The 228373-nt window shown below is 59.7% G+C and carries 220 protein-coding genes, 5 tRNA genes and 1 other RNA gene (1 of these 226 running past the window's edge); 129 read left to right on the top strand and 97 right to left on the bottom strand.

The features are described 5' to 3' along the window. The 9 genes from HKK53_RS11685 to HKK53_RS11650 form a co-directional block, all read left to right on the top strand. A protein-coding gene (locus tag HKK53_RS11685; RefSeq protein ID WP_169370948.1) for a cobyric acid synthase crosses the window boundary here: on the top strand, positions 1–119 show its 3' portion. 1333 nt of this gene lie to the left of the window's left edge; 119 of the gene's 1452 nt are visible here — the last part of the coding sequence; the start codon falls outside the window, past its left edge; the stop codon is at positions 117–119. A gap of 46 nt (positions 120–165) precedes the next feature. Next, complete coding sequence (gene cobU / locus HKK53_RS11680) at positions 166–687, top strand: bifunctional adenosylcobinamide kinase/adenosylcobinamide-phosphate guanylyltransferase (protein WP_169370947.1); 522 nt, start codon at positions 166–168, stop codon at positions 685–687. Then, positions 684–1739: a nicotinate-nucleotide--dimethylbenzimidazole phosphoribosyltransferase gene (cobT, locus tag HKK53_RS11675; RefSeq protein ID WP_169370946.1), complete on the top strand. Its 1056-nt coding sequence runs from the start codon at positions 684–686 to the stop codon at positions 1737–1739. The genes cobU and cobT overlap by 4 nt, the downstream gene beginning before the upstream one ends. Continuing rightward, the gene (gene cobC / locus HKK53_RS11670) at positions 1736–2311 is read left to right on the top strand and encodes an alpha-ribazole phosphatase family protein (protein ID WP_169370945.1); all 576 of its coding nucleotides are present in this window, start codon (positions 1736–1738) and stop codon (positions 2309–2311) included. The genes cobT and cobC overlap by 4 nt, the downstream gene beginning before the upstream one ends. Before the next feature lie 2 nt (positions 2312–2313). Further along, a complete protein-coding gene (locus HKK53_RS11665; RefSeq protein ID WP_169370944.1) occupies positions 2314–3051 on the top strand; it encodes an adenosylcobinamide-GDP ribazoletransferase in 738 nt (245 codons plus the stop codon). Between the two features lie 138 nt (positions 3052–3189). Beyond that, a complete protein-coding gene (locus tag HKK53_RS11660) occupies positions 3190–3594 on the top strand; it encodes a MarR family winged helix-turn-helix transcriptional regulator (RefSeq protein ID WP_169370943.1) in 405 nt (134 codons plus the stop codon). Positions 3595–3646: 52 nt separating this feature from the next. Further along, positions 3647–4855 carry an MFS transporter gene (locus tag HKK53_RS11655; RefSeq protein WP_169370942.1) on the top strand — a complete coding sequence of 403 codons (1209 nt, stop codon included), beginning with the start codon at positions 3647–3649 and terminating at the stop codon, positions 4853–4855. Continuing rightward, a complete protein-coding gene (locus HKK53_RS32785) occupies positions 4852–4974 on the top strand; it encodes a hypothetical protein (protein WP_272900299.1) in 123 nt (40 codons plus the stop codon). Before HKK53_RS11655 ends, HKK53_RS32785 begins: the two co-directional genes overlap by 4 nt. 56 nt (positions 4975–5030) lie before the next feature. Further along, positions 5031–5582 (top strand): glutathione peroxidase, encoded by a 552-nt coding sequence (locus tag HKK53_RS11650; RefSeq protein WP_169370941.1) that lies wholly within the window; start codon positions 5031–5033, stop codon positions 5580–5582. 89 nt (positions 5583–5671) lie between these two features. Here HKK53_RS11650 and HKK53_RS11645 read toward each other — a convergent pair whose 3' ends face one another. The 3 genes from HKK53_RS11645 to HKK53_RS11635 all read right to left on the bottom strand — a co-directional run bounded on the left by HKK53_RS11645 (position 5672) and on the right by HKK53_RS11635 (position 8073). Continuing rightward, the gene (locus HKK53_RS11645; RefSeq protein ID WP_169370940.1) at positions 5672–6943 is read right to left on the bottom strand and encodes an OmpP1/FadL family transporter; all 1272 of its coding nucleotides are present in this window, start codon (positions 6941–6943) and stop codon (positions 5672–5674) included. A 146-nt stretch (positions 6944–7089) separates the two neighbouring features. Then, on the bottom strand, positions 7090–7572 hold the full coding sequence (locus HKK53_RS11640; protein WP_169370939.1) for a hypothetical protein: 483 nt from the start codon (positions 7570–7572) through the stop codon (positions 7090–7092). Positions 7573–7848: 276 nt separating this feature from the next. After that, positions 7849–8073, bottom strand: a complete 225-nt coding sequence (locus HKK53_RS11635; RefSeq protein ID WP_003214941.1) for a hypothetical protein — start codon at positions 8071–8073, stop codon at positions 7849–7851. Between the two features lie 982 nt (positions 8074–9055). Between HKK53_RS11635 and HKK53_RS11630 the strand changes: the two genes are divergently transcribed. Both HKK53_RS11630 and rmuC read left to right on the top strand, forming a co-directional pair. Continuing rightward, positions 9056–9379 (top strand): sel1 repeat family protein, encoded by a 324-nt coding sequence (locus HKK53_RS11630; protein WP_169370938.1) that lies wholly within the window; start codon positions 9056–9058, stop codon positions 9377–9379. A gap of 175 nt (positions 9380–9554) precedes the next feature. Next, positions 9555–10919: a DNA recombination protein RmuC gene (rmuC, locus tag HKK53_RS11625; protein ID WP_169374230.1), complete on the top strand. Its 1365-nt coding sequence runs from the start codon at positions 9555–9557 to the stop codon at positions 10917–10919. 119 nt (positions 10920–11038) lie between these two features. On the opposite strand, the gene HKK53_RS11620 is transcribed toward rmuC, so the two are convergent. Both HKK53_RS11620 and HKK53_RS11615 read right to left on the bottom strand, forming a co-directional pair. Beyond that, the gene (locus HKK53_RS11620) at positions 11039–14509 is read right to left on the bottom strand and encodes a hybrid sensor histidine kinase/response regulator (protein ID WP_169370937.1); all 3471 of its coding nucleotides are present in this window, start codon (positions 14507–14509) and stop codon (positions 11039–11041) included. Positions 14510–14692: 183 nt separating this feature from the next. Then, positions 14693–15232 carry a TetR/AcrR family transcriptional regulator gene (locus HKK53_RS11615; protein WP_169370936.1) on the bottom strand — a complete coding sequence of 180 codons (540 nt, stop codon included), beginning with the start codon at positions 15230–15232 and terminating at the stop codon, positions 14693–14695. Positions 15233–15323: 91 nt separating this feature from the next. Here HKK53_RS11615 and HKK53_RS11610 point away from each other — a divergent pair, with 91 nt between their 5' ends. The 4 genes from HKK53_RS11610 to HKK53_RS11595 all read left to right on the top strand — a co-directional run bounded on the left by HKK53_RS11610 (position 15324) and on the right by HKK53_RS11595 (position 20099). Further along, positions 15324–16517, top strand: a complete 1194-nt coding sequence (locus tag HKK53_RS11610; RefSeq protein ID WP_169370935.1) for an MFS transporter — start codon at positions 15324–15326, stop codon at positions 16515–16517. 41 nt (positions 16518–16558) lie between these two features. Further along, positions 16559–16870 (top strand): cupin, encoded by a 312-nt coding sequence (locus HKK53_RS11605; RefSeq protein ID WP_169370934.1) that lies wholly within the window; start codon positions 16559–16561, stop codon positions 16868–16870. A gap of 104 nt (positions 16871–16974) precedes the next feature. After that, positions 16975–18126, top strand: coding sequence for a TDT family transporter (locus tag HKK53_RS11600; protein WP_169370933.1), 1152 nt, complete (start codon positions 16975–16977; stop codon positions 18124–18126). A gap of 98 nt (positions 18127–18224) precedes the next feature. Then, positions 18225–20099, top strand: a complete 1875-nt coding sequence (locus HKK53_RS11595; protein ID WP_169370932.1) for an MFS transporter — start codon at positions 18225–18227, stop codon at positions 20097–20099. 57 nt (positions 20100–20156) lie between these two features. Here HKK53_RS11595 and sugE read toward each other — a convergent pair whose 3' ends face one another. From sugE to rdgC, 3 genes are all read right to left on the bottom strand, one after another. Next, on the bottom strand, positions 20157–20471 hold the full coding sequence (sugE, locus tag HKK53_RS11590; RefSeq protein WP_123599434.1) for a quaternary ammonium compound efflux SMR transporter SugE: 315 nt from the start codon (positions 20469–20471) through the stop codon (positions 20157–20159). A gap of 119 nt (positions 20472–20590) precedes the next feature. Beyond that, the gene (locus HKK53_RS11585) at positions 20591–21556 is read right to left on the bottom strand and encodes a bile acid:sodium symporter family protein (protein ID WP_169370931.1); all 966 of its coding nucleotides are present in this window, start codon (positions 21554–21556) and stop codon (positions 20591–20593) included. Positions 21557–21727: 171 nt separating this feature from the next. Beyond that, positions 21728–22648, bottom strand: a complete 921-nt coding sequence (gene rdgC, locus HKK53_RS11580) for a recombination-associated protein RdgC (RefSeq protein ID WP_169370930.1) — start codon at positions 22646–22648, stop codon at positions 21728–21730. A 159-nt stretch (positions 22649–22807) separates the two neighbouring features. Between rdgC and HKK53_RS11575 the strand changes: the two genes are divergently transcribed. From HKK53_RS11575 to HKK53_RS11555, 5 genes are all read left to right on the top strand, one after another. After that, a tRNA-Val gene (locus tag HKK53_RS11575) sits at positions 22808–22883 on the top strand. Positions 22884–22902: 19 nt separating this feature from the next. Further along, positions 22903–22979: transfer RNA gene (locus HKK53_RS11570), tRNA-Asp, on the top strand. A gap of 188 nt (positions 22980–23167) precedes the next feature. After that, positions 23168–23243: transfer RNA gene (locus HKK53_RS11565), tRNA-Val, on the top strand. 18 nt (positions 23244–23261) lie between these two features. Beyond that, positions 23262–23338: transfer RNA gene (locus HKK53_RS11560), tRNA-Asp, on the top strand. A gap of 188 nt (positions 23339–23526) precedes the next feature. Further along, positions 23527–24810, top strand: a complete 1284-nt coding sequence (locus HKK53_RS11555; protein ID WP_169370929.1) for a DUF4329 domain-containing protein — start codon at positions 23527–23529, stop codon at positions 24808–24810. Between the two features lie 4 nt (positions 24811–24814). On the opposite strand, the gene HKK53_RS11550 is transcribed toward HKK53_RS11555, so the two are convergent. Together HKK53_RS11550 and HKK53_RS11545 are read right to left on the bottom strand one after the other, a co-directional pair. After that, positions 24815–25951 (bottom strand): catalase family protein, encoded by a 1137-nt coding sequence (locus HKK53_RS11550; protein WP_169370928.1) that lies wholly within the window; start codon positions 25949–25951, stop codon positions 24815–24817. A 28-nt stretch (positions 25952–25979) separates the two neighbouring features. Next, on the bottom strand, positions 25980–27788 hold the full coding sequence (locus HKK53_RS11545; protein ID WP_169370927.1) for a di-heme-cytochrome C peroxidase: 1809 nt from the start codon (positions 27786–27788) through the stop codon (positions 25980–25982). 271 nt (positions 27789–28059) lie between these two features. Here HKK53_RS11545 and HKK53_RS11540 point away from each other — a divergent pair, with 271 nt between their 5' ends. The 9 genes from HKK53_RS11540 (at position 28060) to HKK53_RS11500 (ending at position 35085) form a co-directional block, all read left to right on the top strand. After that, complete coding sequence (locus HKK53_RS11540) at positions 28060–28773, top strand: FKBP-type peptidyl-prolyl cis-trans isomerase (protein WP_169370926.1); 714 nt, start codon at positions 28060–28062, stop codon at positions 28771–28773. 295 nt (positions 28774–29068) lie between these two features. Beyond that, complete coding sequence (locus HKK53_RS11535; protein ID WP_169370925.1) at positions 29069–29524, top strand: YkvA family protein; 456 nt, start codon at positions 29069–29071, stop codon at positions 29522–29524. 112 nt (positions 29525–29636) lie between these two features. Further along, positions 29637–29978 carry a helix-turn-helix domain-containing protein gene (locus tag HKK53_RS11530; protein ID WP_149656921.1) on the top strand — a complete coding sequence of 114 codons (342 nt, stop codon included), beginning with the start codon at positions 29637–29639 and terminating at the stop codon, positions 29976–29978. Further along, positions 29975–30346, top strand: a complete 372-nt coding sequence (locus HKK53_RS11525) for a hypothetical protein (protein ID WP_003223109.1) — start codon at positions 29975–29977, stop codon at positions 30344–30346. The genes HKK53_RS11530 and HKK53_RS11525 overlap by 4 nt, the downstream gene beginning before the upstream one ends. After that, positions 30347–30754, top strand: a complete 408-nt coding sequence (locus tag HKK53_RS11520) for a sel1 repeat family protein (protein ID WP_169370924.1) — start codon at positions 30347–30349, stop codon at positions 30752–30754. It abuts the gene before it with no gap. Positions 30755–30894: 140 nt separating this feature from the next. Further along, complete coding sequence (locus HKK53_RS11515) at positions 30895–32439, top strand: class I SAM-dependent methyltransferase (protein ID WP_169370923.1); 1545 nt, start codon at positions 30895–30897, stop codon at positions 32437–32439. A gap of 207 nt (positions 32440–32646) precedes the next feature. Then, a complete protein-coding gene (locus tag HKK53_RS11510) occupies positions 32647–33678 on the top strand; it encodes an alpha/beta hydrolase family protein (RefSeq protein ID WP_169370922.1) in 1032 nt (343 codons plus the stop codon). 585 nt (positions 33679–34263) lie between these two features. Further along, the gene (locus tag HKK53_RS32870; RefSeq protein WP_169374229.1) at positions 34264–34464 is read left to right on the top strand and encodes a hypothetical protein; all 201 of its coding nucleotides are present in this window, start codon (positions 34264–34266) and stop codon (positions 34462–34464) included. A gap of 204 nt (positions 34465–34668) precedes the next feature. After that, the gene (locus HKK53_RS11500) at positions 34669–35085 is read left to right on the top strand and encodes a hypothetical protein (protein ID WP_169370921.1); all 417 of its coding nucleotides are present in this window, start codon (positions 34669–34671) and stop codon (positions 35083–35085) included. 192 nt (positions 35086–35277) lie between these two features. Here HKK53_RS11500 and HKK53_RS11495 read toward each other — a convergent pair whose 3' ends face one another. Continuing rightward, on the bottom strand, positions 35278–35580 hold the full coding sequence (locus HKK53_RS11495) for a hypothetical protein (protein WP_169370920.1): 303 nt from the start codon (positions 35578–35580) through the stop codon (positions 35278–35280). A gap of 510 nt (positions 35581–36090) precedes the next feature. On the opposite strand from HKK53_RS11495, the gene HKK53_RS11490 reads away from it, so the two are divergent. After that, positions 36091–36414, top strand: a complete 324-nt coding sequence (locus tag HKK53_RS11490) for a hypothetical protein (protein WP_169370919.1) — start codon at positions 36091–36093, stop codon at positions 36412–36414. 319 nt (positions 36415–36733) lie between these two features. Here HKK53_RS11490 and HKK53_RS11485 read toward each other — a convergent pair whose 3' ends face one another. From HKK53_RS11485 to HKK53_RS11475, 3 genes are all read right to left on the bottom strand, one after another. Next, entirely contained in the window at positions 36734–37399 is a 666-nt protein-coding gene (locus HKK53_RS11485; protein WP_169370918.1) for a TIGR02466 family protein, read from the bottom strand. 175 nt (positions 37400–37574) lie between these two features. Further along, positions 37575–39365 (bottom strand): bifunctional diguanylate cyclase/phosphodiesterase, encoded by a 1791-nt coding sequence (locus tag HKK53_RS11480; RefSeq protein WP_169370917.1) that lies wholly within the window; start codon positions 39363–39365, stop codon positions 37575–37577. Between the two features lie 120 nt (positions 39366–39485). Next, positions 39486–41567 carry a carboxy terminal-processing peptidase gene (locus HKK53_RS11475; RefSeq protein ID WP_169374228.1) on the bottom strand — a complete coding sequence of 694 codons (2082 nt, stop codon included), beginning with the start codon at positions 41565–41567 and terminating at the stop codon, positions 39486–39488. Between the two features lie 140 nt (positions 41568–41707). Here HKK53_RS11475 and HKK53_RS11470 point away from each other — a divergent pair, with 140 nt between their 5' ends. Further along, complete coding sequence (locus HKK53_RS11470; protein ID WP_169370916.1) at positions 41708–42670, top strand: NAD(P)H-quinone oxidoreductase; 963 nt, start codon at positions 41708–41710, stop codon at positions 42668–42670. A gap of 127 nt (positions 42671–42797) precedes the next feature. Here the strand turns inward: HKK53_RS11470 and HKK53_RS11465 are convergent, their stop codons facing one another. From HKK53_RS11465 to HKK53_RS11440, 6 genes are all read right to left on the bottom strand, one after another. Continuing rightward, complete coding sequence (locus HKK53_RS11465) at positions 42798–43451, bottom strand: HAD family hydrolase (RefSeq protein WP_169370915.1); 654 nt, start codon at positions 43449–43451, stop codon at positions 42798–42800. A 34-nt stretch (positions 43452–43485) separates the two neighbouring features. Beyond that, positions 43486–44475, bottom strand: a complete 990-nt coding sequence (locus tag HKK53_RS11460; protein WP_169370914.1) for an ABC transporter ATP-binding protein — start codon at positions 44473–44475, stop codon at positions 43486–43488. Continuing rightward, a complete protein-coding gene (locus HKK53_RS11455) occupies positions 44472–45272 on the bottom strand; it encodes an ABC transporter permease (protein WP_169370913.1) in 801 nt (266 codons plus the stop codon). Before HKK53_RS11455 ends, HKK53_RS11460 begins: the two co-directional genes overlap by 4 nt. Beyond that, positions 45259–46104: an ABC transporter permease gene (locus tag HKK53_RS11450; RefSeq protein ID WP_169370912.1), complete on the bottom strand. Its 846-nt coding sequence runs from the start codon at positions 46102–46104 to the stop codon at positions 45259–45261. The genes HKK53_RS11455 and HKK53_RS11450 overlap by 14 nt, the downstream gene beginning before the upstream one ends. Then, positions 46101–46907 carry an alkaline phosphatase family protein gene (locus tag HKK53_RS11445; protein ID WP_169370911.1) on the bottom strand — a complete coding sequence of 269 codons (807 nt, stop codon included), beginning with the start codon at positions 46905–46907 and terminating at the stop codon, positions 46101–46103. The genes HKK53_RS11450 and HKK53_RS11445 overlap by 4 nt, the downstream gene beginning before the upstream one ends. A 162-nt stretch (positions 46908–47069) precedes the next feature. Continuing rightward, positions 47070–48137, bottom strand: a complete 1068-nt coding sequence (locus HKK53_RS11440) for an ABC transporter substrate-binding protein (protein WP_169370910.1) — start codon at positions 48135–48137, stop codon at positions 47070–47072. Between the two features lie 361 nt (positions 48138–48498). Here HKK53_RS11440 and HKK53_RS11435 point away from each other — a divergent pair, with 361 nt between their 5' ends. After that, positions 48499–49212 (top strand): UTRA domain-containing protein, encoded by a 714-nt coding sequence (locus HKK53_RS11435; protein ID WP_123510692.1) that lies wholly within the window; start codon positions 48499–48501, stop codon positions 49210–49212. Positions 49213–49345: 133 nt separating this feature from the next. Here the strand turns inward: HKK53_RS11435 and HKK53_RS11430 are convergent, their stop codons facing one another. The 9 genes from HKK53_RS11430 to minC all read right to left on the bottom strand — a co-directional run bounded on the left by HKK53_RS11430 (position 49346) and on the right by minC (position 58644). Then, positions 49346–50668, bottom strand: a complete 1323-nt coding sequence (locus HKK53_RS11430; RefSeq protein ID WP_169370909.1) for an amidohydrolase — start codon at positions 50666–50668, stop codon at positions 49346–49348. A 66-nt stretch (positions 50669–50734) separates the two neighbouring features. Next, the gene (locus tag HKK53_RS11425) at positions 50735–52891 is read right to left on the bottom strand and encodes a mechanosensitive ion channel family protein (protein ID WP_169370908.1); all 2157 of its coding nucleotides are present in this window, start codon (positions 52889–52891) and stop codon (positions 50735–50737) included. 78 nt (positions 52892–52969) lie between these two features. Beyond that, positions 52970–53146, bottom strand: coding sequence for a hypothetical protein (locus tag HKK53_RS11420; RefSeq protein WP_169370907.1), 177 nt, complete (start codon positions 53144–53146; stop codon positions 52970–52972). A gap of 239 nt (positions 53147–53385) precedes the next feature. After that, on the bottom strand, positions 53386–54675 hold the full coding sequence (locus tag HKK53_RS11415) for a M18 family aminopeptidase (protein WP_169370906.1): 1290 nt from the start codon (positions 54673–54675) through the stop codon (positions 53386–53388). A 76-nt stretch (positions 54676–54751) separates the two neighbouring features. Then, on the bottom strand, positions 54752–55855 hold the full coding sequence (locus HKK53_RS11410) for a hypothetical protein (protein WP_169370905.1): 1104 nt from the start codon (positions 55853–55855) through the stop codon (positions 54752–54754). 52 nt (positions 55856–55907) lie between these two features. Continuing rightward, positions 55908–56543, bottom strand: coding sequence for an RluA family pseudouridine synthase (locus HKK53_RS11405; RefSeq protein WP_133836605.1), 636 nt, complete (start codon positions 56541–56543; stop codon positions 55908–55910). Between the two features lie 95 nt (positions 56544–56638). Continuing rightward, on the bottom strand, positions 56639–56893 hold the full coding sequence (gene minE, locus HKK53_RS11400; protein WP_007898843.1) for a cell division topological specificity factor MinE: 255 nt from the start codon (positions 56891–56893) through the stop codon (positions 56639–56641). Beyond that, positions 56893–57705: a septum site-determining protein MinD gene (gene minD / locus HKK53_RS11395; RefSeq protein WP_054049606.1), complete on the bottom strand. Its 813-nt coding sequence runs from the start codon at positions 57703–57705 to the stop codon at positions 56893–56895. The genes minE and minD overlap by 1 nt, the downstream gene beginning before the upstream one ends. A gap of 201 nt (positions 57706–57906) precedes the next feature. Then, on the bottom strand, positions 57907–58644 hold the full coding sequence (minC, locus tag HKK53_RS11390; protein ID WP_149656903.1) for a septum site-determining protein MinC: 738 nt from the start codon (positions 58642–58644) through the stop codon (positions 57907–57909). A gap of 118 nt (positions 58645–58762) precedes the next feature. Here minC and HKK53_RS11385 point away from each other — a divergent pair, with 118 nt between their 5' ends. Further along, positions 58763–59695, top strand: a complete 933-nt coding sequence (locus HKK53_RS11385) for a lipid A biosynthesis lauroyl acyltransferase (protein ID WP_169370904.1) — start codon at positions 58763–58765, stop codon at positions 59693–59695. Positions 59696–59730: 35 nt separating this feature from the next. Next, positions 59731–60903: a patatin-like phospholipase family protein gene (locus tag HKK53_RS11380; protein WP_169370903.1), complete on the top strand. Its 1173-nt coding sequence runs from the start codon at positions 59731–59733 to the stop codon at positions 60901–60903. 205 nt (positions 60904–61108) lie between these two features. On the opposite strand, the gene HKK53_RS11375 is transcribed toward HKK53_RS11380, so the two are convergent. The 7 genes from HKK53_RS11375 to puuE all read right to left on the bottom strand — a co-directional run bounded on the left by HKK53_RS11375 (position 61109) and on the right by puuE (position 68464). Further along, on the bottom strand, positions 61109–61894 hold the full coding sequence (locus HKK53_RS11375; RefSeq protein ID WP_169370902.1) for an outer membrane protein OmpK: 786 nt from the start codon (positions 61892–61894) through the stop codon (positions 61109–61111). 499 nt (positions 61895–62393) lie between these two features. Continuing rightward, on the bottom strand, positions 62394–63752 hold the full coding sequence (locus HKK53_RS11370) for a nucleobase:cation symporter-2 family protein (protein WP_169370901.1): 1359 nt from the start codon (positions 63750–63752) through the stop codon (positions 62394–62396). 188 nt (positions 63753–63940) lie between these two features. Further along, positions 63941–65242, bottom strand: a complete 1302-nt coding sequence (locus HKK53_RS11365) for a urate hydroxylase PuuD (protein ID WP_169370900.1) — start codon at positions 65240–65242, stop codon at positions 63941–63943. Between the two features lie 50 nt (positions 65243–65292). Then, positions 65293–65796: an ureidoglycolate lyase gene (locus tag HKK53_RS11360; protein ID WP_010456681.1), complete on the bottom strand. Its 504-nt coding sequence runs from the start codon at positions 65794–65796 to the stop codon at positions 65293–65295. 143 nt (positions 65797–65939) lie between these two features. After that, positions 65940–66935 (bottom strand): allantoicase, encoded by a 996-nt coding sequence (alc, locus tag HKK53_RS11355; RefSeq protein ID WP_169370899.1) that lies wholly within the window; start codon positions 66933–66935, stop codon positions 65940–65942. A 90-nt stretch (positions 66936–67025) separates the two neighbouring features. Further along, on the bottom strand, positions 67026–67541 hold the full coding sequence (gene uraD, locus HKK53_RS11350; protein ID WP_169370898.1) for a 2-oxo-4-hydroxy-4-carboxy-5-ureidoimidazoline decarboxylase: 516 nt from the start codon (positions 67539–67541) through the stop codon (positions 67026–67028). Further along, entirely contained in the window at positions 67538–68464 is a 927-nt protein-coding gene (gene puuE, locus HKK53_RS11345) for an allantoinase PuuE (protein WP_169370897.1), read from the bottom strand. Before puuE ends, uraD begins: the two co-directional genes overlap by 4 nt. Positions 68465–68884: 420 nt before the next feature. Between puuE and uraH the strand changes: the two genes are divergently transcribed. Beyond that, positions 68885–69238 carry a hydroxyisourate hydrolase gene (gene uraH / locus HKK53_RS11340; RefSeq protein WP_169370896.1) on the top strand — a complete coding sequence of 118 codons (354 nt, stop codon included), beginning with the start codon at positions 68885–68887 and terminating at the stop codon, positions 69236–69238. Positions 69239–69421: 183 nt separating this feature from the next. Here the strand turns inward: uraH and HKK53_RS11335 are convergent, their stop codons facing one another. The 3 genes from HKK53_RS11335 to HKK53_RS11325 all read right to left on the bottom strand — a co-directional run bounded on the left by HKK53_RS11335 (position 69422) and on the right by HKK53_RS11325 (position 72245). Then, positions 69422–70048 carry a LysE family translocator gene (locus tag HKK53_RS11335; protein ID WP_163909162.1) on the bottom strand — a complete coding sequence of 209 codons (627 nt, stop codon included), beginning with the start codon at positions 70046–70048 and terminating at the stop codon, positions 69422–69424. 64 nt (positions 70049–70112) lie between these two features. Then, positions 70113–71462, bottom strand: a complete 1350-nt coding sequence (locus tag HKK53_RS11330) for an NCS2 family permease (RefSeq protein ID WP_149656896.1) — start codon at positions 71460–71462, stop codon at positions 70113–70115. A gap of 336 nt (positions 71463–71798) precedes the next feature. After that, the gene (locus HKK53_RS11325; protein ID WP_169370895.1) at positions 71799–72245 is read right to left on the bottom strand and encodes a MarR family winged helix-turn-helix transcriptional regulator; all 447 of its coding nucleotides are present in this window, start codon (positions 72243–72245) and stop codon (positions 71799–71801) included. Positions 72246–72326: 81 nt separating this feature from the next. On the opposite strand from HKK53_RS11325, the gene HKK53_RS11320 reads away from it, so the two are divergent. Continuing rightward, positions 72327–73493, top strand: a complete 1167-nt coding sequence (locus HKK53_RS11320) for an aminotransferase-like domain-containing protein (RefSeq protein WP_169370894.1) — start codon at positions 72327–72329, stop codon at positions 73491–73493. A gap of 94 nt (positions 73494–73587) precedes the next feature. Here the strand turns inward: HKK53_RS11320 and HKK53_RS11315 are convergent, their stop codons facing one another. The 5 genes from HKK53_RS11315 to HKK53_RS11295 all read right to left on the bottom strand — a co-directional run bounded on the left by HKK53_RS11315 (position 73588) and on the right by HKK53_RS11295 (position 76373). After that, the gene (locus HKK53_RS11315; protein ID WP_111448999.1) at positions 73588–73959 is read right to left on the bottom strand and encodes a glutathione S-transferase N-terminal domain-containing protein; all 372 of its coding nucleotides are present in this window, start codon (positions 73957–73959) and stop codon (positions 73588–73590) included. Between the two features lie 104 nt (positions 73960–74063). After that, positions 74064–74609: a GTP cyclohydrolase I FolE gene (gene folE / locus HKK53_RS11310; RefSeq protein WP_169370893.1), complete on the bottom strand. Its 546-nt coding sequence runs from the start codon at positions 74607–74609 to the stop codon at positions 74064–74066. Between the two features lie 77 nt (positions 74610–74686). Continuing rightward, positions 74687–75244, bottom strand: coding sequence for a Smr/MutS family protein (locus HKK53_RS11305; protein WP_133836618.1), 558 nt, complete (start codon positions 75242–75244; stop codon positions 74687–74689). A gap of 86 nt (positions 75245–75330) precedes the next feature. After that, positions 75331–75651: a hypothetical protein gene (locus HKK53_RS11300; RefSeq protein WP_169370892.1), complete on the bottom strand. Its 321-nt coding sequence runs from the start codon at positions 75649–75651 to the stop codon at positions 75331–75333. Between the two features lie 131 nt (positions 75652–75782). Beyond that, on the bottom strand, positions 75783–76373 hold the full coding sequence (locus HKK53_RS11295; protein WP_169370891.1) for a cysteine hydrolase family protein: 591 nt from the start codon (positions 76371–76373) through the stop codon (positions 75783–75785). A 254-nt stretch (positions 76374–76627) separates the two neighbouring features. Here HKK53_RS11295 and prmB point away from each other — a divergent pair, with 254 nt between their 5' ends. Then, a complete protein-coding gene (gene prmB / locus HKK53_RS11290; RefSeq protein WP_169370890.1) occupies positions 76628–77536 on the top strand; it encodes a 50S ribosomal protein L3 N(5)-glutamine methyltransferase in 909 nt (302 codons plus the stop codon). A 44-nt stretch (positions 77537–77580) separates the two neighbouring features. On the opposite strand, the gene HKK53_RS11285 is transcribed toward prmB, so the two are convergent. Both HKK53_RS11285 and HKK53_RS11280 read right to left on the bottom strand, forming a co-directional pair. Next, positions 77581–78372 carry a hypothetical protein gene (locus tag HKK53_RS11285; RefSeq protein WP_169370889.1) on the bottom strand — a complete coding sequence of 264 codons (792 nt, stop codon included), beginning with the start codon at positions 78370–78372 and terminating at the stop codon, positions 77581–77583. A 110-nt stretch (positions 78373–78482) separates the two neighbouring features. Beyond that, a complete protein-coding gene (locus HKK53_RS11280) occupies positions 78483–79481 on the bottom strand; it encodes an alpha/beta hydrolase (RefSeq protein ID WP_169370888.1) in 999 nt (332 codons plus the stop codon). Positions 79482–79565: 84 nt separating this feature from the next. On the opposite strand from HKK53_RS11280, the gene aroC reads away from it, so the two are divergent. The 5 genes from aroC to mtnC all read left to right on the top strand — a co-directional run bounded on the left by aroC (position 79566) and on the right by mtnC (position 83796). Then, complete coding sequence (aroC, locus tag HKK53_RS11275; RefSeq protein ID WP_054048587.1) at positions 79566–80657, top strand: chorismate synthase; 1092 nt, start codon at positions 79566–79568, stop codon at positions 80655–80657. A 34-nt stretch (positions 80658–80691) separates the two neighbouring features. Continuing rightward, positions 80692–81837, top strand: coding sequence for an MFS transporter (locus HKK53_RS11270; protein ID WP_169370887.1), 1146 nt, complete (start codon positions 80692–80694; stop codon positions 81835–81837). Further along, complete coding sequence (locus HKK53_RS11265) at positions 81834–82460, top strand: methylthioribulose 1-phosphate dehydratase (protein WP_169370886.1); 627 nt, start codon at positions 81834–81836, stop codon at positions 82458–82460. Before HKK53_RS11270 ends, HKK53_RS11265 begins: the two co-directional genes overlap by 4 nt. A 93-nt stretch (positions 82461–82553) precedes the next feature. Then, positions 82554–83099, top strand: a complete 546-nt coding sequence (locus tag HKK53_RS11260; RefSeq protein WP_169370885.1) for a 1,2-dihydroxy-3-keto-5-methylthiopentene dioxygenase — start codon at positions 82554–82556, stop codon at positions 83097–83099. 4 nt (positions 83100–83103) lie between these two features. Next, a complete protein-coding gene (mtnC, locus tag HKK53_RS11255) occupies positions 83104–83796 on the top strand; it encodes an acireductone synthase (RefSeq protein WP_169370884.1) in 693 nt (230 codons plus the stop codon). A gap of 175 nt (positions 83797–83971) precedes the next feature. Here the strand turns inward: mtnC and HKK53_RS11250 are convergent, their stop codons facing one another. Continuing rightward, positions 83972–84250, bottom strand: a complete 279-nt coding sequence (locus HKK53_RS11250; RefSeq protein WP_054048577.1) for a DUF3509 domain-containing protein — start codon at positions 84248–84250, stop codon at positions 83972–83974. A 343-nt stretch (positions 84251–84593) separates the two neighbouring features. On the opposite strand from HKK53_RS11250, the gene HKK53_RS11245 reads away from it, so the two are divergent. The 10 genes from HKK53_RS11245 (at position 84594) to HKK53_RS11200 (ending at position 93631) form a co-directional block, all read left to right on the top strand. Then, complete coding sequence (locus HKK53_RS11245; RefSeq protein WP_169370883.1) at positions 84594–86420, top strand: long-chain-acyl-CoA synthetase; 1827 nt, start codon at positions 84594–84596, stop codon at positions 86418–86420. A gap of 96 nt (positions 86421–86516) precedes the next feature. Continuing rightward, on the top strand, positions 86517–87035 hold the full coding sequence (locus HKK53_RS11240) for an ankyrin repeat domain-containing protein (RefSeq protein ID WP_169370882.1): 519 nt from the start codon (positions 86517–86519) through the stop codon (positions 87033–87035). A gap of 61 nt (positions 87036–87096) precedes the next feature. Next, positions 87097–87627, top strand: coding sequence for a hypothetical protein (locus HKK53_RS11235; protein ID WP_169370881.1), 531 nt, complete (start codon positions 87097–87099; stop codon positions 87625–87627). Between the two features lie 71 nt (positions 87628–87698). After that, the gene (locus HKK53_RS11230; RefSeq protein ID WP_123403173.1) at positions 87699–87890 is read left to right on the top strand and encodes a PLDc N-terminal domain-containing protein; all 192 of its coding nucleotides are present in this window, start codon (positions 87699–87701) and stop codon (positions 87888–87890) included. 247 nt (positions 87891–88137) lie between these two features. Then, complete coding sequence (gene speE / locus HKK53_RS11225) at positions 88138–89013, top strand: polyamine aminopropyltransferase (protein ID WP_169370880.1); 876 nt, start codon at positions 88138–88140, stop codon at positions 89011–89013. Positions 89014–89196: 183 nt separating this feature from the next. Further along, the gene (locus HKK53_RS11220) at positions 89197–89430 is read left to right on the top strand and encodes a hypothetical protein (protein WP_149656879.1); all 234 of its coding nucleotides are present in this window, start codon (positions 89197–89199) and stop codon (positions 89428–89430) included. 214 nt (positions 89431–89644) lie between these two features. After that, entirely contained in the window at positions 89645–89986 is a 342-nt protein-coding gene (locus tag HKK53_RS11215; protein ID WP_054048564.1) for a ribonuclease E inhibitor RraB, read from the top strand. Positions 89987–90446: 460 nt separating this feature from the next. Then, positions 90447–91856, top strand: a complete 1410-nt coding sequence (locus tag HKK53_RS11210) for a circularly permuted type 2 ATP-grasp protein (RefSeq protein WP_054048561.1) — start codon at positions 90447–90449, stop codon at positions 91854–91856. A gap of 12 nt (positions 91857–91868) precedes the next feature. Further along, positions 91869–92819 carry an alpha-E domain-containing protein gene (locus HKK53_RS11205; protein WP_133836635.1) on the top strand — a complete coding sequence of 317 codons (951 nt, stop codon included), beginning with the start codon at positions 91869–91871 and terminating at the stop codon, positions 92817–92819. After that, a complete protein-coding gene (locus HKK53_RS11200; protein WP_169370879.1) occupies positions 92816–93631 on the top strand; it encodes a transglutaminase family protein in 816 nt (271 codons plus the stop codon). Before HKK53_RS11205 ends, HKK53_RS11200 begins: the two co-directional genes overlap by 4 nt. A gap of 120 nt (positions 93632–93751) precedes the next feature. Here the strand turns inward: HKK53_RS11200 and HKK53_RS11195 are convergent, their stop codons facing one another. Further along, on the bottom strand, positions 93752–94603 hold the full coding sequence (locus HKK53_RS11195; protein WP_169370878.1) for a c-type cytochrome: 852 nt from the start codon (positions 94601–94603) through the stop codon (positions 93752–93754). Between the two features lie 565 nt (positions 94604–95168). On the opposite strand from HKK53_RS11195, the gene HKK53_RS11190 reads away from it, so the two are divergent. From HKK53_RS11190 to HKK53_RS11180, 3 genes are all read left to right on the top strand, one after another. After that, positions 95169–96374: an acetyl-CoA C-acetyltransferase gene (locus HKK53_RS11190; RefSeq protein ID WP_169370877.1), complete on the top strand. Its 1206-nt coding sequence runs from the start codon at positions 95169–95171 to the stop codon at positions 96372–96374. Between the two features lie 28 nt (positions 96375–96402). After that, the gene (locus HKK53_RS11185) at positions 96403–98547 is read left to right on the top strand and encodes a 3-hydroxyacyl-CoA dehydrogenase NAD-binding domain-containing protein (protein ID WP_169370876.1); all 2145 of its coding nucleotides are present in this window, start codon (positions 96403–96405) and stop codon (positions 98545–98547) included. Positions 98548–98642: 95 nt separating this feature from the next. Then, positions 98643–99365, top strand: a complete 723-nt coding sequence (locus HKK53_RS11180; protein WP_169370875.1) for an amidotransferase — start codon at positions 98643–98645, stop codon at positions 99363–99365. A gap of 39 nt (positions 99366–99404) precedes the next feature. Here the strand turns inward: HKK53_RS11180 and HKK53_RS11175 are convergent, their stop codons facing one another. The 3 genes from HKK53_RS11175 to HKK53_RS11165 all read right to left on the bottom strand — a co-directional run bounded on the left by HKK53_RS11175 (position 99405) and on the right by HKK53_RS11165 (position 102319). Continuing rightward, complete coding sequence (locus HKK53_RS11175) at positions 99405–100376, bottom strand: magnesium and cobalt transport protein CorA (protein ID WP_169370874.1); 972 nt, start codon at positions 100374–100376, stop codon at positions 99405–99407. Between the two features lie 316 nt (positions 100377–100692). Then, complete coding sequence (locus HKK53_RS11170; RefSeq protein ID WP_169370873.1) at positions 100693–101415, bottom strand: 1-acylglycerol-3-phosphate O-acyltransferase; 723 nt, start codon at positions 101413–101415, stop codon at positions 100693–100695. Positions 101416–101629: 214 nt separating this feature from the next. Then, positions 101630–102319 carry a crotonase/enoyl-CoA hydratase family protein gene (locus HKK53_RS11165; protein ID WP_169370872.1) on the bottom strand — a complete coding sequence of 230 codons (690 nt, stop codon included), beginning with the start codon at positions 102317–102319 and terminating at the stop codon, positions 101630–101632. Between the two features lie 308 nt (positions 102320–102627). On the opposite strand from HKK53_RS11165, the gene HKK53_RS11160 reads away from it, so the two are divergent. From HKK53_RS11160 to HKK53_RS11140, 5 genes are all read left to right on the top strand, one after another. After that, positions 102628–102717 (top strand) — tRNA-Ser (locus HKK53_RS11160). A 204-nt stretch (positions 102718–102921) separates the two neighbouring features. After that, positions 102922–103140, top strand: a complete 219-nt coding sequence (locus HKK53_RS11155; RefSeq protein WP_169370871.1) for a hypothetical protein — start codon at positions 102922–102924, stop codon at positions 103138–103140. A 288-nt stretch (positions 103141–103428) separates the two neighbouring features. Beyond that, positions 103429–104421, top strand: coding sequence for a hypothetical protein (locus tag HKK53_RS11150; protein WP_169370870.1), 993 nt, complete (start codon positions 103429–103431; stop codon positions 104419–104421). A gap of 197 nt (positions 104422–104618) precedes the next feature. Beyond that, positions 104619–104954, top strand: coding sequence for a hypothetical protein (locus tag HKK53_RS11145; RefSeq protein ID WP_169370869.1), 336 nt, complete (start codon positions 104619–104621; stop codon positions 104952–104954). Continuing rightward, positions 104947–105189, top strand: coding sequence for a hypothetical protein (locus HKK53_RS11140; RefSeq protein ID WP_169368743.1), 243 nt, complete (start codon positions 104947–104949; stop codon positions 105187–105189). Before HKK53_RS11145 ends, HKK53_RS11140 begins: the two co-directional genes overlap by 8 nt. On the opposite strand, the gene HKK53_RS11135 is transcribed toward HKK53_RS11140, so the two are convergent. The 9 genes from HKK53_RS11135 to HKK53_RS11095 all read right to left on the bottom strand — a co-directional run bounded on the left by HKK53_RS11135 (position 105173) and on the right by HKK53_RS11095 (position 111428). Then, on the bottom strand, positions 105173–106357 hold the full coding sequence (locus HKK53_RS11135; RefSeq protein WP_169370868.1) for an Arm DNA-binding domain-containing protein: 1185 nt from the start codon (positions 106355–106357) through the stop codon (positions 105173–105175). The two genes, HKK53_RS11140 and HKK53_RS11135, sit on opposite strands and share 17 nt — an antisense overlap. A gap of 106 nt (positions 106358–106463) precedes the next feature. Next, complete coding sequence (locus tag HKK53_RS11130; RefSeq protein WP_169370867.1) at positions 106464–106634, bottom strand: hypothetical protein; 171 nt, start codon at positions 106632–106634, stop codon at positions 106464–106466. Then, entirely contained in the window at positions 106624–106872 is a 249-nt protein-coding gene (locus HKK53_RS11125) for a hypothetical protein (RefSeq protein ID WP_169370866.1), read from the bottom strand. Before HKK53_RS11125 ends, HKK53_RS11130 begins: the two co-directional genes overlap by 11 nt. A gap of 66 nt (positions 106873–106938) precedes the next feature. Further along, positions 106939–107232, bottom strand: a complete 294-nt coding sequence (locus HKK53_RS11120; protein ID WP_169370865.1) for a hypothetical protein — start codon at positions 107230–107232, stop codon at positions 106939–106941. 15 nt (positions 107233–107247) lie between these two features. Continuing rightward, positions 107248–110046: a toprim domain-containing protein gene (locus HKK53_RS11115; RefSeq protein WP_169370864.1), complete on the bottom strand. Its 2799-nt coding sequence runs from the start codon at positions 110044–110046 to the stop codon at positions 107248–107250. A 4-nt stretch (positions 110047–110050) separates the two neighbouring features. Beyond that, entirely contained in the window at positions 110051–110284 is a 234-nt protein-coding gene (locus HKK53_RS11110) for a hypothetical protein (RefSeq protein WP_169370863.1), read from the bottom strand. A 72-nt stretch (positions 110285–110356) separates the two neighbouring features. Then, on the bottom strand, positions 110357–110722 hold the full coding sequence (locus HKK53_RS11105; protein ID WP_169370862.1) for a hypothetical protein: 366 nt from the start codon (positions 110720–110722) through the stop codon (positions 110357–110359). After that, positions 110719–111198, bottom strand: a complete 480-nt coding sequence (locus HKK53_RS11100) for a YmfL family putative regulatory protein (RefSeq protein WP_169370861.1) — start codon at positions 111196–111198, stop codon at positions 110719–110721. Before HKK53_RS11100 ends, HKK53_RS11105 begins: the two co-directional genes overlap by 4 nt. Positions 111199–111227: 29 nt before the next feature. Beyond that, positions 111228–111428: a DNA-binding protein gene (locus HKK53_RS11095; RefSeq protein WP_169370860.1), complete on the bottom strand. Its 201-nt coding sequence runs from the start codon at positions 111426–111428 to the stop codon at positions 111228–111230. A 92-nt stretch (positions 111429–111520) separates the two neighbouring features. Between HKK53_RS11095 and HKK53_RS11090 the strand changes: the two genes are divergently transcribed. Continuing rightward, positions 111521–111868 carry a helix-turn-helix domain-containing protein gene (locus HKK53_RS11090; protein WP_169374227.1) on the top strand — a complete coding sequence of 116 codons (348 nt, stop codon included), beginning with the start codon at positions 111521–111523 and terminating at the stop codon, positions 111866–111868. A gap of 101 nt (positions 111869–111969) precedes the next feature. After that, positions 111970–112155 (top strand): hypothetical protein, encoded by a 186-nt coding sequence (locus HKK53_RS11085; RefSeq protein WP_169370859.1) that lies wholly within the window; start codon positions 111970–111972, stop codon positions 112153–112155. Between the two features lie 67 nt (positions 112156–112222). Here the strand turns inward: HKK53_RS11085 and HKK53_RS11080 are convergent, their stop codons facing one another. The 3 genes from HKK53_RS11080 to HKK53_RS11070 form a co-directional block, all read right to left on the bottom strand. Beyond that, complete coding sequence (locus HKK53_RS11080) at positions 112223–112480, bottom strand: ogr/Delta-like zinc finger family protein (protein ID WP_169370858.1); 258 nt, start codon at positions 112478–112480, stop codon at positions 112223–112225. Between the two features lie 65 nt (positions 112481–112545). Continuing rightward, positions 112546–113409 (bottom strand): phage portal protein, encoded by an 864-nt coding sequence (locus tag HKK53_RS11075; protein ID WP_336604973.1) that lies wholly within the window; start codon positions 113407–113409, stop codon positions 112546–112548. Further along, the gene (locus tag HKK53_RS11070; protein ID WP_169370856.1) at positions 113336–115402 is read right to left on the bottom strand and encodes a terminase large subunit domain-containing protein; all 2067 of its coding nucleotides are present in this window, start codon (positions 115400–115402) and stop codon (positions 113336–113338) included. The genes HKK53_RS11075 and HKK53_RS11070 overlap by 74 nt, the downstream gene beginning before the upstream one ends. Before the next feature lie 163 nt (positions 115403–115565). Here HKK53_RS11070 and HKK53_RS11065 point away from each other — a divergent pair, with 163 nt between their 5' ends. The 25 genes from HKK53_RS11065 to HKK53_RS10950 all read left to right on the top strand — a co-directional run bounded on the left by HKK53_RS11065 (position 115566) and on the right by HKK53_RS10950 (position 133939). Beyond that, a complete protein-coding gene (locus tag HKK53_RS11065) occupies positions 115566–116492 on the top strand; it encodes a GPO family capsid scaffolding protein (RefSeq protein WP_169370855.1) in 927 nt (308 codons plus the stop codon). Beyond that, on the top strand, positions 116493–117515 hold the full coding sequence (locus HKK53_RS11060) for a phage major capsid protein, P2 family (protein WP_169370854.1): 1023 nt from the start codon (positions 116493–116495) through the stop codon (positions 117513–117515). After that, a complete protein-coding gene (gene gpM / locus HKK53_RS11055; RefSeq protein ID WP_169370853.1) occupies positions 117512–118216 on the top strand; it encodes a phage terminase small subunit in 705 nt (234 codons plus the stop codon). The genes HKK53_RS11060 and gpM overlap by 4 nt, the downstream gene beginning before the upstream one ends. 100 nt (positions 118217–118316) lie before the next feature. Next, positions 118317–118781, top strand: coding sequence for a head completion/stabilization protein (locus HKK53_RS11050; protein WP_169370852.1), 465 nt, complete (start codon positions 118317–118319; stop codon positions 118779–118781). Beyond that, positions 118778–119227: a phage tail protein gene (locus HKK53_RS11045; protein WP_169370851.1), complete on the top strand. Its 450-nt coding sequence runs from the start codon at positions 118778–118780 to the stop codon at positions 119225–119227. The genes HKK53_RS11050 and HKK53_RS11045 overlap by 4 nt, the downstream gene beginning before the upstream one ends. Then, on the top strand, positions 119217–119897 hold the full coding sequence (locus HKK53_RS11040; protein ID WP_169370850.1) for a virion morphogenesis protein: 681 nt from the start codon (positions 119217–119219) through the stop codon (positions 119895–119897). The genes HKK53_RS11045 and HKK53_RS11040 overlap by 11 nt, the downstream gene beginning before the upstream one ends. Before the next feature lie 11 nt (positions 119898–119908). Beyond that, positions 119909–121024: a DUF2586 domain-containing protein gene (locus HKK53_RS11035; protein WP_169370849.1), complete on the top strand. Its 1116-nt coding sequence runs from the start codon at positions 119909–119911 to the stop codon at positions 121022–121024. Between the two features lie 6 nt (positions 121025–121030). Continuing rightward, a complete protein-coding gene (locus tag HKK53_RS11030) occupies positions 121031–121480 on the top strand; it encodes a phage protein (RefSeq protein ID WP_169370848.1) in 450 nt (149 codons plus the stop codon). Beyond that, complete coding sequence (locus HKK53_RS11025) at positions 121480–121689, top strand: TraR/DksA family transcriptional regulator (protein ID WP_169370847.1); 210 nt, start codon at positions 121480–121482, stop codon at positions 121687–121689. The genes HKK53_RS11030 and HKK53_RS11025 overlap by 1 nt, the downstream gene beginning before the upstream one ends. Continuing rightward, the gene (locus HKK53_RS11020) at positions 121689–121985 is read left to right on the top strand and encodes a hypothetical protein (RefSeq protein ID WP_169370846.1); all 297 of its coding nucleotides are present in this window, start codon (positions 121689–121691) and stop codon (positions 121983–121985) included. The genes HKK53_RS11025 and HKK53_RS11020 overlap by 1 nt, the downstream gene beginning before the upstream one ends. Next, positions 121982–122515 carry a lysozyme gene (locus HKK53_RS11015; RefSeq protein WP_169370845.1) on the top strand — a complete coding sequence of 178 codons (534 nt, stop codon included), beginning with the start codon at positions 121982–121984 and terminating at the stop codon, positions 122513–122515. The genes HKK53_RS11020 and HKK53_RS11015 overlap by 4 nt, the downstream gene beginning before the upstream one ends. Then, positions 122515–122967: a lysis system i-spanin subunit Rz gene (locus tag HKK53_RS11010; RefSeq protein WP_169370844.1), complete on the top strand. Its 453-nt coding sequence runs from the start codon at positions 122515–122517 to the stop codon at positions 122965–122967. The genes HKK53_RS11015 and HKK53_RS11010 overlap by 1 nt, the downstream gene beginning before the upstream one ends. A gap of 50 nt (positions 122968–123017) precedes the next feature. Next, positions 123018–123308 (top strand): putative phage tail assembly chaperone, encoded by a 291-nt coding sequence (locus tag HKK53_RS11005; protein WP_169370843.1) that lies wholly within the window; start codon positions 123018–123020, stop codon positions 123306–123308. 23 nt (positions 123309–123331) lie between these two features. Continuing rightward, positions 123332–123472 (top strand): DUF6890 family protein, encoded by a 141-nt coding sequence (locus HKK53_RS32990; RefSeq protein WP_442962282.1) that lies wholly within the window; start codon positions 123332–123334, stop codon positions 123470–123472. Positions 123473–123480: 8 nt separating this feature from the next. Then, complete coding sequence (locus HKK53_RS11000; RefSeq protein ID WP_169370842.1) at positions 123481–125466, top strand: phage tail tape measure protein; 1986 nt, start codon at positions 123481–123483, stop codon at positions 125464–125466. Then, complete coding sequence (locus HKK53_RS10995; RefSeq protein WP_169370841.1) at positions 125463–125780, top strand: DUF2590 family protein; 318 nt, start codon at positions 125463–125465, stop codon at positions 125778–125780. Before HKK53_RS11000 ends, HKK53_RS10995 begins: the two co-directional genes overlap by 4 nt. Further along, entirely contained in the window at positions 125777–126952 is a 1176-nt protein-coding gene (locus tag HKK53_RS10990) for a baseplate J/gp47 family protein (RefSeq protein WP_169370840.1), read from the top strand. The genes HKK53_RS10995 and HKK53_RS10990 overlap by 4 nt, the downstream gene beginning before the upstream one ends. After that, complete coding sequence (locus tag HKK53_RS10985; RefSeq protein WP_169370839.1) at positions 126949–127473, top strand: phage tail protein; 525 nt, start codon at positions 126949–126951, stop codon at positions 127471–127473. Before HKK53_RS10990 ends, HKK53_RS10985 begins: the two co-directional genes overlap by 4 nt. A 10-nt stretch (positions 127474–127483) precedes the next feature. Next, on the top strand, positions 127484–129142 hold the full coding sequence (locus HKK53_RS10980; RefSeq protein WP_169370838.1) for a phage tail-collar fiber domain-containing protein: 1659 nt from the start codon (positions 127484–127486) through the stop codon (positions 129140–129142). Positions 129143–129150: 8 nt separating this feature from the next. Beyond that, a complete protein-coding gene (locus HKK53_RS10975) occupies positions 129151–129858 on the top strand; it encodes a DUF4376 domain-containing protein (protein ID WP_169370837.1) in 708 nt (235 codons plus the stop codon). Then, a complete protein-coding gene (locus tag HKK53_RS10970; RefSeq protein WP_169370836.1) occupies positions 129855–130778 on the top strand; it encodes a hypothetical protein in 924 nt (307 codons plus the stop codon). The genes HKK53_RS10975 and HKK53_RS10970 overlap by 4 nt, the downstream gene beginning before the upstream one ends. Further along, positions 130775–131326 carry a baseplate complex protein gene (locus HKK53_RS10965; RefSeq protein WP_169370835.1) on the top strand — a complete coding sequence of 184 codons (552 nt, stop codon included), beginning with the start codon at positions 130775–130777 and terminating at the stop codon, positions 131324–131326. Before HKK53_RS10970 ends, HKK53_RS10965 begins: the two co-directional genes overlap by 4 nt. Further along, the gene (locus HKK53_RS10960; RefSeq protein ID WP_169374226.1) at positions 131317–132027 is read left to right on the top strand and encodes a hypothetical protein; all 711 of its coding nucleotides are present in this window, start codon (positions 131317–131319) and stop codon (positions 132025–132027) included. The genes HKK53_RS10965 and HKK53_RS10960 overlap by 10 nt, the downstream gene beginning before the upstream one ends. Beyond that, positions 132000–132977, top strand: a complete 978-nt coding sequence (locus HKK53_RS10955) for a hypothetical protein (RefSeq protein WP_169370834.1) — start codon at positions 132000–132002, stop codon at positions 132975–132977. The genes HKK53_RS10960 and HKK53_RS10955 overlap by 28 nt, the downstream gene beginning before the upstream one ends. Positions 132978–133048: 71 nt before the next feature. Continuing rightward, entirely contained in the window at positions 133049–133939 is an 891-nt protein-coding gene (locus HKK53_RS10950; protein ID WP_169370833.1) for a hypothetical protein, read from the top strand. Positions 133940–134013: 74 nt separating this feature from the next. On the opposite strand, the gene HKK53_RS10945 is transcribed toward HKK53_RS10950, so the two are convergent. Beyond that, positions 134014–134310: a hypothetical protein gene (locus HKK53_RS10945; RefSeq protein WP_169370832.1), complete on the bottom strand. Its 297-nt coding sequence runs from the start codon at positions 134308–134310 to the stop codon at positions 134014–134016. Between the two features lie 1647 nt (positions 134311–135957). Here HKK53_RS10945 and HKK53_RS10940 point away from each other — a divergent pair. Beyond that, positions 135958–136278, top strand: a complete 321-nt coding sequence (locus tag HKK53_RS10940; protein WP_054054102.1) for a YbjQ family protein — start codon at positions 135958–135960, stop codon at positions 136276–136278. Positions 136279–136319: 41 nt separating this feature from the next. Here HKK53_RS10940 and HKK53_RS32630 read toward each other — a convergent pair whose 3' ends face one another. Continuing rightward, a complete protein-coding gene (locus HKK53_RS32630) occupies positions 136320–137033 on the bottom strand; it encodes a hypothetical protein (RefSeq protein WP_237150770.1) in 714 nt (237 codons plus the stop codon). Positions 137034–137293: 260 nt separating this feature from the next. Here HKK53_RS32630 and HKK53_RS32625 point away from each other — a divergent pair, with 260 nt between their 5' ends. The 5 genes from HKK53_RS32625 (at position 137294) to HKK53_RS10910 (ending at position 139363) form a co-directional block, all read left to right on the top strand. Then, positions 137294–137482, top strand: a complete 189-nt coding sequence (locus HKK53_RS32625; RefSeq protein ID WP_169370831.1) for a hypothetical protein — start codon at positions 137294–137296, stop codon at positions 137480–137482. Positions 137483–137802: 320 nt separating this feature from the next. Next, positions 137803–138174, top strand: coding sequence for a bacteriocin (locus tag HKK53_RS10925; protein WP_169370830.1), 372 nt, complete (start codon positions 137803–137805; stop codon positions 138172–138174). A 170-nt stretch (positions 138175–138344) separates the two neighbouring features. Beyond that, positions 138345–138767 carry a hypothetical protein gene (locus tag HKK53_RS10920; RefSeq protein ID WP_133836673.1) on the top strand — a complete coding sequence of 141 codons (423 nt, stop codon included), beginning with the start codon at positions 138345–138347 and terminating at the stop codon, positions 138765–138767. A 129-nt stretch (positions 138768–138896) separates the two neighbouring features. Then, entirely contained in the window at positions 138897–139058 is a 162-nt protein-coding gene (locus HKK53_RS10915; RefSeq protein WP_169370829.1) for a hypothetical protein, read from the top strand. An 86-nt stretch (positions 139059–139144) separates the two neighbouring features. Beyond that, a complete protein-coding gene (locus HKK53_RS10910; protein WP_169370828.1) occupies positions 139145–139363 on the top strand; it encodes a hypothetical protein in 219 nt (72 codons plus the stop codon). A gap of 66 nt (positions 139364–139429) precedes the next feature. On the opposite strand, the gene HKK53_RS10905 is transcribed toward HKK53_RS10910, so the two are convergent. From HKK53_RS10905 to HKK53_RS10895, 3 genes are all read right to left on the bottom strand, one after another. Further along, entirely contained in the window at positions 139430–139855 is a 426-nt protein-coding gene (locus tag HKK53_RS10905; RefSeq protein WP_169370827.1) for a DUF6896 domain-containing protein, read from the bottom strand. A gap of 253 nt (positions 139856–140108) precedes the next feature. Next, complete coding sequence (locus HKK53_RS10900; RefSeq protein ID WP_169370826.1) at positions 140109–140504, bottom strand: hypothetical protein; 396 nt, start codon at positions 140502–140504, stop codon at positions 140109–140111. Between the two features lie 2 nt (positions 140505–140506). Continuing rightward, positions 140507–145375 (bottom strand): RHS repeat-associated core domain-containing protein, encoded by a 4869-nt coding sequence (locus tag HKK53_RS10895; RefSeq protein WP_169370825.1) that lies wholly within the window; start codon positions 145373–145375, stop codon positions 140507–140509. A 250-nt stretch (positions 145376–145625) separates the two neighbouring features. Here HKK53_RS10895 and HKK53_RS10890 point away from each other — a divergent pair, with 250 nt between their 5' ends. Then, positions 145626–146321 carry an HAD-IA family hydrolase gene (locus tag HKK53_RS10890; RefSeq protein WP_149656861.1) on the top strand — a complete coding sequence of 232 codons (696 nt, stop codon included), beginning with the start codon at positions 145626–145628 and terminating at the stop codon, positions 146319–146321. A gap of 62 nt (positions 146322–146383) precedes the next feature. On the opposite strand, the gene HKK53_RS10885 is transcribed toward HKK53_RS10890, so the two are convergent. Beyond that, positions 146384–147130: a 3-oxoacyl-ACP reductase family protein gene (locus HKK53_RS10885; RefSeq protein ID WP_123403219.1), complete on the bottom strand. Its 747-nt coding sequence runs from the start codon at positions 147128–147130 to the stop codon at positions 146384–146386. Positions 147131–147255: 125 nt separating this feature from the next. Here HKK53_RS10885 and HKK53_RS10880 point away from each other — a divergent pair, with 125 nt between their 5' ends. Further along, positions 147256–148179 (top strand): LysR family transcriptional regulator, encoded by a 924-nt coding sequence (locus HKK53_RS10880; RefSeq protein ID WP_169370824.1) that lies wholly within the window; start codon positions 147256–147258, stop codon positions 148177–148179. A 108-nt stretch (positions 148180–148287) separates the two neighbouring features. Here HKK53_RS10880 and HKK53_RS10875 read toward each other — a convergent pair whose 3' ends face one another. After that, positions 148288–149028, bottom strand: coding sequence for a phosphoadenylyl-sulfate reductase (locus tag HKK53_RS10875; RefSeq protein WP_169370823.1), 741 nt, complete (start codon positions 149026–149028; stop codon positions 148288–148290). Positions 149029–149201: 173 nt separating this feature from the next. Between HKK53_RS10875 and thrH the strand changes: the two genes are divergently transcribed. Continuing rightward, a complete protein-coding gene (gene thrH, locus HKK53_RS10870; RefSeq protein WP_169370822.1) occupies positions 149202–149819 on the top strand; it encodes a bifunctional phosphoserine phosphatase/homoserine phosphotransferase ThrH in 618 nt (205 codons plus the stop codon). Between the two features lie 105 nt (positions 149820–149924). On the opposite strand, the gene pabB is transcribed toward thrH, so the two are convergent. The 4 genes from pabB to rloA all read right to left on the bottom strand — a co-directional run bounded on the left by pabB (position 149925) and on the right by rloA (position 154530). Beyond that, entirely contained in the window at positions 149925–151262 is a 1338-nt protein-coding gene (pabB, locus tag HKK53_RS10865) for an aminodeoxychorismate synthase component I (protein WP_169370821.1), read from the bottom strand. 207 nt (positions 151263–151469) lie between these two features. Next, complete coding sequence (locus HKK53_RS10860; protein WP_169370820.1) at positions 151470–152456, bottom strand: alpha-L-glutamate ligase-like protein; 987 nt, start codon at positions 152454–152456, stop codon at positions 151470–151472. Next, complete coding sequence (gene rloB, locus HKK53_RS10855) at positions 152456–153988, bottom strand: osmotic stress tolerance membrane protein RloB (protein WP_169370819.1); 1533 nt, start codon at positions 153986–153988, stop codon at positions 152456–152458. The genes HKK53_RS10860 and rloB overlap by 1 nt, the downstream gene beginning before the upstream one ends. Before the next feature lie 5 nt (positions 153989–153993). Further along, complete coding sequence (gene rloA, locus HKK53_RS10850) at positions 153994–154530, bottom strand: retropepsin-like aspartic peptidase RloA (protein ID WP_169370818.1); 537 nt, start codon at positions 154528–154530, stop codon at positions 153994–153996. Positions 154531–154837: 307 nt separating this feature from the next. Between rloA and HKK53_RS10845 the strand changes: the two genes are divergently transcribed. The 6 genes from HKK53_RS10845 to prpD all read left to right on the top strand — a co-directional run bounded on the left by HKK53_RS10845 (position 154838) and on the right by prpD (position 163413). Then, a complete protein-coding gene (locus tag HKK53_RS10845; RefSeq protein WP_178117484.1) occupies positions 154838–155557 on the top strand; it encodes a GntR family transcriptional regulator in 720 nt (239 codons plus the stop codon). Next, positions 155554–156444 (top strand): methylisocitrate lyase, encoded by an 891-nt coding sequence (gene prpB, locus HKK53_RS10840; RefSeq protein ID WP_010456549.1) that lies wholly within the window; start codon positions 155554–155556, stop codon positions 156442–156444. Before HKK53_RS10845 ends, prpB begins: the two co-directional genes overlap by 4 nt. A gap of 225 nt (positions 156445–156669) precedes the next feature. Then, positions 156670–157797 (top strand): bifunctional 2-methylcitrate synthase/citrate synthase, encoded by a 1128-nt coding sequence (gene prpC / locus HKK53_RS10835; RefSeq protein ID WP_169370817.1) that lies wholly within the window; start codon positions 156670–156672, stop codon positions 157795–157797. A gap of 116 nt (positions 157798–157913) precedes the next feature. Continuing rightward, a complete protein-coding gene (acnD, locus tag HKK53_RS10830) occupies positions 157914–160508 on the top strand; it encodes a Fe/S-dependent 2-methylisocitrate dehydratase AcnD (RefSeq protein WP_169374225.1) in 2595 nt (864 codons plus the stop codon). 55 nt (positions 160509–160563) lie between these two features. Further along, positions 160564–161754 (top strand): 2-methylaconitate cis-trans isomerase PrpF, encoded by a 1191-nt coding sequence (gene prpF, locus HKK53_RS10825; protein WP_169370816.1) that lies wholly within the window; start codon positions 160564–160566, stop codon positions 161752–161754. Positions 161755–161928: 174 nt separating this feature from the next. After that, positions 161929–163413 carry a 2-methylcitrate dehydratase gene (prpD, locus tag HKK53_RS10820; protein ID WP_169370815.1) on the top strand — a complete coding sequence of 495 codons (1485 nt, stop codon included), beginning with the start codon at positions 161929–161931 and terminating at the stop codon, positions 163411–163413. 87 nt (positions 163414–163500) lie between these two features. Here the strand turns inward: prpD and HKK53_RS10815 are convergent, their stop codons facing one another. Further along, positions 163501–164388 (bottom strand): DMT family transporter, encoded by an 888-nt coding sequence (locus tag HKK53_RS10815; protein ID WP_169374224.1) that lies wholly within the window; start codon positions 164386–164388, stop codon positions 163501–163503. A gap of 136 nt (positions 164389–164524) precedes the next feature. Between HKK53_RS10815 and HKK53_RS10810 the strand changes: the two genes are divergently transcribed. Further along, the gene (locus HKK53_RS10810; RefSeq protein ID WP_169370814.1) at positions 164525–165934 is read left to right on the top strand and encodes an aminotransferase-like domain-containing protein; all 1410 of its coding nucleotides are present in this window, start codon (positions 164525–164527) and stop codon (positions 165932–165934) included. 120 nt (positions 165935–166054) lie between these two features. Here the strand turns inward: HKK53_RS10810 and ppsR are convergent, their stop codons facing one another. Beyond that, on the bottom strand, positions 166055–166873 hold the full coding sequence (gene ppsR / locus HKK53_RS10805; RefSeq protein ID WP_123403248.1) for a posphoenolpyruvate synthetase regulatory kinase/phosphorylase PpsR: 819 nt from the start codon (positions 166871–166873) through the stop codon (positions 166055–166057). 174 nt (positions 166874–167047) lie between these two features. On the opposite strand from ppsR, the gene ppsA reads away from it, so the two are divergent. The 8 genes from ppsA (at position 167048) to HKK53_RS10765 (ending at position 175110) form a co-directional block, all read left to right on the top strand. Next, positions 167048–169423 (top strand): phosphoenolpyruvate synthase, encoded by a 2376-nt coding sequence (gene ppsA, locus HKK53_RS10800; protein WP_169370813.1) that lies wholly within the window; start codon positions 167048–167050, stop codon positions 169421–169423. 90 nt (positions 169424–169513) lie between these two features. Then, positions 169514–170503 (top strand): alpha/beta fold hydrolase, encoded by a 990-nt coding sequence (locus tag HKK53_RS10795; protein ID WP_169370812.1) that lies wholly within the window; start codon positions 169514–169516, stop codon positions 170501–170503. Between the two features lie 121 nt (positions 170504–170624). Beyond that, on the top strand, positions 170625–171116 hold the full coding sequence (gene rraA, locus HKK53_RS10790; protein ID WP_169370811.1) for a ribonuclease E activity regulator RraA: 492 nt from the start codon (positions 170625–170627) through the stop codon (positions 171114–171116). A gap of 39 nt (positions 171117–171155) precedes the next feature. After that, positions 171156–172151, top strand: a complete 996-nt coding sequence (locus HKK53_RS10785) for a zinc transporter ZntB (protein ID WP_169370810.1) — start codon at positions 171156–171158, stop codon at positions 172149–172151. 63 nt (positions 172152–172214) lie between these two features. Further along, the gene (locus HKK53_RS10780; protein ID WP_008146303.1) at positions 172215–172463 is read left to right on the top strand and encodes a hypothetical protein; all 249 of its coding nucleotides are present in this window, start codon (positions 172215–172217) and stop codon (positions 172461–172463) included. A 2-nt stretch (positions 172464–172465) separates the two neighbouring features. Continuing rightward, positions 172466–173290 (top strand): mechanosensitive ion channel family protein, encoded by an 825-nt coding sequence (locus tag HKK53_RS10775; protein WP_054054005.1) that lies wholly within the window; start codon positions 172466–172468, stop codon positions 173288–173290. Positions 173291–173377: 87 nt separating this feature from the next. Beyond that, on the top strand, positions 173378–173968 hold the full coding sequence (gene sigX / locus HKK53_RS10770; RefSeq protein WP_169370809.1) for an RNA polymerase sigma factor SigX: 591 nt from the start codon (positions 173378–173380) through the stop codon (positions 173966–173968). 107 nt (positions 173969–174075) lie between these two features. Then, positions 174076–175110, top strand: coding sequence for an OmpA family protein (locus tag HKK53_RS10765; RefSeq protein WP_169370808.1), 1035 nt, complete (start codon positions 174076–174078; stop codon positions 175108–175110). Between the two features lie 84 nt (positions 175111–175194). Here the strand turns inward: HKK53_RS10765 and cobA are convergent, their stop codons facing one another. From cobA to HKK53_RS10725, 8 genes are all read right to left on the bottom strand, one after another. After that, positions 175195–175959, bottom strand: a complete 765-nt coding sequence (gene cobA / locus HKK53_RS10760; RefSeq protein ID WP_169370807.1) for a uroporphyrinogen-III C-methyltransferase — start codon at positions 175957–175959, stop codon at positions 175195–175197. 10 nt (positions 175960–175969) lie between these two features. After that, entirely contained in the window at positions 175970–178687 is a 2718-nt protein-coding gene (locus HKK53_RS10755) for a nitrate reductase (RefSeq protein ID WP_169370806.1), read from the bottom strand. Beyond that, positions 178687–179004 carry a nitrite reductase small subunit NirD gene (gene nirD / locus HKK53_RS10750; protein ID WP_169370805.1) on the bottom strand — a complete coding sequence of 106 codons (318 nt, stop codon included), beginning with the start codon at positions 179002–179004 and terminating at the stop codon, positions 178687–178689. Before nirD ends, HKK53_RS10755 begins: the two co-directional genes overlap by 1 nt. Then, a complete protein-coding gene (nirB, locus tag HKK53_RS10745) occupies positions 179001–181454 on the bottom strand; it encodes a nitrite reductase large subunit NirB (RefSeq protein WP_169370804.1) in 2454 nt (817 codons plus the stop codon). The genes nirD and nirB overlap by 4 nt, the downstream gene beginning before the upstream one ends. Positions 181455–181745: 291 nt before the next feature. Beyond that, on the bottom strand, positions 181746–183413 hold the full coding sequence (locus HKK53_RS10740) for a bifunctional protein-serine/threonine kinase/phosphatase (RefSeq protein WP_169370803.1): 1668 nt from the start codon (positions 183411–183413) through the stop codon (positions 181746–181748). 7 nt (positions 183414–183420) lie between these two features. Further along, positions 183421–184632: a nitrate/nitrite transporter gene (locus HKK53_RS10735; protein WP_149660575.1), complete on the bottom strand. Its 1212-nt coding sequence runs from the start codon at positions 184630–184632 to the stop codon at positions 183421–183423. Positions 184633–184970: 338 nt separating this feature from the next. Continuing rightward, positions 184971–185546, bottom strand: coding sequence for an ANTAR domain-containing response regulator (locus HKK53_RS10730; protein WP_169370802.1), 576 nt, complete (start codon positions 185544–185546; stop codon positions 184971–184973). Between the two features lie 15 nt (positions 185547–185561). Beyond that, positions 185562–186773: a CmpA/NrtA family ABC transporter substrate-binding protein gene (locus tag HKK53_RS10725; RefSeq protein WP_169370801.1), complete on the bottom strand. Its 1212-nt coding sequence runs from the start codon at positions 186771–186773 to the stop codon at positions 185562–185564. Positions 186774–187003: 230 nt separating this feature from the next. Between HKK53_RS10725 and HKK53_RS10720 the strand changes: the two genes are divergently transcribed. Then, positions 187004–188023 carry a quinone-dependent dihydroorotate dehydrogenase gene (locus HKK53_RS10720; protein WP_169370800.1) on the top strand — a complete coding sequence of 340 codons (1020 nt, stop codon included), beginning with the start codon at positions 187004–187006 and terminating at the stop codon, positions 188021–188023. A 278-nt stretch (positions 188024–188301) separates the two neighbouring features. Here HKK53_RS10720 and rmf read toward each other — a convergent pair whose 3' ends face one another. Further along, complete coding sequence (gene rmf, locus HKK53_RS10715; protein ID WP_003223300.1) at positions 188302–188517, bottom strand: ribosome modulation factor; 216 nt, start codon at positions 188515–188517, stop codon at positions 188302–188304. Positions 188518–189048: 531 nt separating this feature from the next. Between rmf and rlmKL the strand changes: the two genes are divergently transcribed. Beyond that, positions 189049–191319: a bifunctional 23S rRNA (guanine(2069)-N(7))-methyltransferase RlmK/23S rRNA (guanine(2445)-N(2))-methyltransferase RlmL gene (rlmKL, locus tag HKK53_RS10710; RefSeq protein ID WP_133836708.1), complete on the top strand. Its 2271-nt coding sequence runs from the start codon at positions 189049–189051 to the stop codon at positions 191317–191319. 142 nt (positions 191320–191461) lie between these two features. Then, a complete protein-coding gene (locus tag HKK53_RS10705) occupies positions 191462–193861 on the top strand; it encodes a sensor domain-containing diguanylate cyclase (RefSeq protein WP_169370799.1) in 2400 nt (799 codons plus the stop codon). 129 nt (positions 193862–193990) lie between these two features. Here the strand turns inward: HKK53_RS10705 and dacB are convergent, their stop codons facing one another. Next, positions 193991–195451, bottom strand: coding sequence for a D-alanyl-D-alanine carboxypeptidase/D-alanyl-D-alanine endopeptidase (gene dacB, locus HKK53_RS10700; protein ID WP_169370798.1), 1461 nt, complete (start codon positions 195449–195451; stop codon positions 193991–193993). Between the two features lie 235 nt (positions 195452–195686). Between dacB and HKK53_RS10695 the strand changes: the two genes are divergently transcribed. Beyond that, positions 195687–196031, top strand: coding sequence for a YggL family protein (locus tag HKK53_RS10695; protein WP_133836711.1), 345 nt, complete (start codon positions 195687–195689; stop codon positions 196029–196031). A gap of 114 nt (positions 196032–196145) precedes the next feature. Here the strand turns inward: HKK53_RS10695 and HKK53_RS10690 are convergent, their stop codons facing one another. Beyond that, the gene (locus HKK53_RS10690; protein WP_169370797.1) at positions 196146–197339 is read right to left on the bottom strand and encodes a benzoate/H(+) symporter BenE family transporter; all 1194 of its coding nucleotides are present in this window, start codon (positions 197337–197339) and stop codon (positions 196146–196148) included. 359 nt (positions 197340–197698) lie between these two features. Between HKK53_RS10690 and HKK53_RS10685 the strand changes: the two genes are divergently transcribed. Further along, positions 197699–198463, top strand: coding sequence for a GntR family transcriptional regulator (locus HKK53_RS10685; protein WP_123403281.1), 765 nt, complete (start codon positions 197699–197701; stop codon positions 198461–198463). A gap of 251 nt (positions 198464–198714) precedes the next feature. Here HKK53_RS10685 and guaD read toward each other — a convergent pair whose 3' ends face one another. The 4 genes from guaD to xdhA form a co-directional block, all read right to left on the bottom strand. Continuing rightward, positions 198715–200019, bottom strand: coding sequence for a guanine deaminase (gene guaD / locus HKK53_RS10680; protein ID WP_169370796.1), 1305 nt, complete (start codon positions 200017–200019; stop codon positions 198715–198717). Positions 200020–200027: 8 nt separating this feature from the next. After that, entirely contained in the window at positions 200028–200873 is an 846-nt protein-coding gene (gene xdhC / locus HKK53_RS10675; RefSeq protein WP_169370795.1) for a xanthine dehydrogenase accessory protein XdhC, read from the bottom strand. Between the two features lie 125 nt (positions 200874–200998). Further along, positions 200999–203395 carry a xanthine dehydrogenase molybdopterin binding subunit gene (gene xdhB / locus HKK53_RS10670; RefSeq protein WP_169370794.1) on the bottom strand — a complete coding sequence of 799 codons (2397 nt, stop codon included), beginning with the start codon at positions 203393–203395 and terminating at the stop codon, positions 200999–201001. Beyond that, a complete protein-coding gene (gene xdhA, locus HKK53_RS10665; protein ID WP_169370793.1) occupies positions 203388–204842 on the bottom strand; it encodes a xanthine dehydrogenase small subunit in 1455 nt (484 codons plus the stop codon). The genes xdhB and xdhA overlap by 8 nt, the downstream gene beginning before the upstream one ends. A gap of 266 nt (positions 204843–205108) precedes the next feature. Between xdhA and HKK53_RS10660 the strand changes: the two genes are divergently transcribed. From HKK53_RS10660 to ffs, 6 genes are all read left to right on the top strand, one after another. Then, on the top strand, positions 205109–205768 hold the full coding sequence (locus HKK53_RS10660) for a GntR family transcriptional regulator (protein ID WP_169370792.1): 660 nt from the start codon (positions 205109–205111) through the stop codon (positions 205766–205768). A gap of 2 nt (positions 205769–205770) precedes the next feature. Then, positions 205771–209259, top strand: a complete 3489-nt coding sequence (smc, locus tag HKK53_RS10655) for a chromosome segregation protein SMC (protein ID WP_169370791.1) — start codon at positions 205771–205773, stop codon at positions 209257–209259. A gap of 259 nt (positions 209260–209518) precedes the next feature. Beyond that, positions 209519–210373, top strand: a complete 855-nt coding sequence (zipA, locus tag HKK53_RS10650; RefSeq protein ID WP_169370790.1) for a cell division protein ZipA — start codon at positions 209519–209521, stop codon at positions 210371–210373. Positions 210374–210500: 127 nt separating this feature from the next. Then, positions 210501–212861, top strand: coding sequence for an NAD-dependent DNA ligase LigA (gene ligA, locus HKK53_RS10645; protein ID WP_169370789.1), 2361 nt, complete (start codon positions 210501–210503; stop codon positions 212859–212861). 149 nt (positions 212862–213010) lie between these two features. Then, positions 213011–214174, top strand: a complete 1164-nt coding sequence (locus HKK53_RS10640; RefSeq protein WP_169370788.1) for a zinc-binding metallopeptidase family protein — start codon at positions 213011–213013, stop codon at positions 214172–214174. 281 nt (positions 214175–214455) lie between these two features. After that, an RNA gene (gene ffs / locus HKK53_RS10635) (signal recognition particle sRNA small type) lies at positions 214456–214552 on the top strand. 186 nt (positions 214553–214738) lie between these two features. Here the strand turns inward: ffs and HKK53_RS10630 are convergent. Both HKK53_RS10630 and HKK53_RS10625 read right to left on the bottom strand, forming a co-directional pair. Next, the gene (locus HKK53_RS10630) at positions 214739–215647 is read right to left on the bottom strand and encodes a DUF2167 domain-containing protein (protein WP_169370787.1); all 909 of its coding nucleotides are present in this window, start codon (positions 215645–215647) and stop codon (positions 214739–214741) included. A gap of 147 nt (positions 215648–215794) precedes the next feature. Continuing rightward, the gene (locus HKK53_RS10625; protein ID WP_007933342.1) at positions 215795–216109 is read right to left on the bottom strand and encodes a helix-turn-helix domain-containing protein; all 315 of its coding nucleotides are present in this window, start codon (positions 216107–216109) and stop codon (positions 215795–215797) included. Positions 216110–216526: 417 nt separating this feature from the next. Between HKK53_RS10625 and HKK53_RS10620 the strand changes: the two genes are divergently transcribed. Beyond that, complete coding sequence (locus HKK53_RS10620; protein WP_169370786.1) at positions 216527–218227, top strand: putative bifunctional diguanylate cyclase/phosphodiesterase; 1701 nt, start codon at positions 216527–216529, stop codon at positions 218225–218227. 3 nt (positions 218228–218230) lie between these two features. Here HKK53_RS10620 and HKK53_RS10615 read toward each other — a convergent pair whose 3' ends face one another. Next, positions 218231–218980, bottom strand: coding sequence for a substrate-binding periplasmic protein (locus HKK53_RS10615; RefSeq protein WP_169370785.1), 750 nt, complete (start codon positions 218978–218980; stop codon positions 218231–218233). Positions 218981–219124: 144 nt separating this feature from the next. On the opposite strand from HKK53_RS10615, the gene dnaX reads away from it, so the two are divergent. From dnaX to HKK53_RS10590, 5 genes are all read left to right on the top strand, one after another. Continuing rightward, positions 219125–221200 (top strand): DNA polymerase III subunit gamma/tau, encoded by a 2076-nt coding sequence (dnaX, locus tag HKK53_RS10610; protein WP_169370784.1) that lies wholly within the window; start codon positions 219125–219127, stop codon positions 221198–221200. A gap of 66 nt (positions 221201–221266) precedes the next feature. Then, positions 221267–221605, top strand: a complete 339-nt coding sequence (locus HKK53_RS10605) for a YbaB/EbfC family nucleoid-associated protein (RefSeq protein ID WP_007905413.1) — start codon at positions 221267–221269, stop codon at positions 221603–221605. 160 nt (positions 221606–221765) lie between these two features. Next, entirely contained in the window at positions 221766–222800 is a 1035-nt protein-coding gene (locus HKK53_RS10600; RefSeq protein WP_169370783.1) for an NADP-dependent oxidoreductase, read from the top strand. A gap of 65 nt (positions 222801–222865) precedes the next feature. Then, on the top strand, positions 222866–223468 hold the full coding sequence (gene recR, locus HKK53_RS10595) for a recombination mediator RecR (RefSeq protein WP_133836727.1): 603 nt from the start codon (positions 222866–222868) through the stop codon (positions 223466–223468). A gap of 112 nt (positions 223469–223580) precedes the next feature. Beyond that, positions 223581–224729, top strand: coding sequence for an acyl-CoA dehydrogenase family protein (locus HKK53_RS10590; RefSeq protein ID WP_169370782.1), 1149 nt, complete (start codon positions 223581–223583; stop codon positions 224727–224729). 49 nt (positions 224730–224778) lie between these two features. Here the strand turns inward: HKK53_RS10590 and HKK53_RS10585 are convergent, their stop codons facing one another. Both HKK53_RS10585 and fnr read right to left on the bottom strand, forming a co-directional pair. Further along, positions 224779–225327: an adenine phosphoribosyltransferase gene (locus tag HKK53_RS10585; protein WP_133836729.1), complete on the bottom strand. Its 549-nt coding sequence runs from the start codon at positions 225325–225327 to the stop codon at positions 224779–224781. A 79-nt stretch (positions 225328–225406) separates the two neighbouring features. After that, a complete protein-coding gene (gene fnr / locus HKK53_RS10580) occupies positions 225407–226138 on the bottom strand; it encodes a fumarate/nitrate reduction transcriptional regulator Fnr (protein ID WP_169370781.1) in 732 nt (243 codons plus the stop codon). Positions 226139–226293: 155 nt separating this feature from the next. Between fnr and HKK53_RS10575 the strand changes: the two genes are divergently transcribed. Beyond that, on the top strand, positions 226294–226776 hold the full coding sequence (locus HKK53_RS10575) for a hypothetical protein (protein ID WP_169370780.1): 483 nt from the start codon (positions 226294–226296) through the stop codon (positions 226774–226776). On the opposite strand, the gene hemN is transcribed toward HKK53_RS10575, so the two are convergent. Continuing rightward, complete coding sequence (gene hemN / locus HKK53_RS10570; protein ID WP_169370779.1) at positions 226773–228155, bottom strand: oxygen-independent coproporphyrinogen III oxidase; 1383 nt, start codon at positions 228153–228155, stop codon at positions 226773–226775. The genes HKK53_RS10575 and hemN overlap by 4 nt on opposite strands. Positions 228156–228373: the final 218 nt, after the last annotated feature.

The raw sequence follows: 228373 nt of genomic DNA, 5'->3' as shown, positions 1-228373 counted from the left end.
TGCAGGATGTGCAGGACGTGGATTATCACGCCTTGCGCGAGCGCGATATCGAGCGCTTGGCGGATTTGGTGGAGAAGCATTTGGATACTCGGCTGCTGCGAGAGCTTTGTGGGTTTTGAAGACGCCTTCGCGGGCAAGAACACCGACGATTTTAAGGAATGAACCATGCTCCAACTAATCCTCGGCGGCGCCCGCTCTGGCAAAAGCCGCCTGGCTGAAAAACTCGCCACAGACAGCCAACTCCAGGTCACCTACATTGCCACCAGCCAACCCTTGGACGGCGAGATGAACGAACGGGTCGCTCATCACCGCGCCCGTCGTCCCGCCGAATGGGCGCTGATCGAAGAGCCTCTGGAACTGGCCCGCATCCTGCGGGAAAACGCCAGTGCCGAGCGTTGCCTGCTGGTGGATTGCCTGACCCTGTGGCTGACCAATCTGCTGATGCTCGACAACCCCGAGCGCCTGACGGCCGAGCGGGATGCCTTGCTGGACTGCCTGGCCTCGCTGCCGGGTGAAATCATTTTTGTCAGCAACGAGACCGGAATGGGTGTCGTGCCGCTGGGCGAATTGACTCGCCGCTATGTCGATGAAGCCGGTTGGCTGCATCAAGCCCTGGCTGAGCGCTGTCAGCGCGTCGTCCTGACCGTCGCCGGCCTGCCCCTGACTCTGAAAGGAACTGCGTTATGACTCAATCCTGGTGGCTGAACCCGTGCAAGCCAGTCGATGCGGCCATCGTTGAACAGGCCGAGGCCCGTCAACAGCAACTGACCAAACCGGCTGGCTCGCTCGGTCGGCTGGAATCAGTCGCCGTGCAACTGGCCGGTTTGCAGGGTCAGGTCAAGCCGAGCCTCGATCAGCTGTGGATTGCGATCTTTGCCGGTGACCATGGCGTGGTTGCGGAAGGGGTGTCGGCGTTTCCCCAGGCAGTCACCGGGCAGATGCTGCACAACTTCGTCACCGGCGGCGCGGCGATCAGCGTGTTGGCGCGGCAATTGGGCGCTCAACTGGAAGTGGTCGATCTCGGCACCGTCACGCCTTCATTGAACCTGCCGGGCGTGCGGCATCTGAATGTCGGACCGGGTACGGCCAACTTTGTGAACGGCCCGGCCATGACCGTCACCCAAGGTGAACTGGCGTTGCAGGCCGGTCGCGACAGTGTGTTGCGCGCCACTGCAAGCGGCGCGCAGTTGTTCATCGGCGGCGAAATGGGCATCGGCAACACCACCGCAGCCAGCGCTTTGGCCTGTGCCTTGCTCGATTGCCCGGTGGTGCATCTGACCGGGCCGGGCACCGGGTTGAACGCGGCGGGTGTCAGCCATAAAGCGCAAGTCATTGAACGTGCGCTGGCCTTGCATGGCGCCCAGCGTGGCGATGCGCTGCAAACCCTGTTCAACCTCGGCGGGTTTGAGATTGCGGCGTTGGTCGGTGCCTATCTGGCCTGCGCTCAGGAAGGCGTGGCGGTGCTGGTGGACGGCTTTATTTGCAGCGTCGCGGCGTTGGTGGCGGTGCGCTTGAATCCGGACTGCCGTGAGTGGTTATTGTTCGGCCATCGCGGTGCCGAGCCCGGCCATCGTCATGTGCTGGAAACCCTGAACGCCGAACCGTTGCTTGACCTTGGTCTGCGCCTGGGCGAGGGCAGTGGTGCTGCGTTGGCAGTGCCGTTGTTGCGTCTGGCCTGCGATCTTCACGGGCAAATGGCGACGTTCGCGGAAGCGGCCGTGGCGGATCGTCCGGCATGACCCTGCGCCTGGATCTATTGCGCCACGGCGAGACCGAACTCGGCGGAGGGCTGCGTGGCAGCCTCGACGATGCTCTGACCGACAAGGGCTGGGCGCAGTTACGTGCCGCGGTGATCGGGCAGGGGCCGTGGGATCGTCTGGTCAGTTCGCCGTTGCAGCGTTGCGCGCGGTTTGCCGAAGAACTCGGTGGGCAACTTGGCTTGCCGGTGCAGTTGGAAAAAGACCTGCAAGAACTGCATTTCGGCGCATGGGAAGGGCAGAGCACGGCGCTGTTGATGCAGACCAGTGCCGAAGCGTTGGGGTTGTTCTGGACCGATCCCTATTCGTTCACGCCGCCCGAGGGGGAACCAGTGGCTGACTTCTCCGCGCGAGTGCTGGCGGCGGTCGAACGGTTGCACACCACCTATGCGGGTGAACGGGTGTTGCTGATCACCCACGGCGGGGTCATGAAGCTACTGCTGGCCCAGGCCCGTGGCTTGCCCCGCGAACAGTTGCTCACCGTCGAAGTCGCCCACGCTTCGTTGCATTCGCTGGCGGTCGGCGCCGGCCCGTTGTTACGGGAAGCGCGCTGATCATGTTGCCGTTCTGGATCGCCCTGCAATTCTTGAGCAGCCTGCCGATTCGCCTGCCGGGGATGCCGGCGCCTCAGGAATTGGGGCGTTCGCTGCTGTTTTATCCGCTGGTGGGGCTGCTGTTCGGCGGTCTGTTGTGGGCGCTGAACGGACTGTTATCAGGCGCGCCATTATTGCTTCACGCGGCATTGCTGCTGACCCTTTGGGTCGTGCTCAGCGGTGGGTTGCACCTGGACGGCCTGGCCGACAGCGCCGATGCGTGGCTTGGTGGGTTCGGCGACCGGGAGCGCACCCTGACCATCATGAAAGACCCGCGCAGCGGGCCGATCGCGGTGGTGACCCTGGTGTTAGTGTTGCTGCTGAAATTCGCCGCGTTGCTGGCGTTGATCGAGCAGGGGCAGGGCGTTGTCTTGATCATCGTTCCGTTGATCGGGCGTGCGGCGTTGTTGGGGTTGTTCCTGACTACGCCTTATGTGCGGGCTGGCGGATTGGGGCAGGCACTGGCTGATCATTTGCCTCACAAGGCGGGTTGGCAGGTGTTGGCAGTCAGTGCGCTGGGTTGTGTGGTGATCGCGGGGCTTTTCAAAGGCCTGGTTGCGCTCGTGCTCGCGGCGGCGGTGTTTGTCTGGTTGCGCCAGGTGATGATGCGGCGATTGGGTGGCACGACTGGCGATACGGCGGGGGCGTTGCTGGAATTGCTGGAGATGGCTGCACTCGCAGGACTTGCGCTAATCCCGTAGGAGCGAGGCTTGCCCGCGAAGAACTCACCGCGGCATCTCAGATAGACCGCGTTATCGTTCTTCGCGGGCAAGCCTCGCTCCTACAGGGTTATGTATCAAAAATTTGCTTTCATTTAACCGCGGGTATATACACGCACCATGCTCGACTCTCAATGTTTATGTACCAACCTGCGTCGCGCCGCCCGTGGCGTCAGCAGGCATTACGACGGCGCTCTCGACGGCTTCGGGATCAACGTTGCCCAGTATTCTTTACTGTGCAACCTGCAGCGCCTGGATCAACCGAGTATTTCCACCCTGGCCGAGGCCATGGGGCTGGACCGCAGCACCCTCGGGCGCAATCTGCGCGTGCTGGAGGGCGAAGGGCTGGTGACGCTGGTCGAGGGCGCGGACATGCGCAATCGCATCGTGATGCTCACCGAGGCTGGCGCTGAACGCCTGGCAGCCGCCTTGCCGGCTTGGGAAGCGGCGCAGCAGCGGTTGATCGATCGCTTGGGCGCCGAAAAACGTGAAACCTTGATCAGATTGCTGGACGAACTGGCTTGATGCCGGTTTGTTCGATCTTAAGCGGGTATATACCCGCTACCGGAGAATAAGAATGACATCGATGTGGCGTACTTGCGGTTGGGTGTTGGTGGGGAGTGCGCTGATTCTTGCATTGTCCTTGGGTGTACGGCACGGCTTCGGCTTGTTCCTGGCGCCCATGAGCGCCGAGTTCGGCTGGGGCCGCGAGACATTTGCCTTTGCCATTGCCTTGCAGAACCTGATCTGGGGCCTGGCGCAGCCGTTTACCGGTGCTTTGGCGGATCGCTTCGGTGCGGCGAAAGTGGTGCTGGTCGGTGGTGTGTTGTACGCCGCGGGCCTGATCTTGATGGGCATGTCCGACTCGGCGGTGACCTTGTCCCTGAGCGCCGGCCTGTTGATCGGTATCGGCCTGTCGGGCACTTCGTTCTCGGTGATCCTCGGCGTGGTCGGTCGCGCAGTGCCGCCGGAGAAACGCAGCATGGGCATGGGCATCGCCAGCGCCGCCGGTTCCTTCGGCCAGTTCGCCATGTTGCCCGGCACGCTGGGGTTGATCGGCTGGCTCGGCTGGTCCGCTGCGTTGCTGGTGCTGGGCCTGTTGGTGGCGCTGATTGTGCCGCTGGTGAGCATGCTCAAGGACAAACCGCTGCCGACCCTCGGCCACGAACAAACCCTGCCCGAAGCCTTGCGTGAAGCCTGTTCCCATTCCGGGTTCTGGCTGCTGGCGTTCGGCTTTTTTGTCTGCGGTTTTCAGGTGGTGTTCATCGGTGTGCACCTGCCGGCTTATCTAGTGGATCAGCACCTGCCGGCCACGGTCGGGACCACGGTGCTGGCGTTGATCGGGCTGTTCAATATCTTCGGGACGTATACGGCAGGCTGGCTCGGCGGGCGGATGTCCAAGCCGCGCTTGCTCACCGGTTTGTATCTGTTGCGCGCGGTGGTGATCGGGTTGTTCCTGTGGGCGCCGGTGACCACGACCACAGCCTATCTGTTCGGCATGGCCATGGGCTTCCTGTGGTTGTCCACGGTGCCATTGACCAACGGCACGGTGGCGACCTTGTTCGGCGTGCGAAACCTGTCCATGCTCGGTGGGATTGTTTTCCTGTTTCACCAGCTCGGCTCGTTCCTCGGCGGCTGGTTGGGCGGGGTGGTGTATGACCGGACCGGGAGCTACGACTTGATCTGGCAGGTAGCAATTCTCTTGAGCTTGTTGGCAGCCGCCCTGAACTGGCCGGTGCGCGAGCAGCCAGTGACGCGATTGCAAACCCAAATGAGTGCGATATGAACAGTCTCTGGCCGCGGATTATTGTCGTGGGTGTCGGCGCCTTGCTGCTGGCCCTGGCCTGGTGGGGCTGGCATCAGGGCGGACTGGCGCTGATGCAGTTGGGCATGGGTGCTTGCTAGGGTGTTGCGAGGGCGAGTAACGTCGCCTTCTGACGATATCTCAAGGATGCACCGACATGCTCAAACGCTGGCTTGCAGTCCCCGCGTTGCTGATGGCGTTCACCGGATTGGCACAAGCGGCCGAGTGTCCGGAGCTGTTGCAGGGCTCGTTGCCCAAGTTGCGCGCCAAGGAATCCATCGATTTGTGCCAGCGTTTTGCCGGCAAGCCGCTGGTGGTGGTCAACACCGCCAGCTTCTGCGGGTTCGCCCCGCAGTTCAAAGGCCTGGAGGCGCTGTATCAGCGTTACAAGGACCAAGGGCTGGAGGTGGTCGGCGTTCCGTCCAATGACTTCAAGCAGGAGTCCAAGGATGGCGCTGAGACCGCCAAGGTCTGCTACGTCAACTACGGCGTGACCTTCACCATGACCGAGCCGCAGAAAGTTCGCGGTGACGACGCCACTCACTTGTTCAAGATCCTCGCCGAGCAAAGCAGTGCGCCGAAGTGGAATTTCTACAAGTACGTGGTCGATCGCCAAGGCAAGGTGATCGCCAATTTCTCCAGCCTGACCAAGCCCGATAACCCTGAATTCATCGAAGCCGTCGAGAAAGCCCTGGCCTCGAAACCCTGATCGCCGCCCATTAAAAAGCCCCGCCTCTGGACAAGAGTGCGGGGCTTTTTCGATTCAGGTGGCGAGCGGTTCAGGCTCGCCTTGAATCATCAGAAGCGGTAGGTCGCGCCAACACCAAAACCGTTCGCATAGTTTTGGTATTTAGCATCGTAGCTCTGGCCGCGGTCGTTGCTGTTGGCGACCTTGACCGACTCTTCACGCAGGTACGAGTACGCCACGTCGATGGTCAGGTCGTCGGTCGGGCTCCAGCCGGCGCCCAGGCTGAAAATCTTGCGATCGCCAGTCGGGATGCGTGGGGAACGGTCGACGTTGTTGGTCGGTGCCTGGTCAAAGGACAGGCCGGTGCGCAGGACCCATTCCTTGTTCAACTGGTAGGACGCGCCGATGGCGTGGGCCCAGGTGTCGTGCCAGTTCTGTTCTTCGGTAATCGAACCGAACTGACCGTTGAGGATGGCCGGAACACCTTTGTTTTCAACGGTGATTTCTTTCAGGCGGCTCCAGCGAGTCCAGGTGCTGCCTGCGTACAGGGTCCACTTGTCGTCGAGCTGATGAGTCACCGAGAAGTCCACCGATTCAGGGGTGGTCAGGTCCAGCGAGGCGTCGTACTTCTGGCTTGGGTTTTGACCCACTGCACCGAGGACACCGTAGTTGACCTTAGTATTACCCTCGAGCTTGTACTTCACTTTCGAGTGGTAGGTCAGGCCGACACGGGTGCTGTCAGTGGCTTGAACCAGCAAGCCGATGTTGTAGCCCAGTGCAGTGTCGTCGCCTTTGATCTTGACCTGGCCATCGGGCGCTGCCTGGGTAATCGACAGGTTCGATTCCAGCTTGCCGTCGATACGGTTGATGGTCGGGCCGAAACCGATCGACACCTTGTCGTTGAAGGCGTAGCTCACGGTCGGTTGCAGGGTGACGACTTTTACGTCGCTGGTGCTACCGAAGTAGCGGCCGGCAAAACCGTGCTCGTAGTCGGTCACCAGGCCGAACGGTGCGTAAACACCAACACCGACTGCCCATTTGTCATCGATAGGCTTGACGTAGTAGCCCATCGGCACGGCGATGAACGGCACCATGTCGCCGTCGTTGCTACCGCTGTTGGGGCTGGAGCTGGCTTTGCTGATGTTGGTATGTGCGTCGAGCATTGCAGCACCGCCGGTGACCTGTTCGCGCTTGATGCGGGACATGCCGGCAGGGTTGCCAAAAATTGTGCTTGCGTCATCGGCAGATGAAGATCGCCCAGCAAAACCTGTACCCATCCCGCTAATGCTTTGTTCGTTGATGGCGAAGCCACTTGCGAAAAGCTGGGTGGATGCCAAGGTAACGGCGAGGCTAAGGGTGGTTTTGAGCATTACTTTTTTCATTATTAGAACTCCTGGTGATCACCGGGGCGAAAATTACCAACATTTTCGTCCCAGCGCTATAGCCTGTATGCGTTGAGTTAGAGCGGTTTTGTAGGACAATCCGACCAGAATCGCGACCGGTTATGGGATCTTGTGAAACCGGGTGGTCAGCAAGCGACCTGATTCAGCGATGAAACACAGGTCTGCCAGGCGCAGGTAAAGTCACGCAGGCGTCCTTGAGGCTGGAAGGTCTGGCGCCAGATTCGGGCCATGCCCATCACATCATCGGGATCGGGGAGGGGAGTGTTTTGTTCTTCTACCAGCAGCCAGGCGATGGCGGTGGCGTAACGCAGGTTGACGGTTAATTCCAGGTGCGGGCTGCTTAAAAAGGCGTGTTGGCTGGCCAGGCCTCGGACCAGGCTCGCTCGTTCAGGATCAAGCGCCAGGTAGTGATCCCAGAGGGCCCGGTGGCGGGGTTCGGCGATTCGGTACAAGCCGTGCCCACGGCGGTCATGGAGGGCGGAGCCAAGGGCGGACTGGCTGGCGGCGATGCCCAGCAGCAGGGATTCGGCAGTTGCGCTATGGCGCCCGAGGTAAATCAAGGTCGGGCGGATCACATAACGGCACAGTTCGCTGGCAGCGATACCCATAAAGCCCTCGAAACATGAAATGGGCGGCGATACCTGAAGGGGGGCTTGGCAGCAATGAATCGACTCAGGCTCGCCGGAAGCGGATCAAGCCGCTTGAGTTGAAGTGTAGTGTCATATTCGCGACGTAAAGGCCTGTTTTTAAAATATTTCCGGCTGCCAGTTATAACCGTTATATCGGTTAGTACTTAGGCCGTGGGTGGGGAAAGAGAAATATCAGGCAATAAAAAGCCCCGCTTTTTGAGCAGGGCTTTTGAGGTTTTCAGTCTTTCTGGCGTCTCAGGCAACCAGTGCCTGGCGAGTACGATCGATCACGGCCTGCAGCGGTTCAGCGCTGGAGTATTGATCGGGGTACAGGCGTTCGCTGTGACGGGCGATGCCGTGTTCGTTGACCAGAGTGAAGCTGAAGCAGCCTTTGCGAGCGGCCATGATCAGGCAGTTCATTGGTGCAAAAGCGTTGGTTAGGGTGCGAATGGCATCCTGAGTATGGATTTGAGTAGACATTATTAGGTGTTCCTACAAGCGACACGGATAAGAACCGTGCAAAATTAATACGTTCCAGTGACGACGACCACCATTGGTCGAACGAAGAACCCGACTGGAACAAAGCAGCCAGTTTGAAGCGCTGATAATTGGCGCGCTTGGGCTGGCAGGTAGGTACTTAGGAGGGCAGGCAACACATCAAGGGCAAAGGTTCTGGGCCCGGGGTGAAGATCCTGATCAATTTGCAGGCTGGTTCGGTCAGAGTAAGTGAGCTTCGCAACACCCTTTGCATTCATTTCAAAGGCAGTGTTGACGCAAGGTTTACCTGGAAACCATCGAGGTGGTCGATCCCGCTTTGTCGGTGGAGGCTTCTCAAGGGAAGGCTGACCGGGGGGATTTGTTCGACCAGAATTGACTTTCAGCTTGGTACTAACGCCGCGGATACTAACGGATTGAATTGGAGAAAGGAAGTGTGTTAGCCAAAAAGATTGTTGGCAGTGCCATTCAACCGCTTCGAGGGGCGTGATTATAGGCTGTAAACACTAGGCTTGCCCTGTAATGGCACAGGATTTAACCGTTGGTCGTCGAGCCTCAATGAGCGTGAATCAAGGTTTTGCCCAGGCTTATCCCCAGGCTTGGCAGCAAAACGCGCCGAAAAAGCGCATCGATATAACCGCCGTGAAGGTACTTGTGCACATAAGTTGCGCAGGCTGTCACGCCACTGTCACCTTGGCATCAAACGCAGTGGGTGCCTGTAATGAAAATTTAAGTCAATGAAAAACATCGCTTTTTTTTACTGGTGAAAAAATCGTCAGTTTGACTGCGAGCCCCATTCCACAGGGCTTTGCGAGAGTTCAAGGTGGGTTGTCCACTGAGTTATCCACAGCTTCTGTGGATTGTCCCAAGCGCTTGCTCTAGGACGGGCGTGCCGGGTTTTTTCGACTTTACCTGTACGAAAAAAAGAGTAGAGTGGCGCGCCTTCCGATCTGCCCCACAGTGCTTTATGAAGTTTCGCTCAGTATCAACCGCTGTTACCGCAACCCCCCCTGTTGTTACCCCGACCAAGCGCTTTTCCCTGCGTGTGGCCGAGTGGCTTCTGGATAGCCCGCGCCTGGGCGACAACCCCAACGTCAAACACTTCGCCGGACGTTTGCTCAAGCAACCCGCTCGTGAAGGTGTGGTCGCGGCGCAAAGCCGCCTGGGCCAGTTGATGTGCCGCGAGTGCGGCAACGCCCGGGATCGGCGCATCGGTCACGACATGCTGCGCCAGGCCGCCCGCGCCGGTGACCGCCGCGCCCAGCAGGAATTGGGGCTGACCGAAGACTGAGCTGTCCAAGACCTGACGCCTTGGTTAACCTTCAAGCTTTATCTCATCGGCAGGAGTGGCTATGGCTATCGACTTGACCAGCATATTGCTCGGTCTGGCAGGCGCGGCATTGCCATTGCTGGCACTGGCCTGGCAAATCCAGCGCCGGGCGAGCGCCGGACAGGCCGACGTGGCGTTGCTGGAAGAACGGCTGGCCATGGCCCAATTGGCCCAGGACGGCTTGAATGCCCAACTCGATGCGTGCCGCGACGAAATCGGCGACCTGAGCCAGGCCAACTCCACCAAACAAGCTGATCTTGCCGCGCTACGCCGTGAAGTCGAACTGCTGCAGATCGAGCGCGACGATGCCCGCGACGCGGCCCACGCCTGGAATATCGAGCGTGCTGGCAAAGAGGCTGAGTTGCGTCGCCTCGACGCGCAAGCCGCCTCCCTCAACGCCGAGCTGCGCGAACAACAGGAAAGCCATCAGCAACGCCTCAACGACCTCCAGGGCTCGCGCGATGAATTGCGGGCGCAGTTCGCCGAACTGGCGGGCAAGATCTTCGACGAGCGCGAGCAGCGTTTCGCCGAAACCAGTCAGCAGCGCCTGGGGCAGTTGCTCGATCCGTTGAAGGAGCGCATCCAGTCTTTCGAGAAACGCGTCGAAGAAAGCTATCAAGCCGAGGCCCGGGAACGCTTTTCCCTGGCCAAGGAGCTGGAGCGCCTGCAACAGCTGAACCTGCGCCTGAGTGACGAAGCCACCAACCTCACCCGAGCCTTGAAAGGGCAGAAGACCCAGGGCAACTGGGGCGAGTTGATTCTCGAGCGCGTGCTTGAGCACGCCGGCCTGGAGAAGGGCCGTGAGTACCAGACCCAGGTCACCCTCAAAGGCCCGGACGGTGAACGCTTCCAGCCGGACGTGATCATTTACCTGCCCGGCGACAAGCAGGTAGTGGTCGACTCCAAGGTCAGCCTCACGGCGTACCAACAATACGTCGCGGCCGAAGACGATGCCATCGGCCAGATCGCGATCAAGCAACACGTGTTGTCCCTGCGCAATCACGTCAAAGGCTTGTCCGGCAAGGATTACAAGCGACTCGATGGCTTACACAGCCTCGATTTCGTTCTGCTTTTTGTTCCGATCGAAGCGGCATTTTCCGCGGCCTTGCAGGCTGAGCCGACGCTGTTTCAGGAAGCCTTCGACCGCAACATCGTGATCGTCAGCCCGACCACATTGCTCGCCACGTTGCGGGTGATTGACAGCCTGTGGAAGCAGGAACGCCAGACCCAGAACGCCCGGGAAATCGCCGAGCGGGCAGGGTGGCTGTACGACAAGTTCGTGTTGTTCATCCAGGACCTGGACGAAGTCGGCAATCGCTTGCAGCAATTGGATAAAGCCTACAGCTCGGCGCGCAACAAGCTGACGGAAGGGCGCGGCAATCTGGTCAGCCGCAGCGAACAACTGAAGTTGCTGGGCGCGCGGGCGAGCAAGAGCTTGCCGGCGGATTTGCTCGAGCGGGCGATGACCGATGTGGATGGGTTGGCTGAGTTGCCCGAATAGCTGATCGTTCCCACGCTCCACGTGGGAATGCATCCCGTGACGCTCTGCGTCACAGCAGCAGAAGCGGACGCGGAGCGTCCATGGCGGCGTTCCCACGCAGAGCGTGGGAACGATCTGGGTTACAACGGCAAATGCCGACTCAACAACGCCCGTAACGCCGCCGGCTTCACCGGTTTGGCCAGATAATCCAACCCCGCCGCATGCACCTGCGCCACCGTCTCCGGCCGCCCATCGGCACTGATCACCACCCCCGGTACCGGCTCACCCAATCGCGTGCGCAGCCACGCCATCAACTCAGTCCCGGTTTCGCCATCGTCCAGGTGGTAATCCACCAACGCCAACTGCGGACGCATCCCGTCGCCGAGCAACGCCGCACACTCCTCGCGATTACGCGCGGTCCAGACCTGGCAGCCCCAGCGGGTCAACAGACTGTTCATGCCAATCAAAATGCTGTCTTCATTGTCGATGCACAGCACCTGCGCACCCGTCGGCAATTTACCGTTGAGTTCGACCACGGTGTTCGGCACCACCGTCTGCGCCCGGGCCAGCGGCACCGTGACGCTGAATACGCTGCCGTGCCCCGGCCAGGAGCGCACCTGCAAGGTATGGCCGAGCACCCGGCACAAGCCGTCGGCGATCGCCAGGCCCAGGCCCAGGCCTTTCTCGGCGCGGGTCTGGTGGCTGTCGAGGCGTTTGAATTCTTCGAAAATCACTTGCCGTTTATCTTCAGGAATCCCGGGGCCACGGTCCCAGACTTCCAGGCACAGTTCACCGTTGCGCCGCCGAACCCCCAGCAGCACCGGGCCCTTGGCATAACGGAAGGCATTGGTCAGGAAGTTTTGCAGGATTCGCCGCAACAACTTGATGTCGCTATTGACCCGCAAGGTGCTGCCGCGCAGGCGGAACTTCAGGCCTTGTTCCTGCGCCTGTGCCTTGAATTCAGCGCCGAGGATATCGAACAGTTCATTGAGCACGAACGGCTTGGGATCGGGGTTGATCTTGCCGTTTTCCAGGCGGGAAATATCCAGCAAGTCGCTGATCAAGTCCTCGGCCGAACGCAACGAACTGTCCAGGTGATGAATCAGTTTCTGCGCCTCGCCGGACAAGCCGTCGTCCTGATGGGTCAGGGCGGCGGAGAACAGTCGCGCGGCGTTCAGCGGCTGCATCAGGTCATGGCTGACCGCCGCCAGAAAACGGGTTTTCGACTGGTTGGCCGATTCGGCGGTGCCCTTGGCTTCGGTCAGGGCGACGTTGAGTTGCGAGAGTTCGTGGGTGCGCGCGGTCACCCGTTGCTCCAGGCCTTCGTTGGCCTCGGTCAGCGCCTGCTCGGCTTCGCGGAACGCAGTGATGTCGGTGAAACTCATGACGAAACCACCGCCGGGCATCGGGTTGCCAATCAGCTCGATCACCCGCCCATTGGGGAACAATCGCTCAGAGGTGTGGGCACGGCCCTGACGCATCCAGTGCAGACGGCGGGCGACGTGCACTTCGGCTTCGCCAGGGCCACACAACCCGCGCTCGGCGTTGTAGCGAATGATGTCGGCAATCGGCCGGCCGACGCTGATCAAGCCGTCCGGGTAATTGAACAGCTCCAGATAACGCCGGTTCCACGCCACCAGTTTGAGCGACTGGTCGACCACGCTGATGCCCTGGGTGATGTTTTCGATCGCCCCTTGCAGCAGCGCGCGGTTGAACTGCAACACTTCCGATGCTTCGTCGGCGATGCGGACCACGTCCTCAAGCTGCATTTCCCGGCCTTCAATGGCAGCTTTTACGACAGCGCGCGTCGAAGAAGCGCCGAGCACACCGGCCAGCAAACGTTCGGTATGCGCGATCCATTCACCGTCGGCGTTCTGGTTCGGGTTAAAGCCTTTGCCCTGGCGATAGGCGAAGCGGATAAAGCTTTGGCGGGCGCGTTCTTCACCGACAAAACGCGCGGCCAGTTGCAACAAATCATCGATTTGCACCGACAGCATCGAGCGCGCGCTGGGCCGGGCGCTGATTTCCTGGCCAATGAAGCGACCGGCCTGCCAGTGCTCGGAAACCCGCGTGCGCGACAGCACCGAGACCCAGGCGAACAACGTGAAGTTGGCGGCCAGCGACAACACCACGCCTTGGGTCAGCGGGGTCAGCGGCAATTTAAGCGGGTTGCTGTGCAACCAGGCCAGCCCCGGGAACGTGCTCAGGGACAGGCCGAGGCTGTGGGCGGCAATCGGCAGAATCAAGGTGTAGAACCAGAGGAACGTCCCGGCCGCGAGGCCGGCAAAAACGCCGCGACGGTTCGCCTGTTTCCAGTACAGCGCGCCGAGCATCGCCGGGGCCAGTTGGGTCACGGCGGCGAAGGCGATCTGGCCGATGGTCGCCAGGCTGGCAGTCGAGCCGAGCAGGCGATAACTGACGTAGGCCAGCAGCAAAATCACCACGATGGTGACTCGACGCACCGACAGCATCCACTGGCGGAACACTTCGAACGGACGCTCGGCATTGTTACGGCGCAGCAACCACGGCAACAGCATGTCGTTGGAAACCATGGTCGACAGCGCCACGCTGGCCACGATCACCATGCCGGTGGCCGCTGAAGCGCCGCCGATAAACGCCAACATCGCCAGCGCCGGGTGCGATTGGGCCAGCGGCAGGCTGATGACGAAGGAATCCGGGAGTACCGAACTCGGTAGCAACATCTGACCGGCCAGGGCGATCGGGACTACAAACAGTGCGGCCAACGCGAGGTAGGCCGGGAACACCCACTTGGCCAGGCGCAGGTCCTGGGGCTCGATGTTCTCCACCACCGTGACGTGGAACTGCCGGGGCAGGCAGATGATCGCCATCATCGCGACGCCGGTCTGCACCACCATCGACGGCCAGTTGATGGTTTCCTTCCAATACTCTTCCAGGCGCGGGGCAAGCATCGCTTGGTCGAACAAGTCATCGAAACCGTCGTACAAACCGTAGGTCACGAACGCACCGACCGCGAGAAACGCGAACAGCTTGACCAGCGATTCGAACGCAATCGCCAGCACCATGCCGCGGTGGTGTTCGGTGGCGTCGAGGTTGCGCGTACCGAAGACAATGGTGAACAGCGCCAGCACCAGCGACACGATCAGCGCCGTATCCTGGGCGCGCGTGCCCATGGCGTCGGCTCCGGCGCCGATCAGCAGGTTCACCCCGAGCACGATGCCCTTGAGTTGCAGCGCGATGTAGGGCAACACGCCGACCAGGCAGATCAGCGCCACCACCACCGCCAGTGACTGCGACTTGCCATAGCGCGCGGCGATAAAGTCGGCGATGGAGGTGATGTTCTCCTGTTTGCTGATCATCACCATTTTTTGCAGGACCCACGGCGCACACACTAGCAGCAGGATCGGCCCGAGGTAGATCGGCAGGAATGACCAGAGTTGCTCAGCGGCCTGGCCCACGGCACCAAAGAACGTCCAACTGGTGCAATAGACGGCCAGCGACAGGCTGTACACCCACGCGCGCACTCGCGGCGGCAACGGCGTGCTGCGACGGTCGCCGTAGAAGGCGATGGCGAACATGATGGCCATATAGGCCAGGGCAACGGCGGCGATCAGCCCGCTGGACAGCGACATGGAAACTCCCGGCAAAAGACACCCGGGATCCGGCCCGGATAGACAGTCTCGCACGATGGCGGGGGTTCGTCAGTGTCGACCAAGGTCGAGGCGCGGCGGGGTGTCGCAGGGAGTTTGTGTTGGATCGTTTGTGCCTTTGCCGGCCCTTCGCGGGCAAGCCTTGCTCCTACAGAAAAGGCGTCGTCACTGACTCAGCGCAATCTCGATCAACCGATGCAATTCCTCGACCTCCAGCGCCGCCGTCGAGAACAGGATGCGAAACACCGTCGGCGCCGCGATCAGGTTGATCAGCCGATCGACGCTCGGCAGCGGCTGGTCAGGGTAGCGATCCAGAATGGTCTGCAACTGCCCGCCAATAATCGTCGCGCAAAAGCCCGGCGTGATGCTGCATTGCACGTCGCGCAGCATGTTGCGGCCGGGCTCTGAACTCATTTCGTCCAGGTATTGCTCGGCCCAGGCGCGCAGATCGCCGCGCAGGCTGCCGGTGTTGGCCGGCTCGCTCTCCGGGCGCATGCGGGCGAGGGCGACGTCCGCCAGCAACACCGACAGATCGCCCCAGCGCCGATAAATCGTCGACGGCGTCACCCCCGCGCGCGTCGCGATTTGCGGCACGGTCACGCTCGCGCGGTCCTGCTCTTCGAGGAGAGCACGGACTGCCGAGTGAACCGACTCTTGCACCCGGGCACTTCTGCCACCTGGGCGTAAACCTTCTTTAATAGCCATGCGGCGGACCTTAACACAAAGAATTTGCTTTAAGCGCTAGTGAGTAGCACACTCCGCAAAAGCAAAAACTTAGCTTTTGCGGAGGATGCCAATGTCTTACCCAACGTCAAACCGAGTAAGCCTGTGGTTCCTGGCGATCACTTTACTCAGCTTTCTCGCCGCTTCCACGGCGCCGACGCCGTTGTATCACTTGTATCAGGAACAGTTGCAGTTCTCGGCAGCGACCCTGACCCTGATCTTCGGCGTGTACGCCCTGAGCTTGCTCGTAGCGCTGCTGACCGTCGGTTCGCTCTCGGATTTCCTCGGCCGTAAACCGGTGATCTTCACAGCGATCCTGCTGAACATGCTGGCGATGTTGCTGTTTATCAACGCCGACAGCGTCACTTGGCTGATCAGTGCCCGTGTGCTTCAGGGCTTCGCCACCGGAATGGCCACAGCCGTATTAAGTGCCGCGCTGCTGGATACCGATCGTCAGCAAGGGCCGCTGATCAATAGCGTGGCGCCGTTGCTGGGCATGGCCATTGGGGCGATGGGTTGCGGCTTGTTGGCCGAGTTCGCGCCGCTGCCGTTGCAACTGACCTTTTGGGTATTGCTGGCGCTATTCGTGATGCAGGCGCTGTACGTCTGGCGTCTGCCGGAAAGCGTCAGTGTGCAACCGGGCGCCTGGGCCTCGCTGCGCCCGACCCTGCATGTGCCAGTACAGGCGCGGCGCACGTTGTGGTCGGTGCTGCCGATCAACACCGCGGTGTGGGCGCTGGGTGGCTTCTTCGCCTCGTTGGCGCCGTCGCTGGTGCGCACGGCCACCGGCTCGACCTCGAACCTGATCGGCGGCTCGACGGTCGCGGCATTGACGGTGACCGGCGCGCTGATGATCTACACCTTGCGCAATCGCCCGGCGGACAAGGTGCTGCGCCTCGGCGCCGGTTTGCTGCCCGCCGGTATTGTGTTGATTCTGACGGCCGTGCACAGCGCCAGCCTGTCGCTGTTTTTCATCGGCACATTGGTGGCCGGTTGCGGTTTCGGCGCCGGTTTCCTCGGTGCCGTGCGCAGCCTTGTGCCGCTGGCCCTGCCCCATGAACGGGCCGGGTTGATGTCGGCGTTTTATGTGCTGAGCTACTTGGCGTTTTGCTTGCCGTCGTTGCTGGCGGGGAGTCTGACCCGCACCTTCGGGCTGATCGCGACCACCGACGGTTATGGCGCAGTGCTGATTGTCCTGGCTGTGGGTGCGTTGCTGGGATTGATGCGCCAGCGTGCAGTGAAAGGCTGTAGCGCCGATGCCGGATGATCGTTAGCCTTGGCGCAGCCACCCATTCGACGGACCGTCCCATGAAGATCATCCGCAGCAAATCTTTTACCGCCGAACGTGCCTGGGGCGCGCTGGACATCGCCAACATGAACGGCATCACTACCCGTTTGCACTGGACCGATCAGCCGTACAAATGGCACGTCAACGATGGTCAGGAAGTGTTCGTGGTGCTTGATGGGCAGGTGCAGATGCACTACCGCGAAGCAGGCGTCGAACAGCAGACCTTACTGGACGTCGGCGATATTTTTTATGCCTCGGTGGGCACCGAGCATGTGGCGCATCCGCTGGGCGCGGCGCGGATATTGGTGATCGAATCAGAAGGCAGTGTTTGACGTATATCTACAAAACAGATAACAGTTAGAGATATTACCCGTTATATAGATATTCGATTCGGTTCTACCATGGGCTCTACCTCATCAGAGGACAGGAGTTCGCCATGATCTGCCCCAATGCTGCCAAGCCCGGTTACAAACCTTTAAGTCTTCTTCCTCGCCCTTTGGAAGCGATTCGCCAGTTCACCCCGAACTGGTTCGCCGCCACCATGGGCACTGGCGTGCTGGCGCTGGCGCTGGCGCAATTGCCGGTGGCCATTCCCGGACTGCACGCAGTCGCCGAGGGTTTGTGGCTGTTCAATATCGTTCTGTTTGTGCTGTTCACCGGGCTGTACGCCGCGCGTTGGGTGCTGTTCTTCGATGAGGCGCGGCGGATTTTCGGGCACTCCACGGTCTCGATGTTTTTCGGCACGATTCCCATGGGCCTGGCGACCATCATTAACGGCTTTCTGGTGTTCGGTTTGCCGCGCTGGGGCGATGGGGTGATTCAAGTCGCCGAAGTGCTTTGGTGGCTGGATGTGGCGATGTCCCTGGCCTGTGGCGTGCTGATTCCGTACATGATGTTTACCCGCCAGGAACACAGCATCGACCAGATGACCGCCGTCTGGCTGTTGCCCGTCGTGGCCGCGGAAGTGGCCGCCGCCAGCGGTGGTCTGTTGGCGCCGCACTTGGCCGAGGCCCATTCGCAACTGGTAGTGCTGGTGACCAGCTACGTGCTTTGGGCCTTTTCCCTGCCGGTAGCGTTCAGCATTCTGACCATTCTGTTGCTGCGCATGGCCCTGCATAAGTTGCCCCACGAAAACATGGCCGCTTCCAGTTGGCTGGCCCTCGGGCCGATTGGCACCGGCGCGCTGGGCATGTTGCTGCTGGGCGCCGATGCTCCGGCGATCTTCGCTGCCAACGGTTTGCCCGGTATCGGCGAAATCGCCGCCGGGCTGGGGCTGGTGGCCGGGATCACGCTGTGGGGCTTTGGGCTGTGGTGGATGCTGATCGCGGTGCTGATCACCGTGCGTTACCTGCGCGCCGGCATTCCGTTCAACCTCGGCTGGTGGGGTTTTACGTTCCCGCTGGGCGTCTATTCTCTGGCCACGCTGAAATTGGCGAGCACCTTGAACCTGACTTTCTTCAGCATGTTTGGCTGCGTGTTGGTGGCGTTGCTGGCGGTGATGTGGCTGATTGTCGGCAAGCGAACCGTACAGGGCGCCTGGCGTGGTGAGCTATTTGTCTCGCCGTGTATCGCAGGATTAAAGAAATAACCTGCAAAGATTAGGTAATGTGTGGCCTGGATCGGCGTTCGACATTCCAATAGCAGTCTCCACGCCACTCTCTACCCAACATCAGGGAAACACGGAAGATGAGTCACCCCTCACAGTTCACCTTGCTTCGCACCCGGCGTTTCCTGCCGTTTTTCGTGACCCAGTCGCTTGGGGCGTTCAACGACAACATCTTCAAGCAGTCGCTGATCCTCGCCATTCTGTACAAATTGACCATCGACGGTGACCGCTCGATCTGGGTCAACCTGTGCGCGCTGCTGTTCATCCTGCCGTTTTTCCTGTTCTCGGCCCTGGCCGGGCAATTCGGGGAAAAATTCGCCAAGGACGCGCTGATCCGTCTGATCAAGCTGGGGGAAATCGCCATCATGGCGGTGGGCGCGGTCGGCTTCCTGTTCGATCACCTGTCGCTGATGCTGGTGGCGCTGTTCGCCATGGGCACCCACTCGGCGCTGTTCGGGCCGGTGAAGTATTCGATCCTGCCCCAGGCCTTGCGTGAAGAAGAATTGGTGGGTGGCAACGGCCTGGTGGAAATGGGCACGTTCCTGGCGATTCTGGCCGGGACCATTGGCGCCGGGATCATGATGTCGTCCGGGCATTACGCGGCCCTGGTTTCCACGGCGATTGTCGGTATCGCGGTCCTCGGTTACCTGGCCAGCCGCAGCATTCCGCGTGCGGCGGCGGCATCGCCTGAGATGCGCTTGAACTGGAACATTTTTACCCAGTCCTGGGCCACCTTGAAGCTGGGCCTGGGGCAGACGCCGGCGGTGTCGCGTTCGATTGTCGGCAACTCGTGGTTCTGGTTTGTCGGGGCGATTTACCTGACGCAGATCCCGGCCTACGCCAAGGAATGGATGCACGGCGACGAAACCGTGGTGACGCTGATCCTCACTGTGTTCTCGGTCGGTATTGCCCTCGGTTCGATGCTTTGCGAGAAGCTGTCCGGGCGTAAAGTCGAAATCGGCCTGGTACCGTTCGGTTCGTTTGGCCTGACGGTGTTTGGCTTGCTGCTGTGGTGGCATTCCGGCGGCATTCCGGACAGCGTGACCGGCCATGGCTGGATCGAAGTCCTTGGCTTTGGCCACACCTGGCTGGTGCTGATCGACATCCTCGGGCTCGGCGTTTTCGGTGGTTTTTACATCGTGCCGCTGTATGCACTGATTCAGTCGCGCACCGCCGAGAACGAGCGGGCACGGGTGATTGCCGCCAACAATATCCTCAACGCGCTGTTCATGGTGGTGTCGGCGATTGTTTCGATCGTGCTGCTGAGCATGGTGAAACTGTCGATACCGCAGCTGTTCCTGGTGGTGTCGCTGCTGAACATCGGCGTCAACGCCTACATCTTCAGCATCGTTCCCGAGTTCAGCATGCGTTTCATGATCTGGCTGCTCAGCCATTCCATGTACCGCGTGGAGCATCGCAACCTCGACCTGATTCCCGATGAAGGCGCGGCGTTGCTGGTGTGCAACCACGTGTCGTTCGTCGATGCGTTGCTGATTGGCGGCGCGGTGCGTCGGCCGATTCGCTTTGTCATGTACTACAAAATCTACAACCTGCCGGTGCTGAACTTTATCTTCCGCACCGCCGGGACAATTCCTATCGCCGGACGCCAGGAAGACATTCAGATCTACGAAAAGGCCTTCAAGCGGATTGCCCAGTATCTGAAGGACGGTGAGCTGGTGTGCATCTTCCCCGAAGGCAAGTTGACCGCTGACGGTGAGATCAATGAGTTCCGGGGCGGGCTGACGCGGATTCTCGAAGAGACACCGGTGCCGGTGATTCCGCTGGCGCTGCAAGGGTTGTGGGGGAGTTTCTTCAGTCGCGATCCGGCCAAGGGCTTGTTCCGCCGGTTGTGGTCGCGGGTGACGTTGGTGGCGGGGCCGGCGGTGGCGGTTGAGGTGGCGGAGCCAGCGAAATTGCAGGTATTGGTGGGAGAGTTGCGCGGGGCAGTCAGATAGTCGGTGATTTTGAGGGTGCCATCGCGGGCAAGCCTTGCTCGCGATGGCGTCAGTGACCTAGGCGCTAATCTTGAGCCCAACCAACCCGGCAATAATCAACGCCACACTGGCCAGTCGAAACAACGCCATGGATTCACCAAACAGAATGATCCCGGCAATCACCGTGCCCACCGCTCCTACGCCGGTCCAGATCGCATAGGCCGTGCCCAGCGGCAATTCCTTCATGGCAAGGCCGAGCAAGCCGAGGCTGATGGCCATGGCGGCTACGGTGAGTGCAGTGGGGAGCGGGCGGCTGAAGCCGTCGGTGTATTTCAGGCCAACGGCCCAGCCGACTTCGAACAGGCCGGCGAAAAACAGAATGATCCAGGACATGAGAGACCTCCATCGATTGACGGGGTCGTCCCCAGATTAATGACTCGATCGAGCCGCGAGGTCGTCCTCGCGTTGCGCCATAGAGTGCCCATCATTAATCCGGGGATCAAGTTTGCCGCTTATTCAGTCGCCTGGCGCGCCGCTATTTCCCGATCTTCTTTTTCGCTCATGCGGCGGAAATACGTCGAAAGCAGCGCCCCGGAAATGTTGTGCCACACACTGAACAACGCGCTCGGCACCGCTGCCAGTGGCGAGAAGTGCGCACTGGCCAGCGCGGCGCCCAAACCGGAGTTCTGCATGCCGACTTCCAGTGCCAGGGACTTGCGCTGAGGCAGCGGCAGCTTGAACAGGCGCCCGGTGAAGTAACCCAGCAAGTAGCCGAAGCTGTTGTGCAGCATCACCACCGCCATGATCAACAGGCCGGACTCGGCGATCTTCGCCTGACTGGCCGCGACCACGGCGGCAACGATGATCACGATGCTGACCACCGACACCAGCGGCAACACTTCTACCGCGTGGCGCACCTTATTGCCCAGCAGCCGTTGCGCCACCACGCCGAGCACGATCGGCAGCAGCACCACCTGCAGGATTGACCAGAACAACTCCATGAACGACACCGGCAACCACGCCGAGGCCAGCAGCCAGATCAGCGCCGGAGTCAGCAGCGGAGCGAGGAGGGTGGTGACGGCGGCGATGGCCACCGACAGCGCCAGATCGCCGCGAGCCAGCCAGGTCATCACATTGGACGAAGTGCCGCTCGGGCAGCAGCCAACCAGGATCACGCCGACGGCGATTTCCGGCGGCAGGTGAAACACCTGGCAGAGCAACCACGCCATTCCCGGCATGATCACGAAATGCGCGACCACGCCCAACGCCACGCGCCATGGATGGCGAGCGACTTCAGCGAAGTCTTCGAGTTTGAGGGTCAGGCCCATGCCGAACATCACCAGCCCCAGCAGCGGCACGATCGCGCCTTTGAGGCCAACGAACCATGTCGGTTCGAGGAACGCCAGGACGGCGAAAATCAGTACCCAGTAAGCGAAGGTGTTGCCGACAAAGCGGCTTAAAGCGGCGAGGGCACGCATGGCCTGTTCCTTATTGTATGAAAGCGTTAGGGAGCTAAGCATACGTGGCCTGTAAAAAGATCGCAGCCTTCGGCAGCGCCTACTTTGGAATACGTTTCCTGTAGACGCTGCCGAAGGCTGCGATCTTTTTTACAGGCACCCACCCATCAAGGCAGGCGCCCTTCAAGGCTGTCAGATGCCCTGCGGAGTCTCTTCGCCACCCAACGCTTCAACCAGCGCCGGCAGGAAGTCGCCGAAGGTCAGCATCATCAGGGTGAAGCTGGCGTCCAGTTGGCCCAGGGCTTCGTCACCGCCGTCCTGTTCCGCCTGGTCTTGCAGCAAGTCTTCGAACTTCAGGCGTTTGACGGTCATTTTGTCGTCGAGCATGAACGACAATTTGTCCTGCCAGGCCAGGGACAACTGAGTCACCACTTTGCCGGTGCTCAGGTGCAGCTGGATTTCTTCGCTGGTCAGGTCCTGACGCTTGCAACGTACGATGCCGCCGTCTTCGTGGGTGTCGCGCAGTTCGCACTCGTCCAGCACAAAGAAGTCGTCCGCGGCTTTCTGGGTTTTGACCCAGTCAGTCATGGTGGCGGTCGGGGCCATTTTCACGGTCAGCGGACGTACCGGCAGCGAACCGATCACTTCACGCAGGGTCGACAGCAGGTCTTCGGCACGTTTCGGGCTGGCCGAGTTGACCAGGATCAGGCCTTGTTTCGGCGCGATGGCGGCGAAGGTCGACGAGCGACGGATAAAGGCGCGCGGCAGGAACGCCAGGATGATTTCATCCTTGATCTGGTCGCGTTCCTTCTTATAGACCTTGCGCATTTGCGTGGCTTCGATCTCTTCGACCTTTTCCTTGACCGCGTCGCGCACGACGCTGCCCGGCAGAATGCGTTCTTCTTTACGGGCGGCGATCAGCAGGAAGTCGCCGCTGACGTGCGCCAGTGGAGCATCTTCGCCTTTGCCAAATGGCGCGACGAAACCGTAGGTGGTCAACTCCTGGCTTGCACATGGACGGGCCAGTTTGGTCGCCAGTGCAGTTTCCAACGCCTCGGCATCAAAAGGCAGATCTTGGGTCAGGCGATAGATAAGCAGGTTTTTGAACCACATGGGGCGAGTCTCTCCTTTATACAAAGGGGGGCATTATTCTCTTCGCGGCGCCATAGGCCAACCCTTCTCTAAGCCTTTGGAAGGCCTGAATAAATTAATTAAAAAAGTGCTTGCCAGAGGTGGGGGTGCTCCGTAGAATGCGCGCCACACCGAAACGAAGGGTGATTAGCTCAGCTGGGAGAGCGTCTGCCTTACAAGCAGAATGTCGGCGGTTCGATCCCGTCATCACCCACCATTCGTTCTTAGTGTTACGCGCAGCGGTAGTTCAGTCGGTTAGAATACCGGCCTGTCACGCCGGGGGTCGCGGGTTCGAGTCCCGTCCGCTGCGCCATATTCGGTAATCTGGAATGCTGAACGCCAGGTCACCACGGAAAAGCCCGCTCACGCGGGTTTTTTTCTGTCTGTTGTTCCTGCGGGATGTGTCGTTTCACCGGTTTTCGGATTTATTTGAAAAAATATTCAATTAAATCAACACTTTACGAAAACATGTGGCATAATGCGCCCCGTAACGAAGGTACTGGGTGATTAGCTCAGCTGGGAGAGCGTCTGCCTTACAAGCAGAATGTCGGCGGTTCGATCCCGTCATCACCCACCATTACTTTCAATGCTACGCGCAGCGGTAGTTCAGTCGGTTAGAATACCGGCCTGTCACGCCGGGGGTCGCGGGTTCGAGTCCCGTCCGCTGCGCCATATTCGGTAACCTGGAACGCTGAACGCCAGGTCACCACACAGAAAGCCCGCATAACGCGGGCTTTTTGCTGTCCGGGATTTGAGTTTCCAGCAACCTCTCTTCGGGCCACGGCCTATATCTATGTAGTGCCAACCGGTCGTCGATCTCTCGAACAATAGGTTTCCATCTATTCGAGAGCGCCTATCCCATGGACACCGAATTACCTTTTTTACCTGAAGTGCCCTCCCTGAGTCGTGCCTATATCAGCGCCGATGACGCAGCCGTCTTTGTTCATGAGCAGTTGAGCAATCGCCGGGATCGCGAATACGGCGGCTTCATCCTGAAAAATGCCGTCGGTCATTTCTTTGCCACGCACCCGGAACGCGGCGAATCCTATGCATTCGACCCGGCGCAAGTGCTGGCGCTGGATGAGAAGGGTGACTTCGTCCCTCCCAAGGGGTATTCCATCGCGGGGATGTACCACTCGCATTGGGTGACGTCGGGGATGCGAAATGAATCGCCAAGGGAGCACGGGCTTCGCGACAGTTTCTTTTCCGTAAGCGACCTCGCGTCCGCCATCACCTATCGTCACAACTATCCACGTTTTTATCTCTCCGGTAATGGAGGGGCACTGGTGATGTACATTTCCAGCGATTCCGATGCCGAGAGAGCGTTGCACCCGATTCTTCAGCGGGATGCACGTGGGTGGCCCGGAATACTTGAGCAGGCGCATATTCGCGGCAGTCTGTTGACCAGTCAGTTGATCGCCCTGGTCGCCGCGAGTGGTGATCTGCGTGTCGTCATGCCCGGGGATGTCTGGAAAACCAGAGGGCGCGTGGCGGTGGGCTGGGAGGTGCAGGTTACGAGTGAGCCCGCAGTGTCCGAGCAGCCGGTGTGCGGCCCTGTCTGCGACAGCGCGCGGGAGGCGGCCCTGTATGCCCATGCCCGAATCATGGGAATGGGCGACGCGGTGTTTGCAGGGTTTATCCTCAAGCATCGTCAGGCTGATCAGTATGTCGCCACCGAACCGTTTGCCTGCGATTACGCGGCCTTCAATCGAGAGTCGATCTTCCCCAGGGATTACACCCTGAAGCCCGCGCTGCCTGAGGGTTTCAGGGTTTTTGCCGTGTATCACTCGATGACGCCCAAACCAGCGCCGCCCAGCGAAAGTGAAATGTATGAACAGTTTTTCTCGCCGCGAGATATGCGGGTCGGTCTGGATCGATTGTTGGTCGCCCCCGGGCTTTGTTTGTTCCTGTCGACACCGGGCGGTGCATTGCTGAGTTTTCACAGCACGCAGACTGACAAGTTAAGAACGCTGATCGCCCGGCTGACCTCGCCGACAACGGGCCATAGTGAAATCGAACAGGCGCTGGCCGACGGGCAGCTGTTGCCCGAGGCGTTTATCGATCTGCTCGCAGCGGCGGGCGAGTTGAAAGTTCAACTCCCCGGCGAAGGCTGGCCGACAGCCGGGCGGGTTCTTCCGGACTAGGGTTTTATTGCTCGGCGTTACGACTATGCCGGTAGTCGCTGACCGCTTCGTACACGGCTTTACGCAGGCGATTGATGCCACCAATCGGGCGGTGCGCTTCCAGACCGAACCATGGGTTGAACGACTGATTGTCGCATTGCAGATTCAGCGCCGGGGTATCGAAATCCTGCGCAGGCACGTTGATCCGCGCCACGGTTTCGAATGGCGCATCACGTTCACGCCACTCAATGCTGGTGTCTTCGATCGGCATGTATTTGTTCGCATCCTGGCGCTGGATCTGCAATACGAAACACGCCGGCATCCGGTCGGTGGACAGCTGCTGATTCAGCGCGCTGCGCAGGAAATTCGGCAAATCCTGATTTTGCTTGGGCAGGACGTAGGCCTGGCAGCTTCCCGGGTCGGGCATGACGCGGAACTTGGCATTGTCGCCACCGAACTTGTAGGGCGAAACCGAAAAGTAGGTAGTCCGGGTCGGGCTTTCTGGAGCAGGGGAGAGCGTCGCCAGGGCGATAAACAGATGGCGAACCTGCCACGTGCGCGGGTCCCAGCCTGGAAAGAACGCCATCGCCGTTTTGCCGTCAGCCTGGGCAGCCACATTCTGACGGTACTCGGCGACATCGCTGACAAAGAAATTCGGATGACTGAACATCACGAAGTCCTGTTCGTGGCGAGCCGCCTGATCCGCCAGCAATTGTTGACCGGGTACATCGAGCAACTTGATGGCCATGCCCCTCGCATCGCGGAAGCTGTCAAATTGCGGGTAAGCGTTGCCATTGGAAAAGCGAACGGTCGCTTGCCAGGTTTTGCCGGGCTCGCTGAACACCCCTTGACGCAATTCCGCTGCCAGCTCTGGCAACACCTGAACTTGAGCCTTCACGCAACCATGGGCCTTGGCGTGGGCATCGCGCAGGTAACGAGTGCTTTCGCGGTGTTGATCGACGATGCGCACGGCGGTCTGGATGATGTCCTGGGTCATCGCCGACTCACCGTCCGGGATCTGTTCATCGGCGGAGACCGCGCCGCTGTGCTGCCAGGCAAACCATGCGGTGGCCAGCGCCCACCCGAGCAGTCCGAGGCCGAGCAACCAAAGCAGGGTCTTGGCAAGGAAGGCGCCGAGGCGCAGCCAGAGCGTGTTCAGCATAAGTAAGTCCTTTTAATAACGGTCTGGGTCATGGCAGTTGCGCTTCCAGCGGACCGCCCAAGACTTTCAGGTATTCCAGCAGCGCCCAGCGTTCCTGCGGTTGCAGCAAGCGGCCGATGACGCCGTTGCCGCGCTCACCGGCGCGGAATTCGTGGCCGCTGTTGTGATTGCCGGTGATGCGCGTGTCGAACACGAAGCCATTGGCGAAGGCTTCGGTGCGATAGCCCAGGTGTTTGGGGTCGTATTCAAAAGTGCCTTTGTAGAAGGTGGTGGCGCGTTCGTCCTGGGGCGAGAGCAATTGATAAATGCTCGGCACCGAACCGTTGTGCAGGAATGGCGCCGTCGCCCACACGCCCGCCAGTGGCCGGGCCTTGTAGGCGCGCAGTTCCTGGACACCAATGGGCAGGCCGAAGCCATCCAGGTCCGGTCGTTCGGCCGGGGTGACCTTGGCTTCGCGATAAGCGCGGTTCCCAACGAATGCCGTGACGTAGGCCAATCCCTTGGCCACCGAGAGTTTGCTCAGGTCCAGCGGTTCGGTCGGTTTGGGATGCAGTTGAACGTCGAGTTGCCCGAGTTCCGCCGGATCCCACTGCAACGCCGTCAGGTCGAAGCGATGGTCGGCAATGTTGTTGGCTGCGGTGGGGTCGGTGCCAATTGCGGCGACTGGCAGCAATTTGAGTTGTTGCACTGCGCGCCCGTTGACTGGCGTCACTCGGGGAACATGGCAACTGGCGCAGTTCTCGGCAAACAGCGCGCGCCCCTGGACGGCCAGGGGTTTGTCGACGCTGCCCAGCAGCGCTTCCGGCCAGGCGGGCGGCTTGAGCCGTTGCAGGGTTTCTTCGATCAGGTTCAGGTCGCGAACACGGACGCTGGACGGGTAGCGTGCCTCGCCTTTGAGCGGCTGGCCGCTGGCGTCGAAGAAATTCAGCGTCGCGCCGACACCCAGCGCCTCGCCGATATTGCGCGCCATCGGTTGCTGCGCCGAGCCGTTCCACTGCACCCAGTCGAAGGTCCAGATGTCCCATAGCTGCGGGTAGTCCACCGGGGCGTTGGCCACGCGATAGTTATCCGGCGAAATTGCATCGCCGAAGCTGGCATTGGCGATGCGTCCGAACGCGTCGGTACGGCCGGGGCCTTCTTCGGTGGGGTAGAGCCCGCGATGGGTATCGTTCCAGGCGACTTTCAAGAACGTATCGAGTGAGCTTTTGAAGTCTTCGCGTAGGACTTGATGCCGAGCGTCGTAGTCCGCGCCCAATACATTGCGTGCGAAGCGTTCGAATTTCCACGGGTTGTAGTAGGTCGAGGCAAGGCTGGCCACCAATGCCTGGCCAAAACTGCCGCCGCGCAGGGTCGGCACACTGGAGGGCAACACATGCTGCGCCGAGCCGCCATCAATCCGCACGGCCTGGCCGTTGAAGCGCAGTTCGCCGGTGTGGCAGGCGGCGCAGGTGATATCAAGGAACTGATCCTGGCTGCCCGGGTTCTGGTGCCGGGCGAAACCCACCGGCAGGTTGCCGGGGTTGTTCGGCGTGGCTTTCTGGGCAGGATCAATCAGGAAACCAAAGCGCGCCAGGTATTCCGGGGCGGCGAAGCGCCGTTGCGAGAACGGCAGCTCCAGCGCCTCGAACCAGTCGTAACGCAAGCCTTTGACCTGGGTGCCCTGGGGCGTGAAGTAGTAAGTCTGACGGTCGGCGGCGCTCCACTGCTCCAGGTAATGCACCTGTTGCGCGGGGGAGTAGGCCGGCAGTTTGGGGTTGGCCACGTAGTACAGAACCACGGCGAGGCCAAGCCCCAGCAATACGGCGATCAGAACCAGTAAGCGGAGTAAGAGGCGCAAGATAAACGTCCTTGTCGATTTATGGCTCTCTTATGCCTCAGCTCCTTAAGGGAAGGCAAGTGGCCATTACGCCAAGTGTTGTAGGAACAGGCATCCGTGTCCGTGGGAGCAAGATGACAGAAACTTCATCCAGCCCATTCCCGAAATGCTTTAAAAGACCTGAACTTATCAGAAGTTTCCTGCTCTCATGCCGGTAGCCATTGGTCGTGGCCGCCTGATAAGCTCGCGGCTTTATTCGATTGCCCTTTAGGCGCATGAACAAGGAAATAGCATGAAACAGCATCGGTTGGCGGCGGCGGTGGCCCTGGTAAGCCTGGTACTTGCGGGTTGTGATTCGCAGACCAGCGTAGAGCTGAAAACCCCGGCGCAAAAAGCTTCCTACGGGATTGGCCTGAACATGGGCAAGAGCCTGGCTCAGGAAGGCATGGATGATCTGGATTCCAAGGCCGTAGCTCAAGGCATCGAAGATGCCGTCGGCAAGAAAGAACAAAAGCTGAAGGACGACGAACTGGTCGAGGCCTTCGCAGCACTGCAAAAGCGTGCAGAAGAACGCATGGCGAAAATGAGCGAAGAGTCGGCATCCGCCGGCAAGAAATTCCTCGAAGACAACGCCAAGAAAGCCGGTGTAGTGACCACTGCATCCGGTCTGCAATATGAAGTGGTTAAAAAAGCGGATGGTCCTCAGCCTAAGCCGACCGACGTAGTGACTGTTCACTACACCGGCAAGCTGACCAACGGCACCACCTTTGACAGCTCGGTTGATCGCGGTAGCCCGATTGACCTGCCGGTCAGCGGCGTGATTCCAGGTTGGGTCGAAGGCCTGCAACTGATGCACGTCGGCGAGAAGTACAAGCTGTACATTCCTAGCGACCTGGCTTACGGCGCGCAAAGCCCAAGCCCGGCAATCCCGGCCAACTCGGTGCTGGTATTCGACCTGGAGCTGCTGGCGATCAAAGATCCAGCGAAACAAGACGCCGCCAAGTAACGTCGTCTGCTGCAAAAACAACGCCTCGCATTATGCGGGGCGTTGTTGTATCCGGGGTTTGGCCAGGTACGAAGAAAGCGAACGGATGCTGTAGGCTGGAGTCATAGCCATTGAGGACGCCCGTGCTAGCCACACCGGGGCGCCAAGTCAATGAAATCTTGGGTTTTTTTATGTGAGTAAAAAACGCCCGATCTGAGTTGAGCCCTTATGAAACGGGGCTTTCAGCCGTGAAATGCAGCTCTGTTCACAAGGTTATCCACAATTTGTGTGGATAACATTTCAGCGGGAGGAAAAGATGAAAGCACCCTGGAATTTCGCTCGATTCCTGCCACTGGCCGGGCGCCTGCTGGCTAAAGGCCGATTGCCGACCCTGCTGTTCGCCGTGGCCAGCAAAGGCGCCAGCGAAGGTGGGCGCCTGGGTAAACTCAAGGATGACCTGCGGCTGCTGCAGGCCTTGTGCCTGGCCTACTGGCGTGGCGAGTACCGGGCCATCAGCCGCAAATCGATCCTCACCGTCGTGGCCGGCCTGATGTATTTCCTCAGCCCACTGGACGCCATCCCGGATTTCATCCCGGTATTCGGCATGCTAGACGACATTGCCGTGCTGGCCTGGGTCATGAAAACCCTCGACGACGAACTCAATGCCTTCCGCGCCTGGCGCAATCGGCAGTTGCCGGAGAAGTTGGCCGTGGTCGAACGCCTGCCCGACACCCCGGAGCAGCTTCAGCTTCAAGGCCCGAAAGATGATTGAGTGATGGCAGTTTCATCTTAGATTGATGCCCCCGCGACCTTGGCCGCTGTTAGGATTACACTTCAAGGGAAAAGTGCCGACTCGCTAAGTGTCGTTGTCCTACGGGGAAGTCATGGATATTCAGATAATCACACGCGAAGGCGAGCCCGAATATGCCGTTGTGCCATGGGCTCAGTATCAGGCTCTACTGAAAGCAGCAGGCATCGAGCAACAACCGCCACGGGCCGCCCCAGAGCGTCCGGCGGCCGCAGCAGACCAGATTCTTCCGGGTCTGGATCAACTCCGCAGTTTGCGCGAAGGGAAGGGCATCGCCATTGAGGCGCTGGCCCGCACGGTAGGCATCAGCCCGTCTTATCTGGCCTTGATCGAAAGTGGCGAGCGTCAACCCGACGCAGCGATTCGCCGCAGCCTGGCCTGGGAATTGACGGTGCCAGGATGGAGGGATGAATCGTGAGCGTACGCATCAGTCGTCAACATTGGGACGGGTTGTTGGGTGAACTGGACCAGGCGCGCCGCCAGCGCCATCTTCTGACTTACCGAGCGCTGCTGGAGCGTTTGCAATTGCCCACCCCGGCCATGCAAACCCTGACCGCGGCCCTTGAACACCTCGCCGCCCTGGACGCCAAGGCCGAGCAGCCACTGCGCAGCTCACTGGTGATCAGCCAGGGCGCTAGCCGCCTGCCGCGCACCGGTTTCTTCGAATGCGTCGAACGCTTGGGCCGTTTCTCCGGTCCCTCCGACGGCGTCGCTGCCGCTTCGTGGCATGCCTCGGAAGTGGTGCGAGTGTTCGAATACGAGTACCCAGAATCCGCGGAGGCCTGAGTGTTTTTACGACTCAAGGCGCGGGCCTCCTACTGGTTGGCCCGCAGGCTGTTTCACTGGTCATGGTTCGTGAAACAGCCACGTGGCTGGAAATGGCTCGAAGGCCAATTCGCCCGCATGGCCAACCTCGGCGACGTCGGCGCGCAAAGCTTCTATGGCCACATCCTGACCTTTCGCGGCGTTGGCCTTGGTGCGCGTGAAGAAGGCGTGCGCTTGTTGCGCCTGGCGGCGTTGGCGGGAGATGGCAAAGCGGCGTATCAGGTGGGCGTGATCAGTTTGGCGGGGACGCCGAGTAAAGCGCCGGACCCGGTGGAAGCGGCGCGGTTTTGGCGGATTGCGTTGAAGGCTGGGCATCCGTTGGCGGAGATCAAGTTGAAAGGGTTGCCGAGCGACAGTGCTTCGCAGTGATCCGATGATCGTTCAATAAGTAGACGTGGCGCCTGACGAGCGTCCGCGAAAAAACACTCGTACGCGTCTTTCCCCTTGTGGCACCCAATGCCTACCCCTTATAAAAGCCACTTTCACTTTCGAAGTAAAAGGATATGAGCATGAGCGATGCCTGGAACGAAGGATATTTCACCGACGAAGGCTACACCTACAGCTATAGCCGGGAAATCAATCCAGTCTTCCTGCGCTATTGCTTGTTGTTGCGCGGCTTTGCCAGTCTGGAGACAACCGACGGCTATCACTGCGAATTGGGCTTTGGCCAGGGCGTCTCGATCAACATCCATGCCGCAGCCAATCCTGGCTCCTGGATGGGCACTGACTTCCATCCGGGCCAGGCAGCCCATGCCAATGCGCTGGCAACCTCCTGGAACAGCGATGCAAAGCTGTATGACGACAGCTTCGAGCAACTGCTGGCCCGAGATGATTTGCCGCAATTCGACAGCATCAGCCTGCACGGCATCTGGACCTGGGTCAGCCGCGACAACCAAAAATTGATCGTCGAATTCGCCCGACGTCACCTCAAGCCAGGTGGTTTGCTGTACATCAGTTACAACTGCTTCCCCGGCTGGTCGCCTTCGGCACCCTTGCGTCATCTGTTCAGCCTGCACGACCGTTTTGGTACAAACCGTTCCGAAAGCCCGGACCAACGCATCGACGCTGCATTGCAATTTTCCGAAGCGCTGCTCGCGGCCAACCCCAACTACGCCAGTGCGGCACCGAACCTGAACACCAAGCTGCAGAGCATCAAAGGCCAGGATCGGCAGTACGTCGCCCATGAATACTTCAACCGCGACTGGAACTGCATGTACTTCACCGACGTGGTCGATGCCCTGGCGCCAGCCAAACTCGACTTCGCCACCACGGCCGTGCCACTGGATACGGTAGACCCGCTCAACTTGAGCGCTGAAGGCATGGACTTCCTGGAAGGCATCGATCACCCGATCGTGCGCGAACAAGCGCGTGACTACTTCGTCAATCAGAATTTCCGCCGGGATCTGTACCTGCGCGGTGCTAATCGACTGTCCGCCTCTGAACACCGCCAAGGGATGCTCAATACACGTTTTGTCCTGCTGCAACCGGCAGAAAGCGTCTCTGACACCGTCAAAGGCCCGGCCGGCGAAGCGTCACTGCAGGCCGAGATCTACGGCCCGGTACTCGAAGCGCTGGCAGCCAACGCCTATGCCCCTAAAACGTTGCGTCAGTTGTCAGCGGCCATACCCTCGATGCCTTATGACGACCTGCTCCAGGCCGTCACCGTATTGGTCGGGATGAGCGCAGCGGCACCGTGCCAGAGTGAAGCGGCCGAGAAGCTGGTACAGGCACGCTGCAACACCCTCAACCTGCAACTATGCAAACGCTCGCTGCTCAGCAACAAAATCCAGGTCCTGGCCAGCCCGGTCACGGGCGGCGGCGTGCCGATCAGCCGGTTCCAACAGTTGTTCCTGATATCGATCAAACAAGGCAAAAAACACCCGGCGGAATGGGCGCAACTGGCCTGGAGCATCATCAGCGAACAAGGCGAAGGTCTGGTCAAGGACGGCAAGGCGCTGACCACCGCAGAAGAAAACATCGCGGAACTGACCGAGCAGGCGCAAGCCTTTGCCGAGCAATCGCTGGTGATTCTCAAGGCGTTGAGCATCGTTTAACCCACTGAAGTAGTTGATCGTTCCCACGCTCTGCGTGGGAATGCAGCCCGTGACGCTCCGCGTTACATCGGTGCCCGGCTCGACACCAGCGGTGCGGTTGGAACGCAGAGCGTCCCAGGAGGCATTCCCACGCAGAGCATGGGAACGATCATCTGAAACAGATTTCAGGTACAGATGGATCAATCTACTCAAGGAAGATAAAAAACAATGAAAAAAGCTCTCGGCATCCTGGTTCTAACCTGCCTCACCACCAGCGTATTCGCTGACGATAACCCCATCGGCTTCCAGTCCTCGACACTGCCAGACCCGCAAAACGAGCGCCGGCTGGAGATGGTTGTCTGGTACCCCAGCACAACCACCGCCACACCTCAGTTGTTCGGCGACAACCCAGTGTTCATCGGCGCCCTTGCCGTGCCCAACGCACCGCCGGCCACTGGCGAGCACCCATTAGTGGTGCTCTCCCACGGTTACAACGGCAGCTGGATCAACCAGACATGGCTGGCCAGCGCACTGGCCCACAAGGGCTACATCGTCGCGGCGGTCAACCACCCCGGCACCACCAGTCAGGACCGCAGCCCTCCAGCCGCCGCACAACTATGGCAACGACCCGCCGACCTGAGCCGGGCCATAGACGCGGTCACGGCTCAACCGGAAAAATTTGGCGTAGTCGCCAAGCATCGAATTGCAGCCGTGGGCCATTCACTCGGCGGCTGGACCGTACTGGAAATCGCCGGCGCTCGTTTCGCCCCGGATCGCTTTACCAAGGACTGCAACACCCAACCGAAGTTGGCCAGTTGCACCGTCTACCAACAGATGAACCCCGCAAGCACCCCGGTCTCGAAGGCCCAACTGGCTGGCGATCTGAGCGACAAACGCGTCAGCGCCATTGTTTCATTGGACCTGGGCCTGTCACGGGGGATGACCGATGAAAGCCTTGTGAAGTTGCCGGTGCCAACGCTGGTGATCGCAGCGGGCGTGCCGTCTGAGGACCTTCCGGCTGAGTTGGAGTCTGCTGATTTAGCTAAACGTTTGCCCAAAGCATCGACGCGCTATGTCGAGATTAGCGACGCCAGCCACTTCAGCTTTATGGCGGTGTGCAAACCTGAGGCGGTGGCGATGCTTGAAGAAGAGGTGCCGGGTGACGGGATTATTTGTGGGGATGGCGAGGGTGGGAGGGCGCGTGAGGTGATTCAGCAGCAGGTTACTTCGGTGATTGATGAGTTTCTGAAGCGGTCATAAATCAAGACGTGATGGAGTCCAGTCACACACTGTGAATCAATCCAACACGTCAGACCCAGGCAGCTAACAGGCGTTAGGCCAAGTTTTCCAAACGCAGCTTCCGTCTCGTTACAGGCAAACGGTATGCAACCATTTTTTTATCTTGGGGGGTAATTTGGCTAGGTTAATTCTGCAATTGACGTACGACTGTAATCCCACTTCACCGCAACGATTTTGGCTAACTAGAACTCACCTCAAGGTGCTTTTGGAGATGCTGTCCAGAGATAAGCCCAGCAGGCGAAAGATTGATAATTACTACTTTGATTTCAATGGCTATTCGCTAGGGTTTAATACGACTAAAGCGAACGCTGGTAAATATGGTTTCGAGGAAGCACCTTCTGAAATAAAGAAAATAGTGGAAGGGCTTTTGCTGACGTAATTTGCGTAGCGTTATCTGAGTTTTGGTTGGTAGCGTTTGTTGAAGGAACCCTATCTATTTCAGGAGCAAAATCTGTCCCCTTGGCTCTCGGCCAAGGGCAGGGCATAGCGCTGGACGATATTGATTTTCCGCGCGACAAACCACTTAAGATTAAACAAGGAATTTTTATGAGTCGTATTTTTGGACTGATTTTGTGTGCTCTGGTGCTACCAATGAGCGGCTGCGTGCAAGGGACTTACACCAAGTCCGTTCAGGTCACCAAGGATGAGACGGGTCGCGTTGTGCAGACCATCGAAACTGAGAGTGTTACTCAAGTCGGGCAGGGTAACGCTATGCGGTTAGAAAAAATTAAGGGCGTTCAAAATTAAGTAGTCGGGAAACCGTTTACCTCTCTCTGTAGGCTTGTCTTCTGTGTAGCTGGGTGGCAAACCCATCAATGCGTGCGGAGGTATTTAAACCGTATCCAAGCAAAAATCGGGAACGGATTTATGTTAGATAAAATAAATCCGTCCCATTTTTGAATAATTTTTGAATAGATTTTCCGAAAAAACCCGTTATCTGGAGAGTCAGTAATGCGTATTTTACATCCGATACTTTACATGGTGCTGGGTCTGGTTTGTCTGTCATCTGCAGCAGCGGCCGAATTTGAATACAAACGAGTTTACCAAGCAGATGCGGGAAAGATAGACAAATACATCGTCAGATATTTGCGATCCTTTGATTCTCCCTGCGTCAGAGTTCAATCGCTTCTGCCTGGGGGGAAGGGAACAATACTGAAAGAAAAAGAACTGTGCTCTATTGACGGGAAAAGCTTTCTCGACGGGTTCACCCAAGTCGATCTGAAAAAAGGAGAATTCAAAGAAGGAAAGTTGATACTCACGTTTGAGATAATGCCTCTCGATCCCGCACCTGAGTTTATTAAAAGATGCATTGTTCCATTCAGGGACGGCACGCCGCAGGATCTTGTCTGTGAAACGATAGCTCCCTGATCCCAGCGATATCTGATGTCGTCACCAATTACTAAACAATTCTTGCTTGGGGTTTAAAAATCAGTGAACTGACGAGATGTTTGGCTTTAGGGGGCAGTTTGATATGTATTTGGCGAGTTGGGCGTGTCAGCAAGTAAAAATAAATCCGGTCTTGTTTTTTTTGGAAAGCTCGCAAGTCCCGAAGCGCCTAATTTAATAGATTTTTTTTCGACGTACTTCGCGTACAGACCGTTGATCTGATTTGTACAAGCCTTTGGTATTCCCATCGAGCGAGGAGCATCGGACGGCAAAGCCAAGGTTCAGGACCTTATGGATCATTGTCGCTTCATCAACTTCCTCGCTTGCCTCCAATGTGTTTCCGCCAGCCCCTCCACGTGAAATGCGATAGGCGACCATTCCGGTACTCCTGCGCTTCATTCGCACCGGAAACAACTCAGTGCCGTTGTTAAGAACAAAGCTAAAAGCGAGTGAAAAACGATCCTGATCCGCAGCCATAGATGGCGATCCTTGGAGATGGGTAAAGCAAACTGTAGTTGATCTACGTGCTCCCAGAGGGTGAAGTCATCACCAACGTCCGTATATGGATTGATAGTGGCCACTTGGTGAGTGGGGAATCGAGCCAGGCTTCATCGAAAGCTCGTGCCACGTTCGCCTTTTGATTGAGCGAAATTTCTGGGCAAGGTCTTCGGAAATTTCCTTCGAGTTGTGGCGGTTTTGGTGAACTGGTGCGCGGCGCGTTCAATCGGTAGGCTTTGGTGGTCGCTGCGTATTCAGCGACAGGGCGTAGGAACCCTTCAAGACTTTTAAGGTGACATTGGCGTCGATGCTTGATTGCGGCCGTTGAATTGCGTCCGTAAGATTCGCTGCGGCGGCTGTGTGCGGGCACGCTTCGGTGTGGTCGAGTTTTGCCTTAAAAGTCTCGATATTCCTACCCCGCGCATAGCTGCCACCCTAACCTGTAGGAAGGTGGATGGCAGTTTCCATCACACTTTTAAGGTTTGAAAAATGCCAACACTTCATCCCGATCCACCCTACGAAAAACCAATTCCTCACCCCGAAAGCCGCTTCATGGCGCTCACCAGCAATTGCGACGACATGCCGACCTTGTTCGTCGATACCCGCGCGCCACTTGATGTTTTATATGACGCCGCCCATTACCGAATCCGCGCAGTAACCCAAGTGCTGGAGAACATGTCCATGCGGGGTTCGATCGATTGTGAATCCTTCATCCTTAGCGACTTTGCCTTGTTGTGCGCCATTCCGTTGCGAGATGGCTGTGATGTGCTGGATGTGCTTGGCCGGCGGTTGCGGGCGATGCCATCGGAATAACGCCTAGCGCTGTTCTGTGGCGAGGGGGTTTACCCCCGTTCGACTGCGAAGCAGTCGCTAAACCATGCACCGCGGTGCACCAGAAAAATCTGGATTGCAGGTTTTGGGGCCGCTGCGCAGCCCAACGGGGGCAAGCCCCCTCGCCACAAGATCAGGATCAAGATCAAGATCAAAAGATCGCAGCCTTCGGCGGCTCCTACGGGATGGATACCATTCTTCTGTAGGAGCTGCCGAAGGCTGCGATCTTTTTAATTGGTCAATAGCGGGTATTTAGATGTGTCGACGAAGTTAGCGGTGGTTCAAGTAAATTGATATCTCGTTAAGCACCAAAGTTAAAAGCAATCGAGATTCGCGGTCTCGCCCCTTCAAAACGTCTTACTGAATGCATTAGCCACGATGGAAACATGATGAAAGTTCCACTTCTGGCGGCACAAGTACAACTAAACCCGGCAGTAAGGCAATCTTCGACTCTCATTCGCAGAGCAGGGTTGTATGTCGATGCAACCATGCCGCGCGGGTCCATAAACTCCAGATCACCTCCGACAGCTGGATCATCCTCCCTGCCGCCGGCGTCGACCCAGTAAACCCCTGACCAAAACGCTCCAGGGTGCCCATGCAGTGAATTGCTGTGGCCCGCCTCATTCACGTTTGCCCAAGCGTTGAGTTTCCATTCGAAACTGGGCTCGGTTAATCCGTATTGCTCGCTATGAACCGCGGTCAGTTGCTTGGCGAACGCAGTGGCAAACCTCACTAAAGCCTCGCAGGCTTCTCCTCCCCATTCAGGGAAGTCGTGCGTAGATTGCCAGCCACCATCATTGCTACGTTGCGCGCCGTTGCGATCTTGCGCCATACGATTGATGACGATGGTTTTCAGTTCAGCATTAAGTCTTTCGGCGTCGGGGTACTGGATACTTGCCAGGGGAGTGGCGAACAGTCGTCGAATGTTTATAAGTTCAGGATCTACTAGATTGTTGCTCGACTGCATTAAGTTTTATCCAGGCTTCGCGAGTTGCGAAAAACTATACCGGATGAAGTTTTTGGCTGGTGTAAACCTTTGTTAAAACTTGCGAAGTTGATCGCTTAGTTACACTAAGACCCATTCCACAAGCTCATGATCAAAGAATGATGATCGTCCCACGCGGAGCGTGGGAACGATCAGATTAGCGATGGCCGGCGAGTAGTGTGTCTTCAGCTTCGGGCATTGCGAGGCTATCAATCACATGCACGCTGTGCCCCGGAACATTCTTCGCGTGGTGTTTGGCTTGTGATGCCATCTCGGCCAACTGGCTGGCATCGAGTTGTCCACAGGCCTCCGGGTGCAGATGTACTACGCCAATCGACAACGACAACAACGGAAACTCCTGCCTTACACCCTGGCGGTTGGGCGCGATAAAACACCCAGCCTCCAGATGTTCAGCGCGATAGAACCGCCGACACTGGCTATGGAAATCATCCAGCAACTGGTTCAACCGTTTGCGCCAGTCTTCCGGCCCAAGCACCAGTAAGAAGTCATCACCACCGATATGCCCGACAAAGTCGCGGGAAGGATCGACACGATCATTCAGACATTGCGCCAGACACAGTAGGACTTCATCCCCCCGGCCGTAGCCGTAGATGTCGTTGAAGGGTTTGAAGCTGTCGATGTCGACGTAGCAGATCACCGATTCCCGCGCCTGTTGCAGCAGCCGTGTCAGGCATTGCTGGATCGGCACGTTGCCGGGCAACAGGGTCAGCGGGTTGGCGTAGCGGGCTTGTTGGATCTTGAGTTCGGTGATCAGTTTGAGCACGTCGATGACTCGGCCCAATCCCAAATAACCGCCGTTGAGGGTGATGATGAAGTCTTCTTCGATGCGTTGCCGGGCGCGGCTGGTGATGAGGCGGCTGACTTGTTGCAGCGACTGGCTCATCTCGACGGCGAGGAAGTCGTCATTCATCAGGCGGCTGATGGGTTTGCGCGCAAAGAGGTCAGTGGCGAAGGGCTTGAGCAGTGCGTCGGAGAGCGAATGGCGGTGGACGATGCCGCAGGGCTGGCCTTGTTCGTCGAGCACCGCCAGGGAGTTGAGGTTGGCCTGGCGGCGGAAGGCTTCCAGCACCTCGGCTGTCGGCGTGTCGCGGTGCACGGCCGGTTGATCGTTGAGCAGGGCGCTGAGGTCGCTGCTGTCATCATTTAGCGCCACAGCCGTGCTTTCCTGTTTGGGCATCAGGGTTCGAGCGTCCCGCGGCGGATGCTCTTGCGGGCGGCAAAGCAGATAACCCTGCACCAGATCGACACCCATTTCGGTCAGCACCGCGAGTTCTTCCGGCAACTCGATACCTTCGGCGATCACTTGCGCGCGGGAGGCTTTGGCGATTTGCAGGATCGAACCGACGAACTCACGCTTGAGCGCGTCCTGGTGGATGCCGTCGATGAAGTGCCGATCAATCTTCACGTAGTCCGGGCGCAGCTCCGACCACAAACGCAAACTCGAATACCCCGCGCCCAGATCATCCAGCGCGATGGAAAACCCCATCGCCCGATAGTGATGCAAGGCGTTTTGCAGCAACTGGAAATCATCGGTCGGGGTTTGTTCGGTGAGTTCGATCACTACCTGGCTGGGCGGGATGCCGAAATCCTGGAGCAATTGCAGGGTGCGCCCGGGTTGATGGGCGGCTTCGAGCAGGGATTCCGGCGACACGTTGAGGAACAACTTGCCCGGCAGTTGCTGGTCATTGAACCGCCGGCATGCGCTCTGGCGGCAGGCGATTTCCAACTCACTGAGGCGCCCGGCCTGACGGGCCACGGCGAACAGGGCGATGGGGGAGTGCAGCGGGCTGTTGGAGGGACCACGGCTCAGGGCTTCGTAGCCGACAATTCGTCGTTCAGAGAGGGAGATGATCGGCTGGAACAGGCTGTGCAAACCGCTTTGAGCCAGTATTGAACTCAAGGCACTCAGCTGTTCGGTCGTGGTCATGGCGTTCTCTGGCGATAAAAAAAGGACTGGGAGCAGTGAGCTCCCAGTCCTTCATTTCACGACAGAATGATGACTGTTTGATGACGCTCCGGGGAGCGTCAACATTAAATTGCCATCATCTTAGTGCTTGGCCACCTGGTTACTCAGTTTCAAGTAATCCAGCAGCACTCGCCCGGTTTCGCTCAGGTAGGCATCGTCTTCCGGCTTGACCTTGTCCGGCTCGGCCGCGATCGCATCTTCGTCTTCTTTCTTCAGCTCTTTGAGCGGTTCTTCGCCCTTGGCCTTGCGACGGATGTTTTCCATGACCAGTTGCTTGGCTTCGATGTCGGCATGTTGCTTGCGACGATCGGCTTCGTTGAGGCTGACGGTTTTTTCTTCCATCAGCTTCTGGGCCAGGGCCAGCTTGTCGCGGATGAACACGAACTCCGCGTCTTTGGCCGAACGTACGTCATGCTCGGACTTGAGCTCGGCGATGTACGGCTTGAACGGGTCGGTTGCCGGTTTGATCGAGGCTTTGATGGTGTCCCACGGCATGGCTTCCGGCAGTGCGCTTTCGCCGATTTCCTTGGTGTCGATGATCGACGGGAAATCCACATCCGGCAGTACGCCCTGATGCTGGGTGCTCTGGCCGGAGACCCGGTAGAACTTGGCCAGGGTCAGTTTCAGTTCGCCATGGTTCAGCGGCTGAATGGTCTGCACGGTGCCTTTGCCGAAGGTCTGGCCACCGATGATCAAGGCGCGGTGGTAGTCCTGCATGGCGCCGGCGAAAATCTCCGAAGCCGAGGCCGACAAGCGGTTGACCAGCAACGCCATCGGGCCTTTGTAGAACGCCCCCGGATTTTCGTCTTCCAGCACATCGACCCGGCCATCGGCATTACGCACGAGTACGGTCGGACCTTTGTCGATGAACAGACTGGTCAGCTCGGTGGCTTCCTGCAAGGAACCGCCGCCGTTGTTGCGCAGGTCGATGACCACGCCGTCGACTTTGTCTTTCTGCAACTCGGTCAGCAGTTTTTTGACGTCGCGGGTGGTGCTCTTGTAATCCGGATCGCCAGCACGGAACGCCTTGAAGTCCAGGTAGAAGGCCGGGATCTCGATGACGCCGAGCTTGTAGTCCTTGCCATCCTGTTTCAGGTTGAGGACCGACTTTTTCACCGCCTGATCTTCAAGCTTCACCGCTTCGCGGGTGATCGGCACGATCTTGCTGGTCTGGTCGTTTGGCGCATTGCTGGCCGGGATCACTTCCAGGCGCACGATGGTGCCCTTCGGCCCACGGATCAGCTTGACCACTTCGTCCAGGCGCCAGCCGACCACGTCGACCATCTCTTTGTTGCCCTGGGCCACGCCGATGATCTTGTCGGCCGGGGCCACCAGTTTGGTCTTGTCAGCCGGACCTGCCGGCACCAGGCGCACGACTTTGACCTGGTCGTTATCGCTCTGCAACACGGCGCCGATGCCCTCGAGGGACAGGCTCATGTTGATGTCGAAGTTTTCCGCGTTATCCGGCGACAGATAGTTGGTATGCGGGTCATAGGACATGGCGAAGGTGTTGATGTACGCCTGGAAGATGTCTTCCGGACGGGTCTGGTCCAGGCGCGCCAACTGGTTCTTGTAGCGCTTGGTCAGGGTTTCCTGGATCTGCTTGGAATCCTTGCCGGAGATCTTCTGGCGCAGCACTTCGTCCTTGACGCGTTTGCGCCACAGGTCGTCGAGCTCGGCGGTGGACTTGAGCCACGGGGCGTCCTTGCGATCGATCAGCAAGGATTCCTTGGTGGTGAAGTCGATTTTGTCGACGCCCTTGTTCAACTCTGCAAGGGCAAAGTCCAGACGCGCTTTGACGCGGTCCAGGTAGCGCTTGTAGATGGTGAACCCGGCGTTCAGGTCGCCGCTTTTGAGGAAGTCGTCAAACTGGGTTTTCCACTTGTCGAATTCGGCAATGTCGCTGGCCATGAAGTAGCTGCGCGACGGATCCAGCAGCTTGAGGTAGCTGTCGTAGATAATCACCGAGCGCGCGTCATCGAGCGGCGGCTTGCTGTAGTGATGGCGCTTGAGCAGCTCGACGACGTTCAGACTGGCGATTACTTCGTCACGATCAGGCTGAAGGTTGTCCCAGCTATTGGCGGCAAACGAATTGCTCGATAACGGCAAGAGGCCGATACCGATAAATAGGGCTAGGGCGGTGCTGGGGAACAGATGCTTCATGCTGATTCGACGCGGGGACAATTGATCACGCATATTAGGCCGTCTTTGAAGTCGCCGGTTCCACAAAGGGCCGGTCACATAATGCAAGAAAGCCCGGCGCTACAGCTACGGGCTCAGTCCAGACTCACTATGGAGGCACTGTGAAAGCATTGCAAGGCGTTGACGGTCAAGTGGAGTGGGTTGAAGAGCCGAGTCCTACGTGTGATGTAGGACAAGTTCGGATCCGTGTGGCGGCAGCGGGCCTCAATCGCGCCGATTTGTTACAGAAGGCAGGCCTTTATCCGCCACCGCCGGGAGCCAGTCAGGTGCTGGGTCTTGAGTGTTCGGGGGTGATCAGCGAGGTCGGTGCGGGCTCGTCCTGGCAGGTGGGGGACCGGGTCTGCGCCTTGCTGGCCGGGGGCGGGATGGCCGAAGAGGTGGTTGTCGACGGACGGCACGTGCTGCCGGTGCCTGAAGGTTTGTCGTTGGCCGAGGCGGCGGCGCTGCCCGAGGTCTACGCGACTGTTTGGTTAAATTTATTTCATCTGGCCGGCCTCAAACCCGGTGAGAAAGTTCTGCTGCACGCCGGGGCAAGTGGAATCGGTTCAGCCGCCATTCAGTTGTGTAAGGCGTTTGGCAGCCCGTGCTGGGTCAGCGTCGGGTCCGCCGAGCGATTGGCGTACTGCGAAGCCTTGGGCGCCCAGGGCGGCGTGGTGCGCACCGGGGATCTGGAGAGCTTGAGTGACCTGGGGCCGTTCAATGTGATCCTGGATCCGGTGGGCGGCAATTACGCGGCGCTGAATCTCAAGCTGACCGCCCTCGATGGTCGTTGGGTGCTGATCGGTCTGATGGGTGGCCGCGAGGCGAAGCTGGATCTGGCGCAGGTGTTGGGCAAGCGCGTGCAACTGCTGGGTTCGACCTTGCGCAGCCGGGACGATCAGTTCAAGGCCGATCTGTTCAGTGATCTGAGCCAGCATGTGTGGCCGTTGTTTGCGGAAGGGCGGTTGAAGCCACAGTTGGCCAAGGCGTTTGCGATCAAGGATGCCGAAGCGGCGTTTGCAGAGTTGGCGAGCAATAAGGTGGCGGGGAAGTTGGTGTTGTTGATTGACGAAAGCCTGACCTGAGCCTTGTCACTGATCGTTCCAACGCTCCGCGTGGGAATGCAGCCCGGGACGCTCCGCGTCCCAACAGCGGACGCAGAGCGCCCATTGAGGCATTCCCACGCGGAGCGTGGGAACGATCAGGTGGAGGTTATTTCCAGAGATGGATCGGCCAGCCGGCCTTTTCGGCATGCTCAAGCAACACCGGATCCGGATTCACCACATGCGGGAAATCCACCTTCAGCAACAACGGCAGGTCATTGCGTGAGTCCGAGTAGAAACTCGCGCCTTCGAGGTTTTCCTCTTCGGCATCCAGCCACTCCAGCAAGCGGGTGATCTTGCCTTCGCGGTAGGTCAGTGTGCCGACCGTGTGGCCGCTATAAACCCCATGGGCCACTTCCAGTTCGATCGCGAGAATCTCGTCGATCCCCAGGCGATCGGCAATCGGTCGCACCAGGTGCGTGCCCGACGCCGAGATCACCAGGATCCGGTCGCCGGCCTTGCGGTGGGCGGCGATGGCTTTGGTGGCGTCGCTGAAGATAATCGGTTCGATAAAGTCTTCAACCCAAGGGCCGACCAGGTGATCGACCTCTTCCGGCGTACGGCCGATCATCGGTTCCAGGCTGAAGGTCATGTAGTCCTCCATCCGCAGCTTGCCGTGGCTGTAGGCGTCCATCAGTTGGTTGTTCTGCCGCATGAACGATTCGGGATCGACCCAGCCCAACCGGCCCATCTGTTCGCTCCAAAGGGTGGCGCAGTCGCCGTGGATCAGGGTTTCGTCCAGATCAAAAATTGCCAGGGCCATCAGTGCAGTTCTCTCTTCAACATCAGCAAAGGCATCAGGCTACCTCACACAGGGCCGTCGGATCGATGGAAAGCGCCAGGCGCTGACCATCGGGATGCAGGTCGGCCGCCGAGCGGTTCAGCACATCCACCACCAATTCCACGCCCCGGGCTTCGACCCGGTAGCGAATCACATTACCCAACAGGCTGTGGCTGCGGATTTGCGCATCGAGTTCGCCGTTGAGGCTCAGTTCGATGGCCTCCGGGCGAATCGCGATGCGGTGGCTGATCGGCCGTTGCAGCAACTTCGAGGCGGCATCGGCGTCCAGCAGGTTGTAGTTGCCGATGAAGCCGGCGGCGAACACATCCACCGGCGCAGTGTAAAGGGTCTCGGCATCGCCGCTCTGTACGATCTTTCCCTGATTCATCAGGAAAATCCGGTCAGACATGGTCAGGGCTTCTTCCTGATCGTGTGTGACGAAAATCGTAGTCAGGCCGAGTTCGCGCTGGATCGCACGGATCTGTTCGCGCAGGTGCTTGCGAATCCGTGCATCCAGGGCCGACAACGGTTCATCCAGCAGCAACAGCCGTGGACGGGTGACCAGCGAGCGGGCCAGTGCCACCCGCTGACATTGGCCGCCGGACAGCTGATGCGGATAACGCGTGGCGAAGTCATTCAGCTCCACCAGTTTCAGCACTTCGGCGACGCGCTTGTGGCTGTCGTCGGCGTTGACCTTTTGCATGCGCAATCCGAAGGCGACGTTCTGTTCCACGGTCATGTTCGGGAACAGCGCGTAACTCTGGAACACCATGCCGATCCCGCGTTTCTGCGGGCTCAGCGGCACGATATCGACGCCATCGAGCAGGATCTTGCCGCCATCCACCGAGGTCAGCCCGGCGATGCAGCGCAGCAGCGTGGACTTGCCGCAACCGGACGGGCCGAGGAGGGTGACGAATTCGCCCTTCTGGATTTCGCAATTGATGTCGCTGAACACGGTGGTGCCGGCGTAGTTTTTCTGCAGATGTTGGACGCTGACATAGCTCATTCGCTTTTGTCCTTGTTCAAGATATTGGCCGCCCAGGTCAGAACCAGCACAAAGAAGAAGTAGGAAATCACCAGCGCACTGGTGAAATGGCCGCTGCTGTTACGCATGTTGTTGAGGTACACCTGCAGGGTTTCGTAGCGGGTGCCGACCAGGATGTTGGCGAACACGAACTCGCCGAACAGGAACGAGAACGACAGCAGCAACGCCACCATCAAACCCTTGCGCAAGTTCGGCAGCACCACCAGGTACGCCGCTTGAAAGGTGCTGGCACCGAGCAGTTGGGCGGCGTCCATCAGGTCGCGCAGGTTGATCGCTTGCAGGTTGTTGGTGATCGCGCGGTACATGAACGGCAGCGCCACGGTGAAGTAGCAGCCGATCAGAATCCACGGCGTCCCGACCATCGCAAACGGCCCGGAACCGTAGAGTTGCAGCAACCCTACCGACGACACCACCGGCGGCACCGCGAAGGGCAGCAGGATCAGGATGTTCATCAGCGCATCGAGTTTCGGGAAGTGGTAATGCACCACGAACAGCAGCGGCAGAATCAGCACCACCGAAAGAATCAGCGCTCCGACGCACACCAGCAGCGACTGGCCGAAGGCATGCAAAAAACGCGGATCGCTCCACAGCTGCACGTACCATTTGAAGGTGAAGCCGCTGGGCAGAATGGTCGCCGACCAACTGCTGGCGATCGAGTAGATCAGCGTACCGGCCAGCGGTAGCAGCAGAATGGCGAACAGCAGATACACCACGACCCGGTGGTAGACACCGACCGGCCCTAATTCAGCGCGAGACATGGTAGCTCCTCTTCAACAGCAGCTGATGCACGATGGTCACCAGGGTCATCAACGCCACCAGCACCACGGCCAGGGCACTGGCGAGGTTCGGATCCAGGGAAATGTCGCCAGACACCATTGCTGCGATGCGGATCGGCAGCACGTTGAAGTTGCCGGTGGTCAGCGCGTAGACCGTGGCGTAGGCGCCGAGGGCGTTGGCCAGCAGGATGACGAAGGTGCCGAGCAGCGCCGGGGTCAGCACCGGCAAACCGATGTGGCGCCAGTATTGCCAGCCATTGGCGCCAAGCAGTTCGGCGGACTCGCGCCAGTCTTCGCGCAGGGCATCGAAGGCCGGGTAGAGCAGCAGCACGCCGAGGGGAATCTGGAAGTAGGTGTAGAGAATGATCAGCCCGGTTTTCGAGTACAGGTTGAAATCCTGAATGATCCCGGCCTGCTTGAGCATGATGGTGAAGCTGCCGTTGAAGCCCAGCAGAATGATGAAGGCGAAGGCCAACGGCACACCGGCAAAGTTGCTGGTCATGTTGGCGAAGGCGTTGACGAAGTTGCGCAGTTTCGAGTCGACCCGGCGCAAGGAATAGGCGCCAAGCACTGCGATGATGATCCCGAACACGCTGGACCAGAAACTGATCTCGAGGCTGTACTGGATCGCCTGCAAGTAGAACTTCGAACTGAAGATCTTGGTGAAGTTTTCGATGCCCCAGCCGAACTCTTCCGATTGCAGGCTGTTGATCATCACCCACACCAGTGGGGCGATTTCGAACACGATAAAGAACAGCGCGAAGGGCACCAAACATAAGGCCGCCAGCCATTTGCCGCGGGTTATAGAATTCACTTGAGCAGCTCCCGGCACACAGGTTTGTCGTGGGCCACGCCCAGCAGTTCGCAGACGGTGCCGCAGATCTCCGTCTGTTTCGGTGCGGCGCCGGCATTGAAGCTGAAGGCGTCGCCGAGGACGAACAGCGGCACTTCGCGCTCTTCCGGCAACAGGCCGTTGTGGGAGCGGTCGTTGTTCATGCCGTGATCGGCGGTCACCAGCACTTGATACCCGGCGTCGAGCCAGCCTTGCAGGTAATCCGCGAGGTAAATGTCGGCGAAGCGTGCGCTGTTGCGGTATTGCGGGGTGTCGAGGCCGTGCTTGTGCCCAGCGTCGTCGATGTTCATCGGGTGGATCAACAGAAAGTTCGGCGCATGACGCAGGCGCAGGTTTTCCGCGTCGGCGAACAGGTGCGAGTCCGGGTAGTGATCGCTCCAGTAGAAGTGACCGTGCTGGATCGGCAGTTGCGGGTCGTCGGTGTGACGGTCCCGGGCGGCCACGAACGGCGAACGGTTATACAACTCGCTGACCCAGTGATATGCCGCCGCTGCAGTGGTCAGGCCGGCGTCGCGGGCGTAGTGATAGATGCTGCGCTGGTTGGACAGGCGCGAGACGTTGTTGTGGACGATGCCACTGTCGATCGGCGTAACGCCGGTCAGGATGCATTCATACAGCGGTCGGGACAGGGCCGGCAGTTCGCACTCCAGTTTGTAGAGCGCTGCGCGTCCTGCGCCGACGTAAGCCTGCAGGTGCCCCATGGCGTGGCGCGCGACTTCGTAGTTGAGGCCGTCGAGCACGACAAGGATGACGTTGTGCTTCATAGGGGCGATGACTCCGCAAAACATTTAAATATCAGCGAAATCTGTTGGAGCAAGGCTTGCCCGCGATGGTATCAACTCGGTCATTTGGAAGACCGAGTTGGCTCCATCTGGAAGACCGAGTTGCCTGCATCGCGAGCAAGCTTTGCTCCTACAGATGAAGCATTACTTCATTTCTACGATGACTTCTTCGTTCCACTTCTGCGGCAGGGCCTTGGAGGTCTTCTCCCACGCATCCGCGTCCTTGATCGGCGTCACGCCTTTGTACTGCTCGTTCGGCAGCAGTTTGGCCTGGACGTCGGCCGGCAGTTGCAGGTGCTCGGCGCGGATCGGACGAGCGTTGCCGCGCGCCAGGTTGATCTGGCCGGCGTCACTGAAGATGTATTCACGGGTCAGCTTGGCGGCGTTCGGGTTCTTCGCGTATTTGTTGATGATGGTGGTGTAACCGGAAATCACCGAACCGTCGGATGGAATCAGCACGGTGTAGTCATCGGGGTTAGCCATCTTGGCCTTGTAGCTCAGGCCGTTGAAGTCCCAGACCACGCCGACTTCGATCTCGCCTTTTTCCATGGTGGCGATGGTCGGGTTGGCCATCGAGAGACGACCTTGCTTGGCGATGTCTGCGAACAGCAGCAGGGCAGGTTGCAGGTTCTTCTCGTCGCCACCGTTGGCCAGCGCTGCAGCCAGTACACCGTTGGCGGCCTGGGCGGCGGTGCTCACGTCACCGATGGAGACTTTGTATTTGCCGGTCTTGAGGTCAGCCCATTTGGTCGGTGCTTCGGAACCGTGCAGCAGCTTCTTGTTGACGATAAATGCGATGGTGCCGGTGTAGGCCAACGCCCAGTTGCCGTCCTTGTCCTTGGCCCAGTCCGGGACCTGTGCCCAGGTGCTTGGCTTGTACGGTTGCACCACGCCTTGCTTGACCGCGATCGGGCCGAAGGCGGCACCGACGTCGCCGATGTCGGCACTGGCGTTGTCTTTTTCAGCGGCGAACTTGGCGATTTCCTGGGCCGAGCTCATGTCGGTGTCGATGTGTTTCAGGCCGTAGTTCTTGGCCAGGTCTTCCCAGGTGCCTTTCCAGTTGGCCCAGTCATCGGGCATGCCGACGCTGTTGACGGCGCCTTCCGCTATCGCAGCGGCTTCAAGAGTTTTCAAATCCGTATCAGCAGCCATGGCGGCGGTGCACATGGCAATGGTCGAGCCTAACAGTGATGCCAGGAAAAGCTGTTTCATCCGAAGCTCCTTTGGGCGTTTTCAACGCTGCGATTGCGGTTGTGTTGGTCTAGGTCAGCAATACCTGAGCCAATCTAAGGGGACTGCATGACACTTTCATGTCGCTGGTCGCCCGGCAGGACTTTTATTTGCCCGGAATTGGCGGGTGCCCGGTAAGCGTAGACCATGGGCAAAGGCCCGCTACGCAAGGCACTTGGCCGATGTATTGCAAGGTTTTGACTGGCGCCGGGGATGACCGTTGGGCAGCTGTCATCTCTCAGTCATCTGCACTGCCTAGGCTTGCAGAATGTTGAAACGAGCCGGTTTTACCGTGCGGTTCTGCCCCGAAACAGTGCTGGTCTAGTCCAGATAGGTAACGTTGATGCGCGATGAGGCAACAAAAGCGGTGACAGCCATTGGCCAGGTCCTGCAAGAGCAGCTCGACCACGGCCTGTTGGCGGCTGGCAGCAAGTTGCCGGCCGAGCGCAAGCTCAGTGAGTTGTTCGGTACCACGCGCATTACCGTGCGCGAAGCGTTGTTGCAGTTGGAAGCGCAGGGCCAGATTTATCGCGAGGAGCGCCGTGGCTGGTTCGTCTCGCCGCCGCGCCTGGCCTACAACCTGATGCAGCGCAGTCACTTCCACGCGATGGTCAGCGCCCAGGGGCGGGTGCCGTCGACCGAGGTGATTTCTGCGCGTTTGCAGCCGGCGTCGGCGGCGGTGTGTGCGTGGTTGCAGTTGCCGGCGTTGTCGAGCGTGATCCAGATATGCCGGGCCCGGCGCATCGATGGGCGGCTGGTGTTGTATGTCGAGCACTACCTGAACCCGCAGTATTTTCCGGGGATTCTCGACTTCGATCTGAATCAGTCGATTACCGAGCTGTATGCGCGGCACTACGATTTGCACTACGGGCGGGTGCGCTTCGAGATCGTGCCGACTTCATTGTCGGTGGATGCGGCGGCGGCGCTGCGGGTGTCAGTGGGGAGCCCGGGCTTGCGGATTGCCCGGGTCAATTACGATCAGCATGAACGGCTGATCGATTGTGACCTGGAGTTTTGGCGCCACGATGCGATTCATGTAGGCGTTGACGTCGTGTGATTCCCTGTAGGAGCGAGCGGTGCGGCGATCCGACTTGCCCGCGAAGACGTACTTACATTCAACATTGCTGTTGGCTGAAATGACGTCTTCGCGGGCAAGTCGGATCGCCGCACCGCTCGCTCCTACAATGACGTCAGGGTTTGCTATAGAGGTAATCGGTCGCCAACGACGCCAGGGTTCTTACCCCAACCACCAACGCCGACTCATCGACAAAGAACCCCGGATTATGATTCGGCGCCGCTTTGCTCATGTCCTGGTCCCGCGGCGTGACCCCGAGAAACACGAACAACCCCGGTGTTTCCTTGGCATAGAACGAGAAGTCCTCCGCGCCGCCCACCAGCGGCCCTTGCACCACGTCATCCTTCGCCGCCCAGCGCAGGGTCGGTAGCATCTTCTCGGTCAGCGCCGGGTTGTTAATCGTCGGGTCGTATTTCTCGATGATCGTCACTTCAGCCTTCGCGCCGCCGCTCTCGGCGATTTTCTCAACGGTCTGGCGTACGTCGGCGTGCAGTTTCTGGCGGATGCCGTAGTCGTAGGAGCGGAGGGTGCCGGTCATGTCCACGGACTCGGGGATGATGTTGTAGCGGGTGCCGCCGTTGATGGTGCCGATGCTGACCACTGACGGATATGACGAGATGTCGGTGCGGCGGCTGACCACTGTTTGCAGGCCGACGATGGTTTGCGCGCCGACGGTGATCGGGTCGATGCCGTCCCACGGGCGGCCGGCGTGGGTTTGTTTGCCGAGGATTTTGATCCGCAGGTCGTCGGAGCTGGCCAGGGTCGGGCCAGGGCGGTAGGCGATCTGGCCGGCGGGGACGCCGGCCCACACGTGCAGGCCGAAGACTGCGTCCGGTTTCGGCGCTTTCATCACGCCTTCCTCGATCATCATTTTCGCGCCCCAGGTGTTTTTGCCATCGGGGATGAAGTCGCTCGGACCTTCCTCGGCGGGCTGGAAATAGAACACCACGGTGCCGGGCAAGGTGTCGCGCATGCCGGTGAGGATTTTCGCCGTGCTCAGCAGGATCGCGGTGTGGGTGTCGTGGCCACAGGCGTGCATCACATCGACTTCTTTATCGAGGTAGGTGCCCTTGGCTTTCGAGGCGAAGGGCAGGTCCGAAACTTCCTTGACCGGCAGCGCATCCATGTCGGCGCGCAGGGCCACGGTCGGGCCGGGCAGGGCGCCCTTGAGGATGGCGACCACGCCGGTGCGGGCGACGCCGGTCTTGACCTCCAGGCCCATGGCCCGCAGTTGCTTGGCCACCAGTTCCGCGGTGCGTTTTTCGGTGTTGCCCAGTTCCGGGTGCGCGTGGATGTCGCGGCGGGTTTCCAGCAGTTCCGGTTCAAGCGCCGTGGCCTGAACGGCGATTTGCTCGCGGGCGCTATCCAGCGTTGCGGCGCCGGCATGGCCGGCGAGGAGGGTCAGCAAAACGGTCTGGGCAATGCGTGTGAGCTGCATCGGGTTTCTCCATGGTTATTGTTTTTCTGGCTGCCCTGCCTGTGACCCGAACCTCGCGCCTAAGTGCTATTCCTTCTGCGGTCCGCCACCGGCCGTGACCACTTGCACGCTCATGCGCGGTGTCGCCAGGTCCATCCCGGCCTCATCCAGATGGCGCTTGAGCGATAAGTTAAATGCCCGGGACACTTCCCACTGCTTGATTGGCGCGGTCTTGAAGCGGGCGCGAAGAATCGCGTTGCCGGACTCGAAACTCTCGACACCCTGGATCTCCAGCGGCGACCAGATGTTGCGGCGTTGCAGCGGGTCGGTGCGCATTTTCTGGCCGACTTCGCGCATCAGTTTGATCGCTTCGTCGATGTCCATGTTGGAAGGCACCGCCACCCGGAAGATCGCGTAGCCGAATTCCCGGGAGTAGTTCTTGATGCTTTTGATTTCGCTGAACGGAATGGTGTGGACGATGCCGTCGATGTCGCGCAGGCGCACGGTGCGGATGGTCAGGCCTTCGACGGTGCCCAGGTGACCGCCGACGTCCACGTAGTCGTCGATGGCCAGGGAGTCTTCGATGATGATGAATAGGCCGGTGATCAAGTCGGCGACCAGCGACTGCGCACCAAAACCGATGGCCAGGCCGATCACACCGGCACCGGCCAGCAGCGGCGTGACGTTCATGCCCATGTTCGCCAGGGCGACGATCAGCGCGATGATGAAGATCGCCACGAACAGCACGTTGCGGATCAGCGGCATCATCGTCTGCGCCCGCGCGTTGGCCAGGCCTTTGCGTGAGCGGGTGAGGGCGTGGTGCACGGCGGTGTCGCTGAGGATCCAGATCAGCCAGGCGAAAATCAGCGTGCCGGCGAGGCTGAACAACTTGACGCTGACTTCATGGCCTTCACCTTCGGTGAAGGCAATCAGCGACATGCCCCAGACCCGCAAGCCGAGTTCGATAAACACCAGCCACACCAGCAGGTGAGCGAGGGTGTAGCAGAAGCTTTTCAAACGATCGGAATACAGTGCGTGGCGCTTCACTCCGCGTTGCGGTTTCAGCGAGTGCCGACGGACCAGTCCGTTGATGACCATGCACAACACCAGCAGCACGGTGCAGATCAGCGACTGGCGCAACGCGGTGCTGGTGTCGCCCGCCGAAATGAAGGTGGCGAACAGCGAAATGCACACCAGCACCAGCGCCGGCACATACCAGAAGGTGCCGAGGATATCGATGGTATCGCTGAGGGCGCGGCGGGTCAGGCGTCGGGACAACGGCTGGTTGCGGATCAAATGCGCAATCGGCCGGCGAAAACGCAGGATGAACAGGCCGGTGGACAACGCGGCAAGGACATTGGCGACCGTTGCGGCGGTATGGGCGAGATGGCTGCCGAGACTGGCGACCAGGCGCGGATCACTCAGGGCCTCACCGAACGCGGCGAAACTGCCGATCAGCCACAACGGCCGGAACGCCTGATGGCGCAGGATGTACAAGGCGCGATGGCGGTGCGGGCCGTCGAGCACGGAGAAAGCGATCACACAGATCGCCGAGAAACAGGTGCCGACCACCAGCGCATAGGCCAGCACCATCGCCAGGCTCTTGCCCAAAGACGAAGGCAGCGCGTAGGTCATATAAACGGTCATCACCAGGGCAATCAGCCACGGCCCGAGCTTGCGCAGGGCGAAGCGCAGCATGTCGAGGGCCTTGGGGTGTTGCGGCAGTTCTTCGGTCAGGCCGAAGCGCATGCGTACCCGGTGGCTGACCCAGATCAGCGCGGCCGCCAGCAGGCTCCAGACCATCAGGATCATGGCAAAGGCAAAGATGATCGGCAGCCATTCATTGGCCGGCAGCATCAGCGCCGACAATTCATCCTTGGCCAGTTCGAACTCATTGGACCAGCGTGTGACAGGGCTGTCGGCGCCGGTGAACTGCTTTTCGAAATTGGCCAGGGTGCCGCCGATCAGGCCGAGTACGCCTTCTTCGGCGGTCGGTTGGGCCTTTTTGGTGACGTCGCGCAACTTCTTCAGGTCCGCCAGCAGTTTGGTGCGCTGCTGGTCGTTCTCCAGGGACTTGATCACTTCGTCGAGGGATTGACCCAAGGGTTGCTGGGCTTCGGGCTGGGTTTTCGCCGAGTTGTTGAGCAGCCCCGGCAAACTGACGGCCTGGGCAGGCGCCATCGGCAGCAGCATCATGAGGCTGACAAGGAAGAAATACGGCAGGGCAAAAAGACGAGCGAACACTAGGCGGTCAACCTCGGGAAGAGCGGATCGGCCGAGTGTACGAGCCCGTCAAAATCAATGCGAGCCGGGCGCGCAGTTTTATTCGTTGAGTTTGGCGAGGATCTTGTAAACCACGGTGGCGAGGATCAACAGCATGCCGAGCCACATGGCGAACACGCCAGCGTTCTTGTCACGGAAATTGAAGCCGATGGCCAGCATGATCATGCCGGCGAGAATGGGGATGAGCATGGCGTGGAACGAGGACATCGAGATCATGGCGACTGCCTTGTCGTTGGGGATGTTTAAAGTCTAGGTGGCTTTTCGGCGACCGCTGGGGCGGTGTACCAGAATTGAATCACTTGTGGCGAGGGAGCTTGCTCCCGCTGGGCTGCGAAGCAGCCCCAAAACCATCCAATGTTTTCCGTCTGACAGATCGCGTTAGCTGAATTTACGACTGCTTCGCAGCCGAGCGGGAGCAAGCTCCCTCGCCACAGATGTCCCTCATACCATCGGGTTTATGGCAACTCGCGGCACGCGTAGAACGCGCTCAGCACTTTGACCAGGTGGGCCAGGTCGTGGCTGCCGCACAGTTCGCGGATCGAGTGCATGGCGAACGTCGGCAGGCCGATGTCCACGGTGCGCACGCCCAGGTGGCTGGCGGTGATCGGGCCGATGGTCGAGCCACAGCCCATGTCGCTGCGCACCACGAAGCTCTGCACCGGCACTTCTTCGGCCATGCACAGATGGCGGAAGAACCCGGCGGTTTCGCTGTTGGTGGCGTAGCGCTGGTTGCTGTTGACCTTGATCACCGGGCCGGCGTTGAGTTTCGGGCCGTGGTTGACGTCGTGCTTGTCGGCGTAGTTCGGGTGCACGCCGTGGGCGTTGTCCGCCGAGACCAGCAGGGATTTCTGAATGGTGCGCACGAACTCATCACCCTCAGGCAGCAGACGACGCAGCGTCTGCTCGAGCATCGGGCCATCGGCGCCGCAGGCCGAGCAGGAACCGACTTCTTCGTGATCGTTGGCCACCAGCACGCAGGTTTCGTCGGTTTCGGTGGTCAGCAACGCTTGCAGGCCGGCGTAGCACGACAGCAGGTTGTCCAGGCGCGCACCGGCAATGAAGTCGCCATGCAGGCCAATCACCGCGGCACTTTGGGTGTCGTAGAAGCTCAGCTCGTAGTCGAGCACCACGTCGGCGTTGAGGCCGTGTTCGCGGGCGAGTTGGTCGGTGAGCACGGCGCGGAAGTCCACGCGCTCGTCACCGGCGAATTGCGCGAGGATCGGCGGCAACTCGGTTTGTGCGTTGATCGCCCAACCCATGTTGGCTTCACGGTTGAGGTGAATGGCCAGGTTCGGGATCGTAGCGATGGGCGCCTTGAAATCGATCAACTGGCTCTCGACCTTGCCGTCGCGGCGGAAGGTCACGCGGCCGGCCAGGGACAGGTCACGGTCGAACCACGGCGCCAGCAACGCGCCGCCATAGACTTCGACACCAAGCTGCCAGAAACCCTGGCGTTGCAGTTCAGGCTGCGGCTTGACCCGCAGGCACGGGCTGTCGGTGTGGGCGCCGACCAGGCGGATGCCGCCGTGCAGGGGCGAGTGACGGCCCATCTTGAACGCGACAATCGACGAGTCGTTACGGGTGACGTAGTAACGACCGCTGGTTTCGACAGCCCACGGCTCACGCTCGTCAAGACGCGAAAAACCGGCCGCTTCCAGGCGCTGAACAAGGCTGGCAGTGGCATGAAACGGGGTAGGGGAGGCCTTGAGGAAGTCGATCAGGCCTTGGTTCAACTCTTCGCGCATAAGAAACTCCAGACAGCAATGGGCGGGAGTTTAACGTATTGGCCTGGGGCTTTGGGCATGACGTGTGTCGGCGACGTCAGCCGGCGGCTTCGACCCGTTTTTTCAGGTACTGCATGATCACCCGTTCATCTTCGGACTTTTCCGGTTTGGGCAGAGCCTCCGGCCAGCGACTGCGGGCGTTCAACAGCTTTTTCTGACTGTTCTTGTCCCAGCGCAGGATTTCCCGCGAGGCACATTCCCACCATTCATGGCGGCAGGCCGAGTAGTACGGGCCTTCAGGTGCAGCGCTGCCATACAGCAGGTCGCGACCGACCTTGCGCAGCGCGCCGTTCTGGTGGCGTAACTTCCATTTGATTTTCAGCCGCTGCCAGGCCGATGGAAACGGTTTGACCCGCGGCACGTCACGGCAAAGCTCTACCAGCTCCTGGCTGAACTGTTCGCCATGCCGGGAGAAGAAATAGCCGACCATCGCATGGAAGAAACGTTTTTCCGCGAAGTAGTGATAGATGTACTTTTTCGCTTCAGCCACGAGCTTGTCGCGCATCGCGAACGACAACGCAATCTGCTCGATGGTGTGGATGTCGAAACCATCCCGGGTCCAGTCGTCGATCAACCGGATGGATTCGTCGAACAGCGCTCCGTCGCGGTCGGTCACGCCGCACAGGCCGCTGTTGTACAGCTTGAAACCGTTGTCCGGGGTGATGCCGTGGGCGTCGAGGCACTCGCCGAGCTTCTGGTATTCCGGGCGATCGCAGACGTAATGCCAGTCGTATTCGAAGCGATCCATGAGGTATTGGCCAGGCTGAATCTGGCTGAAGATCCGGTTCGGGTCGCTGGTGAACAGCGTGTCGGTATCGACGAACAGGGTCTTTTGCGCAAGCTTCAGGCCGGCGGCAATCGCGCAGGCCTTGCGGCGGTGGTGATAGCCGTTTTCACCCTGCCATTGGGCCAGGGTTTCCTGACTCAAAAACACGGTTTCGACAGGCCAGCCAGCATAGTCCTCGGGTCGGTCCGTGAGGATTCTGATGCTGGGACATTCGCCATTTTTGGCGTGGGACAGTGCGGTCAAAATGCTGAACTTGGCTTCGCGGCGGTAAACGTCCTGGTGGCCGTAGATCAGGTAAAGCAATTGGTGACGGGTTTTCTTGACGGGTGTTGCCAGGGAATCGGTACAACGCATCCGGATGGGTATCCTTATGTTTTAAAGCGGGCGACTGCTTGTCAGGCAGTGCTTAGAACGGCGCCGGACACTCGAAACGCAAGCGTTCGCCAGTTTGAGGATGGGTGAAGCTGAGCATGCTCGCGTGCAAACACAGGCGCGGCCAGGCAGCGAGGGCCTGCTCGTGGGCGTAGAGCCCGTCACCCAGCAGCGGATGGCCGATGGACAACATGTGCACGCGCAACTGGTGGGAGCGGCCGGTGATCGGCGTCAGCTCGACACGGCACCAGTCGCCACAGCGCTCAAGCACGCGCCAGAAGGTCAGGGCGTTCTTGCCGAATTCGTGGTCCACCACATGCCGCGGCTTGGTCGGCGGATCGTAGCGCAGGGGCAGGTCGATGCTGCCGCTGTCCAGTTCCGGTTGACCCCAGGCCAGCGCGGTGTAGGCCTTTTCGGTTTCGCGGTCGTGAAACTGCCGAGACAGTTCACGATGGGTATCCGGGTCACGGGCCAGCAGGATGATGCCGGAGGTTTCCCAGTCCAGGCGATGGACGATCCGCGCTTCCGGGTAGCCGTTTTCCTGCAGGCGGGTGATCAGGCAATCCTTGTTGTCATCGGCCCGGCCAGGGACGGAGAGCAACAGGGTCGGTTTGTTCACCACCAGAACGGCGTCGTCCTGATGGATGATGTGGACGTTGGACAACGGCATTAAAACAGCCTCGTAACAAACGCCAACGGCGGCTCAGAACCCCGCACCCCGTGTAGGAGCGCAGGTCTGAGCCGCCGTGGCTCCCGCCGGTTCGACTAGCGATCTGGCAGGGTGATATTGAGTTCCAGAATCGAGCAGCTACCCTGGTTTTCCAGGGCGACGTGCACGTCATCGGACCCGATATTGACGTACTTGCGGATCACTTCCACCAGTTCCTTCTGCAAGGCTGGCAGGTAATCCGGGGTACTGCGCTGGCCGCGTTCATGCGCCACGATGATCTGTAGACGCTCTTTCGCTACCGACGCGGTACTGACCTTTTTACTGGCACGAAAGAAGTCAAAAAGATTCATTATTTACCTCCAAACAGGCGCTCGAAGAAGCCTTTCTTCGTCACATCGAGGAAACGATGTTCCTTTTCTTTGCCAAGGAGGCGGTCGACCGCATCGCCGTATGCCTGACCGGCATCGCTCTGGTCGTCGAGAATCACGGGCACGCCCGAGTTGGAGGCTTTCAGCACCGCCTGGGATTCCGGAATGACGCCCAGCAGGGTCACGGCCAGAATTTCCTTCACGTCTTCGACGCCGAGCATTTCGCCGTCGCTGACGCGTTGCGGGTTGTAGCGGGTCAACAGCAGGTGTTCCTTGATCGGGTCTTCGCCACGTTCGGCGCGACGGGACTTGCTGGCCAGCAGGCCGAGCATGCGGTCCGAGTCACGTACCGAGGAGACTTCCGGGTTGGTCACGATAATCGCTTCATCAGCGAAGTACATGGCCAGGTGAGCACCTTTCTCGATGCCGGCCGGGGAGTCGCAGACCACGAAGTCGAAGTCTTCTTTCAGCGCCATCAGGACTTTTTCCACGCCTTCGACGGTCAGCGCGTCTTTATCGCGGGTCTGACTGGCGGCCAGTACGTAGAGGTTTTCCAGGCGCTTGTCTTTGATCAGGGCTTGTTGCAGGTTGGCTTCGCCGTTGACCACGTTGACGAAGTCATACACCACGCGACGTTCGCAACCCATGATCAGGTCGAGGTTACGCAAACCGACGTCGAAGTCGACGATTACTGTTTTGTGACCGCGCAGTGCGAGGCCGGTACCGATAGCGGCGCTGGTGGTGGTCTTACCCACACCACCCTTGCCGGATGTAACCACGAGAATCTTGGCCAAGGTGTTTCACCCCTAAGGAAAAAGGACTTTTAGCCCCTGAAAAACATCTCTTGAAAAACTACTGCAGTCGGACAGCCTTGGCTGGAATTTGGTTTTGGGCGGCATTTACCGGCGGTAAACACTGCGTTTGGCCTTTTTCCTACTTCGTTTGAGCCGTTTTCGCTACGTTTTAGAGATGCTTGGAAAATGCGGCAGTATCCGTTAAAGCCGAATGATGTTCAACACGTCGCCCGACAGGCTGACTTGTACGCCCGAGCCCCACAACGGATCGCGCCGCAGATCCTCGGAAACCTTGTAGTGGCCGGCGATGGAGAGCAGTTCGGCGCTCATCTGCTGGCAGAAAATCCGCGCTTTGGTGTCGCCCTTGACCCCGGCCAGCGCACGACCGCGCATCGGGCCGTATACATGGATGTTCCCATCGGCGAGAAGTTCCGCCCCCGGGCTGACCGACGAAACGATGACCAAATCGCCACCTTGGGCATATATTTGTTGGCCACCACGTACTGGCGAAGTGATTACCTTGGTCGGTTTGATCGTCGGTTCCGGTGGTTTTTCCGGTTTTTTCACCACGACGCCTTCGTTCGGGTCCAGCGGCCGCTCGCGGGCACCGGACGGTGGCAGCACCGGCAGGTCGACGGCGATGGCGGCGGCGATGTCCTCGATGCGGCTGGCGCGGATGGCCAGGGTGCGCAGGCCGTGGGAACGGCACACGCGCATCAGGCCCGGCAAATCGACGGCGCCTTCGCTGGCCGGGAGTTTGTCCAGGGCCAGCACCAGCGGTGCATTGCTGAAGAAATTCGGCGCCTGGGCAACCTTGGCGGCCAGTTGTCGATCGAGGTTCTCGAGGTCGTTACGGGCCAGTTCCAGCACCGTAATGGCGAGCATGCTGCCCTTCAACTGGAACACAGGATCTTGGTCTAGCGGTTCGGTTTGGCTCATGGTCGGCATACAACGGCTTGTCACTAAAAGTGCCGAGACTTATAACGAGAACGCCCGCAGGCCGCAAGCCGGGTCGAACGATGTAGAATGCGCGGCCATCGTCTTTCCGGAAGCTTTAATGGATCGCCCGCGTTTTCGTCCCGCCTTTCTTTCTCCACGTTTCTGGCCGCTGTGGTGCGGGCTGGGGCTGTTGTGGCTGATTGTCCAGTTGCCGTATCCGGCATTGCTGCGAGTCGGCCGCCTCCTGGGTGCCTTGATGTACCGAGTGGCGGGCGACCGACGGCGCATCGCCAAGCGCAATCTTGAGCTGTGTTTCCCGGAAAAATCCCCGACCGAGCGCAAGCGCCTGCTCAAGGAAAACTTCGCCTCCACCGGCATCGCTTTCTTCGAAATGGCCATGAGTTGGTGGTGGTCGCGCAAGCGTCTGGCCAGACTGGCCCACGTCGAAGGCCTGGAGCATCTGAAAAAAGCCCAGCGCGACGGCAAGGGCGTGATTCTGATGGCGCTGCATTTCACCACGCTGGAAATCGGCGCAGCGTTGCTCGGTCAGCAGCACACCATTGATGGCATGTACCGCGAACACAAGAACCCGTTGTTCGACTACATCCAGCGCCGCGGCCGCGAACGGCACAACCTCGATTCCCTGGCGGTAGAACGCGACGACGTGCGCGGCATGCTCAAGCTGCTGCGGGCCGGCCGGGCGATCTGGTACGCACCGGATCAGGACTACGGCGCCAAGCAAAGTATCTTCGTGCCGCTGTTCGGGATTCAGGCGGCGACTGTCACTGCCACCAGCAAGTTTGCGCGGTTGGGCAAGGCGCTGGTCGTACCGTTCACTCAAGAGCGATTGGCGGATGGCAGCGGTTATCGGCTGGTGATCCACGCGCCGCTCGAAGGTTTCCCCGGTGAAACCGAAGAGGCCGATTGCCTGCGCATTAATCAATGGGTCGAAGGCGCCTTGCGCGATTGCCCGGAGCAATACCTCTGGGCCCATCGCCGCTTCAAGAGCCGTCCGCCGGGCGAGCCGAAACTCTACGCAAAACGCGGTTGAACCGCCGATCCCCTTAAGCACCATGGAGTGTTGCGATGCGCCCAGCTGAACCGGTTACAGGGTTGATTCTTTCCGGCGGCGGGGCTCGGGCGGCGTATCAGGTGGGCGTGCTGGCGGCGATTGCCGAATTGCTGCCGCCGGGCGCGGACAATCCGTTCCCGGTGATCGTCGGCACCTCGGCCGGGGCGATCAACGCCGTCAGCCTCGCCAGTGGGGCGATGGACTTTCGTGGCGCCATCGAGCGCCTGACCGCCTTCTGGCAAGGTTTCCGCAGTCATCTGGTGTTGCGCAGCGACTGGCCCGGCGTGATCCACCAGGCCAGCCGCTTTGTCAGCCACAGTTTGCTCGGCATCGGCGCCCAGGTACCGGTGGCGTTGCTCAACAGTTCGCCGCTGCGCGGCTTGCTCAACGACAAATTGCAGATGAACGGCATCGCTGAGGCCATCGCGCAAAAGCAGTTGCAGGCGGTTGCAGTGACCGCGTTTGGCTACGAGTCCGGCCAGGCAGTGACCTTCTATCAGGGCGGCGGCACCATCGACGCCTGGTTACGCCATCGGCGGATTGGCGTGCCGACGCAATTGACGGTTGACCACTTGCTCGCCAGTTCGGCGATCCCCTTGTTGTTTGCCCCGGTGAAAATCGGCGAGGAGTTTTTCGGCGATGGCGCGGTGCGGCAGTCGGCACCGATCAGCCCGGCCTTGCACCTGGGCGCCAGCAGGGTGCTGGTGGTGGGCGTCAGCGGCAACCCGCGCGGGGTCGACCCGGAGCAACCGCTGCAACGGGCCTACACCGGCCAGCAGCCGACCCTGGCGCAGATCGGCGGGCACATGCTCAACAGCACGTTCATTGACAGCCTGGAAAGCGATATCGAACTGTTGCAGCGTCTGAATCAATTCAGCCACTTGATGCCCGACGGCACGCCGACCCGTGCCCTGGGCGTGGCGCCGGTGGAAGTGCTGGTGATTTCGCCGAGCCAGCCGATTGATGAGATTGCCGCGCGGCATCGTCAGGAATTGCCGGCAGCATTGCGCCTGTTCCTGCGCGGGCCGGGAGCGACCAAGACCAGCGGGGCGGGGGTGTTGAGTTATCTGCTGTTCGAGGCGGGGTATTGCAGCGAGTTGATTGATCTCGGGCGGCGGGATGCGTTGGCCAAGCGCGAGGAGTTGTGCCGGTTTTTGGGGTTGGCGGAGCCCGTGGTCGCCGCTTGAGATTGGCGGTGCGGCCTTCGCGGGCAAGCCTCGCTCCTACAGGTGGTGTCGTTCGCCAATTCTGTGAACGACACAAAACCTGTAGGCGCGAGGCTTGCCCGCGAAGACGTCCTTCCAGACGCCACACAAACAAAAGACCACAACCCCCACCCACCCCGGATGCGCACGTGGCAGGTAGCAGCTGCAGTCTCTTGTCTTCAGCTCATCAGAAGTGGAACTTCACCAGGAAGCTCGTCACGTTCTGATTGGTGGTGAACGCACGGGTGTCGTCGATCCCGTACTTGTTCTTCCAGTAGTCGTATTCCACACCGACGTACAACTGCTTCTCGCCGAAATTCAGCGCCTTGCCCAAGTCGTATTTGACCTGTGGGTTGAAGTGCAGGTTGGCGTGGTAGTCGCCATGGGAGTTGGAGTCGTTGTCGACCACCCAGTCCATGAAACCATCGATCAGGATGTTCGAGTCGCCGACCGGAATGGTGTAGGACCAGACCGGGGTGATCTGCCAGACGTTGTCACCGGCGCGCGGGCCTTCGGTTTGACGCTGGTAGAAGTTCAGCTGGAAGTAGTCGAAACCGGGAATCGCCAGGTCGAAGCCTGGACCGATCAGGTAAGACTCGGTATCGCCTTCACCGAACTCGTACGTCATCGCCAGCAGCACGTCCTTGATCGGGCCGAACTCGATCTTCTGGTCGAGCACCTTGCCCAGGGAAATACGCGGGCTGAACTCACCGTAGTAGGTGTTCGGGCCGACGTTGAAGTCCTTGTCGCCGTTGTAGAAGATCTTGTCGACGAAGAAGAAGTTATCCCCATATTTCCAGCCATCAGCGTGCTCGAAAGTGACGGTTTGCTGAATGTGCGGGTTGACCTTGAAGTCCTTGCCATACAGGTAGGTCAGGCTGTTGTTCTGCCATTGCAGCAAGTCGCCGGCTATCGCCTGGCCCCCGGCCAGCAAGGATCCCGCGAGCATCAGGCTGGTGCACGTACGTTTCATTCGGTTGCTCCCAAAAAGTAGGTGGTTCCACGTTTTTTTTCTTAGGTCGGCGCTCTGGTGTGGCGCCTTTCTTTGCAGCTTTGAAAATTCATCCATTCGGTCAGCTTTAGTGCTGTTAGCAAGAGCTGAGCCAAGGCTTTCGAAAAGCCAAAAAACTCCCGTTCGGCTGTTCGAAAACAGTCGATTACGGGAGATTTCTGAATGCCTTGCTACCGTCCAGTGCCGGGGTAAGTTGGCTTTCTGGTCAGGAATTAAATCCGGGCTTTTTTTTAGACCGGATTCGGGCGGCCGCGGAGAATACTGACTCCTTGGCCAGGTCTCAAGTGCCCCGCAACAGCGCACCGACGACAGGTTTGGGGCACGGTTGGCGGCGGGTGGCCTGGCGTCGCAAAACGACAGGCTTGAGGGGGTAAAAACCATCTGGTGCTTCCTCTTGTTTTTATTGTTGAGGCGCAGGCAGTTGCTGGCTGCCACAGGGCAGCCATTTCACAGGTTTCGATCAGTGCGGGTGGGCGGCGCAGTCGTTGATGGCTGCGCGCTCTTTACCACCGAGAATGTTGAACAGCAGGTTCAAGGACAGGGCACTCAGGGTCGCCATGGCGATGCCGCTGTGGGTGATCGGGCTCATCCACAAGGGCAGGTGCGCGAAGAACTCCGGACGCACCACCGGGATCAGGCCCATGCCGATGCTCACTGCCACCAGCAACTGGTTGCGACGGTCACCGATGTCGGCTTCTTGCAGGATCTTGATCCCGGTCGCCGCGACCATGCCGAACATCGCAATCGCCGCGCCGCCGAGGACCGCCGGGGGAATCGACGCCACCAGGAACGCCGCTTTCGGCAGCAGGCTGAGCACCACCAGCAAGCCACCGGCGACGATGGTCACCGAGCGGCAGCGCACGCCGGTCATCTGCACCAGGCCGATGTTCTGCGCGAAGGAGGAGTGGGTGAAGGTGTTGAAGAACCCGGCGAAGAACGAGGCAGCGGCGTCACACAGCAGACCGCGACGCAACATCCGGGGGCAGACTTCACGGTCGGTGATCTTGCCCAGGGCGAGGAACATCCCGGTGGACTCGACGAAGATAATCACCACCACCAGGCACATCGACAGGATCGGTGCGAGTTCGAATTTCGGCATGCCGAAGTGCAGCGGAGTGACGATCTGCACCCACGGTGCCTGGGCCATGCCGCTCAGATCAACCATGCCGATCACGCCACAGAGCATGTAGCCCAGGCACATGCCGATCAGCACGGAAATATTGACCCAGAAACCGCGCATGAAGCGGTGGACCAGCAGAATCGTGGCCAGCACCAACGCGGCAATGGCCAGGTAAATCGGCGAGCCGAATTGAGCGGCGCCGGTACCACCGCCGGCCCAGTTCACGGCGACGGGGAACAGCGACAAACCGATCGAGGTGATGACCGTGCCGGTCACCAGTGGCGGGAAGAAGCGCACGACTTTGGACATGAACGGCGCGATGAGCATGCCGAAGAACCCGGCGGCGATGGTCGCGCCGAAGATCCCCTGCAAGCCGATCCCAGGCATGCCGGCCATGGCCACCATACTGCCGACCGCGGCGAAACTGGCGCCCATCATCACCGGCATGCGAATGCCCATCGGACCGATGCCCAGGGATTGCACGATGGTGGCGATGCCGGCCACCAGCAGGTCGGCGTTGATCAGGAAGGCGATTTCTTCACGATTCAGGCCAGCGGCCTGTCCGATGATCAGCGGAACCGCGATGGCGCCGCCGTACATCAGCAGTACATGTTGCAGACCGACCAGGATCAGTTGCAAAAGGGGCAAACGCTGAATGGCGGGTGCGTCGGGGATGCGCGCTTCGGATAGCTCGGACATGCAACACCTCGGATCTTTTTTATTCTTGTGATTTTTGCAGCAGGCAAACCTGTGGCGAGGGAGCTTGCTCCCGCTGGACTGCGCAGCAGTCCCCTTTTTTCTCGGAGAAAAGCGGGGGCCGCTTCGCGACCCAGCGGGAGCAAGCTCCCTCGCCACAAAAGCCTGCTTGTCACAGGCTTTTGTGTCGCTTAATTGGTCTGGGCTCCCTGGTTGATCCACGCACCAATCAGGTCACGTTCCTGCTGGGTCATCTGTGTGATGTTGCCCAGTGGCATGATCTGGCTGGCGACGGCTTGCGCCTGGATCCGCGGGGCCAATTGCTGGATTTGTTGCGGGGTGTCGAACATCACACCGGCCGGTGCTGCACTGAACAGCGGGCTGGTGGGTTTGGCCGAGTGGCACACGGCGCAGCGTTCCTGAATCACGCTGTGCACCTTGTCGAACGCCGGGCCCTGGTTCGATGCTTGGGCCGGTGCAGCAGCAGGCGCGGCAGGTTTGGCTTCAGCAGGCTTGGCACCACCGCCGAGGGCGGTTTCCGGCAACGGCTGGTACTCGATGGTGCCAGGGGCCTTGGCCACTTCCGGTGCGCTCGGCATTTGCGCCGGGCCCGTCACGTAGGCCAGGCAGATCATGCCGACGGCCGCGACCGGCAGGGTCCAGGCGAACTTGTGGCTGTCGTGACGGGTGTTGAAGTAATGACGCACCAACACCGCCAGCACCGCGATCCCGGCCAGGATCAGCCAGTTGTATTGGCTGCCGTAGGTGCTCGGGAAGTGGTTGCTGATCATGATGAACAGCACCGGCAAGGTGAAGTAGTTGTTATGACGCGAACGCAGCAAACCTTTGGCCGGCAGCGCCGGATCCGGCGTGCGGTTCTCGGCAATCGCCGCCACCAGCGCGCGTTGCGCCGGCATGATGATGCGGAACACGTTGCCGACCATGATGGTGCCGATGATCGCGCCGACGTGCAGGTACGCACCACGGCCGCTGAACACTTTGCTGAAGCCGTAGGCCGCGCCGATGATCAGCACGAACAGGATAAAGCCGAGCAGGGCAGGGCGTTTGCCCAGAGCCGAGTCGCAGAGGAAGGAGTAGACGAACCAGCCGACGAACAACGAGGCGATACCCAGGGCAACCCCTTCAGGGCCGGTCAGGCTGCTGCCCGGTGCCAGCAGGTACAACGTCGGGTTGGAGTAGAACACCACGCACAGCAGCGCGATCCCCGACAGCCAGGTGAAGTAGGCTTCCCATTTGAACCAGTGCAGGTTGTCCGGCATGGTCGGTGGAGCCAGTTTGTATTTTTCCAGGTGATAGATACCGCCGCCGTGGATCGCCCACAGATCGCCCGCCAGACCACTTTTCGGGTTGACCCGATTGAGGTTGTTTTCCAGCCAGACGAAATAGAACGACGCACCGATCCAGGCCACGCCAGTAATCATGTGAACCCAGCGCACGCTCAGGTTCAGCCATTCCAACAGATGTGCTTCCACAGTCTTTACCTCTCGCCTGTCACTCTGTTGTCGAGTGATCAGACCTTCTCTTATTGGTGGGGGGCAAGGATCAAACGCTCATCCTCTTTGAAAAAATGCTCATCGCAGTTATTGCCTGTGCCACTGCGATCAACCACCAGGAAGTCATCCCGCTTTTCGATCGTCAGCACCGGATGGTGCCAAACGCCGCGATGGTAATTAATGCCCTGCCTGCCGTTGGTGACGAAGGCGCGGACCAAGCCTGATACAGGTTCATCGCCAAGTGGCGCGACCACGATCAGAAAGGGGTTGCCGAGCAGCGGGATGAAAGCCTGGCTGCCCAGCGGGTGACGCTCCAGCATGCTGACGGTCAGCGGCATGTCCTGCGCGTCGGCGCGGAAGATGCTGATGATCGCGTTGTCTTCTGGCGTGGCGGTTTGCACCGTCGCCAGTTTATGAAAGCGCATGGTCGAACCATTGTTGATCATGAAGTGATCGCTGCCGTCGGTTTCGATCACGTCACCGAAAGGGGCGAAAGCTTCTTTGGTCAGCGGTTCAATCGTCAGTGTGCGCATGCTGGTCTTCTTTTCGTTGAGTTCTGTTGATCGTTCCCACGCTCTGCGTAGGAATGCAGCCCGTGACGCTCCGCGTCACATCCAAAGCGGACGCAGAGCGTCCGGTGATGCATTCCCACGCAGAGCGTGGGAACGATCGGGTGTTATTTCGCGACCTTGCCCAATACGCGCAGGCGACTCACACCACCATCCGGGAACACATTCAAGCGGATGTGGGTGATCGGCCCCAGCGCCTTGATCTGCTCGGCGAAGGTGTGTTCGGCGTGCATTTCCAGTTTCTGCGCCGGCAGCAGTTCGCGCCAGAACAGCGATTGGGTTTCGATCTGGCTGTCGGTGCCACCCTTCACGAATGCACCTTGAATGGAGCAAGTGTCCGGGTAGTTGCCTTTGAAGTGCAGGGTGTCGACGATGACTTTCTCGACTTCGCCGGCATGACCCAGCGCGACGATGACCCAGTCATTGCCCGGCGTGCGACGACGCGCAGTTTCCCAGCCGTCGCCCATGTTGATGCCACGGCCCGGGTTGAGGATGTTGCTCATGCGGCCGAAGTGTTCGTCGGAGCAGGCGAGGGCGCGGCCACCGTTGAGGGCTGCGGCCAGGTCGATCTGCTCGTTGTCGCCCACAGCGGACCAGTCGCGGTGCGGCACGCCGTACACACGCAGACGCGCTACGCCGCCATCCGGGTAGATGTTGAAACGCAGGTGGCTGAAGGCCTGGTCGTTATTGATTTCGTGGAAGTGATGGCTGTTGCCTTGCAGCTCGACAGCCGACAGCACTTCAACCCACTGGGTGTTTTCGGTCGGTTCGCCTTCAGCCAGGAAACAGGCTTCCAGGGAGGCTGACGGTGGGAAGTTGCCGGTGAAGAATGAAGTGTCGATGTCCACGCCTTTGATCGAACCCGGTACGCCCAGGCGGATCACGGCGCTGTCATAGCCTTCGAAGCGCTTGCGGCGCGATTCCCAGCCGTCCATCCACTTGCCGTTGTCATCGAACACGCCTTCTTTCCATAGGGCCGGGGTCGGCTGGAACAAGCGGTTGGCATCAGCGAACCAGTCATCGGTGACCGAGATGATTTTGGTGCCCAGGCGGGCGTCGGCCAGGTTGACGAACTTCTCGAAAGGTACGGCGTAAGCTTTCATTCTTCTTGTCTGCCTTTAATTAGTTGGCTTGGGATGCTCTCGGGGCCCTGGGAAACGCAAGCGTTCATGAGGTTTCTCGGGCCAGGATCGCTATAGGGTCAGTAATCGGAACAGGGCGATCTTGTTGATCTCCGCCAGCGCGCATTTGAACTCGGTGTCTTGCGAATTGTGAATGCGCGTTTCGAACGCCGCGAGGATCTGATGCCGGTTGCTGCCTTTTACCGCCATGATGAAGGGAAACTTGAACTTGGCTTTGTAGGCGTCGTTCAGCTCGGTGAAGCGTTGAAACTCTTCGGCCGTGCATTGGTGAATACCGGCGCCAGCCTGTTCATTGGTGCTGGCTTCGGTCAGTTGGCCCTGGACGGCAGCTTTGCCGGCCAGGTCCGGGTGAGCGTTGATCAGGGCCAGTTGGCTTTGGTGATCAGCGCTCAACAATATGTCGCTCATGCGCTGGTGCAGGGTTTCGATCTCGTTGATCGAGGCGTCCTGGCCCAGGTCGAAGGCCTTCTCGGCCACCCATGGCGAATGTTCGTAGATATCGGCGAAAGCGGCGACAAACGCGTCGCGGCTCAGGCTCGATGGTTTGACGGTTTGAAAGGTGCTCATTGGGCAGCCCCTTGGTACGGGTGGGTTTCGTGCCAGTGGCGAGCGATGTCGACGCGACGGCTGAACCACACCTGTTCATGACTTTTAGCGTATTCGATAAAGCGCTTGAGCGAGGCCAGACGCGCCGGACGGCCGATCAAGCGGCAGTGCAGGCCGATCGAGAGCATCTTCGGCGCCTCGGCACCTTCGGCGTACAGCACGTCGAACGCGTCTTTGAGGTATTCGAAGAAATCGTCGCCCTTGTTGAAGCCCTGGACCTGGGTGAAGCGCATGTCGTTGGTGTCCAGGGTGTACGGGATCACCAGGTGCGGCTTGCCGGTCGGGTTGTTCGGTTCCCAGTAGGGCAGGTCGTCGTCGTAGGTGTCGCAGTCGTAGAGGAAACCACCTTCTTCCATCACCAGCCGACGGGTGTTCGGGCCGGTGCGACCGGTGTACCAGCCCAACGGGCGTTCGCCGGTGAGCTCGGTGAGGATGCGGATCGCTTCGAGCATGTGCTCGCGTTCCTGGGCTTCGTCCATGTACTGGTAGTCGATCCAGCGATAGCCGTGGCTGCAAATCTCGTGACCGGCCTCGACCATGGCGCGGATCACGTCCGGGTGGCGCTGGGCGGCCATCGCGACGGCGAAGATGGTCAGCGGGATGTCGAATTCCTTGAACAACTTGAGGATCCGCCAGACGCCGGCACGGCTGCCATACTCGTAAAGGGATTCCATGCTCATGTTGCGCGCGCCTTGCAGCGGCTGCGCCGAGACCATCTCCGAGAGGAAGGCTTCGGATTCTTTATCGCCGTGCAGGATGTTGCGCTCGCCACCTTCCTCGTAATTGAGCACGAAGGACAGGGCGATGCGGGCATTGCCCGGCCAGTGTGGGTGCGGAGGGTTACTGCCGTAACCGACCAGGTCGCGTGGGTAGTCAGCGCTCACTGCAGTCTTCCTTCTTATTCGTTGACAGGTTTGCGTGGCGGCCTGGCGATGAGATGACAGGCTGGCGTCACAGCGATGGGCTGATTGTATACAACTTTATATTCAATTTGTAAGCCTGAATTTCTGCATTTTTCTTGAACTGTCATCTTTCGATGGTATTGCAAGAAACCTGCCTGATTGGTCAGCTAATGAATAGGAGGTCCGCTGATCTTATGGTTCGAGGTGAAATTGGCGTTGAATGGCGGGGTGGCGGTGTTAGCTGTAAAAATGTCGTTTTTATTGTGTACAATTTTTTTGAAAAGTGTCTTAATCAGTCGCTCGCCGCAGCTTTTCGTGCTCCGAAACGGTGCGGTCTCCTTTTCAACTGACTTCGGGAGGCGCGAGGCCTGACTGCTGTAGGCGGGCAGGCGCGCAGAATCAATGGGACGTTTGACTACACACGTTTTAGACGCTGCACACGGTTGCCCGGGCAGCTCGATCAAGGTCGAGTTGTACCGCGTTGAAGGCGCGCAACTGGAATTGGTCGCCAGTGCGATCACCAACAGCGATGGCCGTGTCGATGCGCCGCTGCTGCAAGGCGATGACTACCGCTCCGGGGTCTATCAGGTTCAGTTTCATGCGGGCGATTACTACCGCGCCCGTGGCGTTCAGCTGCCGGAACCGGCGTTCCTGGACGTGGTGGTGCTGCGCTTTGGCATCTCTGCCGAACAGGATCACTACCATGTACCGCTGCTGATTTCGCCGTACAGCTATTCGACCTACAGAGGAAGCTAGACTCCCCCAAGAATCTGCGCATAAAGCTTCTTTGGTCTTTTGCCCGCCCACACTGCGGGCTTTTTTTTGTCCCGAAAAATGTGGTGTTCGGACCGACGCCATCGCGGGCAAGCCTTGCTCCTACAGGTCGCGGTTATTTAAACGACACAAAACCTGTAGGAGCGAGGCTTGCCCGCGAAGCTTTTAGCGGCTCAACAACGACGCCGCCCCCGCACCACTGAACAACCCGGCACTGATCCGGTTAAACCAACTCTGTCCCTTACCGGTGCGCAAATACCGCGCCGCACCATGGGCACCCAGCCCATACGCCAACTTGCACAGCAGATCCAGCACGGTCCAGGTCGCAATCATCACCAGCAACTGCGGCAAAAACGGCTGCTCGGCACTCAAGAACTGCGGCAGGAAGGCGGCGAAGAACAGAATGTCCTTCGGATTGCTCGCACCCAGCACAAACGCGCGCCCGAACAGGGCACGAAAGCGCGGCACCGGCGCAGCCTGGGGCACTTCGGCGCCCACCGATGGCAGGCGGGATTGCTGCCAGCTCTGCCAGGCGAGGTAGAACAGGTACAGCGCGCCGACAATCTTCAGCGCGCTGAACAGCTGTTCCGACGCCAGCAACAGGGCGCCCAGACCCAGCGCCGAGGCACTGAGCAAGCAGATCGAGGCAATCACCCCACCCAGAAACGCCGGGTACGACCGGCGCAAACCGTAATTCAAACTGTTGCTGATCATCAGCAAAGACAACGGCCCCGGGATCAGGATCACCACCAGCGCAGCGCCGCTGAACAGCAGCCAGGTTTCCAGACTCATCACTTTCCTCCTAATGTGCAAAAGCCCCACCCGACGGGGTGAGGCTGTTTGAAACGATGACCGCTTACAAGAAAATGAACTTGGCGATGAAGATCGCGCAGAGCACCCACAGACTGATGGAAATTTCCTTGTACTTACCGGTGCCGGCCTTCAGCACCACATAAGTGATAAAGCCCAGTGCGATGCCGTCGGCGACCGAAAAGGTCAGCGGCATCATGATCGCGGTGACGATCGCCGGAATGCTGTCGGTCGCTTCATCCCATTCGATGTGAGCCATGCCGCTCATCATCAGCATCGCCACATAAATCAGCGCGCCGGCGGTGGCATAAGCCGGAATCATGCCAGCCAGCGGTGCGAAGAACATCGCGGCAATAAATAGCACACCTACGGTCACGGCGGTAAGACCAGTCCGACCACCCGCGGCGACACCCGCGGCACTTTCCACATAGCTTGTGACTGGAGGGACACCGACCATCGCCCCGAAAACGCTGGAGGCGCTGTCGGCTTTCATCGCGCGGGAGAGGTTTTCGATGCGACCGTCAGCGTTCACCAGGTTGGCGCGTTGGGCCACACCCATCAAGGTGCCGGCGGTGTCGAACATGTGCACGAAAAGGAACGCCAGCACCACGCTGATCATGCTGACGTTGAACACGCCGGCGATATTCATGGCCATCCAGGTCGGGGCCAGGCTCGGCGGCGCGGACATGATGCCTTCGTAATGGACGAGGCCCAGGCCCCAGCCGGCGGCGGTCACAGTGATGATGCTGATGAGGATCGCGCCGAAAACCTTGTGGTAGCTGAGTACGGCGATCATCAGGAAGCAGATGGCGGCCAGCAGCGGACCGGGTTCGCGCAGGGAACCGAGCTTGATCAGGGTGGCCGGGCTGGCAACGATGATGCCGGCGGTTTTCAGGCCGATGATCCCCAGGAACAGTCCGACCCCGGCGCCCATGGCGTAGCGCAGGCTGACCGGAATGCTGTTGAGCAGCCATTCGCGAATCTTCGAAAAGGTCAGGATCATGAACAACACACCGGACACAAACACCGCGCCGAGGGCCGTTTCCCAGTTGTAGCCCATGGTGCCGACCACGGTGTAGGTGAAGAACGCGTTCAGGCCCATGCCCGGCGCCAGGCCGACCGGCCAGTTGGCGTACAGGCCCATCAACAGGCAGCCCAACGCAGCAGCGATACAGGTGGCGACGAACGCGGCACCGTGATCGATGCCAGCGTCAGCCATGATGTTCGGGTTGACGAAGATGATGTAAGCCATCGTGATGAAGGTTGTCAGACCGGCAATCAACTCGGTCTTCACCGTGGTGCCATGCAAGCTGAGTTTGAAGAGGCGTTCCAGCCAGCCATTGCGTAATGGCGGCGAGAGGTCCAGCGTCGGGGCTTCGGATTTGCGGCTTTCCACAGCGAGTACTCCTCAAGAGTTTTATTTTTATTTCCAGGGCCGGACCCATGAGGGTGGCAGCGGCCCTTTGAGGCACTTGCGAATTTGTTGACCGCTTGGTCAGGAACTCGCACGAAGTGGATTATGCTTTTGTATACAAATAAAGCAAATAATGTTTTTTATTTTGTAGACGAAAGTTTTGGCGATAGGGGTATATCGCCCGTTCAGGCCTATGAGTGATCGTTCCCACGCTCTGCGTGGGAATGCCGCCATGGACGCTCCGCGTCCGCTGTTGGGGGCGACGCAGAGCGTCGCGGGATGCATTACCACGCAGAGCGTGGGAACGATCAGTTATGTTCAGTCCGCGAGCGCTTGGGTTTGCCCCAACGCTTTGTTCACCGCCAGCCACCCATCCACCGCCGTCTCCCCAGCCTCGGCGAACACCCGCTCCAGCAACTTCACCTGCTCGCGCCGCAGCGACTGCTCAAACTTCGCGCCATCGTCCGTCAGCTCAAGCAGCCGCTTACGCTTGTCCGTCTCTGACGCCACGCTGTTGACCAAGTGCATTTCCAGCAACTGACGCAACGGAATATTCAACGCCTGCTTGCTCACGCCGAGCAACGCCAGCAATTCCTTCACGCTCAGGTTCGGGTAGCGGGCGATGAAAAATACGATGCGCTGATGCACTCGGCTCAAGCCGCGACGCTCAAGCATTTCGTCAGCCTTGGCGGTGAACGCTTGGTAGCCGAAGAAAAACGCTTCCATGGCGTGTTGCTGGGTCGTTGGGTTTTTAAGGTCAAGCATATTGACGTATCCGCTCAAGCTGTCGTAATTTCGGTCAATCAGTTTGACTCATTTTCCTCAGGCCTCGCTACCGGTGACCCCATGGCTTTTTCCGAACGTGTCTCGCGCCTTAAAAGTTCTTTGATCCGTGAAATCCTCGCCGCGGCCCAGCGCCCAGAGGTGATGTCGTTCGCTGGCGGCTTGCCGGCCGAAGCCATGCTGCCGAAAGTCGAATGGGCCGACATGCCGCCGTCCATGGGCCAATACGGCATGAGCGAAGGCGAGCCGGCACTGCGTGAAACCTTGGCGGCTGAGGCGCGGGCGTTGGGCGTACCGTGTGAGGCGAGCCAGGTCTTGGTGGTCAGCGGTTCCCAGCAAACACTCGATCTGGCAGCCAAGCTCTATATCGACAGAGGCACCGAGATCCTGCTGGAAGCGCCGACCTATCTCGCGGCCTTGCAGATTTTCCAGCTGTTCGGCGCCGACTGCATCACCGTGCCTCTGGAAGCCGACGGTCCCGACCTTGTGCAATTGCGCGCACGCCTGGAAAAACACCGTCCGGCGTTTATCTACCTGATCCCGACTTTCCAGAACCCATCTGCGGTGCGCTACAGCGAAGCCAAGCGCGATGCGGTGGCGGCGCTGCTCGATGAGTTCGGCGTCACGCTGATCGAAGACGAACCCTATCGCGAACTGACCTTCGACGGCGCCAGCGCCACGCCGATTGTCAGTCGCTTGAAAACCGCCAGTTGGATCTACACCGGCACCGTATCGAAAACCCTGCTCCCGGGCCTGCGGGTTGGTTATCTGATCGCCAGTCCGGACCTGTTTCCGCATTTGTTGCGGCTCAAGCAATCGGCGGACCTGCACACCAATCGCGTGGGGCAGTGGCAGGCGCTGCAATGGATCGGCACCGAGAAATTCCAGCAGCACCTGAGTGAGTTGCGGGACTTCTATCGGATTCGTCGGGATGCCTTCCAATCGGCACTGGAAACGCATTTTTCCGATCTGGCGGATTGGAACGTGCCGCAAGGCGGGCTGTTTTTCTGGCTGACGCTCAAGCAACCGCTGGATACCCGGACCTTGCTCAAGACAGCCCTGGCGGCGGACGTGGCGTTTATGCCGGGAGAGCCGTTTTTCCCTGATCCGGATAACAATCCCGGCCATTTGCGGCTGAACTTCAGTCACATCGACCCGGCGCGGCTGGATGAAGGGCTCAAGCGGTTGGCAGCGGTGGTGAGACAGGCCCAGGCGGCGAAGGCAGCCTGAAGTCATAAAAAAACCGGCTTGAGGGCCGGTTTTTTTGGTCTGAGGTTTGTGGTGGCTTGCCCGCGAAGAGGCCATCCATCACACCACCAAACCCTCAGGCAGCGGCAAAGCGCTTATCCAGATAATCAATAATCACCTTGGACTCATACATCCAGGTGGTCTGCCCATTCTCTTCAATGCGCAGGCACGGCACCTTGATCTTGCCGCCGTGCTCCAGCAATGCCTGGCGATCCTGTTCGTTGTTCTTCGCATCGCGCAGCGCCACCGGCACGTTCAAGCGGCGCAGGGTGCGGCGGGTTTTCACGCAGAACGGGCACGCGTGGAACTGGTACAGGGTCAGGTCCTTGGCAGCCGTGTTGACCTGGGCTTGAACCTCGGCCGGGCGCTGTTTCTTGCCCGGGCGGGTGATGAAGTCGATGAAGATGATCAGTTGGCCAAGGCCGACACGAAGCGCTTTTACGAACACGTTGAAAGCCTCACGGTGGGAATTGAGAAAGGCGCGCAGCTTACCTGATTTTTCACAGGCGAAAAAAAACCGGCGATGAATGCCGGTTTTCTTCGTGCTGCGGATTACTTGATCAGGCTGAGAAACTCGCTGCGAGTCGCGGCGTTTTCGCGGAACTCACCGAGCATCACCGAAGTGATCATCGCCGAGTTCTGCTTCTCCACACCGCGCATCATCATGCACATGTGCTTGGCCTCGATCACCACTGCAACGCCCAGGGCGCCAGTGACTTGCTGGACCGCATCGGCGATCTGGCGGCTGAGGTTTTCCTGGATCTGCAGGCGGCGGGCGTACATATCGACGATCCGCGCGACTTTCGACAGCCCCAGTACCTTGCCGCTCGGGATATAGGCGACATGGGCCTTGCCGATGAACGGCAGCAGGTGGTGTTCGCACAACGAGTAGAGCTCGATGTCCTTGACCAGCACCATTTCGCTGTTGTCGGAGCTGAACAAGGCACCGTTGGTGACTTCTTCCAGTGTCTGCTCATAGCCGCGGCAGAGGTACTGCATGGCTTTGGCGGCACGTTTTGGCGTGTCGAGCAGGCCCTCGCGGGACACGTCCTCGCCCAATTGGCCGAGAATCGCGGTGTAATTCTGTTCCAGGGACATGAAACTACCTGTGGGATTTTTCGCAAAGGGCAAGGGTACGGTGGCAAACACGGCGCTGCAAGCGTGATGCGACAGCTTTACTCGTCGCGACCTTCCATCATGGTCCGTTTGAGCAGCACATAAACCGCACCGGCACCGCCGTGTTTGGCCTGGCACGAGGTGAAGCCGAGCACTTGGGAATGCTGGCGCAGCCAGGTGTTGACGTGGCTTTTGATCATCGGCCGCTTGCCGTCCAGGCGCACCGCCTTGCCGTGGGTGACGCGCACGCAACGGATTTCGAATTTGGTTGCTTCGGCGAGAAAGGCCCAGAGGGTTTCCCGGGCCTTTTCCACGTTCATGCCGTGCAGGTCGAGGCTGCCTTCGAACGGGATCTGGCCAATCTTGAGTTTGCGGATCTGGCTTTCCTGAACCCCGTCGCGGGCCCACATCAACTCGTCTTCGGGGCCGACATCAATCACGAACTGATCGGACAGGCCATCGACGGTGGTGGCATCGGTGCGCACGGTGGCGGCCTGACGCAGCTTGGCGATCTGGGCGCGGTCGCTTTTGGGTTTGCCGGTTTCGGCGCGATCGTGCTTGATCGGCTTGATGCCTTGAGTGGCACTTTTGAACAGGGAAAAATCGTCGTCTTGCATGTCAGCCTCCGCGAAGGAGGGCAGTTTACCCAAGTCGGGACGCTATCCATAACAATTGGGCCCGGCAAGATGCCGAGCCCAAGGATTCAGTCGTGTTTTTTCATCAGGTGCGGGGCCATGTTCAGCGCTTGCGACTGGCGCGAGCGACGTCGGCAGCGGCGCCACAGCCACACACCGATGTACAGCACCAACAGGCCAATGACCGCGATCACCGCCGCGCCGACCTTGTTGGTATTCAACTCGCCCATGGCGGGCGCGTGGCCGAGCAGGCTGCCGACACCGGCCAGCGTCATCAATACGCCGAGCATCGCCAGCAGGGCGGCAATCGCTGCGCCGATTCGAAAACGCCAGTTGCTTTGGCCTTTGGGCCGCAAGCGGCGTGCGTCAAAACCATCGGATAACTTCATTCCGACCTTCCTCAATGGGTATCGGCCCTTCGACCGGGAGTTGACCGGGATGTTCCTGAGGCTAGGGCAATTGCAGCAAATGAGAGGCTTTTGCGGATGAGCGGCGGCATGAACCGCTCATCAAAAGTCGATCAGATCAGATCGTGGGTCAGGGCGAGGGTGGCGAAGTTGTCCGCCATGATCGCCATCTCGGTCTGCTGAACGTGCTCGGCGCTGAGTACCCCGCCCTTGTAAGGCAGGTCACGGGTGGCACAGGCATCCTCGACCAGAGTGCAACGAAAGCCCAGGTTCTTCGCGGCGCGCACGGTGGTGCTGACGCTGGAGTGGCTCATGAAACCGCAGACGATCAGGTCCAGGGAGCCGATTTCCTGCAGGCGGTCGTACAACGGGGTGCCGTGGAACGCGCTCGGCAGCAGTTTGCCGATAATGGTTTCGTCGCTCGTGGGCTCCAGGCCTGGAATGAACTCGCCGCGCTCGCCCTGTGGATCGAACAACCCGCCGACAGTGCCGAGGTGACGCACATGCACGATCGGCCGGCCGGCTGCACGGGCAGCGGCCACTATTTGCTTGATGTTCGCGACGGCGGCATCCATGCCGCTCAGGGCCAACGGGCCACTGAGGTATTCTTTCTGAGCATCGATGATGATGAGCGTCGCCTGGCTCAGTTTGGCCGCCGGATAACCGCGACCGCTGAGTTGAAACATCGTTTGTGGAACGGACATTCTGGGGCTCCTTGGAGTGGGGCTTTTGCGACATTGTCCTCTGGCTGAGCGGTTCTGTGAATCGCTACCATCGTAGGCACCGTCGTTGCTGGCTTGCAGCCTTGTCAATAGGTGGATTCTGTTCAATAGCCAAGCGAAAAAATGGATAAGTCCTACATCTGATCCGGTGTTTTTCCTGCGTCGTCGTGGCGCGTTTTGGCTGTTAGAATCGCCAGTCGTTTTATTTGCCAGTCGTTTTATTTGGAGCTGCCGCTGTGATCACTTCCCGACTTCGTACCCTGCGCGACCATATCCGTTGGGCCGTCAGCCGCTTCCATGGGGAGGATCTGTTTTTCGGCCATGGGACTGACAACGCCTGGGACGAAGCCCGTCAACTGGTGTTGGGTGCCTTGCACTTGCCGTGGGAAATTGCCGACAGCTATCTGGACTGCGCGCTGGAAGACGATGAGCTGGTCAATCTGCAACGCCTGCTCAAGCGTCGGATCGAAGAACGCATCCCTACGGCTTACCTGTTGGGCGAGGCCTGGTTCTGTGGCATGTCGTTTATCGTTGATGAGCGCGTATTGATCCCGCGTTCACCGATTGGTGAGCTGATCGAAAAGCGCTTTGCGCCGTGGCTGGGCAACGATCCGGCGCGGATTCTCGACCTGTGCACCGGTTCCGGCTGCATCGGTATCGCCTGTGCCTACGAATTCCAGAACGCCGAAGTGGTGCTGGCCGACCTGTCGTTCGAAGCGCTGGAAGTGGCCAACCAGAACATTGAGCGTCATGGCGTCGATGAGCGGGTGTACACGGTTCAGGGCGATGGCTTTGATGGGTTGCCAGGGCAACGTTTCGACCTGATCGTGTCGAACCCGCCCTACGTCGATGCGGAAGATTTCGCCGATATGCCGGACGAATACCAGCACGAACCGGAACTGGGCCTGGCCTGCGGTGACGACGGCTTGAACCTGGTGCGCCGGATGCTCGCCGAAGCGGCGAATCACCTGACCGAGAAGGGTTTGCTGATTGTCGAAGTGGGCAACAGCCAGGTGCACGTCGAAGCGCTGTACCCGGAAGTCGACTTTGCCTGGCTCGATTTCGAGCGCGGTGGGCATGGGGTGTTTATGTTGACGGCCGAGCAGTGCCGCGATCATCAGGCGGTGTTTGCTTCCCGCGTTTAACCGGTAAAGATCGTTCTCACGCAGAGCGTGGGAACGATCAGCCATCAACGGTGCGTCGCAATCCAGATCAACAACCCCGCCTGAAACACCGAAAACGCCACCAGGCACGTAATCGTGAAACGCAGCCCGGCGTCTTCACGCTTGTACTTGCTGACCTTCTCTTCGTGCTTCTTGAGCTTCACTTCCTGCTCGGCCAGGTTCTGCTCAGCCTGCTGCAGCATCTGCGCGGCTTCGAGAATTTCCACCTGCTGCAGCTTTTCGCTGTTCCAGTCCGCCAGCAAGTCCCCGACCTGGACTTCTTTAACGCTGCCCTTCAAATGCTGGGCATCGGCGTACGCCACATCAAAACCGTGCACCCGCAAAAAGTGATCGCGGCGCAGGCGCGTGTCTTCGTTCAGCGCATCCTTGTTGTTCAGGTCGCTGCCGTCGACGGTGTAGGTGGGCCAACGTTTTTTCGCCCAGCTAATGCCTTGAGCGGCCAGGTAACGCCCGATGCCGCGGTTCATCGGCTCGATCTGCAAGCCGCTGTCAGGGCCGAAATGCACGCGTTTGGTGTCGTGATCGACCCACACATCCAAGTGATTCTGCTCTTTACGCACCCGCTGGCCCGGCAGCTTGATGGTCAGGCGCATCAGGCTGCGTTCCTTGCTGTTGCGCTCGGCGTAACCGAACTCGACGAAGCGCAACGGCCGGCTACCGGTGTTACGGTCGGTCTTCAACGGCGCCAGGCGGAGCATCTTGTAGTGCTCGGCGTGGACGTCCGCCCACGGCAGCTCGACCGCTGGCGGTGCGTCTTTTTCAGCGGTGGTGTCGGGTGAAGTCTGGGTATCAGTCATAACGGCGAGATCCTGTCCAAGCTCTGCTTGCCGCCAGTCATAGCGCTGGCGACAAAGGCTTATCGGCCGTTTTTTTGAAGTCTAGAGGGCAAACAGCGCTTAAACAGCGCTTAACTGGCGCGAAGTCCGTCTATAAACCCGAGGATTCGCGCACCCAGTTCGGCGGCCAGCGGCAAATTCGGATCTTTGTAGGAGGCCAATTGCCGCTTCACATCGTTGGGGACGATGCGCATCACGTGGTTCATGCCTTCGATCACCACCAGTTCGGCGTCGGGCTTGGCTTCCTTGAGCAGCCTGGCGTCACCGACCCCGACCTGGATATCGCTGGTGCCCTGGACGATCAGCGCCGGCATCTTCAACTTGGCGAAAGCGGCCGCCGGGTCCTGGCGGAACAGCGAAATCAGGTACGGCTGCACACTCGGGCGGAAAATCACCTGCAATTGCGGCGGGACATTGTCGTCGGTGTGACCGGCCTTGAGGCTGTCGAGCAGTTCATTGCTGCGCAGCATCAGCGGCGGCGGCAGGCGATTGCTCAATTGCTGGCGCAGCACCTGATCCACCGGCCGGGCGCTGCCGGACATGGAAATCACCGCCGCCGCACCGACACTCGGCGCCGCCAGGGTGGCGATCAAGGCGCCTTCGCTGTGGCCGAGCAGGATCAGTTTGCCGAAGCGCGGATCGGTCTTGAGTTTCTGACTCCAGGCCTCGGCGTCGGCGACATAGGCTTCCACCGACAGATTGCGCTCGTCCGGGGTCGCGGCCAGGCTCGCCGCCACGCCGCGCTTGTCGTAGCGCACGCTGGCGATGTTGTGTTTGGCCAGCACCCAGGCCAGGCGCTTGAGGCTGTCGTTGCGCCCGCCGTCGGGGTTGTTTCCGTCACGATCCGTAGGACCGGAGCCGGAAATGATCAGGACAACCGGCACCGGTGTGTCGGATTTTGGCAGCAACAATGAGCCGAAAAGCTCTCCGGTGCCGGTATCCAAAGTGATCGGTCGTTGTAGGACAGTCGCCTGGACGAAGCCAGTAAACAGGGTAAGGCTCAAGGCTAGAACTCGCAGCATCATCACGCCATCATGAACAAGATGCCGGTTGGACTCGCGGGCACCCATAAGGTTCGAGGATGAACTACTTGGGTAGCCTGCGTATACTGGCGCGCATTACGTATTCAGGTTCGATTTCACGGAGCGTCCCGCATGTCCGGCAATACCTACGGCAAGCTGTTCACTGTCACCACCGCTGGCGAAAGCCATGGTCCGGCGTTGGTCGCCATTGTCGACGGCTGCCCGCCGGGTCTGGAGATTTCCCTGGAGGATCTGCAGCGTGACCTTGACCGCCGCAAGCCCGGCACCAGCCGCCACACCACCCAACGCCAGGAAGCCGACGAAGTCGAAATCCTCAGTGGCGTGTTCGAAGGCCGCACCACCGGTTGCGCCATTGGCTTGTTGATCCGCAACACCGACCAGAAGTCCAAGGACTACTCGGCGATCAAGGATCTGTTCCGCCCGGCCCACGCTGACTACACCTACCACCACAAATACGGCGAACGCGATTACCGCGGCGGCGGTCGCAGCTCGGCGCGGGAAACCGCCATGCGCGTAGCGGCGGGGGCGATTGCCAAGAAGTACCTGGCCAGCCAGGGCATTGTCATTCGTGGCTACATGAGCCAGCTCGGCCCGATCGAAATCCCGTTCAAGACCTGGGATTCGGTGGAAGAAAACGCCTTCTTCAGCCCCGACCCGGACAAAGTGCCGGAACTGGAAGCCTATATGGACCAGTTGCGCCGCGACCAGGATTCGGTCGGCGCCAAGATCACTGTCGTCGCTGAAGGCGTGATGCCGGGCCTGGGCGAGCCGATCTTCGACCGCCTCGACGCCGAACTGGCCCACGCGCTGATGAGCATCAACGCCGTGAAAGGCGTGGAAATCGGCGCCGGTTTCGCCAGCGTCGCCCAGCGCGGCACCGAACACCGCGATGAAATGACCCCGGAAGGTTTCCTCAGTAACAACGCCGGCGGCATTCTCGGCGGCATCTCGTCGGGTCAGCCAATTGTCGCGCATCTGGCGTTGAAGCCAACGTCGAGCATCACTACGCCGGGCCGTTCCATCGACATCCATGGCAACCCGGTGGACGTGATCACCAAGGGCCGTCATGATCCGTGCGTCGGCATCCGCGCCACGCCGATTGCCGAAGCGATGATGGCCATCGTGCTGATGGATCACCTGCTGCGTCACCGTGGGCAGAACGCCGATGTGCGGGTGAGCACGCCGGTGTTGGGTCAGCTTTAATGGCTGACCTTTCAGCCGTCGGGGTCTGAGGACCTTGGCGGCGCTCCCGTACTGGCGGCTGTCCAGTTTCTATCTGTTCTATTTCGCCTTGCTCGGATCGACAGCGCCCTTTTTGGCGCTGTACTTCGATCACCTGGGCTTTTCCAGCGCGCGCATCGGCGAACTGGTGGCGATCCCGATGCTGATGCGCTGCGTCGCGCCGAACATCTGGGGCTGGCTCGGCGACTACACCGGCCGACGCCTGGCCATCGTGCGTTTTGGCGCAGTCTGTACGCTGCTGACGTTCTCGCTGATCTTCGTCAGCAAGACCTACGCCTGGCTGGCGATGGTCATGGCCTTGCATGCGTTCTTCTGGCACGCGGTGTTGCCGCAGTTCGAAGTCATCACCCTGGCGCACCTCAAAGGCCAGACCTCTCGCTACAGTCAGATCCGCTTGTGGGGCTCCATCGGTTTCATCATCACCGTGGTCGCGCTCGGTCGGGTGTTCGAATGGTTGAGCCTGGACGTCTACCCGGTGGCGCTGGTGCTGATCATGGCCGGGATTGTCGTCAGCAGCTTGTGGGTGCCAAACGCACAACCGGTGCAGAGCGAACGCGTGACCGGAGAGGGCTTCCTCAAGCAACTGCGCAGCCCCGGCGTCTTGGCATTCTACGGTTGTGTAGCGCTGATGCAGATGAGCCATGGGCCGTATTACACCTTTTTGACCCTGCACCTCGAACGACTCGGCTATAGCCGTGGCGTGATCGGGTTGCTCTGGGCAGTGGGCGTGGTCGCCGAAGTTCTGATGTTCCTGGCCATGAGCAAGATTCTGGCGCGCTTCTCGGTGCGCCGGGTGCTGATGGCGAGTTTCCTGCTGGCGGCCCTGCGCTGGTTGCTGTTAGGTTCCTTCGCTGAGTTCTTGTGGGTGCTGTTGTTCGCGCAGGTGTTGCACGCGGCCACCTTCGGCAGCTTTCACGCGGCTGCCATCCAGTTTGTGCAACGTAGTTTCGGTGCGCGCCAACAAGGCCAGGGCCAGGCGCTTTATGCGGCACTGGCCGGCACTGGCGGCGCACTCGGCGCGTTGTATTCCGGCTACAGCTGGAATGCTCTCGGCGCCACATTGACCTTTAGTATCGCCAGCCTCGCAGCCTTCGCCGCTGCCGTTATCATTGCCACACGTATGCAAGAGGACCGGCCATGAGCCTTACCCGTGAACACCTTGCCCAGGAAATCATCGACGCCGGGCGTTTTCTGTATGGTCGCGGCTGGTCGCCGGCTACCAGCAGCAATTATTCGACGCGCCTGTCGCCGACCGAAGCGCTGCTGACGGTGTCCGGCAAGCACAAAGGCCAACTCGGCCTCGACGATGTGCTGGCCACCGACCTGGCGGGCAACAGCCTGGAACCGGGCAAAAAGCCGTCTGCCGAAACCCTGCTGCACACCCAGCTCTACAGCTGGCGCGCGGAAATCGGCGCGGTGCTGCACACTCATTCGGTGAACGCCACGGTGCTGTCGCGCCTGACGCCAGAAGCTTTCATCGAGTTCGAAGACTACGAACTGCAAAAAGCCTTCAGCGGCGTCTCGACCCACGAGTCGCTGGTGCGGGTGCCGATTTTCGACAATGACCAGGACATTGCGCGCCTGGCCGCCAAGGTGCAGCCTTGGCTCGACGCCCATCCCGATTGCGTCGGCTACCTGATTCGCGGCCACGGCCTCTATACCTGGGGCGCGCGCATGAGCGACGCTCTGCGGCAGATCGAGGCCTTTGAATTTTTGTTCGAGTGCGAGTTGAAGACCCGCAGCGTCATGAACCGCCAAGGCTGACTTCACCAGAAGTAGCCCACTTGCCTGATGAAATGCCGCGCCTGACCGGTCTGAAAGAACCGGAAGGCGCCGCCGATACCGAGGAATTGCCCCATGAGCAGCCTGTCCGTTTATCACGTCTCCAGCCCTGAACTACCGAACAAGGTCCTGACCCACTTCGAAGACATCGCCTCGACCCTCGCCGAGCAAGGCGTGCGCTTCGACCGCTGGCAAGCTACGGCGAAAATCCAGCCCGGCGCCAGCCAGGAAGAAGTGATCGGCGCGTACCAGGAACAGATCGATAAGCTGATGACCGAACGCGGTTACGTCACCGTCGATGTGATCAGTCTCAACAGTGATCACCCGCAAAAAGCCGAACTGCGGGCCAAGTTCCTCGACGAACACCGCCATGGCGAAGACGAAGTACGATTTTTCGTCGCCGGCCGTGGGCTGTTTACCCTGCACATCGACGATTACGTCTACGCCGTGCTCTGCGAGAAAAACGACCTGATCTCGGTCCCGGCCGGCACGCCGCACTGGTTTGACATGGGCGAGCATCCGCATTTCGTCGCGATCCGCCTGTTCAACAACCCGGAAGGCTGGGTCGCCAAGTTCACCGGCGAAGACATCGCCAGCCGCTTCCCGCGCCTGGAGGACTGAGCCGATGCCGATCAAAGCGATTCTCACCGACATCGAAGGCACCACCAGCGCGGTGAGTTTTGTGTTCGACGTGTTGTTTCCCTACGCGGCTAAACACTTGCCGGACTTTGTTCGCCAAAACGCTGCGCGTGCAGATGTTGCCGAGCAACTGGACGCCGTGCGCCGGGACAGCGGCGAATCTCAGGCTGACGTTGAGCGGGTGATCGAGATCCTGCTGGGCTGGATCGCCGAGGACCGCAAGGCCACGCCGCTCAAGGCATTGCAAGGCATGGTCTGGGAACAGGGTTATCAGGCCGGCCAGTTGAAGGGCCACGTCTACCCGGATGCCGTTGATGCGCTGAAACACTGGCATCAGGAGGGATATCAACTGTTTGTGTATTCCTCGGGCTCGATTCAGGCGCAGAAGCTGATCTTCGGCTGTTCCGAGGCGGGGGATTTGTCGCCGCTGTTCAGCGGTTATTTCGACACCACGTCGGGGCCCAAGCGTGAAGCACAGTCCTACGCGCGCATTACCCAGGCGATGGGCCTGGAGGCTGGGGAGATTCTGTTCCTGTCTGACATCGTCGAAGAGCTGGACGCGGCGCGCACGGCGGGCATGGCGACTTGCGGATTGGCGCGAGAGGGTGGCGAACTGGCAGGGCACATAACGGTCGACAGCTTCGCGCGGATCAACCCTGTGGCTATGTCACCCACATAACCTGTAGGAGCGAGGCTTGCCCGCGAAGGCGTTGGATCAGCCAATATCTATATCGACTGACACACCGCTTTCGCGAGCAAGCTTCGCTACTACGCGGGGATTGCGTGACTCCAGAAACAACTCAGGCCGTGAAGCGAAAGCTCTCACGGCCTGTGTGTTTAAAGCGTCGAACGATTTACGCCGAATGATACGTCGGCAGAGCAAACCGCTGCTGGCTCTGCAGCATCGAGATCTGTGGCAGTTCGCTGGCCTGTTCCGCCAGGTCGCGACGGATCGCGCTGATGACCCACGACAGTTGATCGCCAGCATGCAATTGCTGGTAGGAAATCGAACGTTTGAAGACTTTGCCTTCGGTGCTGCGCAGTGTCAGCAGAATGCCGCCGTCAGGGCGTGCCTGGGTGGTCACGTCGAAGTTAGAGAACAGCGAGGTAAATTTTTCTTGGATCAGGCTCATGTCTATCAGCTCCGTTAGCACTTGATTAGCAAGCATGGAGAGGTAGTTGCAGCGATTGTGCCAGCACCTTAATTTTTAAAATTCTTTATAAATCAATGAGTTATTAATCTGTCGATTTTTTGCTTTCGTGCAATCTGCATGAATGGCCATCGTGCATCCTGCATTTTGCGTGGTTGCGCACGATTGAATGGAACGAATGGCACGGCCAGGGATCGCGTTTGCCCGGCCCTTGATGGCGGATACAAAACATTGCAAAAACCGCGTGTACAGCTCCAGAACCGCTGACGTATTTTCGGGCTGAATCAACGCCGCCCGACAATAAGAAGATCGAACGGGAGCCACCATGAGCGACACGATTACCTGGGGCATGATGCTCCGCAAATTGCCGACCATCGCCAAAGCCATCCCCCGGGTGGTGAAGGGCATGAAGGTCGCCAACGTCAAGGACCCGACCCAACCGTGCGGCCTCGGCTGGAGCTTCGAGCAAGCGACCCTGCGCAATCCCGACGGCGTCGCCTTGCTGCAAGACGCAGTGGCGCTGACGTATACGCAGGTCAACCAGTGGGCCAATCGCATTGCCCATCACCTGATCGACCAAGGGATCGGCAAGGGCGATGTGGTAGCGATCTTCATCGAGAATCGTCCGGAACTGCTGGTAACGATCCTGGCGGTGGCCAAGGTCGGAGCGATCAGCGCGCTGCTTAATACCTCGCAAACCCGCGACACCCTGGCCCACAGCCTGAACCTGGTGGCACCGGTGGCGATCATCGTCGGCGAGGAGCTGGCGCCGGCCTATTCGGCGGTTCGCGGGCGGGTCGAGATCGCGGCGGCGCGCACCTGGTTTGTGGCCGATCGCGATACCTACAGCTATCCGGGCATTTCGCCCGATCACTTCATCAACATGATGATGGCCAGTGCCGACGCCTCCAGCGACAACCCGGCCAGCAGTCATCAGGTGTTTTTCGACGACCCTTGCTTCTACATCTATACCTCCGGCACCACGGGGCTGCCGAAGGCGGGCGTGTTCAAGCACGGGCGCTGGATGCGCAGCTCGGCCAGCTTCGGCATGATTGCGCTGGATATGCAGCCCGAAGACGTCGTGTATTGCACCTTGCCGCTCTATCATGCCACCGGGCTGTGCGTATGCTGGGGCTCGGCCATCAGCGGCGCTTCGGGGTTCGCCATCCGGCGCAAGTTCAGCGCCAGTCAATTCTGGAACGACGTGCGCAAATACCGCGCGACCACCCTCGGTTACGTCGGCGAATTGTGTCGCTACCTGGTCGATCAACCGCCCAGTGCCGACGACAGCCAACACGGCGTGACCAAGATGATCGGCAATGGCCTGCGTCCCGGCGCCTGGCGCGAATTCAAGACGCGCTTCGCGGTGGACCATATCTGCGAGCTGTACGCGGCCAGCGACGGCAATATCGGTTTTACCAACATCCTCAACTTCGACAACACCATCGGTTTTTCCCTGATGTCCTGGGACCTGGTGGCGTATGACCACGACAGCGGCGCGCCGATTCGCAATGCCAAGGGTTTGATGAGCAAAGTCGCCAAGGGCGGGCAGGGCTTGTTACTGGCAAGAATTGACGACAAGGCGCCGCTGGACGGCTACACCGATCCGCAGAAAACCGAGAAAGTCGTGCTCCACGATGTATTCACCAAGGGCGATCGTTACTTCAATACCGGAGACCTGCTGCGCAACATCGGTTTCGGACACGCGCAGTTCGTTGATCGCCTGGGCGACACCTACCGCTGGAAGGGCGAAAACGTCTCCACCACCGAGGTCGAGAACATTCTGTTACAGCACCCGAACATCTGCGAGGCGGTGGCCTACGGCGTGGAAATCTGCAACACCAACGGCCGGGCCGGGATGGCGGCGATTACGCCGACTGAATCCCTGGCGACCCTGGATTTCGCGGAGCTGCTGACTTTTGCACGCCAGCACATGCCCGCTTACGCGGTGCCTTTGTTCCTGCGGCTGAAGGTGAAAATGGAAACCACCGGGACCTTCAAATACCAGAAGACGCGGCTCAAGGATGAAGCGTTCGACCCGGGCAAAACCGGTGATGACCCGATCTACGCCTGGCTGCCGGGCACCCAGACGTACGTGCAAGTCACCGGGCAGGTGCTGGCGGATATTCGTGGTGGCAAGTATCGCTATTGAATCTGGCTATGGTGGCTCTTGAGAAAAAAGGAGTGACAGGGGCAGGAGCGCTCGGGAAACTGTCGGCTTTCCGATTGACCGAATAGAGAGTCCCCCATGTCAGACCAAAGCCGCCAGATGACGCCCGAAGAAGCTGCCGAATTCGCCGAACAGGTGTTCAATAAAGCGCGCGAGGGCGATGCGGCCATGATGGCCGCGCTGCTGACCAAAGGCCTGCCGCCGAACCTGCGCAACCACAAGGGCGACACCTTGCTGATGCTCGCCGCCTACCACGGCCACGTCGAGACCGTGAAAGTGCTGCTGGAGCACAAGGCCGACCCGGAAATCCGCAACGACAACGGCCAGAGCCCGATTGCCGGCGCCGCGTTCAAGGGCGACCTGGCGGTGGTCACGGCGTTGGTCGAAGGCGGCGCGCAAGTGGAAGGCTCGTCGTTCGACGGCCGCACCGCGCTGATGATGGCGGCGATGTTCAACCGCGTTGAAATCGTTGATTACCTGATCAGCAAAGGTGCCGATCCGAAGGCCAAGGACGCCAATGGCGTGTCGGCGCTGGATGCGGCGAAGACCATGGGCGCCGTAGATACCACAGCTCAACTACAGAAATTGCTGGCGTAACCCCCTGTAGGAGGTATCCTTCGCGCCCTCAAAATTTCCCCTAGCTACAGGATCCATCCCCATGAAAACCGCACTCGTCGAACTCATCAGCAAAATCAGCTCCGGGTGCATGGGCGATGACGAAATCCTGAAGATCGCTGACGAAGCGGCCCAGGCTTACGCCGATCCAGATGCTTTTCTGGCCGCCAACCCGGACATCAACTTCGACGACACCTTCCCGATGCCGTTGGGCGAATGGGTGGTGGTGGGCAGCCTGCCGGAAACCGTGTTGTTCCAGGCCGACACCTACATGGACCTGTTCGCCCAGATCGTCGCTTCGTTTGGCCCCGGCGTTGATTTCAATATCAAGCCCAAGCAACTGGCCAAGACCGAAGCCCTGACCGCGCTCAATCGCATTCAGGTGCAGATGGGCAGCATGAACAAGGAAAACGGCGGTTACACGCTGATGAACTTCAGCCAGTTGCTCGACGATGAACTGCAAGTGGTACTGGTCTACGGCAACGACGTGCCCCGCGTGCTTGAACTGTGCGCCCAGGTCGGCATCGCCGCCGCGCCTTCGCTGGAAGCCCTGAAAGTGGCGATCCACGTTTAATGCAATAAAACGGAACCCTCGCAGGAGCCGACTATCCTAAGACTGCATGCCACTATCTTGGGAGCGACACCATGGGTTCCAGTTTCAACGGTCTGGTTGGCCTGATCATTCTTGCCCTGGACATCTGGGCCATCATCAACGTGCTGAAAAGCGGCGCAGAAACCGGGATGAAAATCATCTGGGTGCTGCTGATCCTGCTGCTGCCAGTACTGGGCCTGATCATCTGGGCCATCGCCGGGCCGCGGGGCAATGTCCGCATCTGACACCGCCCCCTGTAGGAGCGAGGCTTGCCCGCGAAGGCGTCGTGTCATTCAACATTGATATCGACTGATACGCCGCCTTCGCGGGCAAGCCTCGCTCCTACAGGATCGCGGCGAGTCATCACGTGACGTTCGACCTGTCATGTTCCGCAACGTAGAATGCGCGCCTTTGCCGGGCAATCGAGCCTTTCGATTGGCCATCATGGGCGGGTAACCGTCCGTTGCCGCCGCATTCATCGGAGCACTTCCCATGACCACCACCAAGACCAGCGAATACCTGGAAACCCTCTACGAAGGCTACGGCCAGCGTTTTCGCATGGAAAAACTGCTGCACGAAGTGCGCACCGAACACCAACACCTGGTGATCTTCGAAAACCCGCGCATGGGCCGGGTCATGGCGCTGGACGGTGTGATTCAGACCACCGAAGCCGACGAATTCATCTACCACGAAATGCTCACCCACGTGCCGATCCTGGCTCATGGCTCGGCCAAGCGCGTGCTGATCATCGGCGGTGGCGACGGCGGCATGCTGCGTGAAGTGGCCAAGCATGGCAGCGTCGAACACATCACCATGGTCGAGATCGATGGCACCGTGGTCGACATGTGTAAAGAGTTCCTGCCGAACCACTCCAAGGGCGCGTACGACGATCCACGGCTGAACCTGGTGATCGACGACGGCATGCGTTTCGTGGCGACCACCACCGAGAAATTCGACGTGATCATTTCCGACTCCACCGACCCGATCGGACCGGGCGAAGTGCTGTTCTCGGAGAACTTCTACCAGGCCTGCCACCGCTGCCTGAACGAAGGCGGCATCCTGGTGACCCAGAACGGCACGCCGTTCATGCAACTGGGCGAAGTGCAGACCACCGCCGGGCGCTTGCGCAGCCTGTTCCCGGACTGGCATTTCTACCAGGCGGCCGTGCCGACCTACATCGGCGGCGCGATGACGTTCGCCTGGGGCGCGACCAATACCGCCTATCGCAAGTTGTCCCGCGAAACCCTGCAACAGCGCTTCGCCGGCAGCGGCATCATCACCCGCTACTACAACCCGGAAGTTCACATCGGCGCATTCGCCATGCCGCAATACGTGCTGAACGCGATCAACAAGCCAAGTAACGACTGAAACCTACGCACACCCCTGAACAACGCATAACCCCTGTAGGAGCGAAGCTTGCTCGCGAAAGCTTCGCTCCTACAGGTTCTGTGTTTTTTCATGATCCAGCGCTGCAATTCGTTTGAACGATCAGTCAGGCCAAAAGTCCAGATAGTTGTAAGCCCATTTGCGGGCTTGATCGAGGAGGCACTGATGCAAAAGTGGAAAATCACTTTCGTGGATGATCACGGCGAAACGCTCGATGAAGTCTTTGAGTGCGACGAGTGCCCGGACAACGAGCACGCCGCCAAACTCATCAAGGCCCGGCTCCTTCCTGTTGCCGCCGAACTGGATCTGAACGATCTGGAAGGGCGAACCAGCGACGCCAGCGTCAAAAGTCTCAAGACGCAGAACAGCATTCAAATCCTCGGCATCACTCCTGTCTGAACCTCACCTGTCTCATTCTCAACCAGGCCTTGGCAGCGGCTCCGACTTGGGGCTACTCTGCAAGCGAGATCAGCGAACGGATCGCTAAGGTCTGGTCTTGTCAGCTACATGCTTAAATCCCGGCGGCAACCTGGTTGCCGTATCGCCTTCACCATTCGGTTGCGGGCGTCGGGTGTACGGAAAGTCTATCCATAGGGTTTTAGGAGGACGTTTCATGAGCACAGCCTATCAAGAAGACATCAGCACCAGCGTACTGCGCCGCATGAAGGAAGGCGGTTTCGACTTTTCACGATTCCATCCCATCGAGTTCTACGCGATTTTCCCGGACGAGGAGCGGGCACGCAGGGCGGCAGGTCATTTTTGTGGTGAATCCTTGAATGCCCAGATCAGCGTGCGCGACGACGGCGCATGGCATCTGGAACTGAGCAAAGTGATGTACGCCACCTACGACGGCATTGGCGACTTTGAGCAGGACTTCGAGGCCGTGGTCGAACCTCTGGGCGGGATCATCGAAGGATGGGGCGTCAAACAGGAGGTACGAGGGCTACTCGCATAACATTATGAACAGCGACAACATTCAGCAACGGCTGACCTTCGGGTTGGCCGTTTTCGTTTGTCGGATTGGAAGATCAAAAGAACGCAGCCTCGTTTCACTCGACAGCTGCTACAGAGTGAAACGAGGCTGCGATCTCTTGATCTTGCTTTTGATTCACAACATTTCAAAACCCAAAAAAAAGCCGCCTGAACAGGCGGCCAAAGGGAAGTTCGAGAGGTTTTGAAACGATTGCGCCGATTATCCGCACCAACCCCCGGGCAGTGAAATCAACTCTGGCTATGCTGGTGATAGGCGACAACATTGCTTCGCAATGAAGCGGGGGCGATCAGGTTGGGGCGTTTGCCGCACAGGATTGGTGCGGTGGTTTTGGGGCGATTATCCAACTGATTGAAATCAAAGCGTTTATGCCGATGGCACGGGCCTTGCGATGCCTAGATGTCCGGGTGACAAGGAGTACGGCATGATCCGCACCTATTTTGATGAAATGTACGATGCCGGCGGCCTGGTCCGCCCGCATTATCGGGAGTTCGCCCGTTGGCTGGCCGAAACGCCTGACGAGCTTTTGGCACAACGGCGACGCGAGGCCGATCTGTTGTTTCATCGTGCCGGCATAACCTTCACGCTCTACGGTGATGAGCAGGGGACAGAGCGCCTGATTCCCTTCGACACCATTCCCCGCAGCATCCCCGCCAGCGAATGGCGGATCGTCGAACGTGGCTGCATCCAGCGAGTCAAGGCGTTGAACATGTTCCTCGCCGACCTCTATCACGAGCAGCGCATTATCAAGGCCGGCATCATCCCGGCCGAGCAGGTGCTGGCCAACGAGCAATACCAGTTGGCGATGCAAGGGCTGGATCTGCACCGGGACATCTATTCCCACATCTCCGGCGTCGATCTGGTGCGCGACGGCGACGGCACGTATTACGTGCTCGAAGACAACCTGCGGACACCGAGCGGCGTGAGCTACATGCTCGAAGACCGCAAGATGATGATGCGCCTGTTCCCCGAGTTGTTCGCCGCGCAACGCATTGCCCCCATCGACCATTATCCGAACCTGCTGCTCGACACCCTGAAAAGCTCCAGCCCGATCGATAACCCGAGCGTGGTGGTGCTGACCCCTGGCCGCTTCAACAGCGCGTTTTTCGAGCACGCCTTTCTGGCGCGGGAAATGGGTGTGGAACTGGTGGAAGGCGCGGACTTGTTCGTGCGGGACGACAAGGTGTTCATGCGCACCACGGACGGGCCGAAAGCTGTCGACGTGATCTATCGGCGCCTCGACGATGCGTTCCTCGATCCGCTGGCGTTCAACCCGGATTCGATGCTCGGCGTGCCAGGACTGCTGTCGTCCTATCGCTCGGGCAACGTGGTGTTGGCGAATGCCATCGGCACCGGGGTGGCGGATGACAAGTCGGTGTATCCGTTCGTGACCGACATGATTCGTTTCTACCTGGATGAAGAGCCGATCCTGAAAAACGTACCGACCTTCCAGTGTCGCAATCCCTCGGAACTGTCCCACGTCCTGGCCAATCTGCCTGACCTGGTGGTCAAGGAAACCCAGGGCTCCGGCGGTTACGGAATGCTGGTGGGGCCTGCGGCGACGGCGGCGGAAATCGAGTCGTTCCGCGCGCGGATCAAGGCCAAGCCCCACGCGTATATCGCGCAACCGACCTTGTCGCTGTCGACCTGTCCGACCTTTGTCGAAAACGGCATCGCGCCACGCCACATCGACCTGCGTCCGTTTGTATTGTCTGGCCGCGAAACCCGGGTTGTGCCCGGCGGTTTGACCCGTGTTGCTTTGCGTGAAGGCTCCCTGGTGGTGAATTCCTCCCAGGGCGGCGGCACCAAGGACACCTGGGTGGTCGAGGATTGAAGGAAGCCTGCCATGTTAAGTAGAACTGCCTCGGATTTGTATTGGATGTCGCGTTACCTGGAGCGGGCGGAAAACCTCGCACGGATGCTCGACATCAGTTATTCGCTATCGCTGATGCCGCAGGACGGTCGCGGCGATGGCCTGCACGAACTGGCGATGCCGCTGCTGATCACCGGCACCCTCGACGATTACCTGGAGCGCCACGGTGAGCTGCATGCCGAGCGGCTGCTGCATTTCTTCGCCCTGGACGCGGCCAACCCGGCGAGCATCTACAGTTGCCTCGGTTCGGCGCGGGCCAGTGCCCACGCAGTGCGTGGGCGAATCACCGCCGACATGTGGGAAAACATCAACGCCACCTGGCTGGAAATTCGCGGGATCGCCGAGCAGGGCTTGAGTCGCTATGGCATGAGCCGTTTTTGCGAGTGGATCAAGGAACGTTCCCACCTGTTTCGCGGCGCGTCCTACGGCACGATCATGCGTAACGATGCGTTCCGCTTCATTCGTCTGGGGACGTTTATCGAACGGGCTGACAACACGTTGCGCCTGCTCGATGCCCGTTACGAAATGGCCGGCGATCAGGCCGAAGCGGTCAGCGACGGCACGGCGCACGCCTATTACCAGTGGAGTGCGTTGTTAAGAGCACTGTCGTCGTTCGAGGCTTACACCGAGATCTACCGCGATGCACCGGGCGCCCGGCATGTCGCCGAATTGCTGCTGTTGCGCGCCGACGTGCCGCGTTCCCTGCGTGCCTGTACCGAAGAAATCGACCAGATCCTCGCCCAGTTGCCGGGGGCCAATGGCCGTCCCGCACAACGCCTGGCGGCGGAAATGGACGCGCGCCTGCGCTACACCGGCATCTCCGAAATTCTCGACGAAGGCCTGCACGCCTGGCTGACCGAGTTCATCCCACTGGTGCGCCAGTTGGGCAACGCCATTCACAGTTCCTACCTGGAGGCTGCATGAGACTTTCCATTAGCCACGAGACCACCTATCACTACGAAGATCAGGTGCGGGCGAGCATCCAGTATTTGCGGCTGACCCCACACGACAGCGAGCGCCAGCACGTGCTCAGCTGGCAGCTCGACCTGCCGCGCCCGGTGCGCGCGCAACTTGATCCGTTCGGCAACATCCTCCATGTGCTGACCATGGACGAACCCCACGAAGCGATCATCATCGGTGCCCGTGGCCAGGTCGATATCGATGAACTGCGCGAAGCCGAGCACGAGAGCCAGTCGGCGCTGCCGTTCCTGCGTTTCACCCGGCTGACCGAGCCCGACGAAGCCTTGCGCGCGTTCGCGGAAAAGGAGTGCAAAAAACGCCGGGACCGCACCGCTCTGATCGATTTGATGCAGGGCCTGAATCAGTACATGACCTACACGCCGGGCTCCACCGAAGTCGACACCACGGCGGCGAAGGCCTTCGCCGGGCGCTCTGGTGTGTGCCAGGATCACACCCATGCGTTCCTCGCCTGCGCCCGCAGCCTGGGGATTCCGGCGCGTTATGTGTCGGGGTATTTGTACAGCGAGAACAGTGAACACCTGGCCAGCCACGCCTGGGCCGAAGCCTGGCTGGATGACGCGTGGTACAGCTTTGACGTGACTAACCAGTTGGCCCGACCGGAGCGTCATTTGAAACTGGCGGTGGGCCTGGATTATCTGGATGCCTGCCCGGTACGCGGGATGCGCCGCGGCGGTGGGTGCGAACAGATGCATGCGAAGGTATTTGTCTCACCGACGCCGGTGTTTGCGCCGGTGATTTCCGTTCAGCAACAATAACCCGACGCACTGATCGTTCCCACGCAGAGCGTGGGAATGCCTCAATGGACGCTCAGCGTGCGCTGTTGGGACGCGGAGCGTCCCGGGCTGCATTCCCCCGCAGAGCGTGGGAACGATCGGCTAGGGCTTAACCTTACGCCCCGCCATATGCTTCAAATACCCCACCAGCAAATCCAGATCCCCCGCCGGCAACACCTGCTCGGAAAACGCCGGCATCTTCGCCTGCGGCCACTGGCGCAAGCTCTGCGGATCACGGATATAGCGCTTGAGGAAGTCCGCGCCGAAATACTCGGTGGGGTTATACGGAATATTCAGGTCCGGCCCGAACTGCGCATCACCCGCGCCATTGAGTCGATGGCACGCCAGGCAATTCTTCTGAAACAACGCAAACCCCAGATTCACCGGATCGTCCGTCTTCAACGCAGGATCGGGCAGCAGGGCAGGGAAGCGCTGGGCCACCGGCGCCATGCGCTTGATACTGGCGACTTCGAACGGCCATTGTTCGGGGCTGATATTGCCGGCCTGCGGATCAGTCCAGACCAGATAAAACGGCCCGGCGCTGTGCTTGCCTTCGGACAGTGGCGGCCATGGCTTGGCCGGGTCTTCAATCGCCAGCCAGGCCTGTGGGCCTTTGGTATTGAGTAACGGCGCCGCCGCCAACTCGGCGGCAAAACCGTCCAGGGCCACGGCTTGCAGGTGGTCATCAGGCTTGATACCCGTCAACAACGCCGCCAACGGCACCGCGCGATAACTCATATCGCGTTTGTAGGAAACGTCATTGCTGATGCTGATGGTCTGGGCCTGAGGATGCTTGAGCAACTCCTCGGTCTGCCAGGTGCGACTGCTCGCGCCCAGCTCGAGGTTCAGCTGTGCGGCATACAAGGGCGTGCCGAACAGCAAGGCCCCGAACAGAATAAGTGCTTTCAAGTGATCGCCATCCCTGTCGTGGAAATGCCCTGAAGGTTGGCACACCCACGCTGGCCCGGGTAGCGAGCCAGTCACATTTTTATGAGGCGATAGCAAATCCTGACGCTGTTTTTTTACCAGCGACTAGCCGATCACCTTGGTCAGGTTCGGCAAAATCAACAACAGCGTGGTGGCGAATAGGATGAGTCCGGCTTGACGTACTTTCGAATGTTTGAACATGGCTGACCGCCTTTTTTTGTTATTTCCTGATGCCTGCCTGCATATCTCCATGACGGCAAAGCACTGCACTTCCTGTAGGACGAGAGCCTCGGCAAAACCCGACGACAACTTCGTACATCTTCACCTTAGAGCCCGCGTCACGCTTGGTTTAGATCCATTTCGTATGGTGTAAACGTTAAAAGCTCTTAAAAAGGCATGAGGCCTATTGCCAGCTGCTTGGACGCCCGTTGGCTAGACAGCTTCGTCACCTGAATCGGTTAATCCGATCGCCGATGACCGTCCGTCTGAGCGTGAGCGTCAACGTCGGTGAGCATTGCGGTCATTGAATACGTGGCTGCTCGGCATAAGGTAAGAACTCAGCATTTATTCGCCGCACAGGTTCGAGGACCACATGACCGAAGCTTTGATTTTCGACGCGTTACGCACGCCCCGTGGCAAGGGCAAGGCCGATGGCGCGTTGCACAGCGTCAAACCGGTGAGCCTGGTGGCCGGGTTGCTGACGGCGTTGCAGCAGCGCACGTCCCTGGACACCAGCCAGGTCGATGACGTGGTGCTCGGCTGCGTTACGCCGATCGGCGATCAAGGCTCCGACATCGCCAAGACCGCGACGCAGATCGCCGATTGGGACGTCAGCGTGGCCGGTCTGCAGATCAATCGCTTCTGCGCCTCGGGCCTGGAAGCGGTGAACCTTGGGGCGATGAAAGTCCGTTCCGGTTTCGAAGACCTGGTGGTGGTCGGCGGCGTCGAATCGATGTCCCGGGTGCCGATGGGCAGCGACGGCGGCGCCTGGGCGCTGGACCCGGAGACCAACCTGCACAGCCATTTCACCCCGCAAGGCGTCGGCGCCGACCTGATCGCCACCATCGAGGGTTTCAGCCGGCAGGACGTCGATGCCTACGCGCTGTATTCCCAGCAAAAAGCCGCGCGGGCCCGGGCGGACGGTTCGTTCAACAAGTCGCTGGTGCCGGTGCAGGACCAGAACGGCATCATCCTGCTCGATCACGATGAGTTCATCCGCGCCGAATCAACGATGGAAGGCCTGGGCAAGCTCAAGCCGAGTTTCGAAATGATGGGGCAAATGGGCTTCGACGCCACCGCGTTGCGGGTCTACAGCCACATCGAACGGATCAACCACGTGCACACCCCGGGCAACAGCTCCGGGATCGTCGACGGCGCAGCACTGATGCTGATCGGCTCCGAGGCCAAGGGCCGGGCGCTGGGCTTGCAGCCACGGGCGCGGATCGTCGCCACGGCGGTCACCAGCACCGACCCGACGATCATGCTCACCGGCCCGGCGCCGGCCACCCGCAAAGCCCTGGCCAAAGCCGGGTTGCGGGTCGAAGACATTGATCTGTTTGAGGTCAACGAAGCCTTCGCTTCGGTGGTGTTGAAGTTCATCAAGGACATGGCCATCGACCCGGACAAGGTCAACGTCAACGGCGGCTCGATCGCCATGGGTCACCCGTTGGGCGCCACCGGTTGCGCGATCCTCGGCACCCTGCTCGATGAACTGGAAACCCGGCGCCTGCGCTACGGCCTCGCGACCTTGTGTGTCGGCGGCGGCATGGGCATCGCCACCATCATCGAACGCCTCTGAGCCTCCCCGATTTCAAGGAAATTCCTTCATGACTGAAGCCATTCGTTACGAAAAAGGTCAGGATCAGATCGTCGTCCTGACCATCGACATGCCAGGCCAGAGCGCCAACACCATGAACGCGGTGTACCGCGAGGCCATGGCCACCTGCGTCGCCCGGTTAGTGGCGGAAAAGGACAGCATCGCCGGCGTCATCATCACCTCGGCCAAGAAAACCTTCTTTGCCGGCGGCGACCTCAATGAACTGATCAAGGTCGGCAAACCCGAAGCCAAAGCCTTCTACGACATGGTGCTCACGCTCAAAGGGCAACTGCGCACCCTGGAAACCCTCGGCAAACCAGTGGTCGCCGCGATCAATGGCGCGGCGCTGGGCGGTGGTTGGGAAATCTGCCTGGCCTGCCATCACCGCGTGGCGCTGGACAATGCGTCGGTGCAACTTGGCCTGCCGGAAGTCACGCTGGGCTTGTTGCCGGGTGGCGGCGGGGTGGTGCGCATGGTCCGCATGCTCGGCTTGGAAAAAGCCCTGCCGTACTTGCTCGAAGGCAAAAAAGTGCGGCCGCAACAGGCATTGCAGGCCGGTTTGATCGATGAGTTGGCGGCGGATCACGCTGAACTGCTGGCCAAGGCGCGGGCGTGGATTCTTGCCAATCCGACCGCCGTGCAGCGATGGGATGTAAAGGGTTATCAGATTCCGGGCGGCACGCCGTCGAACCCGAAAGTCGCACAAATGCTGGCCATCGCGCCATCGATCCTGCGCGCCAAAACCCAAGGCACCATGCCCGCGCCGGAGAAAATCCTCTGCGCGGCGGTGGAAGGCGCCCAAGTGGATTGCGACACGGCGCACCTGATCGAGACCCGTTACTTCACCGAGTTGACCACCGGCCAAGTGTCGAAAAACCTGATCGGCACGTTCTGGTTTCAGCTCAATGAGATCAATGCCGGTGGCTCGCGGCCGCAGGGTTTTACGCCTTATGTCACGAAAAAAGTTGGCGTGCTGGGCGCGGGGATGATGGGGGCCGGGATCGCTTTCGTCAGTGCTTCGGCCGGGATCGACGTGGTGCTCAAGGACATCAACGTTGCGGCAGCGGAAAAGGGCAAGGCGCATTCGGCGGCATTGCTGGACAAGAAAGTCTCGCGCGGCCAGTTGAGCGTCGAGCAGCGCGATGCGGTGCTGGCACGGATCAAAACCACGGAAAAAGATACCGACCTGGCCGGTTGCGACCTGATCATTGAAGCGGTGTTTGAAGATCGCGAGCTGAAAGCCAAAGTCTCTTCGGCAGCACAAAAAGTCGTCGGCGCAGACGCGGTCATCGCGTCCAACACCTCGACCTTGCCGATCAGCGGCCTCGCCACCGCCGTGCCGGACCAGAGCAAGTTCATTGGCCTGCACTTCTTCAGTCCCGTGGAAAAAATGCCTTTGGTGGAAATCATCAAAGGCGCGAACACCAGCGACGAAACCCTGGCACGCGGTTTCGATTTTGTCCTGCAAATCAAGAAAACCCCGATTGTGGTCAACGACAGTCGCGGCTTCTTTACTTCACGAGTATTCGGCACCTTCACCAACGAAGGCATCGCCATGCTCGGCGAAGGCGTGAGTGCGCCGATGATCGAGACCGAAGCGCGCAAGGCCGGGATGCCGATCGGTCCTCTGGCCATCTCCGACGAAGTGTCCCTCAGCCTGATGAGCCACATCCGTCAGCAAACGGCCAAAGACCTACAGGCAGAAGGAAAACCGCTGATTGAGCATCCGGCGTTCGCTGTGATTGACTTGCTGCTCAACGAATACAAGCGTCCGGGCAAGGCCGCTGGCGGTGGTTTCTACCATTACCCGGCCGCAGGGCAGAAACATCTGTGGCCGGAGCTGAAAACCCGCTTCGAGAAAGCCGACGGGCAGATTTCGCCGAAGGATGTGCGTGATCGCCTGTTGTTCGTGCAAGCCATCGAAACCGTGCGCTGCGTGGAGGAGGGCGTTCTGACTTCGACGGCGGATGCCAACGTCGGCTCGATCTTCGGTATCGGCTTCGCCGCCTGGACCGGTGGTGCGCTGCAATTCATCAATCAATATGGCGTGAAAGACTTCGTCGCCCGCGCCCAGTACCTGGCCGAGCAGTACGGTGAACGCTTCACGCCTCCAGCGCTGCTGCTGGAAAAAGCCGCCAAAGGGGAAGCGTTCTAAGGGACCGATGACGCATTCCGGGGCTTGCCTTGCCACCGTGTTTCAAGGCAGGCTCTGGGGTGTGCATTATTCCCATCACGTGTCAGGTATTTTTTATGTCGTTACGCATCTGCATTCTGGAAACCGACATCCTGCGTCCGGAACTGGTCGATCAATATCAGGGGTACGGGCAGATGTTCCAGCGTCTGTTTTCGCAACAACCCATCGAAGCCGAGTTCACCGTCTACAACGTGATGCAGGGCGAATACCCCAGCGATGAGCTGACCTTCGACGCCTACCTGATCACCGGCAGCAAGGCCGATTCTTTCGGCACCGACCCGTGGATCGAAACCCTCAGGGCTTACCTGCTCAAGCGCTACGAGCGCGGCGATAAACTGTTGGGCGTGTGCTTCGGCCATCAGCTGTTGGCATTGCTGCTGGGCGGCAAGAGCGAGCGCGCGACCCAGGGCTGGGGCGTGGGCATCCACAACTACAAACTCGCGGCGAAGGCGCCGTGGATGAGCCCGGTTCGGGAAGAGCTGACACTGCTGATCAGTCATCAGGACCAAGTGACCGCGCTGCCGGAAAACGCCACGGTGATTGCCTCGAGCGATTTCTGCCCGTTTGCCGCGTACCACATCAACGACCAGGTGCTGTGCTTCCAGGGGCATCCGGAGTTCATTCACGACTACTCACGGGCGCTGTTGGAGATTCGTCAGGAAGCGTTGGGTGAGCAGGTGTATTCCAAAGGCGTGGCGAGTCTTGAGCATGAGCATCATGGTGCTACGGTCGCAGAGTGGATGATGCGGTTTGTGGCGCATAAGCCAGCTGCGGTCTGACGCAAAACCTGTGGCGAGGGGGCTCGCCACTCTGGTTTCTTACAACCACCCGGATTTCTTGAAACTCGCCCACAAACTCACACACCCCACGGCAATAAACCCCAATACCCCGAAATACCCGTAATGCCAGCTCAACTCCGGCATGTTCTGGAAGTTCATCCCGTAGATCCCGGCCACCGCCGTCGGGAACGCCAGGATCGCCGCCCATGCCGCGAACTTGCGTTGCACCACGCTCTGGCGTGATGCCTCGAGCAATACTCCGACCTCAATCGTCTGACTGGCAATGTCCGCCAGGGTCGTCAGGTCTTCCATCTGCCGTGTGACGTGGATCTGTACATCACGGAAGTACGGGCGCATGTTCTTGTCGATAAACGGAAAGCTCAGCTTCTGCAGCTCCTCACCAATCTCCACCATCGGCGCCGCATACCGGCGCAAGCGCAGCACGTCACGGCGCAGGCTGTGAAGTTTCTGGATGTCGTGCTCATTCAATGCGCTGCACAGCACGTTGCGCTCCAGCTCATCGATCTCGGCATGAATCGCTTCGCCCACCGGCTGGTAGTTTTCGATGACGAAATCGAGGATGGCATAGAGTACGAAATCTTCCCCGTGCTCCAACAACAACGGACGCGCCTCACAGCGTTGTCGGACGTGGGCGTAGGACGCCGAGTGACCATTGCGCGCGGTGATGATGTAGCCGTTGCCGGCAAAAATGTGAGTCTCGATGAATTCCAGTTTGCCTTCATGGCGGATTGGCGAGTACGTGACAATAAACAGCGCATCGCCGAAGGTTTCCAGCTTCGGTCGACTGTGTTTTTCCAGGGCGTCTTCGATGGCCAGTTCGTGCAGGTTGAACTGGCGTTGCAGGTTGGTCAGCTCCTGAGCGTTGGGCTCTTCGAGGCCGATCCACACAAAGTGCCCGGTCTTCGCCGCCCAGGCTGCGCCTTCATCGAGGGTGATATTGGTGATTTTTTTACCGGCGCTATAAACCGCAGCAGCAACAACTCGACCCATGATGGTGGTTCACTTCTTATTCAATGGCAGTGGCAGGCAGTGTGCAGCTTAGCCTTCTGCTTGTTCTGATTCAGTGAAATCTGCAGAGTTCGTCGCAAGCGTTTCGCAGGCAAAAGAAAACCCGCACAGGGCGGGTTCTGTAGCAGCTGCCGAGCCTGCGAGGCTGCGTTCGGCTGCGCAGCAGTCGTAAAACCTGAGCACACGGTCTTCCTGAAACACAGCGTAGGCTGATTTTACGACTGCTTCGCAGCCGAACGCAGCCTCGCAGGCTCGGCAGCTGCTACAAGCCGAACGCAGCTGCTACGGGGCGTGTGTTTCAGGCGGCTTGCAGTTGCCGATCCATCGAGGCGATGCACTCGCGCATCTGCTCGCGGCACTGGGCGATCAACAGCGGCATGTCGTCCATGCTCAACCCGGCGGTGGGAATCGCCGGCAGCGAGCGGATCAGAATTTTCCCACTGCGCCAGCGGTTCAATCGCATGTGTTTGACGTAACTGCTGACACACACCGGTACGATCGGCACGCCGGCGGCAATCGCCATCTGGAACGCGCCTTTCTTGAACGGCAGCAAGTCTTCGCCGAGGTTGCGCGTACCTTCCGGGAACACCCAGATCGAGGTGTCTTCGTGCTGCAAGGTGTGGGTGGTGGTGAGCATCGACTGGCGCGCCTTGTGCGCATTGCCGCGATCGATCAACACATTGCCCGCCAGCCAGAACAACTGGCCAAACAGCGGCACCCACTTCAGGCTTTTTTTGCCGATACACACGGTGCGGCGGGGCACCACATTGCCGAACACGAACAGATCGTAGTTGGATTGATGGTTGGCGATGATCACGCAACTGTCGGGCTTGTCCATCAACGGACCGACGTCGGTCTTCACCCGCAGGCGCAAAATACACATCGCCGGCCAGGCATAGAGACGCGCGCATAAACGGCTGTTGTCCGGGTTGAACGGCCGGCACAGGCCCAGGATCACCCCCAGCACACCGGCCAGAATAAAGTGCAGGCCCATCAATAACATACGAAACACAAACAGCATTTACAGGCCCCACCGGGACAAAAGGTGGCGCAGTGTACGGATGTGCACTGTTTTCGGCAATTGCCGCTATAGAGGTGGGAGATAGGCGATGTTTAAGCGCATGTTTCCGACTTGTGGGTCAGACGCGACCTAGAGCGGTTGCAGGCTTTTCAACAGAGCACGTACGAAAAAGCCCGACACGACGGTCGGGCTTTTCGTTGTAGCAGGCGTGGGCTTAACCCAGATGTTCCTGATCCTGGATGATCGCGTTGTCCAGCGTCTCCAGCAGCGCCTTGCGCACTTTCAGCTTGGTGTTCTTGTGCGCGGTCATGTTGATCTTCTTCAACTGACGCGCCGCCGCCAATGCTGCACCTTGCAGTTCCTCGGCCGACACCACAACGTCAAGGAAACCGGCAGCAATCGCGCTCTGCGGGTTGAACATCTCGCCATTGATCACCGAACGATGCAGCGCCGCGTTGCTCAGGCGATCACGGGCCAGCTCGATCCCGGCGTGGTGCATGGTCATGCCGATCTGCACTTCGTTCAGGCCAATGCTGAACGGACCGTCGACACCAATGCGGTAATCCGCCGACAACAACAGGAACGCACCCTTGGCCACCGCGTGCCCAGGGCACGCCACGATCACCGGGAACGGATGCGACAACAGGCGACGAGCCAGGGTCGAACCAGCCGTCACCAACGCCACGGCTTCTTTAGGCCCTGCCGTCATCACCTTCAAGTCATAACCGCCCGACAGAATCCCCGGCGTACCGGTAATGATCACTACTGCACGATCAGTCACCGCCTGATCCAGCGCAGCGTTAAATGCCGCAATCACGTCCGGCGAAATGGCATTCACCTTGCCGTTGCTCAACGTCAGGGTCGCGATACCGTCTTCGAGGTGGTAAGAAACTAACTCACTCATGACGCTAATCCTTGTATGAAAGTTGAGGCAGACGTTACCCACCGCCGCAGGCCAGGTAAAGCGCCGTGACTGACCCGCCAGTCACCCTTTCCCCGCCCGCCAGGCGTAGCCGGCCATGCCGGTCGTGCATTCCCCTCTCTATAGAAGAGGGCGCGACGCCAGAGATTGGCCGGTTTGCCATGCCCCGGAACCCGCCGTAGCACCTGAATCGCTAACCGCATGAAAATTCTGAAAAAAATATTTGCCATCGGAAAAGCTTTCGACTACATTAGCGCGCCTCGACAGACAGAACATGTTTGAAGAGATACGGTGAAGTGTCCGAGTGGCTTAAGGAGCACGCCTGGAAAGTGTGTATACAAGAAATTGTATCGAGAGTTCGAATCTCTCCTTCACCGCCACATTCAGTAAACGCAAACCCCTGATTTTCCTAGAGAAAGTCGGGGGTTTGTGGTTTTTGGCGTCTGAAAAAAGGCCATATGGGACTGAGATGGGACTGGGGCGCTATTTTGGTGCAAAAATGGCCACCACCGAATGGCTGGCTGACCTGCGCCAGCGATTCGATGAACTAGGCTTGTGCGAACCGCACTCCAAGGAAGGCTGCTATGCCAAATAACTCAGATTCCAACATTGCCACTGCAGATGCACTCACGTTACTACTGCACAACCAGCATGCGCTTGGGGCGGCGATAGAGGAGGTCACCAAGTGGCTTTCGGAGAATGGCGTAGGGACAGTTGCAGAGAACGCGCTCGGGGCTATGGAAACCCTGGATGAAAACGCGAAAGCGATTACAGACGCGATTATGCGACTGCGGCAGTCGTAGCCAATCGACCCTCGCAAGCAGCCATCGGCCAACAGCAGCTTGGTTCTGTGCATACCGTCTATAAGATCGGTGTGTCTCATGCAATTTAAAAGTCCAGCTATACTGTATTGATCAACAGTAGTCTTGCTTTCGAGCATCGCTTTCTGAAGGTTTACTGGGAGCAGTCCGCCAAGGTATGCACTGGTTCCAACCAGGGCTTAGCGGCACGAAATCTAGCCATGATGACGATGCTGCTCCGCAGCCGTCTAATGCCTAGCACTAGAATCTTGATATCTAAGACAGGTCCGCATGCACGAGACACTCGATAGAAATTTTGAGATCCGCACGTTCCATGCCATTTCTGACATCGAGGCGCTCCCAGGCTTCAAAATAGAAAACCCAGTATCACCTAAAAATTATAAAGATCTTGTTGGGGAATATTTTCTTAATGAGGAAGTGAAGTGCTGCCTTCTGAAAGGCAATGACAAATTATGTAATGAGGGGCACAAGTGGGGGTTTGTTGCAGTGCTTGCCGATAATAGCATTACGCTTGTTGGTAACGATTGCGCCCAAACAAAATTTAAAGGTGGGTCAAAACTTAGTGTTGACAGAGCTAAGTACCTTAATCAAAAGAAGTATGAAGAAGGGCTAGAACGCCTTAGGGCCCTGGTTGAAAAAAAAGACTCCGCGCTCAACGAAGTTCAACAAGTGAAAGCAGACTTGGTTAAAGTCCAAGGTCGCGTTCATGAAATGCGTGCGAAACTCGGTCCTCAGACTATCAGGCACCTTGAATCCATTGCTCGTACCGGTGCGTACGCTCTGTCAGTTATCGGTGTGACTTCAAAGGAATACACGGCTAAGGATGGGAAGAAAAAAACTGATCGTCGTACTCAGCGTATGACGCTGGGTACGATAGCTAACACAAACTTCCTTTTAGATGAGAAATACCGAGATATTTTGCGTAACCTCTCTGACGTCCAAAAAGCCTACGGTGAAGCAGAGAAAATAGAGCAAAACGTCAGCACGTTGAAACTTAATGCTCTCACGAGAAGGATGGATTTAATTGAGCTGGCAAGGAAAAATGTTTTTCAACTTGTTGAGCAAGAGCAACAATTCGCGGCCAGCGATTTAAGTGTGCTGTGCTATGTTACTTCGGATAAGGCGGAGCGATATAAATCTGCGAAATACGCTTTAGAACAAGTTGATCAAGATTCCGGAAGAGGAAAAGCTAAGGAATGGCTTGCAGAGAAAGATCGTATTTTTCGCACCCAATTGAATGTTACAAAAATCGAAATATTATGATTGATAAGGATGGGTCGCAAAGTACTTCCGACTGATACATGGAATTCCGCCCTATGTTCAATCGGCCCCCACACCTGGCCCAGGTGTGGGGGCCTTTTTTCGGGGCACGGAAACCAGGCCCCGGGGGACTGGTCTACCATTATCGGACCCGTAGGTTTTTCCACAAACGCCTACTGACTCACTCAGGAACTCGACTCATGTCTCACTTCTTTGAAGGCTTGGCCACCGTCGCTGTGATCGCCCGCTACGAGGGGCGTCCACCGGCCGAGTTGACGACTCTCGAATGCCCGGTGCGCTTGAGTAAGGTCGGTTCCGATTGCACTCGCGTGGAGCTGGCGCACTTCTTGGAAGGCCCCAAGGACGCCAACATGCTGCGGGTGATTCTGCCCGACGGGCTGATGGTGCAGGGGCTGATCGTTGGCGGCAGCAACCAACCGCTGGGCGGCTGGTTGCTGATCGATGTCGAATCTGGCGAGCTGGGGTTTGCACTGCCGGCGAACGGCTCCGGTTCGAACGAGGATCAGCATGGATAAGGCACTGTCTACGCTGAATCTGCCGCACGGGGTGGAGATTCAAACACTGAAACTTCTGCAGCAAATTGCCCGGGCGCACACGGCGGACGATCTGTTTCGCGCCAGCGACCGCGCCGAAGGGCGCTGGGTCCCGGTACGCTCGCGACGTGAGCGGCTGCGCACCTGGGCCAGCTTGACGGCAGTGGGGCGCTTTGCCGACAGCGTCGGCCTCAGTGGATTCAGTGTAGAGCTGTAACCGGTGACAGCTTAAGGGCCAGTTGCAGCATACCCACCACGTCCGGTCCGTCTTCATTGATCCACGTCCCGTAGTGCTGACGAATCATGTTGCCGTTGGTGTGGCCCATCTGCTCGGCAATCCAGTCGATTGACGCCACGCCGGTGGTCAGCAACTGACTGGCGTAAGTGTGCCGGCATTGCCCGGGTCCACGATAACGCACCCCGGCGGCGAGCAAGTGCGCCTTGAAGAAGCGATCGCGCACCACGAAGTCGTTGGCGTGCGGCAGGCCGCTTTTGGTGTTCAGGAACACGAAGTGCAGCTTGTGTGGCCGCACCGTCTTGTTGTCCCGCTCGACGATCTCCACGGTTTCTGCCTTGCGTTTGCGCGTTAGCGCATCGATCTTGCGCAGGGCGTCCCACGCCGGGGCCAGCAGGCGCACCCGGCGCATCGATCGGCGGGTTTTCGTCACCCGGTAGGCGCCGCGCACCTTGGAGCGGCGAAAGGTCACCGTGCCCTGCGCCAGGTCGACATCCTCCCAGGCCAGGGCAATCGTCTCCGACACGCGCGGGCCGGCCCACAACATGAACTGCACCATCAGCAGTTCGTGTGTGCGGCTGGTCGGGGTGTCGAGGATCTGTTTGATTTCCGCCCGGGTGAACGGGTCCGGGGCTTCCGGATCGGGCAGGCGCACCATCAACCCCTCGGTCGGGTCGTGCGCCACTTTCATCCGCGTGCGGTACAAGCGAAACACCTGGCGCACGTTGCTGATGATGTCGCGGATGGTCTTGTTCTTCAGGGTGTTCGACAGCGTGCCTTGAATCCATTCCTGCAGGTCGAGGTGATCGATCTGGTTAATCTGCACCTTGCCCCAGCGTGGCCGCACATGCACTTCGGCCTTGTTGGCGTAACCTCGGTAGCTTGAAGCCGCGACGCTGTTGGCCTTGATCTTCAACCACAGATCCAGGTAATGACCAAAGGTGTTTTCCACCAGCCGGGGCGAGTTCGGAAAGTGCCGGGCGTAATCGAAGGTGCCGGTCTGGATCTCGTATTCAATGATGTCGGCCAGGCGTTTGGCCTGGGCCACGGTAGCCGGTGTGTTGCTGCCCGGGACCGTTTCCCGGCATTTCTCCCCGTTGTATTGAAAATAGATTCTCACGGACTTGCCGCGAGCTTCGACCCCACTCATGTAAACCCCTAACGCTGTACTCGTGTATCGACAGTCTGACGATCGGAAATAAAAAGGCCCGTTTCCGGGCCAAGTATCTGCAAGCGCATCTTCTGGTGGACGCGGCTTAGCGCTTAGGTTTGTAGTTACGCAGATGGGCGTTCTGCAACTGGCGTCGCCGGCTGCATTTCAGATGGTTGCCCTGGGCACGCCACTTGCCGCACTGGTCGCACACGCTGGTGTGATCGATGTTCCAGGGAAACCGCCGAGTCGGTGTTGCGGCCGGATCATTGGTCATGGCGCGGCCCCCGTGCGGCAGGGCGGGCGAGCACCTGGCTGATCACGGCGGCATCCGTTTCGCTCAGGTCGCCCAGGGTGCTGGCTATCTGGCTGAGGCTTTCGAGGCGGGTGCGGGACTCGGGGGTTTTGTGCACCAGGTAGCCGATGACGGCGGCGCCGATGATCGCGGTGGCCACCAGGTGTCGCGCCGGTGTGGTAGCCTTCGTGCCGCTGCTGCTTTGGTTCTGTGCTTGCATGGTATAGCCCTCGGTAGTGGTTCGGTGTCGAGGAGCTGCAACTCCTCGGCACTGTTTCTTTTACGGTCAGTCCTTGCGGGCCAGGTGAATCACCAGGCCGTCAAAATTTGGCTCATGTTCAACACATGATTGCCATTCCAACACCCTCAAAATCTGTTGCCGGCTGCAGTCATCCACCAGGATTTCATGCTGGCCAGCGGCTACCCGAACTTCCAGAATCTGCAGCAAGCCATCCTCCCCATAAGCACCGGCCTGAATGATCGGCGCACTTTCTCCCGTGAAGTCCAGACGGTCCTGAACTGACTGGAGCTTGCTGGTATTGCCGTCGCCGGCACTGCCCATAAACACTTGGATTTGCATCGGTCTTGCTCTCCTTTACGCCTTGAATGTCCAGCACTTCACTGTTGTCGGCCGGGGTTGTGAAACGGGGTTGCGGTGGTTGAAGGCGGCGCGTACGGCGCTGTGCACGGCCTTGTTACTGTCGAGGAATTTGCGCGAGCGGGACTCTTTGAGCAGGTCGCGTAGCGTGGCCACGTCGGCCAGCTTCTGTTTGTGCTCGGCGGCACGCTCGCAGAATTCGTTGAGGTTGATGGCGATCACGGTGGGGTCGCTGCTGTGGTCGACCACCGGGTCTTCGCTCAAGGATTCGAGGTAGTCGTAGACCTCCCAAAACTCGGCCACGGCCGGGTGATCGGAGCTGATCGAGGCTTGGCGCTCGATGGCCATCCGCACGATCTGCCGCTGTGTGGCCGCGACTTGCGTATCACTCAGTTTCAACACCAGGCGCAGGCCATCCAGCAGCGAGAGCAGTTGTGCGTGGTTCTTGCTGATCCGCTCCACGCGGATGTAGCCGCGCAGGTCATAGCCGCAACTGCTGCAGTTGCCCTGATCACTCACATAGGCGGTGCTGCAGGCGAAGCAATGGGTGTGCAGGCGGCGCAGCTTTGCTTCGTGTTCAGGCATACGTTGAGCGAACAGATCGAGTACGGCGGATTCTTTGCCCACCGCTTTCAGCAGAAAATGACTGAGGGTGCCGCCGTTCAGTGCGTTGAGCTGATCAGCGGCAGCACGGCTTTCCGGTGTGACGGTCGGGCGTACAAAGTGCAGTTTGACGATGCGCGTCATGATCGCTTCGTGAGCCACCACGGCCGCGTTCTGGCTGATCGCGATCGTGCCGCGAAAGGGCGGTTCATACGTCTCGTTACCGGCGGTCTTGACGCCTTTGGTGGCCAGGGTGCCGCCGCCGTAGAAGTCTTTCAGTTCATCCCATTCGAAGGTCTTGGCGTGTGCCCGATCATCGCCGTGGCGATCGGCTTCCAGGAACACGACCGGCATGCCGGAAACCTGGCCCATCAGACGCGAGCGACCGGCCTTGGTCGACTTCATCGGGTCGAAACCTTCATAACCTTCGCGGCCCAGCAATTTCCACAGCAGGTTGAGCAGGGTGGTTTTGCCGGCACCGGCCTCACCGGTGGCTTCCAGGAAAGGGAAGGACTGGTAACGCGCGCGGATCTGTTCGCAGAACAGCGAGCCGAAGAAAAACACCAGCGCCACCAAGCCCTGGGCGCCGAAGCAGGTCCACAGCAACTTTACCCACTGCTCGTTGAAGTCTCTCCCGTCACGCTGCAGCTTGATCGGCACGCCTTTCTGCAGGGTTTTCAGGCGCAGCTTGCCGAACTCGAAATAGTCCTCGCTGTTGACCTTGTAGGTGGTCCCGTCCTTGATCGCGATATCGCCATAGACGTAGCAGGCGTATTCCTTGCTGTAGCCCACGTAGTCGATGGTCGACACGGTTTTGATGCCGAACAGTTGATCCTTCATGAGCTTGTCGAGCTGCTGACCACTGCCCGTAAACATCGCACCCGCTGCCATGCCGAGCAGGCGCTTTTTGAATTCGCTCGCGGCCGACAGGTGGCCACTGGTGAAGGTGTTTTTCACGCTTTCGGAGTCGTGTGGGAAGTCCACGCGCAGGTAGTACCAGGATTCGTCCGTGACTTCGTTGCGCTGAAAATACAGTGCTTGGGGGTAGCAATTGGCAATCTCCACGACGCTGCCGGACTGCTGCAACGCCTTTTCGCGCTGCTGCGCCTGGTTGAGCAACTGGTCGTCGTGATTCTCGCTGTCCTCGATGTCGGACATGGCCCGGTTGAATTTCTCCATGTCCAACTTGAACCAGTACAGTCGGCTGCCAAAGCCCAAGTGAAATTCCCCGCGCTTGTTCCAGTCGTACATGAGCAAGGCCTTTTCCGCTGCACTCTCTGCCAGCAGCAGGGCGCCTTGATGACGGGCGTGCTTGAGGTCGGTGGCGATCTGGTCGGCACGCTTGGCATCGTCCTGGATAAAGCTCCAGCGCTGATGGAGATCGTTCCAATCCGCCTTGCGGCCGTCGCGTTGCGGGATCTGTGCAGACTCACAGACGAAGCCCAGGGCACGGGCTTCGCGCACCCAGCGCCGGGTGTACGCGTTGGCGCTGGGCTCGTTATCCAGCGCCCACACCAGCTTGGGTAACTTCCCTCCCTCGCGGGTTTTCACCAATGCCTTGAGCGAGTCGCTGGGGAAGGCGTTGGACGACATGGCGGATACTGCCGCAATGTCGTTGTGCACCAGGGCGATGGCGTCAAAGATCCCTTCGACGATCCAGATTTCCTTGGCTTCTAGAAGGTCGACGCAGGGCGGGCACCACCACACGCCGCGATAACTGTCCTTGGACTTGAAGCGGGCCTTCATCTTGCCGAAGCGGTGCGGCTGATCGATCAGACGTTCCCACCAGCCGCCTTTTTCCAGGGCGAAGCGCACGGTGGCGCTGCCAGCGTTGTGTTCAGCGGAGTAGAACGTTTCCTGGGTGAACCAACCCTGGATCAGCTCAAACCGAAAGCCCCGGGCGAATTCCAAGTAGGCGCGTGCGGTGGCATTGGGCTGCTGGTCTGTGGCCGGCGCTCGCTTGCTCCAGTCTTCGAACAGATCGTCGTACAGTTCTTTCACGTGCAGGGTGTGGCCACACTTCTCAGGGCGACCACAAATCACCATCCATGGCGTATCAAACCGGGAATACAGCTCCTTCTTTTTGCACTTGGGGCAGGTGCCGCCGCGCATGTAGTCGGTGCCCGTGCGGTGCTTGAGCCCGAAGTCGGACTGGAGGCGTTGCAGCACGTCGTGGCGAAGATCTTCTTTCATGGGGTTACTTCACTGCTTTGAGGCTGTGGGACAGGGCTGCCATAAGGCGTTTTTGCGCAGCCATTACCGGGACATGGGCGAGGATCGCGCCGTGGCGCAGACCGTCCGTAACCAGGCGGAACTGGTCGGCATACCAGTGTTCGTTAAGGCTCAAGCGATACTGTTCACGCAGGTTGACCAGCAATGCTTCGGCCTCGGCCGGGGGCAATTGGGTGGTGACAATTAAGGCGTTTGCCATCGTTAAACCTCGATTTCGGGCGCAGCTCACCCAAACCCACGGCGGTGGGACAGGCGATTTATTGGGTGGGTATTACGAAGCGGTGACGCGGAAACGCCCGTTGTCCGGTGCGATCAGAATTCGTTCGTAGATCAGGCTGACCGGGATAGCCCAGGCGTTGCCGGTGGCGGTGTCGATGATGACGGTGTGGGTGGACGTGCTGCTGACAATGTCCAACCGCTGCCGATCGCTCACCGCTGACATTTCGCTGCTGGCCAGGTGTACCAATCGTTCGGCGTGCTGAGCCACGGCGTTGTAGTCCGCGACGAGGTGCTGCACCGCACGTTGGAACAGTTGCTGATCGTCGCCCAGGTGTTCGCACCGGTGCCGCTCAAGGAACGCGAAAGCCACGGCTTTGAGCATGTCTTGATACTCCTGAACTGCAGGCAGAATGTTCATTGACCTTTCCCCGGTTTGGCACGGTACAGGTCGATGGCTGCCAGCACTTCGGCGTGACGCGCGGCCATGTGGAGGTTGTGAGCGTTGAGGATGATTTCAGCTTCCTCTGCGTTGATCGAGCCGTCTTCCAGCGCTCGGGCAATGGCTTGGTCAACACAGCCGCGCTTGACGGAAACCTGAACTGATCGGGCATACAGTTCAACGTTATCCAGCGTTTCAGGGTCGGCGACCGGTACGAATAACCCGCCGTACATCTGCGCCACATAGTTCGGGAAGTAATAGGTGCCGCGCTCTTGTTCCAGCACGTAGACCTGAGCATCACTCAGAGGACTGCAACCGGCATTCTCATAGGCGTGGTTGTCGAACTTTTTGACTTTCATTCCCAAGCGAGCGGCTGCGCCTTCGCGTCCATCGGGGTAGCTGCGAATGATCTCTTGCATAGCTGCTTTGCGCGTCTCTAGAACGGGGCTTTTCATCTTCTACTTTTCCCTGTTGGTCAGTGCCGTTACTGTTCAATCACGCCGTCTTTGATGCCGAGTAGTACGGCGGCGCGATGTGCCTCCCCACGGCGACCTTTGATCCGACCGTTCAACAGGTCGCTGACTAAATTTTTGTTCAATCCGTGCTTTCGACTGAACTCCGCAATGCTGATCCCTCTGCGATTCAAACCCTCTCGGGCTTGCTCCGGCGTAACGGTGGCGGGCATAGTGCGCACTCTGTTCAATTGTGTTTGTTTGCGTTTGTCTGTGGTGATTCTTGGTCAAAAAATTGATCAAGTCAATGGTGGTGAATAAAAAAATGCTCATTGCGGATCGAGTAGGTGAACGCCTAAAGGAAGAGCGCGAGCGCTTAGGACTGACTCAAACAGAGTTCGGAGTGCTTTTAGGAGTTAGTCGAGGGACACAAAAAAATTATGAATTGGGAGCAAACTCGCTCGACCTCCGCTATGTGGCGGCCCTTGAGGAACGAGGCGTAGACGCAGCTTTTGTGCTGACTGGGCGGCGTTCCACACCGCTTGGTCAATTGCTTACCGCTGCCGAAGAGGAATTGATCAATCAGTTCAGAAGTATTTCGGATGATGATCAAAAAGCTATTCGTCGCTTTCTCAAAGCGATGGCCGACGATGCGGCTAAAACAACGAATTAACTTGTAACAATGCTTGTGGAGCATTTGTCGTATTCCCCCGTTGTAGCTATTTCAAGCCCCGATATCGTCGATTCAGCAATGCATTTTATGGAGTAGTACGCATGTTGGATCGCACGAACACTGAACACCTTTGCGCTGATACCGATGATTTTGACTGGCTTGGTCTTACCCAAATCGAGCGTCGTTTGATTCGCCTATACCGGCGATTGAGTGTGGAGGAACAAATCCACCTTCGTCGGGTTTCCGAGGTTTTGGCTGTTCACCCTGAAGAACTAGAGCACTGCTGATTTTTCAGTCATCGAAAGCACGTCTGATGTAACGGATCGCCGACATCATGAGTCGGCGATTTGCGCTTCACGCCACTGCCTGTGCACCCAGCTGCTCGAACAGCTCCCGCTGTTTCGCCCTGGGCAAGTCGCGCAAATGGTCGAACAACATCCTTTCGAATGACTGAGCCGACGGACTCAGCGTGTGCGAAAACGTCAGATTCGCCACCCAGGTGTGCCCGCATTTCGCATCCAGGCACTGGCAGTACAACTTCGCAAACTCCGTAGAAAGCTTTTCTCTCGAAGCAATCCTGCCTCTGTGTCCGCACTTGCATTCAACTCGCATTGTGTCCCTCCCCAGGGCAGCCAATTGCCACCAGTTTGCCACAAGATGTAGTGGCAATCTCTTTACTAGGCGCTAGGTTCAGGCAAATCAACTGCTTCTGGTTGTTTCTTCCAGGTAAATCGCCTGTCTTCGCGAAGCGTGTCATTCAGCTGGTTGAACAGCTGACAGATCGGCCGAATTTCGTTGCTGGTGTACACACGATCGATCTTCTCGATGTCGCCGAAGCCCCCACTGTTTTCCGGGATGATGCCGGCCAGCGCCGGGTTCATGCGCCAAGCTGCAATCACGTCGTTGCGGGTAATGTTCTTCACCTTTTCCAGTTCATCTTTCGCCTGAAAATCCCCCACGGGAATGATCTGGATCGCGTCCTTTGCACCACCTGGGATGTTGACGAACATCGAGCGGAAGTTACCCACACCTTTACTGGCGGTGATCTGGGCCTTCAGCTCGTCCTCGTCGTCTTCGCTCAGGTTCGGGTCATTGGTGTAGAAGATGTAACCCGCATGGGCGCCGTTGCTGTAGTAGCGCCGGCGGAACAGTGTGGCCGCTTCGTTGAGTAGCAGCGCCTGCATGCCGCCCAGGTAGTCGGGGACGCCGTATATGTTTTGTTCCACGTCGTAGTTCATGACGTGCTCGATCTCGTCCTGGTCGAACTCCACTTCTTTGCCGTCCGGCAGCAGCATCACAAAACCACCGTCCACTTTGACCCGCATATTGATCGTCGGCAGATGCTCCATTTCCAGCACCTGGCCGAAGGCATTGCGGTTGCGCAGGAAATACGCCTCGCCAAACACCATAAAGTCGAGTCCGGCACGGCTCATAGTCGTGGTCGAGCAGCCCTCCGAGGGGATGAACTCACGCAGCAACAGGTTGCGCTTGAACCCGGGAATGGCGCCGTGGTGTGCGTTGGCGCGCAGCAACTTGGCCAGCCCCTGGCGCGACACCGGCGGCGTGTAAATCCGGCCGTCGTGCGTGGCGAACACGCCCAGGTACTGCCCGATGTTTTCGCTCAGCACCTGTTCGGGTGCGCCGAATGAAAACATCCGTGCTCGCCCGGGAGCTGCGGTTGCCGGTGTTTGCTGTCGTTTTTTTCGCGCCATTGTTTGCTGATCCAGTCAGGGAGTAGCGGCTTCGCCGCTGCTTGTTGGTGTTGAGGGGTTCATGGGCCAGGGCGTGCATGATTGCCCAGGCAATGTCGGCGTGGCCCGACGCATCGGTACGGGACGCGCTGTAGGTCACCTGACCGCCGCCGGTGGTGCCGCGCTTGATCGTCAGGAACGCCTGAGCGATATCGTTCCAGCCGGCGTCCCATTCGATACGGCTACCCTGGATCGTGTCCTGCGCCTTGAGGACCAGGGTGTTTTTCGTTTCCAGGCTGTAGTGAATCGAGGTCGCTCGCGGATAGAAGTCGCGCACCAGGTCGAACACGCCGTAACCGATGCCGGTGGTATCGATGCCGATGTGCTGCACGTTGAAACGCTCGGTGAGCTTCTTGACCTGCTCGGCCTGGTACTTGAACGACTGCCCACGCCAGCTGTGTTTTTCCAGGATGCGGAACTTGGCGCCGTCCTCGAGCGGCGGGGCGATGACCACGCAACTGGCGTCGTCGCGGGTGCGGCTGGGGTCGTAACCGATCCAGACGGGGCTGTTGCCGAACGGGCGTGGGTCGTCCGGGTCGTAGTCGGTCCATAGCGACAGGTCGGAGTAGCACCGCTCCAGGTCGACCAGCGAGAACGCGCTCTGCGTGCTGTCGATAAATTTGCACATGAACAGCTGCTGGAACTTGTCTTCGTCGTACTCCAGCTGCAACTGCTCGAGGTCGAACAGATCACAGCCGCCGGCGATGGCATCCAGGATGGTGATGACCTTGCGCCATTGCCCGTCCGGGCACAGCGAACCAGCCGCCGCCTGGGCTTCGCTGGGCCATGGGTCTTTGGCGTTCTTGCGTTTGCTGTTGCGGAATTTCTCGCCGGTCCAGAACGGATAGGCCTGGTGCGACACGGCGCTGGGCGTGGAAAAGTAGGTCTTGCGCCACTTCTTGTGGGTCGCCATGGCACTGGCGACGGTGTTCAGTTTTTCGAAGTCGCGGATCCAGAAATATTCGTCAACGTAGACGTGGCCATGATGACCTTGGGCGGTGCTGCTGTTGGTGCTGAGAAAGCGCAGCTCAGCCCAGGGCTTGCCGTTTTTGCTCAGCACAATCGGATTGCCGGTCAACTCCAGGCCGAACCACTCCTGGGCAAATGACACGATGTAGCTGCGGAAAATCTCGGACTGGGCGCGACTGGCCGACAGGAAAATCTGGTTGTCACCGGTGAGCACGGCGTCCATGAACGCTTCGCCGGCGAAGTAGTAGGTCAGGCCTACCTGGCGGCTTTTGAGGATGTTTCGGATCCGGCTCGTCAGCGGGTTTTGCTTCGCCGCAAACAGCTCTTTCTGATAGCCGTACATCTTGCTGATGAACTTGTCGAGAAAGTCCACTTCCGTGAGATCGCCGACTTCGTTCTTGGATTTCTTCTCGCGCTTCTTCCCGCTTTTGTCGCTGCGATCGCCTCGGTCCCGGCGGTCACCGCGTTGATTTTCTCGGCGCTGGCCATCGTCCGCCGGCGGCTCTCCGATCGGCGCCGGCGCCGGTTTCGCCGACTGCTTTAACAGCCGTTCGCGGACGGTGGTCAACCGGTCGAGTTCGTCCAGATCGCCTTTGGACAGCGATGTGGTTTTGTCCAGGAGCAGGGTGATTCGCCGACCTATGGCGGTCAGCGGTTCCTCGTCCGACAGAATGTCGTCCCATTCGCCCTGACGGATCCAGTAGTAAATGATCCGGATGTTGGGCAGGGACAATTGCGCCTGAATTTCACGCGGCTTGCAGCGGCGTAGATAGAGGCGTTTCGCGGCTTCTTTAAGTTCGGGGGCGTATGGCATGCGCCGCAGTCTATGCGGCGAAAACACGTTAAACGCGGCGTTAAATTCCGCCATCCTCCTGAATCGTGAAAATAGGAGAAACGCAAAAGCAAAGCGTTTGTTTGGGCGCTTTCGGCTCCCTATCGTGGCGGCTCAAACCACCGATTGAGCGCAGTTAACGCCCATGCCCCGTTCACTTGTTTCGCTATGGAAACGTGTCGCCACCAGCGGCACCACCGCCGATGGTCGCGAGATCCTTCCCCAGGAACTGCGTGATGTCGCCGAGACCTACAAACCGTCGAAGTACACGGCAGTCATCTGGAGCGAACACGAACGCTGGATGGGCTCACACGGCACTGTCTACGCCGTGCGCCTGGTGGAAGAAGGCGAGGATCTTGAGCCTGGTCAAATTGCCCTGGAGGCGCAGCTCAAGCCCAACGATAAGTTGCTGTCGCTGAATGACCAGGGTGAAAAGCTGTTCACCAGCATCGAAGTCACCCCCAACTTTGCAGGCTCGGGCAAGGCGTATTTGACCGGACTGGCCGTCACCGACTCCCCGGCCAGTCTGGGTACCCAGGAACTCTACTTCTCCCACAAGACCAGTCAGGCGGCGTACTTCGCCGCCTCGGTCGAGCTTGGCCCCCTGATGGAGGCTGAGCCTAAAGGCGATCTTGGCAAGCTGGCTGCGATGGTCACCAGCCTGTTCAAGCGCTTCGGCCTTGAAGAACCCCCCGCAGCACCTTCGCAACCCCAAACAGAGAGCAAACCCCCAATGGATGAAGCTACAGCCAAAGCGCTGGCGGCACTGGTCGAACAGTTGCTGCTCGTCTCTGCCGGCATTCAAACCCTGATCGAGCCTGTAACTGCTGACGTAGAGGTTGAGCAGGAACCGATCGACTCCGTCGAAACCTCCGTTCAGGACATTCTCGACACCGCCGACGAAGAGCGCGAATTCTCCCGCCGCCGTAAAGGCGTCTCCAGCAACAAGGCGTTGGCTGTGGCCGTTGCCAATCTGGACAAGAAATTCTCCGCGTTGCTGGACACACCTAAGGGCCGGCAGGTTCCGCGCACCACCGGTGCGTCTCACAGCCAAAAGCGGAGAACCTTGTAAATGGGCTCTCTTAGCAGTCACGCCCAGGAACAGTTCGCCCTCATGCAGGACGACCTGGCCGAGACGTACAACGTCCAGGACGCGTCCCGCCAGTTCGCCGTCGAGCCGAGCATTGCCCAGGAGCTGAACGACAAGATCACCGAAAAATCCGACTTTCTGAGTCGCATCAACGTGGTTCCGGTCAGCGAAATCAAAGGTCAGAAGGTCATGATCGGCGTGACTGGCCCTGTGTCCAGCCGCACCAACACCAAAACCACCGATCGCGAAGCCAAGGATTTCAGCGACCTGTCCGGCCTGGACTATGAGCTGTTCCATACGGAATCCGACGTGGGCCTGTCGTTCGCCAAGATCGACAGCTGGGCCAAGTTCCCCGACTTTGCCGATCGCTACAGCGCGGCCGTGCAACGTCAGATCGCCCTGGACCGAATCATGATCGGCTGGCACGGCACCCATGCGGCGCCTCAAACCGACATCGTCGCGCACCCGATGCTGGAGGACGTGAACAAAGGCTGGCTGCAAATCGCTCGCGAGCAGATCCCGGCCCAGGTACTCAAGGAAGGCAAAGCCGCTGGAAAAATCACCCTCGGCGCCGGCGGCGACTACGCCAACCTTGACGCCCTGGTGCATGACGTCAAGCAGATGATTGACCCGGTGTTCCGTGATGCCGGCGACCTGATCGCGATCATCGGCAGCGACCTGCTGGCCAGCGATAAGGGCAAGCTGTACGCCAAGCAAGGCGACACCCCAACCGAGAAAGAGCGCATTGAAGGCGCCCAGGTCATTGCCACCTATGGCGGCTTGCCGTCCTTCGTGATTCCGCACTTCCCAGCCACCGGCGTGGTGGTCACCAGTTGGGACAACCTCTCGCTGTACTTCCAGGACAGCAGCTGGCGCCGCCACCTGATCGAGAACCCGAAGCGCTCCCGCGTTGAAGATTACAACGGCCGTAACGAAGGCTACGTGATTGAGCAACTGGAGAAATTCGCGGCCATCGAAGCCGGCAACCTGGAGCTGCTGCCGTGAGCATCGCCCTGGCCCACAAACGCCGCGTGCTCGCATTAGGCCCGGCGGCGGCAGCAGCGGCCGAGCCCTACAGCTCCAGCACTGCCCTGGCCAGCCCAGCCAATGCGCAAAAGCACCTCAAGCTGATGGAAGGCGCGCTGGCGATCGATCTGGCTCGGCTCAGCGACATGAACAACCTCGCCGGCCGTCAGCAACTCAAGCGCGACGAACTGCTGCCCAAATACATGGACTACGTCGAGCGCTACCGCGATTCCGGGCTGAATCACCCGAACCTGGTGCTGGTGCAGGTCATGGTCTGGCTGTTCGACACCGAGCAGTTCGAACTGGGCCTTGAAGTGGCGATGTTCGCCATCGAGCAAGGCCAATCGATGCCGGAGCGCTTCAAGCGTGACATCCCGACCTTCGTCGGCGATGCGGTGATTGAGTGGGCCGACAACGAGCAGAAGTGCGGACGCAGTCCCGAGCCGTACCTGAGCGACATGCTGCCGTTTGTGGACGGTGAGTGGGATCTGACCGAACAAATCCCGGCCAAGTACCACAAGTTGATTGGCATCCGCGCCATGGATGCCAAGGACTGGAAAAAGGCGATCAGCCACTTTGAACGCGCTACTGAGCTGTACGCCAGCATCGGTGTGGATACGCGCCTGAAAGGGGCTCGCAAGGCCTTGGAAAAACAACTGGCTGAACCAGCCGCCGAATAACCCGACTACCCCCCCCCGGCGAGAAACTGTGGATGTGAGCCAACCATTTATGGCCTGACCCACTGAAACAGTTTTCCCGCCCCTATTTGAGTGGCCAGCAATGAGCAGCTTTTCCGGGAAACCCACGACCTTTGTGGAACAGGCGATCGAGAACGACGGCTTTTGGCCGAACCTCTCCGTGGCTGAGTTTCAGAAGGGTTATCGCCTGCCGGCGGAGTACCTGGTGGACATGCTGGTCACAGATTTGAACACCGCGATGATCGAGGTCAATCGCGATCTGGCCAAGCGCAAAGGCCAATGGCAGAACGCGGGCATCACCTGCGTGGAATCTGCCGACCCTATGGTGCTGCCCGAGCGCACATTTCACACAGCGACGTACAAGCGCGCCGTGTATTGCCGTGCCAAGGCCAGTTTGCTGACCCAGTTCGCCACCGTGAACCGTCGAGAAAGCGCGGAAAACACCGGCAAGGAAGCGCCCGAGCGTGGCGAAACGTTCCTGGAGTTCAGCCAGCAGGCCGTTCGTTCGTTGCAAGGCCGTGGCCGCATCACGGCGGCGCTGTTATGACCAAGCTGCAAGAGCTGACCCGCTACTTGTTGGAACGCCAGCTGGTGCCCGCCGAGCAGCTGGATAGCTGGACCGAACAGGTCACGCTCGAACTCTTCTGGAAGCCTGGCGTGGACGGCATGCACATGGCTGACATGCGTTATCGCGCCGCCATCGTGCTGGAGCGCTTCGCCGACCACCCGGGGCGGCTGATGGCCCTGGTGGGCAGCTGGCTGGAAAACAACGATCCGGACCGCGATCGGTACGAACTGCCGGCGCCGCTGTTCGCCGTCGAGATGCTGGACAACGACCTGGCCGACGTGGACATCACCCTGGAGTTCGTCGAGCCGCAGTACCTGGCCGAAGACCCGGCGGGTGAGATCGAGGCCTTCGGCAAGACCTGGGCTTTCGTCCCGTTCGATCTGTGGATTGCAGAACACGGCGAGGTCGGCAGCGGTGACCGCTAATCCGTGCGACCTCGATGTCAGGGGCTTGCTCAACGTTGACGCCCAGCTGGCGTTGCTTGAGCTGCCGCCCAAGCTGCGCCGCCGTCTGCTGAACAACGTGACCAAGCGTGTGCGCTCGATGAGTCGCAAGCGGGTACGTGAGCAGAAGAACCTGGACGGGTCGGACTTCGCCGAGCGCAAGGGGCCAGCCAAGGGCAAAAAGAAGATGGAAGCCGGCCTGGCCAAGCTGCTGCAAGTCACGCGGGTCAGTGCAGACGAAGCGGAACTGGGCTGGAAAAACGCGCTGACCCGATGGGTCGCCACACAGCAACACAACGGCGCCACCGAGCGGCGTACGGCGGCGCAGATGAAGCGCTGGAACACCGTGGCGCCGGGTATCGCCTGCACAGACAAGCAAGCCAAGCGCCTGCGCCTGCTGGGATTCCGTATCCGGCAGAAGGGCAAAAAGACGCTAACCAGGCCGTCGGTAGCGTGGATTCAACAACACGTGAACTACGCCAAGGCCGGTCTGCTGATCCGCATTTTGAATGATGAAAAATCCGAGACATCAGGCGCGCAAAGCTGGGACATCACCCTGCCACCGCGTCAGTTCCTCGGCGTGGGGAGCGGCAACGAAACCCGCGAACTGATTAACCAGGTCTTTCAACAAATCCTAACTTCACCCCGCTAACGAGGCACTGCATGGCACTCGGTCAAGTCACCGTCGACAATCTCAATCTGGGCCAGGGTGCCGTGACAGAGATTGAGCGTTATTTCCTTTTTATTGGTCCCGCAACAAAGAACGTCGGCCAGTTCATCCCGCTGAACACCGACAGCGACCTGGACACAGCCTTGGGCGTTCCTGCCAGCGATCTGAAAACCCAAATCACTGCCGCCCGCCTCAACGGTGGCCAGCGCTGGGCCTGTGTAGCGGCTCCGATCGGCGCCGATGGCAACTGGTCCGACGCACTGGAAAAAGCCCAGCATTCGGGGTATTCGGTCGAAGCGGTGGTGATTACCAAACCGGTAGCTACAGCCGCCGAGCTGTCGGCGATGCACGACGCCGCCATTGCGTTGAACAACACCTACGGGCGCCGCCTCTTCATCATGGCAGCCGTTGCCGGCATTACCGTGCAGCAGACCTGGGCGCAGTACGTGAGCGAGCAAAAGGCGCTGGTGGCCGGGCTGGCAGCGCCGCGCGTCCTTCCGGTACCGCAACTGCACGGCAATGACCTGGGCGTGCTCGCCGGTCGCTTGGCGAATGCGGCTGTGAGCATTGCCGACAGCCCAATGCGCGTTGCCACCGGTGCCGTGCTGGGCCTTGGGCCGGTGCCCGTCGATGCCGACAAAATCCCGCTGCCATCCGCTGTACGCGCCGAGCTGGACCGGGCGCGGTTCTCCGTGTCGCAGACCTATCCCGATTACCCAGGCGTGTACTGGGGCGACGGCAACATGCTGGACGCCCCGGGCAGTGACTTCCAGGTCGTTGAATACCTGCGCATCACCGACAAGGCGGCGCGCCAGGTCCGTGTGCTGCTGATCCGTCGTGTGGCTGATCGCCGCTTGAACAACACGCCCAACAGCATGGCGGTCAACACCAACCAACTGATGGCGCCCCTGCGTGCCATGGCCAAGTCCACCACCTTTAACGGTGAAGTGTTCCCAGGCGACATCGAGCCGCCGAAAGACGGCGACCTGGTGCTGAGCTGGCTCAGCAAAACCAAGGTCGTGGCTTACATCAAGCTCAAACCCCTCAACTGCCCGAAAGACCTCCAGGCGAACATCGCCCTGGATCTTTCCACCGACAAAACGGAGTAACGCCCCATGGCAAAGATTGGCGGCAAGAACTTTGACGTGAGCCTGGGCGACCTGTCGCTGCACGTCGAGAGCTGCACCCTGGACATCACCGACAACTCGGCCGTGGCGCAAACCCGGGGCGTGCCGGATGGCTACGTCGAAGGTGATGTCGCCGCTGCCGGCGAATTCGAACTCGACACCAGCAACTTTCGACTGCTGATCGACGCTGCTCGATCTGCCGGCAGCTTCCGCGAGCTGAAACCGTTTGACGTGGTGTTCTTCGCCAAGGCCGGCGACGACGAACTGCGTGTGGAAGCGTTCGGCTGCAAGGTGAAGATTTCCAGCCTGCTGGGCATCGATCCCAAGGGCGGCGAAAAGACCAAGCACAAGGTGCCGTATGAGGTCACCAGCCCGGATTTCGTCCGCATCAACGGCGTGCCGTACCTGGCCGCTACCGAGATCGAGGGGCTGCGCTAATGGTGGATTGGTTCGACCGCGCCCAGGAACTGGAACAACGCCAGCGTGACCAGGCGATCAAGGCCCAGTTGCAGCAGCCACGGCCGGTCGGGCCAAGCCTGACCCATTGCCAGGACTGCGACAAAGAGATCCCGCCGGCGCGCCAGGCGCTGGGCGGCATCACGCGATGCGTCCCGTGCCAGACCGGCCATGAACAGAGTAAGCGTTGATGACGACTGAAGCCGCACGCCTCGGATCGCTGGAACAGAAATTTGCCGTTTTCGAACACCGGCTGGGTGAACTGGAAGACCGGCACGAAACGGTGCCAACCCGCGTCACCAAGCTGGAGCAGGGTTTCGAACACATGGCGCGCCAGTTGTCGGAACTCAACGTCGGCCAGCAGACGCTGACCGTGGCGGTGAACGACATCGGGGCGAAGGTCGGCCGGTTGCTGACCATCCTGACGCTGGTCGGTGCCGTGCTGCAAATGGCCGTGCCGGCACTTCTGCGCGTGTGGTTCCCATGAGCCTGCGCGGCAAGATCCAAGCCGGTGCGATCGCGCTGGCCAGCGCTTCGCTGGTGGCGTTCCTCGGCACCTGGGAAGGCCAGGGTCAGAACGTCGTTTACGCGGACAAGTTGGCCCGTGGGCTGCCGACCGTGTGCCTGGGCATCACCCGTTACACCAGCCCGTTTCCTGTCGTGGTCGGTGACTACTGGTCTGCCGCTCGATGCGATGAGGTCGAGCAACTGGTGATCCAGAAAGGACAACTGCAGCTCGCTGATTGCATCACCAATCAACAGGTGGGGCAGAACACCTTCGACGCCTTGAGCAGCCATTCCCACAACGTCGGCGTGCCCAGTACCTGCGCCAGTCGGGCCGTGGGCCTGATCAACGCCGGGCGCATCGCCGAGGGCTGCAAGGCGATTGCCTGGGCGGCGGACGGCAAGACACCCGTGTGGGCCTTCGTCACCAATGCCCAGGGCGAAAAGGTGTTCGTCCGGGGCCTGCATGCGCGGCGTTTGGCGGAAGCGGATCTGTGCAAGGCGGGCTTGTGATGCCGCGTGATGTCTTGTTTTTCCTGGTGGTGTGCCTGGTGGCCTGGTTCGCTTTTGACCTGTTGGAAGGTCAACGCGACACCGCCCGCCGCGAACGCGACAGCGCGTTGTTCGAAGTGAACGGCCTGCGTGAAGCGGCCCGAATCAGCGGCGAGAGGCTGGCCGATCGGGACGCTATCGATCTTGAACGGACTACGGAACTGAACCATGCACTTTCTGAAAACGAAGGCCTGCGCCGCGCTGTTGGCAATGGCGATCAGCGGTTGTGGATCAAAGCCACCTGTCCCGCCGCAGTGCCCACCAACGCCGGCGCCGGCAGCCTGGCTGATGCAGGCACCGCCGAACTCGCAACAGACGCTCGATCTGATTATTTCACCCTCAGAGATCAGCTTGCCCTGAGCAAGCAAATGATCCTGGGCTTGCAGCAACACGTCCTCAAGGTCTGCCGGTAACCGGTGCACCAGGACAACCTTTTTTCCAACCTCAACAAGAGAGACACCGCATGAACGAGCAAAACGCAGAAATCACCCTGGAAGTCGGCGAACTGGAATTCACCTTCACCCTGACCCCGGCGGACGTCACCAAGTACTTCAACGCCATTACCACGACCAACAAGGTCGCCCCGGGCAACAACCTGCTGATGACCACCGTCAAGCAGGAAGAAAAAGCCACCTTGAAACCGCTGCTGGGCAACCCAGTGATGGTGATGCAGCTCGCCGGCGCATTGCTTGAAGAGTACGGCCCGAAGGTCGAGGTGATCGTAAAAAAGCGCTCGGCCACGCTGAGCGCCTGACCGAAAACGGACTGGGCCAGCTCGTGGCCCTGACGAACCGCTGGCTACCTGGCGCCGAGCCCACCGTTGAAGCGATGGGCACGGCCAAATGGCTGGAGGACGAATTCTGGAGACGTACGGAAATCGCCGTGGCTAACGGCATCTCCCTTGCGATGAACGGGTAACGACGACTGTGGCAGACCAAAGCGCCCGCCTGGCTTTCATCTTGAGCCTGACCGACAAGGTCACCGCGCCCCTGGGCAAGGTAAAGGCGGGTTTTTCCGACCTGGCCGAGCAGAGCGAGGCAAACATCAAGACGATGGGCCTTGGCCTGGCGGGCGTGACGGCGGCCGTGGTCGGGATTCAGCAATCCCTGGAACCGGCGTTGGAGGTCAATCGCGCCCTGGGCGACGTCCGATCTCTGGGCGTGGCCGAAGACGCGTTGACCGCGCTCAACAGCAAGTCGCTGGAATTCGCGGTGAACTACGGCGAGAACGCCAAGGATTTTGTGGCCTCGGCGTACCTGATCGAGGGCGCGATCAAGGGCCTGGCCGGCAACCAGCTGGCTGTCTTTACCAACACCAGCAACCTGCTGGCCAAGGCCACCAAGTCCGACGCCGAGACGATGGGTGAATACGTCGGCACACTCTACAACCTGCAAAAATCCCAGGCCGATGCCATGGGCAAGGGCGCGTGGGTCGAAAAACTCGGCGGGCAGACGGCCCTGGCGGTGCAGCTGTTCCGCACCAGCGGCGCCGCGATGAAAGACGCGTTCAAGGAAGCCGGCGCGATCGCCACCACGGCCGGGGTAGACCTGGCCGAACAGATGGCGGTGATCGGCACCCTGAGCAGCACCATGGAAGGTGGCGACGCCGGCGGACGCTATAAGGCGTTTTTCGAGAACGTCGGCGCCGCCTCGGAAAAGCTCGGCATGCAGTTCACCGACTCGCAGGGCAAGCTGCTGCCGATGACGTCGATTCTGGACAAGCTCCAGGACAAGTTCGGCGATCTGACCAGTGCGGTTGCCAGCGCCAAGCTGGTGGAAGCCTTCGGCGGCGAAGGCGCCCAGGTGATTGGAGCGCTGGCCAAGGACACCGGGCGCCTGCGCAACGGCCTCGAGCAGTTGGGCAGAGTGCGCGGGCTGGAGAAGGCCGAACAGATGGCCCAGGCAATGGTCGATCCGTGGCAGCAATGGGCGTCCCTGGTCGACGTCATGCGCGTGGTGTTCGGCCAGGTGCTGATTCCGGTGCTGACGCCGTTCATGAACAAGATGGTCGATATCGGCAAAACCCTGGTGCGGTGGTCGCAGCTGTTCCCCAACATCACCCGCGTGATCGGCATCACCACACTGACCATCTTGGTGATTATCGGCGCCATGTCCTTGCTCACGCTGGTGGTGGGGATTGCCCGGACCACCTGGCTTGCCCTGGTGACCGTCTGGAAAGTTGTGCAGATGCTGAACCTGCGCACCGCCGCGACCTTCATTTTGCAGAAGCTGGCCATCCTGGCCTATGTCGCTGTGATCGGAATCCTGAGCACTGGCCTGGCGATCATTCGTGGCGCGATGCTGCTGTGGCAGGGCGCCATCTGGCTGGTCAACTTTGCCCTGACTGCCAACCCGATCGGTGTGGTCGTGATGGGCATCGCGGTGCTGGTCGCCCTGGTGATCGCCGCCGCTTACTACTGGGACGAGTGGACCTCGGCCTTGATGAACACCGCCGCTTTTCAGTGGGTCGCGGAAAAGTTCGAAGCGTTTTCGAAGTGGTTCAGCTCCATGGGCGGTTGGTCCGACATGGCCCGGGCCGCGTGGGACAGCATTGTCAGCGTCTTTCACAAGGCCGTTAACGGGTTGATTGAGCTGATGAACAGCATTCCCGGCGTGAACATCGAAGCGCGCTTCGGCGGCATGCCCGAGGTGCCCGGGATCGATGCCGCGAACGGTGCAGCCGACACCGCCAACGCCGCGCAGAAAGCCCAGCAGACCATCAACGCCGCGATCCCCAGCCTTTCGCCAACCGGCCCGTCAGCGGTGCCGCCTGGTGGTCTGCTGACCAAAATACAGAACACCAACAGCAGCCAGAACAAGGGCGTGCACGTGGAAAACATCACCATTCAAAACAGCAAACCGATGAACCCCCTGGAGATGGAAAACATGGTGTCCATGGCGGTGGGCGGGTGAGCGAATACGTGGACCTGTTGATCGTCGGCAACGATCTGGCCCTGGACCCGTCGCGTCAGCCGCGGCTGATCGATGACCGTGCCTGCATCGCCCAGGACATCGCGCACATGATCCGCGACAGCGGGCTGCTGGTCACGCTGGTGGCCGAGCGCGATCGCCTGCGTCAGCGCGACTGCATCCAGCAGATGGAACTGCTGGTGGAGGACGACGTGCGCCTGGTGCCGGGAACGGCCCGCATCACCCCGCAGGAACCAGGCACGTACCTGGTCACCGCCAAAACCCTGAAATTCGGTTCGATTGAGGTAAGTCTGTGAGCGAGGTTGATTTTAAAAAGGTGATCGCCGACGCCGGCATCCCGACCACCGAAGCCGGTTTGAAAGCCGCCTGGGAAAAGGAAGTCGAAGCCCAAGGCGCCAAGGTGGCCAACACCAGCAGCTATTCGCCGTTCTGGCGGGTGATGACGGCCCTGGTGACCAAGCCGGTGCTGTGGCTGCTCGATTTCCTGTGCATGACCGTGCTGCCGAACTTCTTTGTGAAAACGGCAGTGGACGCCTGGTTGGACATGCTGGCCTGGGCGGTCAACGTCGAGCGCAAGGGCGCCACGAAAGCCCAGGGAAAATTGCTGTTTACCCGGGCGACACCGGACGGCGTCATGGAGCTGAAACAGGGCATCGTCGTGCAGTCTGCCGCGATCAACGGCAACGTCTATCAACTGATCTCTACAGCCGCCGTGATCTTTCAGCAGGGTCAGTTGCAGTTGGAAGTCCCGGTGGAAGCGATCGAGGCCGGCAGCGGCTTCAACCTGGCCCCGGGTTACTACGCGATCCTGCCGGTGCCCGTGCCTGGCATTGTCCAGGTGGTGAACGGTGACGGCTGGCTGGAATCACCTGGTGCGGATCCCGAGCCCAACGATCAGCTGCGTTTGCGTGTGCGCAACCAGTTCTCGGCCGTGAACCAGTGGCACACCGACGCGGTGTATCGCGCGATGATTTCCGCCTTCCCGGGCGTGCGCCCCGATGGCGTGTATTTCGAACATGGCGCCCCCCGGGGCCCAGGCAGCGCGAACGCCTTTGTGCTGTTCGATGCTGGGGTGCCGGCAGCCAGTTACCTGGAGCAAATCAACGCGCATATTCGCGACCAGGGCAACCATGGCCACGGCGACGACCTGCTGGCCATGGTCATGCCGGAAACGCAGGCCAACATCCTGGTCAACGTCTGGCCGTTTGCCAACCTGACACCGGCTCAAGTCGCCGACCTCAAGCATGAAATCGAGTTGTTTGTGCGCGCCGCGTTCCGTGAAAGCACGTCCCGGGACTATCAGCCGACGCTGACTTATCCACAGTCGCGATTCAGCTTCAGCCGTCTGACGGAAGAACTGCACCAGCGGTTCGCCGGCATCGAGGCCGTCAAGTTCACGCCGATGGTGGACATCGTCAGCGGGCTGTCGATTCCCCGGCTCCAGAACCTGACGGTGACGATCAAATGATCAAGCTCAAATTGCCGTTCTGGCTCGCCGGTACCGAGCTGTCAAAGTTGGTCGCGGCTGCCCAGGCCTGGTGGGAAACCGTCACCGGCTGGCTGCGCTGGCCTTACTCGCAGATCGACCCCGACAACTGCCACATGAGCATCCTGGAGCTGTGGGCCTGGCAGCGCGACGTGACGCGCTTTAAAGACGAGCCCGAGGCCCTGTTTCGGCTGCGCGTGAAATACGCCTTCATCAACTCCGTGGACGCGGGCAGCACCGCCGGCATGAAACGGATTTTCGAGCGCTTGGGCGTGGGTTACGTCGAGATCGAGGAGCGCCAGCCCGATCGGGACTGGGACGTCGTGCTGCTCAAATTCAGCAACGCGCAACTGTCGCTCAACCCCGAACTGTTGCGCGTGCTTATCCAGCAATACGGCCGGACGTGCCGGCGTTATGACTTCGTGACCATCACCCCCGTGGCGTTGCAAATCGCCCTTATCGACTTTAACGACGATCAGCAAACGCTGGTCGCCAGCCTGTAGGAGCGCACCCGTGAGCGCCAGTATTACCTTGGCCGGCGAAAGCCAAATCGCCCTGAAACAAAGCCAGAAAAAGCCGCTGGTTATCAGCAAATTCATCTTTGCCAACGTGACCGGGCTGGACCCGGTCGCGCCGATCGATCGCGCTGCCGGCAAGCCGCCGGCGGGCCAGATCGTGCAGGTTTACGACATCCCCAAAGAGAACGCCGGCTACGTCAACCCGAACCAGGTGGTGTACAGCGCCCAGCTGGGGTCCGATATCGGTGACTGGGATTTCAACTGGGTCGGCCTCGAGGACGAAGACGGTTTGTTGTTCGCCGCGTCCTACGTGCCGTTGCAGCAGAAGCGCAAGAACATCCCGCCGCAGCAGATCGGCAACAACGTCACCCGCAACTTCCTGGTGGCGTTTGATGGCGCCATGCAACTGACCGGTGTGAAGATCGATGCGAGCACCTGGCAGCATGACTTTACCGTGCGCCTGGCGGGCATCGATGAGCGCGGGCGCTATAGCAACCGAACGCTGTATGGCCGTGCGTGTTTTTTCAGCGATTCACTGGCCTTTGTAAAAGTAGGCAGCAGCTTTCAGCTCCGATCGGGCGGCGCCTACATCGAAGGTATTCGGGTGGCCCTGGACGAACCGTATGTGGTCACCGGTGTTATCCCAGTGGGCAAAATCTGGTTGGACGTCTGCCTGGAGCGCCAACTCAATGACCGGGTGGCCAGTTGGAAAGTCGTGTATGGCAACCAGGTCGATTACACCGACGCCGCCGGCAACCGCCATTACTGCGTGCCCATTGCCGATTACATCTCGTCGAGCGAGATCGTCGACTTACGACCGTCCGAACCGGTCAGCGGTGCGTTGATTCAGTATTTCGCCGCCCGCAATGGGGACTATCCAAACCTGCGTGCACGGGGAACGACGAAAGAAGACGTGGATCTGGAGAACCTGCCCAACGCCAAGAGCGACGACCCCGACACCAACAGCAGCGAGATCCTCGCCACCACGGCTGCGCTGAACAAATTAAAGCAGCAGGTCGGTAATTCGATGACTGGCATGGTGGCCGCGTTCGCGATGACCGCAACGCCAACGGGGTGGCTGAAGTGCAACGGCGCGGCGGTTTCACGTACAGCCTTTGCGCAACTCTTCGCGTGGCTGGGCACGCATTACGGCGGGGGTGACGGATCGACAACGTTCAACCTGCCCGACATGCGAGGCTTGTTTCCACGGGGCTGGGACGATGGGCGCGGCCTCGACCCGGGCCGAGCGTTCGGTGTGTACCAGGACATGATGCTGCATTCCCACGCTCACACGGCCTCGGTCGCCGCAGTCGGTGACCACCTTCACTCCGCATGGACGGACGCCCAGGGCAACCACGTTCACCGTACCTGGACCGACGCTCAAGGCGGTCACTCCCACACTGCTGCCAGTTCACCAGGTATTGGCCAGGGTGCCGGCGGACCTAACTCGGTTCAGCAATCCGGCGGCCAGCACGCCACCTCCTGGGATGGTCACCACGCGCACAACGTCGCAATGGATGGCGCCGGCCAGCACGCACACAACGTCGGTGTCAGTGCCAGCGGCGCGCACACCCACGGCGTGACCGTTGCCGCTGCTGGCGGCACTGAAACCCGCCCGAAAAACTTGGCCCTTAATTACTGCATCAAATATTGAGAATGAGCATGACTGACAAACTCGTTTATCAGACTGACCACCGGGGCCTGTTCATTGGCATGGTTGAGGCGGACGAATCGCCCCTGGAACCGGGGGTGTACCTTATTCCCGGCGGTTGCGTGGAATCACCGCCACCGACGGCCCTCGAACATCAAGCCGCCTGGTGGAACGGCGAGGCTTGGCAACTGGTGGACTACTTCGGCGGTCTGGTGGTCTACAGCGCCCTGTCCGGTGAGTCGCGAACCCTGGAAGGATTCGAGCAGATGCCATCCGGCTACACCATGAAAAAGCCAGGACCGAATCAAGTCTGGAAGGATGGTGCGTGGGTAGACGATATCGACGCGGTGCTGGCCGATTTGCAGGAGAAAAAACGGCTGACGATCGACGCCGATTACGCGGCGTACATCGCCGGTGGCTTCAACTCCAACGCCCTGGAAGAGACATACCGCTACAACAGCGCGATCGATGACCAGGTGAACCTGAACGGTCAGGTGTTGCTGGGGATGGACGACGTTTACCCGTGCTATGACGCCAAGCAGGTGAAAGCCTTCCGGCCCCACACGATCGCCCAGTTGCAGCGGGTCAGTCATGACCTGGTGCGCTTCAAGCAAGCGGCCCAGCAGCACGCGGATAGTTTGCGCGAAGCCTTGGCCAAGGCCCGGGAAGACAAAGACCTCAAGGCCATGAAGGCCATCGCCTGGACGCTGTCGGCATGACCTGGGCGCCGGTGACCATGCGCTGGCCGGAGCAGGCCACGCAGTGGATGGGCGGCTTGTCAGCGGCCAAGGACCTGGCCGGCGGCGAGCTGGTCAGCACCGCCAAGCGACTGGCCGGACTCGATGGCTTGGCCAGCACCAACCCGGGGCCGGTCGGTGATGCCGCGAAGGGCGCGATCGCGGCCGGTCGTGCCGCGCTCACAGAACAACTCGGCCAGGCGCCGGCGTGCTTGGTAGTGACGCCGTTTCAAAACGGTATCGGGCAGGGGAGGGGCTACCAGCGCTTTCTGTCAGCGCCCAACCTGCTGGAGCACCTGGCGAAAAAACTGGAAGACGTGACCGACACCGGACGACCGGCTGGCCCGCAATACGCGCTGTCGATTCTGTTCCTGGGCACGCGCCTGGACCAGTTGGCCAGCAGCTTGTCGCGGTTCAACGCCTTGTTACCAATCCCTGACCTGGTGCGCACGGAACGTCGTGCCCAGCACCTGGTGAAGCTGGAGACAGAAAAGTGGGAGATCCCCGGCGCCGGTCCGCTGCCACGCTGGCAGGCGTTGCCCCTGGAACGCTGCACGGTGGTCAAGGCCGCCAAGCAATCCATGGCCGGCCAACTGGCGGTGCTGGAAAGCTACGCCGCCGACAGTTCGCCGCTGGGTGACCTGGCCGCATTGGCGAGCCGCAAAGCCGCGCAGCAGAAGGGCCGCGACCAGCAGCTGACCGACTTGAAAGCGCTGCTGGCCGGCGGCAACCCGGACGTCAGCATGCAGGCGCGTCTGGTTGGCCCGGGCAACACCAGCGAACTGCGCCGCGAATTGCTCGCCGGCGACGCCCCGGGGCATGAATGGGTGCTGTGTGCCGGCGTCATGTTGGTGGGCTCGAAAGAAGCCTTGAGTTTTGTCCAGGAGCTGGTCGGCCTATGACGCTGCTACTTGATGGCCACAAGGTCCAGGGCAAAAACCTGAAGGTGACCGCGAACCTGCGTATCGAAAGCGGCGACATGTCGGGTCAGACCAGCAACACCGACACGGCGCACAAGGGCTTCAAACCCAAGACCCTGACCATTTCGCTGATGATTCCCTTTGTGGATAACCCACACATGACCGATTTGATGCGCTTGGCCGAGTCCACCGCCAGCGGTGGCCAGATGCACCTGTACCGCATCGTCAACGACACGGCCGAGGCCTTCGGGATACGACAAGTCGAGTTCTCGGAAGGGATCAGCGCCCGCGAGGACGATACCCTGCGCGCCTGGCTGATCCAGTTCACATTGAGCGAACGCCAGTCCAACCCTGAAAAGGTCGAGGGGCGACGCGCCGGCAATGCGGTCAACGCCCAGGGCGCACCAGGAAGCGCGGTCGGTACCAGTGGCGAGGGCAAGGACGAAACCACCGACAACCCGGCGTTGAGCGGTTTTGAAAAGGTGCTCGGCCGCGTCGATAAGTGGCTGGGCGGGAGTGAATCAACGTGAAGCTGCACAAAGTCCTGGCGATCAATGGCGCGCCGTTCGCCCTGGTGAAAGAGGACGTTCGACTGGACGCCACCAGCCCGGGGCGGGCGACGTTCACGATTAAATCCGCTGAATCGGTCAAAGGCCTGGTGACGCTGGATATCGGCTACAACGACCGCACACTGCAACGCCACTTCATCGGTTACGTCGAGCGCTGCACCGCCGCCAATGCCATCGAGCAGGTGCTGTTCTGCCGCGAGCTGGCCGCCGTGTTGGCCAACCCGTTGCCGCTGAACCTGCGTCACGTCGATCTGCGCGCCGTGCTGGCCGAGATCAGCGAACACACCGGCCTGCGCTTCCGGGTGCCCGATCGGCCATTCGCCGCCGTCAAAGCGCCATTCTTTTACAGTCTGGCCGCCGGATATCAGGCGATGGACAGCCTGGCCCGGGTGTTCAACATTCCCGACTTCACCTGGCACCAGTTGGGCAACGGCGAAGTGTTTACCGGCAGTTGGGCGGACAGCTTCTATGGCGCCCGGGCGCCGCTGCAAATCCCCACGGAGCTGTTCGACGGCTACCAGGGCAACCAAAGCGCGATGATCGCGGCCCTTCCCGGGTTACGACCAGGTGCAACGATCAACCACGGCGAGCGCGTCACCAGTGTGGCCCTCGCCAATGACCAGATGGCTATCCGATGGAAGACGCAATCCGCCGCAGCGTAGAAAGGCAATTCCCTGAACTGACTGGCGGCTATCACCTGCCGCGCTTTGCCCGGGTTGTCGCCGTGGCCGACGCCCCGGCCGGCGCCGGGATCTGTGACGACTTCCGGCCGCGTTATGCCGTGGACATCGAAGTACTTGGCTCGGACGGTGAAGTCGATCCGCAATTGCCCCTGCTTGCCGGCGTGCCGCTGCCACTGCCCACCGGTGGCGAAGAAATGGGCATCTACGCCTTTCCGGAGGAGGGCACTCAAGTGGTGGTGTGCTTCGCCTATGGCCTGCCGAACAAGCCCTACATCCAGACGATTCTGCCGCACGGGCTGAGCATGCCCCGAGTGCCGAAAGGCGATCAGGTGTGGCAACACAGCGAGGCCGCCCAGCAGCGCGTCGATGCCGATGGCAACTGGCTGCGCCAGACCGATGGCAAGATCCAGGACAAGGCGATCGAGCGCGAGGTTGAAGCGCTGGAGAACCGCGAGCAGTTCCAGAACCACACCCAGGCGATCGACGATCATTCGACCGAGACGGTGGGCGGGGTGAAGACGATCGAGGCGCTGGGCGCGCTCAAGCTGATGTCTGGTGGCTCCGCGAGTCTGGCGGCGGTGGATGATCTGCACCAGGCCACCGGGCGGGATTTGAACCTGGTGGTGGGGCAGAAGCATAACGCCACGGTGGGCGGCGATATGCAGGAGCGGATTCAGGGCTTACGCAAGAGCGCGTCCGGGATCAGCCAGCAGCTGCAAGCGCCGAAAAACTGGATCGGTTCCGAAGGCGTGAACCTATTTCAGGTGATATGCGACACGCTTGATCTGCTGCAGCAGATGAACACACAGCTGGCCGCGCACACTCACTTACCAGGACCATTGCCAAGTCCGGCCGATGCTACGGCGTTCACTTCTGATGCAGTAAAGGCTGCCCTGCTCTCTACGAAGCTGAAGGCTATTACACTTTAAAGGTAGCAAGTCCGGTAGCCTGCTATCCTCATCGTGGCATTCCATGTGCCGCGCCGAAAAGGATATATAACTTGGATAGTGACGAAGAAAAAAAAGATGGGTTAACTATTTCCGATCTTGCTGATCCCAATTTTCCGGAACGGCTGGAGATTGTTCGCAATATAGAAAATTCCATAGTGGATTTTATGCGGCGCCCAGAAATTCCTGTCTACTTAGAAGCTTTTCAGAAAGTAATTAACAGAATTATCCCGCCAGCTATTAAGTTTTTTTCGGTAGTCGGCGAGTTCGCTATAAAGATGCAAGAGGCAAATGCGTTAAGGTCAGAGGCTTATCCAAAAATAATTGATCATCTGAATTTTTTAGCGACTAAAACTTGGTTTGTTTCGAAGTCGTTGGCACTGTCAGATTATGAGCTTCTAGCATTCTCGCCTGAGAGGATCGGTATGGGTGATGAGGCAGAGGAAGCTTTAGATGATCAGTTTGTCAGTGTTTATAATGAAAACATGGAATATCTCGAGTCTGTTCTTTTAGAAGGTTTCCCCAATCGCGCATTCGCCATTGGACCAGCTATACAGGCTCATAGGAGAGGGGAGTTCGCACTATCGATACCCGTTTTCCTTTCTCAAGCCGATGGCATCTTATTAGACATAACATCAGCTGAGCTTTTTACTTCCAAAGGTCACATTTCAAAGCACGCCCAAGAGCAGATGAGCACGACGCCTCATGAAAATTGGTTTGGGTATTTTGACGATGCCACATGGTCGCCTTTAAGCGCTGTGCGCCCTATTGGTTGGAGTCCAAAAGAACGTCGTGAAGCAGGATATTCTGGCTTTAATAGGCATACAACAATGCACGGAATGGACCTGCATTATGCATCGGAAGTCAATAGTTATAAGGCCTTTTCGCTTTTATGCTACGTTGCCTCCGTCAAGCCTGAAAGCGAAGACGAGAAGTCTAAATAAAATCAGGTTATATAAGGGCGCCTTGTGGTTCTTGAATTATTAACAGGCGCTCTTCCCTTCATAAGTGTTCATTCCTACTCCAACCGGCACCACCAAGATTGCGCATATGCGCAACCGTCGATGTACTCAATGCCGCTCAACACGAATCCCGTCACAGCCATCCCCGCCAGCGTCGCATCTAATAGAGGTGGCAATGGATCAGGATCCAGCGGCATACCGACTTTGACCTCGGCCACGTTCGCTGCCCGCCCTAACTCACTACACATTGTTGAGTTCACCATGACATTACCTTTGATCGCGGGATAGCGGCGCCGATCCTTGGCATTCAGCGCGACACCGCGTAAGCGCATAGGCGTTACCAAAACATGCATGGGCGGCCTCTACTCGTCTGAGCCAATGTCGAGTAACGATTCAACGGCGAAGGCAAGCGCCCCGTCCGCTAGCTCCAGCAGATCGCTTAGATCGTCGGCATCGATTACATGGTTCAGGTGCAGCGCGTGTGCTTGGCTTAACAGCGCCTTGTGATGGGCGCCGGGCTTCGCAAGCAGTGACACGTCATCGCGCAGCAGAGCACGCCACTGAGCTATTGCTGAAGACTTTGCGGTTGTCGCTACCACAGGCTCTCTATTCATCAGTCCCATCTACTCACGAAAAATACTGTATGTATACACAGGATAACGCTCGCGGTGTCGCGGCACATCAGTAGGCGACTGACGGCATTTAGCACGCCAAGGTCTTTGGAAATGGGACTATCGCTGCAAAATCCTGCCATCACGAAAAAACTGCTAAAAAAAGCACTTATCCCCCTCCCGCCGACGGGCTTTGCGTCTCTTTATTGTGCAAAGACGGGTAGGGGTGCAAACGATAGCTCTGCCCAGGCCCGCTGCGGGCCTTGTGGGTGTAGTTGTCATTGCACGGAGTGAAAGGTATTGAAAAAAAGTGCAGCGGACTTGCACAGCGTTGTGGTGCGCCAGCGAATTGATCAGGGGAGTGGGATGTCCGGTTTACGGGGGGGACGGGTGTGAAAACCGCCAGTAGACGGAGTTTTCGTTTTTGGAACCGTCAGCATCACATGGGTTTTATTCACCGACCGGCCTGATCGTAGAACAGCTAGCAGGCCCAGTTTGTAAGGCTCTCCGGGGTTCTGCACCATTGCACCGCGTCACCGAGAAATCTGTCGATGTCAGGACCGATTACGAGCGGGAAAAAAATGTAAAAAAGGGAATGTGAATGGCCATTTTTCAGACGTGGGCTGGGAAAAAGGTAATTTTGGTAAGCAAGGGATAAAAGTTGGCTGCAGCCTTTGTGGTGCCTGACCTGCAGTCATTACCTCAAGAGGTAATTTTAGGTAAGGGTTAGGGTAATAATTTATGAAGTGCCCCATTTTACTGGGTTTGAGGGCTATCAGGGATTACTCATAGGAAAGGTAATTTTCTAACCTCATACTTACCAAATTATTACCTCTGCGGAATTCTCTCAACGCCCCGATTTTCAAGGCTTCCAGAGGTCGCCTCATGCTGCATTACCAAAATTACCTTTTTCCCATGGGTCAACATGAAACGTCGAAATGGCCTTCGCGACCCTGTTCTGCAACCTGGTGCGCAAAACCCATGGGACTGGCATGGGACTGAGTTTGAAAATCTCGCTCATCTACAGCCCTTATAAACCGGGGGGGTATGCTCCGAAAATAGCAAACGGGTAGTTTCGAATCTCTCCTTCACCGCCAAATTCGATGTAACCAAAACCCCTGATTTCGAAAGAAGTCAGGGGTTTTGTGGTTTCTGGGGGCTGAAAAATGATCCGCAGAATTGCTGATGATTTCACCGCACATGCGAGACGAATTCCAACTCGGTTGTTTTAGATTGCCGGCCCCTCGAACGGAATCGAGTAATGCCTATGCGCCGCACCCAATGGCCAACATTTCGGCCAATGATCCGGTAACCTTGCCGGCGTTTGAGGCGTTGGTTGAGCATCTATCAAAGTTGCCTTGAGTCACTCTTCATGAAAAAGGAAATCCCATGATCACCACCACCACCCACACCATCGAAGGCCGCCAAATCACCGCCTACCTGGACATCGTCAGCGCCGAGTCGGTGCAGGGTGTCAACGTGATCCGCGACATGTTCGCCGGGATGCGGGATTTTTTCGGTGGGCGGTCGCAGACGTTGGAGCGGGCGTTGAAGGAGGCGCGCATTCAGGCGACGGACGAGATCAAGGAGCGGGCGCGGGCGTTGCAGGCGGATGCGGTGGTGGGGCTGGATTTCGAGATCAGTATGCCGGCCGGCAAGGGTGGGATGGTGGTGGTGTTTGTGACCGGGACGGCGGTCAAGTTGAGATGAGACAGCCCGTGGCGGTCAGCGCACGGGCGTCGTCAGGCTGATCAGACGGTATGCGGGGCGCGTTCGCCCTTGGTGTAGACCTGGTTGAAAAAATAGTTGCTCATGTTCATGTTTCCCGACTTTTGATAGGTAAACAACTGGCCGAGGTCGATGGTTTTTTCGAAGTTGTCCTTGTTCAGAACAAAGCCACCCGTGCCCAGGTATTCCCTGTCCTCCTTCACAAAATCGAACGAACTTTTAGCATATTCGTTGGCGGCATCTTTCAAGGCGCCAGACTGATTCATGTAGTCGGAAAGACGGGTAAGGTCCTCGGCGCTGATCGAGCCGGAGAGGGACGTGGCCTTGAGTTGGCCTTGTGGATCGACGGTAAAACCGAAGTCTTTTTCCTCAAGTGCCGGGTCGATGTTTTTCAGATCGTCCAGAAACTGCATGTAGGTAGTCTTGAGGTTGTCATGGGCTGCCATCAGACGGTCACGGGCAGCCGGAAAATCTTTGGTGGGCTCGGTGCGGCCGATATAGGTAATGACAGCGACCAGGGGCGTTCCTGGTTCGGTGGGCTGTGACGGCGACGGATTGCTCGGGTGATAGATGACGCCAGGCGTCAGCGGCTTGCCTTCAGGGTTTTTCATGTCGATGGCGCCGGAGTCGATCATGTCCTTTATTTTTTCGCCACCTGCTTTACCGGCCGCGATCTGCTCGGGGGTGAGCGTGATGGGCGTGGTGTTGATCAGCGACGGCATTCCCTTGATTTCCATGTTCTCTCCCTGAGTTTTTTGCGTAGGAGTAAGGGCAACGGCCTGTAGGCGAAAATCTTGAGCCTGGCGGGACAAGTGGTGTGTTTTTGTTTATTGCGCGACCTGCTTTGTACGACGCCGACGTCGGCCATTCGTCGGGCACCGGGCGATCTGAATCACAAGTCCAGTAATGACCGGCTAGTCTCAAAAGCCTTGGTGGTCGATATTTTCAGGCAAATAGGGCTTGCCGGTATCGACCCTGTTTTGAAAGGGGCGAAGAGATGGCGGATCCGTATATCGAAGACGACGGGGCTGAGTTTCCAATCAACAATTGCGTGCAGTGTGGCCAGACGGAGTATGTGGCTGGCTTTGGCGAGGACCAGGTCAAGACTGGCAAGATCAAGTCGGCGGCGCCTCGAGCAACGAGGTCGAAGTTTCTGCCCAAAGTGGCAGCGCCTTCCAGGAAGTAAGCGTTCATCACAGAGCAGACCCCGCCATTGAGCGGGGTTTTTCGTTTCTGACGGGCGGAATCTCGAAATGTCCGATAGGTGCGATTTTTCTTTCACAAAGTTTTCACAAGGTCTTACGTAGTCTCAACTCATCCGTTAGAAAGCAATATTCCAGCCCGTTACCCCAGCGGGCTTTTTTTTGCCTGTCATAAAACCTTTTCCATAAATGCTGTCCAACCGTCGCCCATAGCGAGGTTGTGCCTGATTGTGTCTGGACTTTGCCTTCGCTAAAGCATTCAATCTCCGCCTTTTCGTTTCCCCCTATTTTTGAGGTTTTCGTCATGCGTTTAAAACTGCCTGCTCTGGTTCTGGGGCTTTTGGTTGCTCAGGGTGCGATGGCTGCCGGTCAAGGCACTGCCGCGCTCGGCGGTGGTCTGGGTGGCGCGCTGGGTAATGTGGTCGGCCAGAACATGGGCGGCAGCACCGGCGCAGCGATTGGTGCTGGCGTAGCGGGCGCGGCGGGCAGTGCCATTGCCGCACCGAAGGGTAGCCGTACCAAAGCGGCCATCGGCGGTGGCGTCGGCGCGGCAGGTGGTTCGGTCATCGGCCACAGCCTGGGCGGCAAGACCGGTGCAACCATCGGCGCCGGCCTGGGTGGTGCAGCGGGTGGCGCGGTAGGTACCAACCTGTCGAAAGGCCACAAGCGCCACTGACCCTGAGGGGCAGCAAAAGAAGCCCGGCGTAATGCCGGGCTTTTTCGTTTCTGAACGTTTTTTGCGAGTGTGTCTCCAATCTCTTACAAGCCCTGCTCGGATAGCGAGTACTGTAGGAGCAGGTTGAGACAGTTGTGCTCCCCCAATACGGAAATTCTGAGGTTCATATCATGCGTTTGACATTGTCCACGTTGGTTTTGGGCCTTTTGGTCGCTCAGGGCGCCATGGCGGCCGGTGATGGCACTTCGGCAGTCGGTGGTGGCCTCGGTGGCGCACTGGGTAACGTTGTCGGCCAGCAAATGGGCGGCAGCACTGGCGCCGCCATCGGCGCGGGTGTCGGTGGCGCCGCAGGCAGCGCGGTCGGCGCACCCAAGGGCAGCCGCACGGCAGCGGCCGTCGGTGGTGGTGTCGGTGCGGCGGGCGGTTCGGTGGTCGGCCATAGCTTGGGCGGCTCCACGGGCTCGACCATTGGCGCAGGCCTTGGTGGTGCGGCGGGTGGCGCTGTCGGCAATAACCTGGGCAGCGACAGCGGCAGCTCCCATTCCGGTGGCGGCCATAAACACAAGAATAAACACAGAAACAAGCATCGCTAAATCAGTATCGACTGACAGCAGAAACCCGGCCAAGCGCCGGGTTTTTCGTTTCTGCGGATAGGGTTCCGGAACGTTTGGTCGTAGGACACCTCGAACTTCATACACTCCCGAAACTCTGTGAGGCGCACCATGACGCTTGAAGCCGAAGATGACTCCGACGAACTCAACGATCCTGGTAACGAAGACCCGGGCTCGTTGATGGACGATGCAACCGTGCCGCTCAACGACTCCGATGATGCGGGGGACGTGGGCAACACCGAGTATGAAGAGGAAGACTCCGACGAAGACTGACCGATCGTCCCTTGGGTCGAACGCTTGCATAGCCGCTTCCTCGAATGAACAAGGGCCTGCTTTTCAGGCCCTTCGAGAGGTGCTTTATGAACCCTGATCCGAAAGTCGCTGACGTTGACGAAACGCCGGAATATCCACTGCCTTCTCCTACTGATTCCCTGAGTCGTGATCAGCGTCCGCCTGATGATGAGGATGAGGTGGGGGTTGAGCAGGTTCCGGATAGTGATGTGAAGCGCGGGGATGTCGAGGCGAGTCCTGATGATCCGGATATTGCGGGGGAGGATGGGTCGGGGGAGCCGAGTTAAAGAGTGGAAGATAGGCCGATGACGCTTTGAGATTTCAAAGCCCAGCAGTTTTGCTGGGCTTTTTTATCAGGTGAATCTGTTCCCTTTAATTACGTAAAGCCCATCTAGTGGTGATATTTTTTCAAGCTTTCCGATTTCTATATATTTTTCGAAGTCATACTTTAGTATTTGCTGGTCAGTATATTTTTCGTACTGGTGTGGGAGTTCGCATGCAAGCAAGTACAATCGCCAAACATCAAAGCCGTCGATTCTTCCGTCCGGTCCGTAGTCGAAATCTATGGACGCTTCTGGCAGATGAACGACACAACCTACTCCGTGCAATTCATAGGTTATGTTGTCCATAACTGTCCCGCATCGTTCTATTTTCTTAGTACGCCAGAGCCTCAAGATGGATCGCGTGCCGAATTTTTTTTCAAACAACTCAGTCGCCTTATCTACTTTTGAAAGAAAGTCGATAATTAGTTGTTCAAGGAGTTCATTTCTGTAGCTCATCTTCTTCGATGCTCCAGTCTGTCAAATCCAACATTGCTCGCGGACTCTAATACCTCATCAATACTATTTAAGATCCCTTTGTGTCCTTTTATATCGTTCACAGGCTTTATTATCACGCTCGTCGATGTTTGTCTCGCTGCTGCGGCGCGATGATGGCCGTCAAGTATATAGAGCTTGCCGTCGTATTCGGCCATGTCAATAGGAAATGATGTAAATAAATCTGTCCCTTTGGCTATTTTAATTTAGCTTTATTTTATGAATTTTTTAAAGAGTCAAGCCATGCTTTATAGAAGGCTTTTTGATCATCTATATTGTTAGTTATGTTTTTGTCTTCATAATCGAAGATTCGCACGATGTTCGCTTCTTCGCTGGGTTTTCCAAGTTCAAGTTCGTAAGCGACTAATCCGCTCGACATTTGAGAGGACATACTCGAAGGGTGGACGTTTAATTTAGCGCCTTTACACAGGAATTTCGTCTCAGGGTAATCTGCTCTCAACATTCCAAAACATTTATACAAGTCGGGCGCCGAATATTTCTTTTTCAAGCCGTTTGGCATTATTATCGATAGTGTCCGATTCCTTCTATCACATTCTACCGTAGCGATTTCTATGGCGCCGTAAGTGATTAAAGAAATTTCTATATTTATCATGATCACTTCCTGAAAGGGTTGGGTATCGAGTAGCCCTTATAGCTACCATCATCATAGACAGGTGTGGCGCCGACGATGTCTTGGTTTTTTATACCTCCTGGAAATGCTATTTCAGTTTCACGCCTGTGGGGGGACATCGCACCGAGTTCTTTATTGACATCGACTCCATCAATATTTTTTAGTACATAAATATACCCATCGGCAAGTCCATAGCCAGTCGCGAACTTTGATGCCTCCTTTTCTGAAGTGGATGTGCTAACAAAGTGACTAGGAGGACTTCGGTTGTCCAAAGCGTGCAAGTAGAGATCTGTACTATCACCTAAGGGTTCAAAACCAGCCTCAAAGATTTCCCAAGGCTCACGGTCATCACCTCGATATAAGTAATAGTTTTCTTGTTTGGGGCTGGGTAACTCGGGTTCTCCTGAGGCAACGCTTACTACACCAACCGGATCCTCCTCCCCAACTGCCGGCCGTTTACACCCATCCCCACCCGGACACTCATTCAACCCCAACGGATCAACCCACCCCGTCGGATTAACCCCATACCGATACCCGTTCAACCCCCCAGCCAACTTCACCGGATCCGGCGTCAAATACCGCCCCACATCCGGGTTGTAGTACCGATGCCGGTTGTAATGCAGCCCGGTCTCCGCATCGAAGTACTGCCCTTGAAACCGCAGCGGCTGATCCAGCACTTGATGGGTATCGCGATTCAGGCGGGTCAGGCGGCCGTAGGCGGTGTATTGCGCGGCCCAGACGATTTCGCCGCTGTAGTCGGTCAGTTCCTGTGGGGTGCCGAGGTGGTCGAGTTGGTAGTAGAACGGGCAGGCGTGGCGTGGGCCTTTGCCGTCGAGCAGGGCCAATGGGCGGAAGGTGCCGGGTTCGTAGACGTAGCAGCGGTAGTGCTCGCGACTGCTTTCAGCGACGATCTGGTCGCCTTGCCAGAAATACTCGGTGGTTTTGCCGTCGACGGTTTTGCTGATGCGGCGCCCGAAGGCGTCATAGCGATAACTCGAGCTACGTCCGTCCGGGGTCGTGACGCCAATCAGTCGATGCTGGCAGTCGTAGCGGTATTCGGTGACGAGCTTTTGCGCGGTGCCACGCCGTTCACGAATCAGGTTGCCGAAGGCGTCGTAGTCGTAATGCCGATCACCCTGTATCAGCAGACGATTGCCCAGAACCTTCGCCGCGCCGGGGCGGTCCTGCATCAGCAAATTACCCGCCGGGTCGTGGGCGAAGCTTTCCGGGAGGTGGTCGCGGGAGTGGCGGACGCGAATCAGGCGATCGAGCGGGTCGTACTGGTAGCTGCGTTGGCCCTGGCGGGTGTCGGCGATGTGGTCGAGATTGCCGTTGGCGCTGTAGGCATAGTCGCGGCGATACAGCGGTTGCCGCTGTTGGCTGACGGAGTGGGCTTTCAGGCGCCCCTGCTCGTCATGTTGGTATTCGCTGAGCAACAGACCCTGTTGGCGGTGCTGTTCGCGACCGGCAACGAAGGTATGCGCCGTCAGTCGCGTGCCATTGAGGTCGATGGCCGTCAGCGCGCCGCCCTTGGCATGGTGGTAATCGAGTTTGCTGGCGTCGGGCAGACGAAGGTGGTTGAGCTGGCCGCAGGCGTCATAGCCATAGCGCAAAGTGCCCCAGCCCTGGTGTTCGGTGATCAGCCGATCTTGTCGGTCGTACTCGAACTCCAGCGGATGATCGTGACTGTCATCAACGCTGACCAGTCGGCCGAGGCTGTCGTAGCGATACTCGATGGTCGTCCCGTCAGGCAGCGCCTTGACCAGCAACCGACCTGTCGCATCCCGTAGATAGCCGGTGAACAGTTGCGAGCCGTCATCGCCGAACTCGGTTTTCTCCAGCAGATTTCCATTGAGGTCGTAGGCGTAAGCCGTGCGGCGGCCATCGAACCCGGTTTCGTGTCGGATCAAACCACCGGGTGTGTAGTCCAGCTGATATTTTTCGCCGGATTCGTTCTCGATTTCCGTCAGAAGCAGTCGCACGTTGTCGTAGCGATACTGCAGCTGAGTACCGTCGGGGTTGATCCGGCGGCTGACCAAATGCAGGTCATCGGCGTATTCGTAACGGGTGATGCGGCCGAGTTCGTCCCGTTCGGCGGTGATTTTTCCGTAGGCGTTGTAGCTGAACGCGCGAGTGGCGCCTGTGGGCAAAGTCGTCTGGGTCAGTCGGCCAACGGCGTCCCATTGGTAGCGGGTAACGGCGTCATGTTCGTCCTGACTGGTAATCCGCCGGCCCAGAGCATCGTAGGAAAAGTGTCGCCGACCACCCTGCGGCAACGTTTCTTCGACCAGTTGCCCCAAACCGTTCCAGGCAAACAGATGCCGGCTGGTGTCCGGGTAACGGATCGACAGCAACCGCCCCTTGGCATCATGGTGATAGTGGGTGACCTGCCCATCCGGATCGGTCGCCTCAGTCACATCCCCCTGAGCATTACGCTGATACGTCCACACCGCCTTGCCACGACACCGCGAATGCAGGAAACCATTGCGATACTCGTAGGACGTCGGCTCGCCTTCGGGTGGAATCAGCGCAACAAGGCGTCCGACCTCGTCGTAGCGATAGCGGGTAATCGCCCCCAATGGATCCTGCTCGGCAATCAACCGACCGTTATCGTCGTAAGACTTGAGGTGCTCACCGCCGCCCGGTTCGACCCGTCGCACCAGCCGCGCCTTGTCGTCATGGACGTAAGCTTCTTCACTGCCGTCGACGTTTTTAACCACAACGCCGCCCTGGTCGTCCCAGACGTAAGCGGTGTCCATCTGCGAAAAGCTCGCCCGATGCCGGACACATCGCGCCGCCTTGCCGGACCTTTCCCACTCCCAGAAGAAACTCGCCCCACCGGCCAATTGCCGCTGGAGGATCACGTGCTGGTCGTCGTAGTCGTACCGTTCGCTTTCGCCAGCGGCATTGGTTGCTTCAATCAGGTGATGACGGGCGTCGTAGCGGTAGGAAATCAGCGTCTGTTCTGTACGCCAGGCGTCACTCGGCGCCGCAACAGGGTGAAACGTCTGATACTCGACGGCGACGAGGTGCCGACGCTCGTAACACAACAGCAGTGAGCGCCCGGCGCCGTTGTCGAGGCGCTGGATGCGATGCTGGCGATCGCGGGTGATGTGTAGCCGGTTGTTATAGGCATCGCTGATCGCCGTCAGCCGCCCGTTATGAAAGTGGTAAAACCTCGGTGTTTCAGCCGCCAGCGCAACGATCAGTTCCTGCGGCTCATCCCCCCGATAGATCGCCGCTCGCGACAGGCTGTTATGGATCGTCGGCCGCTCGACACTCGGCAACGGAAATGTCGTACGGCGGTTTTCATGGTCGATCCAGATAACGCAATCGCCATCGATTTCCAGTCGATGGGCGAGGGAATGACTCCAGCCCCAGCCCAGCCCGCAATCCAGTTCCACCGCGCTGGTGCGATACAGCCGGGTGAAATCAAATGCCAGCAACCCGTCGAGAGAACCATCGGTCAGGGTCAGCAGTTCTTCGCCGGTAACCATCGACACCGGGCAACCGTTGGTGCAGGTCAATGGCCCGCAATCGGCGCTGTCGCCGTTGGGGTTTTTCGCCTGGTCCGGCGCATCGTCATGGGGTTCGTGCCGGACCATCCGGGTTTGTGCGTCGGATTTATCGCGAGCGATCGGCGCCGGATTTTTCACCACCAGCACCGGCGACTCACCGCTGCGGATCTCCAATGGCAACGTTGGCGTCGGATTTAGTGGTGCATGGCGTGCATTGACCGCCAACGGTTTGAACGCGCCCGCGTGGGCGGTCAGCCTGGTTTCGGTGGTCAGTTCGGCCAGGCGCAAAGTAGCGCCCGCCAGCCATTGCCGCGCCCGTGGCGATTTGATTTTGCCCAGCACTTTGGCGCTCAAACCCAGGGTCACGCCTAAGGTGCCGGTCACCCTCGACAGTAGGAAAGCGATCAACAGGTCTGTACGAATTTCCGCCATCACCTCGGCGACGAATTGCGGCGGCAGCATTCTCAGCCAACTGGTAAATGCAGCGAGGTGAATGAACAGCAGCGGCTCATCGCTGAGCACCAGCAAGCCATTGGCGATCGCGTCGGCGGAGGCGCTGAGCAGTGCGTCCAGTTCGGCCTGGGTCAGGTACTCCAACAGCTTTTCGCTGTTGGCTTGCAGATCGGCGAGCAGCGCATAGACCTGTTTCACATCATCCCAAACGCCCTGCAGCGAATTCCCGACGCCCAGCCAGTCCGCCTCTTGCAGCAAGCCGTAGCGATCGAGGAAGCCGGCGCTGGCGAATTCGGTCCATAACGGCTCGAACTCATGGGTCCACTCGGCACGCAGCCAGCCTTCGAGTTCGCCGATCAAGCCTTGATACGAGGCGTAGAGCACCTTGACGTGCTCGGCTGAAACATCGGGAAAGAAGGTGATGCGATAACGCTGGCCCCGTGAGCAATCGGAAACTTCGAGAATGCCGCTCGGGCCAATGATCTTGCGCACCGGCTCGCCAAACGTCAGCTCACCGTTGCGATCCGCGATCACCGGTTCGAGCATCACCGGCGTGTTGCCGATCGGCACGAAACGCGCCGCCTCGAACATATGCACCAAGGTCAACGGACCTTCGGCGGGGCACTGGGTCACGACGGCGCTGACCGGTTTGCTGGAATTCAGCGGCACGCTGAGTTGAACGTCGTTGCCCACCTTGAACACCTGCTCGACATCCAGCGCCCAACCGGTCCAGAAGTTTTCTGCCCAGCGTTCGTAGTCGTTCAGGCACAGGCGGAATTCACCGAGCAACGCTTCGACGTCGGGTCGTTCCGGGTTCATGGCGGCGACCACGAGCAGGCCGATGGTGTTGTTCAGGGCCAGGAGTCCATTGGGGTCGAACATTCACAGTCACTCGCGCGCTTCAATTTGGAAACGCCAGACTTTGCGCAGGATCAGCGAGGAAAGAAGTCAGGAAAGGAGGTGATTGCTGTAGGGATAATCGCTAAATGATGGGCGCAGGTTTTTTCATCCACAGGGCATTGCCCGTTGCCCTATGCCAGCCGCGCTCGTTATGCTGCTGAACCCTTTAATCGATCCGAGTACTGGCCGTACCTGAGCCGCCTGGGATGTCATTAAAAACGGATCAGATGCGATGAATGCACCACTGAAAGCGCTTGGCCCGATCAAAGCCGTGATTTTCGACATGGATGGCTTGCTGCTGGACACCGAGGGCATCTACACCGAAGTCACGTCGATGATTGCCGAGCGTTATGGCCGGACCTTCGACTGGAGCGTCAAACAGAACATCATCGGCCGTGGCGCGGGTGACCTGGCGCGCTATGTGGTCGAGGCGCTGGACTTGCCGATCACCGCTGAGGAGTTCCTGGTGATCCGCGAACCCCTGATGCGCGAGCGTTTTCCCAAGGCACTGGCGATGCCGGGCGCCGAGGAGCTGGTTCGGCACTTGAAGGCCAACAACATTCCGATTGCGGTGGGCACCAGTTCTTCGCGCCAGTCGTTTGGCCAGAAAACCACGCTGCACCGCGACTGGTTCGCGCTATTCGACTTCATTGTCACTGCCGATGACCCGGAAGTCGGTGCGGCCAAACCGGCGCCGGATATCTTCCTGACTGCCGCGCGGCGCCTGGGTGTCGCGCCCGAGGACTGCCTGGTGTTCGAGGATTCGCCGTTTGGCGTCACAGCAGCGAAAGCGGCAGGGATGACGGCGATTGCGATCCCGGATGCGGCCATGGCTGACGAAAAATACGCCCACGCCGACGGCATCCTTCGTACGTTGAAGGCGTTCACGCCGAGTGCCTGTGGTTTGCCGGCGCTTGAATGGGCCTGAAACCAGGCATAAAAAAACGCCGGCAATGATTGCCGGCGTTTTTGTTTCAGCGTTTCAGGTCATCAAGCGCCGAAACCACCATCGATGGTCAGGCTGGCGCCGGTGATGTAACCCGCTTCCGGGCCGACCAGGTAGGCGACGAAGCTGGCGATCTCTTCCGCCTTGCCATAACGGCCCACGGCCATCAGCGGGATCAGGCTCTCGGCGAAGTCACCGCTGGCCGGGTTCATGTCAGTGTCGACCGGGCCCGGTTGCACGTTGTTGATGGTGATACCGCGCGGGCCGAGGTCGCGGGACAGGCCTTTGGTCAGACCCACCAGCGCTGCTTTGCTCATGGCGTACGGGCCACCACCGGCGAAGGGCATGCGGTCGGCGTTGGTGCTGCCGATGTTGATGATGCGACCACCTTCGGTCATGTGTTTGGCGGCGGCCTGGCTGGCGATGAAGACGCTGCGCACGTTGATGGCCAGGGTCTGGTCGAAGTCTTCGAGGGTGAAGTCTTCCAGCGGCGCGACGGCCAGCACACCAGCGTTGTTGACCAGAATGTCGAGGCGACCAAAGGCTTCGACGGTGGCGGTCACTGCGTTGCGAATGGCCTCTGCGTCGGCGCTGTCGGCCTTGATGGCGAGGGCCTTGCCGCCGTTGCCGGTGATGCTGTTTTGCAGTTCTTCTGCCTTGGCGGTGGAGCTGACGTAAGTGAAGGCAACTGCGGCGCCTTCAGCGGCCAGGCGTTTGACGATGGCGGCGCCGATACCGCGGGAACCGCCTTGAATCAGAGCTACCTTACCGCTGAGGTTTTGAGTGGTCATGTCGATCTCCAGAAAATTCAAGGCGGGCTGCCTTGTTGTTGGAGTCGAGTATCGGCCTCGCATTACCCTCTGTGTAGACCGCCATTGCTATAGTCTGTGTAAACCAGAAGTTTATAGTGGCGACCATGGAAACCTTCAGCAGTATCGAATGCTTCGTCCGCAGCGCCGAGGTTGGCAGCTTTGCCGAAGCCGCGCGGCGCCTGAGCCTGACCCCGGCCGCAGTGGGCAAAAGCGTCGCGAAACTGGAAGCGAGGCTGGGTGTGCGGCTGTTTCAGCGCAGTACGCGCAGCCTGACCTTGACCGAGGCCGGTCAGGTGTTTTTGGGCGAAGTCAGCGCCAGCCTGCACACCATTCAAAACGCCGTGGCCAACCTGGCCAGTGCCGAAGGGCGCCCGGCCGGCACCTTGAAGGTCAGCATGGGCACAGTGTTCGGGCGTTTGTATGTGGTGCCGTTGCTGGGGGAATTCCTGCGACGCTTCCCGGCGATCAACCCGGACTGGCACTTCGATAATCGCCAGGTCGATCTGATTGCCCAAGGTTTTGATGCGGCGATTGGCGGCGGATTCGAATTGCCCCAAGGCGTGGTGGCGCGCAAGTTGACCCCGGCCCATCGGGTGCTGGTGGCGTCAGCCGAGTATCTGGCTGGGCGTGAAGCCATTGTCGAACCTGATGACCTCAAGAAATGCGACGGCATTCTGATCCGCTCGCCGCAAACCGGTCGCGTGCGCTCCTGGCAGCTGACCAGCCGCACCCGGCAACACAGCCCGCTGGTGCTCAAGGCGCGGATGACCATGAGCGATTCGGAAGCCGCCTGCGCCAGCGCTGCGCAGGGATTGGGCATCGCGCTGGTGAGCATGCCGTTTGCCGTGGGTTATCTGCAGACCGGGACGTTGCAGCGCGTGTTGCCGGACTGGTACGTCGACGATGGCAATATTTCGATCTATTACGCGGAGCACAAATTGTTGCCAGGCAAGACCCGGGCGTTTGTCGATTTCATTATTGAGCAGTTTGCGGAGCGGGGGTTGGGGGAGCGGTTTAGTGCGCTCTAAGTCTGGCTTGCTCGCGATGACAGGCTGCCATTCAACATCAATATCGGCCCTTACACCGTCATCGCGAGCAAGCTTTGCTCCTACAGGGGGGATCGCACGAGGCCTGGTTCAGGCTTTGGATTTGCTGATGATATTGCCCGCATGCAACCCGCATTCTTTCTGCGTCGCTTCTTCCCACCACCAGCGACCTTCACGCTCATGCTGGTTCGGCAGCACCGGGCGGGTGCACGGCTCGCAGCCGATGCTGATAAACCCACGCTCATGCAGGCTGTTGTAAGGCAGCTCGAGCATGCGGATATAGCCCCAGATCTCCTCGCTGGTCATCTGTGCCAGCGGATTGAACTTGTACAGGGTGCGCTCAGGCGTGGAGAACGCAGTATCGATTTCCAGCACGGCGACGGCGCTGCGGGTGCCCGGGCTCTGGTCCCGGCGCTGGCCGGTGGCCCAGGCAGTGACGCTGGACAACTTGCGGCGCAGCGGCTCGATCTTGCGGATACCGCAGCATTCGCCATGGCCGTCCTTGTAGAAGCTGAACAGGCCTTTTTCCTTCACGAACGGTTCAAGTTTCGTGTAGTCCGGCGACACCAGTTCGATCTCGATCTTGTAGTGCTCGCGCACCTGATCGATGAAGCGGTAGGTCTCGGGGTGCAAGCGGCCGGTGTCGAGGCTGAACACTTTGACGTTCTTGTTCAGCTTCCAGGCCATGTCCACCAGTACCACGTCCTCGGCACCGCTGAAAGATATCCACAGGTCATCGCCAAACTCGGCGAACGCGAGTTTCAGGATGTCCTGGGCGGATTTGTTGGCATAGGTCGTGGCGAGTTCCACGACATCGAACGATGGGCTCATCAGGGCGGCTTCCTACAGGTCGGTGGCGCTGGGCGCTCTATATGGCGTCGATGGTAACAAAATCCCACAGCCCCTGGCGCGCCCTCTGCGTTGCGCGGGCTGGCTCGAGTCGCTAGAGTTCGGCAGTCCTTTTGCTCGCTCGACTCAATAATCAATACAAATGGGAGTGTCTTGTGGAAATTGCCTGTCTGGATCTTGAAGGTGTGCTGGTCCCGGAAATCTGGATCGCCTTCGCCGAAAAAACCGGGATCGAATCCCTCAGGGCCACCACCCGGGACATCCCCGACTACGACGTGCTGATGAAACAGCGCCTGCGCATCCTCGATGAACACGGCCTGAAGCTCTCGGACATTCAGGAAGTGATCGCCACCCTGCAACCGCTGGACGGCGCGATTGAATTCGTCAACTGGCTGCGTGAACGCTTCCAGGTGGTGATTCTGTCGGACACCTTCTACGAGTTTTCCCAGCCGCTGATGCGTCAACTGGGCTTCCCGACGTTGCTTTGCCATCGCCTGATTACCGACGATGCCGGGCGAGTGACCAGCTATCAGTTGCGTCAGAAAGATCCCAAGCGCCAGTCGGTCCTGGCCTTCAAGAGCCTTTACTACCGGGTGATTGCGGCGGGGGATTCCTATAACGACACGACGATGCTGGGCGAGGCCGATGCCGGGATTCTGTTCCATGCGCCGGACAATGTGATTCGCGAGTTTCCACAGTTCCCGGCGGTGCATACGTTTGAAGAGCTGAAGCAGGAATTTATCAAGGCTTCGAATCGCGCTTTGAGTTTGTAGTGATCGTTCCCACGCTCTGCGTGGGAATGCAGCCCGGGACGCTCTGCGTCCCAAAGCGGACGCGGAGCGTCCATTGAGGCATTCCCACGCGCAGCGTGGGAACGATCAAAGGGCCTGAAGGGTATCGAGCAACACCTTCACCTTGGTAATCGATTCCTGATATTCAGCCTGCCATTCCGAATCCGCGACAATCCCGCCGCCGCCCCAGCAACACACCTGCCCATCCTTGACCAGCAAACTGCGAATGGCGATGGAGCTGTCCATCTCGCCTCGCACGTCCAGGTACAGCAACGAGCCGCAGTACAACCCACGCCGCGTCGGCTCCAGTTCATCAATGATCTGCATCGCGCGGATCTTCGGTGCGCCGGTGATCGAGCCGCCGGGGAAGCTGCCGGCGATCAGGTCCAGGGCGTCCTTGTCGTCCGCCAATTCGCCAGTGACGCTGCTCACCAGGTGATGCACGTTGGGATAGCTTTCCAGGCTGAACAACTCCGGCACCCGCACCGAGCCGATACGGCAGGTGCGGCCGAGGTCGTTGCGCAGCAGGTCGACGATCATCAGGTTTTCCGCGCGATCCTTGGGGCTGGCCAGCAGTTCGGCGGCGTTGGCGGCGTCTTCGGCGGCGGTCAAGCCACGGGGGCGAGTGCCTTTGATCGGCCGGGTTTCCACCTGGCGCGCGCTGACTTTGACGAAACGCTCCGGTGACAGGCTCAGTACCGCGCCGCCGTCGGGCAGGCTCTGGAACCCGGAAAACGGTGTCGGGCAGGCGGCTCGCAGGGCGCAATAGGCGGCCCACGGGTCGCCTTCGCATTGCGCGCGAAAGCGCTGGGCGAAGTTGACCTGGTAACAGTCGCCGGCCTGGATGTATTGCTGGATCCGCTCAAGGGCCTGGCGATAGTCATCGGCGCTGAGGTCGGCGCTCATTGGCGCTTTCAGCTTGAACGGCTCGAGTGGGTTGGACGCTGACTGAGTGAACAGTGCGATCAAGCGCTGCTGTTCGCTTTCGGACAGTGTCGGGTGGAACACCAATTGACTGGTCAGCCGATGGTGGTCGCTGATCAATGCCCAGCCATACAGACCGAAACGCGCATCCGGCAAGTACAGGTCGTCCTGGGCCTGGCTCGGCAGGTTTTCCAGATGACGGCCGAAGTCATAGCTCAGGTAGCCGATCAAGCCGCCTGCGAAGGGCAGCTCATCCGGGACGGACGCTTCGCCCAGTCGTGTCAGATTATCCCGAAGGCGTTGCAGGAAGTCGGCACCGCTTTCTTCCGGCGACACGGCCAGTTGCTCCAGCGGCCAGGCACTGAGCAAATCAAAGCGGCCGCGATCGGCACTTGGTCGGCCACTGTCGAGCAGCACGGCACCGGGGGCATGACGAATCGCCGCGAAGTACTCGGCGGGGTTGGCGCGATAGGGCAGAGGATGTACGGAACAGGTCAACATGGGCGGGGCGGATCAGCCATCGTGGCGGGGTGGCGATTGTAGTCCTCTGCAGGAGTTGCTCCTAGAGGGGATGTCGGGGATTGGTAGATGGGTGACCGATCGTTCCCACGCTCTGCGTGGGAATGCATCCCGTGACGCTCCGCGTCACAGGCGGACGCAGAGCGTCCGTGGCGGCGTTACCACGCAGAGCGTGGGAACGATCATCGGCTAGCCCTCAACCGGCGGAATATGCCCAAACATCTCCTGCACAAACTCCACCCGTTCCTGCACGGTCTCGGTAACCCCGCGGGCCTTCAATTCTTCCAGCCGCGCCTCGACCGCATGGGTGCGCAAGGTCAGTCCACAATCATTGGCAATCTGGATGTTCAACCCCGGCCGGGCGTTGAGCTCAAGAATCAGCGGCCCTTTTTCCTGGTCGAGCACCATGTCCACGCCGATGTAACCCAGCCCGCACAGCTCATAGCAGCCGGCAGCGAGTTTCATGAAACCGTCCCAGTAGGGCAGTTGCACGCCATCCACCGCGTTGGTGGTGTCCGGGTGTTTGGTGATGATGTTGTTCAACCAGGTGCCGCGCAGGGTCAGACCGGTGGCGAGATCGACACCGACGCCGATGGCGCCCTGGTGCAGGTTGGCCTTGCCGCCGGACTGCCGGGTCGGCAGGCGCAGCATGGCCATCACCGGGTAACCCATCAGCACGATAATGCGGATGTCCGGCACGCCTTCGTAGCTGATGCTTTTGAAAATCTGGTCCGGGGTCACGCGGTATTCGATCAGCGCCCGGTCACGGTGGCCGCCCAGGGAGTACAGGCCGGTGAGGATGCTCGAGATATGGTGCTCGAGTTCCTCATGGCTGAGGATCTTGCCGGACACCGTGCGATAGCGGCCCTCGAAACGGTCGGCCACCACAATAATGCCGTCGCCGCCCGCGCCCTGGGCCGGCTTGATCACGAAGTCGCTGCGCCCACCAATGATCTGGGTGAGGTTGTCGATTTCTTTCTCGGTGGAAATGATCCCGTACAACTCCGGCACGTTGATGCCGGCTTCAATGGCGCGTTCCTTGGTGATGATCTTGTCATCGACAATCGGGTACAGGCTGCGCTTGTTGTACTTGAGCACATAGTCCGCGTTACGCCGATTGATCCCCATGATGCCCCGGGCTTCCAGGGCCTTCCAGGTCTTCCAGAAACCGAACATTACGAGTCAGCCTTGAGGAACGCTTTGAAGCGGACCAGCTCGGTCAGGCGGTAACCGCGATAGCGACCCATGGCCAGCATGAAGCCCACCAGGATCAACAGGATCGCCGGGAAGGTGAACACGAAGTACACCAGTTCCGGCACGCTCATGATCAGGTGCGCCAGGGACGCGGCGAACAGCGTACCGATTGCCACTTTCATGGCATGGCCGGCACCGCGTTCTTCCCAGGTGATCGACAGGCGTTCGATGGTCATGGTCAGGATCACCATCGGGAACAGCGCCACCGACAACCCGCGCTCCAGGCCGAGTTTGTGGCTGAACAGACTGATCGCCGCGATCAGCACCACGACGAAGGTCAGCACCACCGACAGCCTCGGCAGCATTTGCAGCTTCAAGTGTTCCAGGTAGGAACGCAGCGACAGCCCCAGCGCCGTGATGATCGTAAACAGCACGATCCCGAAGCCCAGCTGCGTCTCGCGGAAGGCCAGGGCAATCAGCACCGGAGTAAAGGTGCCGAGGGTCTGCAGGCCGATCAGGTTGCGCAGGATCAGGATCACCAGCACGCCAATCGGGATCATCACCATGATCATGAACGTCTGCTGGGTTTGCAGCGGCAGGCCGTACAAGGAGTATTCGAGGAAGTTGGCGTCGGTGTTTTCGTCGGTCAGCTTGGCCAGGCGAATGGCGTTCATTTCGCTGTTGTTCAGGCTGAACGTCACGTTGGCTTTCTTGCCGCCATCGACGGTGATCAGGTTTTCATCGCCGGTCCACCACAGCAGGCGGTCGGTCGGCAGGCCTTGTTCACCGGTTTCCGGGTTGAAGTACAGCCAGTCGGTGCCGTTGAAGCTGCGCAACCAGAGTTCAGGGACTTGCGGTTGGTCGGCCACCAGGCGGACGGTGTGGACCTTCTCCACCGGTACGTGGGCAATGGACAGGACCAGCTCGACAATCCGGGCTTTGTTGGCGGTGGACGGATCGCCGCCGAGCAACAGCTTCACGTTGTCGTCATTGAGATTGTTGACGCGCTTGATCGCTTCGCCGACGAAGGTTTCGACGTCGGCCGAGTGTTGGCGAATCGGTGCGAGCAGGGCTTCGGCAGCGACTTTCTCCGCGCCTTCGACGGCAATGCTGTCGCGGAAGGTCGGGCCTTTGATCTTGGATTTTTCACCGCTGTAGCGCTTGGTCAGCACCAGGCGGTAATAAAGGGTCTGGTTACCCTTGGCCCGACGTGCCGACCAGGTGACCTTGCGGTTGCCGTCGACCCGGTTCACCGCCACGCCGTAGTTATTGGAAATGAAGCTTTCGTTCAGGCTCACATAGTCGCGGCTCAGGGGCGGCACGAACATCTGGATCTTGACCGGGTCTTTGGCACTGGCGACGAACTCGACCTTGGCGTCGATGTTCCACAAGTCGTCCGTGGCATCTTCGGTGACAGGAATGCCGAGCACGAAGATCTGGTAGGCCGTAACTGAAATGCCCAGCACCACCAGGATGGCGATGAGGATTTTCAGGTGGAGGTTAAGAGAGCGCATTGGAATTACTCTGCGGTATGAGCGTCGGTGGCGCAGGCGGGTTTGCCAGCAGCGTATTTAAGACTGGGGTCGACCAGCGCATCGAAACGTTTGAGTGCTTCGGAGCCGATCAGGAGCGGGTACTGGAAGGCGCTGCGGTCGGTCAGGTTCACTTCGATGCTGCGCAAGGCCGTGCCCATGCAGATATCCAGCTCGATCACCGGGCGGGCCGTGTATTTCTTGCCTTCTTCCGGATCGTAGTCGCCGGCCCGGCGCTTGATCTTGCTGACCCGGGCCAGTGGCCGTTCGATCGGGTGCGAATGCGCGGCATCGATGGCGAGATAGAAGCGCACCCAGGACTCGCCATTGCGTTTGAAACGCTTGATGTCCCGTGCACTTAAAGAAGCGGTTTTCGCCCCGGTGTCGAGTTTGGCCGCGACTTCCAGGTCAATGCCGTTCAGCGAGGCGTACTCATTGAGGCCGTACACGGTCTTTTCCCCCGCGGCGGCGACACCGGGCAGGAAAAGGAAATAAAGGAATGTGGCGAAGGGCTTGAGTCTCATAAATCCTGGGTGCGCAGCGGTCCGTACTTCGGTTCAAGGCCCTGGCATCACTGCGCAAGCTCCCTCGTATGCCTATCAGCTATTTATGACAAGCCATGCAGATGCAAATGACAAACAAATGCGGGCGGCATTCTAGCACGGTGGTTTTATGGCGCCACCGCTGGCAGGAGGCTATAAACATCTGTGCTGCTTCGTTATGGTGCGGGCGGTTATTAGACGATTGTCGACAATACCTATTTATCCTTTGACTATACGGCCTGTATTCGCTAGTTTTTGCCGCATTAGCTTTAAAGGTGTCGACAATATGCTGGATCAACTCGATCCCCCGGTGATAACGCAGGATGATTCGGAGACACTTTCCGAGAACGTCTTCCGACGCATCCAGGCCGCCATCGTCAAGGGCGAGATCGCCCCGGGCAGCAAGATCTCCGAGCCGGAGCTGGCCCGCACCTATGGCATCAGCCGCGGACCGTTGCGCGAAGCGATCCATCGGCTGGAAGGCCAGCGCCTGCTGGTGCGCATACCGCACGTCGGGGCGCGGGTCGTTTCGTTGAGCCACGCCGAGTTGCTGGAACTCTACGAAATCCGCGAATCCCTCGAAGGCATGGCCTGTCGCCTGGCCGCTGAGCGCATGACTGTCGAAGAAATCGACGAGCTGCGCCGGGTCCTCGAAACCCATGAGCGTGATGCGGCGTTCCAGGCCGGTGTCGGCTACTACCAGCAAGAAGGCGATTTCGACTTTCATTACCGGATCATCCAGGGCAGCGGCAACCGTACCCTGACCCAGATGCTCTGCGGCGAGCTGTACCAATTGGTCCGTATGTACCGCATCCAGTTTTCCACCACGCCCAATCGCCCGCGCCAGGCCTTTGCCGAGCACCACCGGATTCTCGACGCCATCGCCGACCGTGACGGTGAACTGGCCGAGTTGTTGATGCGCCGTCACATCGGCGCCTCCAAACGCAATATCGCCCGTCACTACCAGGACGGCGCTAATAAGACAGCCACTGAACGAGGTGAGTCATGAGTTCGAACAAGAGCACTCCAGGCCAGCGTTTCCGCGATGCGGTCGCCAGCGAGCATCCGCTGCAAGTCGTTGGCGCGATCAACGCCAACCATGCGCTGCTGGCCAAACGCGCTGGTTTCAAGGCGATCTACCTGTCGGGTGGCGGGGTGGCTGCCGGCTCTCTCGGCGTGCCGGACCTGGGGATTACCGGGCTGGATGACGTGCTGACCGACGTGCGCCGCATCACCGATGTGTGCGACCTGCCGCTGCTGGTGGACGTGGACACCGGTTTCGGTTCCTCGGCGTTCAACGTGGCCCGTACCGTCAAGTCGATGATCAAGTTCGGCGCGGCAGCGATCCATATCGAAGACCAGGTCGGCGCCAAGCGCTGCGGTCACCGTCCTAATAAAGAAATCGTGTCGTTGCAGGAAATGGTCGACCGCATCAAAGCCGCCGTTGATGCCCGCACCGATGACAGCTTCGTGATCATGGCCCGTACCGATGCGCTGGCTGTAGAAGGTCTGGAATCTGCCCTGGATCGTGCCGCCGCGTGCATCGAGGCTGGCGCCGACATGATCTTCCCGGAAGCCATCACCGAACTGGACATGTACAAGCTGTTCGCCAACCGCGTGAAAGCGCCGATCCTGGCCAACATCACCGAATTCGGCGCGACGCCGCTGTACACCACCGAACAACTCGCCGCTGCCGACGTGTCGCTGGTGCTGTACCCGCTGTCGGCGTTCCGCGCGATGAACAAGGCCGCGGAAAACGTCTACACCGCGATCCGCCGCGACGGCACGCAACAGAACGTGATCGACACCATGCAGACGCGCATGGAGCTTTACGACCGGATCGACTACCACACCTTCGAGCAGAAGCTCGATGCGTTGTTTGCCGCCAAAAAATGATAACGCACGCACTTTTGTAGCAGCTGCCGAGCCTGCGAGGCTGCGTCCGAGGCCGAAGGACTCGCCAAACCAGGCGATTGAGTTTTCCGGTGATACCACGGACGCTGTGTTTACGACGGCTGCGCCGCCGAACGCTGCCTCGCGGTGCTCGACAGCTGCTACAGAGGGCGACGTAAACCGAAAGAAATTGCAGATTCCCTAAAAATTTCAAGATTGGAGACAGCAATGGCCGAAGCAAAAGTACTCAGTGGTGCCGGGCTCCGTGGCCAGGTTGCCGGGCAAACCGCACTGTCCACCGTGGGCCAGTCGGGCGCCGGCCTGACCTACCGTGGCTACGACGTTCGCGAACTGGCGGCTGACGCACAGTTCGAAGAAGTCGCCTACCTGCTGCTGTACGGCGAACTGCCGACCACCGCACAGCTCGCGGCTTATATCGACAAACTGAGCAAGCTGCGCGACCTGCCGCAAGCCCTGAAAGAAGTGCTGGAACGCATCCCCGCCGACGCCCACCCGATGGACGTGATGCGCACCGGTTGCTCGTTCCTGGGCAACATCGAGCCAGAGAAAGACTTCAGCGCCCAACACGACATCACCGACCGTCTGCTGGCCGCGTTCCCGGCGATCATGTGCTACTGGTATCGCTTCAGCCACGACGGCAAACGCATCAATTGCGTGAGCGACGAACAATCGATCGGCGGCCACTTCCTGCACTTGCTGCATGACAAGAAGCCGAGCGAGTTGCACGTCAAAGTCATGAACGTGTCGCTGATCCTCTACGCGGAACACGAATTCAACGCTTCGACTTTCACCGCCCGTGTCTGCGCCTCGACCCTGTCGGACATGTATTCTTGCGTCACCGCGGCCATCGGTTCCCTGCGAGGTCCGTTGCACGGCGGCGCCAACGAAGCGGCGATGGAAATGATCGAACGCTTCAAATCGCCGGAAGAGGCGATCAAAGGCACCCTCGGCATGCTCGAGCGCAAGGACAAGATCATGGGCTTCGGTCACGCGATCTATAAGGACAACGATCCGCGCAACGAGGTGATTAAGGCCTGGTCGAAAAAACTGGCTGATGAAGTGGGCGACAAGGTGCTGTTCCCGGTTTCCGAAGCCATCGACAAGACCATGTGGGAGCAGAAGAAACTGTTCCCGAACGCCGACTTCTACCATGCGTCGACGTACCACTTCATGGGCATCCCGACCAAATTATTCACGCCGATTTTCGTCTGCTCGCGCCTGACCGGCTGGGCCGCGCACGTGTTCGAACAACGCGCCAACAACCGCATCATCCGCCCGAGCGCCGAGTACGTCGGCGTCGAACAGCGCAAGTTCGTGCCAATCGAACAACGCTGATTGGGGGAGGGCCGACGCGAACGCCGATACCCCTGTAGGAGCGAAGCTTGCTCCTACAGGATCGGATTCGGTTCGGCTCCACCCTTTTGCACTTACCGTGACCGAGTCCCGACATGATGAACACAGAATTCCGCAAACCGCTGCCCGGCAGCCATCTGGATTATTTCGACGTCCGTGCGGCGATCGAAGCCATCCAGCCTGGCGCCTATGACACCCTGCCATACACCTCCCGCGTACTCGCGGAAAACCTGGTGCGTCGCTGCGACCCGGCCACGCTCACCGATTCCCTGAAGCAATTCATCGAACGCAAGCGCGACCTCGACTTCCCGTGGTTCCCGGCGCGTGTGGTATGCCATGACATCCTCGGCCAGACCGCCCTGGTCGACCTCGCCGGCCTGCGCGATGCCATCGCTCTGCAAGGTGGCGACCCGGCGCAAGTGAACCCGGTGGTGCCGACGCAATTGATCGTCGACCACTCCCTGGCCGTCGAGCGCGGTGGCTTCGATCCGGAGGCGTTCGAGAAGAACCGCGCCATCGAAGACCGGCGCAACGAAGACCGTTTTCACTTCATCAACTGGACCAAAAAAGCCTTCAAGAACGTTGATGTGATCCCGCCGGGCAACGGGATCATGCACCAGATCAACCTGGAGAAAATGTCTCCGGTGATCCAGGTGCGTGACGGCGTGGCGTTCCCGGATACCTGCGTCGGCACCGACAGCCACACCCCGCACGTTGATGCGCTGGGCGTGATCGCCATTGGCGTTGGTGGTCTGGAAGCGGAGAGCGTGATGCTCGGTCGCGCCTCGTGGATGCGTCTGCCGGAAAGCGTCGGCGTCGAACTGACCGGCAAGCTGCAACCGGGCATCACCGCCACCGACATGGTGCTGGCGCTGACCGAGTTCCTGCGTAAACAAAAAGTCGTTGGAGCATGGCTGGAATTCTTCGGCGAAGGCGCTTCCGCGCTGACCCTCGGCGACCGTGCGACCATTTCCAACATGGCCCCGGAATACGGCGCCACCGCGGCGATGTTCTACATCGACCAGCAGACCATCGACTACCTGAAACTCACCGGCCGCGAAGACGAGCAAGTGCAGCTGGTCGAGAACTATGCCAAGCAAACCGGCCTCTGGGCTGACAGCTTGAAGCATGCGCAATACGAGCGCGGCTTGAGCTTCGACCTGTCTTCGGTGGTGCGCAACATGGCCGGCCCGAGCAACCCGCACGCCCGCGTTGCCACCTCGGACCTCGCCGCCCAAGGCATCTCCGGCCAGTGGACCGAAGTGCCGGGCCAGATGCCGGATGGTGCGGTGATCATCGCCGCCATCACCAGTTGCACTAACACCAGCAACCCGCGCAACGTCATCGCTGCCGGCCTGCTGGCGCGCAATGCCAACAAGCTGGGGCTGATCCGCAAGCCGTGGGTCAAATCGTCCTTGGCCCCGGGTTCGAAAACCGTGGCGCTGTACCTCGACGAAGCGGGGCTGACCAGCGAACTGGAGCAACTCGGTTTCGGCATCGTCGCGTTCGCCTGCACCACCTGCAACGGCATGTCCGGCGCACTCGACCCGGTGATCCAGCAAGAGATCATCGACCGCGATTTGTACGCGACCGCCGTTCTGTCCGGCAACCGCAACTTCGACGGGCGGATTCACCCCTACGCGAAGAACGCGTTCCTCGCTTCGCCGCCATTGGTGGTGGCTTACGCCATTGCCGGGACCATCCGTTTCGACATCGAAAAAGATGTGCTGGGCGTGGTCGATGGCAAGGAAATTCGCCTCAAAGACATCTGGCCGAGCGACGAAGAAATCGACGCGGTGGTGAAAGCCTCGGTGAAGCCGGAGCAGTTCCGTCAGGTCTACATCCCGATGTTCGCCATCCATGAAGACACCGGCCCGAAAGTCACGCCGCTGTACGACTGGCGCGAGATGAGCACCTACATCCGCCGTCCGCCGTACTGGGAAGGCGCACTGGCCGGCGCCCGTCCGCTCAAGGGCATGCGCCCATTGGCAGTGCTGCCGGACAACATCACCACCGATCACCTGTCGCCGTCGAACGCAATCATGCTCGACAGTGCGGCGGGCGAATACCTGGCGAAAATGGGCTTGCCGGAAGAGGACTTCAACTCCTACGCCACCCACCGTGGCGACCACTTGACCGCGCAGCGCGCGACCTTCGCCAACCCGAAACTGTTCAATGAAATGGTCAAGGAAAACGGCAAGGTCAAGCAGGGCTCGCTGGCGCGCGTCGAGCCGGAAGGTCAAGTGATGCGCATGTGGGAAGCCATCGAAACCTACATGGAGCGCAAGCAGCCGCTCATCATCATCGCTGGCGCCGATTACGGTCAGGGTTCGTCCCGGGACTGGGCGGCCAAAGGCGTGCGTCTGGCGGGTGTGGAAGCGATTGCCGCCGAAGGCTTCGAGCGCATTCACCGCACCAACCTGGTGGGCATGGGCGTGTTGCCGCTGGAGTTTTTGCCGGGCACCGATCGTCACACCCTGGCCATCGACGGCAGCGAAACCTACGACGTGATTGGCGATCGCACGCCGCGTGCGCAGTTGACGCTGGTGATCAATCGTCTGAATGGCGAACGCGTTGAAGTGCCGGTGACCTGCCGCCTCGACACGGCTGAAGAAGTGTCGATCTACGAGGCGGGCGGCGTGTTGCAGCGCTTTGCCCAGGACTTCCTCGAAGAGTCGGCGGTCGCCGTCTAAAACCCGATGTGCAGATACGGGATTATTGATCCCGTGTCTGCTTATAAGGAGCACCATGGCTCACACACCCCAGATCAAAATCCCCGCCACCTACATGCGCGGCGGCACCAGCAAAGGCGTGTTCTTCAGCCTGCAAGACCTGCCCGAAGCGGCACAGATTCCCGGCCCGGTTCGCGACGCGTTGTTGTTGCGGGTGATCGGCAGCCCCGACCCGTACGACAAGCAAATCGACGGCATGGGCGGCGCGACGTCCAGCACCAGCAAAACCGTGATCCTGTCGAAAAGCATCAAGGCTGATCACGACGTCGATTACCTGTTTGGTCAGGTGTCCATCGACAAGCCATTCGTCGATTGGAGCGGCAACTGCGGCAACCTGTCGGCGGCGGTCGGCTCGTTCGCCATCAGCAATGGTTTGGTCGATGCCAGCCGCATTCCGCACAACGGCGTGGCCGTGGTGCGCGTGTGGCAGGCCAACATCGGCAAGACCATCATCGCCCATGTGCCGATCACCAACGGCGAAGTGCAGGAAACCGGTGATTTCGAACTCGACGGCGTGACCTTTCCCGCCGCCGAAGTGCAGGTCGAATTCATGGACCCGGCGGCGGAAGAAGAGGGCGGCGGCGGGTCGATGTTCCCCACCGGCAACCTGGTGGATGAGCTCGAAGTGCCCGGCGTCGGCACCTTCAAGGCGACCATGATCAACGCCGGCATCCCGACGATTTTCATCAATGCCGAAGACCTCGGCTATACCGGCACCGAGCTGCAAGGCGCGATCAACGGCGACCCGAAAGCCCTGGCGATGTTCGAAACCATCCGTGCCTACGGCGCGCTACGCATGGGCCTGATCAAGGACCTGGACGAAGCGGCCAAGCGCCAGCACACGCCGAAAGTGGCGTTCGTGGCCAAGCCGGCGGACTACGTGGCATCCAGCGGCAAGGCGATTGCGGCGGGGGATGTCGACCTGCTGGTGCGGGCGCTGTCGATGGGCAAATTGCACCACGCGATGATGGGCACGGCGGCGGTGGCGATTGGTACGGCGGCGGCCATCTCTGGCACCTTGGTAAACTTGGCCGCGGGCGGTATCGAACGTAACGCCGTGCGTTTCGGGCATCCGTCCGGCACGTTGCGCGTGGGGGCCGAGGCCAGTCAGGTGAACGGTGAATGGACCGTGAACAAAGCCATCATGAGCCGCAGTGCGCGGGTGTTGATGGAAGGCTTCGTCCGCGTGCCGGGTGATTCGTTCTGACTGAAACCTACCCCCTGTAGGAGCCAGGCTTGCCGGCGAAGGCGATCTTGAGGACGCCTTCGCCGGCAAGCCTGGCTCCTACAGGGCCGTATTCCAAAATAAGAAAGTAGTAACCGACTGAGATTTACCCTGAACCGAGGTCCCATCAACGAAGCACTAACGAGTGAATCGAACATGAGCGCCAACGTCGACCTGAACAACCGCCCCGACTACGACACGGTCCTGCAGGACATTGCCGACTACGTCCTCAACTTCAAGATCGAGTCCACCGAAGCACTCGACACCGCCCGCAACTGCCTGATAGACACCCTCGGCTGTGGCTTGCTGGCCCTGCGCTTTCCCGAATGCACCAAACACCTGGGCCCGATCGTCGAAGGCACCGTCGTCCCGTTCGGTGCCCGCGTGCCCGGTACTTCTTTTCGTCTCGATCCGGTCAAAGCCGCGTGGGACATCGGCTGCATCGTGCGCTGGCTCGATTACAACGACACCTGGCTCGCCGCCGAGTGGGGCCATCCGTCCGATAACCTCGGCGGGATTCTCGCGGTGGCCGATCACCTCTCGCAAAAGCGCCTGGCCAATGGCGATGCACCGCTGACCATTCGCGCGGTGCTGGAAGCAATGATCATGGCCCACGAGATTCAGGGCGTTATCGCGCTGGAAAACTCCTTCAACCGCGTAGGACTCGATCACGTGCTGCTGGTGAAAGTCGCCTCCACGGCGGTCACCGCCAAACTGATGGGCGCCAATCGTGAGCAATTGTTGTCGGCGTTGTCCCACGCTTTTGCCGATGGCCAGGCGCTGCGCACTTATCGTCATGCGCCGAATGCCGGGTCGCGCAAATCCTGGGCTGCCGGCGACGCCTCCAGTCGTGGCGTGCGTCTGGCGGACATCGCGATGCGTGGCGAGATGGGCATCCCCGGCGTGCTGACCGCCAAGCAGTGGGGCTTCTATGACGTGTTGTTCAGCCACACCAACAACGATCTGGCGCTCAAGCCCGACGACAAACGCGCGTTCAGTTTCTCCCGCAAATACGGCAGTTATGTGATGGAAAACGTGCTGTTCAAGATCAGTTTTCCCGCCGAATTCCACGCGCAGACTGCCTGCGAAGCGGCCGTCACCCTGCATCCGCAGGTGCGCAATCGTCTGCACGAAATCGATAAGATCGTCATCACCACCCACGAATCGGCGATCCGCATCATTTCCAAAGTCGGCCCGCTGGCCAATGCCGCCGACCGCGACCATTGCATTCAATACATGACCGCTGTGCCGCTGGCCTTCGGCAATCTGGTGGCCGAGCAGTACGAAGACGACTTCCACGCCGCGCACCCGATCATCGACGTGCTGCGCGAGAAAATGGTCATCGTCGAAGAACCGCGCTTCACCCGCGAATACCTGGAAGCCGACAAGCGCTCCATCGCCAATGCGATCCAGGTGTTTTTCAAGGACGGCTCCAGCACCGAGAACGTGGTGGTCGAATATCCAATCGGCCATCGCCGGCGTCGCACCGATGGCATTCCGTTGCTGGAAGACAAGTTCAAGGCCAACCTGGCGACGCGTTTTACCGCGCAGCGTAGCGCCGAAATCTTTGCGTTGTGTAAGGACCAGGCAACGCTTGAGGCGACGCCCGTGAACCGGTTTGTCGACCTGTTCGTGATCTGACAGCAATCCCTGTAGGAGCCAGGCTTGCCGGCGAAGACGTACTTGAGGGCGCCTTCGCCGGCAAGCCTGGCTCCTACAGGAATGTGTTCAGCGTTTGAGCCATTTCTCGACCGGCAATTTGGTAATGGCAAACCCCGCCAGCAACACTGCCGAATACCCCATCAATTCCCGCGAAATACTTTGCCCCTCGTACCACGCACCAATCACCACCGCGAACACCGGAAAAATAATAAACACGAACGACAAAATGATCGGGCTCAGGCGCTTGAGCAGCAAAAAGTAAACGATAAACCCACCCACCGACGCCACCAGCCCCAGGTAGAGCAGGGCGCCCCACGAGCGCGTGGTGATGTCATCGAACACCGGCGCCTCAACGCTCAGCCCCGCCACAAACAGCATCAAACCCGCGAGGCCGATGGGTAGCGTGTTGTAGGTGATCACGCTAATCGCCGCGCCCTGTTTCTTGGTGATCACGTAACACAGCGCATGCATCACCGCCGCCGCCAGAATCGCTAGCACCCCGAAGAACTCGGCGTGGTCCAGATGCAGGCCCTGACTGCGGATAATCATGAACAGACTGCCAAAGCCGATGGCGATGCCCACCACCTGCGAGGGATAGATTTTCTCTCGCAAAAACACTGCCGAAAAAATCAGGATGAACACGGGCATGCAGCTGAACAACAGGGCGGTCAGGCCGGACGAAACGTGCATCTCGCCATAGTTGAGCAAGTAATACGGCAGGCTGAAATACGACAGCGTGACGAACACGAAAAACCAGCGACTCTGCCGTGGAAACAGCAGCGGCTCGCGACGCAGCAGGGCGAAGCTCAAAAACAGCGGAAAGGCGATCAGGAAACGCAGGCCAGCGGCGGTCAGTGGCGGCACACTTTCGACGGCGATCTTGATCCCCAGCCACGTGGTGCCCCAACTCAGGCACACGATTAAGAACAGCACGCTGGTGACCAGTGCGGCCAGCCAGGGTTTTCGAATCGTTGAGGAGGCGCTGAGGGCTATGGACATGATCGTGATCCTTCGTCGTCGGAATTGACCTGGTGACTGAATAGGTCTATCCCTGATTGAACCTGTTTTCAGCACGCTATTCGGGATGGAAATGACTGTCAAAGTAAGTATTGCCACGGTGTCAATCCTGCGCGAACGCCTCGCCCATGGGCGCGGCGTCAAGTACAGGCGCCTGGCCGAAGCCCTGGAAAAAAGCATCGGCGACGGCTTGATCGAGCCCGGCAGCAAACTGCCGCCTCATCGTTTGTTGGCGGACAGCCTGGGCGTGACCATTGGCACCATCAGCCGCGCGTACGGCGAGTTGGAACGGGTAGGGTTGGTGGTGGCCCGTGTAGGAGATGGCACTTATGTGCGTCAGAGGGGGATGGAGCGGCCGCGGGATGCTGGCTTTCGCAATGTCAGCGACGAGCCTCAGCCTTACTTCGACATGAGCAGGAATCAACCGATTCCGGGGCAGGAAGCTGCCTTTCTGAGTCAGAGCCTGCTGGGCTTGGCCAGTGATCCGAACACCTTGCAGTTGCTCAGCGGCTATACGGCCGATTGCGGAGTGCCCCGTCACCGTGCGGCCGGTGCTCACTGGTTGCGGCATCTGGAATTCGTCCCGAGCGCCGAGCAGGTCATTTGCGTCAATGGCGGCCAGCACGGCTTGCTCTGCGTATTGATGGCGCTGCTCAAGCCTGGCGATACGCTGGTGACCGAGCATTTGACCTACCCGGGACTGATCAGCGTCGCACGCATGCTTGGGATAAAGCTGATCGGTGTCGCCATGGATGACGAAGGACTGTTGCCCGAAGCGCTGTCGGACGTTTGCCAGCATCATCGGGTCTCAGCGCTGTACTGCACGCCGACGATCCAGAATCCTACGGCGGCGGTGATGTCGGTCCGACGGCGCGAGGCGATTGCCGAGATTTGTCGCCAGCACAACCTGCTGATCATCGAAGACGAAGCCCATGCGGTTCTGGCTCAACAACGCCCCTTGCCGTTGAGCCATTTCGCCACGGAGCGCTCGGTGTTGATCGGCAGCCTGAGCAAGGCGGTTTCCGCCGGTTTGCGCGTTGGTTATCTGCACGCACCGCTGCCGTTGATCGGAAGATTGAGTGCAGCGGTGCGCGGGACGTGCTGGATGGCAAGCCCGCTGTCGATGGAGCTGGCGACGGCGTGGATTGAAAACGGTATCGCCAAACAGTTATTGGGGCAGCAGATAACCGAAATCAGTCGCCGCAAGCGGTTGGTCAGCGGAACGTTAGAAGAAGTCAGCTACAAGACTCATCCCGATAGCCCGCACTTCTGGATCGAAGTGCCCGAGCCGTGGCGGGCGTCGCAGATTGCGGCGGAGCTCAAGGAGAATAACTATCTGGTGGCCACCGCCGAGGCATTTGCGGTGGGGCATGGCGCGGTGCCGCAGTTTATTCGGGCGAGTGTGTGTCATTCGGCGGGGGACGATGGGTTGTTGTTGCAAGGGTTTGAAGCACTGGCGGGGGCGTTGAGGCAGTCCGTGTAATCGTTCATCGCGGGCAAGCCTTGCTCCTACAGGGATATGTCGATCCCGCATGCCGCGAACGACACAAAATCTGTAGGAGCGAGGCTTGCCCGCGCAGGCGTCATCACAGGCGCTGAAGAGCTACTTGAACCGCCGCTCCACCCCTTTCTCCACGAGGATCTTCGCCGAAATCTCTTCCACGGAAAAGTGCGTGGAATTGATGTGCGGGATGTTCTCCCGGCGGAACAGATTCTCCACCTCGCGCACCTCGAACTCGCACTGGGCATAGCTCGAATAGCGGCTGTTGGGCTTGCGCTCGTTGCGGATCGCGGTGAGGCGGTCCGGGTCGATGGTCAGGCCGAACAGCTTGTGCTGATGGGCGCGCAGGGCGGCCGGCAGGGTCAGGCGCTCCATGTCGTCTTCGGTCAACGGGTAGTTGGCCGCGCGGATGCCGAATTGCATCGCCATGTACAGGCACGTCGGCGTCTTACCACAACGCGACACGCCTACTAGGATCAGGTCGGCCTTGTCGTAATAATGCGTGCGCGCACCGTCATCGTTGTCGAGGGCGAAGTTCACCGCCTCGATCCGCTCCATGTAATTGGTGTTGCTGCCAATGGAGTGGGACTTGCCGACGGTGTAGGAAGAATGCTCGGTCAGTTCCTGTTCAAGCGGCGCCAGGAAGGTCGAGAAAATGTCGATCATGAAACCATTGGACGTTGCGAGGATCTCACGGATGTCCTGATTGACGATGGTGTCGAAGATGATCGGCCGAAAGCCGTCGGTTTCGGCGGCCTTGTTGATTTGTTGTACCATGGCCCGCGCTTTATCGACGTTGTCGATGTACGGACGGGTGAATTTGCTGAAGGTAATGTTTTCGAACTGCGCCAAGAGGCTTTGACCCAGGGTTTCGGCAGTGATGCCGGTGCCATCGGAGATGAAGAAAGCAGATCGTTTCATTTGCACCTTGGGCCTTAAGCTAATAACGAATCTTGGATATGATAGGCGCGATTTGCCGGCCGCCAGTGGCCCGCATTCTCACTTATTTTCCAGGTCCAGGCCATACAGTCGGCAAACGCTCCCCCGAGCCGCCGGCTTCTGAGCTTTTCCAACACAGTTAGTGGAGAGATCACCTTGGTAGAGTACGTAGTTTCCCTCGATAAGCTCGGCGTCCATGATGTAGAGCACGTAGGGGGCAAGAACGCATCCCTGGGCGAGATGATCAGTAACCTTGCAGGTGCCGGTGTATCGGTGCCCGGTGGCTTCGCCACGACAGCTCAGGCTTATCGTGATTTTCTGGAACTGAGCGGCCTGAACGATCAGATCCATGCCGCGCTCGACGCCCTGGACGTCGACGATGTCAACGCCCTGGCCAAGACCGGCGCCCAGATCCGCAAATGGATCATGGAAGCCGAATTCCCCGAAAAACTTAACGCCGAGATCCGCACCGCGTTCGCCACGCTGTCGGCCGGCAACCCTGACATGGCCGTGGCCGTGCGTTCTTCCGCTACCGCCGAAGACCTGCCGGACGCTTCCTTCGCCGGTCAGCAGGAAACCTTCCTGAACATCCGTGGTGTCGAAAACGTCATTCGCGCCGCCAAAGAGGTGTTTGCCTCCCTCTTCAACGACCGCGCCATTTCCTACCGCGTGCACCAGGGCTTCGACCACAAGCTGGTGGCCCTGTCGGCCGGCGTGCAGCGCATGGTCCGCTCCGAAACCGGCACCGCCGGCGTGATGTTCACCCTCGATACCGAATCGGGCTTCCGTGACGTGGTGTTCATCACCGGCGCCTACGGCCTTGGCGAAACCGTTGTCCAGGGCGCGGTGAACCCGGACGAATTCTACGTCCACAAACAAACCCTTGAAGCCGGTCGTCCGGCAATCCTGCGCCGCAACCTCGGCAGCAAAGCGATCAAGATGATCTACGGCGAAGTGGCCACGGCCGGCAAGTCGGTCAAAACCATCGACGTCGACAAGGCTGATCGCGCCCGTTTCTGCCTGACCGACGCCGAAGTCAGCGAGCTGGCCAAGCAAGCGATGATCATCGAGAAGCACTACAAGTGCCCGATGGACATCGAGTGGGCTAAAGACGGCGACGACGGCAAGCTCTACATCGTTCAGGCCCGTCCTGAAACCGTGAAGAGCCGCACCCAGGCCAACGTCATGGAACGTTACCTGCTGAAAGAAACCGGCACCGTGCTGGTTGAAGGTCGCGCCATCGGCCAGCGCATCGGCGCCGGCAAGGTCCGCATCATCAAGGACGTGTCCGAGATGGACAAAGTCCAGCCAGGCGACGTTCTGGTGTCCGACATGACTGACCCGGACTGGGAACCGGTCATGAAGCGCGCCAGCGCCATCGTCACCAACCGTGGCGGTCGTACCTGCCACGCGGCGATCATCGCTCGCGAGCTGGGGATCCCGGCCGTGGTCGGTTGCGGCAACGCCACCCAGCTGTTGAAAGACGGCCAGGGCGTGACCGTTTCCTGCGCCGAAGGCGACACCGGCTACATTTTCGAAGGCGAACTGGGCTTCGACATCAAGAAAAACTCTGTGGACGCCATGCCTGATCTGCCGTTCAAGATCATGATGAACGTCGGCAATCCGGACCGCGCCTTCGACTTCGCGCAACTGCCGAACGCCGGTGTGGGCCTGGCCCGCCTGGAATTCATCATCAACCGCATGATCGGTGTTCACCCGAAAGCGCTGTTGAACTACGACGGCCTGCCGCAAGACATCAAGGACAGCGTCGACAAGCGCATTGCCGGCTACGACGATCCGGTCGGCTTCTACGTCGACAAACTGGTTGAAGGCATCAGCACCCTGGCTGCAGCGTTTACTCCGAAAAAGGTCATCGTGCGTCTGTCGGACTTCAAGTCCAACGAATACGCGAACCTGATCGGCGGCAAGCTCTACGAGCCGGAAGAAGAGAATCCGATGCTGGGCTTCCGTGGTGCGTCGCGTTACATCAGCGAAGCGTTCCGCGATTGCTTTGAGCTTGAATGCCGCGCCCTCAAGCGCGTGCGCAACGAGATGGGCCTGACCAACGTTGAAATCATGGTGCCGTTCGTCCGCACCCTGGGTGAAGCGAGCCAGGTGATCGACCTGCTGGCTGAAAACGGTCTGGCCCGTGGCGAGAACGGCCTGCGCATCATCATGATGTGCGAACTGCCGTCCAACGCGATCCTCGCTGAAGAGTTCCTGGAGTTCTTCGACGGCTTCTCCATCGGTTCCAACGATCTGACCCAGCTGACCCTGGGCCTGGACCGTGACTCCGGGATCATCGCCCACTTGTTCGACGAGCGTAATCCGGCGGTCAAGAAGTTGCTGGCCAATGCCATCCAGGCCTGTAACAAGGCTGGCAAGTACATCGGCATCTGCGGTCAGGGTCCTTCGGACCACCCGGACCTGGCCAAATGGCTGATGGAGCAGGGCATCGAAAGCGTTTCGCTGAACCCCGATTCCGTGCTGGAAACCTGGTTCTTCCTGGCTGAAGGCCAAGCGCAGGCTTGATGTGAATGAAGCCTCGGTCAAGTGGCCGGGGCTTTTAGATTTGAGTAGGGCGGGCTCCCCGGATGCCGCCCTTTTTTGTGCAAGAGCATTATGCAAAGCAGCAGCAACCTATTTCCTGTCGCCCTGATCAGCGCCGAGCGGCGCGGCGATCTGAGCGAAGACGTGTATCGATTGAAACCCGGCAACAGCCCCGACGGCACCGTCGAGCTGGCGGTGACACGCCTGGGCATGGCGGATGGCCCGGACACGCGCGGCGTTCCGGTGATTTTGCTGCACGGCAGCTTTTCCAATCGCCGGTTCTGGTTTTCCCCGAAAGGCCTGGGGTTGGGCGCCTATCTGACGCGCCAGGGATTCGATGTATGGATTCCGGAGATGCGCGGTCACGGCTTGTCCCAGCGCAATCAGGACTACCGCAAAAACCGCGTTTCCGATTACGCCCGTTATGACCTGCCGGCCATCGGTGCATTCGTGCGCGAGCAAAGTGGCCAGGTCCCGCACTGGATCGGTCATTCTCTGGGCGGCATTACTTTGGCTGCCGCGTTGGGCGGACAGTACATCGGCGAACCGGTGGTGGCCTCGGCGGCGTTTTTCGGCACCCAGGTCAGCCGCACCTACTGGCCGTTGAAGATTCCGCCGGTGGAGTGGAGCGGGCGCTTCATTCTCAAGCGTTTTGCCCAGCTGTCCGGTTCACGGCTCAAGCGCGGCCCGGAGGACGAGCCGATTGGCCTGGCCCTGGAAAGCATGCGCTGGTATGGCCTGTTCGGGCGCTTTGGCGATACCGACAAGGACTGGTGGGCCGGTTTGGCCGAAGTTGAGTTACCGGTGTTGGCCGTGAGCGCGGCCGGCGACCATCAGGATCCGACCTGGGCCTGTCGCAAGCTGTTCGATCAGCTCGGCTCCGAGCACAAGCAATTCATCAATCTGGGACGCGAGCAGGGTTTTACCGACAATTTCGGCCACGTTGAAATGCTGATCAGCAAAGCCGCCCAGGCTGAAGTCTGGCCCTTGGTCGCGCGCTGGCTGGCGGATCAACAAACGCCGCTGTTGGGCGAAAAGCCGGATTTGGCCACGGCGGTCTGAGGCCAATGCTCTAACAAGGGCATTTCGCTCCGGTCGGCTTGCGGCTAAGATATGACGCATTGAGCTTTTCTGGTCACTTTGCGACATCCTCGATTGTCTTCCTCTTTACAGGAGTTTCTCGATGAACCATTACGTTACGCCCGACCTGTGCGACGCCTATCCGGAGCTGGTGCAGGTGCTGGAACCGATGTTCAGCAATTTCGGCGGCCGTGATTCCTTCGGCGGCGAAATCGTGACCATCAAGTGCTTCGAAGACAACTCGCGGGTCAAGGAGCAGGTCGAACTCAAGGGGGATGGCAAGGTGCTGGTGGTCGACGGTGGCGGTTCCCTGCGTCATGCGTTGCTGGGTGACATGCTGGCCGAGAAAGCCTCGAAAAACGGTTGGGCAGGGCTGGTGATCTACGGTTGCATCCGCGATGTCGATATCCTTGCGCAGACTGATCTGGGCGTACAGGCACTCGCTAGCCACCCAAAAAAATCCGACAGACGCGGGCTCGGCGACATTAACGTTCCGGTGACCTTTGCTGGCGTGACGTTCCATCCCGGCCACTACATCTATGCGGACAACAACGGCGTGATCATCTCGCCAAGCCCGCTGAAGATGCCTGAATAAAGCGTCGGTGCGAATTTTCGTGGCAAGCATGGGGTGAGGATGTTCGAGGAAGAAAACGCGCAGTGGGGGCTGGTGCATGCCCTGGTGCTGGATGGAAAAGGCGGTGCGCGTTCGATAGCCCGGACTGAACTCGACGAATTGCAGCTGCAGGCCCATGAGAGCCTGTGGCTGCATTGGGATCGCAGTCACCCGCAAACCCAGACCTGGCTGCGTAAATCCAGCGGCCTGAGTGAATTCAGCTGCGACCTGCTGCTGGAAGAAAACACCCGTCCGCGTCTTCTACAGCTTTCCGACAGCGAACTGCTGCTATTTTTGCGCGGGGTGAACCTGAACCCTGGTGCGGAGCCGGAAGACATGGTCTCGGTGCGGATCTTCGCCTCGGCCCAGCGGGTGATTTCCCTGCGTTTGCGTCCGTTGCGCGCCACCGATGAGTTGCTGGTGCAGCTTGCGGAAGGCAAAGGCCCGAAAACCGCCTCCGAACTCATCCTTTATATGGCTCAGTACCTCACCAACAAGGTGCAGGATCTGGTCACCTGCCTCTCGGAAGTGGTCGATGAGGAAGAAGAAAAACTGGATGCCGACGAACGGTATACACCCGAGCATGGGTCCATTTTGCAGATCCGTCGACGGGCGGCCGGGCTGAAACGATTCCTGGCCCCGCAGCGGGAAATCTTCGGGCAACTGACGCGGATAAAACTGCCGTGGTTTGTCGAAGATGACGGCGATTACTGGAACGAATTGAACAACAGCCTGACCCGCTATCTCGAGGAGCTGGAATTGACCCGGGAGCGGGTGGGGCTAGTCCTGGAGGCCGAAGACCGGCGTTTGAGCGTGCGCATGAATCGCACGATGTACCGCTTCGGGATCATCACCGGGATCTTTTTGCCGATGAGTTTTCTGGCCGGTCTTTTGGGTATTAATGTCGGCGGGATTCCGTTCTCCGCCAGCCCATATGGCTTCCTGATTGCGTGCCTGATAATGGTTTCGGTGGCGTTCGGGCAGTGGTGGTTATTCCGACGTTTGCGCTGGGTCTGACCATGAGCCATGTGACCCGACCAAATTTGATCGCGTCTTTCACAGACATCACGAGAGGTGCGTATGCACGATCCGTTTGAACAGTCTTTGCGTGACATGCTCAAGGCATCTCCGTCCACTCGGGACGACGATGCGTGCCTTGGCCGTGTCCTGAAAACCGCCAACCGCCAGGTCGGCGCTGGCGATCTGTTCAGCCTGCTGGGCCGCTGGCTGCCCGCGCTGATGATTGCCTTGAACAATGGATCGGCCCATGTCGCGCCGGTCTCCCGCCACCGTAAACCTACCGTTCGCACTGCTGATAAGGCTGATTGAATATGGAACTTGATCTCTGGACTCAGAGCCTCGTCACTGCAATGACTGCGTTGTGGACCAAGGTTGCGAATTTCATTCCGAACCTATTCGGGGCGCTGGTTGTCCTACTGCTGGGTTTTGTTGTGGCCAAGCTGCTGGACACGTTGTTGTCCAAATTGCTTGCCAAATTGGGCCTTGATCGCCTGATGGGCGGTACCGGTTTGACCAAGTTGCTGTCCCGTGCCGGCCTTCAGGTGCCCATTTCAACCCTGATCGGCAAGATTGTTTATTGGTTTGTTTTACTCATTTTCCTGGTTTCTGCCGCAGAATCCCTTGGACTTGAGCGAGTTTCAGCTACGCTTGATATGCTTGCGCTGTATTTGCCGAAAGTATTTGGCGCCGCGCTGGTGTTGCTGGTGGGTGTGTTGCTGGCGCAATTGGCCAATGGGCTGGTGCGCGGAGCGGCAGAGGGAGTAGGGCTGGATTACGCGTCGGGCCTGGGGCGTATTGCCCAGGGCCTGGTGATTATCATCAGCCTCTCGGTTGCGATCAGCCAGTTGGAGGTCAAGACTGACCTGCTCAACCATGTGATCGTGATCGTATTGATTACCGTTGGTCTGGCGGTTGCGCTGGCCATGGGCTTGGGAAGCCGGGAAATTGCCGGTCAGATTCTTGCGGGAATCTATGTGCGTGAGTTGTATCAGGTTGGGCAACAAGTGCGTGTTGGCGAGGTCGAAGGCCAGATCGAAGAGATCGGCACGGTTAAAACCACATTGCTGACCGACGAGGGTGAGCTAGTCTCTCTCTCCAATCGGATCCTCCTGGAGCAGCATGTGAGTAGCCGCTAACCCGGCAAACCCTGCTAATGTATGCCGCCGCGAAATGCCCAGTAAGGGCTGCGGCGGACATTGACCTGACTGTCGGCCCGACTTGTTTTGAATAAAGCTCAATCGCTCTCCACGCGCTACGACCCCCGCGAGCTCTCTGATGAGGAGTTGGTCGCGCGCTCGCATACCGAGCTGTTTCACGTAACACGCGCCTATGAAGAACTGATGCGGCGTTACCAACGAACATTATTTAACGTCTGTGCACGGTATCTTGGGAACGATCGCGATGCAGATGATGTCTGTCAGGAAGTGATGTTGAAGGTGCTGTACGGCCTGAAGAACTTCGAGGGGAAATCGAAGTTCAAGACGTGGCTCTATAGCATCACGTACAACGAATGCATCACGCAGTATCGGAAAGAACGGCGAAAGCGTCGCTTGATGGACGCTTTGAGTCTGGACCCCCTCGAGGAAGCGTCTGAAGAAAAGGCGCCGAGACCCGAGGATAAGGGTGGACTTGATCGCTGGCTGGTGTATGTGAACCCGATCGACCGAGAAATTCTGGTGCTACGATTTGTCGCAGAGCTGGAGTTTCAGGAGATCGCAGACATCATGCACATGGGTTTGAGTGCGACAAAAATGCGTTACAAACGTGCTCTAGATAAATTGCGTGAGAAATTTGCAGGCGTTGCTGAAACTTAGTTCAGCGCAAATATCTCTTACGTGTAGGCAAGTTCTGATAGACTTGCCGCCGAGTTGTCCCCCGGTTTGCGGGACTGCTTCACAATCACCAGATGGGGATTTAACGGATGAAACTGAAAAACACCTTGGGCTTTGCCATTGGTTCTCTTATTGCTGCCACTTCGTTCGGCGCTCTGGCACAAGGCCAAGGCGCAGTTGAAATCGAAGGCTTCGCTAAGAAAGAACAATTCGACAGCGCTCGTAACTTCAAGAACAACGGCAACCTCTTCGGTGGTTCGGTTGGTTACTTCCTGACCGACGACGTTGAACTGCGTCTGGGCTACGACGAAGTGCACAACGTTCGTTCCGACGACGGCAAGAACATCAAGGGCGCCAACACCGCTCTGGACGCTCTGTACCACTTCAACAACCCAGGTGACATGCTGCGTCCTTACGTCTCTGCCGGTTTCTCGGACCAGAGCATCGACCAGAATGGCAGCAACGGTCGTAACCGTTCCACCTTCGCCAACGTTGGCGGCGGTGCCAAGCTGTACTTCACCGAGAACTTCTACGCCCGTGCTGGCGTTGAAGCTCAGTACAACATCGACCAGGGCGACACCGAGTGGGCTCCAAGCGTCGGTATCGGTGTGAACTTCGGTGGCGGCTCCAAGCCTGCTGCTGCTCCAGTTCCAGCACCAGCTGAAGTCTGCTCCGACAGCGACAACGATGGCGTTTGCGACAACGTTGACAAGTGCCCGGACACCCCAGCCAACGTAACTGTTGACGCTGATGGCTGCCCAGCAGTTGCTGAAGTTGTTCGTGTTGAGCTGGACGTGAAATTCGACTTCGACAAGTCGGTAGTCAAGCCTAACAGCTACGGCGACATCAAAAACCTCGCTGATTTCATGAAACAGTACCCATCCACCACCACTACTGTTGAAGGTCACACTGACTCCGTCGGTCCTGACGCTTACAACCAGAAACTGTCCGAGCGTCGTGCAAACGCCGTTAAGCAAGTTCTGACCAACCAGTACGGTGTTGAATCGACTCGCGTTCAGTCTGTTGGCTACGGCGAATCCCGCCCAGTTGCTGACAACAAAACTGAAGCTGGTCGCGCTGTAAACCGTCGCGTAGAAGCGCAGGTTGAAGCTCAAGCTAAGTAATTAGCTCGCAGCTCTGAAAAGCCCGGCTTAGGCCGGGCTTTTCTTTGTCTGCGATTTGATGAAGCGGAGTTGTGTCAGAGAGATTCAGGCTGTTTGATCGGCCGTCATCGCGGGCAAGGCACGCTCCGACAGGGTGGACGCGGCACTGGCCGCCACCGCACCGATCACCAGAATCGCTGGGCTCTTGAGCTCAAAGCTGCAGGCATCTTCCTCCATGGCTGCCAGCACACTCCGACATTCACGCTGCTGCGGCAGTGAGGCGTTTTCGATCATCGCCACCGGCGTATCCGCCGCCATGCCCCCGGCCAGCAGTTGCTCGCGGATCTCACTCAGCTTCGCCACGCCCATGTAAACCACCAACGTCGTGCCACCCTGGGCCAGGGCTTGCCAGTTCAGGCTGCTATCGTCCTGCGTATGGGCGGTGACCAGCGTCACGCCGCGTGCCACGCCACGCAGGGTCAAGGGAATATCGCATTGCGTCGCCCCAGCCAGCCCGGCGGTGATGCCATTGACCAGTTCGACCTCAACCCCGCGCTCGCGCAGCCACTGCGCTTCTTCGCCGCCACGACCAAAAATGCACGGATCGCCGCCCTTGAGTCGCACCACACACTTGCCGTGGCGGGCATAGCGCAGCATCAACCGATGGATGAAGGCCTGAGGCGTCGAACGACAGCCGCCGCGCTTGCCAACGGCAATGATCCGCGCACGTGGGCAATGCTCCAGTACCGCTTCGTTGACCAGGTCATCGATCAGCACCACATCCGCTTCCCTCAAGGCTCGAACCGCTTTGAGCGTCAGTAATTCAGGGTCGCCGGGACCCGCACCCACCAGCCAGACTTTTGCGCTCATCGAATTTTCCTCACGAGATAACGGCGACCGGCTGCGCGGTGGCGGCCAGCAAACGCTTGATTTCCGGGACGCAGGAGCCACATTGCGTGCCACAGCCCAGTTCTTGTTTCAGGCCCTGCAAGTCCAGGCCACGGCTGATGCCGGCGCAGACTGCGCTTTGGCTGACGTTTTTGCAGTTGCACAGGGTTTTGTTGCCGTTGGCCGGCGCGTCGACGTTGCCCGGTGGCGCACTCAAGGGCGCCAGCAGCCAGCGCCGCAGTTGTTCATCGGCCCGACCTTCGAGCCACAGGCTTTGCAGCCAATGCTGGGCAAGGGTTTCGCCCGCCAGGCGAATCGCGGTGATCCGGCCGTTCTCGATGCGTACCCGTTTGCCGATAGAGCGTCGCGGGTCGTCGTAGGCCAGAACAGGCCCATCGTTAAGCCCCAGGCATTGATCGATATCACGTAGCAATTGCGCGTCGGGCGGCGTGGCGCTGGCAGCGCGTATCAGCAGCGCCGGGCGTTCACGGCCTGCCAGGCTGAGGCTGACGTAGGAAAACGCTTCGCAAAGGGGGCGTAGCGTCTCGAAATGTTGTTGAACATCGCCCTCGATCAAGGCGAAAAGGTGCCAGGGCAGGTGCACCGATTCCAGGCGTACGCCGCTGTGTTTCAGCTCCGGCTGTTTCGACAACGGGTCGAATGCCGGTTGGGTGATGGCATTGACGCCACCCTTGAGAAAACGATCACCCCAGTGCATGGGCAGAAAGGCCTGACCCGGACGCACGCTATCGTCGCTGCCGACGGCCACAATCACCGCGCCGCGACGGCTTTTCAGGCTGACCAGATCGCCGGGTTGCAACCGATGCCGGCGCAGTTCATCCGGGTGCAGGCTCAATACGGCTTCACTGACATGGCCGAACAATTGCGCGGCGGTGCCGGTGCGGCTCATGCCGTGCCATTGATCACGCAGGCGACCGGTGATCAAGGTCAGCGGGAAACGGGCATCGCGCTGTTCCTTGGCGGCGCGGTACGGGTCGGCGACAAACTGCGCACGCCCGCTGGCGGTCGGGAACACCCCATCCAGGTACAGCCGCGCCGTGCCTTCGCTGGCACCGGTGGGGAAGGGCCATTGCTGCGGGCCGAGCCGATCCAGCAGGGCGTGGCTGATGCCGGAAAGGTCCAGGTCCCGGCCCTGGGTCAGTTGCTTGTATTCGTCGAAAACCTTGGCTGCCGTATCAAAGGCAAAAAGGCCGGGATGCGCAGGGCGCAGGCGTTTCTCCAGGCGTTGTGCGAAATCCAGCGTAATCGCCCAATCCGACCGCGCTTCACCGGGTGCGCGAATGGCCTGGCGAACGTGGGAAATTCGCCGTTCGGAGTTGGTCACCGTGCCGTCCTTCTCCCCCCAGCTCGCGGCAGGCAGCAGCAGATCAGCGAACGCCGCGGTTTCGGTGGTACGGAAGGCTTCCTGCAAGACCACGAACGGACAGGCCTCCAGCGCGGCGCGCACGGCAGTCTGATCCGGCAAGGATTGCGCCGGGTTGGTGCAGGCGATCCACAGCGCCTTGATCTGGCCGCTGCGCACCTGTTCGAACAGTTCGATAGCCGTAAGCCCGGTGGTTTCGGGCAGTTGTTCAACCCCCCAGTACGCCGCCACTTCGGCACGATGTTCGGCATTGGCGGCTTCGCGATGGCCGGGCAGCAGGTTCGACAAGCTGCCGGTTTCCCGCCCGCCCATGGCATTCGGCTGACCGGTCAGGGAGAAAGGTCCTGCACCGGGACGGCCGATTTGCCCGGTGGCCAAATGCAGATTGATCAGTGCGCTGTTCTTCGCGCTGCCGGCGGTGGACTGGTTCAGCCCCATGCACCACAGCGACAGAAAACTCGGTGAAGTGCCGACCCATTCGGCACATTGCTGCAGCTGCTCGATGCCAATTCCGCACAGCTGCGAAACCATTTGCGGGGTGTAATCACGTACCAGGTTTTTCAGCTCCGCCAGGCCTTCGGTGTGGGCGTTGATGAAGTCGCGATCGACCCAGTCTTCCCACAACAGCAAGTGCAAAATCCCATGGAACAACGCGACATCGGTACCCGGTAGAATCGCCAGGTGCAGGTCAGCCAAATCGCAGGTGTCGGTACGACGTGGGTCGATGACGATGACTTTCATCTGTGGACGGCGGGATTTGGCCTCTTCCAGGCGTCGGAACAGGACTGGGTGGGCGTAGGCCATGTTACTGCCGACGATCATCACGCAGTCGCTCAACTCCAGGTCTTCGTAGCTGCACGGCGGTGCATCGGCGCCGAGGCTGCGTTTGTAGCCGACCACGGCCGAAGACATGCACAGCCGTGAATTACTGTCGATGTTGTTGGTGCCGACCAGCGCCCGCGCCAGTTTGTTGAAGACGTAGTAGTCCTCGGTCAGTAACTGCCCGGAGATGTAGAACGCCACGCTGTCCGGGCCGTGTTCGGCGATCGTTTCGGCAAACACATTGGCGGCGTGATCGAGGGCGGTGTCCCAATCGGTGCGACCACGGGCCAGGCCTTTGCCCAGGCGCAGTTCCGGGTACAGCGCACGGGCGGCGAGGTCGCCGGTCAAATGCAGGGTCGAGCCTTTGCTGCATAACTTGCCGAAGTTGGCCGGGTGCGCCGGATCGCCGCTGACGCCAAGGATGCGTTCGCCGTCATGCTCGATCAGCACACCGCAGCCGACCCCGCAGTAACAGCAGGTCGAGGCGGTGATTTGGCGGTCCATCAGCCTGCATCCCGCAGGGACAGCAGCACTCGGCCGTTTTCCACCCGCGCCGGATGGTGATGGGCACAGCCAATGTCCGGCGCCTGGGCTTCGCCGGATTGCAGGTCGATCTGCCAGTTGTGCAGCGGGCAGGCGACGCGTTTGCCATAGATCAAGCCTTGGGACAGCGGCCCACCCTTATGCGGGCAGCGGTCATCGAGTGCGAAAACTTCATCGTCGCTGGTACGAAAAATCGCGATGTCGCCTTTCGGGCCGGCGATGATTCGCGAGCCGAGGGCGTTGATCTCTTCCAGTGCGCAGATATCCAACCAGTTCATGCCAGCACCTCCAGGTTTTTCACGGGAATGACATCGAATTCCTTTTTCAGCAGCGGCTGTTCCAGGCGTTCTTTCCACGGGTCCTGTTCGAACGACAGGGAGAATTGCAGGCGATCGTTGAGTGCTTTGCGGCGCTCAGGGTCTTCCAGCACGGCTTTCTTGATGTGTTCCATGCCGACCCGTTGCAGGTAGTGCACGGTGCGCTCGAGGTAGAAGGCTTCTTCCCGATACAGCTGTAGGAAAGCGCCGTTGTATTCGCGCACTTCTTCGGCGGTTTTCAGCTTGACGAAGAATTCGGCGACTTCCGTTTTAATCCCGCCGTTGCCGCCGATGTACATCTCCCAACCCGAGTCCACGCCGATAATGCCGACGTCCTTGATCCCCGCTTCCGAACAGTTGCGTGGGCATCCGGAGACCGCCAGTTTCACTTTGTGCGGCGACCACATGTTGAACAGGTCGTGCTCCAGTTCGATGCCCAGTTGCGTCGAATTTTGCGTGCCGAAGCGGCAGAACTCGCTGCCGACGCAGGTCTTCACGGTGCGGATGGATTTGCCGTAGGCGTGGCCGGACGGCATGTCCAGGTCTTTCCAGACCCCTGGCAGGTCCTGCTTCTTGATCCCCAGCAAGTCGATGCGCTGGCCACCGGTGACCTTGACCATCGGCACGTTGTACTTGTCGGCGACGTCGGCAATCCGCCGCAACTCCGACGGATTGGTCACACCGCCCCACATCCGCGGGACCACCGAGTACGTGCCGTCTTTCTGAATGTTGGCGTGGGCGCGCTCGTTAATCAGGCGCGATTGCGGATCGTCTTTGGCTTCGCCGGGCCAAGTGGAAATCAGGTAGTAATTGAGCGCCGGCCGGCAGGTGGCGCAGCCGTTGGGCGTGCGCCAGTTCAGGTAGCTCATGGTGGTGGCGATGGTCAGCAGGTGCTGTTCGCGGATGGCCTGGCGAATCTGCCCGTGATTCAGGTCGCTGCAGCCGCAGATGGCTTTTTCGCTTTTCGGTTTGACGTCCGCCGCGCCACCCACGGTGTTGATCAGGATCTGTTCCACCAGCCCGGCGCAGGAACCGCAGGAGCTGGCGGCCTTGGTGTGTTTTTTCACGTCGTCGACACTGAACAACCCGTGCTCCTGAATTGCCTTGACGATGGTGCCTTTGCACACGCCGTTGCAGCCGCAGACTTCGGCGGTGTCGGCCATGCTCATGGCTTTGTCCTGGCCCTGATGTCCTACGTCGCCGAGGGCGTTTTCGCCGAACATCAGGTGATCGCGGATCTCGCCGATGGCGTGATTCTCACGGATCTGCCGGAAATACCAACCGCCATCTGCCGTATCGCCGTACAGACAGGCACCGACCAGCACGTCATCCTTGATCACCAGTTTTTTGTAGACCCCGCCGATCGGGTCGGACAGGGTGATGGTCTCGGTGCCTTCACCGCCCATGAAGTCGCCAGCGGAAAACAGGTCGATGCCGGTGACTTTCAGCTTGGTCGAGGTCACCGAGCCTTTATAGGTGGCAAAACCCAGTTGCGCGAGGTGGTTGGCGCAGACCTTGGCCTGTTCGAACAGCGGCGCGACCAGGCCGTAGGCGATGCCACGGTGGCTGGCGCATTCACCGATCGCGTAGATGCGTGGGTCATAGGTTTGCAGGGTGTCGTTGACCAGGATCCCGCGATTGCACGGGATGCCAGATTTTTCTGCGAGTTCGGTGTTGGGGCGGATCCCGGCGGCCATCACCACCAGGTCGGCGGGGATGATGTCGCCGTTCTTGAACTGCACCGAGCCGACCCGACCATTGCCGGCATCGTGCAGGGCCTGGGTCTGTTCGCTGAGGCGAAAGTGCAGGCCGCGGGCTTCGAGGGCGGTTTGCAACAACTGGCCGCTGGTTTTGTCCAGTTGCCGTTCCATCAACCATTCGCCGATGTGCACCACGGTGACGTGCATGCCGCGCAGCATCAGGCCGTTGGCGGCTTCCAGGCCCAGCAGGCCGCCGCCGATCACCACGGCGTGCTTGTGGGTTTTCGCGGTGTTGATCATCGCCTGGGTGTCGGCGATGTCGCGGTAGCCGATCACGCCCTGCAAGGTGTTGCCGGGGATCGGCAGGATGAACGGGGTCGAGCCGGTGGCGATCAGCAGGCGATCGTACTCGGCCTCGGTGCCATCCTCGGCGATCACCCGGCGCTTGATCCGGTCGATCTCCACCACTTTGCGGTTGAGCAGCAATTTAATGTTGTTGCTCAGGTACCAGTCGAGATCGTTGAGCACGATCTCTTCGAAGGTCTGTTCACCAGCCAGCACCGGCGACAGCAGGATGCGGTTGTAGTTGGTGTGGGGTTCGGCGCCGAAGACGGTGATGTCGTACAGCTCGTTGCTCAGCTTGAGCAGTTCTTCCAGGGTACGAACCCCGGCCATGCCGTTGCCGATCATCACCAGTTTTAGTTTTTTCATCAGGTTCTCCGGGAGCTCAGACTCGCCTCATCAGGGCTTTCAGGTCGTGCTCGACAAATTTTGCGCAAACAAAAAAAGGCGTCCCGCTAGTTGCCTAGCGAGGACGCCTTTGTCCTGGTCCCGTTCTCTCGGGAAGCACAACCTTCGTCGTTGAAGGCTGGGCTTTATGTATGGTGGGAAAGGTAATGCAGTGGTTGTGCCAAGATGTTCAGGCCCCGTAATTTCATGGGTTGGTGACCGTCTCAAATCAAAGAGTGGGATTTATTGCACCGAATCAAAGCGTCTCGCCCATTAATGGAGCGCCACAAACAGCAACAGCAGATTCACCACCAACGACACCAGCGCCAACGTTCGCCAAACCTTCAACGGCTCACGCTCCAGTAATGGCTTGGGCCGGACGCTCAAACTGCGCCGCTCACCTTGTTCCAGCAGCAACAGCCATTCTTCTGCGGTTTCAAAACGCTGCTGCGGATCAACCGCGACCGCGCGCTCCAAACTCAACGCGATCCATTCCGGCAGGTCCGGCCGATAGCGACTGGCACTGACCGGCACGCCAAACCGCGGGCGCTGGAACGCTTCGATTTCGCCATAGGGATAGTGCCCGGTCAGCAGGAAAAACAGGGTCACGCCGACCGCATACAAATCCTGTTGTGGTGTCGGCGCCTCCCCGTGAAACGCTTCCGGTGCGATGTAACTCGGCGTGCCGGGCAGGGCGCAAGGCTGATCTTCGGACAGGCCGGGGCAGTAGGCGAGACCGAAGTCCAGCAAGCGCAACTCGCCGTCGTCCCCCAGCAGCAGGTTCTCCGGTTTGATGTCGCGATGCAGGATCTGCCGTCGATGCAGCATCCCAACCGCCCGCAACAGACGTTCGGCCAAATCCAGCCATTGGGGCAGAGGCAGCGACCCGGTTCGACCCTGCAAATCAGCCAGGGTTTGCCCCGAATATTCCCGCATCACGTAGTACAAATGCTGACGCTGAGTGGCGGCATGGACTTCAGGAAAATGCCGCCCGGCGACCCGTTTGAGGAACCATTCTTCCGACAACAACGCCTGCCCGGCCAGGTGATCATCGTGCAAATGCCCGGGCAAGGTTTTCAGCAGCCAGGGTTGTTGTTGCCCGTCCCGCACCTGATACAGCAGCGATTGCTGGCTCTGGCCGAGGATGCTTTCGACTTGCCAGCCTTCAAAGCATTGCCCCGGTTTCAGCGCCGGCGGCAGGGGCCATTGCTGCAAATGAATCAGTGCATCGCCAATGCTTGTTTCACCGAGGGCATCAACGCGCACCAGCAGGGCGCTGGCGTTATCCTGGCTGCCGGCCAGGTGCGCGGCGTTGACCAAGGTCTGTGCGGCGCTATCAAGATTCGGTTGATCGCGCAAAATCGCCGCAATGGCGGTATCGCCCAGTACTGCCCAGACACCATCGCTGAGCAGTACGAAACTCTCATCCAGCCGCAGTTCGCCATCGAGAAAATCCAGCACCAAATGCTGATCCAGCCCGAGTGCACGCTTGAGCACATGCTGCATGCCCTGCTGGTCCCAGACGTGATCCTCGCTGACCCGCTGCAACTGATCGGCGTGCCAGCGATACACCCGGCAATCGCCGACATGGGCCAGGGTAAAACGCCTACCGCGCATGACCAAAGCACTGACGGTGGTGAGCAGCGGTTGCCCACCGCCGTTGGCCTGTAACCAGCGATTCTGTGCTGACAACAGGCGATCCAGAGCCTCGGCAACGGGCCAGGTTTCCGGGGTGGCGTAGTAGTCCAGTGCCAGTGCCTGCAAAGTCGAACGGGCAGCGAGACCGCCATCGACACACTGGCTGACACCGTCGGCGATGGCGAACAGATAACCCTTGCTCGCCGCCAGCGCCGGAGCCGGGGTGACCAGGCGCAAGGCATCCTGATTTTCCGCGCGAGGGCCGATGGCGCTGGCCTCGGCGAAACTCAGTTGCAGGCTCATCGCTGCCTCAGACCCGCGCCGCCGTCACGGCGGCCGAACCCCAGGTGGTTCTCCAGCGACGTTTCACACCGTACAAACCGAACCAGGCCAGCACGCCCAGACTGGCGAACAACCACAACGCCAGTTGATAGCTGCCGGTGCTTTGCTTGATCGCGCCCATGCCTGCCGCGAGGGCGAAGCCGCCGATGCCGCCGGCCATGCCGATCAACCCGGTCATCACGCCGATCTCCCGACGAAAACGCTGCGGCACCAGTTGGAAAACCGCGCCGTTACCGGCCCCCAAACCGAGCATGGTGCAGACGAAAAGTGCCAATGCCGCGTAGGAACTTGGCAAGTTGAACCCGACGGCCGCAATGCAGATCGCCGCCACCGTATACATCCCCAGCAAGGTGCGGATGCCGCCAAAACGATCCGCCAGAGCGCCACCCAACGGCCGCATCAAACTGCCGCCGAACACGCAGGCGGCGGTGTAGTAACCGGCGGTGACCGGGCTCAGGCCATATTGGTCGTTGAAATAGCCGGGCAGGGCGCTGGCCAGGCCGATAAAACCGCCGAAGGTCACGCTGTAGAAAAACATGAACCACCAACTGTCGCGATCACCCAAGGCTTTGAGGTAGTCGGCCATGGACTTGGCTTTTGGCCGTTCCGGAGCGTTTTTGGCCAACCAGGCGAACACGATCAAGGTCAGGATCAGCGGGATCAGGGCGAAGCCGAACACGTTGCTCCAGCCGAACGCCGCCGCCAGCACCGGAGCGATCAGCGCCGCGAGCACGGTGCCCGAGTTACCGGCGCCGGCAATGCCCATGGCCTTGCCTTGATGCTGCGGCGGATACCATTGCGAGGCCAGGGGCAGGGCGACAGCGAAGGATGCGCCGGCCATGCCGAGGAACAGCCCCAGCACCAATGCCTGTTCGTAGCTGTGGATCCCGAGTTTCCAGGCGCCGAACAGTGCACAGATGACGATGACCTGGCCGATGATCCCGGCGGTTTTCGGTGACAGGCGATCCGCCAGCAGGCCCATCACAAAGCGCAGTACTGCGCCGGCCAGAATCGGCGTGGCCACCACCATCCCGCGTTGCTGCGTGGTCAGGTGCAGGTCGGCAGCGATCTGCACCGCCAGGGGGCCGAGCAGGTACCAGACCATGAAGCTCAGGTCGAAATAGAGGAAGGCTGCGAACAATGTCGGGGTATGGCCGGATTTCCAGAAGCTTGAATTCATCGCGCACCTCAGCTGTTAAGCGTCTCGAGAAGGAGTCATGAGCTTGCAGGTGGGGCGCCGCCACGGCCGCACCACCGGCCCCGGTCTCTGGGGCCAAAACGAAAAAACGCCGCCACCGGATCCGCCATGGGCGAATGAGGTGAGCGACGTCTTTGTCGTAGGTGGGGCAACCGCCGTTGGTTACCTGTGGGGATTACTTAGCCAGATTTGTGCCACATTCGGCATGATCGTTCCCACGCTCTGCGTGGGAATGCATCCCGTGACGCTCCGCGTCACATCACAAGGCGGACGCGGAGCGTCCATGGCGGCATTCCCACGCGGAGCGTGGGAACGATCGGTTAGCCGAGCAACTCACTCATGGCAATAATCTGCTCCGCCACCTGAATCAATTTCTGCTGGCGGCTCATGGCCTGGCGGCGCATCAGGGTGTAGGCCTCTTCTTCATTGCAGTCCTTCATCTTCATCAACAAGCCTTTGGCCAGCTCGATGCGCTTGCGCTCGGCCAGTTGCTGGTCTCGGGCGTGGAGTTGGGCGCGCAGGGCCTGGTCGCTTTCGAAGCGGGCCATGGCCACGTCGAGAATCGGCTGCAAGCGTTGTGCGTGAATGCCTTCGACAATGTAGGCACTGACCCCGGACTGGATCGCCTGGCGCATCACGCCGGGGTCATGTTCGTCGGTAAACATTACGATGGGCCGGGGCTGATCGCGGGTGACCAGTACCACTTGTTCCATCACGTCGCGGCTCGGTGACTCGGTATCGATCAGGATCACGTCCGGGCGCACCGTTTCGACGCGTGCGGGCAGGTCGATGGTCAGGCCGGATTCGTCGATCACCTCGAATCCGGCTTCGGTCAGGGCGGCTTTCAGTCGTCCGACTTTCTTGGCCGTGTCGTTGATCAGCAGGATACGCAACATATTCGCAGGCTCCTGTCAGCGGCTGGCGAGAAGGGGCGAGCTGTCGCTCATGGCGTGGAGTTTGAAGCTTCGGGCGTAGCCGGCCGGGTCCGAGCCGTCCCAGACCTTGCCGTCGATTAACTGATTGCTGCGCATCTCTTGGCCCCAAGCCGCAACGCCCACTGCCGTCGCGGCTTCGCGGTATAAGTCTAGTTGCTGGACCTGACGGGCTACGCCGAGGTAATCCGGATCTTCGCGCAGCAAACCCCAGCGACGGAATTGGGTCATGAACCACATGCCGTCGGACAGGTACGGCAGATTGACCTCGCCGCCACCGTGCAAGCGCAGGGCATGCGGGTCTTGCCAGCGATGGCCCAGACCGTCGGCGTAATCCCCCAACAGGCGCGGTTCGATGCAGTCCAGCGGTGTATCGAGATATTCGGGCGCGCTCAGCAACTGCGCGGTACTGCGGCGATTCTCGGTGCTTTCTTCAATGAAGCGGCTGGCCTCGAGGATTGCCATCACCAGCGCCCGGGCGGTGTTGGGGTATTGCTCGACAAAGGCGCGGGTGCAGCCGAGGACTTTTTCCGGGTGGTCGGGCCAGATGGTCTGGCTGGTCGCCATCGTAAAACCTAGATTCTGTTTTACCGCACTGGCGGACCACGGCTCGCCGACGCAAAAACCGTCGATCCGCCCGGCTTGCAGGTGCGCGACCATTTGCGGCGGTGGCACCACCACGCTGTCGACATCCTGCAACGGATGAATGCCCTGACTTGCGAGCCAGTAATACAGCCACATGGCATGGGTGCCGGTCGGGAACGTCTGGGCGAAGGTCAGTTTTGGGCGAGTTTGGTGCACGTGCCGGTGCAGTGCTTCAGGACCGGTCACGCCCAGCGCTTGCAAGCCGTGGGACAGGTTGATGCTCTGGCCGTTCTGGTTCAGGCCCATGAGCACCGCCATGTCCGTGGGCGCGATACCGCCGATGCCCAGGTGTACGGCGTAGATCAGGCCATAGAGACTGTGGGCGGCGTCGAGTTCGCCGCTGACCAGTTTGTCTCGCAGGTTGGCCCAGGACGACTGGCGCTTGAGATTGAGCGTCAGGCCATAAGGTTGGGCAAAGCCCTGGGTGGCGGCGACCACCACCGAGGCGCAGTCGCTCAGGGCCATGAAGCCGACATTGATCGCGGACTTTTCCGGGGCATCGCTGCCGTTGACCCAGGCCAGCGGGCCGACTGTGGTTTCGTTCATCGCTAAACACCTTGCAAAAAAAAGCGTCGCCCCAGGCCCCCGCGTGAGCAGAACCGGGTGACGACGCCATTGTCCGTCGACTCATCCCGTCGTTGGCATGAGTGCTGATACCTTTGCCGGTGCAAGGCATATGCCATCGAGCGTTGATTTGCGTGTGCGCCTCGCTTGCGACCCCGATGCCCGGCTATAATCGCCGCCTCATTTCGCCGCCATTCGAGTCAAACCCGCCCATGTACACCCTGGCCCGTCAGCTGTTGTTCAAACTTTCCCCGGAAACCTCCCACGATCTGTCCCTGGACCTGATCGGCGCGGGCGGGCGTTTGGGCCTCAACGGCTTGCTGTGCAAGGCCCCGGCGAAAATGCCGGTGAAGGTCATGGGCCTGGAGTTCCCGAACCCGGTGGGTCTGGCGGCCGGTCTGGACAAGAATGGCGCGGCCATCGATGGTTTTGCCCAGTTGGGTTTCGGTTTCGTCGAAATCGGCACCATCACTCCGCGTCCTCAGCCAGGCAACCCAAAACCACGGATTTTCCGCCTGCCGGAAGCCGAGGCGATCATCAATCGCATGGGTTTCAACAACCTCGGCGTCGATCACCTGCTGGCTCGTGTCGCGGCCGCCAAGTACAAAGGCGTGCTGGGCATCAACATCGGCAAGAACTTCGACACGCCGGTTGAACGGGCGGTGGATGACTACCTGATCTGCCTGGACAAGGTTTACGCCCACGCCAGTTACGTGACGGTCAACGTCAGTTCGCCGAACACCCCGGGCCTGCGCAGTCTGCAGTTCGGTGATTCGCTCAAGCAATTGCTCGCCGACCTGGCCCAACGCCGGGCCGAACTGGCGTTGCGCCACGGCAAACATGTGCCGCTGGCGATCAAGATCGCCCCGGACATGACCGACGAAGAAACCGCGCAGGTGGCCCAAGCGCTGATCGACACCGGGATGGACGCGGTGATCGCCACCAACACCACCCTGAGTCGGGTCGGCGTTGAAGGCCTGGAACATGGTGACGAGGCGGGCGGTCTGTCCGGTGCGCCGGTTCGCGACAAGAGCACCAACACCGTGAAGGTGTTGGCGGCAGAATTGGCGGGCCGTTTGCCGATCATCGCCGTGGGTGGCATCACCGAAGGCAAGCACGCGGCTGAGAAAATCGCTGCGGGTGCGAGCCTGGTGCAGCTGTATTCGGGCTTCATCTACAAAGGCCCGGCGCTGATCCGTGAATCGGTCGATGCCATCGCAGCCTTGCGCTGATCGTGTAGCAGCTGCCGAGCCTGCGAGGCTGCGTTCGGCGGCGAAGCCGTCGTAATCCCGGCATGCGCGGTGTAACTCAAAGACCATGGTGTCTGAATTCACGACTGCTTCGCAGCCGAACGCAGGCTTCGCCAGCTGCTACAAGGATTCGCGTTGTTTTGGGCATAAAAAAGGGCACCTCTAGGGTGCCCCTGGGCCGGAGCCCGCCGTCCGGATGGGACGTGCGTGGTTAAGGTGTTACGTAATCAGGTTGTTGTGTTGCAGTGTCAGGCCCTTTGTTAGCCAACGGCGTGAAGTTCGTTGAGTCTATGGATTCCCGCAGTGCCGGTCATACCGTCCCAGTTGTCGCCGCGTCCTTCGCGCCAGCCGTTAATCCAGGCTTGGCGTACCGACGGTAGAGTAAATGGGCAAAGCTCACGGGATTTGCCACCAACGCCATATTGATATCCGCGCAAAAATGCTCTTTCCAACGGATCACGCTTAAGTCTTCTCATAGGGTGTTGCCCTCACTTGTTGACTGTATTTATCGCGTCGACCTCAATCGAGGTCTGGCAGAAAATTCCTGCCGTTGGCGGCTCGCTGCCGGCGTCGCGAGCCAAGGTGTTGACGCCGTTGCGACGTCAACCTGTGTTGAGTTCTAACCAATAGGTCACATCGAGGGAATGATCGTTTTGTCATAAGAACGTAACCATAAAGATGCTATGGCCATAAGTAACGTGATGTTTGTCCCGTATTTATTGGTCAGACCCCGGTATGATCAGCCCCGCGCTGTATGACGGGGCTAATCCTTTAGTGAGAATGACCCACGTTTGCGCTGGGGTACTATTCGACGAAGGGTCGCTTTATGACATTTTGTTGCCTCAACTTTTTTATCTGCCCTGACATCTAAGCTCTTTTAACCCGAGCAGTCAGGGTGGGACGGCACACCTTCGTGCCACGCGGGCGCTCTTTTAGAAAAGCGCCTGATTGAAAACCGGACCGGCAATGCGTTGTCGGTTCACTCAGCCAAAGGCTCTGAAATTCCAATGTCCGATCAATTCGAAATCTTCCTCACTTGCCCCAAAGGCCTTGAAGGCCTGCTCATCGAGGAAGCCGTCGGGCTTGGCCTTGAAGAAGCGCGTGAGCACACCTCGGCCGTGCGCGGCATGGCTACCATGGAAACCGCTTATCGCCTGTGCCTGTGGTCGCGTCTGGCGAACCGGGTGCTGCTGGTGCTCAAGCGGTTCCCGATGAAGGACGCCGAAGACCTGTACCACGGCGTGCTCGACATCGAGTGGCAAGACCACATGCTTAACGACGGCACCCTGGCCGTCGAGTTCAGCGGTCACGGCTCGGGCATCGACAACACTCACTTTGGCGCCTTGAAGGTCAAGGACGCCATCGTCGACAAACTGCGCACCCCGCAGGGCGACCGTCCGTCCATCGACAAGCTCAACCCGGACCTGCGCATTCACCTGCGCCTGGACCGTGGCGAAGCGATCCTCTCCCTCGACCTGTCCGGCCACAGCCTGCACCAGCGCGGCTATCGCTTGCAGCAGGGCGCGGCGCCGCTGAAGGAAAACCTCGCGGCGGCGATCCTGATCCGTTCCGGCTGGCCACGCATTGCGGCCGAAGGCGGTGCGCTGGCTGACCCGATGTGCGGTGTCGGCACGTTCCTGGTAGAAGCCGCCATGATCGCTGCCGATATGGCACCGAACCTGCGTCGTGAGCAGTGGGGTTTCACTGCCTGGCTCGGCCACGTCCCGGCCTTGTGGAAAAAACTTCACGAAGAAGCCACCGAACGTTGCGCCGCCGGCCTGGCCAAGCCACCGCTGTGGATTCGCGGCTATGAAGCCGATCCACGCCTGATTCAACCGGGCCGCAATAACGTTGAACGTGCCGGCCTGAGCGAGTGGATCAAGATCTATCAGGGCGAAGTCGGCACCTTTGAGCCGCGTCCGGACCAGAACCAGAAAGGCCTGGTCATCTGCAACCCGCCGTACGGCGAACGTCTGGGCGACGAGGCGAGCTTGCTCTATCTCTACCAGAACCTCGGTGAACGTCTGCGCCAGGCCTGCCTGAACTGGGAAGCCGCCGTATTCACTGGCGCCCCGGACCTGGGCAAGCGCATGGGCATCCGCAGCCACAAACAGTATTCGTTCTGGAACGGCGCGTTGCCGTGCAAGCTGCTGCTGATCAAGGTCACCCCGGATCAGTTCGTCACTGGCGAGCGCCGCACCCCGGAGCAGCGTCAGGTCGAGCGCGAGCAGGCTGAAGTCGAAGTCGCTGACAACGACGTCGCACCGGGCAAGTACGAGAAGTACAACAAGAACGGCAACCCGATCAAACCGGCTCCAGTGGTGATCGAGCAACCGCGCTTGAGCGAAGGCGGGCAGATGTTTGCCAACCGTCTGCAAAAGAACCTCAAGGCCCTGGGCAAGTGGGTCAAGCGTGAAGGCATCGACTGCTATCGCGTGTATGACGCCGACATGCCGGAATACTCGATGGCCATCGACCTGTACCAGGATTGGGTCCACGTCCAGGAATACGCCGCGCCGAAATCCATCGACCCGGAAAAAGCCTCGGCCCGGATGTTCGATGCCCTGGCGGCCATTCCGCAGGCGTTGAACATCGACAAGAGCCGCGTGGTGGTTAAACGTCGCGAACGTCAGAGCGGCACCAAGCAGTACGAACGCCAGGCTGCGCAGGGCAAGTTCGTCGAGGTCAACGAAGGCGGCGTGAAGCTGCTGGTGAACCTCACGGATTACCTCGACACCGGTCTGTTTCTCGATCACCGGCCAATGCGCATGCGTATCCAGAAAGAGGCGGCCGGCAAGCGTTTCCTCAATCTGTACAGCTACACCGCGACCGCCAGTGTCCACGCGGCCAAGGGCGGCGCGCGCAGCACCACCAGCGTCGACCTGTCGAAAACTTATCTGGACTGGGCGCGTCGCAACCTGTCGCTGAACGGTTTCTCGGACAAGAACCGCCTGGAGCAGGGCGATGTGATGGCTTGGCTCGATGCCTGCCGTGACGAGTTCGACCTGATCTTTATCGATCCGCCGACCTTCTCCAACTCCAAGCGCATGGAAGGTATCTTCGACGTGCAGCGTGACCAGGTGCAATTGATCGACCTGGCGATGGCACGCCTGGCGCCGGGCGGGGTGTTGTACTTCTCCAACAACTTCCGCAAGTTCGTGCTGGAGGAGAACCTCACCACCCGTTACGCGGTCGAGGAAATCACCGACAAGACCATTGATCCGGACTTTGCCCGCAACGGCAAGATCCACCGTGCCTGGAAAATCACGGCCCGCTGACACTTGATCTGATTGGATCCACAGAGCCTTGATTTTTAAAGGCTCTTGGATACTTTCAGCGCTGGTCAAATTAGTGGCTAATAGCTATAACTCAAGCACGGCCAATGGGCTTTTCCGGCACCTGGCGTTTTGAGTTGCGTTTATGTCGTTGCACGCCGTGCGCCCCAAGATCCTGGGTTTTATCAGCGAAGATGTCTCGGCCTGGCTGGTCGCGATATTGGTATTGCTCGCTGGCGGGATCCTCACGGGATTGCTGGCGTGGGGCACGCTGAATCTGTTTCACCATCAATTGCGGCAACGCTTCCAACTGCTGGCCAGTGAGCGTTACAGCCGTATCGAAGAACGTTTCGAAGATCAGGAACAGCGCCTCGACGGCCTGCGCCGGTTCTTTGCCAATTCCGAGTCGGTGTCCCGCGCCGAATTCGACGGTTACACCCAACCTTTATTGCATCGCACCCAGGCGTACTCGTTTGCGAAACGGGTGTACGGCGACGAGCGGCCGGCGTTCGAGCAAGAAGTGCGCAGCCAAGGGGTGAGCGACTTTTCCATCCGAGAACTCAACGCTGCCGGTGAATTGCAACTGGCGGCGGAGCGCGATGAATACGTGGTGGTGCTGTACAGCCAGACGCAAAGTCGACTCGGCTCGCCGCTGGGCTACGACTTGCTCGCCCAGCCGTTGCGCCGTGCCACCCTGGAACGGGCGGACGCGCGCGGTGGCATGGCGGTTTCGCAACCGATGCACCTGGTGAATGTCGAACCGGCCTATGCCCGCGGTGTGTTGCTGGTAGCGCCGGTGGTTCGACGTGAAGGCCTGCAAGCACCGACGACCAAGTCGTTCGGTTACGTCATGGCCGTGATCAGCATGCGCCAGTTGCTCGCCGACGGGTTGCCGGAGGCCGGACGCGATTATCTGACGGTGCGCATCCTCGATCTCTCCACCAACGATCAACACGAAGTGCTGTACGAATCGGCGAAGCCACCGGCGGCCAGTGAGCTGTCCGCGAGTCGCTTGCTGCGCCTGGCCGACCACGACTATCAAGTGGACATCCAGCCCAGCGAAGCCTTTGTGCAGGCCAACCACTCTTCGGCGAGCAGCCTGGTGGTGCTCGGCGGCTTGCTCAGTCTGTTGCTCAGTGCCTTGCTCTACGTGCTGGTCAGCCAGCGGCAACGGGCGCTGAAATTGGTCGAGCAACGCACCGAGGAACTGCGCGCCCGCGAGCAGGAACTGCGCGGCACTCACGGCCAGTTGCGCGGCGTGCTGAATGCGGCGACCCAGGTGGCGATCATTGCTACCGATCTGCGCGGGGTCATCAGCACCTTCAACGCCGGCGCCGAGCAAATGCTCGGTTACACCGCGGCCGAGGTAGTGGGACACATGACCCTGGAAAACCTGCACTTGCCCCGGGAACTGGTGGCGCGCTCGGCGGAGTTGAGCGCGCGTTACGGCAAGCTGATCCCGACCTGCCAGGCGATGCTGGTCGAGGGTGGCGAAGAGGGTGGTCATGAAGCCCGGGAATGGACTCTGGTGCGCCAGGATGGCAGCCACCTGACGGTGAATATGTTGGCGACACCGGTGCTGGATGAGCAAGGTCTGTGGGTCGGGCACCTGGCGATCTGCATCGACATCACTGAGCGCAAGCGCGTTCACGAGGCCCTGGCAGCGCGGGACTTGCTGCTGAAGAAACTCAGCGCCCATGTGCCCGGCGGCATCTACCAGTTCAAGATGGAATTCGACGGACGCTTCAGTGTGATCTATGCGAGTGACGGCATCCGCGACATCTATGAGCTGGAACCGGATGTGTTGCTGCTCAACGCCGAAGCGATCTTCACCCGGATTCATCCCCAGGATTCGACCCGGGTCCGCGCCTCGATCCGCGCCTCGGCCGACACCATCAGCCCCTGGCGCGAGGAGTATCGTGTGCAACTGCCGGTGGGCGGCCTGCGCTGGGTACGGGGCGAGGCGACTCCAGAGGAACTGCCCGGCGGCGGCGTGCTCTGGCACGGCTACATCTCGGACATCTCCGATCTCAAGCGCGTGGAAGAGGAGTTGCGCGCGCTGTCGGTGACCGACTCCTTGACCGGCATTCACAACCGCCGCTATTTCCAGGAGCGCCTGACCATGGAAATGGCCCGGGTCGAACGCGGTGGCGGCGAATTGTCGGTGATCATGCTCGACATCGACCACTTCAAACGCATCAACGACCAGCATGGCCACGCCGTGGGCGACCGGGTGTTGCAGGCAGTGTGCGAGCGCATTGGTCATCGCCTGCGTCGCACCGACGTATTCTGTCGCCTGGGTGGCGAGGAGTTCATGGTGCTGTGCCCGGACATCAACGGCGAACACGCCCATGTCCTGGCCTTGCAGTTGTGGCAAGCGTTGCGCAGCTCACCGATCGACGGCGTCGGTACGGTGACCGCCAGTTTCGGGATTGCCAGTTGGCAGGTCGGCGAGGGCGCGGACGCGCTGTTGCTGCGGGCGGATTCGGGGGTGTATGCGGCGAAGCAAGCGGGCAGGGATCGGGTTGAAGCGCAACACTCGTAGGAGCAAGGCTTGCCCGCGATGATGATCGTTCCCTGCAGCCCGGGACGCTCCGCGTCCCATCCAAAAGCGGACGCAGAGCGTCCAATGAGGCATTCCCACGCAAAGCGTGGGAACGATCAAGTGGAGGGGTTACAACACTGAGGCGGTCGCCGGGACTTTAGGCTGGCGATACAAATCCAGCAGTACCTGATCCAGCACCGAAGACGCACCAAACGGGGCCTTGTCGTTGAGGATTGCCACCACCGCCCAGGTGTTGCCATTGATGTCGCGGCTGAAGCCGGAGATCGCCCGCACGGTATTCAACGTGCCGGTCTTGATGTGGGCTTCGCCGCGCATCGCGGTGGTCTTCAGGCGTTTGCGCATGGTGCCGTCGGTACCGGCTATCGGCAGCGAACTGATGAACTCGGCAGCGTACGGACTGCGCCACGCGGCTTGCAGCATGCCGGCCATCTCGCGGGCGCTCACCCGTTCGGCGCGGGACAGGCCGGAGCCATTTTCCATTACCAGATGCGGCGCGGTGATGCCTTTCTGGGCCAGCCACTGGCGCACGATACGCTGGGCAGCCTTGGCATCATCGCCGTCAGCCTCATTGCGAAACTTTTGACCCAGGCTCAGGAACAGCTGCTGAGCCATGGTGTTGTTGCTGTATTTGTTGATGTCGCGAATGATTTCCGCCAGGTCTGGCGAGAAGGCCCGCGCCAGCACCTTGGCATCTTTCGGCGTCGATCCCAGCACATCCTTGCCCTGGATACTGCCGCCCAGTTCTTTCCAGATCGCCCGTACGGCGCCGGCGGTGTAGGTCGCGTGGTCGAGCAGTGACAGGTAAGTCTGCGAGCTGCAGCCTTCGCCCAACTGGCCGCCAACGGTCACGGTCACGCTGCCGTCGGGTTGGGTCACCGGGTTGTAGCGCACGCCACCGGTGCACTGCTTGGAGTTGATCGCCTTGACCTGATTGTCGATGTTGATCGTCGCAATCGGCGGCTCCACCGACACCAGCACCTTGCCGTTGTCGTTGCGCGCGACAAAACGCAGGGCCTTGAGGTTGACCATCAGCGAGTCAGGCTTGACCAGGAACGGTTTGTTCTCGTCATTGCCGTCGTCGTTGAACTCGGGCAGTTGCGGTTGCATGAAGAAGCCGCGGTCCAGCACCAGGTTACCGGTGATTTGGGTCACGCCGTTGGCCCGCAGATCGCGCATCAGCAGCCAGAGTTTTTCCATGTTCAGCTTCGGATCACCGCCACCCTTGAGGTAGAGGTTGCCGTTGAGGATGCCGCCGTTCAGGGTGCCGTCGGTGTAGAACTCGGTTTTCCACTGGTGGTTCGGGCCGAGCATTTCCAGGGCCGCGTACGTGGTGACCAGTTTCATGGTCGAGGCCGGGTTGACCGAAACGTCGGCGTTGAAAATGGTCGGGGTGCCGGGGCCGTTGAGCGGGAGCATCACCAGGGACAGGGCGTTGTCCTGCAACTTGCTGGCCTTGAGGGCCTTTTCAACGTTGGGCGACAGCGCGGTATTGATCGGAGCGGCAGAAACCGGGAGGGCCAGGGGCAGGAGAAGGCTGGCAAGGAGCAGTGGGCGCAAAGATTTGATCATATGAAGTAAAACCCTACGGGCGAGGGGGAAAAAAGGCGAGGGCATGAAGATAAAATCCCTCAGTGGTCATGAAAGTGTCGGCATTATGCCCCAAGGTGACGTGGCTTGTGCCGTGCCCCGGCCTTCTAATCCGCTATTTTTTTACCGACGGTAGGTTGGCCACTACCGTGGAACGGGCAATTGGCGCCTTAAACTGCTAAAGTGCCGCCCGTTATTACTTATGAGGATTGTTCCAATGGCGACTAACCGTTCCCAGCGTCTGCGCAAAAAACTGTGCGTCGATGAATTTCAAGAGCTGGGTTTCGAACTGAACCTGGATTTCAAAGAAGATTTGGCTGATGAAGCCATTGATGCTTTCCTCAACGCGTTCCTGAAAGAAGCGATGGAAGCCAACGGTCTGGGCTATGTTGGCGGCGACGACTTCGGTCTGGTTTGCCTGCAGAAGCGTGGCTCGGTGTCCGAAGAGCAGCGCGTTGCAGTTGAAGCCTGGCTCAAAGGCCGCAGCGAACTGACCGAAGTCACCGTCAGCCCGCTGCTGGACGTCTGGTACCCGGAAAAGCCGATCAATCCGGTAGCTTGATGTCATAAGAAACGGCGACCCATGGGTCGCCGTTTTTTTATGCCCGATTTTTGTAGGAGCAAGGCTTGCCCGCGATGGCGCACCTGAGATCGCCATCGCGGGCAAGCCATGCTCCTACAGGGCCTTGCGCCAATTCAAAATCACCAACGTCAAAACCCCCGCGACTATCCCCCAGAACGCCGATCCGATGGAAAACAGCGTCAACCCCGACGCCGTGACCATAAAGGTGATCAACGCTGCTTCCCGCTCCTTCACTTCGCTCATGGCAATGCTCAGGCCATTGATGATCGAGCCGAACAGCGCCAACGCCGCAATCGATAGCACCAACTCCTTAGGCAACGCGGCAAACAACGCCGCCAGCGTCGCGCCGAACACCCCGGCAATCCCGTAGAAAATCCCGCACCAGACCGCGGCGGTGTAGCGCTTGTTGCGATCTTCATGGGCATGCGGCCCGGTGCAGATCGCCGCGCTGATCGCCGCCAGGTTGATGCCGTGGGAGCCAAACGGCGCCAGTAGCAGCGAGGCGATGCCGGTGGTGGTGATCAGCGGCGAGGCTGGCACGTTGTAGCCGTCGGCACGCAACACCGCGATACCCGGCATGTTCTGCGAGGTCATCGCCACCACGAACAGCGGAATGCCGATGCTGATGGTCGCCGCCAGGGAAAAGTGCGGCGTAGTCCAGACCGGCGTCGCCAGTTCCAGATGGAAACCGCTGAAATCCAACAATCCCATGAACCCCGACAGCGCGGTGCCGATCAACAGCGCGGCGAGCACCGCGTAACGCGGCGACAGACGCTTGACCACCAGGTAAGTGAAGAACATCCCCAGCACCAGCGCGGTACGATGCTGGGCGGCGACGAAAATCTCGCTGCCGATCTTGAACAGAATCCCCGCCAGCAGCGCCGCCGCCAGTGACGCCGGAATCTTTTTCACCAGCCGTTCAAAGCTGCCGGTCAAACCACAAATCGTCACCAACACCGCACAGGTAATGTAGGCGCCGATGGCTTCGCCGTAGGTGACACCGCCCAGGCTGGTGATCAGCAACGCCGCGCCGGGGGTCGACCAGGCGATGGTGATCGGCGTGCGGTAACGCAGGGACAGGCCAATCGAACACACCGCCATGCCGATGGAAATCGCCCAGATCCACGAGGAAATCTGCCCGCTGCTCAGGCCCGCCGCTTGCCCGGCCTGGAACATCAGGACCAGGGAACTGGTGTAGCCGGTCATCATCGCGATGAAACCGGCGACGATGGCCGAGGGTGACGTGTCGGCGAGGGGGCGCAGTTGCGTGTGCGTTGCGTCGTTCATGACCGCGGTGTTCCTTGTTCTGGTGAAGATGTCCGGCGCAACGCGATCCCTGTAGGAGCGAGGCTTGGCCGCGAAGGCGTCATGTCAGTCGATATCAATGTTGAATGACACGACGCCTTCGCGGGCAAGCCTCGCTCCTACACATGAATCGTGTTGAGGCGGCGGATTCCGGGTTCAAGCCTAAACTCAAACGTAACGCATCGTTGCAATACAGCCATGGCCGCAAACAGCCATACAGTCGTGTTGCCACCATCCATTGTGTACAATCGCGGTGTTTTTTACGCGATACTTGCCAGCGACCCTCTGTGCCGTATTACAGTCACGGTCTATTCGCCGCAGTTCTCCCGACTCGAGTGCCCATGAACGAACAGTTGCAGCCCCTAAAGAAACAACCGCGAGCAGGCAAAGCCGGCCGCAGCGGTACCCAGGACGATATTGTCTACGCGCATATCTTCGAGGCCATCCTCGAACAGCGCCTGGCGCCCGGCACCAAGTTGAGCGAAGAAGCGCTGGGGGAAATTTTCGGGGTCAGCCGCACCATCATTCGCCGCGCGCTGTCGCGCCTGGCCCATGAAGGCGTGGTGTTGCTGCGGCCGAACCGTGGCGCGGTCGTCGCCAGCCCGAGCGTCGAAGAGGCCCGTCAGGTGTTCCTCGCCCGTCGCTTGGTCGAGCGCGCAATCACTGAACTCGCGGTACAGCACGCCACCGCCGAGCAAATTGCCGAATTGCGGCAGATGGTCAACGACGAGCGCGACAGCTTCTCCCGTGGCGATCGCGGCGCCGGTATCCGTCTGTCGGGCGAATTCCACCTGAAACTGGCCGAAGCGGCGAAGAATGCGCCGCTGATCAGCTTCCAGCGCAGCCTTGTGTCCCAGACCTCGTTGATCATCGCCCAGTACGAAAGCGGCAACCGCTCGCACTGTTCCTACGATGAACACACGCAGTTGATCGATGCGATTGAAGCGCGCAACGGTGAGTTGGCGGTGGATTTGATGATGCATCACATGGATCACATCGACAGCAAACTCAACCTCGACGAAGAAAGCGCGTCGGATGATTTGCACGCGGTGTTCTCGCATTTGTTGCAGACCAAGAAACCGGGTAGGTCTTCCGCGAAAATCTGACGGCCCGACGCTGATCGTTCCCACGCTCCGCGTGGGAATGCCTCAACGGACGCTCCGCGTTCGGCTTTGGATGGGACGCGGAGCGTCCCGGGCTGCATTCCCACGCGGAGCGTGGGAACGATCAACGATCAAAAAATCCCCCGCAACCATCGATTGCGGGGGATTTTTTTTGCCCGGGAAGCCTTAACGCTGATCTGATCGTTCCCATGCTCCGCGTGGGAACGATCAGTCGATCAGGCCCGGTAAATACCTTAACGCTGATGCACCCGTTTCCCCGCCGCATACGTCTGCAACACCGTCCGGTCATCCCCCAACGTCATCAACACAAACAACGTCTCGGCAATGTTATTGGCCTGCTTCAGGCGATAGCTGAGCAGCGGCGTGGCGTTGTAATCCAGCACCAGGAAGTCCGCGTCAGTGCCCGCATGCAACGTCCCGATCTTGTCTTCCAGGCGCAGTGCCCGCGCACCACCGAGGGTCGCCAGGTACAGCGATTTGAACGGGCTCAGCCGCGCGCCCTGCAACTGCATGACTTTGTACGCTTCGTTCAGGGTTTGCAGCAGCGAGAAACTGGTGCCGCCGCCAACGTCAGTACCCAAGCCGACATTCACTTTGTGCTTCTCGGCCATCGGCAGATTGAACAAACCGCTGCCGAGGAAGAAGTTCGAGGTCGGGCAGAAGGCAATCGCCGAACCGGTTTCTGCCAACCGCGCGCACTCGTCGTCGCACAGGTGCACGCCGTGGGCAAACACCGAGCGCTCGCCGAGCAACTGGTAGTGATCGTAGACGTCGAGGTAGCCCTTGCGCTCCGGGAACAGCTCCTTGACCCACTCGACTTCCTTGAGGTTTTCGCTGATGTGGGTCTGCATGTACAGGTCTGGGTATTCACCGAGCAACTGGCCGGCGAGGGTCAGTTGTTCCGGGGTGCTGGTCGGGGCAAAACGCGGGGTGACCGCGTAGTGCAAGCGGCCCTTGCCGTGCCAGCGCTCGATCAACGCCTTGCTTTCGACGTAGCTGGATTCGGCGGTGTCGGTCAGGTAGTCCGGTGCGTTGCGGTCCATCATCACCTTGCCGGCGATCATCCGTAGATCCAGTTGCTGCGCGGCCTCGAAGAACGAGTTCACCGATTGCGGGTGCACGCTGCCGAAGACCAACGCGGTGGTGGTGCCGTTGCGCAGCAGTTCCTTGATGAAAATGTCCGCCACTTCATCGGCGTGGGCCTTGTCGGCGAACTGGCTTTCGCACGGGAAGGTGTAGGTGTTGAGCCAGTCCAGCAGTTGCTCGCCATAAGCACCGACCATCCCGGTTTGCGGCAAGTGAATGTGCGTATCGATCAGGCCCGGGGTGATCAGCGCATCCTGGTAATGGGTGATCTCGATGTCGGCCGGCAGGGTCGCCAGCAATTCAGTGGCGTGACCGATGGCGCTGATCTTGCCGTTTTCGACCACCAGCAAACCGTCTTCGAAATACTCATAGGAGGCTTCGATTCCGACTTCGGCGGGGTCGGCGATGCTGTGCAGGATGGCGGCACGGTAGGCTTTGCGAGTCAGAGGCATGTCAGTTCTCAGTTGGAGGCTTGGCTGCGGCGTGAAGCGGGCAGCAGTTTGGCAATCGATGATCCGGCGCTGGCAGTCTGCTGGCCGAAATTCGCGTTATAGGTGGCGATGATTTCGCCGGCGATGGAGATGGCGATTTCCACAGGCAACTTGCCTTTGACTTCGCCGATGCCCATCGGGCAGCGCATGCGTTGCAGCACGCTGCTGTCAAAACCGCGGTCACGCAGGCGATGTTCGAACTTCACCCGTTTGGTCTTCGAGCCGATCAGGCCGAAGTAGGCGAAGTCGTTGCGCTTGAGGATCGCGGCGGTGAGTTCGAGGTCGAGCTGGTGGTTGTGGGTCATGACGATGCAGTAGCTGCCGACGGGCAGGTCGTCGACTTCATCCACCGGTTCTTCGGTGACGATTTTACGCACGCCGTGGGGGATCTGTTCCGGGAACTCCGCTTCCCGGGAATCGATCCAGCGCACCCGGCAGGGCAGGCTGGCGAGCAGCGGCACGAGGGCGCGGCCGACATGGCCGGCGCCGAACACGGCGATCTGCGCCTGGACCTGGCCCATCGGTTCGAACAGCAACACCGTCGCGCCGCCGCAGCACTGCCCCAGGCTGGCGCCGAGGCTGAAGCGCTCCAGATGGGTGTCCTGCTTGCCGCTAGCGAGCATCTCGCGGCCGATCTGCATGGCCTTGTATTCCAGATGCCCGCCACCGATGGTGTCAAAGGTCTGGGTGGCGCTGATGACCATCTTCGAACCGGCATTGCGCGGCGTCGAGCCGAGCTCTTCGATGATGGTCACCAACACGCAGGGTTCACCCCGGGATTGCAGGTCGGCGAGGGCGTCGATCCAGTTGTACATGTTTCACCTCTCAAGATCGTTCCCACGCGGAGCGAAGGAATGCATCTCTGGACGCTCCGCGTCCGCTGTTTACGATGCGACGCAGAGCGTCGCGGGCTGCATTCCCACGCAGAGCGTGGGAACGATCAAACCACCACCTCGGATTCGGCTTCCTCGGTTTTCACCGCCTTCAACTGCCGCATCTGCTCACAGCCCCACAACACCCGCTCCGGGGTCGCCGGCGCGTCGATCTTCGGTTGATGCTTGTAGTCACCGAGACTGGCCACGGCATCCTTGATCGCACACCACGAGGCGATGCCGAGCATGAACGGCGGCTCGCCGACAGCCTTGGAATGGAACACCGTGTCTTCCGGGTTCTTGCGGTTTTCCACCAGCTTCACCCGCAGGTCCAGCGGCATGTCGGCCACGGCCGGGATCTTGTAGCTCGCCGGGCCGTTGGTCATCAGTTTGCCTTTGTTGTTCCACACCAGTTCTTCCATGGTCAGCCACCCCATGCCCTGGATGAAACCGCCCTCGACCTGGCCGATGTCGATCGCCGGGTTCAGCGAGGCGCCGACGTCGTGAAGGATGTCGGTACGCAGCATCTTGTACTCGCCGGTCAGGGTGTCGACGATCACCTCGCAGCACGCCGCGCCGAAGGCGTAGTAGTAGAACGGCCGACCACGGGCCTGACTGCGGTCGTAGAAGATTTTCGGGGTCTTGTAGAACCCGGTGCTCGACAGCGAAACCTGGGCGAAATACGCCTGCTGGATCAGCGCTTCGAAGGTCAGGATATGGTCGCGAACCCGCACATGACCGTTGTGGAATTCCACGTCTTCTTCGCTGACCTTGTACTGGCGGGCAGCAAATTCCACCAAACGTTTTTTGATGATTTCTGCGGCGTTCTGCGCGGCTTTACCGTTCAGGTCGGCGCCGCTGGATGCCGCGGTCGGCGAGGTGTTCGGCACCTTGTCGGTGTTGGTCGCGGTGATCTGCACGCGGTCCATTTCCACCTGGAACACTTCGGCCACGACCTGCGCGACTTTGGTGTTCAGGCCCTGGCCCATTTCGGTGCCGCCGTGGTTCAAGTGGATGCTGCCGTCGGTGTAGATGTGGATCAGCGCACCGGCCTGGTTGAGGAAACTGGCGGTGAAGGAAATGCCGAATTTGACCGGGGTCAGCGCCAGGCCTTTTTTCAGGATCGGGCTGTTGGCGTTGTAGCGGCGGATCGCTTCGCGACGCTCGGCATACTGGCTGCTTTCTTCCAGTTCGGCGGTCATTTCTTCGAGCATGTTGTGCTCGACGGTCTGGTAGTAATGGGTGACGTTGCGCTCGGTCTTGCCGTAGTAGTTGGCCTTGCGCACCGCCAGCGGATCGACGGCCAGATGCCGGGCAATCGCGTCCATCACTTCTTCGATGGCGACCATCCCTTGCGGGCCGCCGAAGCCACGGTAAGCGGTGTTCGACGCAGTGTTGGTCTTGCAGCGATGACCGTTGATGGTCGCATCGCCGAGGTAATAAGAGTTGTCGGCGTGGAACATCGCACGGTCGACAATCGACGCCGACAAGTCCGGCGAGCAACCGCAGTTGCCGGCCAGTTCCAGGGCGATGCCGTGCAGGCGACCGGTGCTGTCGAAGCCGACGTCGTACTCGACGTAGAACGGGTGACGCTTGCCGGTCATCAGCATGTCTTCGACCCGTGGCAAGCGCATCTTGGTCGGTTGGCCGGTGAGGTGCGCGATCACCGCGCAGAGGCACGCGGGGCTCGCGGCCTGGGTTTCCTTGCCACCGAAACCACCGCCCATGCGGCGCATGTCGACGACGATTTTATTCATCGACACGTCCAGCACTTCGGCGACCAGTTTCTGCACTTCGGTCGGGTTTTGTGTGGAGCAGTAGACGATCATCCCGCCGTCTTCAGTCGGCATCACCGAAGAGATCTGGGTTTCCAGATAAAAGTGTTCCTGGCCGCCGATGTGCAGCGTGCCCTGAATGCGGTGTTCAGCGGTGGCCAACGCGCCGGCCGAATCGCCGCGCTGATGGGTGTGGCTGTCGAGTACGAAGTGGCGTTTGCGCAAGGCTTCCACCACGTCCAATACAGGCTCGAGATCCTCGTATTCGATGATCGCGGCCATCGCGGCTTTGCGCGCGGTTTCCAGGTCTTTCGCCGCCACCGCGAGCACCACTTGACCGACGAATTGCACATCGTCGATGGCCAGCAGCGGATCGCCCGGCAGCAGCGGGCCGATGTCTTTCAGGCCCGGTACGTCTTTGTGAGTGATGGCGATGCGCACGCCGTCAAAGGCGTAGCAGGGCTGGGTGTCGATGCTGATGATTTTCGCGTGGGCGCGGTCCGACAGCCGTGCATAAACGTGCAACTGGTTCGGAAATTCCAGGCGATCGTCGATGTATTGCGCTTCACCGGACACGTGCTTGGCGGCGCTGTCGTGCTTGACGCTGCGGCCGACACCGGTGGTCAAGTCCTTGGCGAACAGTTCAGCCAGTTCGGCTTGGGTCTTCTCTACAGCGTGATGATTAGACATAAGCGGTCACCCGAGTCTCGATGTGCGGCGTTTGCAGTTCGATGAAGTATTTGCGCAGCAGGTTTTGCGCGCTGAGCAGGCGGTATTCCTTACTGGCGCGGAAGTCCGAGAGCGGCGTGAAATCTTCGGCCAGGGCGGCGCAGGCGCGTTCGACGGTGGCGTTGTTCCATTGCGCGCCGAGCAACACGGCTTCGCAACTTTTCGCGCGTTTTGGCGTGGCGGCCATGCCGCCGAAGGCGACGCGGGCATCAGCGACAACACCGTTGTCGATGCGCAGGTTGAACGCGGCGCACACGGCGGAAATGTCATCGTCCAGACGCTTGGAAACCTTGTAGGCACGGAACAGTTGTTCGGCGCTGGCGCGGGGCACGATGATCTTTTCGATGAACTCGCTTTCCTGGCGCGCGGTGACCCGGTAATCGATGAAGTAATCCTCGATGGCCAGGGTGCGGCGGGTTTCGCCTTTGCACAAAACGATCTGCGCGCCCAGGGCAATTAGCAGCGGCGGCGAGTCACCAATCGGTGAGGCGTTGCCGATGTTGCCGCCCAGAGTTCCTTGGTTACGAATCTGCAGGGAAGCGAAGCGTTGCAGCAATTCGCCGAAGTCCGGGTATTCGCTTTTCAGCGCGTCGTAGCAGTCGGAGAGGGCGGTGGCGGCGCCGATTTCCAGGCGATCGTCGAAGCGTTCGATGCGCTTCATCTCGGCGACGTTGCCGACGTAGATCATCACCGGCAGGGTGCGGTGGAACTGCGTGACTTCCAGCGCCAGGTCCGTGCCGCCGGCCAGCAGGCGGGCTTGTGGATAAGCGTCGTAGAGGTCGGCCAGGTCGGCCACGGTCAGCGGCACCAGGCAGCGCTTGTCGCCACTGTTGAGTTCGCCGATGTCGGTGGGGGCGATGGCCTTCAGGCGGGCGATGGTGTCGGTTTCGCGCGCATCGAACTGGTCCGGTTGCTTGCCGCAGCAGGATTGTTCGGCGGCTTGCAGGATCGGCCGATAGCCGGTGCAACGACAGAGGTTGCCGGCCAGCGCTTCGTGGGCTTTATGGGAGTCGGGTTCGTCGCTGTTCTTTTGCAGGGCGAACAGCGACATCACGAAGCCGGGCGTGCAGAAGCCGCATTGCGAGCCGTGGCACTCGACCATGGCTTTTTGCACGCTGTGCAGTTCGCCCTGGTGCTTGAGGTCTTCGACGCTGATCAGTTGTTTGCCGTGCAGCGACGAAACGAACGTCAGGCACGAGTTGAGGCTGCGATAGCGAATGTGTTCGCGGCCATCGTCATCCGTTTGCAACTCGCCGACCACCACAGTACAGGCGCCGCAGTCGCCGCTGGCGCAGCCTTCTTTGGTGCCGGGTTTGCCCACATGGTCGCGCAAGTAATTGAGCACGGTCAGGTTCGGGTCCAGGGCGTGCTCGCTACGGAGTTCCTGGTTTAGTAAAAACTGGATCACGGAAGGCCTCGCAGACTCATTATTGTTGTTAACCGATTGAGCCGAATTTATCAGGTCTGACTTTTCGGTCAATGATTTTCTGACTTAAAGGTCAGGAAAACCCGTTTTGGCGATCAACAGCGCGTTCCATCAGTATTGACCCTCACGGGTTAGCCTGCTTTTTTGCTTAATTCGTGCCAAAAACCGCCGGGTGGGCACTCCGCCATGACATACCAAGTGCGCTACACTGCGCCGCTTGTGCAGATCGAAGAGTTTGAAGGACAACCATGACGTTCAAGGCGCCGGACAGCCTCGCCGAGCAAATTGCTCACCACCTCGCCGAACGCATCATTCGTGGCGAAATGAAGCCGGGAGAGCGCATCCAGGAACAGAAGGTCACGCTGGCCCTCAATGTCAGCCGCGGTTCAGTCCGTGAGGCCTTGCTGATCCTCGAGCGTCGCCACCTGATCGCGATCCTGCCGCGACGGGGCGCCCATGTCACCGAACTCACCGCGCACAAGGTCCAGAGCCTGTGCACGCTGATGAGCGAGCTCTACATCTTGCTCGGCAACGCCGTGGCCAACGGTTGGCAGGTCCAGGCCGACCTGGCGCCGTTCGTGCAGATCCAGCAGCGCCTGGCCGCCAGTTACGAGCGCCAGGACATTCGCACGTTCGTCGACGACAGCTTCAGCGTGATGCGTGCCGCGTACCCGTTCGCCAACAACCCGTACTTGCAGGAAACCGTCGAGAATCTGCAGCCGGCCATGAGCCGCGCGTATTTCCTCGCCCTGGAACAGCGCAAGGCCGAGATGAGCGAATTCCTGGAGCTGTTCGAACGCCTGCTCGCGGCGGTGATCGCCCGTGACTTTCCGCAGATTCGCGAGGTGCTGACGGCGTATGCCCAGCGCAGCTGCGATCTGGTGGTTTCCGCCCTGACGGTCGCTTAAGCGTGCGGCTCAAGTGCATCAAACTGGCGGGGTTCAAATCCTTCGTCGACCCGACCACGGTGAACTTCCCCAGTAACATGGCGGCGGTGGTCGGGCCCAATGGTTGCGGCAAGTCGAACATCATCGATGCCGTGCGTTGGGTGATGGGCGAGAGCTCGGCCAAGAACCTGCGCGGCGAGTCGATGACCGACGTCATCTTCAACGGTTCCACCAGTCGTAAACCGGTGAGCCAGGCCAGCATCGAATTGGTATTCGACAATTCCGACGGCACCCTGGTCGGCGAATACGCCGCTTACGCGGAAATCTCGATTCGCCGCAAAGTGACCCGCGACAGTCAGAACAGTTACTTCCTCAACGGCACCAAATGCCGTCGTCGCGACATCACCGATATCTTCCTTGGCACCGGTTTGGGTCCACGCAGCTACTCGATCATCGAGCAGGGCATGATCTCCAAGCTGATCGAAGCCAAGCCCGAAGACTTGCGTAACTTTATTGAAGAAGCGGCGGGGATCTCCAAGTACAAGGAGCGTCGGCGCGAGACTGAAAACCGCATCCGCCGCACCCACGAAAACCTTGCGCGCCTGACCGACCTGCGCGAAGAGCTTGAGCGTCAACTTGAGCGCCTGCATCGTCAGGCCGAGTCGGCCAAGAAGTATCAGGAATATAAAGGCGAGGAGCGGCAGCTCAAGGCGCAACTGTCGGCGTTGCGCTGGCAGGCGTTGAACGAACAGGTCGGCCAGCGCGAAGCGATCATCGGCACCCAGGAAATCACTTTCGAAGCCTTGGTCGCCGAACAACGCAACGCCGATGCTGCGATTGAACGCCTGCGCGATGGTCACCACGACCTGTCCGAACGCTTCAATCTGGTGCAGGGGCGCTTCTATTCGGTCGGCGGCGACATCGCCCGGGTCGAGCAGAGCATCCAGCACGGCCAGCAGCGTTTGCGCCAGTTGCAGGACGATTTGAAGGAAGCCGAGCGCGCGCGTCTGGAAACCGAATCGCACTTGGGTCATGACCGCACCTTGCTGCTGACCCTCGGCGAAGAGCTGGACATGCTCACGCCGGAGCAGGAAGTCACCAGCGCCGCCGCCGAAGAGGCCGCCGCCGCGCTGGAAGAATCCGAAACCACCATGCATGCCTGGCAGGAGCAGTGGGACACGTTCAACCTCACCGCCGCCGAGCCCCGTCGCCAGTCCGAAGTGCAGCAGTCGCGGATCCAGCAGCTGGAAACCAGCATGGAACGCCTGGCTGATCGGCAGAAGCGTTTGGGCGAGGAGCGCGCGTTGCTCTCGGCGGACCCGGAAGACGCGGCGATCATGGAGCTCAGCGAGCAACTGGCTGAATCCGAAGCGACGCTTGAGGATTTGCAGACCAGTGAACAGGCTCAGGTCGAACGGCTTGAGCAACTGCGTCAGGAATTGCAGCTGGCTTTGCAAAATCAGCAACAGGCCCAAGGCGATTTGCAGCGCCTCAACGGTCGTCTCGCGTCGCTGGAAGCCTTGCAACAAGCCGCGCTCGATCCGGGCACCGGCACGGCCGAATGGTTGCGTGAACAGAATCTGGCGGACCGTCCGCGCTTGGCCGAAGGCTTGAAGGTTGAAGCCGGTTGGGAGCTGGCGGTGGAAACCGTGCTCGGCGCCGACCTGCAAGCAGTGCTGGTGGATGACTTTGGCGATTTCGATCTGGCCGGATTTGCCCAGGGCGATCTGCGCTTGCTCAGCCCCGCCAGCGATGGCGTGCGCGTGGCCGGCAGCTTGCTCGACAAGGTCGAGGCGCAGATTGATCTGTCGCCGTGGCTGGGGCAAGTCAAGCCTGTGGATAACCTCGAACAGGCCTTGGCCCTGCGCAGTCAGTTGGCGCCCGGTGAAAGCCTGATCAGCCGTGATGGCTACTGGGTTGGCCGGCACTTTTTACGCGTGCGTCGCGCCAGTGAAGCGGAAAGCGGCGTGCTCGCCCGTGGCCAGGAAATCCAGAACCTGGGCATCGAGCGCGAAGAGCGCGAAGCTACGGTCGAAACCCTGGAAACCGAATTACAAAACCTGCGGGCACAGCAGCGTCAGCAGGAAAACGGTCGCGAACATCTGCGCCGTCTGCTGCAAGACGAAGCCCGTCAGCAAGGTGAATTAAAAGCGCAGTTATCCGCCGGCAAAGCCAAGGCCGAACAACTGACCCTGCGCCGCACCCGCCTCGATGAAGAGCTCACCGAGCTGGGCGAACAGCGCGCACTTGAACACGAAAACATCGGCGAGGCGCGCCTGCAATTGCAGGAGGCCCTCGACAGCATGGCGCTGGACACCGAGCAACGCGAGTTGCTGCTGGCCCAGCGCGACAGCTTGCGCGAGCGCCTCGATCGGGTGCGTCAGGAAGCCCGGCAGCATAAGGATCACGCGCATCAACTGGCGGTGCGCCTGGGTTCGCTCAAGGCGCAGCACGATTCGACGCGTCAGGCACTTGAGCGTTTGGAGATGCAGTCCGAGCGCCTGACCGAAAAGCGCGAGCAACTCAGTCTGAACCTGGAGGAGGGCGAAGCGCCGCTGGAAGAGTTGCGGTTGAAGCTTGAGGAATTGCTCGACAAGCGCATGACCGTCGACGAAGAACTCAAGACCGCGCAAATGGCCATGGAAGATGCCGACCGCGAATTGCGTGATGCCGAGAAGCGCCGCAATCAGGCCGAGCAACAATCGCAATTGATCCGCGGCCAACTCGAACACCAGCGCATGGAATGGCAAGCCCTGACCGTGCGCCGCAAGACCCTGGAAGATCAGTTGCTGGAAGACGGCTACGACCTGCACGGCGTGATCGCGACCCTGGTCGCCGAGGCCAACGAGAAGGAGGCCGAGGAAGAGCTGGAGCGCATCGCCGCGCGCATTGCGCGTCTGGGCGCGATCAACCTGGCGGCCATCGACGAATACACGCAACAATCCGAGCGTAAACGTTATCTGGATGCGCAGAACGACGATCTGGTGGAAGCGCTGGACACGTTGGAAAACGTGATCCGCAAGATCGACAAGGAAACCCGAAACCGCTTCAAAGATACCTTTGATCAGATCAATGCCGGAATACAGGCCCTTTTCCCAAAAGTTTTCGGTGGAGGCAGCGCGTATTTGGAACTGACGGGCGAAGATCTACTCGATACAGGGGTAACGATCATGGCGCGGCCGCCAGGAAAGAAGAACAGCACCATCCATTTGCTCTCCGGCGGCGAAAAAGCCCTGACTGCATTGGCCCTGGTTTTTGCGATCTTCAAGTTGAACCCGGCGCCGTTCTGCATGCTCGATGAAGTTGACGCGCCACTGGATGACGCTAACGTTGGACGCTACGCACGGCTGGTCAAAGAGATGTCGCAGACGGTGCAGTTCATCTATATCACCCACAACAAAATCGCCATGGAAATGGCTGATCAACTGATGGGGGTGACGATGCACGAACCGGGTTGCTCACGCTTGGTGGCAGTGGATGTCGAGGAGGCGATGGCGCTGGTGGATGCCTGAGTCGCAGGCTTGTAGGACAAGTATCACGGGGTTGTCAGACCTTTTTACTTGTATTTACTTGCTGGCCAATCGACATATTCGCTCAAGCCATTGTGACAGACGGTGTAAAGTTGCCTTTGGTCGTGCTAGTTTAATGTCAATTTTTCGTATACGTGGGCAAAACGCCTGTCAGAACATAGAGTTGGCGCCACGTTTTAAAGCGGTTTGCACGTTGTAAACCCCTTATTTTTCAGCATTTTTTATAGAGGCACGGGATTACATGGAAATCGGTCTGCGCGAGTGGCTGATCGTCATCGGCATTATTGTCATTGCCGGTATTCTTTTCGATGGCTGGCGTCGCATGCGCGGCGGCAAGGGAAAACTTAAATTCCGTCTTGACCGAAGTCTGTCCAACCTGCCGGACGAGGACACCAGCGCCGAGCTGTTGGGCCCGCCTCGGGTGCTGGACACCCATAAAGAGCCGCAACTGGACGAGCACGATTTGCCGTCGGTGAGCATGCCGGCTCGGGAAACCCGTGAGTCGGGTTCCAAGCGCGGCAAGCGTGGCCATGGCGAGCCTTCCCAGGGCGACATGAACCTCAGCCTGGACCTGGACGGCGGCCCGAGCTTCAGCAGCCGTGACGACGACTTCCCGGATGACAGCAAGTCCTCGCCTGCGGTCAGCGACAAGGAACAACCGCAAGCCGAAGAAGTGCTGGTGATCAGCGTGATCTGCCGCGACGCTGCCGGCTTCAAGGGCCCGGCTCTGTTGCAGAACATTCTGGAAAGCGGCCTGCGCTTCGGCGAGATGGATATTTTCCACCGCCACGAAAGCATGGCAGGTAACGGCGAAGTACTGTTCTCCATGGCCAATGCGGTCAAGCCTGGCATCTTTGATCTGGACGACATCGACCATTTCAGCACCCCGGCGGTGAGCTTCTTCCTCGGCCTGCCAGGCCCGCGTCATCCGAAGCAAGCCTTCGACGTGATGGTGGCTGCGGCACGCAAGCTGTCCCAGGAGCTGAATGGTGAACTCAAAGACGACCAGCGCAGCGTGCTGACCGCCCAGACCATTGAGCACTACCGTCAGCGCATCGTTGAATTCGAACGTCGCGCCCTGACCCAGAAGCGTTGATCTGTAGGAGCCAGGCTTGCCGGCGAAGGCGATCTCCAATACGCCTTCGCCGGCAAGCCTGGCTCCTAGAATGATTTGTATAGATTGAGCAGCCTCGGCTGCTCTTTTGCTTTATGAGAGAACACCCATGACCGCCGCCAAAACCCGCATTCTAGAGCTGCGCGCTGAGCTGGATCAGCACAACTATCGCTATCACGTGATGGACGAGCCGAGCATTCCGGACGCCGAGTACGACCGGTTGTTCCACGAGCTCAAGGCCCTTGAAACGGCCAATCCCGAACTGATCACCAGCGACTCGCCGACCCAGCGCGTCGGCAGCGCAGCATTGTCGGCATTCACCCAGGTGCGCCACGAAGTGCCGATGCTCAGCCTCGGCAACGCCTTCGAAGAAACCGACATGCGCGAGTTCGATCGCCGGGTGACCGAAGGCCTCGACCTGCCGGCCGGCGACTTGTTCGGTGGCGGCGCGGCGGTGGAATACAGCTGCGAACCCAAGCTCGATGGCCTGGCGGTCAGCCTGTTGTATCAGGACGGCGTGCTGGTGCGCGGCGCCACGCGCGGCGACGGCACCACTGGCGAAGACATCAGCGTCAACGTGCGCACCGTGCGCAATATCCCGCTCAAGCTTCACGGCACCGGTTGGCCGGCGACCCTGGAAGTGCGCGGCGAAGTGTTCATGTCCAAGGCCGGTTTCGAACGGCTCAACGCCACGCAACTGGAGGTCGGCGGCAAGACCTTCGCCAACCCGCGTAATGCCGCGGCCGGCAGCTTGCGTCAGTTGGATTCGAAGATCACCGCCAACCGCCCGTTGGAGTTCTGCTGCTACGGCATCGGCCAGATTTCCGCTGATATTGCCGACACCCACATTGGCAATCTGAAGCAGCTTCAGGTCTGGGGTATGCCGATCAGCCATGAAATGAAGCTGGCTCACGGCATCGATGAATGCCTGGACTACTACCGCGACATCGGCGAGCGCCGTAACGCGCTGGGCTATGAAATCGATGGCGTGGTGTTCAAGGTCAACAGCATTGCTTCGCAGCGTGAGCTGGGTTTCCGCGCGCGCGAACCGCGCTGGGCGATTGCCCATAAATTCCCGGCGATGGAAGAGCTCACCGAGCTGCTCGACGTGGAATTCCAGGTTGGTCGGACGGGCGCGGTGACGCCGGTCGCGCGCTTGAAACCGGTCAAGGTCGCGGGCGTGACCGTGGCCAACGCAACGTTGCACAACATGGACGAAGTCGCGCGCTTGGGCTTGATGATTGGCGATACGGTGATCATCCGTCGCGCTGGCGATGTGATTCCGCAAGTAGTGCAAGTCGTGCTTGAGCGCCGTCCGGAGAATGCCCGACCGGTACAGATTCCCGAGAAGTGCCCGGTGTGCGGTTCCCATGTCGAGCGCACGCAACTGGTCAAGCGCAGCAAGGGCCGCGAGACCGTCAGCGAAGGCGCGGTGTACCGCTGCGTCGGGCGCCTGGCCTGCGGTGCGCAACTCAAGCAAGCGATCATCCACTTTGTCTCCCGTCGCGCCATGGACATCGAAGGCCTGGGCGACAAGAGCGTCGAGCAACTGGTCGACGAAGGCCTGGTGAGTTCGCCGGCCGATCTGTATGCCCTGAAGTTCGAAGACATTGTCGACCTGGAAGGCTTTGCGGAGCTGTCGAGCAAAAAACTGCTCGGCGCCATCGAAGACAGCAAGCAGCCAAGCCTGGCGCGCTTCATCTACGCCCTCGGTATTCCCGATGTCGGCGAAGAGACGGCCAAGGTACTGGCGCGCTCCCTGGGTTCGCTGGAGCGGGTTCAGCAGGCGTTGCCGCAAGTGCTGACGTACTTGCCGGATGTCGGTCTGGAAGTGGCTTACGAGATTCACAGTTTCTTTGAAGATGCGCATAACCGGCAGGTGATTGCGGATTTGCTCAAGCATGGTTTGCAGATTCAGGATCAGGGCGAGTTGGGCGCGGAGTTTTCCGCGAGCACCACGCTGGGCGGTTTCCTCGACAAGCTGCACATTCCTTCGGTGGGGCCGGGCGGGGCGCAGAAGCTGGCGGACAAGTTTGGCTCGTTGGAAGGGGTGTTCCAAGCGGATTGGCTGGATATGCGTCAGGCCTTGCCGGAGAAGCAGGCGAACTCGGTTCGGGATTTTTTCGCCGTTGAAGAAAATCGCCACATTGCTCAAGCCGCCGAGAAGCAGTTGCGTGATTTCGGCATGCACTGGTTGAGCGAAAAGAAAGTCGTCGAAGGTTTGCCGCTGGCCGGGCAGACCTGGGTGCTGACCGGTTCGCTCGAACTGATGAGCCGCGATGTGGCCAAGGACAAGCTTGAGAGCCTTGGGGCGAAGGTCGCGGGTTCGGTGTCGGCCAAGACCCATTGCGTGGTGGCGGGGCCGGGGGCGGGCTCCAAGTTGGCCAAGGCCAATGAACTGGGCTTGAAAGTGCTGGATGAAGAGGCGTTTGTCGAGTTTCTGAAGCAGCACGGTATTTCGGTCGAGTGATCGTTCCCACGCTCCGCGTGGGAATGCCGCCATGGACGCTCCGCGTCCCTGTGACGCGGAGCGTCACTTGAAGCATTCCCACGCAGAGCGTGGGAACGATCGGCTAGCTGAAATGATCTAGTCTTGGCACCCCTCAGGGAGAGTTCGCCATGTACCGTTTCTTCGAACAGCTCAGTTCCCGCATCGCCGCGCCCTTCATCGGCGAGAGCTCGCGCAACAGCAAGGTCTGGCATTGCCGCTGCGGGCAGTCGCTGTTCTTTCGCAACAGCCAGTGCCTGGCCTGCTCGGCGGCGTTGGGCTATCAGCCGGAACAAAGTCGTTTGTCCTCCCTGCAGCCCGGCCCGCAAGCGGACACTTGGTTGCTCGACGCCGATCCCGAGGCGGGTGTGTTTCGCCGTTGCGCCAATCTCGATACCCCGGCGGCCTGCAACTGGCTGCTGCCGGCCAACGACCACGATGCGCTGTGCATCGCCTGTAGCCTGAACCACACCATTCCTGATCTATCGATCCCCGAAAATCCTGAGCGCTGGCGCAAGGTCGAGACGGCCAAGCGGCGATTGGTCGCGCAACTGGTCAGCCTCGGTTTGCAAGTGATCCCGAAAACCGTGGACGAAAAAACCGGCCTGGCCTTCGATTTCATCGGCATCGACCTCGAAGGCAAGCCGCCGACCACCGGCCACGCAAACGGCCTGATCACCCTTGATATAAAAGAAGCCGACGACGCTCACCGCGAACAGGTTCGAGTGCAGATGCACGAACCCTATCGCACGCTGCTCGGGCACTTTCGCCATGAAGTCGGGCACTACTACTGGGACCGATTGATCGCTAACAGCCAATGGCTGGAGCCGTTTCGTGGGTTGTTCGGCGACGAGCGCGCCAGCTATGCCGATGCACTTGAGCGCCACTACCTACAAGGCGCGCCGCTGGACTGGCAGCAGCATTACGTCAGCGCCTACGCGACCATGCACCCCTGGGAAGACTGGGCCGAAACCTGGGCGCACTACCTGCACATGATGGACGCCGTGGACACCGCCCTGGGCTTTGGCATGAGCGCCCGGGAGATGGACTTCGATTACCAGCCATTCCCTTCCAGCACCCTCTATGACCCCCAGCATCCCGGCGGCGTGGCGTTCCTGTCGTTCGTCAATGCATGGATCGAACTGGCCGGCATGCTTAACGAGTTGTCCCGCAGCATGGGCCAGCCGGATTTCTATCCGTTCGTCCTGCCACCAGCGGTGATCGCCAAGCTGCACTTTATCCATCTGGTGATCCAGCAGGAGGGCGGTCGGGCGGATGAGGTGTTGGTGCAATAGGCACGACGCAACCTGTGTAGCAGCTGGCGAAGCCTGCGTTCGGCTGCGAAGCAGTCGTAAAATCCAGCGCCGCGGTTTTCCAGGCAAACTGTGTGTGCCTTATTAGCGACTGCTGCGCAGCCGAACGCAGGCTTCGCCAGCTGCTACACGGCGGGTTTTCGGGGACTTCGCATGTCCTTGACCTGATTCATATTTTTAATCTGGATCGAACGGTTGTAACTTCGTCTCAGATAGGTACAATGGCGCCGTTCGCCGTCAGGTGAATGTCGTTATGGTGACTCCATCGGTCCCCCCGCAACGATTACCCGTGAACCTGGTCAGATCCGGAAGGAAGCAGCCACAGCGGGAACATTGTGTGCCGGGGTGTGGCTGGTGGGGTTGCCTCCATAACGCCCATGTCCTCGGAGTCGAGGCTGGCGCGCGCAATACCCTTCGATACGCCTCTTTCTAAAATTCTTTTATTTCTGTTTGCCTGTTGCGCTGTCCTGTGGCGGTTTTGTCTCGCCTGCCGTTTGCGTATTCCGCGCTGCCGGCATCACCCGGCAGCTCGGAAAGACATTCGCTTTACGTTTTATTGCGGCTGAACAACTTGCGCACGAAGCCTGCAACCACCACCAGCCCTATGATCACGAACTTCTTCGCCGCCAGCAGGAAGATGCCGATCTTGGCAAACAACCCGGCCTTGGCCGCCAAACCGCCACCCACCAGTGCCGCCAGGCCATAAGACGCCAGTTTGTCGGTGGCAGGGCTGTAGTCGGTGTACAGGTTGCCGTCGGTGAAGTTGGTGAAGGCGATGACTTTCGGCAGTTCCTGCTTGATCATCGGCAGGTCCGCCATGGCGGCGACCGCGTTCAATTCCAGAACGCCTTTGCGACCGAGCACCCGAATGCTGTAGTTCAGTGTGCTGCCCTCGGCGTCGTCGGCTTTCAGCTCCCGCGCCCAGTACATTTTGTGGCTGGCTTCGTCGTAATGCGGTTGCTCGGCCCAGCCCAGCAGATGCAGAGCGGCATAGCCCTGCTTCTGGCGCTCTTTGTTGTCTTCTTCATCTTCTTCCTGCATTTGCTTGAGCAGGTCGGCGTAGTCGATTTTCGCCGCGTCTTCGTCGGAGACATGCCCGTCGTCCTTGTAGCTGACGATCACGCCCCAGCCGCTGGCGGTCAGCGGGTTCACGGCTTTGGGAATGATCATGCCCAAGGTCTCGTGGCCGGGCGGGTTGCCCCAACCTTCAGTCAGCAAGCGCTCGGTGTCTTTCGGATCGAGGTAGTAAAACTCGTCATTGAGTTTCATCGTCGCAATGCCGGAGGGCAGGGTGATGGTGCCGTGCTGCTTCTTGAGGCTGGCGAGAAACTGTTCGGGTGTTTGCTCGACCTGTGCCGCTTCAACGGGTGCTGGCTGGGCAGCTTTGGCCGCTTGTGCGGGGTTATGCAGGGCGCACAGCAGTGCAGCCATTAAGAATGGGCGGAGGTGTTTCATCGTAGTCCCTTACATTTTGAATTAATTTCGTGCAAGGATATCGGATGGCCATTATTGACGCACGCTCTTCGAGACTAATTCTGGCGTCCGGATAAACAAAAGGCAGGAATGTCGTTTTCGACAAACCTGCCTTTTTTATTACTGGCACTAAGGCTTGGACAAGGCCTGGTCAACCGCTGCGATCAGCTTTCCCAGATCCTTCGGGGTGGCTTTATGTATGACGCTGAACAGGTACGCCCGCTGCTCGTCTTCATCGCCCAAATCTGCGAAAAACGCTTTCAGCTTCACGCCCAGCACATCGGCAAGCAGGAACAATGCTTCCACGCTGGGGGTATAGGTGCCGGTTTCGAAGCGGCTGATGGTTTTGGGGTCAAAACCGGTTTTTTCGCCGAGTTCAGCCTGAGTAAGCCCCGCGACCTTGCGATAGCGTCGGATGGCCGGACCCAAACTTGAAATTTGCATCGCTCAATTCCCATTTAGAATCAAGAACTTAACGATAGATTTTTGCATTAGACAACTGCATGATCCATCACCTTGCTTTGCAAAATGTGATGCATTTCGTAGAATCGCCGCTCGAAGGGGGCATTTGGTGACCTGCTTTCAGAAGTTGAGGCGATAAGAAACAGCCTGCATTGCGTTCCAATGTCGGCTGTGCGGAGAAGCCAAGCGTGGCTCGGATGCCTTGCAAAACGTTACCTGGGTCGCTGTTTGCAGCTTGCCCGAGGCCTTTTAGCCTAGTTGATCTTCTGCTGTCCCGGGGCCATCAACTGCTGTCCATGGAGTGATTACGTGTCTCTGCGCAGTCCGTCTCAAAACATCTCTTCCGGGCATTGTGCGCTGGTCGAGCGGTACCACCGCTAGCGACAACGAGCCTTCCTCATGGATGAGAAATACCGCAGGGCCGTGGACGCCGCCGCCATCTTTTCCGAGACGGATCTGAGCGGCCGGATCACTTACGTCAATGACCAGTTCTGCGCCATCTCCGGCTATAGCCGCGAGGAACTGATCGGGCAGAACCATCGCCTGCTCAATTCCGGCCTGCACTCCGCCGATTTCTTCGCCGGCCTGTGGCGCACCATCGCCCTGGGCAGCGTCTGGAAAGGCGAGATCTGCAATCGGGCCAAGGATGGCAGCCTCTACTGGGTCGACAGCACCATGGTGCCGGTGCTCGACGAAGTCACTGGGCGAGTCGACCGCTACTTGTCGATCCGTTTCGACATCAGCGAAAAACGCCAACTGCTGCATTCCCTGCAATGGCGGGTCGGGCATGACGTGCTCACGGGATTGCCCAATCGCGCATTTCTCTCAGACCTGCTGGATCAGGCGCTGGAGTTCTCGCGCCAGGAAAACATTCCGCTGGCGGTGTGCATGCTCGACCTCGACGGCTTCAAGGCGGTCAACGATGGCTACGGTCATGCCAGCGGCGATTTGCTGCTGGTGGAAGTGGCCAAGCGATTGCGCGCGATCGTGCGCGGCGAGGACGTGGTGGCGCGACTCGCCGGTGACGAGTTTGTGCTGGTGTTGCGTTACGTTCGGGATCTGCCGGAGTTGCGCGCGGCGCTGAATCGGGTGCTGGGGGCGATTTCGGCGCCGTATTCGCTGCACGGCAAGGACATTAATGTGTTCGCCAGCATCGGCGTGACCCTGTTCCCTTACGACAACGAAGATGCCGAAACCCTGTTGCGCCATGCCGATCAGGCGATGTACGTGGCCAAACAGCGCGGACGTAACCGGTTTCACCTGTTCGATGTCTCCCGCGACCAGGAAGTCAAAGCCACCCATCAGACTGTCGAGCGAGTCCGCCAGGCCCTGGCCGCTGGCGAGTTGCGCCTGCATTTTCAGCCCAAGGTGAACATGCGTCGTGGCGAGGTCGTCGGTTTCGAGGCGTTGTTGCGCTGGGAGCATCCGCAAAACGGCCTGGTGCTGCCGCGGGATTTCCTGCCGCTGGTGGAGGAAACGGACCTGATCATCGACATTGGTGAATGGGTGATGGATCAGGTCCTGGCGCAACTGCACCGTTGGCAGCAGGCGGGGCAGGGCTGGCCGATCAGCATCAACATTGCGGCGCGACATTTTCAGCGGGCGGACTTTGTCGAGCGGCTCAGGCAGGTGCTGGCCCGGCATGCCCAAGTGGCCCCGCAACTGCTGGACCTGGAAATCGTCGAGTCGGTGGCCGTGGAGAATATCCAGCATGTCAGCGCCTGTTTACAGGCCTGCCAGGCGCTCGGGGTGCAATTTTCGCTGGGGGATTTCGGCACCGGTTATTCGTCCCTGAGCTATCTCAAGCGCCTGCGCACGCAGACGATCAAGATCGATAAATCCTTTGTTCGCGACATTCTTCACGACCGTGACGACCTGGCCCTGACCACCGCAGTGATCGGCCTGGCCCGGGCGTTTGGCCGTCAAGTGATTGCCGAGGGCCTGGAAAGTGTCGAGCATGGCCTACTGTTGTTGCAGCTCGGCTGTGAAGTGGCCCAGGGCTATTTCATTGCCCGGCCGATGCCGCCCGCCGAGGTGCCGGATTGGGTCGCCGGGTTTGTTGCGCCGACGCAGTGGCAGACGCTGGATCAGGTGGGCTGACGTTCAAGGCGTTGCGGGCTCGTTGCCGATGTAGAGCCCGATAATGTCATCGATCTCCCCGGACATTTTCATCCGCAACAAGGTGCGCAAAATCCGCTGCACCGGCACTTTCGGATCGTTGCGCACATAGCAGCCGACATTCTGCTCCTGCAGCACCGCCACCGCTTGCAGTTGTCGACCGGGCATCAGGCGCTGGTTGAACCAGTCCAGGGTCCATTGGTTGCTGACAGCGTAGCGCGAGCGTCCGGCCAAAAGTTTATCCAGCACCTGTTCCTGGTTGCGCGCGTCTTCGCGTTGCAACTGGCCGGAATCGAACAGCGGTTGCAGCGTCGGGTAAATGTAGCCAAGCACGGTGCCGATGGTTTCGTGTCGCAGATCGGCGGGGGCGACTGACGTAGGCGCGCCGTTGCGGCTGACCAGCAGGTCCCGTTGCAGAAACAGCGGAATGCTCCAGATGTAATCCCCGGACTGGTTGGGCTGCCATGATTGCGCGGCATAACAGCGCACATCGACCTCGCCGTGCTCCATGGCGTTCTGCACGCGAGCCCGCGGCAACACATGAAACTCGGCCGGCACACCGACCTGGGTCGAGAGGCTGAGCATGACGTCATACAGGATGCCCTGGGTTGGTCGACCGCGCTCCAGTTGCACCATCGGCATCGCCCAACTGTCGGCCATCACGTAGCGCACAGGCGCGTCGGCGGCCGTGACGTTCAGGCTGATTAACAACAATGCCCCCAAGGCCAACCGCATAAACGCTCCGGTACTGATGAACCCCGAGCCGAAAATAGCCCCCCAAAGTGCAGCTTAGCCAGATTAGACGAGCACACCGGATGCAATTTCGGGCCTGCTCCGCTAGCATTAGCCGCTTCTGCTTCCCAGTGGCGATGGTTTTCGATGAGTTATCAGGTTCTTGCACGTAAATGGCGTCCGCGCTCGTTCCGCGAAATGGTCGGCCAGACCCATGTGCTCAAGGCTCTGATCAATGCCTTGGACAGCCAGCGGCTGCACCACGCTTACCTGTTTACCGGTACGCGCGGGGTCGGCAAGACCACCATCGCACGAATCATTGCCAAATGCCTGAACTGTGAAACAGGTATCACTTCAACGCCCTGCGGCGAGTGCTCGGTGTGCCGCGAGATCGATGAGGGGCGCTTTGTCGACCTGATCGAGATCGACGCCGCGAGCCGGACCAAGGTCGAGGACACCCGCGAACTGCTCGACAACGTGCAGTACGCCCCGAGCCGCGGGCGCTTCAAGGTCTACCTGATCGACGAAGTGCACATGCTCTCCAGCCATTCCTTTAATGCGCTGCTGAAAACCCTCGAAGAGCCGCCGCCCTACGTCAAGTTCATCCTGGCGACCACCGATCCGCAGAAACTTCCGGCAACGATTCTTTCGCGGTGCCTGCAGTTCTCGCTGAAGAACATGACCCCGGAACGAGTGGTCGAGCATTTGACCCACGTCCTGGGTGTCGAACAGGTGCCGTTCGAGGATGACGCACTGTGGTTGCTCGGCCGCGCCGCCGACGGCTCGATGCGTGACGCCATGAGCCTGACCGACCAGGCCATCGCCTTTGGTGAAGGCAAGGTCATGGCCGCCGATGTGCGGGCGATGCTTGGCACGCTCGATCACGGCCAGGTATTCGATGTCCTGCATTCGTTGATCGAAGGCGACGCCAAGGCGTTGCTCGAGGCCGTGCGTCACCTGGCCGAGCAAGGCCCGGACTGGAACGGCGTGCTCTCGGAAATTCTCAACGTGCTGCACCGCGTCGCCATCGCCCAGGCTTTGCCGGAAGGCGTCGATAACGGCCACGGCGATCGTGACCGGGTACTGGCGCTGGCCCAGGCGTTGCCGGCCGAAGACGTACAGTTTTATTACCAGATGGGCCTGATCGGTCGGCGCGACTTGCCGCTGGCACCGGACCCGCGCGGTGGTTTCGAAATGGTCCTGCTGCGCATGCTGGCGTTCAGGCCGGCGGATACGGCGGACGCTCCGAGGCAGCCGCTAAAGCCAGTGGGGATCAGCCAGGCCACAGTTGATTCCGCAAACTCAGTGGCTGCCGCGCCTAACGTTGCGCCGGTAGTCGCTGCGGCAGTTGCCCCGGTTGTTGCTGCGCCGGTTGTTGAACCGACGCCAGTCCCTGCGCCGGAACCGGTTGCGCCCGTGATCGTGCCCGAGCCTGTGGTTGAGGCGGTCGCGGTCGAAGCCGTCGTCGATCTGCCGTGGAATGACCCGGTCGAGCCTGAAGTTATCCAGCAGCCGGCCATCGAGCCGGTGCTGGAAACCGCCGCCGAACAACCCGAATTGCCACCGATGCCGATGCCCACGCCTGACAGCGTGGTGCCGGACGCGCCGGAGTGGGCCGCTGCGCCGATCCCGGAACCGTCCGTGGCCGAGGTCGATGCCGCCACGCCGGGCGTCGATCTGGATGACGAGCCGCCGCTGGATGAAGATTACATCGAGCCGGACATCGATTCGGCCTATAGCTATCTCGATGAACTGGCCAGCGAACATACCGCCGAGCCGGCGCCGGAACCCGAGCCAGAACCCGCTGCGGCACCGGCCACCGGTCTGGCGCTGCAATGGCTGGAGCTGTTCCCGAAACTGCCGATCTCGGGCATGACCGGCAGCATCGCCGCCAACTGCACGCTGATCGCCGTCGATGGCGACAACTGGCTGTTGCACCTGGACCCGGCCCACAGCGCCTTATTCAACGCGACCCAGCAACGTCGTTTGAATGATGCGCTGAACCAGTTCCACGGGCGTACGCTGAGCCTGAGCATGGAACTGATCAAGCCCGAGCAGGAAACCCCGGCCCAGGCCGCGTCCCGCCGTCGGGTGAATCGCCAGCGCGAGGCCGAGGAGTCGATCCACGGTGATCCGTTCATCCAGCAAATGATGCAGCAGTTCGGTGCGGTGATCCGTAACGATACTATTGAACCTGTCGAAGCCCTGGTCAGTCAGGGCTAATAACTGAAGGCATTCGGCCGCATGGGCCGGGCGCCGTTTTTATCCAAGTACTTTGAGGTGATTACCATGATGAAGGGTGGCATGGCCGGCCTGATGAAGCAGGCGCAGCAGATGCAGGAAAAAATGGCCAAGATGCAGGAAGAACTGGCCAATGCCGAAGTCACCGGTAAGGCCGGCGGCGATATGGTCACCGTGGTGATGACCGGTCGTCACGACGTCAAGCGCGTGACCATCGACCCAAGCCTGGTAGAAGGCCTGAGCGAAGACGACAAAGAGATGCTGGAGGCCGTGTTCGCCGCCGCCGTCAACGATGCCGTGCGCAAGATCGAAGCCAACAGCCAGGACAAAATGTCCGGCGTGACCGCTGGCATGCAACTGCCACCGGGTATGAAACTGCCATTCTGATTCGCCAACGCGCGTCGGATGAGCTACAAAAAAATGCCAGGCATCGCGCCTGGCATTTTTGTTTCCGGCGCACGATCTGTGGCAGAAACATCGAACGCCCAACCCTCACCAAGGTCTGCACCCTATACCGCTGAATTCATCGATCACAGGAGACGCTCACATGCCACAAGCATTGACCCTCAACCAACGTATCGTCCTGGTGTCGCGCCCGGTGGGCGCGCCGACCCCGGAGAATTTTCGCCTGGAGCGCGTCGCGCTGCCGGACTTGGCCGACGGTCAGGTGTTGCTCAAGACCCTTTACCTGTCCCTCGATCCCTACATGCGCGGACGCATGAGTGATGCGCCGTCCTACGCCGCGCCGGTGGAAATCGACGAGGTGATGACCGGAGGCGCGGTCAGCCGCGTCGAGCATTCGCTCAATCCCAAGTTCCACGAAGGCGATCTGGTGGTCGGTTCCACCGGTTGGCAGAGCCACAGCATCAGCGATGGGCGCAACATCATTCCGATCCCGTCCGGTTTGCCGAGCCCGTCGATGGCACTGGGCGTGTTGGGCATGCCGGGCATGACGGCCTATATGGGCCTGATGGACATTGGCCAGCCCAAGGCCGGCGAAACCCTGGTGGTCGCCGCGGCGTCCGGCGCGGTGGGTTCGGTGGTCGGCCAAGTGGCGAAGATCAAAGGCCTGCGCGTGGTCGGTATCGCCGGCGGTGCGGACAAGTGCCGCTACGTGGTCGAGGAGCTGGGCTTCGACGCCTGCATCGACCACAAGAGCCCGGACTTTGCCAATGACCTGGCCATGGCGTGCCCCAAGGGCGTCGACATCTACTACGAAAACGTCGGCGGTAAGGTCTTCGATGCGATCGTGCCGCTGCTCAACGCCAAGGCGCGGATTCCGCTGTGTGGCCTGATCGCTGGGTACAACGCTCATGAAGCGCCGAGCGGGCCGGATCGCCTGCCGCAATTGCAGCGCACCTTGCTGACCAAGCGCGTGCGCATTCAGGGCTTTATCGTGTTTGATGACTACGGTGATCGTCAGCCGGAATTTGTCAGTGCCATGGCGCCGTGGGTGCGCGACGGCAAGGTCAAGTTCCGCGAAGACATCGTCGAGGGCCTGGAGCAGGCGCCCGAGGCGTTCATCGGTCTGCTGGAAGGACGCAACTTCGGCAAACTGGTGGTGCGGGTCGCCCAGGACTGAGTATTTGACGCTGGCCAGAGGCGCGGGTATAAACCGCGTCTCGTTGTTTTGTCGGACTTTTCCCCATGAGCTTCAGCCCTCTGATTCGCCAACTGATCGATGCCCTGCGAACGTTGCCGGGCGTGGGTCAGAAAACCGCCCAGCGCATGGCGTTGCAACTGCTCGAGCGCGATCGCAGCGGCGGCTCGCGCCTGGCGCTGGCCCTGAGCCAGGCCATGGAAGGGGTCGGTCATTGTCGCTTGTGCCGCACGCTGACCGAAGACGACCTGTGCCCGCAATGCGCCGACAACCGCCGTGATGACACCTTGCTCTGCGTGGTGGAAGGGCCGATGGACGTCTACGCCGTGGAGCAGACCGGTTTCCGTGGTCGCTATTTCGTGCTCAAGGGCCATTTGTCGCCGCTCGACGGTCTCGGGCCAGAGGCTATCGGCATTCCGCAATTGCTGGCGCGGATCGAAGAGGCGGGCACCTTTACCGAAGTCATCCTCGCCACCAACCCGACGGTGGAAGGCGAAGCCACGGCACATTACATCGCCCAGTTGCTCAGCAACAAAGGCTTGATCGCCTCGCGCATCGCCCATGGCGTGCCGTTGGGTGGCGAGCTGGAGCTGGTGGATGGCGGGACGTTGGCGCATTCGTTTGCGGGGCGTAAGCCGATCGCGTTGTAGCGCCTGAACGGGCCCCTTCGCGGGCTCCTCGGTCCATCTGATCCACACAATCCTGTTGAAAACCAAGCAAGCGCTCGGTTAACTTCGCTGAACCCTTCAGTGGAGCTCGCCGATGCCTGCCTTTCAGGAATACTTCGACCCCAGCCACCAATTGGTCCGCGACAGCGTCAGGCGTTTCGTCGAGCGCGAGATTTTGCCGGACATTGACCAGTGGGAAGAGGCCGAAAGCTTTCCCCGGGAGCTGTACCTCAAGGCTGGAGCCGCCGGGATTCTCGGCATCGGATACCCCGAAGCCCTGGGCGGCAGTCATGAAGGTGATCTGTTCGCCAAGGTCGCCGCCAGCGAAGAGCTGATGCGCTGCGGCTCCGGAGGGTTGGTCGCCGGCCTCGGTTCGCTGGACATCGGACTGCCGCCGATCCTCAAGTGGGCCCGTCCTGAAGTCCGTGATCGGGTCGTGCCACAGGTGTTGTCCGGCGAGAAAATCAGCGCCCTGGCCATCACCGAACCCAGCGGCGGCTCCGATGTGGCCAACCTGCAAACCCGCGCCGTGCGTGACGGCGACTTCTACCGGGTCAGCGGCAGTAAAACCTTCATCACCAGCGGCGTCCGCGCGGATTTCTATACGGTGGCGGTGCGCACCGGCGAGCCCGGTTTCGGCGGCATCAGCCTGTTGTTGATCGAGAAGGGCACACCCGGTTTCACGGTCGGGCGGCAGTTGAAGAAAATGGGCTGGTGGGCGTCGGACACGGCTGAATTGTTCTTCGACAATTGCCAGGTGCCTGTAGGAAATCTGATCGGCGCCGAGAACATGGGCTTCGCCTGCATCATGGGCAACTTCCAGAGCGAACGCCTGGCCCTGGCGCTAATGGCCAACATGACCGCGCAACTGGCGCTGGAGGAGAGCCTGAAATGGGCACGGCAGCGCGAAGCTTTCGGTAAACCGATCGGCAAGTTCCAGGTGCTCAAGCACCGCCTCGCCGAAATGGCCACGGCGCTGGAAGTCTCACGGGAATTCACCTACCGCCAGGCGGCGAAAATGGCGGCGGGGCAGAGCGTGATCAAAGAGATTTCCATGGCCAAGAATTTCGCCACGGACACGGCGGATCGCATCACCACGGATGCGGTGCAGATTCTGGGAGGGCTGGGGTATATGCGTGAAAGTCTGGTGGAGCGGTTGTATCGGGATAACCGGATACTGTCGATTGGCGGCGGGACGCGGGAAGTGATGAACGAGATCATCAGCAAGCAGATGGGGCTTTGACGCCCGATCATTCCCACGCAGAGCGTGGGAACGATCGAGCGGTGGCGCCTTACTGCTCGCTCAACGCAAACTGCGTCAGGCAGAAGGTAGGGATGCCCATATCTTCCAGCCGCTGCGATCCACCCAGCTCCGGCAAATCAATAATCGCCGCCGCTTCATGCACCCGCGCACCCATGCGCCGAATCAGGTTCGCCGCCGCGATCAAGGTACCGCCGGTCGCGATCAGGTCATCGAACATCACCACCGAATCACCTTCGCACAAGCTGTCGGCATGCACTTCGAGGAACGCTTCGCCATACTCGGTCGCGTAACCCTCGGCCAGCACGTCCGCCGGCAGTTTGCCTTGCTTGCGGAACAGCACCAACGGCTTGTTCAACTGATACGCCAACACCGAACCGATCAGGAAGCCACGGGCGTCCATTGCGCCAATGTGCGTGAAGTCGGCCTCGACGTAACGGTGGGCAAAAGTGTCCATCACCAGGCGCAGGGCCGTGGGCGATTGGAACAGCGGGGTGATATCGCGAAAGATCACGCCCGGCTTGGGGAAGTCGATCACGGGGCGGATCAGGGATTTGATGTCGAAGGAGTCGAAGACCATCGTCGAGTTGTCCTGGCAGGCTGCAAACGACGCAGTATAACGGCGGCTGAACCGTTTCGCTCAGCCGCAATTGCACTAGTCAGTCGAGAGAGCCGCCGGCCAGGGCGCACAGCTGGATCGGGTCAAGAATATGGATCTCCTTACCCTCGGCGGCGATCAGTTCGTTTTGCTGGAAGCGCGTGAACACCCGGGATACGGTTTCCACCGCCAGACCCAGGTAGTTGCCGATTTCGTTGCGCGACATGCTCAGGCGGAACTGGTTGGCCGAGAAACCGCGAGCGCGGAAGCGTGCGGACAGGTTGACCAGGAACGTGGCGATGCGCTCGTCGGCAGTTTTCTTCGACAGCAACAGCATCATTTGCTGATCGTCGCGAATCTCGCGGCTCATCACCCGCATCAACTGGCGACGCAGTTGCGGCAGTTGTATGGACAGTTCGTCGAGGCGTTCGAAAGGAATTTCGCAAACCGAGGTGGTTTCCAGCGCTTGCGCCGACACTGGGTGTTTTTCCGTGTCCATGCCTGACAGGCCGACCAGTTCGCTCGGCAAGTGGAAACCGGTGAGCTGTTCTTCACCGCCATCGCTGAGGCTGAAGGTCTTCAGGGCGCCGGAGCGAACTGCATAAACGGAATCGAACGTGTCGCCCTGGCGGAACAGAAACTCGCCTTTTTTCAGTGGGCGACCACGTTTAACGATGTCGTCTAGCGCATCCATGTCTTCCAGATTCAGAGAAAGTGGCAAGCAGAGGGGGGCCAGGCTGCAATCCTTGCAATGGGCCTGGCTGTGAGCGCGCAGTTTGACTGGCTCGGACATTTCTTCAATCCTTGTGGGAAAACACACATAAGCCGTAAGGGTAACTCACGGGAGGACATTCAGGCCAGCGCGCGGCGAATTTGCCGCAGGCGCGTAAAGCCTGCGGTCGGACGGCCGATAACCTGTCTACTGATCGCTTGCGAGGAACTGCATTCATGTCCGCCATTGGCACGTTGAATCCCGGCAATAGCGGTTTGTCGGCGTTGCTCGATACCTCGAAAATTGCGCCGGTCGATGAGTCGGACGTCACCTTGGCGCCCGTTGAAACCCCGACCAGAGTCGAAGGCATCAAAGTCTCGCTGTCCGGTGCCGGGATTGAAAAAGCCGCCGGGTCCAAGGGTGATGACAGCGACATCGAACAAAGCGGCTTGCCGGAAAACATTCAACAGATCCTGAAAATGATTCGCAAATTGCAGCAGCAGATCGCCGAAAAGCTGGCCGAAATGCAGGCGGTGATGAAAGATAAACGTCTGAGCCCGGAAGAAATGAAGGCCAAGCTCGGCGCGTTGCAAGCGTTCATCAACAACCTCAACGGCGGTCTGATCGTCGCCAACAACGCGCTCAGCAAAGCCATGAAGCAGTCAGGCCTGACGCCGGAGCAAATCCTCAAGGCGGCGTCGCTGCTCATGAAATCCTAAATGACCCGCGAAAAGCGCTGACGATTCTGCTGCTCCAGGTACGCGTCGAAGACCATGCACACCGAGCGCACCAGCAGTCGCCCGGCTGGCAGTACGCTGATTCGCTCGCTGTCCAGTTCGATCAAGCCGTCCCTGGCCATCTCTTCCAGTTGCGGCCAGAGTTCGCTGAAGTAACCACGGAAATCGATGTTGAAGGTTTTCTCGATGGTGGCGAATTCCAAGGTGAAACTGCAGATCAGTTGCTGAATTACCGCTCGTCGCAGTCGATCGTCGGCATTGCACAGCAGGCCACGATTGGTCGCCAGTTGCGCCGAGGCCAGGGTGTTTTGGTACAGGTTCAGGTCGCTGGTGTTCTGGCAGTACAAATCGCCAATCTGGCTGATGGCCGACACGCCGAGACCGATCAAGTCGCAATGACCATGAGTGGTGTAGCCCTGGAAGTTGCGTTGCAGGGTCGATTCTTCCTGGGCAATCGCCAGTTCGTCATCGGGCAGGGCGAAGTGGTCCATGCCGATGTAGCGGTAGCCGGCCTTGGTCAGCTGTTCGATGGTGCCTTGGAGCATTTCCAGTTTTTGCGCCGGCGTCGGCAGTTCGTTGCTGTTGATCCGCCGTTGCGGCATGAAGCGTTCCGGCAGGTGCGCGTAGTTGAACACCGAGAGCCGGTCCGGTTGCAGAGCGATGACTTCATCGACCGTGCGGGCGAAATTCTCCGGCGTCTGGCGCGGCAGACCGTAGATCAGGTCGATGTTGATCGAGCGAAACTGCAAGGTTCGCGCGGCGTCGATCACGGCACGGGTTTCTTCCAGGCTTTGCAGGCGATTGACCGCGCGTTGCACCGCCGGGTCGAGGTCTTGCAGGCCGATGCTGACCCGGTTGAAGCCCAGTTCCCGGAGCAGGCCCATGGTTGACCAGTCGGCTTCCCGGGGATCAATCTCGATGCCGTAGTCGCCAGAATCATCGTCCAGCAGATTGAAATGCTTGCGCAACTGCGCCATCAACTGGCGCAGTTCGTCGTGGCTGAGAAAGGTCGGGGTGCCGCCGCCGAAATGCAGTTGCTCGACTTTCTGTGCCGGGTCGAGGTGACAGGCGATCAACTGGATCTCCTGCTCCAGACGTTGCAAATAGGGGAGTGCGCGACCGCGGTCCTTGGTGATGACTTTGTTGCAGGCGCAGTAGTAGCAAATGTTCGCGCAGAACGGCACATGCACATACAACGACAACGGGCGCAGGGCTTTACGGCTGTCGCGCAGGGCATGGAACAGGTCGAACGTGCCAACCTGGCTGGTGAATTGAACGGCGGTCGGGTACGAGGTGTAGCGCGGCCCCGACAGGTCGTAACGGCGAATCAGGTCTGTGTCCCAACGAATGGCGTCGAGCATGCGGGCGTTCCCCCGGATAGGCTTGCAGTGGCTGCGAGTCTATGGGGTGCGGCGTTAGGGCATCTTGATTTGCGTCAACGGTGTCATTGCCAACCATCGCCCTGTAGCAGCTGCCGAGCCTGCGAGGCTGCGTTCGGCGGCGAAGCCGTCGTGAAATCAGGCAGTGCGGTGTATCAGATGATCCGGGACTCAGGGTTTACGACGGCTTCGCCGCCGAA

The sequence above is a fragment of the Pseudomonas sp. ADAK7 genome, from assembly GCF_012935675.1.
Taxonomy (GTDB): domain Bacteria; phylum Pseudomonadota; class Gammaproteobacteria; order Pseudomonadales; family Pseudomonadaceae; genus Aquipseudomonas.
This window is presented reverse-complemented; position numbering and strand designations above follow the sequence as displayed.

Bases quoted from the DNA above. Each gene is read 5' to 3' on its own strand.
- cobU (WP_169370947.1), top strand. From the start codon at position 166: ATGCTCCAACTAATCCTCGGCGGCGCCCGCTCTGGCAAAAGCCGCCTG.
- cobT (WP_169370946.1), top strand. From the start codon at position 684: ATGACTCAATCCTGGTGGCTGAACCCGTGCAAGCCAGTCGATGCGGCC.
- cobC (WP_169370945.1), top strand. From the start codon at position 1,736: ATGACCCTGCGCCTGGATCTATTGCGCCACGGCGAGACCGAACTCGGC.
- HKK53_RS11665 (WP_169370944.1), top strand. From the start codon at position 2,314: ATGTTGCCGTTCTGGATCGCCCTGCAATTCTTGAGCAGCCTGCCGATT.
- HKK53_RS11660 (WP_169370943.1), top strand. From the start codon at position 3,190: ATGCTCGACTCTCAATGTTTATGTACCAACCTGCGTCGCGCCGCCCGT.
- HKK53_RS11655 (WP_169370942.1), top strand. From the start codon at position 3,647: ATGACATCGATGTGGCGTACTTGCGGTTGGGTGTTGGTGGGGAGTGCG.
- HKK53_RS32785 (WP_272900299.1), top strand. From the start codon at position 4,852: ATGAACAGTCTCTGGCCGCGGATTATTGTCGTGGGTGTCGGCGCCTTG.
- HKK53_RS11650 (WP_169370941.1), top strand. From the start codon at position 5,031: ATGCTCAAACGCTGGCTTGCAGTCCCCGCGTTGCTGATGGCGTTCACC.
- HKK53_RS11645 (WP_169370940.1), bottom strand. From the start codon at position 6,943: ATGAAAAAAGTAATGCTCAAAACCACCCTTAGCCTCGCCGTTACCTTG.
- HKK53_RS11640 (WP_169370939.1), bottom strand. From the start codon at position 7,572: ATGGGTATCGCTGCCAGCGAACTGTGCCGTTATGTGATCCGCCCGACC.
- HKK53_RS11635 (WP_003214941.1), bottom strand. From the start codon at position 8,073: ATGTCTACTCAAATCCATACTCAGGATGCCATTCGCACCCTAACCAAC.
- HKK53_RS11630 (WP_169370938.1), top strand. From the start codon at position 9,056: ATGAAGTTTCGCTCAGTATCAACCGCTGTTACCGCAACCCCCCCTGTT.
- HKK53_RS11620 (WP_169370937.1), bottom strand. From the start codon at position 14,509: ATGTCGCTGTCCAGCGGGCTGATCGCCGCCGTTGCCCTGGCCTATATG.
- HKK53_RS11615 (WP_169370936.1), bottom strand. From the start codon at position 15,232: ATGGCTATTAAAGAAGGTTTACGCCCAGGTGGCAGAAGTGCCCGGGTG.
- HKK53_RS11610 (WP_169370935.1), top strand. From the start codon at position 15,324: ATGTCTTACCCAACGTCAAACCGAGTAAGCCTGTGGTTCCTGGCGATC.
- HKK53_RS11605 (WP_169370934.1), top strand. From the start codon at position 16,559: ATGAAGATCATCCGCAGCAAATCTTTTACCGCCGAACGTGCCTGGGGC.
- HKK53_RS11600 (WP_169370933.1), top strand. From the start codon at position 16,975: ATGATCTGCCCCAATGCTGCCAAGCCCGGTTACAAACCTTTAAGTCTT.
- HKK53_RS11595 (WP_169370932.1), top strand. From the start codon at position 18,225: ATGAGTCACCCCTCACAGTTCACCTTGCTTCGCACCCGGCGTTTCCTG.
- sugE (WP_123599434.1), bottom strand. From the start codon at position 20,471: ATGTCCTGGATCATTCTGTTTTTCGCCGGCCTGTTCGAAGTCGGCTGG.
- HKK53_RS11585 (WP_169370931.1), bottom strand. From the start codon at position 21,556: ATGCGTGCCCTCGCCGCTTTAAGCCGCTTTGTCGGCAACACCTTCGCT.
- rdgC (WP_169370930.1), bottom strand. From the start codon at position 22,648: ATGTGGTTCAAAAACCTGCTTATCTATCGCCTGACCCAAGATCTGCCT.
- HKK53_RS11555 (WP_169370929.1), top strand. From the start codon at position 23,527: ATGGACACCGAATTACCTTTTTTACCTGAAGTGCCCTCCCTGAGTCGT.
- HKK53_RS11550 (WP_169370928.1), bottom strand. From the start codon at position 25,951: ATGCTGAACACGCTCTGGCTGCGCCTCGGCGCCTTCCTTGCCAAGACC.
- HKK53_RS11540 (WP_169370926.1), top strand. From the start codon at position 28,060: ATGAAACAGCATCGGTTGGCGGCGGCGGTGGCCCTGGTAAGCCTGGTA.
- HKK53_RS11535 (WP_169370925.1), top strand. From the start codon at position 29,069: ATGAAAGCACCCTGGAATTTCGCTCGATTCCTGCCACTGGCCGGGCGC.
- HKK53_RS11530 (WP_149656921.1), top strand. From the start codon at position 29,637: ATGGATATTCAGATAATCACACGCGAAGGCGAGCCCGAATATGCCGTT.
- HKK53_RS11515 (WP_169370923.1), top strand. From the start codon at position 30,895: ATGAGCGATGCCTGGAACGAAGGATATTTCACCGACGAAGGCTACACC.
- HKK53_RS11510 (WP_169370922.1), top strand. From the start codon at position 32,647: ATGAAAAAAGCTCTCGGCATCCTGGTTCTAACCTGCCTCACCACCAGC.
- HKK53_RS32870 (WP_169374229.1), top strand. From the start codon at position 34,264: ATGAGTCGTATTTTTGGACTGATTTTGTGTGCTCTGGTGCTACCAATG.
- HKK53_RS11500 (WP_169370921.1), top strand. From the start codon at position 34,669: ATGCGTATTTTACATCCGATACTTTACATGGTGCTGGGTCTGGTTTGT.
- HKK53_RS11495 (WP_169370920.1), bottom strand. From the start codon at position 35,580: ATGGCTGCGGATCAGGATCGTTTTTCACTCGCTTTTAGCTTTGTTCTT.
- HKK53_RS11490 (WP_169370919.1), top strand. From the start codon at position 36,091: ATGCCAACACTTCATCCCGATCCACCCTACGAAAAACCAATTCCTCAC.
- HKK53_RS11485 (WP_169370918.1), bottom strand. From the start codon at position 37,399: ATGCAGTCGAGCAACAATCTAGTAGATCCTGAACTTATAAACATTCGA.
- HKK53_RS11480 (WP_169370917.1), bottom strand. From the start codon at position 39,365: ATGACCACGACCGAACAGCTGAGTGCCTTGAGTTCAATACTGGCTCAA.
- HKK53_RS11475 (WP_169374228.1), bottom strand. From the start codon at position 41,567: ATGAAGCATCTGTTCCCCAGCACCGCCCTAGCCCTATTTATCGGTATC.
- HKK53_RS11465 (WP_169370915.1), bottom strand. From the start codon at position 43,451: ATGGCCCTGGCAATTTTTGATCTGGACGAAACCCTGATCCACGGCGAC.
- HKK53_RS11460 (WP_169370914.1), bottom strand. From the start codon at position 44,475: ATGAGCTATGTCAGCGTCCAACATCTGCAGAAAAACTACGCCGGCACC.
- HKK53_RS11455 (WP_169370913.1), bottom strand. From the start codon at position 45,272: ATGTCTCGCGCTGAATTAGGGCCGGTCGGTGTCTACCACCGGGTCGTG.
- HKK53_RS11445 (WP_169370911.1), bottom strand. From the start codon at position 46,907: ATGAAGCACAACGTCATCCTTGTCGTGCTCGACGGCCTCAACTACGAA.
- HKK53_RS11440 (WP_169370910.1), bottom strand. From the start codon at position 48,137: ATGAAACAGCTTTTCCTGGCATCACTGTTAGGCTCGACCATTGCCATG.
- HKK53_RS11435 (WP_123510692.1), top strand. From the start codon at position 48,499: ATGCGCGATGAGGCAACAAAAGCGGTGACAGCCATTGGCCAGGTCCTG.
- HKK53_RS11430 (WP_169370909.1), bottom strand. From the start codon at position 50,668: ATGCAGCTCACACGCATTGCCCAGACCGTTTTGCTGACCCTCCTCGCC.
- HKK53_RS11420 (WP_169370907.1), bottom strand. From the start codon at position 53,146: ATGATCTCGATGTCCTCGTTCCACGCCATGCTCATCCCCATTCTCGCC.
- HKK53_RS11415 (WP_169370906.1), bottom strand. From the start codon at position 54,675: ATGCGCGAAGAGTTGAACCAAGGCCTGATCGACTTCCTCAAGGCCTCC.
- HKK53_RS11410 (WP_169370905.1), bottom strand. From the start codon at position 55,855: ATGCGTTGTACCGATTCCCTGGCAACACCCGTCAAGAAAACCCGTCAC.
- HKK53_RS11405 (WP_133836605.1), bottom strand. From the start codon at position 56,543: ATGCCGTTGTCCAACGTCCACATCATCCATCAGGACGACGCCGTTCTG.
- minE (WP_007898843.1), bottom strand. From the start codon at position 56,893: ATGAATCTTTTTGACTTCTTTCGTGCCAGTAAAAAGGTCAGTACCGCG.
- minC (WP_149656903.1), bottom strand. From the start codon at position 58,644: ATGAGCCAAACCGAACCGCTAGACCAAGATCCTGTGTTCCAGTTGAAG.
- HKK53_RS11385 (WP_169370904.1), top strand. From the start codon at position 58,763: ATGGATCGCCCGCGTTTTCGTCCCGCCTTTCTTTCTCCACGTTTCTGG.
- HKK53_RS11380 (WP_169370903.1), top strand. From the start codon at position 59,731: ATGCGCCCAGCTGAACCGGTTACAGGGTTGATTCTTTCCGGCGGCGGG.
- HKK53_RS11375 (WP_169370902.1), bottom strand. From the start codon at position 61,894: ATGAAACGTACGTGCACCAGCCTGATGCTCGCGGGATCCTTGCTGGCC.
- HKK53_RS11370 (WP_169370901.1), bottom strand. From the start codon at position 63,752: ATGTCCGAGCTATCCGAAGCGCGCATCCCCGACGCACCCGCCATTCAG.
- HKK53_RS11360 (WP_010456681.1), bottom strand. From the start codon at position 65,796: ATGCGCACACTGACGATTGAACCGCTGACCAAAGAAGCTTTCGCCCCT.
- alc (WP_169370899.1), bottom strand. From the start codon at position 66,935: ATGAAAGCTTACGCCGTACCTTTCGAGAAGTTCGTCAACCTGGCCGAC.
- uraD (WP_169370898.1), bottom strand. From the start codon at position 67,541: ATGAGCACCTTTCAAACCGTCAAACCATCGAGCCTGAGCCGCGACGCG.
- uraH (WP_169370896.1), top strand. From the start codon at position 68,885: ATGGGACGTTTGACTACACACGTTTTAGACGCTGCACACGGTTGCCCG.
- HKK53_RS11335 (WP_163909162.1), bottom strand. From the start codon at position 70,048: ATGAGTCTGGAAACCTGGCTGCTGTTCAGCGGCGCTGCGCTGGTGGTG.
- HKK53_RS11325 (WP_169370895.1), bottom strand. From the start codon at position 72,245: ATGCTTGACCTTAAAAACCCAACGACCCAGCAACACGCCATGGAAGCG.
- HKK53_RS11320 (WP_169370894.1), top strand. From the start codon at position 72,327: ATGGCTTTTTCCGAACGTGTCTCGCGCCTTAAAAGTTCTTTGATCCGT.
- folE (WP_169370893.1), bottom strand. From the start codon at position 74,609: ATGTCCCTGGAACAGAATTACACCGCGATTCTCGGCCAATTGGGCGAG.
- HKK53_RS11305 (WP_133836618.1), bottom strand. From the start codon at position 75,244: ATGCAAGACGACGATTTTTCCCTGTTCAAAAGTGCCACTCAAGGCATC.
- HKK53_RS11300 (WP_169370892.1), bottom strand. From the start codon at position 75,651: ATGAAGTTATCCGATGGTTTTGACGCACGCCGCTTGCGGCCCAAAGGC.
- HKK53_RS11295 (WP_169370891.1), bottom strand. From the start codon at position 76,373: ATGTCCGTTCCACAAACGATGTTTCAACTCAGCGGTCGCGGTTATCCG.
- HKK53_RS11285 (WP_169370889.1), bottom strand. From the start codon at position 78,372: ATGACTGATACCCAGACTTCACCCGACACCACCGCTGAAAAAGACGCA.
- HKK53_RS11280 (WP_169370888.1), bottom strand. From the start codon at position 79,481: ATGGGTGCCCGCGAGTCCAACCGGCATCTTGTTCATGATGGCGTGATG.
- aroC (WP_054048587.1), top strand. From the start codon at position 79,566: ATGTCCGGCAATACCTACGGCAAGCTGTTCACTGTCACCACCGCTGGC.
- HKK53_RS11265 (WP_169370886.1), top strand. From the start codon at position 81,834: ATGAGCCTTACCCGTGAACACCTTGCCCAGGAAATCATCGACGCCGGG.
- HKK53_RS11260 (WP_169370885.1), top strand. From the start codon at position 82,554: ATGAGCAGCCTGTCCGTTTATCACGTCTCCAGCCCTGAACTACCGAAC.
- mtnC (WP_169370884.1), top strand. From the start codon at position 83,104: ATGCCGATCAAAGCGATTCTCACCGACATCGAAGGCACCACCAGCGCG.
- HKK53_RS11250 (WP_054048577.1), bottom strand. From the start codon at position 84,250: ATGAGCCTGATCCAAGAAAAATTTACCTCGCTGTTCTCTAACTTCGAC.
- HKK53_RS11245 (WP_169370883.1), top strand. From the start codon at position 84,594: ATGAGCGACACGATTACCTGGGGCATGATGCTCCGCAAATTGCCGACC.
- HKK53_RS11240 (WP_169370882.1), top strand. From the start codon at position 86,517: ATGTCAGACCAAAGCCGCCAGATGACGCCCGAAGAAGCTGCCGAATTC.
- HKK53_RS11235 (WP_169370881.1), top strand. From the start codon at position 87,097: ATGAAAACCGCACTCGTCGAACTCATCAGCAAAATCAGCTCCGGGTGC.
- HKK53_RS11230 (WP_123403173.1), top strand. From the start codon at position 87,699: ATGGGTTCCAGTTTCAACGGTCTGGTTGGCCTGATCATTCTTGCCCTG.
- speE (WP_169370880.1), top strand. From the start codon at position 88,138: ATGACCACCACCAAGACCAGCGAATACCTGGAAACCCTCTACGAAGGC.
- HKK53_RS11220 (WP_149656879.1), top strand. From the start codon at position 89,197: ATGCAAAAGTGGAAAATCACTTTCGTGGATGATCACGGCGAAACGCTC.
- HKK53_RS11215 (WP_054048564.1), top strand. From the start codon at position 89,645: ATGAGCACAGCCTATCAAGAAGACATCAGCACCAGCGTACTGCGCCGC.
- HKK53_RS11210 (WP_054048561.1), top strand. From the start codon at position 90,447: ATGATCCGCACCTATTTTGATGAAATGTACGATGCCGGCGGCCTGGTC.
- HKK53_RS11205 (WP_133836635.1), top strand. From the start codon at position 91,869: ATGTTAAGTAGAACTGCCTCGGATTTGTATTGGATGTCGCGTTACCTG.
- HKK53_RS11200 (WP_169370879.1), top strand. From the start codon at position 92,816: ATGAGACTTTCCATTAGCCACGAGACCACCTATCACTACGAAGATCAG.
- HKK53_RS11190 (WP_169370877.1), top strand. From the start codon at position 95,169: ATGACCGAAGCTTTGATTTTCGACGCGTTACGCACGCCCCGTGGCAAG.
- HKK53_RS11185 (WP_169370876.1), top strand. From the start codon at position 96,403: ATGACTGAAGCCATTCGTTACGAAAAAGGTCAGGATCAGATCGTCGTC.
- HKK53_RS11180 (WP_169370875.1), top strand. From the start codon at position 98,643: ATGTCGTTACGCATCTGCATTCTGGAAACCGACATCCTGCGTCCGGAA.
- HKK53_RS11175 (WP_169370874.1), bottom strand. From the start codon at position 100,376: ATGGGTCGAGTTGTTGCTGCTGCGGTTTATAGCGCCGGTAAAAAAATC.
- HKK53_RS11170 (WP_169370873.1), bottom strand. From the start codon at position 101,415: ATGCTGTTTGTGTTTCGTATGTTATTGATGGGCCTGCACTTTATTCTG.
- HKK53_RS11165 (WP_169370872.1), bottom strand. From the start codon at position 102,319: ATGAGTGAGTTAGTTTCTTACCACCTCGAAGACGGTATCGCGACCCTG.
- HKK53_RS11155 (WP_169370871.1), top strand. From the start codon at position 102,922: ATGCCAAATAACTCAGATTCCAACATTGCCACTGCAGATGCACTCACG.
- HKK53_RS11150 (WP_169370870.1), top strand. From the start codon at position 103,429: ATGCACGAGACACTCGATAGAAATTTTGAGATCCGCACGTTCCATGCC.
- HKK53_RS11145 (WP_169370869.1), top strand. From the start codon at position 104,619: ATGTCTCACTTCTTTGAAGGCTTGGCCACCGTCGCTGTGATCGCCCGC.
- HKK53_RS11140 (WP_169368743.1), top strand. From the start codon at position 104,947: ATGGATAAGGCACTGTCTACGCTGAATCTGCCGCACGGGGTGGAGATT.
- HKK53_RS11135 (WP_169370868.1), bottom strand. From the start codon at position 106,357: ATGAGTGGGGTCGAAGCTCGCGGCAAGTCCGTGAGAATCTATTTTCAA.
- HKK53_RS11130 (WP_169370867.1), bottom strand. From the start codon at position 106,634: ATGACCAATGATCCGGCCGCAACACCGACTCGGCGGTTTCCCTGGAAC.
- HKK53_RS11125 (WP_169370866.1), bottom strand. From the start codon at position 106,872: ATGCAAGCACAGAACCAAAGCAGCAGCGGCACGAAGGCTACCACACCG.
- HKK53_RS11120 (WP_169370865.1), bottom strand. From the start codon at position 107,232: ATGCAAATCCAAGTGTTTATGGGCAGTGCCGGCGACGGCAATACCAGC.
- HKK53_RS11115 (WP_169370864.1), bottom strand. From the start codon at position 110,046: ATGAAAGAAGATCTTCGCCACGACGTGCTGCAACGCCTCCAGTCCGAC.
- HKK53_RS11110 (WP_169370863.1), bottom strand. From the start codon at position 110,284: ATGGCAAACGCCTTAATTGTCACCACCCAATTGCCCCCGGCCGAGGCC.
- HKK53_RS11105 (WP_169370862.1), bottom strand. From the start codon at position 110,722: ATGAACATTCTGCCTGCAGTTCAGGAGTATCAAGACATGCTCAAAGCC.
- HKK53_RS11100 (WP_169370861.1), bottom strand. From the start codon at position 111,198: ATGAAAAGCCCCGTTCTAGAGACGCGCAAAGCAGCTATGCAAGAGATC.
- HKK53_RS11095 (WP_169370860.1), bottom strand. From the start codon at position 111,428: ATGCCCGCCACCGTTACGCCGGAGCAAGCCCGAGAGGGTTTGAATCGC.
- HKK53_RS11090 (WP_169374227.1), top strand. From the start codon at position 111,521: ATGCTCATTGCGGATCGAGTAGGTGAACGCCTAAAGGAAGAGCGCGAG.
- HKK53_RS11085 (WP_169370859.1), top strand. From the start codon at position 111,970: ATGTTGGATCGCACGAACACTGAACACCTTTGCGCTGATACCGATGAT.
- HKK53_RS11080 (WP_169370858.1), bottom strand. From the start codon at position 112,480: ATGCGAGTTGAATGCAAGTGCGGACACAGAGGCAGGATTGCTTCGAGA.
- HKK53_RS11070 (WP_169370856.1), bottom strand. From the start codon at position 115,402: ATGCCATACGCCCCCGAACTTAAAGAAGCCGCGAAACGCCTCTATCTA.
- HKK53_RS11065 (WP_169370855.1), top strand. From the start codon at position 115,566: ATGCCCCGTTCACTTGTTTCGCTATGGAAACGTGTCGCCACCAGCGGC.
- HKK53_RS11060 (WP_169370854.1), top strand. From the start codon at position 116,493: ATGGGCTCTCTTAGCAGTCACGCCCAGGAACAGTTCGCCCTCATGCAG.
- HKK53_RS11050 (WP_169370852.1), top strand. From the start codon at position 118,317: ATGAGCAGCTTTTCCGGGAAACCCACGACCTTTGTGGAACAGGCGATC.
- HKK53_RS11045 (WP_169370851.1), top strand. From the start codon at position 118,778: ATGACCAAGCTGCAAGAGCTGACCCGCTACTTGTTGGAACGCCAGCTG.
- HKK53_RS11035 (WP_169370849.1), top strand. From the start codon at position 119,909: ATGGCACTCGGTCAAGTCACCGTCGACAATCTCAATCTGGGCCAGGGT.
- HKK53_RS11030 (WP_169370848.1), top strand. From the start codon at position 121,031: ATGGCAAAGATTGGCGGCAAGAACTTTGACGTGAGCCTGGGCGACCTG.
- HKK53_RS11025 (WP_169370847.1), top strand. From the start codon at position 121,480: ATGGTGGATTGGTTCGACCGCGCCCAGGAACTGGAACAACGCCAGCGT.
- HKK53_RS11020 (WP_169370846.1), top strand. From the start codon at position 121,689: ATGACGACTGAAGCCGCACGCCTCGGATCGCTGGAACAGAAATTTGCC.
- HKK53_RS11015 (WP_169370845.1), top strand. From the start codon at position 121,982: ATGAGCCTGCGCGGCAAGATCCAAGCCGGTGCGATCGCGCTGGCCAGC.
- HKK53_RS11010 (WP_169370844.1), top strand. From the start codon at position 122,515: ATGCCGCGTGATGTCTTGTTTTTCCTGGTGGTGTGCCTGGTGGCCTGG.
- HKK53_RS11005 (WP_169370843.1), top strand. From the start codon at position 123,018: ATGAACGAGCAAAACGCAGAAATCACCCTGGAAGTCGGCGAACTGGAA.
- HKK53_RS10985 (WP_169370839.1), top strand. From the start codon at position 126,949: ATGATCAAGCTCAAATTGCCGTTCTGGCTCGCCGGTACCGAGCTGTCA.
- HKK53_RS10975 (WP_169370837.1), top strand. From the start codon at position 129,151: ATGACTGACAAACTCGTTTATCAGACTGACCACCGGGGCCTGTTCATT.
- HKK53_RS10970 (WP_169370836.1), top strand. From the start codon at position 129,855: ATGACCTGGGCGCCGGTGACCATGCGCTGGCCGGAGCAGGCCACGCAG.
- HKK53_RS10965 (WP_169370835.1), top strand. From the start codon at position 130,775: ATGACGCTGCTACTTGATGGCCACAAGGTCCAGGGCAAAAACCTGAAG.
- HKK53_RS10955 (WP_169370834.1), top strand. From the start codon at position 132,000: ATGGAAGACGCAATCCGCCGCAGCGTAGAAAGGCAATTCCCTGAACTG.
- HKK53_RS10945 (WP_169370832.1), bottom strand. From the start codon at position 134,310: ATGCATGTTTTGGTAACGCCTATGCGCTTACGCGGTGTCGCGCTGAAT.
- HKK53_RS10940 (WP_054054102.1), top strand. From the start codon at position 135,958: ATGATCACCACCACCACCCACACCATCGAAGGCCGCCAAATCACCGCC.
- HKK53_RS32630 (WP_237150770.1), bottom strand. From the start codon at position 137,033: ATGGAAATCAAGGGAATGCCGTCGCTGATCAACACCACGCCCATCACG.
- HKK53_RS32625 (WP_169370831.1), top strand. From the start codon at position 137,294: ATGGCGGATCCGTATATCGAAGACGACGGGGCTGAGTTTCCAATCAAC.
- HKK53_RS10925 (WP_169370830.1), top strand. From the start codon at position 137,803: ATGCGTTTAAAACTGCCTGCTCTGGTTCTGGGGCTTTTGGTTGCTCAG.
- HKK53_RS10920 (WP_133836673.1), top strand. From the start codon at position 138,345: ATGCGTTTGACATTGTCCACGTTGGTTTTGGGCCTTTTGGTCGCTCAG.
- HKK53_RS10915 (WP_169370829.1), top strand. From the start codon at position 138,897: ATGACGCTTGAAGCCGAAGATGACTCCGACGAACTCAACGATCCTGGT.
- HKK53_RS10910 (WP_169370828.1), top strand. From the start codon at position 139,145: ATGAACCCTGATCCGAAAGTCGCTGACGTTGACGAAACGCCGGAATAT.
- HKK53_RS10905 (WP_169370827.1), bottom strand. From the start codon at position 139,855: ATGAGCTACAGAAATGAACTCCTTGAACAACTAATTATCGACTTTCTT.
- HKK53_RS10900 (WP_169370826.1), bottom strand. From the start codon at position 140,504: ATGATAAATATAGAAATTTCTTTAATCACTTACGGCGCCATAGAAATC.
- HKK53_RS10895 (WP_169370825.1), bottom strand. From the start codon at position 145,375: ATGTTCGACCCCAATGGACTCCTGGCCCTGAACAACACCATCGGCCTG.
- HKK53_RS10890 (WP_149656861.1), top strand. From the start codon at position 145,626: ATGAATGCACCACTGAAAGCGCTTGGCCCGATCAAAGCCGTGATTTTC.
- HKK53_RS10885 (WP_123403219.1), bottom strand. From the start codon at position 147,130: ATGACCACTCAAAACCTCAGCGGTAAGGTAGCTCTGATTCAAGGCGGT.
- HKK53_RS10880 (WP_169370824.1), top strand. From the start codon at position 147,256: ATGGAAACCTTCAGCAGTATCGAATGCTTCGTCCGCAGCGCCGAGGTT.
- HKK53_RS10875 (WP_169370823.1), bottom strand. From the start codon at position 149,028: ATGAGCCCATCGTTCGATGTCGTGGAACTCGCCACGACCTATGCCAAC.
- pabB (WP_169370821.1), bottom strand. From the start codon at position 151,262: ATGTTGACCTGTTCCGTACATCCTCTGCCCTATCGCGCCAACCCCGCC.
- HKK53_RS10860 (WP_169370820.1), bottom strand. From the start codon at position 152,456: ATGTTCGGTTTCTGGAAGACCTGGAAGGCCCTGGAAGCCCGGGGCATC.
- rloB (WP_169370819.1), bottom strand. From the start codon at position 153,988: ATGCGCTCTCTTAACCTCCACCTGAAAATCCTCATCGCCATCCTGGTG.
- rloA (WP_169370818.1), bottom strand. From the start codon at position 154,530: ATGAGACTCAAGCCCTTCGCCACATTCCTTTATTTCCTTTTCCTGCCC.
- prpB (WP_010456549.1), top strand. From the start codon at position 155,554: ATGAGTTCGAACAAGAGCACTCCAGGCCAGCGTTTCCGCGATGCGGTC.
- prpC (WP_169370817.1), top strand. From the start codon at position 156,670: ATGGCCGAAGCAAAAGTACTCAGTGGTGCCGGGCTCCGTGGCCAGGTT.
- acnD (WP_169374225.1), top strand. From the start codon at position 157,914: ATGAACACAGAATTCCGCAAACCGCTGCCCGGCAGCCATCTGGATTAT.
- prpF (WP_169370816.1), top strand. From the start codon at position 160,564: ATGGCTCACACACCCCAGATCAAAATCCCCGCCACCTACATGCGCGGC.
- prpD (WP_169370815.1), top strand. From the start codon at position 161,929: ATGAGCGCCAACGTCGACCTGAACAACCGCCCCGACTACGACACGGTC.
- HKK53_RS10810 (WP_169370814.1), top strand. From the start codon at position 164,525: ATGACTGTCAAAGTAAGTATTGCCACGGTGTCAATCCTGCGCGAACGC.
- ppsR (WP_123403248.1), bottom strand. From the start codon at position 166,873: ATGAAACGATCTGCTTTCTTCATCTCCGATGGCACCGGCATCACTGCC.
- HKK53_RS10795 (WP_169370812.1), top strand. From the start codon at position 169,514: ATGCAAAGCAGCAGCAACCTATTTCCTGTCGCCCTGATCAGCGCCGAG.
- rraA (WP_169370811.1), top strand. From the start codon at position 170,625: ATGAACCATTACGTTACGCCCGACCTGTGCGACGCCTATCCGGAGCTG.
- HKK53_RS10785 (WP_169370810.1), top strand. From the start codon at position 171,156: ATGTTCGAGGAAGAAAACGCGCAGTGGGGGCTGGTGCATGCCCTGGTG.
- HKK53_RS10780 (WP_008146303.1), top strand. From the start codon at position 172,215: ATGCACGATCCGTTTGAACAGTCTTTGCGTGACATGCTCAAGGCATCT.
- HKK53_RS10775 (WP_054054005.1), top strand. From the start codon at position 172,466: ATGGAACTTGATCTCTGGACTCAGAGCCTCGTCACTGCAATGACTGCG.
- HKK53_RS10765 (WP_169370808.1), top strand. From the start codon at position 174,076: ATGAAACTGAAAAACACCTTGGGCTTTGCCATTGGTTCTCTTATTGCT.
- cobA (WP_169370807.1), bottom strand. From the start codon at position 175,959: ATGAGCGCAAAAGTCTGGCTGGTGGGTGCGGGTCCCGGCGACCCTGAA.
- HKK53_RS10755 (WP_169370806.1), bottom strand. From the start codon at position 178,687: ATGGACCGCCAAATCACCGCCTCGACCTGCTGTTACTGCGGGGTCGGC.
- nirD (WP_169370805.1), bottom strand. From the start codon at position 179,004: ATGAACTGGTTGGATATCTGCGCACTGGAAGAGATCAACGCCCTCGGC.
- nirB (WP_169370804.1), bottom strand. From the start codon at position 181,454: ATGAAAAAACTAAAACTGGTGATGATCGGCAACGGCATGGCCGGGGTT.
- HKK53_RS10740 (WP_169370803.1), bottom strand. From the start codon at position 183,413: ATGAGCCTGCAACTGAGTTTCGCCGAGGCCAGCGCCATCGGCCCTCGC.
- HKK53_RS10735 (WP_149660575.1), bottom strand. From the start codon at position 184,632: ATGAATTCAAGCTTCTGGAAATCCGGCCATACCCCGACATTGTTCGCA.
- HKK53_RS10730 (WP_169370802.1), bottom strand. From the start codon at position 185,546: ATGTTGCGTATCCTGCTGATCAACGACACGGCCAAGAAAGTCGGACGA.
- HKK53_RS10725 (WP_169370801.1), bottom strand. From the start codon at position 186,773: ATGAACGAAACCACAGTCGGCCCGCTGGCCTGGGTCAACGGCAGCGAT.
- HKK53_RS10720 (WP_169370800.1), top strand. From the start codon at position 187,004: ATGTACACCCTGGCCCGTCAGCTGTTGTTCAAACTTTCCCCGGAAACC.
- rmf (WP_003223300.1), bottom strand. From the start codon at position 188,517: ATGAGAAGACTTAAGCGTGATCCGTTGGAAAGAGCATTTTTGCGCGGA.
- rlmKL (WP_133836708.1), top strand. From the start codon at position 189,049: ATGTCCGATCAATTCGAAATCTTCCTCACTTGCCCCAAAGGCCTTGAA.
- HKK53_RS10705 (WP_169370799.1), top strand. From the start codon at position 191,462: ATGTCGTTGCACGCCGTGCGCCCCAAGATCCTGGGTTTTATCAGCGAA.
- dacB (WP_169370798.1), bottom strand. From the start codon at position 195,451: ATGATCAAATCTTTGCGCCCACTGCTCCTTGCCAGCCTTCTCCTGCCC.
- HKK53_RS10695 (WP_133836711.1), top strand. From the start codon at position 195,687: ATGGCGACTAACCGTTCCCAGCGTCTGCGCAAAAAACTGTGCGTCGAT.
- HKK53_RS10690 (WP_169370797.1), bottom strand. From the start codon at position 197,339: ATGAACGACGCAACGCACACGCAACTGCGCCCCCTCGCCGACACGTCA.
- HKK53_RS10685 (WP_123403281.1), top strand. From the start codon at position 197,699: ATGAACGAACAGTTGCAGCCCCTAAAGAAACAACCGCGAGCAGGCAAA.
- guaD (WP_169370796.1), bottom strand. From the start codon at position 200,019: ATGCCTCTGACTCGCAAAGCCTACCGTGCCGCCATCCTGCACAGCATC.
- xdhC (WP_169370795.1), bottom strand. From the start codon at position 200,873: ATGTACAACTGGATCGACGCCCTCGCCGACCTGCAATCCCGGGGTGAA.
- xdhB (WP_169370794.1), bottom strand. From the start codon at position 203,395: ATGTCTAATCATCACGCTGTAGAGAAGACCCAAGCCGAACTGGCTGAA.
- HKK53_RS10660 (WP_169370792.1), top strand. From the start codon at position 205,109: ATGACGTTCAAGGCGCCGGACAGCCTCGCCGAGCAAATTGCTCACCAC.
- zipA (WP_169370790.1), top strand. From the start codon at position 209,519: ATGGAAATCGGTCTGCGCGAGTGGCTGATCGTCATCGGCATTATTGTC.
- ligA (WP_169370789.1), top strand. From the start codon at position 210,501: ATGACCGCCGCCAAAACCCGCATTCTAGAGCTGCGCGCTGAGCTGGAT.
- HKK53_RS10640 (WP_169370788.1), top strand. From the start codon at position 213,011: ATGTACCGTTTCTTCGAACAGCTCAGTTCCCGCATCGCCGCGCCCTTC.
- HKK53_RS10630 (WP_169370787.1), bottom strand. From the start codon at position 215,647: ATGAAACACCTCCGCCCATTCTTAATGGCTGCACTGCTGTGCGCCCTG.
- HKK53_RS10625 (WP_007933342.1), bottom strand. From the start codon at position 216,109: ATGCAAATTTCAAGTTTGGGTCCGGCCATCCGACGCTATCGCAAGGTC.
- HKK53_RS10620 (WP_169370786.1), top strand. From the start codon at position 216,527: ATGGATGAGAAATACCGCAGGGCCGTGGACGCCGCCGCCATCTTTTCC.
- HKK53_RS10615 (WP_169370785.1), bottom strand. From the start codon at position 218,980: ATGCGGTTGGCCTTGGGGGCATTGTTGTTAATCAGCCTGAACGTCACG.
- dnaX (WP_169370784.1), top strand. From the start codon at position 219,125: ATGAGTTATCAGGTTCTTGCACGTAAATGGCGTCCGCGCTCGTTCCGC.
- HKK53_RS10605 (WP_007905413.1), top strand. From the start codon at position 221,267: ATGATGAAGGGTGGCATGGCCGGCCTGATGAAGCAGGCGCAGCAGATG.
- HKK53_RS10600 (WP_169370783.1), top strand. From the start codon at position 221,766: ATGCCACAAGCATTGACCCTCAACCAACGTATCGTCCTGGTGTCGCGC.
- recR (WP_133836727.1), top strand. From the start codon at position 222,866: ATGAGCTTCAGCCCTCTGATTCGCCAACTGATCGATGCCCTGCGAACG.
- HKK53_RS10590 (WP_169370782.1), top strand. From the start codon at position 223,581: ATGCCTGCCTTTCAGGAATACTTCGACCCCAGCCACCAATTGGTCCGC.
- HKK53_RS10585 (WP_133836729.1), bottom strand. From the start codon at position 225,327: ATGGTCTTCGACTCCTTCGACATCAAATCCCTGATCCGCCCCGTGATC.
- fnr (WP_169370781.1), bottom strand. From the start codon at position 226,138: ATGTCCGAGCCAGTCAAACTGCGCGCTCACAGCCAGGCCCATTGCAAG.
- HKK53_RS10575 (WP_169370780.1), top strand. From the start codon at position 226,294: ATGTCCGCCATTGGCACGTTGAATCCCGGCAATAGCGGTTTGTCGGCG.
- hemN (WP_169370779.1), bottom strand. From the start codon at position 228,155: ATGCTCGACGCCATTCGTTGGGACACAGACCTGATTCGCCGTTACGAC.